Below are 230686 nucleotides of genomic sequence, written 5' to 3' on the forward strand. Positions count from 1 at the left end.
TGTATAAATCATAGCACCCGAAACAGTCATCATCTTTTCAGTTATGCGGGGTCTCTGTCCCAAATACACAAAATATCTTTTGTCATCTGATAATGAAATTTTTGCATCATAATGTCCATCTGAATAAAATATAATCTCTTTAGTAATTGTTAAATTTGACAATTTTTGTGTTAATGTAACTTTTTGAGAGTTATCTTCCACAGAAATCTCTGCTACATTTGCCGAATATGGAACTCTAGTAGCTTCTTCATTTAAATTTGAATCTAAAAATCTGATAAAAAGAGGTTTCGGCCCTGTAGGAGGAATCAATTGTGCATGTTTATCATCTTCGTCATTATATTTATCTTGAAGCAGCTCTTTTGAAGATATGCGTCCTAAAGTGTCTAACTTGAGTGTAAATTTATTACTTTTTACGGTTACAATTGTACTTAAGTCGTTTTGAGCTATTTTTTCATTTGTTGAAATTTCATGGCTTACTACATCTTCTACTTTTGAAATGTTAACTTGACTGGAAGTTTGCCCGTTTTGTGCATTTTTTGTATTTTGAATATTTGCTTGATTAGCATCTGCGCTCTCAAGCTGCTCTGGTGGAAAAATTGCCGTATACGCTACGAAAAACAAAACTGATAACACTACTGCTATCATAAGTCTCTGATTTGGTGTCATTTTTTCTAACACGGTCTGCCTTTAAAAGAAAAATTTTTTATTATAAAAAAGCGGTTTTTTTTAGTTGGAACCAACCAATATTTTATAGAATCAACCCCTAGTTTTGCAGGTTTTAATGAGAGTTTATCAAGTACTGGATACTCTATCCCACCCTCAAACAATTGATTACAACGAAGTATTCTAGTAAAAGTGTGGTAAAAAGCACTTGAAATGGAGTTATTTTCGAAGTTAATTTTTGCATATTCACTGCAAGATGGGTAATATCTGCAGCTGCCATATCCAATGAGTGTAAAAAATTTCTGATAAAACCACAATAATTTTAATAAAAATTTTCTAATCATTTAATTTTTCTCAATAGCATTAGAACGATTTAAAACTTTTTCAAAGTCATTTTTTAGCTCTTGATAAGTTGCTTCGTTGATTGATTGTTTGGCTACAAATACATATGTACCATTTTTTAGTGAATGGGAGAATTCACAAAACAGAGCTCTAAGTCTCCTTTTAGCTCTATTTCTTTTTACAGCGTTACCAATTTTTTTAGTAGCTGTAAATCCCACTTTATGAATCTCATTTGCGGGAAGAAAAAAAAGCACTACACTGCTAGAATGAGCATCTTTTCCTTTTCTATATATATACTGAAACTCTTTGTGGAGTTTTAGCATATAAAAATTTGCTAAACTGACAATTTTTTACGACCTTTTGCACGACGGCGATTAATTACATTACGTCCATTTTTCGTTGCCATTCTTGATCTAAAACCGTGAGTTCTTTTTCTCGGTGTATTATGAGGCTGGTATGTTCTTTTCATGACATATCCTTCTTTAAAATTAAGTTTGAAATGATATAAAAAAGTTACTTAAAGTGCGGTTAAGATTTGTATCTTACCATAACAAACTATCTTTAAGTAACAATTAAATTTATAATATTTATGATACTTGTACTTTTATCTCACCATTTTCAATATCAAACTCTACATGCGAACCTTCAGTAACTTTGCCCTCTAGTATAAGTTCTGCAAGTCTGTCTTCTACTATTTCATAAAGAGCTCTCTTAAGCGGTCTAGCTCCATATACAGGATCAAATCCGGCTTCAGCTATATAATCTTTGGCACTATTACTTAGTGTTAAAGTTATATCTCTTGATGCAACTTTATCAGTAATCTCTTTTAAGAAAATATCTACAATGCTTACTATCTGCTCACGGCCAAGTGCGTTAAAAATAACAATATCATCTAATCGATTTAAGAATTCTGGCTTAAAAGCTTGTTTTAAATCTTCCATAACAAGACTTCTTAACTCCTCACTGTCTGGATTGTTCATAATCTTTTCACTTGCAATATTAGAAGTTAAGATAATTATAGTATTTGTAAAATCAACCGTTACGCCTTTGTTATCTGTTAATCTTCCATCATCCAACACTTGAAGTAAAATATTAAATACATCCGGATGCGCTTTTTCTATCTCATCAAATAAAATAACGCTGTATGGTTTTCTTCTTACTGCTTCAGTAAGCTGTCCTCCCTCTTCATAACCAACATATCCAGGAGCAGCTCCGACTAGACGAGAGACTGAATGTTTTTCCATATATTCACTCATGTCAATTCGTACCATAGCATCAGGAGAATCAAACAAAAATTTTGCCAAAGTTTTAGCCGTCTGTGTTTTTCCAACACCGGTAGGCCCTAGAAAGAGGAAGCTTCCTATTGGAGAATTGGCGCTAGAGAGCCCTGCTTTATTTCTTTTAATTGCACGAGCAACGGCATGTGTAGCTTGATTTTGACCAACAACTTCTTTATTTAACTCATCTTCAACGCTTAATATCTTATCTTTATCAGCTTGAAGCATTTTTTTAACAGGAATGCCTGTCCATCTAGAAATAATAGAAGCTATTGATTCCTCATCAACGCTGTTTTTAAGAAGCGTTCCCTCTTTTTGCATTCTCTCCCACTCTTGGCTTACTTTTTTTTCTTCAGCTTGGAGCTGTGGAATTTGACCATACTCTATCTCTGCGGCTTTGTTGAATTCTGATGCATTTTTAGCAATAGCAGCCTCTCTTCTTTTTGCCTCAATCTCGTTTTTTATACTTGAAATTTTTCCAAAAACTTCTTTTTCATAAGCAAACTGTGCCTCTAAACTTCTCACACTCTCTTCGACATCAGCAAGCTCTTTTTTTATCTCCTCTAAACGCTTTGTATTTGCGGGAGTATCTTCCATTTTAAGAGCTTCTTGCTCAACATGCAGCTCAGAGCTCTTAATCTTTGCATTGCTTAGAGCATGCGGTTCTGATTCTATCTGCATCTTTAGCTCTGCCGCTGCCTCATCTATAAGGTCGATTGCTTTATCAGGAAGAAATCTATCTGCTATATATCTGTCAGAGAGTTTTGCCGCTGCAACTAATGCACTGTCCGTGATAGTTACATTGTGGTGCGTTTCTAGACGCTCTTTGATGCCTCTTAAAATCTGTAAAGATTGATTGACACTGGGCTCATCAAGATTAATTGGCAAGAAGCGTCTTTGCAGTGCCATATCTTTTTCAAAATATTTTCTATACTCTTTTAGCGTAGTCGCTCCTATGGTGTGAAGCTCTCCGCGTGCAAGTGCTGGTTTGAGGATATTTGCCGCATCCATGCTTCCTTCACTTGCTCCCGCTCCTACAATTGTATGAATCTCATCTATGAAAAGTATAATATTACCGCTCTTTTTTACCTCATCAATTACGGCTTTGAGTCTGTCTTCAAACTCACCTCTATATTTTGCACCGGCTATTAATGCGCTCATATCAAGAGCAATGACTCTTTTATTCTGAAGCGATGTCGGAACTTTGCCATCACTAATTCTTTGAGCCAGTCCCTCTACTAAAGCAGTTTTACCAACACCCGGCTCACCAAGTAACATAGGATTATTTTTTGTTTTGCGGATAAGAATTTGCATCATACGAGTAATCTCTTCATCGCGTCCGATTACTGGAGAGAGTTTCCCTTCTTTTGCTTCTGCAGTCAAATCTATTCCATATTTTTTAAGAGACTCCAGTGTCTCGTCTGAGCTTTGCGACTCAATCTTTGCTCCTCCGCGAGAAGCTTCTATATTTTTAGCCAACTCAGATATATCAATATATTTCTTAAGCAAACTCAAAAATGGTTCATTTTTTAGATTTGCCAAAAGATAGGTATCAACTGCTAAAAAAGAGTCTCCATTTTTTGTCATCAATCCTACACCGTTTTCTAATGTTTGTACAAAATTTCTAGAGAGTCTTACGCTCTCTTTTGATACGGTTGAAGACTTAGGAAGTTTTTCACTTAAACTTTTTACATCAAGCTCAATTGCAACCTTGTCAATGTTCATTTTATTAAGCATCTGATTTAGCACAGAATTAGAATTTGTCAGCTGTGCCCATAAAAAGTGTATAGGTTCAACCTCTTGATTTTTATTGTGCAGTGCCAGTGATACGGCTGATTCAATTGACTCTGTCATATTATTTGTTAATTTTTCAAAAATATTATTCATCTATTTTTTTCCTTTTTTTATATAAATTACAACTATTTTACTTTCAAATCGCTACAGTTAAATTATATGAAAGTTAAACTTGTAAAAAGATTATATCAAGTTGAGTGCATTCCTGTCAAGTTGTTTTAGTTAATAATACTTAAGTAACTTTTATATGTTATATATCTAAATATGTAAAAAATATTAAGTGGTATTATTTTAAGGAAATTGCAGTAGATTTCTGGATGTCTTTGATAATTTTATTTCTATAGTATTGTTTTTATATTTGAAGAATTGAGGCTATATCAGAGAGAGCTTTTTTACTCCCTTTGATAATTAAAAAAAGGTAAAAAACTATTTTATTTCAGCTTTTTTTTCTAACTCTTTCATTTTAGCCATAATTGCACTTTTTGCTTTTTCTGTTTTTAATCTTTGTTCGATAAACGGTTTTACCTCAGGAAAACTTTTTGTTGTTTTCGCTTTTTTATCTTCAATATAGATTACATGATATCCAAATTGAGTTTTTACTGGTTCTGTAGTTATCTCTTTTGCCTTCATTGAGAAAGCTTTGTCATTAAACTCCGGAACCATTTGACCTTCAGTAAAATAACCTAAATCACCACCTTGTGGAGCACTTGTACATGTTGATTTTTCTTTTGCAACTTCCATGAATTTGTTTTTAAGCGTTTCGCCTTTTAAAGATTTAAGCTCTGAAATGATTTTTTTTGCATCAGCCTCTTTTTCCACAAGTATATGGCGTGCTCTAACACTTTCATTTTCAGCAAACTCCTCTTTATTTGCATCATAATAATCTTTTTTCTCTTTTTCAGAAATTTTTATTTTATTAAACTCTTGCTCTTGCCAAAGTTGAATAGCTATCTCTTTTTTTATTCTGTTTGTTACCTCTTCATATCTCTTTTTAAAGTCATCTGTATTTAAAAGACCTGCTTTTTTCGCATCATTATAAATCAGCTCTTTAGCAACCAACTGCTCTAATACCTGTTTTCTAAAATCTTCCTGTTTTTCTGCAGGGACTTGATTAAATCTACCTTGTGTTGCCGCCATAAGTTCTTTATCAACATCTTCTTGAGTAATGGCCGTACCATTTACGGTTACCAAAGTTTGTGCCATTGTTATTGTCGATAAAATAGCCAAAGAAGCTACTATTTTTGTTACTGTTCTCATCTGTTTCCTTTAAGAATTACCTTTAACTTATTGGTAATTCTAATAATTTTATACTAATGATTATTAAACAACTTTCATTTTGTATATAATTACATTATGAAAAAAGCCACAAAACAAGAAATTAAAGAAATTCATAAACTTTTTATAGAAAATTACAGCAATGCTGTTACTGAATTAAACTACAAAAATGTATATGAATTAGTTATAGCTGTTGTTCTTTCAGCTCAATGTACGGATAAAAGAGTCAATCTTATTACACCTGCCTTGTTTGAAAAATATCCGAATCCCGAAACTTTGGCCAAAGCAGATATAAATGAAGTAAAATCGCTTATTCAAAGCTGCTCTTTTTTTAATAATAAAGCAAAAAATATAATAGAGATGGCAAAAAAAGTTGTAGAGGTTTACGGCGGAGAGATTCCTCTTCATGAAAAAGAGCTTATTAAACTTCCTGGTGTTGGACAAAAAACTGCAAATGTTGTTATGATTGAGTACACCGGTGCAAATTTAATGGCGGTCGATACACATGTATTTAGGGTAGCACACAGACTTGGTCTCAGCGATGACACAACAGCAGCAAAAACTGAGGCAACGCTTGTTAAGAAATTTAAAACAGATCTCAATGCCCTGCATCAAGGAATGGTTCTCTTTGGCCGCTATATCTGTAAAGCTAAAAATCCAAAGTGTGATGAGTGTTTTTTAACTCAATATTGTAAAACAAAAGAGAGTTTTAAAGTTTAAACATGCTTAAAATAAAGTAATTTTACTTTATAGCTATAAATGTTGCAAAATTTGCCCAGCGAAAAACTACCTCACAGTGTGAGAAACCGCAGTTTTTTGCCATTTTTATATTCTCATCTTCGCTATAAGGCACCAAAACATTCTCCAATGCTTCTCTTTTTTGCATAATCTCATACTCTGAATAACCCTGCTCTTTTTTAAAAGCATAGTAGCACTCAATCAAATCTTTGTTTAGTTTTGAATGATGACTTATAACTTTTTCGCTAAAGATAAATACCCCGCCTTTTTTAAGTGAAGAAGATATTTTTTTCACAAGCTCTTCACGAATCAAAGGACGAATAAACTGTAAAGTATAATTACTTATAAAAAGATCCGCCTCTTTATAATCATACTCTAAAATATCTGCATTTTCAAGCTCTATATCTGCCTTAAACGCTTCGCACTTTTTTCTTGCCTGCTCCAACATCGCCTCGGAGTTGTCAAGCCCTACGAGAGTGGCACCTGTTTTTAATTTTCTGCTTATGTTTATAAGAAGTGTTGCGGTTGAGCATCCCAAATCATATGCAACGCCGCCCTCTTGAAGCTGCTTTAATGCAAAAAACTCCGTAATTTTCTGCGACTCTTTGTAAAAAGGGACGCTTCTTTGCAACATATCATCAAATACAGCGGCAACCTCTTCATCAAATTCGAACTGCTTTTTTATAGGCTTTGCAAATACTTTATCATTCATTATTGTTTAATTAATTTCTGCCTATTGCATTAAGATCTGAAAATGCAAGTTCAACTCTCTTAATAAGCGTTTGCTGCCCTGCTCTTAGCCATTTTCTAGGATCATAGTAGCTTTTATTCGGCTTATCTTCTCCCTCAGGATTTCCAATTTGAGATTGAAGATACTCTCTGTTTTTTTCATAATACTCTTTTACACCTATCCATGTTGCCCACTGCGTATCTGTATCAACATTCATTTTGATTACGCCATAGCTGATAGCTTCACGGATCTCTTCAAGAGTAGAACCTGAACCGCCGTGAAAAACAAAATTAACAGGTTTATCTGCAGTATTGAATTTTTCTTGGATATATTTTTGTGAATTATCTAAAATTTTTGGAGTAAGAACAACATTGCCTGGTTTATAAACACCGTGAACATTACCAAAAGATGCTGCAATAGTAAAATTTGGAGAAACTTCACCTAACTCTTTATATGCATAAGCGACATCTTCTGGCTGTGTATAAAGCAGCGAGTTATCTATATTTGTATTATCAACTCCGTCCTCTTCACCACCTGTAACACCCAGTTCTATCTCTATATTTGTGCCAATTTTGCTCATTCTTTGTAAATATTTTTTACAAGTTGCAACATTCTCCTCGAGTGGTTCCTCAGAGAGATCCAACATATGAGAAGAGTAAAGAGGTCTTCCCTGCGTTTTATAATACTCTTCACCTGCATCAAGAAGAGCATCTATCCATGGAAGAAGTTTTTTTGCTGCATGGTCTGTATGCAGAATAACCGGTACTCCGTAACTCTCAGCCATTAAATGAACATGTATAGCGCCAGAAACTGCACCTATTGTCGCTGCCTTTTCATTTTCATTGCTTAAACCTTTTCCTGCATAATAGGAAGCTCCGCCGTTACTAAATTGGATAATTACAGGAGACTTTACTTTCGCTGCAGCTTCCAATACGCCATTTATAGAGTCAGTACTAACTACATTTATCGCAGGAATAGCAAAGCCACTCTTTTTTGCATACTGATAAACTTTTTGCACATCATCACCAAACAATACACCCGGCTTCACAATATCTAAAATACCCATAATTAAACTCTTTTTGATGAAATTTATTCGTAATTATACCAAATGTATCTGACTAATAACTTTTATAAAAACTTTATTGTGCTAAAATATTCAAAAACAATCGGGAATTCACATGAGGCTAACTGCGAATGAATATTGTAACTATTTCAAGATTTCCAAAGAGGTACTTAACTCTAAAATCAAAGCAAATAAATTAGACTATATTATAGAAGACGACCAAATTTATATTTTAGTTACTAAAAATTCTCTAGACGAAAAAAATGATAATAATTATGAAAAAGAGAAGGTTGTGCTTAAACAAATCAATCAGATTATTAGACCAAAAACAACTGTGGCAACAGTATTGGCCCTCTATCAAAAAGAGAATAATTTCTTAAAAAGCAAAGTAGCGCAGTTAGAAGTCAAAATAGATAAACTTATAGATGATAAAGAGCAGATGCTTCGCGCAGAAAGAGATAAAATAGAACAAATTTACAGTTTAAAAGATGCACAGCTTAAAAATATTTTAGAGCTTGTAGAGAGAAAAATGACACTTGAGAGAGAACAAACAACTATACATGAAATAGAAAGTTTTAATCATCAAGATGAAACAAAATCCTCATTAAATTTAAAAACTGTAGAGTTAAAAGAGTACTTAAAATCATTAAATTTAAAATCCTTTCAAAAAAAAATTATTAAAAAACGCTTTTTAAACGCTTATAACAATGATATAAGAGTAATACACAAAGATGGGAAGCTCTATTTAGATTTTTCCAAATACGACTATAGTGATCTGCTTGCTTATTAGTAAATAAAATTGTTTTTATTCATATAAAAGCAAGTAATACCCTAAGTATAAAAAATAAAATAAACAATGCTTTTTCAAAATATTTTTTGTAAAAAAAGAAGAAAACATTATGTTTTTTACTATTTTTTGGTCAAAAGAAGAAATTTTTAAGCAAATAAACTATAAAGTGTCTGTAGCTGAATTACTTAACTTAAAAATTTTATTTTAGAGTTTTAGTAGTTTCGGAAAATCTTTATAAATTCAAGGGTAGATTTATGAATAAAGCTCAATTCGTTGAACTAGTACAAGCAAGTGGCAATTATAAAACTAAAGTTGAAGCTGAAGCAGCTATTAAAGCTTTTACGGAAGCAGTTACATCAGCTTTAGTAAAAAAAGAGAGTATCTCTTTAGTTGGATTTGGAAGCTTTGAAGCAGCACTTCAAAAAGGTAAAAGTGGTAAAGTTCCTGGTACTGACAAAACTTATACTACTCAAGACAAGATGGTTCCTAAATTTAAAGCTGGCAAAGGTCTTAAAGACCGCGTTGCTGCTGGTAAATAAAACCTTATATTGCCGCAATTTTTTGCGGCAATCCCTTCAATAAAATAAATCTTTCCTCTATAAATTTTTCTTAATCTGTTTTCTTTATTTAAATAAAAAGCCAAAGTATTTTTAAATTTAAACAAAAATTGGTACAATATAATTATTACATATAAAACCAAGAGGAGACAAAATGAAAAAAATTTTACTTACTTTGTTAATAATTTTTTCTATAAATCTTAATGCTCAAAGTGAAGAATCATATGTTGTACTAGAAACAACGCAAGGGGTTATTGAACTTAAACTATTTCCAGAAGTAGCGCCTTTGGCAGTAGAAAATTTTATAACACATGTAAAAAACGGTTATTATGACGAAGTGATTTTTCACCGTATTATAAAAGATTTTATGATTCAAGGCGGAGATCCGACTGGAACAGGAAGAGGAGGTGAAAGCATCTGGAAAAGATCTTTTAAAGATGAGTTCAAAGATAAGCTTTTTTCGCGAGCAGGAGTTCTTGCAATGGCAAATGCGGGACCAAATACAAATGGAAGTCAATTTTTTATAACAACAGCTCCAACACCATGGTTAAATGGAAGACATACTATTTTTGGTCAAGCTACTCCACAATCTATGAGTATAATAAAAAAATTGGAAAATGTTCCTACGCTTGGAAGATCAGGCGCAGACAGACCAATAGAAGAACAAAAGATTATAAAAGCATATATCAAAAAACAGTAGTTATTTTCTAAAATTAAACTTTATAATTATTTTATAATTGATATTACAATATAATTTCGCCAACAATTAAAAAGGCATTTAATGGAATTTCACACCGTAAACAAAATTCAAAAACAGGCACTTAAAAGGAGTGCTTCGGATTTTACAAGATTGGGCTTTGCTCTATTTTTTATGATAGGTGTTTTAACATACAGCTTTTTAAGTAACGGCGGGGTTTCTAATAATCTCTTTCTTGCAGTAGCAGCGCTTATCGGTGCATATATGGCTATGAATATTGGAGCAAACGATGTTGCAAACAATGTTGGTCCGGCAGTCGGCTCCAAAGCACTTACGCTTACAACTGCTATTATTATTGCCGCTACATTCGAAGCCGCCGGTGCTCTTATTGCCGGTGGAGAAGTTGTAAAAACTATAAAAAACGGTATTATTGATATTTCTGCATTTCAAGGTGATACAAACCAGTTTATTTGGGCTATGATGGCTGCTCTTCTTGCCGCTGCATTATGGTTAAATTTTGCAACTATGATGAGAGCTCCTGTATCTACAACCCACTCTATTGTCGGCGCTGTTATGGGAGCAGGAATTGCAGCGGCAGGATTTAATATAGTGGATTGGGGAACAATGGGAAGCATAGCTGCTTCTTGGGTAATTTCACCAGTTTTAGGCGGTATAATTGCTGCTCTTTTTCTTTTTGCAATTAAAAAATCTATTGTATTTAAGGAGGACAAAGTTCAAGCCGCCAAAACCTATGTACCTATCTTTGTTGCAATTATGTCCCTAGCTTTTGTTACATATTTAATTCTAAAAGGTATTAAACGCATTTGGCCAAATATTTTAGAATTTCTTAATACTCTTCCGATGATATCTTTAGAGGTAACTAAAAAACCAACATTTGCAGTTGCATTGACAGCTGGATTTATAGTAGCCATTTTTGTTTACATACTTGTAAAAAAAAGAATAAATTCAAGCACTACCGTTCTTGAAAACACTAAAGATTCCGTAAACACTCTTTTTACAATTCCCCTTATTTTTTCTGCAGCCCTCTTAAGCTTTGCCCATGGCGCAAATGATGTTGCAAATGCTATTGGACCATTGGCTGCAATCAATGATGCCGTTGTAAATGGAGGAGTCACATCAGATGCTTCTATACCGTTATGGGTAATGGGAGTTGGGGCATTAGGAATCTCTCTTGGTCTTGCACTTTACGGCCCTAAACTTATCAAAACAGTCGGCAGCGAAATAACCGATTTGGATCAAATAAGAGCGTTCTCTATAGCAATGGCAGCATCTCTTACTGTTATCCTTGCTTCACAACTTGGTTTACCCGTCAGTTCAACGCATATTGCGATAGGCGGTGTGTTTGGTGTTGGTTTTTTAAGAGAGTGGCTTCACATAAAAGATGAAAAGAATCGAACCATAGAAGAGGATATCCTTACCATAGAAGACGAGCGGTTAAATAAAGATGCGTACGAATATGAGTTAAAAGAGCTACTAGACAAAAGTGAAAAGTTACAAAATGACTATGTTAGAATTGCAGAACTTTACAAACTAATCGAAAATGAAAAAAAGATAATAAAATCAACTAAAAAAAGTATCAAAAAAGCCAAAAAAATTCAATATGTCAGAAGAGATGCAGTAAAGAAAATAGTAGCGGCATGGCTTATAACAGTACCGGCTGCGGCTATACTTGCAGGATTGCTGTTTTTTACAATAAAAGGAATTATGATTTAAACAACAAAGATCAAATATTTGATCTTTGTTGTTGTTTTTAGCGTAGATTTATCTCTCTTGGAAGTAGTTGTACCTGCGCTTTAAAATTTTCATCTTTTTTATACTATCGAAATAGGTTAATATGAAAGATAAAATAGTTAAATATGTAAAAGAGATAATTGTTTTTATTGTTGCTATAGCAATATCTGCAAACATTATCAGTTTTTATAGAAGCAATGATTTAAATAAAGAAGCACTGAGTATATCAACTGTCTCATTACTAAATAATACTCTTTATAAAGTACCGAAAAACAAACCAATCTTAATCCATTTTTGGGCTACATGGTGCCCAACATGTAAAGTTGAAGCTCAAAATATAGAGAGAATTTCAAAGAGTTTTAATGTTTTAACGATTGCTATTAAATCCGGTAGCGATGAAGAGATACGCGAATATCTAAGAAGCCGTGATTTAACCTTTAAAGTTGTAAACGACAGTGACGGACAAATAACTCAAAGATATGGCGTTTCCGTCTTTCCTACTACTATTATTTATGACAAAGAGGGCAGTGAAGTTTTTAGTGAGGTAGGTTATACTACAACTATTGGATTGTGGCTTAGGATGTGGATAGCAGGATTATAAAAGTTTATACTTTTGCTGCAATTTAGAAGCATAAAGCCTCTTAAGAGGCTTTATGGTATTACTTACTTATCTTTACCGCATATGCTTTGTGAGATAGAGGCACCCAAGGACGCTTGATGTGCTCTGGACGGCGAAGTGTAGAATTTTCATCTAAACCACGAGTAAGTTCATCTCTCCATCCTTCATAAACCTTAAAGTTATTGTCATAATTTACATAAATATCACCAATTTTATCACCGGCTTGAGCAGGCTCTAAAATAACTTTTTGGTGCCAGCAGTGCATACCTGAAATCGGGTCTGGATGCGGTGCAGCTACTGCATTTTGCCATGAACCGCTAAGCCCGTCCCACCAGATATTTCCGCTATCTCTGTTATAATCTGCAAATCTCTCTGAAACAAACGGTTTAATACCCTCTACATATTTTAGTTTACCAACTTTACCGTCCATCTGAAGTTCAGCCGTAGGAACACCAAAACTGTTTATTCCGCCATGACCGTTATAATCTTCAATCTTAATCTGTCCGCCCTCTTTACCTGCATTAAGAGGTGAGTGAGCCATAAATTTAGGATCGTTCATATTTCTTGCAACCGGCTGAGAATCAATTTTGCCATCCGTTACACCGTTAGGAATGCTTACAGAGTTTACAAGTTTCCAGCGGCCACCGTGATGTGAACATGCTAGTGTTCCAGGCAAAACTCCCTCTGTAGGAACTGCCATAGCTACAAAGTAGCCAGATTCCAGTCCTGTTAAACTATCTACAATTCTAACACGAATTGCATCTCCACGCTTAAAGCCTTGTCGTTTAGCATCTTTTGTTGAAATCCAAATAGGATCATGATTCTGCGAAATTTCCATCAAGTGCTTAGAGTTTGCAGAACGAGTATGAATATTATACGGCAGTCTAAATACAGTATTTAATGCATATGAGTTCTTCTCACTCATAAAAGAGTGATTTACATGCGATACAATATGAACCATCTCTTTTTTCTCTTTTTCATCTCTTGGATAAAACGGAATAGCGTATTCAGGCCATTTCCAATCATCAGCAAGCCACTCACAAAAGAAGTCAAGTTTCTTATCAAGCGTTGCAAAACCTTCCATCTTTTTACCGTCAATCTCAATACCAATAGATTTTTTCTTACCGTGAGACTCTGCACTCATAACACCAGTTCTTTTGTCTATTGTTACATCTGCTTTATTATATTTATGCCCATGAGAGATATAGTTTTCCCCGTCATCTTTAATCTCACGCTCTTGCGCAGAGTAGATATTGTTCTCTTCCATCCATGCGCCATGATCTCTCATGTACTCATATACAGGATATTCAGAATTTTTATATCTCTTATCTGATGTTGCAGTCACTTTAAGATTTGGCAAATTGTCACCAAATGCCGCATCGTACCATTCAGCGATTGTAACCGGTCTGCCAGGATTCTTTTTTGATTCCCACATTGATTTAATCGTTTTTGTTTTTGCAGCATCCAAGAAAATATCACCTTTTGGGTCTATGTAATTGACACACATATCAAACCAAAATTCATTCTCTTCCCAAACTTCGCCAAGACCCGCTTTTATATGTGCTTCTAATGTTGCACGATTTGGGTTTTTAGGTTTCCATCCAGCTTTTTCAAGCGCAACACGCATAACCGGCTGACGGAAAGATGTCCAGCGAGCAGGCATTGTAGCTTCTGAGTGCTGATCGTGTCTCTCACCCGCTAAACCAACAGGTAAGATATAATCCACATACCAGTTAGTCTCAGACCATACAGGAGAGAGATTAAAGGTAAGCTCCATTTTCGACTCATCTTTTATCGTGTCTATCCATCTAAATCCATCCGGATTAATCCAGACAGGATTATACATACGAGGAATCCAAACTGCTAGCTTTTGAGGAACATTAAGACCTCTGTCTATCCACTTTTTCTGCCATTTTTTATCTGCAAGAAGATGCGGCAATAAATATGATAATTCATATGTTGAAATCGGCCACTCTGGCGGCCATGAAAGCTCATTATAAACATCAATTTTTGGAACATCAGTTCCACGCTTGCCTTGTCCTACAGTTGCACTTCCACCTTTTCCTGCTACAGATATAACATGCCAGTGATGAAAGAATGTACCACCCTCCGGTCCGATAGCTCCACGAAGAGCGAGAGAAAGATAACCTGTACGACCGCTCATCCACCCACCGCGGTTTCCTGCTGCCGCCGCTCTCCAAAAGTATGTAGATATAGATGTACCTGCCCAGATAAACATATCATACAACTGTTCTAATTTGTATGCTGGCACATGTGTCTCTTTTACAGCATAATCTAATGTAAAAGGAGAGTACAACTCTTTTAAAACTTCTAAAAATGTATCAAAATCATCACCTGATGGAACTTTAGCGATATAACCTTTACTCACCATAAATTCTAAATATTTTTTATTATCTAAAAATACTTCCCAGTTTAACCATTTTTTAACAAAATTTTTATCTACTTTGTTCTCACTTAACATTCTTTGTGCTAAGTAAAGATAGATGACAGGCTCCGTGCCGGGCCATGCTGCTATCCAAAGATCTGACATACCTGCAGAGTTAGACAAACGAGGATCCATAACTACTAATTTTGCACCCTTTGCTCTTGCATCAGCTATAAATGAAGCTGATTGCTGAAAGTAGTGACCTGCATCTGCGGCATGCGAAGAGTTAAGAAAAATAAGCTTAGCATTTGCCCAGTCCGGAGATATTCTGTCATCATTTGCCCATTGAATAGTAGGCGTTCTTCCTCCAGATGAACAGATGTTCGTATGCGAATTAAAACAATCCTGCCCTATTGTCTGCCATACCTTGCCTGTAAATCCGTTTTCATTAGGACGACCGACATGAAACATGCATGATTTTTTTGACAATTCATCATCGCCTTTTATTGCATCATGCATTTTATTGCCGATAGTTGTCATCGCCTCATCCCAAGTTGTGCGAATCCACTTACCTTCACCGCGAGCAGAGCCAGGAGCACGCTTTAGGGGGAATGCTATACGATCCGGATCATACATTTGTGACTGAGTAGCATAGCCTTTAGCACAATTTCTACCGCGAGAAGCAGGGTGAAGAGGATTACCCATATATTTTTTTACGGTAAATGTTTTTTTGTCAATCCATGCAGTTAACCCACAAGACGCCTCACAGTTTGAACATGCAGTAGCAACAATAGCATAATCATTAACTTCAATACCATCAGGATTTGACTCACTTCTAACTCCATGACGATCTATACCGCCTCTTTTCCAGTCATCTCCGTCTAACTCTTTAAAATCATTCCATTCGCTCATAGGAGGATAGAACGATAAAGAGTCCGGAGTGTTTGTAAACTTACTCTCACTAACTGAGTCGGCAATAGCATCAGCCGTAAACACACCCTTTGCAATTGAAGCGCCTGCTACTGTAAATGCGGCGCCTTTTAAAAATGTTCTTCTACTTTCTAAATACATTTAAATATCTCCCTAACTCATTGGTAATAATTGTGGAATAATTAACCACACATGTTTTACTATAGCTAAACCAACTAATGCTAAAATAGCTGCAAATTTTAAAATAATTTCACTTTTGCTGGCTCTGCTTAAGAGAATGAAAAGCATCGGTAAAAGATAAGCTATCCATTGACCCAGCCAGAACATAACAGTGTACGGTCCATCATCTTTAATATATTCAACAACAGCTGCTATCTCTTCTGCTTTCATTGGACCGAATATATACTCTGCCATATAGATTATAAACGCCATCAATGCACTAAGTCCAAGAACTACACCTAAAGTGTTTTTCGCTTCTTCATTTAGTTTATTTCCACCCATCAAAATCATAAAGGCTGAACCTGAAAGAAGAGCAGCTAAAATCATTTGAGCTGATTCAGTCGGCATCTGCCATAATTCCCTTGCCGTACACTGAGCCATTAAACCGGCAGTATATAGCGTTACAGGAATAGCTAAAATTGTAGTCCATAACAACACTTTGTCATATGTCGCATAACTTTTGTTGTATGCAAAAAATATAAGAAGTGTTAAAAGACCCAAGAAAACAGTAGCCATCCATGCACCTACTGTAATTGCAGAAGTCCAGTGAGAATAAACAAATATATGCCACATTCTAAGCGGTTGATGTAAGTCAGCTAGTGTGAAAAGCAGAAAAATATTAATAAATACAAAAGCAACAATTGCAGTATGCATTCGAAGTTTTCCCGCTTGTTCAGGATACATTCTTAGAAGCATAAAAAGCATTAGGATAACACCCGTTCCAATACTTTTAGCCCACATATTAACCGTAACCAGCCAAGGCCATACTATCCCCGGTATTGCTACATCTAAAGTAACTACAGCGTTTGTTGCTGCTAAAATTTCATGTGCCATTAGTGTTTCCCCCCTACTGGAAGTGTTGTAATATCATTAAAGAGTGAATGTCCGTCAACTCTGTGTGATGCAAGAGGATTTAGCGTTACATTTCCACCGCCTACATAATAGTGGTGAGGGTTTGTCCCCTTTTCAGGTTTACGAACTTGAACACCGCCTTGATTGACTTGAATATATTTAGAGATATTTGAAGCAGGATCTTCCAAATCTCCAAAAATATTTGCCTGAACAGGACAAGCTACAACACATGCAGGCATCATAGATGAAGCAACACGATGCGCACAGTATGTGCACTTATCTGCAGTTTGTGTTTGAGGATCAATGTAAATTGCTCCGTAAGGACATGCCATAACACAACCGGCACAACCTATACAGCGTTCTTTATCAATATTTACAATCCCATTTTCCAGATAATGAAGCGCACTAACCGGACAAATTCTTTCACATGGAGCATTTTCACAATGATTACACCTCAATGGAGTAAATGTTCTTTTTGTTTCAGGAAATGTTCCAACATCAACATATTTAACACGAAGTCTCCATGTACTTAGCGGAACTTCATTTTCCACCTTACATGCGATCTCACACCCTTTGCACCCCATACACAAATGTAAATCAACCAGGAAGCCTAATTGCATATATTCTCCTTATACTCTTTTAACAGACTAATGTTAAGATTTATTACTATAACTAATCTAATCAAAAAAAAATTCTTATACTAATATATAGGAATTTCTTATTTATTAAATCTTACCTATATAAAGCTTAAAATTTATTATAAAATTATCACATTTTAACAATATTTCCTCTTTTTGGGAATTTTTTTGATAATTTTATGTCATTTGTTACCAAAATCATCTATTTTTAAATATTAAAAACTAAAAAATGAAATATAGTATTAAAAAAAAGAAAGGTGCTAAATAGTTGTATGTAGAGAAAAGTGGTGATTTTAAAAAAAATCTCAACAAAACTATCAACTTTAAATGATAGTTTTGATGAGTGTAAAATATTTTATACTATTTTTTAAGTCTAACTTTAACTGACTCTTCGTGCGCTGTCAAACCTTCTGTGCTTGCTATAAGCGCGCACTCTTTGCCTATCTCATTTATTGCATTAGAACTAAAAGAGATTATAGAAGATTTTTTCATAAAATTTTCTACTCCAAGAGGAGAATAAAATTTTGCTGTTCCTCCTGTTGGAAGTGTATGGTTTGGTCCAGCCATATAGTCACCAACCGCCTCAGGAGTATTGTGCCCTAGAAAAATAGCTCCTGCATGTTTAATATATGAAAGCAGTTCAAAAGGAGAGAGTGTTGCCACCTCTAAATGTTCCGGCGCTATTTGATTCATCAACTCAATGGCTTCTTGCATATCATCTGTTACAATAATTGCTCCGCGCTCTTGAATTGATTTTCTTGCAATCTCATGTCTTGGAAGTTTTTGAAGCCAATTTTCCAACTCTATCTTTACTGCATCAGCTAATTTTTGTGAAGGAGTGATTAAAATAGAACTTGCCATCTCATCATGCTCTGCCTGAGAGAGCATATCAATAGCCATATGTGAAGGGTTTGCACTGTCATCTGCAAGTATTCCTATTTCACTAGGTCCTGCAATCATATCAATATTTACATCTCCAAAAACCATTTTTTTAGCTGTTGCAACAAAAATATTTCCAGGTCCTGTAATTACATCAACTTTTGGTATGGTCTGAGTTCCATATGCCATTGCTGCAATTGCACTTGCTCCTCCCACTTTATAAACTTCACTTACTCCACACAAATGACATGCTGCAAGAAGAAGCTCATTTGGCTCATTTTCTGGTGTTGGCGTACAAACTACTATTTTTTGAACCCCAGCAACCTGTGCCGGAATAACATTCATTAAAAGAGAAGATGGATAAGCTGCCTTTCCACCAGGTATATAAAGCCCTGCACTATCAACCGGAGTTACTTTTTGACCTAAAATAGTTCCGTTTTCTTCTGTATCAAACCAAGATTTAGGTTTTTGTTTTTCATGATAACTCTTAATTCTCTCATAAGACAAATGTAAAGCACTCTTAAGCTTTTTATCAAGATTTGAGTAAGCTGCACTCATTGACTCTGTGGTTATTTTAAGATCTGCATCACTTTGCGGAGTCCATTTGTCAAATTTTGCAATATGACTCTTTAACGCTTCATTTTTATCGCTTTTTATCTCATTTATAATATTTCCGACAATAGCACTTACCTGTGCTATATCCATTTTCCCACGCCCTAGAAGCTCCTCAAACTCTGCTTTAAAACCACTGTTTTTTGAATTTGTAAAAATCATTATTTGCTTTTTTCCTTATTAAACTCTTCTTTAACTATAGAGAGTGCTTTTAAAAAATTTTCTGCATCTATGGCACCCATAAGCGGTTGATACATCGGTTCACCATCAGGCATTAAAAACCATATAGCAGGAGTACCAGGCTGCCACAGCTCTTGAGGCATATAATCATTTTCATCACTATAAGAAATAATGGAAACAAAATTTTTATTTAACTCTTCTGCAACTCTTTTATCTTCAAAAGTAGTCTCATCTAAAATAACACAAAACTTGCACGAGTGTCTTGAAGAAACAAATAGCACAGGTTTTTTACTCTCTTGTGCGATTTTAACACCTTCATGATAATCTTTTGCCCAATTGATCTCTGATCCAAAGATATTTACTACAATACCAAATACCAAAATTATAAAAATATTACGCATGCTCTTCTACCTTTTTTAAAAGTTCTTTAGCGCACTCTAGTGCACTTTTATCTGTTACATCAATAACTATATCTGCTAAAGCCTTATATTCAGGCAATCGCTCCTTATAAAGCTCTTTTGCTTTTTTTAAATCATTTAATAACGGTCTTTTCTTAAGTTTTTTTGCCGCATTGGAATGACTCTTTATCCGCTTGAGTATTTTATCAAATGGAGAGTTTAAAAAGACAACAATCCCAATACTTTTGAGATTTTTCTGTTTATAAAACCCGCCGCCTGTAGATATAAGAGTATTATCTACACAATTTTCTAACCAAAGAGAAACTTTTCTTTCTAAATTTCTAAAGTAAGCTTCACCCTCTTGCTCAAATATTTTCTTAACAGTTCTGTTTTCCATACTCTCTATCAAATCATCGGTATCTACAGACATATAATCAGAAATTTTAATGACTTCACGAGCCACACTTCCCTTTCCCACACCCATAAAACCTATTAAAATAATATTTTTACGATTCAGCATTTAACACTTCCTCTGCACTAAACTTTTAGAAGTACTAACACATGGCACTTTCCACTCTAAGTTCTTGTTATTTTTTACTCTTTTACTATTATTACACATACATACTCATATCAAAATCAGGTTTTGTTTTGATTATTTTCGCATATATCAAAACTGGAACAATAATATTGTACTCTAAAATTATCATGCTAAGAGTAAACAATATTGCAAATATTGGTAAAACAGCCGGAATAAAAAAAGAAATTATAAAACCGATTAAAGATATTATAAAAAGTATAAATTGAATCGCAGAAAGCTTTTTATTTATCATATCATTCATAGTTGGAATACTCATATAACCCTTGGCATTAAGATGAAACCATACCAAAAATGGAACTATCTTATATAGCATTCCCATCATAATAGAAAAAATAAATCCTCCGCCTATCAGCAAAGAGACAACAACTATATACTTTTCATCAAAAAAATCATTAAACGCCCATGAAAATGTACCCAAGGTCATAAAAATAGCCGCACTTCTCCAGTACCAGATAGTTACATCACTTACTTTGCGGCGGCGAGCATTAAGTTTAAGATATACGGTAGTTGAAAATGCCCAAAAAAACATTGCAATCCAAATTTTTGCTACAGCACTATATGAATCTATATAAATATTTAAAACTAACCATAACAAAAGCCCACTGACTATAAACCATACAACTCTTTGTTTGCAAAATCTTTTAAATCTCGGTGCTACATAAAACATCGGCAGTACATGAAAAGCCACACCTATAATTAAAACTCCTGCAAAACCAAAAATAGCCCAGACACTGTGAACATTTGCAAATAGCAAATGAGAATCAGAAAATTTTCCTATACCATATGATGCCAAAAGATGCATACCCATCAATGTTATTAAAAGAGCAAAAACCAAACTGGTAATCATTGCGCGTATGCTTGCCGTTATATTTACAACACTTTTAAACGCAAATAACATTGAAATAATTACAACTAAAAACCCTATTCCAAGAAAAAGAGAAGCAATTAAAATCAATTTTGACAAATCAAACCATAATCCAAAAATCATTGATAAAGTGCCAAGAACCATAAGAGCGTGTGCGCTCTTTGAAACCAATTCAACTTTAAATATTTTCACCCCTGCTAAAACAGGCAGCATTTGAACAAGTGCGCCAAACATTACAAAACTAAAAAATCCGATAGTAATAGCATGTGTAATAACAATTGTCTCAGTTGCATATCTGCTGGATAAAATTCCGGCATCACTAAAAAATATTAAAATTCCTGCTAAAATTGCAAAAAGAGGTGCGGTTACAAAAAATCTAAACGGCGCCGATATGGGTGGCGCTTGATCTACTGACAACCCATCAAAATTCATGTCAAACTCCTGTTTTTATTCAACAATGATTGACTGCATCATTTCTACTATACGATCAGATTCTGCGCTTAAATGTTGCTGCGCCATTGGGTAGAGCATCTGCTCCTCTTTCATATTGTGCTGCTGCATAAGTATCATTAAAGTTTCACTGTTTCCAAAAAACTTATCTTTATCTTTAGCTTCCAGTGCCTTGCCCATCTCTGCTATTAAATTTCTCATTTGAGCATGTTCATGTCTCATAATGGCGGTTGGACCCTGAGTCATTCCAGTTTTTTCTTCAAACTCCAAAAACATTATTCTCTCTTCCATTTGGAAGTGTTTTTCTGCTTCTTTTGCAAACTCTTCATATGCATCTTTTGCACTCTCTATTGATTTAACTACCGCATCTTCCATATTTGCAAACAGCTCATCACAATGACCATGATCTGCTGTTAAATACTCTCTTATTGTACTCATTATTTTTGCCTTACTATTATTGTTATTTTCGTATTATATTAAAAATTATTTAAATATAAATTACCATAAATCAAGAAAATTTCTTTTATCAATTTTTATTTTATTTCAAAGTTGTTATTTAAACAGCTTTTTACTATAATATCTTTTTAAATTACAACAGGGAAAATAATGAAAAACAAAAAATTTATTACTCTTGGTTTTGCATCTATAACAGTTTCGTTGGCACTGCTATTTTCTACAAATTTATTCGCTTATACTGAAGCTGCAAAAGAGGTTAAAGAGAGTTCAAGACTCGAAGCCTTAGCAAAATTTACAAAAGTCATAAGCATTGTTGAACAATATAATGTTGATGACATAACTATTGAAGAGCTAATGGATAAAGCACTCCAAGGAATGATGAGCAACCTTGATGCACACTCAAACTATCTAACACAAAAAGATTATAAAAATTTAAAAGTTCAAACAAATGGTGAATTCGGCGGTTTGGGGATTACAGTCGGATTAAGAGATGGTGCCCTTACTGTTATCGCTCCTATCGAAGGAACTCCGGCAGACAAAGCAGGTATTAAAGCCGGTGATATAATTTTGAAAGTTGACAATCAATCTACTTTAAATATGACTATTGATGAAGCAGTTTCCATTATGAGAGGAAAAGTCGGTTCTCCAATCGAATTGACGATTGTAAGAGAAGAAGAACCAAAACCTCTTAAAATAAATATAGTAAGAGGAATAATAACAATAGATTCAGTCTATACAAAATCTATCGGTAATGATATTCAATATATTCGCGTAACGAACTTTGACAAAAAAGTTATTGACGAAGTTGCAAAAGCTATCAAAAAAAGAAAGGCAACAACAAAAGGGATCGTCCTTGATCTAAGAAACAATCCGGGCGGACTTCTTGATCAAGCAGTAGGCCTTGTTGATATATTTATCGATAATGGTGATATAGTTTCTCAAAAAGGAAAAAATAAAGCTGATGATGAAGTCTTTACTGCAAGTTCACAAAATACTTTAACAAAAGTACCATTGGTTGTACTTATAAACGGTGGAAGTGCGAGTGCGAGTGAAATTGTAAGCGGTTCACTTCAAGATCACAAGAGAGGCATTATAGTAGGGCAAAATACATTTGGAAAAGGAAGCGTTCAAGTGGTACTTCCTATAAATGAAGACGAAGCTATCAAGCTCACAATTGCAAGATATTATCTTCCAAGCGGAAGAACGATTCAAGCTATTGGAGTAAAACCTGATATAGAAGTTTTTCCGGGTGAAGTTACAACAAACAAAAATGATTTCGCAATAAAAGAGGCTGACTTAAAAAAACATTTAGAAGAAGAATTAGAAAAAGTGGATGGGAAAATAGAAGAGGATGAGGCTCAAGAAGACTCAAAATATATCATAACAGATGAAGCAATAAACAAAGACATGCAGCTTAAAGTTGGTGTAGATATTCTAAAAGCATTAATTATTACAAAAGGATTATAAATAAAATGGAAAAAAAAGAACTACTCTATGAGGGAAAAGCAAAAAAGTTATTTTTAACAGATGATGAAAATCTTGTTATTTCAGAATTCAAAGATGATTTAACTGCATTCAATGGCGAAAAAAAATCAAGTGAAGCAGGCAAAGGTGCACTTAATAACAAAATTTCTACTGAGCTTTTTAAACTTTTAGAATCTAAAGGTATACAAACACACTTTGTTAAAATGTTAGATGATAATCATATGTTGCATAAAAAAGCAGATGTTATTCTTATTGAGGTTATTGTCCGCAATATTGCAACAGGAAGCTTAAGCCGTAATCTAGGAATCGAAGAGGGAACAGTTCTTCCATTTACACTAGTTGAATTTGATTACAAAAATGATGCTTTGCGTGATCCTAAACTCAATGATCAGCACGCTCTTATTTTAGGACTTGTAGACTTTCAGGATGAGCTTGACAAACTTCGTCGCATGGCAAGACAGGTAAATGATATTCTTAAGCCGTATTTTGCAGAAAAAGGTCTTAATCTTATTGATTTTAAATTAGAATTTGGAAAAGATAAAAGCGGTAATATTATATTAATAGATGAAATTAGCCCTGATAATTGCCGTTTTTGGGATATAACAAGCGGTGAAAAAATGGATAAAGATAGATTTCGTCAAGGTTTAGGTGATTTAACAATAGCCTATGAACAAGTTTTAAATAGAATTTTAGGGAAATAACAGATGAAAGCAATTGTAAATGTATCTTTAAAAACAGGTGTTTTAGATTCTCAAGGCAAGGCGGTGCATCATGCATTAGAATCTTTGCACTTTAGTAATGTAAATGATGTGCGAATTGGAAAACAGATAGTTTTAAATCTTGATGAAGCTGATGAAACAAAAGCTATGGCAGATGTTACAAAAATGTGTGAAGAGCTTCTTGCTAATACCGTTATTGAAGATTATCAAATTGAGCTGATAAAATGAAAGTAGCAATTTTACAATTTCCGGGTACGAACTGCGAGTATGACACGCAACATGCCTTTGAGTCATTAGGAGCGCAAACAGAGATTTTATGGCATAAATCTGAAACAATTCCTTCTGATACAGATCTTTTAGTAATTGCGGGCGGTTTTAGCTATGGCGACTACTTAAGAAGCGGTGCAATTGCAAAATTTAGTCCTGTTATGAAGGCAGTAACTAAATATGCAGATAATGGCGGAAAAGTATTGGGAATCTGTAATGGATTTCAAGTACTTACAGAAGCGGGTCTTCTTCCTGGTGCACTTAAGAGAAACGAAAACCTGCACTTTATCTCAAAATATCATCATCTAAAAGTGATAAACAATGATAATATATTTTTAAAAAAATTTAATGTTGGTGATATTCTCAATATTCCTATTGCACATCATGATGGTAACTATTACATAGATGAAGCTGGATTAAAAGAGCTCAACGACAATAATCAGATTCTTTTGAAATATTGTGATGAAAATGCAGAAGATAAAAATCCAAATGGAAGTGTAGACTCAATTGCTGGTATTTGCAATAAAGAAAAAAATATTTTTGGATTAATGCCTCACCCTGAAAGAGCAATGGAATCTCTTCTTGGAAGTGATGATGGAGTTAAAATGTTAGAGGGATTTTTAACAGCGTGAGAGGTTTACTATTAGTATCGTTTTTTTTATGCATCTCTATATTTGCAAATACATTTGATGCTCCAAATTCAGACAACTTTACTAATATTGAAAAAAACACTTATCACAACAACTCTTCAAAAGTTATTTACCTAAACTATCAAGAAGTTCCATCAAGAGTTTTAAAAGGAGAGATTTTTAAAGTAACCCTTAAACTTCTCTCTACAGTAAAAGACTTTGTAGACATAACTTACGATCTTTCAAATTCAAAAGGATTGAAGCTTTTAAACGATTTCCCTTTAAGGGAAGAAGATTCCAAATACTATTATGATACTTTTTATTTTTTAGCAACATCAACTACTGTAAGACTTCCGGACTTTAGAGCCATATTATTAAGTAATAATAGCGATGTCCAATACAAAACTACAACTTTATCGGGTCAAAATTTAAATGTTATCTCATTAAATCCTAAAAAAGATTTTTCAAATATTATTGCAGATATATTTGAAATTATTGAATATAAAACTACCAACTACAACGATACACACAACATTGTTGTATTTGTAGCAACTGCAAAAAATTGCGATATCTCTGCTTTAAAACTAAATGATGTGTATAAACAAGGTACAGAATCTATTGTAGAATCTTATTTTGATTCCAAAATTACATACTATGCAATCATAGATAAAAAAATAGAAAATTTATCATTTTCCTATTTTAATCTAAATAAAAATGAATTTGTACCGATCAATATACCAATAGTTTTAATAGATGACAGCGTAACTACACAAAGTGATTTAAAGCCAAAAGATCAATCTCACGAAATGTTAAAAATTGCTTTTGCTGCAGCTATAGCTATTATACTTTTTTTTATCATTTTATTGAAAAAAAAGTATATTTATTTAGTTTTTATTCTCATTCCTCTTGCATATATTGCGTATACCGGTATTCCATCAAAAGAGATATGTATAAAAAAGGATTCAAAAATTTATCTTCTTCCTATAGCAAATGGAACAATATTTGAAACAACCCCAGGTAAATACTATCTGAAAAAAGAGGATGAAGTAAAAGGGTGGGTAAAAGTGCAGTTAAAAAATGAAAAAATAGGTTGGGTAAAAAATGAAGATATTTGCTCACATTAGTTGGTTATTTGCAACCATAATAATAGCAGTATCGCTTACTATTATGATATTAACTTTTCATATTCTTCCTAGACCATATAGCAGAAAATTCTCAGCCTGGCTTATTAGAATCAGTATATTTTTTACAGTTGAAGTAAAAGGCAAAGAAGATCCAAAAGCTCAAATGTTTCTTTTAAATCATCAAAGTGATTTAGATATAGTTGTAATGGAAACAATCACTTCAAGGGATCTTACTTGGGTTGCAAAAAAAGAGCTCTTTGATATGCCTTTTTTTGGTTTAATTCTTAAGATGCCGCAAGATATAGCAGTTGAGAGAGAGAGTAAAACATCTCTTATAAAACTTTTAAAAGATGCAAAGCGCGTCCTTAAAACAAATAGAGTAATAACCATGTTTCCTGAAGGAACACGCTCCACAAAAGACAAAATGCTTCCATTTAAATCAGGAGCAAAAATTGTAGCTGATGCAAACAGACTTCGTGTTCAGCCCGTTGTACTAATACAAACTTCAAAATACTATAATATAAAAAACTTCTACTATAAACCAGGGCGCATAAAAGCGATCTATATGGAATCATTTGTAGCTGATAAAAATGATGAAAACTGGCTAAAAGACTTAAGAGAAAAAATGCAAAAGGTGTATGATAATGAGCTGGCAAACAATCCTAGCCATAGGTAGCGGCGGTTTTATAGGTGCTGTTTTAAGAGCTTACCTTAACGGTTTAATCTCTCATAAATTTCCGCATGATCTTCCATATGGGACTTTGGGAGTAAACTTAATCGGCAGCTTTATAATGGGGTTGCTTATAGCCTATTTTATGTCTACAACACTCTTTTCAGTACATGCAAAATCATTTTTGTCTACTGGGATTTTAGGTGCACTAACTACCTACTCTACTTTTGCCATTGAGAGCTTTTTTTTGTTAAACAGCGGGCATATACTCCTGGCAGCTGCAAATATCTCTCTTAATGCATTTGGAACTATTTTTACGGCTGGAAGTGGTTTTTATTTAATGAAGTATCTTCTTAAATCATAATTATTTCGTCGGCACACCACTTTGCCAAATCCAAATCATGCGTTATAAGCAGCATCCCCATCCTGTCAAGATGCTTTACAAGCATACTCATAACTTCCAACTGAATTACATTATCAAGCGCAGATGTAGGCTCATCTAGCAGAAGCAGATCCGGTTTCATAAGCATTGCACGAAGAATCGAAGCACGCTGAAGCTGCCCTCCGGAGAGTTCATATGGAAGCTTAAGCAAGATTTCATAATCTAACTTTATATTTTCTAAATATTTATCAAGCTCATCAAGTTTTGCTACATCTTTTATCTGATTCAAAAGTTTATAACTTGGATGAAATGAGCTATAAGGGTCTTGAAAAACTTCTGAACAAAAAGAACTTTTAATTGAACCAGATATTGGTTTTAAATTTTTTAGTATCAACTCAAAAAGAGTACTTTTACCAGCTCCACTTGCACCGACAATCGCTTTAATTTCCCCTTTTTTTAATGAAAATGTCAAATTATTAAAAAGCAAGAAATCTTTTTTATATCCAAAAGAAAGATTTTCAACTTCTAATATATTACTCAAATCTCAACTCTTGTTTAAAGCTAAATAGAGTTTTGTAAGTTTTTTATATAACTCATCTGGTTTTATGTCACTATTTTCTTCCAAAATTCTTTTCATTATTACATTATCCTCTTCACCGGCCCAAATTTTTATATAATTTCCCTCTTTATAGCCGTGATCCTGTCTAAACTGATTTAAAATATTTTTTCCTACATAAAGCTTATACAAACTCTCCAAATCAAGACCACTCATTACAACTAAATCAAAAAAGTCTGATATCAATTTTTCAAGATTTAAAGGCTCTTTAGAGAGAGTATCTAGCATAATCGATTCTATCTTTTCTATAATATCATCTTGCTGTGCAAATGTCGTATTTTGAGTATTTATTTTATTAAAACTTTCTAATTCTGAAATATTTATCGCTAAATCTTCAATTTGACCTCTTAGTGTTTGAGAGTAGTTTTCTATAGCCAAACTCATTATAAAATGCCAAACATCAACAACTTCAACTTGTAAATTATCCCAATCTGCCTCTTTATCTATATTTTTCCAGTGCTTCCATGTAAAACTCTCAATCATTTCCGCACACTCCATGTAGATACATCTTTTCCAGTTTATTACTTTAGAGTTTTTTGTTATTCCGCTTGTCCATTTTTCTCCGTTTGTAGCCTCGTTTAAATCCGCTTGAAGCTGCAGCATAAGTAATATTTTATCCATCTGTTTTTCTCTTTAAAATTTAGTTATACCATTGTACCAAATAAGCTAAAACAGCTTACTTAAAACCTTTAATGCTGCATAAAAATCTGCCATGCTCTTTCAAGATTTCTGCCAAATAATTTTTTTACCAAATCCCAAAGTATTATCCGTCATTTTAAAATAGTTTATTTTTATCTGCCAAAGTTTGGGATTCATAGCAAGAGCATAGGGAAACTTTTTAAAATATAATTTTTTTAAAGTCTCATCTTCTAAAAGCAAAAATTCTCCCCTAAATTGAACTCCTTCTATTTTACCTACTATTTTAGTCTCTAAAACAACTGCTCCTGCAACAAAAGGATTTTTCAAAATATTTTGTATATGCGTAGTAGCTTCGCTGCTTGCCACGACAAAAGAGTTCTTTACTTTATCAAAAACATAAAAAAGGCTGCATGCGCTAAGCTCTTTTTCATTTGATGTAGCAAGAGTTAAAACATGATGTTTTGATAAAAACTTATCTATTTTTTCTAAATCACTACTCATTACAACTTCTTTCTATTTATATCAATCAATTTTTTTATACTCTAACAATACTTTTTCTAGTGAACTAACTATTTGAATCATTTTAACAGAGCAAACTGCAAAATTCAATCTCATAAAACAACTTCCCTCCCTGCCAAAACCAAGCCCGGCACTAAGACCTAATTTTGCCTCTTTTACAAAAAAATCTCTCAACTCTTTATCTCGAAGTTTCATCCCTCTGCAATCGAGCCATGCGAGATAGGTTCCTTCTATAGGTGTTACTTTTATAAGATGCGGGAATTTTTCACATACCTTCTGCAACATATTGTAGTTTTTTAAAAGATGCTCTTTTAATGCTTCAAGCCACTCTCTACCATCTTTGTAAGCAGTTTCAAAAGCTACATGCGAAAGAGAGCTTCCATTTGCAAAATGGATACGGTTATAGACTTTTAAAAATTTCTCTCTTAAATCTCTGTTTGGTATTGCCACGCTGCTTATAGCAAATCCCGCCATATTAAATGTTTTTCCAACTCCTATAGCCGTAGCTGCTATATCTCTGGCTTCTTGAGAGAGCGAGACAAAAGGAGTATGTTTGCTTGGAGCATAAACCAAATCACAATGTATCTCATCGCTAAATACGACAATATTGTGTTTAAGACAAACTTTTAAAATCTCTTCCAATTCTTCTCTTTTCCAAACCCTTCCAACCGGATTATGCGGCGAACAAAGAAGCAAAAGCTTTGTCTTTTCATCAATTTTTGATTTTAAATCTTCTATATCAAAAGTGTATTTTCCATCTTTACCAAGCTTTAGAGGATTTTTTAAGATCTCTCTCTCACGCTCCATCACACTGTGAAAAAAAGGTGAATAGACAGGTGTTTGCACTATCACTTTATCACCCTTTTGTGTAAATGCTTCTATCGCAACATTCATGCTTGCAACCACAGAGTGCGAATAGAGCATATCTTCAAGCACAAACTCTACATTATGCTCCCTCTTCATCCACTCTATTTGAGCGTCAAACATACTAGATGGCACCTCTTCATATCCTATAACCGGATGTTCTAATCTCTTTTTTACAGCATTTAACACAAAATCAGGTGTATCAATATCCATATCTGCCACCCACAAAGGCTCCACACCCTTAGTTCCAAATAGCTTCTCTCTTAAAACATACTTCTCCGAATTTGTGTCTTCTCTTGGTACAGAAGTTGAAAAGTCGTATCTCACTTCTTTCTCCAAACACTTACCTCTGCAACACTGTGCTGAAACTTTCTTGCTGTCTCTTTTATAACAAACTCTCTATCCTCTACATGTAAAAGTTCAAAATTTTTGCCAAGTATCGCTTTGAGCGTATCTATGGTTTTAACCTCTTTGCCACTCTCATCTCTATATCCGCCCAGCCAGAACTCTTTTTTGGTTGAACTCTCCTGCCATGTGTATGGTGATGTTAAAATCAATACACCTTCGTTGTTTAGTCTATTATGCACACTCTCTAAAAATAGTTTAGGGTTGTAGAGCCTGTCTATGAGGTTTGTAGCGAGTATTAAGTCATAAGAATTAAAATTTGGTTTTAAGTTGCATGCGTCACCCTGCCAGAATGAGACTTTTTCTTTTACTTTCTCATAACCGAGCTCTTCTATACTTACCCTCTTTTTTTGCACCAAATCGCCCTCAGTTTTTGAAGAAAATGCTATGTATCCCTCATTTTTGAGCTTTACGCCCACGCCTATAAATCTAGCGGAAAAGTCAATCCCTTCAACTTTGTTAAAACTCTTGGCAAGCTCAAATGTTGTTCTTCCCGTTGCACATCCCATATCAAGTGCTTTTGTATAATTTTTTACAAATTTAGAGGCTATTTTTGCGCACTCAATTGCAAAGTTTTTTACGCCTAAGTATGCATCTCCATACTGGAATTCACAATACTGTGACACCAATTCATCGCTCTCGTAAACATCTTGTTCTATCTTTATGTCACTGTTTGATACTACATATCTAAAACCGGCATTTTGAGGGAAGTGTTTGCGAAATGCGTAGCGGGAGTGTTTCATAATTAAATTTCCGCTACTTGCCCACGATGAGCCTAAAATAAGCGCATGTCTATTGTCAAATGTAGGTACAGAAAAATCATCATATGCCGGATGCACTTCAAAACCCTCAAAACCAAATATCGGCGTTCTACTCCACTGCCAGACATTCCCGACAACATCATATATGCCGTTAAAGCCAAACTCATTTACAGGGCATGAACTAAAGTAGTGATAGAAGTTTAGATTTGCTCTGCTCTCATGAAAGTCAGGAATATCACGCAAACCTGCATAATCATATATCAGTCTATACTCCGCCTCACTCGGCAAAGAATAAAATACTCCATCCTTTTTACTTTTGTAACGACAAAACGCCTCTGCTTCAAGTGCGTTAACATCAACCGGCCAGTCAAGCGGCATATCTATGAGCTTGCAAAGCGTTCTGTATCTAAATTTGCCATTTTCAAAAACCCAAAAAGTTGGGTGTTTCGCACCGCTGATTTTTAAAAACTTTCTCCCCTCATCATCCCAAAACTCTTCATTTTCATATCCGCCATCTTTTACAAATTCCATAAACTCGCCATTGCTTACCAAATATTTTGAAGTCTTAAAATCATCCACATATTGCGAATATTTACCATATTCGTTATCCCATCCGTAGAGATTATGTGATTTATCTTTACCTAAAACAACATTGGCACCCTCTATTTTTATCATCTCATTTTTTACAGCCTCCGAACTATGCGGACAGATGTTGAACTCTCTTACCTCTTTAACATTTTTAAGCGGCATCTGACGGTGCAGAACCAAAGAGGTTTCTATATGAATGCGCTCATGCTCTATACCCATTAAAATTATCCACATAGGCGATTCCTGTGTGATTGGCAGAGTTAGAGGAAGTGAACTTATAAGCCCATCAACAAGACTTCTAACCTTTTTGCGGTACTCTCTTACATCCTCCACTTTAGGCCATTTGTAACGGCTGCTCTCTAAGTCATCCCACTCCATCTCATCCACACCCACGGCAAAGATAGACTCAAACTCAGAGTTTATACGCTCTTTAATTATCTTCATATAAACTAGTTTGTTTATAAAAAAAGTTGCCGTATGTCCAAAATAAAATATCATCGGATGACGAGTCGGTTCAGATTTTTGATAAAAAATCTCATCGCTCTTTAGTACTTCAAAAATCTTCTCAAAAATATCGTAAGTATTGTGAAAATATGCTCTTATCTCTTCTCTTTTTGCCTCTATATCTAAACCATCCAAAGTAACCGGATATAAACTAAACTTACTCAAAATATTCCCTTTTGGATATAATTTTTCTATGAAATTTTATTATAGTAAAAAACTAGACTCATTTACAAACCTCTTGCACGCTTTTACAACAAAAGAGTGTGGAAACTTGGCATTTCATGTCGGAGGTAACGAAACAGAGGTGCAGAAAAATCATGAACTCTTAGCAAAAGAGCTAGGGTATGAAAAAAACTCGCTCGTGCACATGAAACAGATTCACTCCGATATCGTATATATGGTAAGAGATGAAGACTTTCAAACTCCGCCAACTTGCGATGCGCTTATAACAAACAGAAAAAACACTCCGCTTATGGTTATGGTAGCTGATTGTTCTCCTTTGCTTTTATACGATGATAAAAAAAAGGTTATCGCTGCTGTTCATGCAGGAAGAGCAGGCGCATTTAAAAATATAGTAAAAAATGTAATTAAGAAGATGCAAACGGAATTTGACTCAGATCCAAAAGACATATATGTAAGCGCTGGTGCGAGCATTGGTGTCTGCTGTTATAAAGTTGGAAGTGAGATTTACGAAGAGGCAAAAGCACTATCTTTAGAGTATGCTGTTCAAAAAAGGAACGAGAACTTCTATCTTGATGTAGCTGCAATTTTAAAAAAACAACTTTTATCTTGCGGCATAAAAAGAGAAAATATTGAGTTTTGCGATGAGTGCACATGCTGCAATACTCATAAATATTTTTCATACAGAGCTAAAGCAAAAACAGGAAGGTTTGCGGGAGTTATTCAACTAACTCCATAATCTTTTTTGCCAGCTGTAAAGGCAAAAGTCCCAAAGACTCCTCCACCTGTTTCGTATTTCCATGAGTAATAAAATTATCTTCATACTCAAAACTCACCACTTCTACATCCAAAATCTTCTCTTTTGACAAAAACTCTAAAATAGCACTGCCGACTCCGCCCATCTTTGCGCTGTCGCTAAATACGAACCACTTTTTATGTTTTGCAGCCATTTCACGAAGCATCTCATTATCAAGAGGCTTTACAAATCGCAAATCTAAAATGCTAACTTCATCATTTAATAACTCAGCTGTCTGATAAGCACGACCGACACCATTTCCATAGCCTATAAACAAAATATCACTGCTATTTGAACGAAGCAGTTGTGATTTTGCCAATTCAAAGGGCTGAGATTCCGGCAGATCAGTCTCTATGAATGAGCCTCGCGGATAACGCAGAGAACATGTGTGCTGATAACTGGCTGCAAAAGCAAGAGCTTGATGAAAAGATTTTTCATCTCTAGGAGCAAAAAGAGTCATATTTGGTATAGCTCTTAAAAAGCTGATATCAAAAACCCCTTGATGAGTTTCGCCATCTTCGCCGACTATTCCGGCACGATCAAGTGCAAAAACAACCGGCAGATCCATTAGGCATGTATCATGTATTATTTGATCATACCCTCGTTGTAAAAATGTAGAGTAGATTGTACAAAATGGCTTAAATCCCTCTTTTGCTAAAGCCGCCATTGAAGTAACAGCATGCTGTTCTGCAATTGCCACATCCCAAAATCTATTTGGATACTTTTGAATTAATTCGCTTAAACCCGTTCCACTAGGCATAGCAGCCGTTGCACCAACAATTTTTTCATTCTCCTCACACAAGTGCAAAAGAGCTTCTGCATATATTTTAGTTGCACTCTTAAGCGTGCTCTTGTTAGATGAATTTCCACTATCTATATCAAAAGGTCCAACTCCATGCCATTTTTCTTCCTGTCCCTCAGCCTTTTCATAACCTTTTCCTTTAATCGTCTGAGCATGAACAATAACAGGTTTTTTAAGCTCTTTAGCTTTTTGAAGTATCTCTATAAGCGAAGGAAGATTATGTCCGTCAATGGGCCCTATATAATCAATTCCCATCTCTTCAAACATAATACCCGGAGTTATAAGCTTTAGAGACTCTTCCATTCTTTTTGCAATATAGTGCGCACTCTCTCCAAAATTATCTACAAAATTTTCAGTATGCTTTTTAAAGTTTTGATAAAATGGTGATGCCATGGCTGAACTAAGCATTCTGCTTAGTGCTCCAATGGGCTTAGATATGCTCATCTCGTTATCATTAAGTATAATAATCATCGGATATTTTCTATCGCCTAGTTCATTAAGAGCTTCATAAACCATCCCTGCAGTCATAGACCCATCGCCAATCATAACTACAGGAACTCTTTCATTTTGCTCACCTTTAAGAGCAATTGCTTTAGCAGCACCAACACCCAAAGATATTGAAGTAGAGCTGTGTCCCGCCACAAAGTAGTCATGTTCACTCTCACTTGGTTTTGTATAGCCAGATAGACCGTTAAACTGCCTTAGTGTATCAAACTCTTTCCATCTTCCTGTTAAAAGTTTATGTGCGTAAGACTGGTGCGATACATCAAAAATAAAAGGATCTTTTTTACTGTCAAATACCTTATGCATAGCTACTATAAGCTCAGTAGCTCCCAAAGTAGAACTTAAATGTCCGCCATTTTTACTGACCACTCTTAAAATTTCTTCTCGTATCTCTTTACAAAGATTTTCTAATTCTTTAATTGTGCTTGTTTTTATATTCATAAATCTATTTTACTCACTTAATATTGCTTTTTTTATATTGTCTAAGAGCTTTTGCTTCACCATCTTTAATGCCTTTGGCATAAGATTTCTCTTTTATTTTTTTAAGCTTTTTTTTATGCTTATGTTTCATTTTCTGCAATTTAATTTGAAGCTTTATAATATCAGATGTTATTATATCAGTTTCTCTCTTTTGTATATGTTTCTGATTTTTAACAATATTTTTTTCTTGATTTGCTAAAGATTCTTTAACCTTTTTTTTGGATTCTAAATTAATATTTAATATCTTAAATTCATACTTATCAATATTGTGTTTTTTAATATTTTCACTGCTTATTATACTTGACAAACTACTTTACCGCCTCTTTTTTTCCTAAATCTAATTGAATTATTTCATCTTCAACAAGGCTTTCAACTCTCTTAATGACTCTTCTTTGCGCATCTTTAATATCTCTCATCTTTACTACACCCAAAAACTGACCCTCTTCTTCAAAAACTTTTTTGCCTTTTTCACTCATAACACTAAAAAAAGCATCTCTAAGCTCTGGAGAGGCACTTTTTAACGCAAGCATTAAATCATGCTTATCTACACTGTTAAGTATCTCTATAATTGCTTTTTTTTCAAGTGTTTTTATATCTTCAAAAGAAAACATCATATCTTTAATAAGAGTTGATATCTCTTTATCCTGCTCACATATTTTAACAAATGTCTCTTTGGAAATTTTTTCATCAAAAGAGTTTAAAATAGCAGCAACTGCACGAAGACCGCCGATTTTAAACTCTTTTGATGAAGAGAGTTCCAGTTTGGATTTAAGAACATCGGAAACTCTTTTTATTACAGATGAGGAGATATCCCCCAGTTTAGCAATTCTTATCAAAACCTCACTTCTTAAATCATCTGAAAAATAGTGCAATGTATCGGCTGCTTCAACTGCATCCATGTGAGCTAAAATAAGCGCTGCTGTTTGAGGATGTTCATCAACAAGAAGCTTTGAGAGCTGCTGAGGCTTGATTTTTGACAAATATGAAAAGTATTGATCCTCTTGTAATGTTTTTGAGAGTTTTTCTAAAATCTTATCTGCATCTTCAACATCAAGTGCTCTGTAAAGAAGCTCTTTGGTATATTTTATACCTCTGCCGATAATAAACTGCTGCGATTGAAAAATTGCATAAAATTCTTTAAGCACAGCTACCGCAACAGCTTTTTCTACACTTTTGTTGCTAGCTATATATTTTGAAACTTCTGTTATTGCATCAACACTCATATTTGAAAATACAGAAGCTGTTGTATCTTCACCCATAAGCATTAATAGAACTGCTATTTTTTCCGCTCTACTCATTTTATCAAATTTTGCTTGCTGTGCGGGATTTAGATTCATCTATCTTCTCCTGTGCATTATAGCTTCTTGAGCATCTTCTGCAATTAAAGCTTGAAAAATATTTGCGGCAGCTTCGGGTGATTTGTCAATCATAATTTTCATTTTATCAAGAGAAATAGTATATTTATCCTCATCTTTATAAAAATTTTTTTCAACATCAGAATCTAAAAATATTTCACTTGATTTCTGCTCTTTTTTAGAAACTTTAAATGCTTTTTTTGCAAATGGAGCAATCAATTTTATATAGACAATAAAAAGAAATATAAATACAAATAAATATTTCAAAAATTCAAAAAACGACACATCTGTTTTATTTTTTAGTGCATTAACCTCAGCTATTTTAAACTGCGCATTTTTAACACTTATCTGGTCACCTCTCTCCTTGTTTATGCCGATTAAACGGCTAACCAATAAAGATATAGTTTTTAAATCATTCTCTGATAGCGGCTCATACTCCAGCTCATTTGTAGGATTGCCATCTGCATCAGATTTATATTTATAATCTCCATCCACAATAACGGTGGCCATAATCTTTTTAATTTGTGCAAACTCGGAATTATATTTATCAGAAGAAGGTTCTTTAACAGAAAAATCAAAGTCGATGTTAACCTGTGCGGCAATTTTTTTATCTTTACCGATATAAGGAGAAATAGCCTCTATAATTTTTCTCTCTTTTTTTTTCTCTTCATTTGCTTTAAAATTTTGCTGCATAATTGAGAGAGTAGTCAACTGCTCCATCTCATCTATATTTCCGATAATTTCTGTATTATTATCTATAAGAACAACATCCGATGGAGAAAGGTTTGGTACCGCTGCTGCAACAAGATTTTTAATCCCTCTTATTTGTTTTAAAGAGAGCTCTCTTCCTTTGGTCAATTGAAGCAGAACCAAAGTTGTTGCATTTTTTTGTAAAGTCAAACGAACACTGACATTTTCAACCACTGAAAGTACATTAATCGTACGGGAGAGTTCATCTTCTAGTGCTTGAAAATATTTTTCATTTTGCTTAAAATCTTCTTCACTTAAACTTACTGAGCCTTTTTTTACAATTCCCAAAGAAGCAATTGCAATGCGCTCTTTATATAAAATATTTCTAGGAATTTTTATAATATTATTATCCAGCAATTCATAAGAGATACTTTTTTTTTCTAACTCTTCGATAACTTTGGCAGCATCTGCTGAAGCCAAAGAGCCAAAAAGCACTTCATATCTACTATTTATATTTTTTTCAGCCGTATAAACACTCAAAAAAATTAAAAATATGATAATAGCCGCAACAGCAGAACCAATAATAAGCTTTTGTTTTTTACTTAGCCTATTTTTTAGAACAAAAAGTTGCGAAAAAAGTACTTTAGAATTCATCAATTTCCTATTTTTAAATTATAAAAATTGTTTTACTAATTCAAAAAAACGACTATTTTGCTCTTCTGTCCCTATTGTAACTCTAATTGCATTCATATTATAACTGCTCAAATCTCTTACTATCATACCTTTTTTCAAAAGAGAATTTGATATCTTTGTAGAATCTTGATTTGAATTTAAACAAAATGTAATAAAATTAGTATAACTATTTATTATATCTATTTTTTGCTCTTTTGCAAATTGTTCGTAGCGTTTCATCTGCTCAAGATTAAGAGTTACACTCTTTTTTACAAACTCTTCATCACTAAGCGCTACACTTGCAGCTTCAAGAGACAAAGTGGTAATATTAAAAGGAGGTCTAAGTTTGTATAGCTCTTTTATTATATTGTGATCAGCCACGCCATATCCGACTCTCATCCCGCCAAGCCCGTAAGCTTTAGAAAATGTACCAAGATAAACAACATTATCAAACTCTTCTATAAGTTTTTTTACAGCTATCTCTTTTGAACTATCTTTAGCAATAGCATACTCCATATAAGCGCCGTCTATAACCACAAGTGTGTCACTGTCTATCTTCTTTAAAAAATCATATATTTTTTGAGCGTCAAGTGCATCTCCTGTTGGATTATTTGGCGTACATATAAATATGATTTCTGGTTTCTCTTCTTTGTAAAGTGCATAAAATTCATCAAGATCATGCTCTTGTGAAGCCGTTTTAATAATATTTGCTCCTACATGTTTAGCATATATTTCATACATCGCAAATGTTATACTGTTCATCAAGATTTTTGAAGATGAAGAGGCTTTTGCATGAATTAAAAACTCTATAACCTGATCACTGCCTGAACCAATAATTATATTTTCATTTTCAACATCAAATCTTTTACTTAATCCATTTTTCAGCTTTATCATAGAATCATCAGGATAAAGAGCCATTTTAGTCACAATCTCACTAACAGCAGCCACAACCTTAGGAGAAGTTCCGTAAGGGTTCTCGTTTGATGCAAGCTTTATAATATCTTTTGGTTCTATGCCAAACTCTCTTACAACCAACTCTATCGGTTTTCCAGTCTCATATGTTTTTATATTTTCTAAATTTTTATTAAACTTCAATCTCTTCACCTTTTACATAACTTCCTAACCAAGTTACTTCCCCTTTATGTTTTTGTAGTACCTTTTGAAACTTTTCATCATCAATATGCCCGTAAAAATCTATAAAAAACCAGTAATCAAATCCGCCCTTGTTTTTTGAAGGTCGTGATTCTATTTTTGAAAGATTTATATTTTGTTCATTAAAATCTTGTAAAAAATGAACAAGCGATCCTGCTTTCACAGAATCTTTGAGTCTCACTAAAATAGAAGTTTTGTCATCTTGACTCTTAGCATTTTTAAAATCACTAAGAATTATAAATCTTGTCAAAGAGCCTATATCATCTTCGATGCGGTCAAACATTGTCGGCACACGATACAATTTTGCTGCAATATGACTACAAAGAGCAGCAGCATTTGGATCTTTTGAAGCCAAAATTGCTGCTTTTGCAGTCGACTCAACCGGAATTTGTTCCACATTAACAAGGTTATACTCCTGAAGAAACTCTTTACACTGCCCAAAACCTTTGTCTTTTGAATAAATCTTAGTTATTTGCGATATTTTCTTTGCTTTTGTAACAAATGACATATGAATAGGCATATATAGTTCTGCCACAATTTTTACAGAACTTTTTGCCAAAAGATCAAGTGTTTCACCTACTACTCCGTCTCTTGAGTTTTCTATCGGAACAATTCCAAATTTAGCTCTTTTTGCTTCAAGTGTTTTAAAAACAGAGTGAATAGAGCTTAAAGAAAGGTAGTCGCTCATCGCCCCAAAACGACTCTCTGCCGCTTGATGAGTAAAACTTCCCTCAGGACCGAGATAAGCTATACGCTCCGGAAGCTCCAAGTTTCTTGAAACTGCAAAAATTTCTAAAAATATAGCTTCGATGGCATTTTTATTTAAAAGTCCCTGCTGATCCATACTATTTTGAGTCAATCTTTGAATAATTGCTTTTTCTCTCTCCGGTCTATATATTGCGCTATCACTATCTTTTTTGATTTCGCCCACCCGCTTAACAATTTCCATTCTTTTATTAAGAAGTTTTAGCACCTCATCATCAATAGCATCAATTGCAACTCTACAATCTTCTAAAGTTTCCATCTATCCTCCAAAATCTCCTGCATATCGGCATAAATAAAATCTGGCTTTAATTCAGGTTTTAAAAAAGGTACTATCTCTTGAGCACTTTTATATTTTCCGCTTGTAACAAAAATCGTTTTCATCCCCATCTCTTTAGCTCCGCCCAAATCACCCTTTACATCATCACTAATAATAGTTATATCACTAAATTTAGCACTTTTTTCTTGTAATTGCAACATCTTTAAAGCCTCATTGTAAAAAGAAACACTTGGTTTTCCAACAACATCATAAGAGGAGGATGTTGCAAATTCAAGCATCTTTAAAATTGCTCCGACACCGGGATACCTTTTGTTGTTTTTTGCATATATTGATGTTTCATGCATACCCACCAAAGATGCGCCATTAAGCAAAAAATCTATCATCTGCGCATACTCCTCGGCAGAAAAATTCTCTTTTATCGCAACTAAAACTGTTTTGGGATTTTTATAATTTAAAATATACCCCATTTTTTTCAAAACACTCAAAAATTCTTCTGCTCCATAGGCCGCAACAGCTTCTTTTTCTAAAGAAGATTCTAAAAGCATAAGCGGATCAAGATATTTTGTAAATTCAAAATGAAAACCTATTGATTGAAGATAACTATAAAAATCTTTTGAAGCTTTTTTAGTATTGTTAGTAATAACCATATATGGAATTTTTTCTTCATTTAATTTTTCGATAAACTCTATGCTTCCACGCAATGGAGATTTATCCGCATCACTAATTAAAGTACCTTGAACATCAATGAAATACAATTAAACACCTCCAAAATATTCTATTTTTTTCAACCTCTCAGCTATACAACAGAAAAAGTTTTATAAGCACTTACTCTAAAAACTCTTTCTCTAGTGCTATTAAATCTTCAAACTCTTCGCGTCTTCGGATAAGTTTTGCCTTTCCGCCTTTTAATGCCACTTCGGCACTTCTGCCTCTTGTGTTGTAGTTGCTTCCCATGCCAAAACCATATGCTCCGGCACTGTGGACTACAAGCAGATCGTTATGCTCCAAAGTCGGCAACATACACTCCTTTGCAAAAAAATCACCGCTTTCACAAACCGGTCCTACTACATCTGCTTGACTTAGTTCGCTTTTACTCTCCGTTATAGGCTCGATTTTATGGTAAGCTTTATAAAGACTCGGACGCAAAAGGTCATTCATAGCACCATCAACTACAACAAATCTTTTTGAACCATTTTGTTTCTCATATAAAACTTTTGTTAAAAAATAACCTGCATTTGCTGTTAAAAATCTTCCCGGTTCACAAATAATTGTTAAATCCAATCCTTTTAAAGTTGAAAATATTGCCTGTGCATAATCATACGGCTTTATAGTTGTTTCATTATTGTATTTAACACCGAGTCCTCCGCCTACATCAAAAAATTTCAACTCTATTTTTATGCCTTGAAGCGAACGCACCATATCTGCTACTATTGCAGCAGACTCATATATGGGTTCTAACTCTGTAAGTTGAGAACCTATATGAAAATGAATGCCTACAGGATCCAGATACTCTGAGTTATTTGCACGGATATACATTCTTTTTGCAGCATCAATTTCCACTCCAAATTTATTATCATGAAGTCCTGTCGAGATATAGGGATGTGTAAGCGGATCAATATTTGGATTTACCCTTATACTGATTCTACATACGCTATTTAACTCTTTTGCTATAAGTTCAACACGGCCGAGTTCGGCTTCACTCTCTACATTAATATATAAAATATCTTTTTGTATTGCTTCGCGTATCTCATCATCACTCTTTCCAACACCTGAAAAAATAATCTTGTAACTTGGAATACCTGCCAAAAAGGCACGACGCACTTCGCCGATGGAGACACAGTCAGCACCGCTTCCCAACTCTGCAAAGTGTTTAATAACACTAAGATTAGAATTGGATTTTATAGCATATGCCATAATTGATTTTCTGCCTTTAAATGCCTCTTTTAACTCTTTATATTGCGCACTCATATAGTCTAAATCATATATGTAAAGCGGGGTTTTGTATGTGGATGCAAGTTCTTTAAAATTAATCATAAAAGTCCCAAATATTTTTTAAACAATTTTATCCAAAAAGTACTTATACTTTAGTTATAAAATTTATACGATTGCAGCACTTCACTATCAAATAAATTGAAAATTCTTAAGTGGCTAATCGATATTTTCTCCACTGCCTAAAAGCAATTAAGAAAAGAATGAAAACAGGAGCTACAATACCAATTTCACTTGGTACAGTCTTATGACTTGAGAGTTCAATAAGTGCAAAAAGAAGTGCCCATATCATAAGAGAGGAAATAATAGCTGCAAAACTAAAGAGTGATACATTTAAAAATCTCACACTTACAGGAACAAAAAAGAAAATAATAACAATCATGCTTGGCACAAAAAAAGGATAAACAAATATCTTATAGAGTGAACTTTTTACAATATCTGTATTGATATTTTGGGCTTTTAACAATGTATATGCATCTATAGCATCTTTTATAGTAAAATTAACTTTGCCCTCATAAACCTGATCTAACATTTTTGGTCTAAAATCTTGAAGAATTTCTAAATTATTTTTCTCATTTACCTTTATGCCAAGCGAATTGAAATTAATTTCATCAGGTTTAGTAATAATATCAGCACTGTCTATATGCCACGCTTCATCTCTATATCTTGCTTTAGAAGCTATTAAAACCTCTTTTAAAGAGTTCTCTTTAAAACTAAACACTCTTATATCTTCAGCACTCTCTTGCAAAGGAAGCATTTTTGAAAAATATACAAATTTATCTTTATATGTAAAAAAAAGATCTCTTGTTGGGCTTAGATATTGGGCATTTTTACGAATATTTTTAGCCATCTCATCTGCTCTTGCAAAATTCGAAATTGAGTGAACTCCGATAAAAGCTATAATAACTACAGTAGAAACAACAACAAAAGGCTTTAAAATATCAACCCTTGAATATCCAAGAGAATAAAAAGAGACCAATGCATTTGAACGAATCAAAAATATTTTTGTACTTATCATTGCAAAAATAAGAGAAAGAGGCAAAAGCATATCTATAGCAAAAAAAGTTTTATAAACTAAATATATTAAAAGCAGATTGGCTGATATATCCAACTTATCAGCACTTCCCATATAATCAAAACCAACTAAAAAAAGAACAAGTGCTGATAAAATAACAATGAAGTATTTAATATAATGAAAAGAGATATATTTAAAAGCCAGCATATATTAAAAATCCAATTAAAAGTTTAGTGCTATTTTAGCTGAAATTTTTTAATTGTATATTTAGAACTAACATCTTCTAAGGAGTTTTCTAACAAAAATTCAACAGCTTCACATGCGTATGATATCCACTCGCTTAGATATTGCTGCTCCTCTTTGTTAAAATCACTTAAAACATAAGAGGCAGTCTCACCTTTATGCTCAGGTTTGCCTATACCCATTCTTACTCTTATATACTCTTTGGAGATATTTTCATCAGTGGATTTAAGTCCGTTATGTCCACCGTGGCCGCCACCTTTTTTAAAACGAAGAGTACCAAAAGGAAGATCCAAATCATCATGTATTACAACAACTTCTTCAATTTTATAAAATTTTTTTACAGCGGCAATAGAAATGCCCGATAGATTCATAAAAGTAAGCGGTTTTAATAAAAAATGACTTGAGAGTTTAAAAAGTTCACCGTTAAAGGATGAAGAAGATAATTTTTGAGCGCTATTTCTTTTGATAAGCTCGTCAATAACCATAAAACCTATGTTATGACGAGTTAACTCATACTTCGGACCAGGATTTCCCAGACCGACTATCAGCATGATTACTTAGCTTTAATTACACTTAGTACAGATACACGATCAGCATCTGTGAATGTAACATTTGGAATTTTTTCAAGATCACGCAACATTTTAGCATCACCTACATCCATTTTTGTTACATCAACATTAATACTGTTTGGAACATTTTCGATTGCAGCTTTTACTCTTAAACGAGGTTTTGAAATATGTACTAAACCTTTGTTTTTTAGTCCAATTGCTTCACCTTGTGCGAAAACAGGAACATGATAGTGAGTAACAACACCAGGTTGTGCCACCATTAAATCTACATGCAAAAGCTTTGCTGTTACAGGATGTGTTTCATAGGATTGAACAACAACATTCATCTCATTTCCGCCAACGCTGATTGGGAACGATAAAGTATCTTTGTTGCGCACAGTACGGATATACTCATTCTCTTTGAATGCAGCATGAATATTTTCAAGCCCTTTTCCGTATATGTTTGCAATTAGATAACCATCACGGCGAAGCGCCTTTGTGCTTCTTTTGCCAATACTCTCTCTAATAATGCCTTCTAACATATTAAATCCTTAATAAAAATGTTCGCAATTATACATCTCTAAGCTTTAAATACAGTTAAAGATTATTTTAAATCAAACACATCCTCATCTACTGCTTCATTTTTACTATTTTTTTCAGATTTATTAATAAGATCAGAAGCTTTGCCGCTGTTAAACCCGCTCATTTTCATCTCTAAATCAGAAGCGCTTGTTGCGTACTCTTTTGCTTTTTCTTTTGTAATAATGCCTTCATTATATATATCAAAAATATGCTGATCAAAACTTTGTGATTTATAATATTCTCGTCCTTTTTCTATGGTATCACGAATCTCATAATCACGATTTTCTAAAATAAGTTTCTCAATAGTAGGAGTTTTTACAAGTATCTCCATTGCCGCTATTCGTTTATTTTCTTTTGTAGGGATCAACCTTTGAGAGATAACTCCTTTTAAAACTCCTGCAAGAGAGAGGCGAACACGATTTTGTTCTTCATAAGGAAACATACCTATAATTCGATTAATTGTCTCCTTCGCATCGAGTGTATGCAATGTTGAAAAAACCAAATGTCCAGTATCTGCAGCATGAAGAGCCAACTCTATAGTTTCACGGTCTCTCATCTCACCTACAAGTATAATATCAGGATCTTCACGAAGAGCAGCTCTTAGAGCTCTATCAAAAGAGAGAGTATCTTGTCCTAACGAGCGTTGATTTATGATACATCCTCTATCTTTATGCACAAATTCAATAGGATCTTCAATGGTTATAATATGTTTTTTATATGTTGTATTTATTTCATTTACCATTGCTGCGAGTGTTGTTGATTTACCACTCCCTGTAGTTCCGGTAACTAGAACCAGTCCGCGCTCTTCTTTTGTAAAATTTTTTATGGCTTCAGGATATTTCATCTGCTCAATTGTCGGTATCTGCATAGGAATAACACGAAATACAAAAGAAGGACCATCCATCTGAAAGAAAATATTTACACGAAAACGGTTAGATTCATCAAACTGATAGACCAAGTCAACTTCTTTATTTTCAATAAGCTCCGCATATCTTCCTCTAAGAATCTCTTTAGAGAGAATCATAGCATCTTCATAAGAAAATTTATTCTCAGAAAATGGAACAATTGTTCCATTAATTCTAGCTCTTATTAAACCATTCGATTTTACATGTAAATCACTGCCGCCGCTTTCAATCAATTTTTTAAGATATTCTCGAATCTTTTTTAATTGATCAAATGTCAACTGACTTATATCTACTTCATTTTTATTACCACTCATAACGACTCCAATATATCTTTAAATGCATCTTTGAAAGATTTTAATCCATCATCTATCTGTTTATCTAGCACGGTATTAAAATCTATGCCTATTTCTTTGATTTTTTCAAAATGTTCCCCTATTATTTGAGGTGAAATTGGTAAAGCGCTCTCCTTATTTCCATTTAAATGCAAAGCTTTTATAGTCTCTACTGGTGCTGTATTTACACTATTGTACGCCAAAAGTTTTTCTATATAGTAGTGAGGCGCCAGGGAATCATCTTTTACTCCGGTACTTGCAAAAAGCACTCTGCACCCGTTCACTCCCATCTTTTCAACTTCTGCATAGATATCCGCACTATTGTATATTCCGCTTAAAGAAGCAGCTACCCCATGCTTAGTTAGTTCTTGATCCAAAGCTCTGTCAATTCTGCTTACAAAAACACTTATAACGGTATCAACCTCTGTTTCGCTTTTTGCCAGACCCTCTCTAAAAGCATTCGCACATGATAGAGCCTGCTCTTTTTTAAATATAAGTGTCGCATTTACAGGAATTCCCTGGCTGCAAAGTTCTCTCATAGCTATATATCCAGCCTCTGTAGCAGGAACTTTTATCATAACATTATTACGATCTATTTGTCTAAAAAGTCGCTCCCCCTCTTTTATTGTAGCATTAGCATCATCACAAAGATACGGATCAACTTCTATGCTAACATATCCGTCATCACCCCTTTCATAAAGCGGTTTTAATATATCTGCCGCTTTTTGTATATCATAAATAGCAACAGCTTCATACTTCTCTTTAGGAGTTAAAGAGGAGAGTCTGGATAACTGATCCTTATATGCATTTGAATTTAGTATTGCATTTTTAAATATTGCAGGATTTGAAGTTGCTCCATTAACAATCCCCTCCTCTACTAACTCCTTAAATTCATTATCTAAATAGTCTCTTTCGATAAAATCTGCCCATAAAGAGAACTTTAAATCCTTTAAATACATATATAAACCTTTTTCATTTTAATAAATTATATCTCAAAAGTTCTCAATTTTTTTTAAACTTTATAGAAAAAAATAATTTTATCACGCTATGTTATATTTTTAGGAATTTTTATAATAAAAACAGATCCTTTTTTAGAAGTTTCAACATCAATTTCACCGCCAAACTGCTTTTGAATAATCATCTGGCTCATATAAAGACCGAGTCCGGTTCCATTTTTATCTTTAGTGCTGAAGTAAGGCTCAAATAGATGTGAAAAATTTTCATCAGTTATCCCGCCTGCATTATCTTCTATAATAACAAAAACTTTCTCTTCTGATGCTTTGGTATGTAAAACAATAAAAGGATTTTGAACTCTAACATCATTATGTGCATCAATTGCATTATTTAAAATATTTAACACCACTTGAACAAGTTCGTTTACATATGTTTTTATATATATATATCAGCCTCTTTATTAATTGTTATTTTTATTTTATTATCACTTAATCTTGATTTGACAAAGTTCAGTGCCTTTTGAAGTAATTCATGAATTTCAATCTCAACTACTTCTCTATTTGGACGAAAATAAGTTTGAAAATCATCAATAGTGTCAGAAAGATAAATAATGGTATCACTGATATTATTTAATGCTCTGTCGATATCTTCACAATCTCTCTCTTTGCCAAGTAACTGCTTAAGCTGTAAATCTGCTATTTGAAGGGTAATAGTAGAGAGCGGCTGTCTCCACTGATGAGCAATCATACTTATCATTTCACCCATTACAGCCTGTTTTGATTGTGCTTGAAGTATTTGATCTTTACTTCTTAACTCTTCAAGTTTTTGCTCAACTTTCAACTCTAAAGATTCATTGAGTTTAATAAGTTCAGTTGTTTTATCTTTTATCTGTTTTTCAAGCTCTTGATTAAAATTTCGCAACATATTTCGCTGTTCTAAAATAATAGTTCTTGCTTCATCTATTTTTCTTTGATAGAAATAGATAATTACACTAATTATAATTAAAACAAAAGATATATATGTCATTTGATACATAGTGTAATTTATCTCTACAAAATTTTGCAAAGGGGCGATTATAAGCATAAAAAAAACAAATGCAAGCCAATATATCGCATGAATAGTCTTTTGAAAATAGAGAAGTATTATGGGATAAGTAAATATCCAAAGATGCTTTAAATCATTTGGTTCACCGTTATAAATAAGAAATAAAAATAAAAAAGTATATTGAAGAGTAATAATTATTGCAAAAATTTCAAAAAATTGACGCGTTTTTCTTAAAGCAAAAAACATTATAAAATTCATAAATAAAAGAGCAGTTTCAATAGGTATAAAACCTTGAATATCTCTTATATAGTTTCCAATTATTCCATAAATCAAACCGCCGGCAGAGAGTAAGATAGCAATATTTACCATCTGATATCTATTTTTCAAATCACACTCTACCTCATTAAATGTCCATCCACTTGTAAAAAAACCATCTAATTTAAACATGTTTGACAACCTTTTTATGGTATATAAACTTTATCTAGAAGTTCATCATATTCACTTTCAACATCACTATCTATGGTTATGCCACCGCCACTTTTATATATAAATCCACTTTCTGTTTTTTCGATAAATCTTATCATAACTGCGCTGTCTAATGTTTTTCCGTTATATATACCAAAAATTCCGCTAAAATATCCGCGCTCATACCCTTCAACTTCATTAATTATATCTAATGTACTCTTTTTTGGTGCACCGCTTATACTTCCTGCGGGTAAAAGTGCTTTTAAAATATCACCTATTTTTTCATGCCAATCATCTCCGATATTTCCGCTTATGTGTGAACTTACATGTAAAAGTTTTTTTTTGCCTGCTTCTATCTCGGTGATATATCTAAACTTTTCAACTTTTACATTTTTTGCAACAATAGAGAGATCATTTCTTAAAAGGTCTACAACCATAACATGCTCGGCCATCTCTTTTTGATTGTTTAAAATAGTCTCTTTTGCATTTGGGATAGACGCATCAATTGTACCCTTCATGGGATATGTAGAGATTTTTGAATCTTGAATTTGAATAAATTTTTCAGGTGAAAAACAGACGAACTTATCCTTGTATCTTAACTTATAGTGTGCATTAGCACACTCAAATATCTCTTTTAATGTAAGTGCTGTTTTGATTGGTGTAGGTTGTGTCAGATTTAAAAGATAGGTTTCTCCAGCTTTTATTTTCTCTAAAACAAAATCAAACTTTTTTTTATATTTACTAAAAGAGAGTGCCTTTTTTTCTAAAGAGTATAGGTGAGATCTAGGTATGTAGTTTTCATCTATGCAAAATTCAATATCATTTGCTTCTAACTCATCCAGAAGAATAACTTTTAAATTTTGGAGTTTAAAATCAGATATAAATAAAAATGGCTCTCTTTTTTTGCCAAAAGAATTTATAGCATCAAATGTCATAAATAAGTTTTTTAAGTACTGCCATTCTAATTATCACACCGTTTGAAACTTGCTCTAAAACTTTGCATCTTTTATCTGCTAAAAGTGCATCGCAGATATCAATATTTCTATGAACAGGCCCGGGGTGAAGCAAAACTATATCTCTGTCACCGATAAGTTCAGTTGTTATGCAAAAATCACTGGCATAGTCTTTAAGTGATGCATAAGTTTGTGATGAGTGCCTCTCTGTCTGTGTTCTAAGACTCATAATAACATCAACTTCATCAATAATCTCATCTAAAAAGTGAGTTGTTCTCAAGTTGGTTTTTGGCAAAAATTGAGGAGGAGCAACTAAAATAATTTCCATCCCGAATCTTCCTAAAAGATCAATATTTGAGTTTGCAACTCTTGAGTTTTTAATATCTCCGACTATAGCTATTTTTTTACCGCTTACATCACCAAAATGTTTTTTTAAAGTAAAAAGGTCTAACAGGGCTTGTGTCGGATGAGCATGTGCTCCATCGCCTGCATTTACAATAGAAGCTTTTGTATAGTTTGAAAGTATTTTAGGAACACCCGAATTTTCATGTCGGACAATAATAGCATGTGGTCCCATAGCATCTAAATTCATGGCAGTATCTACCAATGTTTCACCTTTTTTTGTAGAACTGCGCGCAACATCAAGATGAACAATCTCAGCACCAAGTCTTTTTGCAGCTATTTCAAAAGAGCTTCTTGTTCTTGTTGAGTTTTCAAAAAACAAGGTGACAATTATCTTGTTTTTAAGTATTTTTTCAAATCGGCCATCGCTAAAAACTTCGGCATCTTCCAATATAGCTTCTATCTCTTGGAGCGTTAAATCATTTGTTGCAATTAAGTGCTTCATGCTACTCTTTTAATGTGTATTGATTATTTATAATTATACAGAACATCACAAATAGTGTCAATATTTTCACTTACTTTTAATACTTCAAAATTATTCTTTGTAAAGTACGGCTCTGATACTTGAGAAAAGCTATCGTCTTCTCTCTCTTTGCAGTTAAACACAATTGTATATGGCAACTTTTTATCCTCAAGAGCTTTTTTACTTAAAAGTGTATCATTAATACAGCCAAGAGAGCAGTGAGTAACTAAAAGTGCATAAGCTTTAAAGTATGAAATCAAATCTATCATCATATATTTATCATCGATTGGTACATAGAGTCCACCGGCACCTTCTATAATAAGAATATCACACAACTTTTCTAATTTCTCTAATGCATTATCTATTTTTTTAAAATCTATCTCTTCATTATTAGATGCCACATAAGGTGCAGCCGGAAGCCTGTAGGTAATAGGTGCTATATCTTCAATGTCTATCTCTTTAAACTCATAATTTAACTCTTTTACATATGCAAGTAACTCTAAAGCATCATGTGCAACCTTTTCTACTCCTGTTTCTATCGGTTTAAAAACACCGACTCTAAAACCTCTAGAAGCAAACTCTTTTAATAATAATTTCGTGGTATATGTTTTTCCAATATCAGTATTTGTAGCACTCACAAAAATTCGTTTCGCCATAGTTATCTCAATTTTGTTATAATCTTATAATATTTAAAATCTATTATAGGAAAAATATGGCAACAAATACAGACTTGGAAATTATTAACGAAATATCACTAAAATATCCTAAAAAATATAAGGTACTAATCTTAAATGATGATTATACTTCTATGGAATTTGTTGTAGATGTTTTAATAAATATATTTCATAAAAGTTATGAAGAAGCAGAAAATATAATGCTTGAGGTGCATAAAAAAGACAAAGGTGTATGTGGGGTCTATACTCATGAAATTGCAGAAACTAAAATAATGCAAGTACATAAAAAAGCCAGAGAAAACGGCTTTCCATTAAGAGCTGAGATGGAGGAAGAGTAATGATAAGTTATACTTTAAACGAGGTTTTTCAAAAATCTATAACTTATGCAAAAAAATTCAGACATGAGTATATTACTATTGAACATGTTTTCTATCAGATACTAAACTCTAGCGAGGGTGCTAAAATTATATTTGCATGCGGCGGAGATGTTGAAAAAATGAAAGCGCTTTTAAAAGATTATATAGATTCAAATATAAATGCATTGCCGCAAAATATAGACGAAGAGCCTTTTGAAAGTGTCGCTCTTTCAAGACTAATTGACAGAATGATAAAACATATTCAAGGTTCAGGACAACAAAGCGCTGATATCGGGGATCTACTTGTTGCTATCTATGATGAAGTGAACTCTTTTGCTTATATTTTGTTAAATGAGTATCAAATTTCAAGGCTTGATATCTTAGAGATTATTTCACACACCAATGAAAAAGAGGCTTTAAAAGAGAAAGAGTCTTATTTGAAAAAATACGCTATTAACCTGCTTCAAAAAGCAAAAGAAGGAAAAATCGATCCGGTAATCGGCAGAGATGACGAGATACAAAGAGTCACACAAATTTTATGCCGCAGAAAGAAAAATAACCCTATTTTAGTAGGAGAGGCGGGTGTCGGAAAAACTGCTATCGCGGAAGGCTTAGCACTAAACATAGTCGCCGTCAAAGTTCCTTCCATTATACAAAACACTGAGCTTTATGCTCTTGATCTTGGCGCAATGCTTGCAGGCACAAAATATAGAGGAGATTTTGAAAAGCGCTTAAAAGGCGTTATGGATGAACTTAAATCCATTCCAAATGCCATTCTTTTTATTGATGAGATCCACACTCTTATTGGTGCCGGTGCGACAAGTGGAACAATGGACGCGGCAAATCAGCTAAAACCTGCCCTTGCATCAGGCGAACTAAAATGCATGGGCGCGACTACATTTGCGGAGTACAGAAACGGTTTTGAAAAAGACAAGGCGCTTAGCAGAAGATTCTCTAAAGTAGATATCAACGAGCCGTCTGCTAAAACAACATACAAGATATTAAAAGGCTTAAAGAGCAAATACGAAGAACATCATGGCGTAACATTTACAGATAAAGCTCTAAAAACCGCTATAGACTTGTCAAAAAGATATATTACTGATAAATTTTTACCCGATAAAGCAATAGATCTAATAGACGAAACAGCAGCAGCTTTTCATCTTAAAAATAGAAAAAAAAGAGTAGTAGGCGCAGCAGATATTGAAAATACTATCTCTAAAATAGTAGGCATGTCAAGCTCAAAAGTGACACATGACGAGACACTCTCTCTTGCTAACCTAGAGGAAAATTTACGCAAAAAAGTAATAGGACAGGACAGAGCAGTAGCAGAAGTTGCAAAAGCGATAAAAATATCCAAAGCAGGTCTTACCCCGCAAAACAAGCCTATCGCATCATTTCTATTCTCCGGTCCTACGGGAGTTGGCAAAACGGAACTCGCGCTCTCTCTCAGTCAAACGCTAGGCATAAATTTTGAGAGATTTGATATGAGCGAGTATATGGAAAAACATGCTCTAAGCCGTCTGGTAGGAGCGCCTCCGGGCTATGTAGGATATGAGCAGGGCGGGCTTTTGACAGAAGCTATAAAAAGACACCCATATACTGTTTTACTCCTAGATGAGATCGAAAAAGCACATCCTGATCTTGTAAATATTTTACTTCAGATCATGGATAATGCAACCCTTACCGACAATAACGGATACAAGGCTAATTTTCAAAATGTAATTCTCATTATGACATCAAATATCGGTGCAACTGCCAGAAGCGTAATGGGTTTTAACAAAGACAGTTCTCTATCAAAAAATGAGGAGCTTAAACTCTTTTTTACCCCGGAATTTCGAAACAGACTCGATGCAGTTATAGAATTTTCTCAACTAGAGAGTGAAGTTGTCAAAGGCATTGTAGAGAAATTTATAGAAGAGCTAAACAGTGATCTAAAAAAGAAAAAAATAACCGTAACACTATCCCCAAAAGCCGTAGAGTTTATCGCCCAAAGCGCCTACTCTCCTGAAATGGGTGCAAGACCGATCAAAAGATATATTCATGACAATATAACAAATAAACTCAGTGATGAGATACTCTTTGGTAAACTAAAAAATGGCGGGAGTGTCAATGTCTCTTTTAACAAAAAGCTGATTTTAAAATTTAAAGAGTCTGGCGTTTGAATATACCAAAACTTTCAAAATATGACCTCTCTTTTCCGAATCCAAACAATACAAACGAAAATGGCATAGTCGCATGGGGAGGTGATTTAAACCCGTCTAGACTGATTCGTGCCTATCAAAACGGTATATTCCCTTGGTACGGCAAAGATGACCCCATTATTTGGTGGTCAACCGACCCCAGGCTTATTATGGAATTGGATGATTTTAAACTTAGCCGTTCTCTAAAAAAAAGCATGAAAAAATTTAAGTATAAATTTGATACTAATTTTACAGAAGTTATAAAACAGTGCAGCAGCATAAAAAGAGAAAATCAAAACGGCACTTGGATACAAGATGATATTATAGAAGCTTATAGCGTACTTTATGATATGGGAGTTGCACATAGCGCTGAGAGTTATAAAGATGGGGAACTTGTTGGTGGGCTTTATGGAGTTGTTATAGGAAAAGTTTTTTGCGGAGAGTCCATGTTCTCTCTAATAAGCGATGCATCAAAATCTGCTTATGCAGTTTTGGTAAAACATCTAAAATTTTGGGGATATGATTTTATAGATTGTCAAGTACCGACAGATCATCTAAAAAGTTTAGGTGCAAAAGAGGTAACAAAAGAGTACTTTTTAGATAGATTATATAGAGTAAATATGCACGATATTGAGAATAGATGGGATATTGAAAAGTCATTAATAAAGTGATTAACTTTGTGATTGTATTTTAATAATTTTAATCGATTGTCAATAAAAGAAGAAATGATCAACTAGGCAGCGACCTACATTTCCACACCTGAAAGATGCAGTATTATCAGCGATGAGAGGCTTAGCTTCTGGGTTCGGAATGGGGCCAGGCGTTTCCCTCTCTCTATAGCCACCTAGACAGATCATATATAAAGACACGACAAAGGAAGTAATTCCTTTGTCTACGCTAACGCTAAGTTTGACTAAGCGTCAGGCTCACGCTCAGTAAACCGAGCTTATTGTGTGCCCTCATATATAATCTGTAAAGATTAGAGAAGATTTTCATTGTTAAAGTCAACATTTCAGGGTTTAGGGTTTAGATGTTAGGGGTTAGGTAAAACCGCCGACTAATCACTAATCACTAATCACTAATCACTAATCACTAATCACTAATCACTAATCACTAATCACTAAATAACTACTTCAGACACCTATACACTAAGTAAGGTAGTGAACGATATGTAAAAAAGACAAACGTACTATTAGTACTGGTCAGCTAAACAGATTACTCTGCGTACACATCCAGCCTATCAAGCTTGTAGTCTTCAAGCGTACTTCAGGGAGAGTTCATCTTGGAGTTGGCTTCCCGCTTAGATGCTTTCAGCGGTTATCTCATCCATGCGTAGCTACCCAGCGATGCTCTTGGCAGAACAACTGGTGCACCAGTGGCATGTCCAACCCGGTCCTCTCGTACTAGGGTCAGCTCTCCTCAACTCTCCTACGCCCACGGAAGATAGGGACCGAACTGTCTCACGACGTTCTGAACCCAGCTCGCGTACCGCTTTAAATGGCGAACAGCCATACCCTTGGGACCTGCTCCAGCCCCAGGATGCGATGAGCCGACATCGAGGTGCCAAACCTCCCCGTCGATGTGAGCTCTTGGGGGAGATCAGCCTGTTATCCCCGGCGTACCTTTTATCCTTTGAGCGATGGCCCTTCCACACAGAACCACCGGATCACTATGACCGTCTTTCGACTCTGCTCGAGTTGTCTCTCTCACAGTCAGGCTAGTTTATGCCATTATACTCTACGAAGGATTTCCAACCCTTCTGAACTAACCTTTGTAAGCCTCCGTTACTTTTTAGGAGGCGACCGCCCCAGTCAAACTACCCACCAGACATTGTCCTCGCACGAGATAATCGTACCGAGTTAGCTATCAGAATATTCAAGGGTGGTATCTCAAGGATGCCTCATCTACAACTGGCGTCATAGATTCAACGGCTCCCACCTATCCTGCACATGAATATCCCAATAGCAATGTCAAGCTATAGTAAAGGTGCACGGGGTCTTTCCGTCTTTCCGCGGGTAGGAGGAATTTTCACCTCCACTACAATTTCACTGGATCCCTGGTTGAGACAGCTCCCATCTCGTTACGCCATTCATGCAGGTCGGTATTTAACCGACAAGGAATTTCGCTACCTTAGGACCGTTATAGTTACGGCCGCCGTTTACTTGTGCTTCATTTCAAGCCTTCGCGTGAGCTAAGCAATCCATTTAACATTCAAGCACCGGGCAGGCGTCACACCCTATACATCCTCTTACGAGTTAGCAGAGTGCTGTGTTTTTGGTAAACAGTCGGGAGGGACACTTTGCTGCGACCCGTCAATGCTTCATGGAGCAAGTCCATTTACAAATAGGGCACACCTTATACCGAAGATACGGTGCTAGTTTGCAGAGTTCCTTAACCAGGGTTCATCCACGCGCCTTAGAATACTCATCTCACCCACCTGTGTCGGTTTACGGTACGGGCAACTGCTGTTCTCGTTTAGAGGCTTTTCTCGGCACGACAGTATCATTGATTCAAAGCGCTCTCCGAAGAGATTGCTCTGCCTGTAAGATCTCGGTCTAATGTATCACGGATTTGCCTATGATACAACCTACATCCTTCGACCCACTATTCCATCAGTGAGCTCAATTAACTCTATGCGTCCCCCCATCACTCAAGCGAACAACAGTCGGTATCGGAATATTAACCGATTTGCCATCGTCTACCCCTCTCGGACTCGACTTAGGTCCCGACTAACCCTACGATGACGAGCATCGCGTAGGAAACCTTGGGTTTACGGCGAAGAAGATTCTCACTTCTTTTCTCGCTACTCATGCCTGCATGCTCACTTCCAGCCGCTCCACCACTCCTTGCCGGTATGGCTTCTACGCTGACTGGAACGCTCTCCTACCGCTAAGTTATAATTAAGACGCTATCGGAAGTAATTCCGCTAGCTACGTTAACACTAGGTTTTCCTCGGCGGAAAGCCCATCGCACTAGTGCGATTAAGCGACTAGTCGCGTGAGCCCGCTGCTGAAGCGAACACAGTGTTAACGTAGCTATTGGGACTTTGTTCCAATGGCGTACTAAATAATAATAACTTAACCTAGAGCTTCGGTGCTTGTCTTAGCCCCGTTATATTTTCGGCGCAAAATCGCTAGACCAGTGAGCTGTTACGCTTTCTTTAAAGGGTGGCTGCTTCTAAGCCAACCTCCTGGTTGTCACAGCAACTTCACATCCTTTTCCACTTAGACAAGACTTTGGGACCTTAGCTGCTAGTCTGGGTTGTTCCCCTCTTGACGATGGATTTTATCACCCACCGCCTGACTCCCGAGGTTACACATGAAGTATTCGGAGTTTGATAGGGTTTGGTACCGCGGTAAGCAGCCCTAGCCCTGTCAGTGCTCTACCCCTTCATGCTAATGCTCGAGGCTATACCTAAATATATTTCGGAGAGAACCAGCTATCACTGAGTTTGATTGGCCTTTCACCCCTATCCACAAGTCATCCCAAGACTTTTCAACGCCAGCGGGTTCGGTCCTCCACTGGCTCTTACACCAGCTTCAACCTGCTCATGGATAGATCACTCAGTTTCGGGTCTGCAGCATCTGACTAATTCGCCCTATTAAGACTCGCTTTCGCTACGGCTTCTCGTTCGATTAACCTTGCCAGATACCACAACTCGCAGGCTCATTATGCAAAAGGCAGTCCGTCACACTTATATATAATAGTGCTCCGAATGATTGTAAGCCATAGGTTTCAGGTTCTATTTCACTCTGCTCACCGCAGTCCTTTTCACCTTTCCCTCACGGTACTTGTTCGCTATCGGTCTAGTAGTAGTATTTAGGGTTGGAGGGTGGTCCCCCCATATTCAGTCAAGATAACACGTGTCCCGACCTACTCATTCCTCAGTCTAGTACCATACAAATGTTTTCGCTTACGGGAATATCACCCTCTATGTTCACTCTTTCCAAAGTGTTCAGCTAACAAATATATTATCACTAAGTGCCCTAATCCCTTTTCGCTCGCCGCTACTATGGGAATCTCGTTTGATTTCTTTTCCTTCAGGTACTGAGATGTTTCACTTCCCTGAGTTCGCCCCCCGTAGGGTAACATGACTCGCGCCATGCTGGGTCGCCCCATTCAGAAATCCCCGGATCAAAGCTTCTTGGCAGCTCCCCGAGGCTTTTCGCAGCCTAGTACGTCTTTCATCGCCTCTACTAGCCAAGGCATCCACCTATGGCCCTTAATATCTTTTTTATTCTATGTTGCGTTCACTACCTTACTTAATGTAAGACAGTGCCTGTTTAATTGTAGTTATTTAGTTGATATAATTATTAATTGACTTCTTTATATATAACTTAATATATATCCAGTTATCTTTCTTAACTATATTTTATTGACTTTAACAATGATAATTTAATGAACTTTTGGTATAAAACCAAATATAAATCTTTTCAATTAAAGACTTATATTTGGTTTTTTGAGAAAGTTGTGCTTGATAAGGTTGCGAAGCATACTAAATGTATGTGAGCAAACTTATCAAGTGCAAATTTCCAAAAAATGGTGGAGAATAGCGGGATCGAACCGCTGACCTCCTGCGTGCAAGGCAGGCGCTCTCCCAGCTGAGCTAATTCCCCATAACATTAAATAGTCCGTAAAAGGAACAAGTCCCTTTTCCTTCGCTTTGACCGCTATGGTCACTAAAGCTAGTCTCTTGCGAGACAGAATATTTTCAAAAATTTCAAATGAACACAGATCACTGAAAACTAAGCAAGCAAAAGACTAAAATAACTATTTCTCTTGTGAGATTTTCTTTGACAGAAAAAAATTTAGTTTTTTTCTGCACTGCGTTTTAACGCTAGTATGAGATAAACAAATGAATGTTTTCTCTTTACTCTAGAAAGGAGGTGATCCAACCGCAGGTTCTCCTACGGTTACCTTGTTACGACTTCACCCCAGTCGCTAATTCCACCGTAAGTGGTAGCCCCCCGAAGGTTAGCTTCCCAATTTCGGGTGAAATCAACTCCCATGGTGTGACGGGCGGTGAGTACAAGACCCGGGAACGTATTCACCGTAGCATTGCTGATCTACGATTACTAGTGATTCCAGCTTCATGGAGTCGAGTTGCAGACTCCAATCCGAACTGAGAGACGCTTTAAGTGATTGGCTCCACCTCGCGGTATTGCAACACTCTGTACGCCCCATTGTAGCACGTGTGTAGCCCTGGCCGTAAGGGCCATGATGACTTGACGTCGTCCTCACCTTCCTCCTCCTTGCGAAGGCAGTCTCCTTAGAGTGCCCAGCTTAACCTGCTGGCAACTAAGGACGAGGGTTGCGCTCGTTGCGGGACTTAACCCAACATCTCACGACACGAGCTGACGACAGCCGTGCAGCACCTGTTTTCAAGCTCCCCGAAGGGCACTACCGTATCTCTACAGTATTCTATCAATGTCAAGGCCAGGTAAGGTTCTTCGCGTATCTTCGAATTAAACCACATGCTCCACCACTTGTGCGGGTCCCCGTCTATTCCTTTGAGTTTTAATCTTGCGACCGTACTCCCCAGGCGGAACACTTAATCTGTTAAGTGCATCACCGCAATGACAAGCATCACGACGACTAGTGTTCATCGTTTAGGGCGTGGACTACCAGGGTATCTAATCCTGTTTGCTCCCCACGCTTTCACGCCTTAGCGTCAGTTATGTTCCAGGAGATCGCCTTCGCTTTAGGTATTCCTAGTGATATCTACGGATTTTACCCCTACACCACTAATTCCATCTCCCCCTCCCATACTCTAGGTTACCAGTTTCAAGTGCAGTTCTACAGTTAAGCTGTAGGATTTCACACCTGACTTGATATCCCGCCTACGCGTCCTTTACGCCCAGTGATTCCGAGTAACGCTTGCACCCTCCGTATTACCGCGGCTGCTGGCACGGAGTTAGCCGGTGCTTATTCATATGCTACCGTCATTTTCTTGACATATAAAAGGAGTTTACACACCGAAATGCGTCATCCTCCACGCGGCGTTGCTGCATCAGAGTTTCCTCCATTGTGCAATATTCCTCACTGCTGCCTCCCGTAGGAGTCTGGTCCGTGTCTCAGTACCAGTGTGGCGGATCATCCTCTCAAACCCGCTACCCGTCATAGTCTTGGTGAGCTCTTACCTCACCAACAAACTGATGGGATATAGTCTGATCTTCAAGCGAAAAAACATTTCCCTTCATATCTTATGGTATGAAGGTGTATCCGGTATTAATCATCGTTTCCAATGGCTATCCCGGTCTTGAAGGTACATTAACTATATATTACTCACCCGTGCGCCACTCGTCGCCAAAGTGCAAGCACTTTGCGTTACCGTTCGACTTGCATGTGTTAAGCACGCCGCCAGCGTTCACTCTGAGCCAGGATCAAACTCTCCATAATTGAATTGTTTAATCTTTGCCCAAGATTATTAAATCATTGGCTTTATGTTGCTATCAGTGCGTGAACATCTGATAGACTTTGTATAGTATCTATACTATTGGGTATCTCTAATTTAATAGAGACCAAATAGAATAGACGGTTGTTGTTATTTTAGTTATTTCTAAGTAAACTTATTAATGACCAATCTAACTATCTCTAGTTATTAAAGTCTATTTACTTGCTTAGTTTTCAATGATCTCAAACCTAGATTTTTAATCCTAAACTTTAGGTCTCTCTGTTTGTGGAGGGGAATTATAGAGAAATGATTCTTAATGGCTTCTTAATCTGTGAAAGAGTTTTTGAAGAAATTTTATTTTTCTTATTTTTATACAAAAAAAAGTGTAGTATTAATAGAATTAAGATTAATATGTCAGCAGTTTTAAAAACAAATAACAAAAGAACTATCGACTCATCTTTCAATAATAAGCAGAAAATTAAGACGAAATAAAATCTTTTTTAGTAAAGTGAACAAAATACTACTTAGTTGATTTTATGTAAAATTGTAATTAATGTTAAGATTGGTAGATATTTATTTAAAATTTATTAAAATCGTGAAGTTTTTATGAATAGAAGTTTTTATGATAAAGTTTGGAAATATAATATAGATAACTTAGAAGATTATTTTCTTCTAAGTTCTTTGATACGAGCTTTTTTACCAGCAAGATCACGCAAGTAAAACAGTTTAGCACGACGAACACGACCGCGACGAATAACTGATATTTCATTAATAGAGTCACTGTAGATTGGGAATATTCTCTCAATACCTACACTGTTGGCACCGATTTTACGAACTGTAATAGTTTGACCAGTTCCTTGACCTCTTTTTGCAATACAAACACCCTCGTAATTTTGTACACGAGTTTTGTCACCTTCTTGAATTGTTACTGCTAAACGAACAGTATCACCCGCACGAAAGTCTGGAATATTTTTCTCAGACACTTGTGCTTTTTCAAAGTTTTCTATGTACTTATTTCTCATAAGATTTCCTTGTTCTATGCTTTAAAAGCTGCTCTGGCCTGAAGAATTTAGTCTTACACTCAGATAGAGCTAATTTTAGTGAGCGAATTTTACTGTGATTTCCCTTTAAGTATTCTGATGGAACACAATTGTTTTCATAATTTTTCGGCTTAGAAAAAGATGGCGCTTCTAAAAGCTCATTTTCAAAACTTTCAATACTTAAAGAATCACTATTACCAAGAACACCGCTTACATTCCTAGAAACGGCATCACAAATAACCAAAGAAGCCAATTCTCCACCGGTTAAAATATAATCACCTATGCTAAAAACTTCATCTGCATAATTTTCAATAACTCTCTCATCTATTCCCTCATATCTTCCACTCACAAAAGCTATGTGGCTTTTTTTTGCTAATCTTTTAGCATCATTTTGTCTAAAAGGTTTTGCAACGGGAGTTAAAAAAATAATATGTACATCTTTGTCTTTAGCTTTTAATTCATTTAATACATCATACAAAGGTTGTGGATTCATTACCATTCCAGCTCCACCACCGACTGCAGTATCATCAACTTTATTATGTTTTGAGCTGCTAAAATCTCTTGGATTTATGTACTCTATACATAAAATATTTTTTTGAATTGCTCTTTTCAAAATAGAATCTTCAAAATAACCCTCAACTATATTTTGAAAAAGAGTAACAAAAGTAAATTTCATTATGAAGCTTCTAGAATATCCATGCCGCCACTAACGGTTATTACTTTTTTATCAATATCCGTATGTACTCGAAAGGGTTTATTAAAAGGTATAAGGAAACTCTTTGCAAAGCCCTTATTTACTAATTTTTCATCAGTTTTAACACTTAAGTAATTAGTAATTGAGATCCTATCAATCTCCTCAACAACACCTAAAACTTCTCCATCTTCAACTACCGTACAGCCTTCAATATCGAACCAAAAATACTCGCCATCTTCCAGATGACACTCATCTCTTGTTCTCTCTATTGTAGTATAGAGATGTTTGTTTGTAAGTTTTTTAGCATCTTCAGGCGAAGAGTAGCCAAGAAACCTTACAAGAGCTCTTTCGTGATTTATATCACTTATAGTAAGACTCTCTTTTTCATTTATAAAAAAAGAGGCACCTTTTTTAAACTGCTCTGGAAAATCACTCTTTATATGAAGTTTCATATCACCTTTTAAACCGACAGACTTGCCGATTGTAGCAATATGAAGAAGTTTATTAAATTGCTTCGACATTAATACGATAACTCATACCGTTTTTAGCTTTGCAGCCTGAGATGACAGTTTTTATAGCACCTATCATCTTACCCTCTTTACCGATAAGCTTCCCAATATCGGCTTGATTGGCATATAGTAAAATTTCAGTTGTTTCATCGCTCTCTTTTACTTCAACTCTTATATCATCAGGATATGATGCTATAAGTCTTGCAAATTGTGCGACAAAATCAGCTATCATCTTAACGACCTGTTATCTTTTTAACGCGATCACTCATTTTAGCGCCAACGCTTAACCAGTAATCTAATCTCTCATTATCAACAACTGTTGTTTTCTCTGCTACCATCGGATTGTGATGTCCGATTAACTCTATCCAGCCACCGTCTCTTCTTTTGCGTGAATCTGTTACCGCGATACGGTAAAAAGGTTGTTTTTTTCTTCCCATTCTAGTGAGGCGAATTACTGTTGCCATGTTTTGTCCTTCTCTGCGCAAGTCATATTTCAACTTGCTGTATATGTTAAATTTTGCATTCTGAATGCAAATCTATAAACTTCTAAAAGTCTATAAATTTACCTTCTATATTCACTTTAGCGCCAAGCTATCTTCTAAGAGCTCCTGCGCCGCCCATCTGTCCCATCATAGCTTGCAGATCTTTCATGCCGCCTTTACCTGAGAGCTTTTTAGCCATTTTACCTGCATTTTTGAACTGTTTTATCATGCGGTTAATCTCAACTTGAGTAAGTCCGCAACCCTTAGCAATTCTTAATTTGCGCGAGTTGTTTAAAAGATCTGGGTTCTCTCTCTCTTTCATAGTCATGGAAGAAACCATGGCTTTGATATTTTTAAGCTCACCGGAACTTTCAAGATCGAAATCTTTGAGTGCCTTAGACATATTTCCCATGCCTGGAATCATACCCATTAAAGACTTCATACTTCCCATTTTCTTCATACTTTCCATCTGCTCTAAAAAGTCATTGAAGTTGAACTGCCCTTTTTTAATTTTTGAAGTAAGCTTCTTAGCCTGTTTTTCATCAATAACCGATGAAGTTTTCTCAGCTAAACCCTCAATATCTCCAAAACCCATAAGACGGTTTACGACACGATCTGGCAAGAAAACTTCCAAATCTTCCATCTTTTCGCCACTACCTATAAAGCGCAGAGGTACTTGGACTTGAGATGAGAGTCCCAGAGCCACACCGCCTTTTGAATCACCGTCGTATTTGCTTAAAATGACGCCGTCAATTCCGATTTTCTCTTTAAAAGTAGCAGCCGTCTTAACAGCATCCTGACCCGTCAAAGAGTCTGCAACATAAAAAATCTCGCTTGGATTTGCAGCTTTTTTAACAGCTTCAAGCTCCTTCATAAGCTCATCGTCTATCGCCAAACGACCAGCAGTATCTATAAGAACAACATCATATATGTTGCTATTTGCTTTTTTGAGTGCTGCAGTTACGACTTCAACAGGATTTTTCGTGCTCTCGTCTTCATAAAGTTCAACATCGATTTTTGCTGTAATTTGATGCAGCTGCTCAACTGCCGCTAAACGCTGCAAGTCGGCTGCGACTACAAGAACTTTTTTTTGCTTGTTTTTTAAATAAAGCGCCAATTTCCCAGTTGTAGTAGTTTTTCCAGAACCCTGAAGCCCTGTCATCAGTATAACGGTAGGAGGTTTTGAAGCAAATATAAAGCCTCTGTTTCCGCCAACTTCTAAAAGTTCATAAAGTGTTTCTCTTAGAGCCGCTAAAAATTGATCTTTACCAATCCCATTTTTTTTCGTCTCTATCTGAACTTTAAATATAAGCTCTTTAACAACTTTATGGTTTACATCCGCTTTTAAAAGAGATTTTTTAAGCTCATCGAGAGCCTTTGAGAGAGCCCTTTCGTCATCATGAAAACGAATTTTTTTAATAGCATTTGTAAATGAATCTGTTAATACATCAAACATGGGTCCCTCCTGTTTTTTAAATTATCTTAGAATGTAAAAAGTGGCGAATTTTAGCTGAAAATTACTTTAACTCTGCTTTATATTTTACAATACTTACTCAAAAATTTATGAAGCTGATTTGCAAATTGATGTGCATCTTTTTTATCAAAAGGTTTTGGTCCTTTTGTTATTTCACCACTTTCACGAATTTTTTCCATTAAATTTCTCATAGCCAAGTATTGCTTAATATTGTCAGCAGTATATAACTCACCTCTATGATCAATTGCATGCGCGGCTTTGGTTATTACTCTATCTGCCAACGGGATATCAGCAGTTATAACTAGATCACCCTCTTTTGCAAGTTCTACTATATGATGATCCGCTTCATCTGCACCCTGCTCAACTATAATGTAACTAATCAGTTTTGATTTTCCTATGGTTATTGGTTTGTTAGAGATAACAAAAGTCTCTAATTTCAATCTTTCTATCGAACGAAATAGAATCGGTTTTAAAAGATTTGGAAAAGCATCGCCATCAACAAAGATTCGTATCACTTTATAAGCTCCAATTTTTTTTCTCTTGGTAGTTTTTTTATCTCTAGCTCTCTTATGGTTGCACTGCTTTTATCTTCACAAAACTCAGTGTAAACTAATGCGACAGGTCTTCTTGGACGTGTATATTTAGCACCTTTGAAAGAGCTGTTATGCTCCTCGACTCTTCTAGCTAGATCTGTAGTTATTCCGGTGTAGAGAGTCCCATCGCTGCACCTTAGCATATAGACGCTCCATAAACTCTCACGACTATTCAAAGTGAACAAATGTCTTTGGTTCAGGTGCTGTAAATTCCATATCGAAAAGTCTTACTTTGTAAGCATGCAGCATTACCCGTTTTGCCCGTCTTCCGCCGTACTGTTCATCACCGACTATTGGATGTTCAATATATCTTAAATGAGTTCTTATCTGATGTGTTCTTCCGTTATGAATAATACACTTAACTTTTGTTTTATTGCCGCTAACAATATCAGGGAAAACTTCTGTTCTTGCAGGTTTTCCTTTGCTTGAAACATTTGAAGTTGCACGATTGTTTTTTTTGGTAGTCAAAATTGGTTTATCAATATCAATCGGCTCACTTAAAATCCCCTCTATCCATGCGATATACTCTTTATAAACTCTGTCTTTTTTAAACTCTTGTATCGCTTTTTGTCTAAACTCTTCATTTTTTACAAGCATTAAAACACCGCTTGTCTCACGATCGAGTCTATGCAAAAGCTGTGCAGGCTTAAACTGTCTCTCTATCTCATCTGAATTAATATGTGCAGGTTTATCCACAACAATCAAATCATCATTTTCAAAAATAGGTTTTATCTTCTCAACTTTTTCTACTCTAAATACTGTTTTTGAATCAATATCTCCACGAGCAATCATTACTTTTTTATTGCCTACATAAACCAAACCTCTATCTATCATAGACTTCGCTTGAGAATTTGAAATCCCTTCTTGTGCTGCTAAAAGTTTATACGCTTTTTCTAATGCCATTAAATTATTTCCTTAATTTTATTTCATAAAATGAAGAATAGTCTTCATTTATTTGTACGCCAAAGGAACTCGTCCCTTTGGCTTCACTGACCGCTCGGACACTGAAGCTAACCCATGCGGGATAGATTTAATTTTTTACTATTCTCTCTATTACAGGTTTTAAATCTATTTTCTCTTCAACCATACTTGGCGGCAACTCTTTGCATTTCATCAACGCTTTATAAATTTCATCAGACTCAACATACTGAACATGATGAACATACTTAAAAAGCTCCCTTTGATGAAAAAAGTGTTTTCCAGTAATGATTTTACATCCAAAATAAGCTGGTTCAAGCGGATTATGTCCGCCTACATCATCCCTGAATGCACCGCCTAAAATTGCAATGTCACTGATTGCGTATATATTGTTTAACTCGCCCATCGCATCAACTAGAATCAAATCTGAGTCAAACTCACTATCTTGCGAAAACCGACTTAGGGTCAAAGAGTTTTTGTCAGCATACCTTTTCATAAGCTCATAAACTGCCTCAAATCTCTCAGGATGTCTTGGAACTACGGCGAGTTTTGAATCACTCTGTTTTTTATACTCTACAAATGATTTTAAGATACTCTCTTCTTCGCCCTCATGGGTACTTCCTGCGACTATTAACTCACCCCTGGGTTTTTTATACTCTTTGGTTTTTTTTATCTCAGCTGCTAATTTAATATTTCCGATAATCTCAATATTTTTCGCACCTAAATCTAAAAAACGGTTTTTATCAGCTTCGCTCTGCGCATAAATTATCTCTACATTTGAGAGTAGTTTTTTATAAAACCAAGAAAATCGAAGATATTTTTTAACGCTTTTTTCTGATATACGAGCATTTAAAAGTATAACTCTTGTCCCTTTTGCTCTCATAACACTAAAGAGCATAAACCAAAATTCCGCTTCTAAAACTACAAGTACTCTCTGTTTTTTTGCCCAAAACGGCAAAAACATCTCATAAGGCAGATATCTTACCTCTGCATCATATCTTCTGGCATGTGCTTGTCCCGTATGTGTTATCGTTGTTATCTTTATATCACAATCTTTTAGAAGGTCTAAGATGGGCTTCAGCGCTCTTGCCTCGCCCAAAGAGCATACATGAAACCAAACCCCGTCACTACTTTTAAATCTTGGATTTTTAAAAAGAAAAAAACGAGCCGGAATCGACTCTTTGTATTTATGTTTAAATGAGAGATAAATCAAAAGCGGCAGTGCTACCAAATAGAGCACTACGCTTAAGATAAAGTACAGAAGTGTAAACGGCTTCAAGCCTATTCTTTATCAGTTTCCATATAGAGAATACGGCCACAATGTGGACATGTTGTAATCTCTTCACCTTTAATTACATCTGCATAAATTTTATCATTAATCAACATATGACAACCCATACAAGCTTGATCTACAACAGGAACTACAGTTGTGTTTTTAGCCCATCTGCGAATTTTCTGATAAAACGCAAGACCTTTTTGGTTCATCTCTGAGATTAATTTCTCTTTTTTAATAAAAACTTCTTGACGAGATTGATTGATAACTTCTAGTTTTCCTTCAACTTCAGCTTTTATTGTTGCAAGACTAGATTCTAACTCTTCGAGAGATTTTTTTGCAGCTTCTACCTGCTCAGTTTTTGAAGCAATAACTCTCTCAAGTCTTTCAATCTCTTCGTTTGCAAAAGTTACCTGCTCTTTTGCAATCTCCTCTTCAAGTTGAAGAGATTTCATCTCTCGCTCAGTTTTAACTTCAGCACTTTTTCTAGAGTTGTCTTCTAATTTTTGAGAAAGTTCTTGCAGATGAAGTTCATTTTTTTTCTTTTTAACCTCTTCATCTTTGATCTCTTTTGTTAGGTTTTCAATATCCGAATCTATACTCTGTTTTTTTGCCTGTGCTGCTTCTAGCTTATAATTTGCTTCTTCTATCTGTGGTTCAAAAGCATCTATCTCTTTGTCTACTTGTGATAGGTCAATCAGCTGTTTTAGGTGTAAGTTCATTAATCTCCTTTTGGATTAAATAGTTGTACCGATTTCTTAAATGTAAGTAAAAGGGTTTTTAGATGATGAAATTATAGCTTCTAAACCTAAATTTTTCAAATGTTTAAGCAAAATCTCTGCAAAAAAGTGCTCACTTTCAAAATGTCCTATATCAATAAGCGACAAATTTATACTCTTTGCCTCCATCGCATCATGATATTTTATATCTCCAGTTAAAAAACAATCAGCCTCTATATATTTAATCAAAGAGCATCCCGAACCGGTTGTTAAAGCAACTTTTTTTACCCTCTGAGAACTTTTTACGCATTTTGCATATGGCAATGAAAATGCAGTAGCAATTTTTTGTGCAAAAACATCAAATTCTTCATCTATATCCAAATAAAGAACAAATCCATCTTTTTTTTCTATTTTATATCCTAAAATTTCAGTTGCAACATATTCGTTTAGATGTGTTTGATCAAAATTTGTGTGCATTGAGATATTTGAAATATTTTTTTGTATCATCTTGTGAATCAAATTTGCTGGATATTTATTAAATTCTAATTGTTTAAGCCCGCTAAAAATAAGAGGGTGATGTGTTATCAAAAGAGTATTTTCATCCATTGAATCTATAAGCATTTCATCAATATCTATACTTAATACTATTTTTTGTACATCTTGATTAAAATCCCCTATTATTAACCCTGAGTTATCCCATGATTCTTGAAGCTCAAAAGGTGATAAATTATCCAAAAATTCATATATCTTTGATATTTTCATTTCAACTCCTAACTAAGTTTTTGCAGCTCTTCTCGTGCTTCTTTAAATTCCGGATTTATCTCAAGTGCCTTTTTATACATCTCTTTTGCTTCATCTATATGTTTCATATCAACCAAAAGATTTCCATAATTATAGTATGTTATCGGATTTTTATCGTTGATATCCAAAGATGCACTCAAGTGCATTCTAGCTGATACGAACTCCTCTTTTGATCTATATACGCTTGCTATTGAGTTATGGATATACTCATTGTCTTTATCCATCTCAAGAGCCTCTTTATAGTAATTTAATGCTTCATCTTTTTTATCTAACTGTTGCAAAATATAACCTATTTTAAATAAAATATCGGAGTTTTGCGACTTTTTTGCATTTGCTTCTGTAAATAGCGTCAAAGCTTTTTGCAAATCACCACTTTCAAATGCCTCATCAGCCTTAATGATTAATGATTCTGGATCAAAAGAAGATGGTGGAGTATCTTCTCTTTTTGGTGCAGGATCTTGAAGAGTCTGTATATGTTCATAAACTTTAAATGCGAAAAATGCCGAAGCACCAAGCATAATAATTTGAAACAGTGTCATTTTATAATTCCTTAATTTTTTTGTGTAAATATATTTTTATTTATCAGCTCAATAAACTGAAGTGGATCAACCTGCTGGGAAGCAATCCTGATTCCAAAATGAAGATGCGGACCCGTCACTCTGCCACTGCTTCCGGAGAGACCAATTGTTTCTCCCTTTTTTACTATAGCTCCCTCTTTGACATCAAGTTTGCTCATGTGAAAGTAGCATGAGTATATACCTTGCCCATGGTCTATAACCACTGAACTTCCTGAGTAAAATCTATCTTTTGCTAGAACTACTTTTCCGCTGTTAGTCGCTATAAGAGGTGTGCCTTCACTAGCTCTAAAATCCACTCCTCCGTGATAACTCTTTAATGATCCATTATAAACTCTGGCTTTTCCAAAGTCACTTGTTATTTTACTCTCCATAGGAATAATAAATTCGGATGAGATATAGCTTTGGATAGTTGTTGTTTTATAGATCTGCATTGCTTCGGCATACTCTTTTGAAGCTCTTTTTTGATCCTCTTCGCTTAAAGTTACTTTTGAGCTGTCAACACTAAGCGTCTCCTTTTCATAGTTCGCATTCTCTACTTTAAAAAATAGAGTTTTGCTTCTCTCTTTGCCTTGCTCAACATAAAAAACTTCTATCTTTTTATCCGCGGGCTTTTCATAATAACCAATGGGAAGCAGTACATAAAATTTTTCGTCATCTAGAGGATTTTTAAAAATTTTATAACTCTTCTTATCTGTAACGACTCTTTTATATTCGATATTTTTCTCTTTTTTAAACTCTAAAAGAGCGGTTCTTCCGTTTGTAATCGTCTCGTCTGCCATTTCTATATTTATACCAAAAACAGCAGTTGCAAAAAAAAGATATAAAAAAAACAACCTCATCAATAATCTTTCATAGAGCGCTCAATATCACGCTTCATATCCTTCTCTTTTAGGTCGTTTCTTTTATCATGAAGCTGTTTTCCTTTTGCTATGGCAATTTGAATTTTTATAATATTTCTATCATTAAAATAGAGCTGCAGAGGAACAACCGTATAACCCTCTTTCTCTACCGCTTTTATCATTTTTGCTATCTGTTTTTTATGTAAAAGAAGCTTTCTGCTTCCTCTCTCTTCATGCGAATAGTAGTGATGTGTCGTCTCAAGCCTCCCTATATGAGCATTAAACAAAAATGCCTCACCATTTACAAAACGAATAAAACTGTCTTTTAGATTGACGCGTCCAGCTCGTATCGCTTTTATCTCGCTCCCTTTAAGAACTACACCTGCTTCAAATTTTTCCTCTAAAAAATAATCAAAATAGGCTTTTTTATTTTTTGCTACTGTTTCGCCCATTACTTACTGTTTCCTCTCTTTGACTCTAAAAAAACTGCTTCCGCTTCCACTAAAATAGTACCCATATTTATAATAACTTTTCAACTCTTTGTATTCTTGAAGTGCTGGTTTAAAAAGATCGTTTGCTTCATCTGCACTCATTTTTTTTAGTATATCCAATGATGGGGTTTTTTTCAACTTCTCTACTTCAAATCCATCTATCGGATTGTAAAAATTTTCTCTATAAGCTCTATAGACTCTGGGTGTACTTATCTCTATTTTAGGTGTGAAAATTTCAAAATCTAGCAACTCCTCTTTAAACTCTTCAACAACTTCACCTATCCCGCCAACATTTGCACTATCATACTCGTAAATAAAAAACGGAACATCAGCACCAACTTTTAAGCCTATAAGCGCTAGTTCATTCTGGCTAAGCCCAAGATCTAAAACTTCATTACACATTTTTAAAAAAGTAGCAGCATCACTGCTTCCGCCGCCAAGCCCCGCAAAAGCAGGAATATTTTTTTTCACTTCAACAGCATATTTATCCATTAAGTTTTTTAGTGATTTAGCCGGTGTCTCATCTAAACTATCCAAGAGTGCAATATATGCTTTATAAATAGTGTTTTGTTCTGTCTTACATGAAAACTCGCCTATAATTTTAAAAGCATCATCTCTGTTTTTGCTAACAAAAGAGAGCTCATCATAAAGAGAGCCGACTCTCATAAACCTTGATATGATTTCATGATAATTACTTCTAGCTCCGGTAATTTTTAAAAATATATTTACTTTTGCATAAGCTTTATATAGCTTCATCTATTTATCTCTTATTTTTTAGCAACATTAACATTCAATCCTGCCTAGTTCATAATTTACTTCTGTATCTTTTATATTTATAATCGAAATAAAACTGCCGCTCTCAAGCCAATAATAACCATCTTCTTGTATTTTTAAATCTTTTAATGCAAGGACTCTGCCATACTTTAAATTATCACTCTCTCCAAGATAAAAGTTTTGCTTTATATTTAAAGATTTTTTAATATCCAGAGGTTTTTCATTATTATACCTAAACTGTCCCTCACTTAATCTCTCCAAAGCACTAAGACTGCCAAATTTTACACCGAGTCTATTTGCAATTATCCGACCAAGTGAACGAATATATGTTCCCTCCGAAACAGTTGCTTCAAATGTTATAAATGGATGGCAATAATGCACAAGAACAATCTTGTAAATGGTTGAATGTATTTTATTGAGCGTAAACTCTTTGCCGGCGCGAGCTAAATCATAAGCTCTCTGGCCATCTATTCGTTTTGCACTAAAAATAGGCGGCTCATACTCAAGTTTACCTTCTAAAGATTTTAAAACCTTTAAAACCTCAGATTCATTAAACTTTTTTAATATATCAACCCGCTCTATCATCTCAGTATCTAAACTATCAGATTTTGCACCAAGCCAAAGAGTTGCTCTATATGTTTTTGGGGTTTTGTCTAAAAAACGAAACAGTTTTGTATAGCTTCCCATTCCTATTAAGAGAACTCCTTTTGCAAATGGATCAAGCGTTCCCGAAAAACCAGCTTTCTTTGTTTTATATTTTCTTTTTAATTTTGTTAAAAAAAAATTTGAACTTATGCCTGTAGGTTTGTATGCAACAAAAAGTCTATTCATAGTCTCTCAACAAAGGAGGCTAAGATATCTCTTTTTGTGCCTGCAAAGTTAATGTTTAGTTTAAATTCCCGCCCGGATTTACTTACTCCTATTACTCTTCCTGTCCCAAAGATTTTATGGCGTACCAAATCACCTTTTTTAAAAGCCGTGTTTTTCTCGACTATCAAAGAACCTTCACAAAGTCCCGCTTCATTAAAAAATCTGCTCTTTTGCAAATCGCTTCTTCGCCCCTTGTAAAATCTGCTATCTACATGAGAAAGGGTCAATGTCTCTTTTGCTCTTGTAAAAGAAACATAGCCAAGCCGTCTCTCCTCTTCAAGATCACTTCCATCACCCACAAGAGGCAAAAACCCCTCTTCTAACCCTATAATAAAAATATGGTCAAACTCCAAACCTTTGGAAGCATGAATACTCATCATATAAATACTCTCTCCCTCTACCTGATCCTGCTCACTTTGAAGTGTAAGCTCATTTAAAAACTCATCAAGCGAAGATTCTGGAGAATTTTTTACAAAATCTCTAAAGAGACCATAAAACTCATCCATATTTAAAACTCTTTCTACTTCGTCAGGCATACCTTTATAGATATCTTTAAGATGGAAAGTATCTTCTAAAATATCTATAAAGTTATAAGTAGATTCCGTCGCCTCTTTTGCTACACTTTGAATATCTTTTACAAATTTTTTAAGCGTTTTAGCGTTTTTCTTTTTAACCAAAGACTCTAAATCTGCGAGAGAAACTTTTGTGATATATTCAAATATTGAAATTTCATTCTTATGTGCAGCCAACTCTATTTTATCTACGCTTGCTTTTCCCAAGCCTCTTTTTGGCTTATTTACTATTCGTTTAAATGAAAAGTCATCATGAAAATTTGTAATAACTCTAATATAGCTTATAAGATCTTTTACCTCTGCTCTATCATAAAATCTCAGACCTCCGACAAGCTTATATGCAATACCGGCACGATTTAGCCCTTCCTCAATTGAACGGCTTAAGACATTGACGCGATACAGCACCGCTATATTTTGCGCTTTTACACCTGAATCTAAAAGCTTTGCAATCTTTGAAGCAATTTTTCTTGCCTCTTCATTCTCATCGGCAGAATTTAAAACAGTCACATCTTCACCGCTCCCGCGAGTGGGGATAAGTTTTTTGCCAAGTCTTGATCTATTGTGTTCTATTAGCGAATTTGCAACTTTAAGAATCGGCTCTTTTGAGCGATAATTCTCTTCAAGTTTAAAAATAGCAGTACCTTCAAAATCTTTATCAAACTCTATAATGTTTCTTATATGTGCACCGCGCCAGCCATAAATGCTTTGATCATCATCACCGACTACACATATATTTTTATGCACAGTGCAAAGTTTTTGTAAAAGTTTAAGCTGCAGTTCATTTGTATCTTGATACTCATCTATCATTATATAGCGATATTTTTCAGAAGTAGCTCGGGCAAGCTCCTCATTTTCATCTAAAAGTTTATATGTAAGTGCTATCAAATCATCAAAATCTACCAAATTATTTTCTAACAGATAATTTTCATACTCTTCATAAACTTTTGCTATCTGTTGATAATTAAATATTTCTGCCTGCTTATAAGCGTCATCCGGAGTTAGAAGCGAACTCTTATATCTTGATATTTCACTTGCAATAAGTGATGTTGGAATTTCACTGTTTATTTTTTTAATAATTCGTTTTTTATCATCGGTATCAATAACTACAAAATTATTTTCTCTTTTTAAAAGATGAATATTAAATTTTAAAAAAAGTAATCCAAATTTATGAAAAGTACACAATAGCGGTGGATAAGCTAGATTATCCATCATAGCAGAAGCACGCTCTCTCATCTCTTTGGCAGCTTTATTTGTAAATGTAAGTGTTAAAGTATTTGAAGCAGGAATTCCAATCCCTTTTATAAGATAAGCCAAACGAGAAACGACAGTAGTCGTTTTTCCGCTTCCTGCGCCGGCTAAAATCAACACAGGACCCTCTGTTTGCTTTACAGCACTTGCCTGCGAATCGTTTAATTTTTCAAATATTTTTTTCATACTTATGCCACTATTCATATTGATTTAAATTATTATAGCCAAAAAGAGGTAAATTATTACAAAACTATTGCATTAATTATAATAATGAGTTATAATTTTATCTATTATTTAAACTTATAGGAATTATTATGTTAAAAGATTTTGCAAAACTACAAACTTTTTTGATGGTCATAAAGGAAAAAAGTTTTTCTAAAGCATCGGCAAAACTTGGTATTTCACAACCTGCCGTTACACAGCAGATAAAATTTATAGAAGAGTATCTTGATACTAAAATAGTAGATAGAAAAAAGAATGGTATTTTACTAACAAAAGAGGGTGAAGATCTTTTTAGAATTGCAACTAGACTTGAAAAAACAATAGCAAGCTGTGAAAAAGAGCTTTTAAAAATAATACATAAAGATTTTACTTTTGTTATCGGCTCTTCAAATGCTATTGGAAATTATGTGTTACCAAACTATCTTGCTGAAATAAAAAAGAGAATAAACAACAATGTATATATGAATGTTGCAAAATCTTGCGAAGTTATAGATCAGCTTGAAGATAAAAAAATAGACCTAGCTCTTATTGAATCTCCAGTTTTTAGAAACGATATTATATATAGAGAGTGGGTTTTAGATGAGTTGGTTGTTTTTTCAAATCAACCTTTAAAAAAACACCTGACAGCTGAAGATTTAAATGGATTTGACTGGATATGCAGAGATGAAGCTTCTCATACAAGAAAATTAACAAGCGAAGTTCTTGACGAAATTGGTGTTCAATGCAACAATCTTAATGTACTTGGTGTCTTAGAAAGTCCAACAGCAATAAAAGAGTCTATTTTACATGCAGATCCTCATAGTGAAAGACCTATTGTATCTATTATGTCAAAACATGTTGTAGCTAGTGAAGTAGCTGAAGGCAGACTATTTGAAGCTAGAATTAAAAACTATAAAATGGAAAGAAATTTCTATATAGCATATTCAAAAGATAAGAAGCATGATGCTTTTATTGACAGTGTAGTTAATTATCTGCTCTCTTTAAATAAAGTATAAATTTCAATAAACTTGTAGAACAACTCTACAAGTTGCAACAAAATCTACTTTTTTATAAATTTTGAATTCTCAGGATTTGATAGAAAAGAGGCCATTGAACTTTCAACTCCTCCATTATCTATTTCTTTAACTTCTTTTTTCTCTTTTTTGTAGTTTGCCAAATTTATAAGCAGTGGAGTTTCATCAACAATTATCTGCATTATACTTAAAAGAGGAACACTAACGACACTGCCAAAGTTCTCCGCTCCAAAGCCTGCTTCAAAAACTAAACTGTTTTCAACAATGCTAGCCGTCTCAAATGTATATCCAGCTAAGAAGAAAAGTGTCATTTGTCTAAATTCTGCACTTATATCTTCAGGAAGAGGCGGATCAAAAGATATGCTCTCTATTTTACAAAGAATACCGAAGTTTTGATCTTTCTCAAATAAAAAAAATATTATATTTTCCATATTTTTTTGCATTATTTTTGCAAAATCATTATCATTTATCAAATTATCTAGCACAAAAAATCCTTTGTGTTTTTTGCAATTATATCAAAATTTATCATGGCATTCATAAGAGCTACTCTGCTGAAATTTTTCAAATCTTTTACATGTATCTCTTCTTCAAATATTTTGCTCTCTTTTAAAAGTCTCTCTCTAGTCGTACCCTTTAAGAGCGGTAATGCAGGCGTAATCCATCTTTTTGAATCAAAAAAAGCTATATTTGCTATCGTAGTATCGGTAATAAAAGAATTTTTTACTATCAAAACATCATCACACTCACCTCTTAACTCATACAAAGCATCTAACTCATCTCTGTATACAGATTTCAATGAATACTCAATCTTATCATTATAAACAAGTTTTAATGATTTTGTATCTCTTTTTTTGTATGGATGATATGTTACTTTTATCAAATGAGATGCTTGTGACAAGTCATATGTTAAACGGCATCTGTAAATTCCAATTTTTGGAGGGTTTAGATACTTCTGCAAATTTTGTGCATCTAAAATATCAAATTTTTTTAAAACGCTCTCATATCTCTTTTGATGAAAAGAGAGATTAAAAACTTCTCCATCAACTGCTTTAATTGTTTCTAAAAAAATTTTATTCATCAAAAAGTTCTGTACTTAGATACCTCTCGCCGGTATCGCAAAGAACAGTCAAAAGCGTTTTGCCTTTAAACTCCTCTCTTGAAGCAATCTGCATCGTCGCATATACATTTGCCCCCGCAGATATGCCCACAAGCAAGCCCTCATCTTTTGCAAGCATTTTTGCTGTTTTTATCGCATCTTCGTTACTCACTTTTATCACTTCGCCATAAACAGAAACATCCAGTGTGTCTGGAATAAATCCGGCTCCAATTCCTTGAATGGCATGCACTCCAGCGCACTCTCCAGAGAGAACTGCAGATGCTGCAGGTTCTACTGCAAATATTGCAATATGAGGTATCTCCTTTTTTAAAACCTTTCCGGTTCCACTCAGCGTTCCGCCTGTTCCAACAGCAGCAATAAATGCATCAAGTTTTTTATCTGTATCGCTCAAGATTTCTTTTGCAGTTGTCAACATATGAACTTCAGGGTTTGACGGATTTTTAAACTGCTGTAAAACTATTGAATTTGATATCTCTTTTTGAAGTTCATCTGCTTTAACAATTGCACCGCTCATACCTAAATGCGCAGGCGTTAAAATCAGCTTGGCTCCAAATGCTTTTAGCAGTTTTCTTCTCTCCAGACTCATCGACTCAGGCATAGTTAGAATCAGCTTTAAATTGAGTGCTGCACAGTTTGCCGCAAGCGCTATTCCAGTATTGCCGCTTGTAGGTTCAATTACAGTAGTCCCCTCTGTTATCTCTCCTGCTTCCATCGCTCGCTTTATCATGTTAAAACCTATTCTATCTTTTACCGAGCTTGTTGGATTCATAAATTCACATTTTGCAATTATATTAGCACCTGTAAGTTTAGACGGTTTATTTAATCTAACCAAAGGGGTGTTTCCTACAAGCTCTGTTATATTTTTTGCAATTTTCATAAATAATCTCCATATAAATCAAACACAATTTATGATATACTACCAAAAATATTATTATAGGAGGCTATAATGTACCTACACAAAGAGATCAATTCCATTGAGACGGTGCCTCAAAAAGCGGGAAAAGGTGTATCTATGAAGATGCTTTTATCTCCTGATGAATCGCCAAATTTTGCAATGAGAAACTTCATAATAGAAGCAGGTGGATATATGCCGCTTCACACAAATAGTGTTGAGCATGAACAATATGTGCTTTCAGGTCGTGCTTCTGTTCAGATAGAAGATGAAATTATAGAGGCTAAAGCAGGTGATATTTTGCTGATACCAGCAGGTGTTTCTCACAGTTATAAAACTCTTGGTGAAGAAGCATACAGCTTTTTATGTTTGGTTCCAAATAGTGAAGACTGTATTACTCTTATTAAATAAAACACTTTTTGTTACTTTGCTTTTTATAGCCGGCTCTTCTCTTATTGCTAATGAAATAAACAGCAACAAAGAAACCACGGATAGTGTAACAAGTGAAGATGAAGCAAAAAAACTTTTTCTTTTCCAACATCTTGATATGCCAAAAGATTCAGATGGAAGAGAGGCAATGGTAACAAAAATTTTTAGTAACTTTGGTTTGCTTCCATATGAAAAAAATTTTTTAATTCCTTTTGCATATACAACAAAAAATTATGAACAAAAAGACCCTATCGCCTACCCAGGCTATGAACAATTTGATAAAAATATTGAAGCAGAGTTTCAAATAAGTTTAAAAAAAGATATAAGCTACAATCTATTTGGTCTCAATGAGATAATAAGTTTGGGATACACGCAAGAGGTGTGGTGGCAATTTTATTCAGATTCAGCTCCCTTTCGTGAAACAAACTACAGACCTGAAGTATGGCTTACTTTACCTATTCAAGATAAAAAGTTCTCTGAATTTGGATTTAAAGCTGTTAAAATTGGCTTTTGGCATGAGTCAAATGGAATGGGAGCACCACTCTCTAGAGAGTGGAATCAAATCTATCTAGAGTCTTTTTTTTACAGCAGAAATCTTATGACAAGCCTTAGAGTATGGGTAGCAGATGCAGGAGACGACAATAAGGATATAACCTCTTATCTGGGATATGGACATTTAAAATTAAACTATTTTCTTAAAAAACATCAGTTTGACTTAACATGGCGCAACAATCTTCGTTTCAACGGTGAAAATCGAGGTTCTATTGAAGTAGAGTGGTCATACCCTACAGGAAATTCAAAAAACAACTTCTGGTATCTTAAACTGTTTAACGGATATGGAGCAAGTTTAGTAGATTATAATAATCATCAAAATAGAATTGGATTTGGATTTTTGTTTTCGCGTTGAGAAGTTTTATATTTTTTATGGTGCGATCGGAGAGATTTGAACTCTCACACCCGTAAGGCACTACCCCCTCAAGGTAGCGTGTCTACCGTTCCACCACGATCGCATAAAATAAAGAATATTGCCGGCAAAAGCCGACAAGAGGATACTTTTTGGTTGATTAACCTAAGTAAGGGTTTGCGTAAAGTGCGATTAGAGCAATTACAAGTGCATAGATAACTTGAGCTTCGATCATTGCAAGAGCGATGAACATTGTAGTCATAAGTTTAGCACCTAAACCTGGGTTTCTTGCAGTACCAGCGATTGTAGCAGCAGCAGTATGACCCATACCGATAGCTCCACCAAGAGCAGCAAGACCAAGACCAAGACCTGCAGCGATCATTGAGTACGCTTTAAGAGTTTGGTTAGCAACATCACCATCGGCAGCAAATGCAGCAGTAGCAAGAGCTAACATTAAAAATAGAACTTTTTTCATAGTTTCTCCATTAAAATTATTACAAACTTTTTCGGCTAGCGTAACCATACCCACAAAGATATAGCAACCCAAACATAAATGCAAGGATTTCCCTACTAAAATTTGATTTGCGATTATATAAAATTAGTTCTAAAAAAGAGTTTAAGTTTTATAAATTTTATATATTAAAACTATTACGCACGGCCTAAAGAAATTTTATTGCCTTTAAACTCCAAAATTTCTACATCTATTTCATCACCCTCTTTAAGAACATCACTAACTTTATCTACTCTTTGATCAGATATTTTTGAGATATGGATAAGTCCATCCGTTCCATCTGGAAGTTCTATAAATGCACCAAAATCAACTATTTTTTTAACAATACCTTTATATTTTTCGCCTACTTTATACTCAATTTTTGCAACTTTTGGAGCATTGACAATTCCTTCTATATGCTCTCTTGCAGCTTTTACACCGCTTTTGCTTTTGCCTGTTACTTTAACTTTTCCCACTTTTTTATCTATATCAATGGCAACTTCAAATTTCTCAATAATTTCACGAATTGTTTTCCCGGCTTGACCGATAATATCACCTATAAAACTTGGATGAATATGAAAAAAATCTGTACTTGGCAAAACTCCCTCATTAAACTCTATCTCTTTTTCAGCTTCTTGCATAATATCTATAATATGGCTTCTTCCCTCTTTTGCCTGGTAGAGTGCCTCTTTTAGGATATCTAAGCTTATACCGCCGAGTTTTATATCCATCTGCATAGCAGTTATTCCCTCTTTCGAACCTGTTACCTTAAAATCCATATCCCCGTCATGATCTTCAAGTCCCATAATATCTGATAAAATTGCATATTTATCACCATCGCTTACCATTCCCATTGCGATTCCGGCAATTGTATCACTTGTATCGATATCTGCTGCGCGAAGTGCCATATAGCCCCCGCAAACGGTTGCCATTGAAGAGGAACCATTTGATTCCAAAATCTCAGAAACCAATCTAATTGTCTGGCCATCAAGATCAACTATAGGCTCTAGCGCTCTTTTTGCTAAATTTCCATGTCCAAGCTCTCTTCTTTTTGTTCCCATTATAGGAGAAGCTTCACCTACGCTAAATCCGGGAAAGTTATAGTGAACCATAAAATTTTCATTTTGCGCACTTTCATCAGTCAAGGTTTCAAACATTTGCGCATCTTTTGCTCCTCCAATTGTAAGAACAACAAGCGCTTGAGTTTGTCCACGAGTAAAAAGACATGATGAGTGCGCACGAGGAAGCAGATTTGTACTAATGAATATTGGTCTAATCTCATTTAAAGCTCTGCCATCAGCGCGAACTCTTTCCTCAAGTATCTGAGCTCTTACCTGCTCTCTTTTTACTTTCTCAATCGCATCTTTTAGCTCTACCTCATCCCAATGCTCTTGCGTAATAATAATTTTTTTTCTAAGCGCTCTTAGAGCTGTTGAGCGTTCTGATTTTGCCATCTGATTCATTGCAGATTTTATATCCGAAAAATGATGTTTTCTTACATAATCCACCATCTCTTCATTGATTACATGTGCTTTGTACTCTATCTCCAATGTCTCTTTTTTGAACTCTTGGAATGAATCTTCATACTTAACATTATTTGCAAAAAGCAGCTTCTCTGCCTCTTCTAAAACACTTATTAGCTCATCTTCATTTACTGCATTTGATATATGTGTTGTTATGATAGGAGCGCTCATTGTCGGATCCATTAAAGGGTCTACTGATAAAGTACTATTTACTCTTTCTCCACCGATACTTCTCATCTCAATCATCAAAAGTTCATCTTTTGTTCCAGATAAGTAAAGGTCGAGTGTAGATTCATTAAGTTGAGAAAGCGTTGGATTAAGTATCAACTCTCCATCAATTTTTGCAGCTCTTACAGCAGAAACTGACTTGTTAATATCAATATCACTGACAAACAAAGCAGCCGATGCGGCATTTAACGCTAAAATTTGTAAATCTGCCTCTGCATCTACACTAAAAGTCATAATTGTAATTTGCGTAGGATGTCCAAAACCCTTAGGAAAAAGCGGGCGAAGTGAACGATCCACTATACGGGATGTTAAAGTTTCAAAATCACTTGGTTTTGTCTCACGCTTGAAAAATCCGCCTGGGATTTTACCTGCTGCATATGTTTTTTCAATATATTGAACTGTAAGAGGAAGAAAATCATCTTTTACTATTTCCGTCTCGTCTATTACAACCGTTGCAAGAATAACTGTATTACCGCTTTTTACCCATGCTGAACCATTTGCCTGTCTTGCAACTTCGGTAAAAGAGTACTCTTCACTTCTATTTTCTAAATCTATTTTAACATTATATTTCATTCTTTTCTCCTAGTATTTTTTCTATTCTATCTTCATCTATTTTCTCTAACTCTTCGTAATATAGTGATGTTTCAACATAATCATCTATACTGTAAAGAAAAAATACATCATCCGCAAACGGTTCTAAAGACGCTAAAACATCACTCGGTACAATCGGAACAGCTATATAAACTGCTTTGGGTTTCATCGACAAAATCATTTTAAGAGCAGTTAAAAACTTTAACCCTGTCTCACTTCCTTCATCAACCAACAAAACTATTTGTTTGTGCATTGATGCAAAAGGCCTACCCTTCCTGTATTGATACATATAACTCAATATCTTCTCTTCATGTTTTCTATGCGCCTCGCCGTAAATATAGTCATATTTGATCCCAAAAGCGGAGACAAGATTTTCGTTTATCACTATCTCTTCACTTTCGCAAACTCTGGCTATTTCACATTCACTATTATTTGGAGCCATAACTCCTTCTGAAAAAAGAAAATCAATACTGTTTTTATATTTTCCCCTTAAATAATAGGCAAGATCCAAACCGCCTCTTGAAACTGCAACTATTTTCCAGTTTTCTTCTTTAAGCTTTTGCATAGGTATAACATCATAAAGTCTTTTCGCCGCATCTTCTCTGTTTTTGAATATATTTTTATATCTCTTCATTATTTTAATTTGTCTCCGACTTATCAGGAAGTCTAAACATAAAACCTGATAATCCTCCATCAGGTTTCATGATTGGTTTAAGTCTAATTGTTACATAAATATATCTGTCATATACTGAATCAGACTCTCCATACTGGTTAAGAATCGGTCTGTTATTTTCAAGATATGTTAAACCAAAATCCCAACATCTTTTTTGATATAAAAAACCAACCTCAAAACTCTTTTTCTCACTTCTTTGCAAATCATAATCGAGTTTGAAATTATATGAATAGTGTTTATCGTATTTATACTTTAAACTTGATGTTATATAGCTGATTTCTGATTCTGGATCAGTTATATCAAATGAATTTTTATACATATGCGACAAACCAAGATTAAAACTGCTGTTTACATAAGATATTTTATTAAAATTTTTAGAAAAATCATTCTCATCATAATTATAAAACATATTATTGTAAAAATTTATATTATCGGTTATTTGATAATCTAGCTCATTTTCAAGCTCTTCTGCCCCGCCTTCAACATCCTCATAAGAGATGTTTTGTGAAAGCCTATGGTAAAAAACCTGTTTTCCGGAAATATCATAAAGATAGTGTGAAAAATAGAGTTGAAGATTTTCCTTAACATCTGATATATTGTAAAATTCACATATATCTTCCGTTCTGTTCTCTTTTATAGAACAGTAGTCTTTTTGCTCTTCATAATAGCCATCTTCAAATTCAGAACCCGCCAATTGATACTGTGCTCCAAAATCAATAGTGTGTGTTATCTCATCAAAAGCGCGAGTAAGCTGTGATGATGCTGTTATTAGATGATCATGTCTTGCAAAAAAGCCATTGTTATACTCATCTATTGACAAATCCTTTACATCACCCCTAAAATTTGTATGTTGTGCGTAAATATTTGATCCGTAGGATAGATGCATAAACTCATCAAAAAGAGATGTTTGAAGTGTCAAGGGAATATTTATATCTGTCTGAATAGCACTCTTTCCAACTTCTCTGTAATAATTATTGCTTTTTACATCTAAACTATATAAAAAATGATCTTTTAAAAGTGTATCAATATATCTATGATAATGAAGTGCCGGAAGATTTTGAAGAGTCTCTTCGTTTGTATCTAAATTTAAATCTTTATAGTATTTAAAATATGCTCCTATATAATTATCATTCATATTATAAAAAAGATTTATTTTTGAAAGCAGCTGAGTAGTCGTAGCATTTTCTGTTGTATCATTTGTAGAGAGATTAATATAATCAACATCATTCATATTGACTATATCCATATAAAGAGCTGACTGACCTTTAAAATTTGTACCGAACCACTGATTTATTACATCGCTGTTTTCATATAAAAAATTAAATCCATAATGCTTTTTATTTGCCAACTCATTTTCAAGAAAATACTCTTCCTTTTCTTTAAAATAGCCGGCAGTCAATGAACCTTTTGAAACTCTGCTGTCTACAAATCTAAATGTAGAATATAAGCCTGAACCTCGATTTGTTCTTATTTGAGGTTTTAATTCCAAATCCCACCAATTTTGCTCAGCTATAAAGAGCGCTTGTTCATAGTAGAAACCTTCTTTATCCGAATACCCGACCATAGGAGGCAAAACTCCTGTTCTTCTTGTTGTATCTAAAGAGTATCCAAAGTATGGCGTATAAAAAACGGGAATATCATATATGTAAATTCTGGCATTATATAAGTTTAGCCACATTGTTTCTGTATTGTAATCAGCTGATGAAAATTCCATTTTCCAAAAAGGATTGTTGGGATCACATCCACTTGTTATTCCTGATTTTATATCTACATTTGGCTCTTTTGAATAACTCTTAGCTCCGCTAAGCCAAACATTTGATTTATCTTCAAACATATAAAACGGCATAAATGTGCGCTCTTTGTTAGCTATATTTAATTTGGCATACTCTCCGAGCAGCTTAATATTTTCCCCCTGAGTTGCACGAATATTCTCAAACAGTTCTAGTTCTGAACTATTTCTATCATAAACAGCTCTTTGAGCACTTAAATAATAATCTTTATAGATAACGACAACTTCACCTTCAGCTTTTATAATATTATCTTTTGTATCTATAGTAGTTGCATACACTTCAACTTTATCACTACTTATTGCATATGCGGCAAATAATACTAAATATACAAATAATTTAAACATCTACAACCAAAGTTTTAGCAGTTTTATCATGCCATGTTTGTCTTGCAGGATCCATTGCTGCCCATAAAAATCCAAGGTAAAAAAGCATTTCGCTTAACACACGAACAATTGAACGATTAAGAGCAACTATAACATTTGGTTTTTGCATAGTAGAGATCTCTATCACTCTTATTTTCATAGCAATTTTACCTAAAGTAGCACCATACTGCATAACAAAAAAAGCTTGGTAAATTATTTTCATAGCCATATACTCAAAGACATAAGCATTTGTTATAAGAACCATCTCTTCCATTGTTTGAGCTTCAAAAAAAGAGTCACCCAGTGATATAATAAGTAAAAATGAGAGTAGCATCTCATCTATAAAAAAAGCCACAGCCCTTTTTCTAATATTTGATAAAGTCATTCCTTCACGATGAAGGATATCTTGAATCTCTTCGTTCACTTTGTTTCTTTTTTTACAAAGCTTGATAAGCTATGTCTGTTCGAAGTTTTTTACCTGCAAAATGAACTTGCCCGCATCTCAAGTATGCTCTGTCTCTTGCTTCTTTTATAGTGTCTCCCAAACCAACACAGATTAAAACCCTGCCGCCGTCGGCATAAAGCACGCCATCAACCATGCTTACACCGGCATAAGAGATGTGTGTATATTTTTCTATATCTTCATGATGCACATTGTCCACTATTATCTCTGCAGGTGTAGAGCTTGAGTATGGATAATTTGAACTTGCCATTACCACGCCTACTGCATATTGTTTTGAAAACTCTACTTTTATCTCACCGAGTCTGTTTGTAGCAGCTTTGTAAAACATATCGCTTACACTTGAAACCATAAGCGGCATAAGTATCTCACACTCAGGATCTCCAAAACGGACATTAAACTCCAGCGTAATCGGCTCGCCATTTACAACCATTATGCCGATAAAAAGAACTCCTTCAAAAGGTGCTCCCTCTTTTTTCATGCCATCAAGCGTCGGACGAATAATTCTATCTTTTACTTTTTGATAAAGCTCTTCATTAACAAGAGGAGTCGGAGCGTAAGCACCCATTCCGCCAGTATTTGGTCCCTCGTCATTATCTTTAAGTCTTTTATGATCCTGCGCAGCCGGAAGCAGAATATAATCATCTCCGTCACAAACTGCAAACATAGAGAGTTCATAACCGTCTAAGAACTCCTCAACAATGACTTTTTTTCCTGCATCGCCAAAACTCTTTCCGCTTAACATTTCAGAAATTGCAACTTTAGCCTCATTATGATTTTGCGCGATAATAACGCCTTTTCCTCCACATAGTCCATCTGCTTTGACCACAATAGGAGCACTTAGCGTATCTGCAAATCTAAAAGCATCCTCTATGGATGCCGTCTCAATATAGCGGGCTGTAGGAATGTTATACTTTGCCAAAAAGTTTTTCATATAAACTTTTGAACCCTCAAGCTGAGCAGCTTTTTTACTAGGTCCAAAAATAGTAAGACCATGCTCTTTAAAAATATCGACAACACCATCAACAAGCGGAGCCTCAGGTCCTACAATTGTTAAATCAATTCCATTGTTTTTAGCAAATTTGGCCAACTCATTATAATCTTTAATATCTACATTTGTTCCTAAAGAGTTTGTCGCACCATTTCCAGGCATAAAAAAAAGTTCATGCCCCTCTTTTTCTTTTGAAATTGCACGAGCAATTGAATACTCCCTGCCACCACTGCCTAAAATTAAAATTTTCATCAACACTCCATACATATCTTTACAAACAGTCTAATTAAGCTAATTATAGCACATTGTCTATTAATTGCAATATTTTAAAAAACTCAACTGTGTTTAGATAGATTATTGATAAAGAGAAGGTTTTGATAAAAAGATTTTATACTATCGTAGTAAAAATAGCCCAGATAGCCGTCTCGCATTTGGCTTGGTTCTAAAAGCCGAATTTGGGCGAAGAGAGAATCTCCTATCGGCGGCATTATCTCGACAGAGCTAACATGTCTCAAACGATAACACCGACACACAGAAATTCTACTAGTTCGCTATTTGAAAATGTAGAACCCTCATTAGTGCGATTTATCGAACTACCCAGACTATTAATATAATTATACAAAAAAAAATCTTGATTTTCTTCTTAAATTGTTATTTTATTTGCAGAGCCAGCTCTATACAGCTCTGTATTGATGTATTTTGGCTCATTATATACTCTGTTGCATCCGGTAAAAAATTCGCTGTTGTTGTACCAATTACTATAACTTTATCCTCAGAAGTAATAGAGTTATTTTTCAAAAAACACTCTATTGATGAAGGAGATGTAAAAATCAAAACAGAGGGACTATCAACTCTTACATCCATAATCTCTTGAGAACATTCACTTACATAAAGAATCTTTTCATCTATTTGATACCCTTCTTCTTTACACTTTTTCACAAAATCCGAAGCTATAACTTCTGCCCGCAGATAGAGCCACTTTGTATCTTTTGAAAACTCATTTATATTTTTTATAAGATTGTCGCCGTAGCCATCGCCGACCGCCAACACCTTAGCACCAAATTTTATATAGGCATCTGCTGTTTTTGGGGATACACACAATGCAGGTATATTTATAAAATCTTTTTTATCATACTGATTTAAAGCTTTAATGGTTTGCTTGGATGTAATGATAAGATAATCATATTTGAAAAAATCGATATCAGGCTTCAAATACCTGACATCTAAGGATTTTACATTGATTGCATGCTCACTCTTGGAGGTTGCAAAAAGGTAGATTTTTTTTGGCATATAAAAACTTATTTATTCCCACTCAATTGTTGCCGGCGGCTTTGATGATATATCATAAACTACACGATTAATTCCATCTACTTCATTGATAATTCTTCTGCTTATTCTCTCTAGCAAATCATGAGGAAGATGAGCGAATGTTGCAGTCATACCGTCAACCGCTTCAACAACTCTAACACAAACAGTATTGTCATATGTTCTATTGTCACCCATTACGCCCACAGATTTAACATTAAGTAAAACCGCAAATGCTTGCCATGTTTTATAATAATATCCGCTAGCTTTTAACTCATCAAGCAGTATAACATCCGCTTCTCTAAGCAGAGTCAAATCAGCTTCATTTACATCACCCATAATTCTAATAGCAAGTCCCGGTCCAGGAAAAGGGTGGCGGTTAATCATAGATTCCGGAAGACCAAGTTCCAGACCAATTTTTCTTACCTCGTCTTTAAAGAGCTCACGCAGAGGCTCAATCAGCTCAAAATCCATCCAATCAGGAAGTCCGCCTACATTGTGATGCGATTTTATAACCTCAGATGGACCGTTTACACTTACAGATTCTATAACATCAGGGTAGAGAGTGCCTTGAGCTAAAAATTTGATACCCTTATGCTTTTTAGCCTCTTTTTCAAACTCTTCTATAAATGTATGTCCGATTATTTGACGCTTTTTCTCAGGATCACTCACTCCCGCAAGCTTACCTAAAAAATTCTCTCTTGCATCTACTACAACCAATGGCACTTTTAAATTGATTTTAAAAACCTCCTCAACCTGCTCTCTTTCACCTTTACGCAAAAGACCGTTGTCAACAAAAACAGGAATAAGCTGATCACCAATTGCTTCATAAAGCATAGCAGCTACAACAGAACTGTCAACCCCGCCGCTAAGTCCGCAAAGAACTTTTCCATCTCCCACTTTTTCTCTTATATTTTTAATCTGCTCTTTTAAAAAGTGCTCCATTTTCCATTTTTCACTAATGCCGCAGATAGTTCGTGCAAAATTGCGAAGCATCAAATAGCCCTCTTCCGAATGTTGAACCTCCGGATGAAACTGCATTGCATATACACGCTTTTCTTCATTTGCAATAGCCGCATAAGGAGAATTGGCAGATGTAGCTATAGGCTCAAATCCTTCCGGAAGAACATCAACTCTATCTGTATGGCTCATCCAAACAATTCTCTCATTATCACAATCTTTCAATAATGGCGAACACTCTTCCCCTGCGTTTATTATATTGAGTTCTGCTTTTCCATATTCATGATGGTCAGCTCTGATTACACTTCCACCAAAGTCAACTGCAATTCTTTGCATACCATAACAAATACCAAGAACAGGTATTCCCATTGCATAGATCTCTTTATCTACCGTATATGCATCTTTGCTGTAAACAGACGACGGTCCACCGCTAAGAATAATTCCTCTTGGATTTTTTGCTTTAATATCTTCTATCTTTGTATGATAAGGAAGAATTTCACAATAAACTTTATCTTCACGAAGACGACGAGCAATAAGTTGCGTATACTGAGAACCAAAATCTAAAACGATAATGCTAACATTTGTCATTTAAATGCCTTTAATAAGAGTGTTTTGAAGTACCAAAAATGGTTTTTTTACAGGGAATATACCCTTTTGATAGTAAAAGGATACAATAATTAAGATTAATTTTCGATATAGTTCAAGAGTCGCCAAGAAAAAAAAGAGACTCTGAAGCAAAAGAGCTTATCAGCTCTCTTCTTTTTGTATAAAATGTACCCCGATTGACTCATCTCTGGCTAATGCTGCAATAACAATTTCTCTGGCTGTCAATAAACGAAATTTAAGAAGTCTGCCGATTTTCTCATTTAAAAGAGCATTAATTTGGCTCAATGCACTGTTTAAGCCACTTTTTGTTCTGACTATCGATACATTTTGCCACATAATTTTGCGAAGCAGATTTTTTTTGGCTTTATCCTCTTTAAAGCTCATTACCTCATCAGTAACTTCAAAAACAACCTCTTTTTTAACATGCTCTTTTTTTAAAATATCCTCAACAGCTCTTTTTCCAAAAACAAGCCCTTCTAAAAGAGAATTTGATGCAAGTCTATTTGCACCATGAACTTTTGTAGATGCGACTTCACCTATGGCATAAAGAGATTTGACATTTGGAATTGCACCATTTACATCTGTTTTTATTCCACCTATAGCATAATGAAAAGCGGGTGATATCGGAACTCTCTGCTTTGGTACATCAAAACCTAAAAGTTGAAGATTTTTATATATATTTGGAAATCTTTTTGTAAAATAGACATGATCAAAATTTTTAAATGAGAGATATGTCTGCATGCCTGTTTTTTTATTATAATCATATATTGCCTTGCTTACTATATCTCTTGAAGCAAGTTCACCTCTCTCATCATAATCAAATAAAAATCTTTTTCCTTTTTCATCTTCAATAGTAGCCCCCTCACCTCTTAATGCTTCCGTAAGAAGTAATTTTTGAGCTGCATTATTGCCGACATATACCGTTGGATGAAACTGCATCATCTCCATATCAGCCAACTCTATGCCTTTCATAATACAAAGACCCTGCATATCTGCGCTTATACAAGGCGCATTTGTGTGATACTCATAAAGAGAACCCACTCCGCCGCTGGCAATTATGACATTATCTGCATAAATATTTCTGCACTCTCTATGATCAAGGACAGTCACACCGTAGCATTCTCCATCTTTTATAAGTAGATCCACAACTCTGGCATCTGTTAACATAGGATGAGGATTTTGTTTTAATAAAAAATAGTGCATATATCTGCCGGTTGCGTCTCCGCCGGCATGAAGTATACGCTCTTTGGAATGGGCTGCCTCTTTTGTATAAAGTAATTTTCCCTCTTTATCTCTGTCAAATTCAAATCCACGAGCTATCAAATCATCTATAATAGCTCTTGAACTTTCGCTTAACACTTTTACAGCCTCTTCATCACAAAGACCGGCTCCCGCATCAAGAGTATCTTTTATATGCAAAGGCACATCCTCTTTATCTATCGCCAAAGCTATTCCGCCCTGAGCATAAAAACTGTTACATTTAAAAGTTTCTCTTTTATTTATAATAAGAACTTTTTTATCACGAGGAAGATACATAGCAGCATATAACCCTGCTGCACCGGCACCCACAATTATTACATCATACTTCATCTATTTTCACCGCTGCTTTCATTATTATTACTTTTTTTAATAATAAATTCTATATTTTCATCACTTTGCGGCGCATCTTCTAAATAATATGGATCTGCTTTATAACCACATCCACTTATACTTAATAAAAATATTGCTATAATTATTAAATGAAAAACGCTAGTCAAATTATAAATTCTATTCAAACCAGACCTCAATTCTCTCAGCTATCTTATTATAAATGTATTAAGATAGTACAATCTATGTTTACACCGCCTATACAAAAAATGATCAACTTTACTTACATCAAAAACAAAACTCTGTTTTTTGTATTTAATCACCCCGTTGGGAAACAAGAGTTTGATAATAATATACAAAGCATTAAAAGTGCTTTAAAATATCATATGCCCCAAGAGTGTAAAGAGTGTGATGAAAATTTATTTGATGATATAAAAGCTTTTGTAACACACACTCCAAAAAAAAACAAAGAAGAGATTAAAGAGACAAAACAGGTTTATAAAGAGCGTTCAACCGGAAATTTTGAAATCAATATAGATGATGAAAAACTAAATGCACTTGTTCATGATATTCAAAAAATTATAAAAAAGATGAATAATGAATCTTGAAGAAACTATAAAACAACTGCCCGATTGTGCCGGAATATACCAATATTTTGATGAAGAGGGACATCTTCTTTATGTAGGCAAAGCAAAAAGTTTAGCAAAAAGAGTAAAAAGTTATTTTATTTTCACCCCTTCTCTAAAGCCAAACACAAATCTCTCAAGCAGAATCAAAAAGATGATTTCTCAAGCAGTTTCTATGAACTACATAGTTGTAAATTCAGAGCATGACGCTTTAATTTTAGAAAATTCACTTATCAAACAGCTTAATCCCAAATATAATATTTTACTAAGAGATGACAAAACTTACCCCTATATTTACATAGACAACGCAAAAGAGTATCCAAGATTTGAAATAACAAGAAAAATCATACAATCTTCAGATATTACATATTATGGTCCCTTTTCCGTCGGTGCAAGAGATATCTTAGACTCAATTTATGATATATGCCGTCTTGTACAGAAAAAAGGATCTCTAAAATCAAAAAAACTCTGCCTTTACTATCAAATAGGCAAATGTCTTGGACCATGTGAATTAAATGTTCCATATGAAGAGTATAAAAAAGAGCTTGATTTGGCTACAGAGCTGATAAAAAACAAGAAAACACTTCTGGCAAAACTCGAAGAAAAGATGCACTTTTATGCCCAAAATCTTCGATTTGAAGAGGCAGGTGAAATTAGAGACAGATATCAAAGAATAAGCCGTTCAGAGATAAAGAGTGAAATTGATTTTGCCAGTGATGAAAATTACGATATTTTTGTTCTAAAAAATGCTGAAAACAGAGCAGTAATAGTAAGAATATTTATGAGAGGAGGCAAAATCATCTCATCTTCGCATGATTATATCCAGCTCAATGAAGGATATGATGAAGATGAACTCTACCAAAGAGCTCTAATGGATTTTTACTCAAATGGAAAACCTCCGATTATAGCGCCGATACTGATTGCTACTGAATTTGAAAATAAAAATATCATAGAAGAGTATCTTACTACTCTCTTTGAGAAAAAAGCGCTTATAAAAGTACCTAAAAAGGGGGATAAAAAGAAACTTATTGATTTGGCTTTGATAAATGCGCAGGAACTTTTAAGAAAAGAGGGCAAACAAAACAGCGATGCAATCTTAAGTGAAGTAAAAGAGTTACTTTCTTTAGAAAAAATTCCTAAGCGCGTAGAGATTTTTGACAACTCTCATATGTCAGGAGTTGCAACAGTCGGAGCTATGGCAGTATATGATAAAGGAGGTTTTGATAAAAAAAGTTACAGAACCTATCATCTGCAGGCAAAAGACGAGTACTCTCAAATGAGAGAGACACTTACAAAAAGAGTAGAGAGCTTTTCCAAAAACTCTCCTCCAGATTTATGGATTATTGATGGAGGAGGCACACTCTTAAAACTTGCTTTTGAAATTTTAGAATCAAATGGAGTTTTTTTGGATGTCATCGCAATATCAAAAGAGAAGATAGATGCAAAAGCACATCGAGCAAAAGGAAAAGCAAAGGACATAATTCATACAAAAGAGGATGTTTTTAGGCTTAAAGACAGCGATAAAAGACTTCAATGGATGCAAAAATTAAGAGATGAAGCACATAGAAGCGCAATAAACTTTCATAAAAAAACAAAACTAAAACTTGATAAAGAGAGCAAACTCTTAAGCCTAAAAGGGATATCACAGGCAAAAATAGTTAAACTAATAAACCATTTTGGAACATTTGAAGCGCTTAAGAACCTAAGTGTTGAGGAGATTGGTTCTGTTTTAAACATAAAAGATGCAAATATAATAAAAAGTATTTATAAATAAGTTTTTTTTTAAACTATTTGTGCTACATTTAATACTATTTATATTACATAAAAGGCTCAGATGCTAATCTATAATCACAAAAAAGAGTTTTGGGGAATTGATGAGGATGATTTAAAAGCTCTCGGCCTCTCAAGCATTGAAGAGCTTCAAGATCAAGCAGCAGATTTTGCAGATCTTTTTGTAAAAAAACCCGGCTTTATTCATAATTTTAAACATATGCACTGGATTGATTACATCACATGTAACAATATAGATTCAAAAGTCATTCTTCGTATCAAAGATAAAAATTATATGGCACACATAAAGATAAAAATAATCTATCTTATAGACAACCCATCTAAAAAAGCATATAGTGTCAATCTTCGTAAAATCAAGCTTTTATCAGATGCGCAGGATGAAAAAATCTCTACTCCTATGATGCAAAAACCTGCTAAAAGAGAAAAATTTCAATCTAGTGAAATATATGACAGAGCCATAATACCCAAAGATGCTCCTACTAAAAATGATAAAAACTCCAGTGAAAAAACCATTATGGCAAAACAGGATTTACACAAAGATTCTCCAAACAAAATAAAAGAAGAAGATAGTGAGTCTATACATAAACAACTAGTTAATGTAGAACAAAAAGAGGAGAAGAACTCTTTTGCAGAGTATGTATACAATCCACAAATAGCTTCTGAAGAGCTTGGTTTACCGATTGATCTTATAGAAGAGTTTATTCAAGATTTTATTGCTCAGGCAGAGAGCTTTAAAAATGATCTCTATGAAGCAGCAAACACCCAAGATTTAAATCATCTAAGAGTACTTTCTCATAAACTCAAAGGTGTTGCCGCAAACCTGAGAATAGAAAATGCTTTGAATACTTTAATAACAATCAATACATCAAACGATGACAACGAAATTAAAACCAATCTTGAAAAATTCTATAAAATCATTGATAAGCTCTCCCATAAAGAAGAACCGGCTGAAGAAAAGCCTACTGAGAAAGCTAAACTTGATAACGATGATACAATTATTTTATCATTTAAAGAAGATGTCAAAAACGAAGATCTCTCAAATCTGCAGATAAATGACTCTCAAGTTCCTGATTTTATAGAGATTACCGAACTAGCAGACGATGAATTTTTAAAACCAAAGATTACTATAAATCAAGATAAAATAGCTGATGAAGATTTATCTATTTTTGATAATTATGATTATATATTTCAAGAAAAACTGCCTAAAAAGAGCTCTGATACTGTTTTTAATTATGATAAAAAACAGATAGCAGATGATATCGGTTTGGATATAAAAAGTTTTAATGAACTCTTTAAAGATTATTTAAACGAGATGAAAAAGCTCTCAAATCATATGTTTGAATCAATTCAAAAGAGTGATATAAACGGGTGCAAAAGTGCAGTCCTTAAAATAAAAGGAATGAGCCAAAATATGAGAGTTCCTAATTTTGATCAGGACTTAAATGTGATTATGAACGCCAATGACATAGATACGATTGATAAAGCCGGCAAAAACATTATAGCAACACTCAATAAAATTTTAGACATAGAAAATAGATAATGCAATTTGGATTAAAAAACAGACTAAAACTTATAAGTCTTTTGCCCATTATCATACTTTTTTCAATGACAAGTTACTACTTTTACAACTCTTTTTTTGAATATAAAGCAGCAAAAGAGTTGCAAAACAGGTTAGATCAAAACAAGATTCTCAATGATTTAATCAGAAATCTTGCGCGCGAGCGTGGTATGAGTGCCATGTATCTCGGAAATCAAACTGAGAATATTTTAAAATCTCTTAATGAACAAAGAAAAATCGTTGATGAAAAAATAGCACTATATATTAAACATCTACAGCAAGAAAAAGTATCAAGCGAGATCCCTTTAATGCTATCTAAAATAAAATCTGTAAGAGCTCTTGTAAACAGTAACGAAATTGAATTTTCTGAAATGTTTGTAGATATATACAGCAAAGCACAGGAAAAACTTATCCAACAACTCAATTATATTGCAAACAAAGATATTGACAAAGAGATCAATGAGCTCTACTTTTTGTATACCTCATTGATTTATGCGCGAGAAGCTTCGGGGATTGAGAGGGGATATATATCCCACATTATTTCGCGCTCAAGAATACTTTCGCCTGATGATTTAAATAGATGGATTTCTATTATTAGCAAAGCTGATGCTATTACTTATGAGAAAATACAAAACAAAGAGTTAGTAAAAAAAATTGATGCCATATTTAAAACCAAAGAGAGCAAAGAGTTGTTTGCAGATATCAACAGTGAAAGAACAGCCATTATAACTGCTGCCAAGAGCGGTAAATATGACATTGACTCAGGAATCTGGTTTACTATGTTATCAGAAAAAATCAATCTAATTTCAAAAGCAGAAATTTTATTGTTAAATACTATAGACAATAAAGCACATGAGATACAAAACAGCTCCCTACAAGTACTAATTATAACTTTTACTATATGGGTTATTGCTATTATATTGGCAATTCTCGGCTATCTGCTCGCTAATGAAATAACTAAAAATATCAAAAAACTTGAAAATGTACTAAAAAAAGTTGCGCATGACTATAACACGCAAGATAGAAAAATCAATCTTCACACATCTCAAGGAACAAACTTAGCTTACGGACTTCTTGAGGAGATTATTGAACAGACAAAAAAGGATAAAGTTTCTGCTCAGGAAGCAAATGAAGCAAAATCAATGTTCTTGGCAAATATGTCACATGAGATTCGCACACCGCTTAACGGTATCGTCGGATTTACTGAGCTTTTAAAAGATTCGGGATTAGGGGAAGAGCAAAGAGAGTTTGTTGATATTATTGAAAAAAGTTCTGAAAATCTTCTTGAGATTATCAATAATATTCTTGATTTATCTAAAATAGAGAGCAATAAACTTGAAATTGAAAATATTGCCTTTGATCCAGTAGTAGAGTTTGAAAATGCGGTTGAAGTTTATGCTGTTCGTGCCAGCGAAAAAAATATAGACCTTGGATGCTTTATCGATCCAAGGCTTGAGTCTCCTCTCAAAGGTGATCCTACAAAACTTAAAGAAGTTCTTATCAACCTTCTCTCAAATGCCATAAAATTTACAAACAATAATGGATTTATCAATATTAATATCAGAAAAATCAAATCTGATGAGGCTGATAAAACAAGAGTTAAGTTTGAGATTCAAGATAGCGGTATCGGCATAGCAGATGAACAAAAAAGTAGAATTTTTGAAGCATTTTCCCAAGCAGACACTTCCATTACTCGTAAATATGGCGGAACCGGTCTTGGACTTACAATATCAAGCAGCTTTATAGAACTTATGGGAGGCAAACTTGACCTAGAGAGTAAGCCGGAAGAGGGTACCACTTTCTTTTTTACTCTTGATTTTGAAGAGATTGAAACACTTTCTAAAAGTTTCCAAGATAGATTTAATGACCTAAATGCGATTATCTTAGAGAGTTCACACAAAACTAAAAATCAAGATAACTATCTAAAAGAATATCTTGATTATTTTGGAGTTAAGTATACCGTAGTAAAAGAGATGCATAAAATCAAATCACTTTTAGAAAATAAAAACTATGATCTCTTATTTGTAGATTATGACTATATAGACAAAGAAACGCTTGCAAAAATAGCGACTCTTGCGCCAAAACTTGTTGTTTTAACAAAATCAAATATTATGAAGCAAATAGATACTTTTGGCTTTGATATCTTTAAAATCTTATATGAACCGCTGCACTCTTCAAAAATAAAACAGATATTACTAAACTATATCTCATTAAATAAATCTACACAAGATAGTAAAAAACAATCCGGTAAAAATTTTGCTTTATCTAAACCAAAATTTGCAGCAAATGTTCTTGTCGCCGAAGACAATATAATAAATCAAAAACTTATTAAACGAACACTTGAAGATTTAGGGCTAAATGTTAATGTTGCAAATAACGGACTTGAAGCATTTCAAAAAAGAAAAGATGAAGATTTTGATATAATTTTTATGGATATTCAGATGCCGGTTCTTGACGGCATTGAAGCAACAACAGAAATTTTAAAGTGGGAAGAGGATTATAAACAAGCACATGTGCCTATTGTGGCATTAACAGCAAATGCCCTAAAAGGGGATAGAGAAAAGTTCCTCTCAGCAGGTCTCGATGAGTACACCACAAAACCTCTTATTCGGCTAGAAATAGTATCTATACTAAATAAATTTTTAGCTGATCATATAGTAAGAGATACAAATCTGCCAAATAAATCTGTCAAACTTCATATTAAACCTAAATACAAAGCAGATGTACTAATAGCTAAGAAAAGTGATTTTGAAACAAAACTATACACTAAAATAGTAGAAACAATAGAGGGTATAACATATGAAGTTGCCTCTTCGCCGGTAAATTTTAAAGAATTAATAGAGAACTACTCTTACAAAATAGTGCTTTTTGACAAGGAGTATGACACTTTGGATATAGAAACAATATCTTCAGTCATCAAAAAAAGAAGTGCTTCAAACGGTCTTGATTCTATTATTGTTCTTATCGATGAATCAAACCAAAAAGAGACTCTGACATATAAAAAATATGTAGATGAAGTGATCAAAAATGTTATAAACAGAGATTTATTAAAGTCGCTGTTTATAAAATATATCTAAAGGATAAAGAGATGATTTCAAAAGAATTAATAGTGCTAACAGTAGATGACGATATGATAAACCTTAAACTTCTAAAATCAATGCTTATGAAAAACCCCGATGTAAAAGAAGTTATTGAAGCAAGAAACGGGATTGATGCTATCAATCAGATAAAAGAGAGAGAAGATATTAATCTTATTCTTTTAGATATCATTATGCCTGTGATGGATGGTTTAGAAGTTCTTAAAGTTGTAAATTCTGATGAAAATATTAAGCAGATTCCCATTATCGTACTTACGACTGATGAAACAAAAAAAACAGAAGCCCTTGAACTCGGCGCAAACGGTTTTTTAATGAAACCGATAAGAAACGGTGAATTAACTCAAAAGATAGAGTCAATTACTCTTTAAAGTTTACAAGCAAAGAGGAGGCTTTAAACTAAAACTTGTTTTAAAACCTCTTCAACTTTACTAACCGGAACAATTTCTAACGAATCTTTTACCTCTTGTGGAATATCATCCAGATCTCTCTCATAATTCTTTAGCGGAATAAGTACTTTGCTCATATCAGCTTTATGTGCCGCTATAAGTTTCTCTCTCAGTCCGCCTATCGGCAGTACATCTCCGCTTAGAGAAACTTCACCCGTCATTGCGATTTCTGAGCGAATTTTTCTTGAGCTCAGTATTGAAGATATAACACTTACCATAGCAATACCTGCACTTGGTCCATCTTTTGGAGTTGCACCGTCTGGAACATGTATATGCAGATCGTATCGTTTATAGACTTCGCTTAAATCTACTGCCGTTTTTTCCTCTTTTTCTTTGATTGAAAGAGGAATATTTTGAGGGTCTATTTTCAATTTTTTTGTATCTATAAGTGTTTTTACCACACTGTATGCAATAAGTGCCGACTCTTTCATAATATCGCCTAAACTGCCCGTAAGCTGCATGCTTCCCTTGCCTTTTATGCGGATACTCTCTATTTTTAAAACATCTCCGCCGACCGCTGTCCATGCCAGACCGTTTACAACTCCAACAACAGGAACTTTTGTCGTCTTTTCAATCTCAAATACCGTTTTGTCAAAATAGTCTTTAAGATTTTTCAGAGTCAGTGAAACTCTGCTGATTTCCGGATGTTCAAGTAGTTCACGAGCAACTTTTCTTGACATATTTGCAAGGCGGCGGCGAAGATTGCGCACTCCCGCTTCACGGGTGTAGCTATGGATAAGCTCTTTAAGTGCAGGTTTTGAGATAGCAACTTCTGATTTTCTTAAACCATGTTTTTTAAGCTCTTGCGGAATAAGATATCTAGATGCAATCTCATACTTCTCCTGAGGAGTATAAGAGCTTATGCTGATAAACTCCATTCTGTCACGAAGCGGAGCAGGAATAGTTCCGACATCATTTGCAGTTGCTATAAAGATAACTTTTGAGAGATCAAGATTAAAGTTAAGATAATAATCACGAAACTCTTTGTTCTGCTCCGGGTCCAGTATCTCTAAAAGTGCTGCTGTCGGGTCGCCTCTGCCGGTTTTTGCAACTTTGTCTATCTCATCAAGTACTACTACAGGATTCATTTTTTTAGCATCAATGAGTCCCTGGGTTATACGCCCAGGCATCGCGCCAACATAGGTTCTTCTATGTCCTCTTAACTCATTTACATCTTCTAAACCGCCAAGCGCTATCCTGATTAACGGTCTTTTTAACGCCTCTGCTATAGAGTTTGCCAAAGATGTTTTACCCACGCCCGGAGGTCCTGAAAAACAGATAATTGCTCCAGAATTTCCCTTTACTCCTCTGAGCTCCATCAACTCTTTTACTGCAAAAAACTCAATAATTCTCTCTTTTGGTTTTTCTAAAGAGAAGTGGTCTTTATCCAGTTGATTTTCTACTTCACTGATTTTAAGCTTCTTTTTACTCTCCTCTCCAAAAGGGATCTCTAAAGCCCACTCTAGATAAGTTTGTGTCATAGATGCATCTGAAGAGTCAGGATGCATTCGCGAAAATCTCTCTATCTGCTTATGTATCTCTTTATAAGCCTCTTCGCTCATTTTCTCTTTTTTTGCTTTTAGTTTGTTTCGGTACTCTTCTATCTCTTCATCTCTTGAAGTATCGCTTCCAAGCTCTTTTTGAATCTGCTTTAGCTGCTCTTTTAAGAAATACTCTTTATTGATTTTTTCTATATGTGTATGTACTTTTGAACGAATCTCTTTTTGAAGCTTATTTGCCTCAATCTCATCGATAAGATACTCTATAAGATCCAAAAATCTTTTTTCAGTATCAGTCTCTACAAAAAGATTGTAAGCCTGCTCTTTTTTGAGCTTAACACTGCTGCATATAAGATCGATTATGCGGTTATGGTCATGATTCTCTTCTATAGTTTTTAACAGATCCGGAGGAAAATAGCTGCTCACGGCAGCAAGCGCTCTAACCTTTTCACGAACTATCTCAAGTATGGCATCTATCTTTAAAGAGCTTACATTTGTAGCATTTATGATATCTACATGTGCAATAAGAGGATCGTCTTGAACTTTTTTTATAACTTTAGCCCGTGCTAGACCTTGAAAAAGCACTTTTACTCTTCCGTCGGGAAGTGAGACTTTTCGCATGATAGAACCTACCACACCTGCATTATAAAGTGATTCAAACTCTCTTTCGCCCTCATAAGAAGGCTTTGTGGGACAAACTATTACCAAAGAGCTCTCTTCAATAGCCTTTGTAGCCGCTTTTATGTTTTGCTCATCGCTTAAAAAAAGCGGAGAGATCATAAACGGATATAAAAAGAGTTCATCCTCTGCTATAACGGGTATATCAGCCGGAAATGCTTTATAATCACTTAGTTTCATCGCTCTCTCCTACATCTTCATCTTTTACAGAGCTTCTAGAAACAACACTTTGCGTGTCCGGTATCATAAAATCATACCAGCTTGAAGTACCGTCTCCTTCAAACCATGAACGATACCATGGAGCAACAGCTCTGTTTACCTCTTCTGAGACAATCCAGGGTTGCGGATTTATAGATCTGTAATATAAGGCACTTTTTGGTTTATCTAGCCTGTCATAAAGCCCGGCAATGCTCTCATTGAGCGTAAATTCGGCAAGATAAAGTCTGGTAAGCATCGTGTTTATGATCTCTAGATACATTGAGTTTGGATATATTCTCTTAAACGCTTCGCCCTCTTCTATCGCCTCGGTTATCAACCCCTGATCTCGTCTTGGATTTGGTAGAGCCATATATTTTGCTTTTATTTTTAAAAATTCTGCTTCCTCTTTTTCATTTGGAGTTGCATATCTTTTAATATACTCATTTAAAAAATGCTCGCTTAAAAGATACTCCTCATGGTACATATGCGCAAGTGCGAGTATCATCGTAGCCTCTGGAAGCAGAGGAGAGCCGATGTGCTCACCCTGAAGTGAACTGTAGTAGTTGTCAGCTCTCTCCAGATCCCCGTTAGAAACACTCTGCACTATTTTTGAGTACCAGTATATAGCAGACTTGTTATACTCCTCAACCTCTTTTGAACATCCTGAAAACAAAAGCGAAAAAAGCACCAAAACCGCTAAAAAATAAATCTTTAATTTCATAAAATAAATTCCTAAATTTTAAATAAGATGTTATTTTATCCAAAAGATATATAACACTCATTAAACTATGTATATTTTATGATTAAAGTTATATATATAGTTTAATTCTGTGCAAACGATTACCCTAATTTAATCATTAAGCACTTATTAAGGGCAACTGATAGTATAATATAATGTATTGTAGTTTACGAAGAAGTTAAAATTTTATGCCAATAGAATTAAAAAACACAAAGAACTTTAAAAGTAATTTTAATATAACTGCTTAATCAACTCAGGGGATGTAAGATGAAAAATTTAAACCATTCAGATACAAATAAAAATTCATTTTTAAAATTTTTTTTAAAATTAGTATCACTTTTTGGAGTTATGACAGTGTTGTTTACACCGCTGTATGCTATTACACTCTCAATAGAAGATTTTAACAGCAACAATGAAGGATGGAGCGGAGGAACCCGCTACTACAATCACTATTACATCTTTGGAGATAACACAGGGTCTGAAAATTACAGTTTCAATCAGCATCCACTAAGAAATGTAATTATTACATTTGATGTCAGAGCATATGATGGATGGGAAGCATCAGGATATGGGCAGGATGTACTCAATGTAACGGCAAACGGGGTTACAACTCGCTTTTATCAAGAAGATGGAACTTATACCTACAGCGTAAATGCAGTTTTAGATACTGGTGGTGGTTTGGAACTGCGTATCAATCCTGACACTGCAAGTTTCTGGCCTTTCGATTGGGGTGGAGAAGATATATGGATAGATAATGTTGTAATCAGTTTTATCAGTGCTGATGCGGTTAACGATTCTTACTCTATTGTAAAAAATACAGTTTTATCAGGCAATGTACTCTCTAATGACATCGGTCCTTCTATCTCAGTTATATCCAATACAAATCCTTCGCATGGTGCCGTTACAGTAAATGCAAATGGAACTTTTACTTATACTCCTACATCAAATTATATGGGAGATGACTCATTTACATATACCATAGAAGACAGCAATGGATACAGTGATACAGGAACAGTTTCAATCACAATTACTAATGTTGCAACAAGCGGTTATCGTGATTTTAGTCTCCGACAACAGCTCTATTCCAAAGGTGATATGAAAACAATAGGAAATACTGTTTTAGTACCTCCAACTACACAAAATTCGAATATTTGCAGTACTTATACAAATGGTGACTACATAGAAAACGCCCCTAGTTCTAATGCCGCTTACTATTTGTGCGAATATAATGTTGATACAACTACACCAAGCCTTACAAATTCGACAACATCCGAATTGCGTCTGCCTTCCGGGGCTAGAGTAATATGGGCAGGATTATATTGGCAAGCAATAGTCTCTAACTTCAGTTTTAGCACAGACATGACTATTAAAATACGCCATGATGAAAGTTCAAGCAGCTATACTGATATAACACCGGATCGTTTGGATTACAAATCTGACGCGGGATATAGCGGATATACAAGTTACTCTGCTTTTGCTGATGTAAGCGGATATTTCGGGGATGGGAAATGGAATGATGGAAATTACACGGTGGCTAATATTCCCGTCTATGAAGGAAATATTCCTTCGCTGGGAACATACGGAGCATGGACATTAGCTGTAGTTTATGCAAATCTTGATGATCCAAATGAGAAATTTCGAAGTTTCAGTATTTTTGATGGATGGAAAACCGTGGGAAGTGGAGACCCAAGTGTTAACATCGATGTAACAGGTTTTTATACACCGGACAAAAATAATATCGTCTCAGAAGTATCAGTTTTTGCTGCCGAAGGTGATAGACATATCAGTGGTGACTTGTTAAAAACAATAAACTATAACAACAACACTGCTGTTACACTGGCAACAATTACAAATAACTCTTTTAACTCTTCAATCTCAGGAGGAGATTCTCGAACACCTGATTTGATCAACAACAATGGAATAGATATTCAAACATTTGATATTGGCGATTATATGATTCCAAAACAAACAACTATGAATTTTACATTCACATCCGAGCGACAAGCAAATGGTGATCAGGACCGTTATTGGCCCTCTATGATTGCCTTTGCAACTGAATTATATGTGCCGCTATTTTGTTATGATTACGGGTATGAACAAAATGGTCTTCCTTTTACAGAAGAAAACAACGGTACAGCTATGCCTTATATCAGTGGATTTCTTCCAAATACTACAGATATTGATGTCAGTCTCTATATTCGAAATCAAGAAGCCTCAGATGTAAGCGCAAATAACATTATAATGACGATTAATGATATTAATACATCCCAGGCAATTTATACAAGAGATACGGTTGGTGTAAACTATCCAAACAGCTTTACACCGGTTTATAAAGAAGATTCAGCCTGGCCGTTAAGTGTCAGCAACTCTTATATTCATAATATTCCTATCGGGGATATGGGCGGAGAATTGCATGCATATGTTTACTATACGCTAACTCCGCAACATATAGGAACTATTGATATTCCAATCGATGCAACATTTTCTTATGACCTAGTTATCCCGCTGCCTAATGGCTCCACACTAACATTGCCATACTCCTCTACCGTGGGAGGAGAGAATCTTCCGATGTGTTCTGCAGATAATTTTAGTTATACGCCGGAATGGGGTATCTTTAGCATGGTTGACGCAGGACTTTATGACTCGAATAACGATGATAGATATTATGATTTAACAACACAGGTTGCAAAGCGCCCTGGAAATCTCAGAATTGCTTCTTTTGATCCAGAAGCACTAGACACTCCGCAGCCGGTTACGACCATTGTAGCAGTTGAACTCATTGATGCAAGTGAATTTCATGATGTCGATGCAGCGTGTCGTGAACCATCAAGTGCGATAAGCCCGAGAATATGGATGACTTTTGAAAATAATGTTTCTCAAGTTGATTTTAATGCTCAAACAATTCAAGCAGCAATTAATGAAGATATGGTTTCAGATGTTATTACAGGACAACCATATCAAATTGGCTCGCCGGCTGATTTTTTTCAAACAGCTACGCCTAATGCTGCTTTTAGAGTATCGTTTAACACAATAGCTGATCAAAATGACTCATTGATTCACATTGAAGAGACAAAAAATGGGATTAGAATTGACAACTTCTCGGATATTCATCAAATATATCCGCATTGTCGACAATATGTAAAAAATCCAAATAATGACAATATGACAAATCGAACATCAGTAGCATGTTCAGATAATGGAAACAACAGTACCTATCAAGATGTTGCAATATGTATGGAGTGTTTGTACGGTACTAGAACTAAAGTTCTTTGTTCAAGAGACAACTTTGCCATTCGCCCCGAGAGCTATACGGTGCAGCTAAGAGATCTTAATCAAACCAATCATACCCAGGTACAGTTATTTGCACCCGGCCATACGGGAGTAGTAAGTCCAAATCTAGACAGAGTAGATGTAGCAAGTGGATATGACTACCGGTTTGATGTCAATGCAACCAATCATCTTGACAATCAAGCTACCCCTGGCTACACCCGTTATTTTGCTACCGGTGGAAGTGATTACAATATTACATTGATATGGGAACCAAGCGTTGCTAAAACAGGATGTAATGATACTGAAGATGAGTCGTTGGAAATAAATCTCATCAATGGAACTGTTGCTACAGAAGAAAATCTTTCACAGGTGGGAGAATATCGACTAAATATTATTGATAAAACATGGACAATTGTAGATTGGGATTCATCAAAACAAACACATCAAACCGGTTCTCATTTCCTATCAGGATTTGAGTGTGATCCAAACTCAACTGATGTGCCTCTTGAAAGTTCTGTTACATCATTGAGTGGAAGTACAATCAATAATGTAGCAGGCTGTAATATTAGCAGCACTCACGACAATATTGAAAATGGTCTCAAATATAAAGATTATCTTTTTGAATTTCATCCATATAAATTTGTTTTAAATATAACTCCGTCTGCCGGACTTGACTATAGCCCATCAGCAACGCATCTTTATATGGCAGATATTTCAATGGATGAAAATATGTCGTTTCATCTAAATGGCGACATTAGAGCTTCTGGCTATAATAACTCCTTTTTAAGTAACTTTGTTAATAACTGTTATGCAAAACCGTTAAACTTAACAGTTCACAAATCTGACACTGCTCTTATAAATGTAAACGGTAACAATGTGGCATATAAGGCAAGATTTCACAATTTGGATGTAAACGGTACTGTAATAATTGCAGATGATATAAACTATACTGAAACTAATTCATCTACGCCTGTTTTAATTCAAACAGCACAACACTACTTCACTAAAAATTTAAATGGAACAATTAATACCAGATTGAATTTAAACTATAATAGAGAAGTAAACGCTTCTGCAAACCCTAAATTAATAACATTTGGAAATTACAATGCAGATTGCAATAATAGTGTTGATTGTACTTTTACTGCTGATTTTGAAACAAAAATAACACATGGTTTTCAAAATCTAGATCACAACATAACCCATCTTTACGGTCGTACACATGCTTCAAGACAGAGGTATAGAGTACCAGAAGATCATCCATATCAAGCAAACATCTACTTTGAAGCATACTGTTTTGGAACTGACTGTAACAAAACTCTGCTTCCAAACGGTCTAGCTTCCAAGCAGGTTGATGATATAAGATGGTTTATAAATGCAGATCATAATACAACTAATGACGGAGCAGTTGGTATAGTTTTGGAAAAAATTGGAACTAATGTTGAAGGTGACATTGTAGATGCAACTGACAATCCAACTGGAAATCCATCTGTAACTACACTGAATTATGATGAAAGCAAGGGTTACCCATACAAAACAACGATGCAAAACGAAGCTTCTCGTTGGCTAATCTATAATGAAGATGATCCGACGGCTACAAGAAACGAGTTTCAAGTTGAGTTTGATAAGTTAGGTGACTGGACCGGCGAGCATGAAACAAACACGACAACAAAAAGCACCGGCGGGGTAAAAACAAATAGGAGAATCATGTGGTAAGAAGAGAAACCTCTTTTGGCAGAGCCGCTTTTACAATGATAGAGCTTATATTTGCTATTGTTATTGTATCTATTGCAGTTATATCACTCCCCACAATGATTCAGGTTACATCCAAAGGGATTGAGAGCAATATAGTTCAAGAAGCTATCTTTGCAGCCTCTGCAGAACTTATGGGAGCTACATCGTACTACTGGGATGCAAGATCAATCGAAGACAATGCAACAAGCCACCTATCAAGGGTTATAGATGTAGACGGAGATTGTGAAAATAATGCTTCTAGCCCTAGATACAGACTAAGAGACGGTCATATTGCCCAACCATATCATAGACGCTGTTTAGATAGTACTTCTGACACAGTGTTGAACACTTCAAGCACCGATTTTCCAAATCTAAACAATGCAGTGAATACTACTGTAGACAATTTGTTTGATATCAATGCTACTGCAGAGGCTTCAGGGTATAAAGAGTTATATAAGAGTCAAGTCACTGTCGCACCAGGAACAAATAATAATATAAAAATACTTACTGCTTCAGTATATAAAGATGACGGGGCAACACTATTAACAACCCTAAAAATTTACAGCGCCAACATCGGCGAGATTGACTACTACAAGAGGAGATTTTAATGCGTAGAGGCGCTTTTACTCTTCTAGAACTTATCTTTGTTATAGTAATCATGGGAATTCTTGCAAAATATGGTGTTGAGCTACTCTCTCAGGCTTACAAAAGTTTTATATTTTCAAGTATCAACAACAGACTCCAATCTCAAACTGCAGCTGCAGTTGAGACAATAGGTTCAAGACTTCAATACCGCATAAAAGACTCTGTTATTGCTAGAAAGAGTGCTACTGATTTTGAAGCTTTAGCTTATTCTCCTTATGAAGAAACTGCAACAATACTAGAATGGGTAGGAACAGATATAGAGGGATTTCGCGGAAATACTCCTAATGCTGGCGGAGATTTTCTGCCTCACTGGAGCGGAATAATTGATCTAAAAGATCCAAATACAAATGCTACTAATTTAGTATCTCCTGGGACAGATACTGCAGATTTAAATGCTCTTATAGACACACTCTCTGATGGAGGAAGTGATATCAACGATGCTGCGCTATATTTTGTAGGATCTGATAGTGATATTAAAACCGGGTATGGATGGAATGGAGTCGCCTTAACAGACCATAATACAAGTGTTATGCACCCTATTAAAAGCAACGGTACATCTCAATTTGCTCCAATCAGCGGTCTTGACGGATCAAATAGTACTTTTGCCGGTGCTAATGTATATGAGTACTATCAACTAGCTTGGACTGCTTATGCTGTTGTACATACTCCTGATGATGGAAATTTAACTCTCTATTATGATTATCAACCATGGCAAGGTGAAATGTATACAAGCGGAAAGAGTGCTGTAATCATGGAAAATGTAGATACTTTTAGATTTAAAGCCGTCGGCTCAATTATTAAAATTCAAGTGTGTGTCAATTCTGATTTAGTAAAGGATGAGGAGTATTCGTTATGCAAAGAAAAAACTATTTTTTAAAAACCAATCCTCATAAGAAGCGTTCAGGCTTTGCTATGATAATGGCTATAGCAGTTATAATTATCATAGCGACTATTATGGCGCTCTCTTTGGCACTTACCACAGAAACAAGTAAAAGAACTGTTGATCTTTATCTTTACGAGCAAGCCGCACTTCATGCAAAGAGTGCTACAGAGTTGGCACTTTTGGAAATTGCCAAAAGAGATCCAAATACAAATTGCTTAAACAGCTATAGCACAACTTTTGATGACATCTATGATGTAAATATAACAATGCGATATGTTTTTACAGGAACTGTAGGCACATGTTCAAAATATTTTGATATTGTAACTCCCGAACAAAACGGTTCTGTACTTATGGATACAGCAGTTCGTGTAAATGATCAAAGTATCTCATCTGAACCTATCCGCTACTTTAGAAGAACAATCCAAAAACTCTAAATAATGAATTATTGTAAACGATTTAATGCTATAATAATCGTTATTTAGAAACTAAAGGATTTACCATGAATATATCATTAACCGGAAGACATGTAGAACTTACGGAGCCTATTAAAGCCTATATGAATACTTCTATTAACACTCTTAGCAAATACAATATGGACATTATATCTGTAAATCTTATTGCATCAAGCCAGACAAAAAAGGGCAAACCTCTCTCTGTTGTAGAGTTTGTTATCAACCTGGCACATAAAAACTCTATAGTTATCAAGCAGAGTGACCAAGATCTTTATGCTGCTATCGATTTGGCTGCAGAGAGAGCACAAAAAGCGATGCGCCGTATACATGATAAAGAAAACACACATCATAAAGATGGTATAAATGAAGCAAAAAATGAAGCAAATAAAGCTATAGATTTACATGAAGCAGATGAAGCTATGGAGGATGAAATCATCCCCGTTGAGCTTACTCTTTATAAACCAAGAGAAGTCGAAGATGTTTTAAATGATCTCAAAGATAGCAACAAAATGTTCGAAATCTTTTTGGACAACGAAAATAAAACACGCGTTCTCTACAAAAGAAGCGATGGAAGATTCGGTTTATATTAATAGACTTTTTTCTTCTAGCACGGATTTTTATCCGTGCTGAAAATCCTACAAAGTTATTTAACTTAAAAAACAATCTTTTTTTACGCTTTTTACTATATCTTCATCTTCTGCTAAATCAATCCACTTAAACTGACTTCCGCTTTGATTGTGCCCTTTTAGCAGATCGCCGCTTTTTCTATACTTCAAATCAAGATTTGCGATATCAAATCCGCTTATTGTTTTCGTAAACCTCTCCAATCGTTCAGATTCACTCTTGTTCGTATATAAAAAACAGTAGCCTTTAAGACCCGTACGGCTGACACGACCTCGCAACTGATGCAGCGTGGAGAGTCCCAATCTCTCTGCACCGACAACGACCACTGTGCTGAGTCGCGGCAAAGAGATGCCAACCTCAACCACAGTTGTAGCTATCAAAATATCACCTTTTTTGCTAAATTCTAGCAAAACTTCCTCTTTATCTCTGTCTTTTCCATGGGTAACATAAACATTTTCAAATCTATTTTCCCAGTACCCTCTTGCTTCATCTATGCTTTGATACTCTAAAACCTCACTCTGTTCAACAAGCGGATAGACAAGCAAGATTTGGTTCCCGTAATCTATCTCGCTCTTTATATGTTCTAAAAGCTCTTTAAAATCTTTTTTATGTATAACCTTGCTAGTGATATCTTTTTTAAAAGGTGTGGAAGTTATAAGCGAAACATCTATATGGGCAGTCTCTATCATCGCCTGCGTTCTGGGTATGGGCGTTGCAGAAAACTGCAAAAAATGCGGTTTTTTATCTCCTATATTTACCAATTTTTCCAACATATTTCTCTGAGCCGTTCCAAAGCGATGCTGTTCATCCACCATAACAAGTGAAGCTTGGGGAAGTTCTCTGTAAAGCAGAGCATGCGTACCTATAATAAAATCATACGCATCCAAACTTATTTTTTTACTTTTGTTTGTAACCAAAGCTATTTTTACATCCGGGAGGTATTTAACCGCTTCATTGTAAAGCTGATTTGCCAAAATTGTTGTCGGTGCCATAAGAATAGAGCGCTGTGGAAGCATCATAACACAAGAGGCAAGTATCACCATTGTTTTTCCGCTTCCAACATCTCCTACTATCATTCGTTTTGCAGATATATTGCTTAAGAGATCTTTTTTTATATCCTCTATAGCATTTATCTGCTCATATGTTAGTTTAAACGGCAATCTTTCTGCCCACTTCTTATAATCTTGACATGTAGAGGTTATGGACTTAAAGTATCTTCTTTTGTGAGAGAGCTGTTTCATATAGGTGAAGAGTTCTACATACTTAAGAGCATTAAGTGTTTTAGATTCTAATTTTTTCAGATTTACTGGCTCTTGAGCTGGAAAATGGATCTTTAAGAGCTCTTCAGCCACCTCCTCTTTTAAACCCTCTGAAAGTAAATTTTCTTTTGTTAGAAACATTTGAACAAAACGAAGCATAACATCTGTTCTAAGCTGCGTTTTATATCTTGGTGTTATTTTGCCTACATTTGTAACTTTTTTGGGCATACTCATACTGCAAAAACCGCTTTTGCACTCAATCATTCCATAGTAGTAATCCCTCTCTCCTACATTAAACTGATGAATCATATAGGGTTTTGGACGAAAAAGCACACCTGTTATGGCATGTCCGAAATTATGGGCATAAAATGTAATCTGAAGAGAGTTTGGAGATTTGTAAACAGACTCGACAGTGGCATCGATTAACTGCATAACATGTGTTTGAAGTTTGTTATGAAGCCTCAAGTCCTCATAAGCAGAGGGAACAATAAGAGCAAGCTCAGAGTAGCTGCCGATACCCAATTTTTTAAACTTCTCTTCCTGCTCTTTAGTTATGTCCATTTTAAGTCCTTAGTATTTAATACTATCTGTTTTTATGAACTTTGTGGTGAAATATTGCAAAATGCAATATTTTTTATAAAAATTTCGTTTTTTGAAAAAAACTAGCGCTTTCTAAAGAAGCTAGCGCTTTGTAACGATTGCAAAACTCATATCTAAGATCTCTTTATGAGATTTGATAAACTCATTTAGATCATCTAGTTTTAGTTTTTCGATTTTTTCTAACTCTTTAAGAGAGTTTCCAAGCTCTTGTCCATTGTAAAACTCCATAAATGTTCTATGAAGTCTTTGACTCATTGTCTCCACTCTTAGAGGCTCGCTTCCAAGCAAAAACTTTTTAGTCTGCTCAAGTTCTTCTTCTGTTACACCCTCTTTTACAAAATCTGCAACAATCTTTTTCACTGTTGCTTTGGCATCTTCAAGAGACTCTAACTTTGTTTGAAGATATCCGCTCATATAAGAGCTTGATTTGCTTACCTGAAGCCTTGCATATGCTGAATAGGCAAGCCCTTTTTTCACTCTGATCTCTTCCATAAGTCTTGAGCCAAAACCGCCTGCACCCAGGATAAAAGTAGCAACTCTTGCTTTGTAATAATCCTCGGAATTTACACTTATGTCATATGGTGAACCAAAGTATATATACGCCTGCTGTGTCTCTTTTTTTACAATTTTTTCTTTTACTTCTTTAGAAACTTCATACTTTTTTACACTACTTGCTTCACCTTTTGGCATTGATGCTATGATTTTTGAAATTTTATCTTTTAACTCTTTTATATCTACATCGCCGCCAACAGCAACAATGAGTTTTGAGCGTACCAGGTTTTTATCCAAAAAATCTTGAACATCATTTAAATCGATACTCTTTACACTCTCTACAGTTCCAGATGAAGGATTTGCAAGTACGCTTCCTTCAAAAAGAAGTGCTTTTAACTCATTTGAAGCCACATAGTCAAAATCATTCTCTTTTCTCGCAAGATTGCCAAGAGTAGTTGTTTTTACTTTTTTAACTGCTTCTTGCGTAAGGTTTGGATCTTTTAAAAGCAGTTCAAAATATTTCAAACCCTCATCAAGCTCCTCTTTTAAACATCCAAGTTCTATTACAAATGTCTCTTTTCCTGTTGAAGCCGATATATGAATAGCTCTGCTCTCTAATTTCTCTGCAAACGCACTTGAACCAAGTTCTTTGGTTCCTTCGTTCATGATTTTTGCACTAAATTTAGCCAAACCTGCTTTTGTAGTATCAGCAATACTTCCGCTGTTTTGAAAAATAAACTGCATTGTCACCAGAGGCAATCTTTTGTCCTCTTCAAAAACAATAGGTACATTTATATCTTTTATGTTTAACTCTTCTACTGTCGCTGCCATCATTATATTTCCTAAAATTAATAATAATAAAATTGTTTTTTTTATCATTTTATGCAAATTTCTCTAAAATTTCGTATGCTGTATTTCGCACAGCCGGGATTTCACCTACATCTCTTATAAGATGCACCATCTCTTCTTTCGCCATTTTGTAAGCCGCTCCCGCGCTGCTTACAACATTTTCTTCCATCATGGTAGAACCCAAATCATTTGCTCCGAACATAAGAGCCATCTGACCAATGTATGGTCCCTGCGTCACCCATGAACTTTGAATATTTGGCACATTATCCAAATAGAGTCTTGCCACAGCTAGAAGTCTTAGGTAACGGTTTGATGAAGGCTTTTGCATATCTGGAAAAAGTCTAAGAAGCTCTGTGTTTTCACTTTGAAAACTCCACATAATAAAAGCGCGAAAACCGCCCGTCTCATCCTGAAGCTTTCGTATCATGTCAAAATGTTCCACAATATCTTCATCGCTCTCAATAGTTCCGTACATCATGGTAGCCGTCGACATTATGCCGAGTTTATGCGCTTTTCTGTGGATATCTATCCATACATCAGAGTCGATTTTTTTGGGAGCGATAATATCTCTTACCTTATCAGATAGTATCTCCGCCCCTGCTCCGGGAATAGAAGCCAAACCTTTTGCATGAAGTCTCTCTAACACCTCTTCAACACTAATGCGTGAAACTTTGGCGATATAATCAATCTCGATGGAGCTAAAGCCGTGGATGGTAATTGTGGGATATTTTGTATGGATATGCTCTACCAAATCTTCGTACCACTCGATCTTTAGTTTTGGATGCACGCCGCCTTGAAAAAGTATCTGTGTTCCGCCGATTTCAAGCAGCTCGTCTATCTTCGCATCTATCTCGTCAAAAGTGAGCACATAAGCATCCGCATCTTTTTCATGTCTGTAAAATGCACAAAATTTGCAATCCACCCAGCAGATGTTTGTATAGTTGATATTTCTATCAACCACAAATGTAGTGACATTATCCGGATGCAACTCTTTTTTACGAGCCGTCGCCATCCGTCCAAGCTCTTTTAAATCTGCATTTTTTATAAGGTAAAGCGCTTCTTCTTTTGTTAATCTTTTCATTTTTTATTTATCTTTAGAAATTGCGTCTAACACACCGTTTATAAACTTCGGCGACTGCTCAGTACCAAATGCTTTTGTGATCTCAACCGCTTCGTTTATAACCACGGCGGAATCAAGATCTCCATAAAGTATCTCATAGGTTGCAAGTCTAAGAGTTGCTCTCTCGATAGCTCCAAGTCTCTCAAAATCCCAATCTTTAAGATGTTTGACTATCGCTTCATCAACTGAAGCAATATTGCTCATAACACCTTCATAAAGAGTCAATGCAAAATCTTTTTGTTTATTGCGGATTTTTTTCTCTTCTAAAATCTCATCCGTATGTTCTGCAATATTTCCGTTACCCAAATCAAATGCGTACAACAGGCTTACAACTGCCATTCTGGCTTGATGTCTAGTGGCCATCATTTTTCCTTATTTTATTTCGTAAAAATGAAGGGAGCCCTTCATTTATTTATCACGGTATCGGAAGTAATTCCGCTACCTACGCTAACGCTAAGTTTCCTTCGGCAGGAAGCCCGCGACACCAGTGTCTTTTATAAATTCTCATAAAGATCAATCATTTCAATAACAACTGTCATCGCTTCAAAACCTTTATTGCCGGCTTTTGTGCCTGCTCTCTCTATGGCCTGCTCAATCGTATCGGTTGTTAAAAGTCCAAATGAGACCGGTTTTTTATGTTTTAAACTCACAGTCGCTATCCCTTTTGTAGCCTCAGCTGAGACATAATCAAAGTGAGGAGTTGAACCGCGGATTACTGCACCCAAAGCACATACGGCATCATACTTTCCGCTTGAGAGCAATTGATCAATTACCATTGGAAGCTCAAATGCTCCCGGAGCTAAAACATGCGTAAGGTCGGCATCATCTCCGCCATGTCTTGCAAAAGCATCCTTTGCACCCTCTACAAGTCTATCTACTATAAAGTGATTCCATCTCGTACTTACTATCGCTATTTTTTTGCCGTTGACTACTTTTAATTTGCCTTCGATTAAATTCATCTATTTATTTCCTCTATCTTTTTAATTTTATTTATTAGAGCTTCTAACTCATCTAACTTTATCATATTTGGTCCGTCACTTAGAGCAATTGAGGGGTCAAAGTGTGTCTCAAAAAAGAAACCGTCCACGCCTACTGCTGCAGCCGCACTTGCCAGGTAAGGCACCATCGTTCTGTCCCCACCTGTTTTTCCGCCGAGTGCACCCGGAGCTTGAACAGAGTGCGTAGCGTCAAAAATAGTCGGTGCAAACTCTCTCATAATAACCAATGAGCGCATATCTACAACAATATTTCCATAACCAAAAGATGAACCTCTTTCACAAAGATAAACGCCGTGCTTTTTAGAAGCTTCATAACTCACCTCATCACAACCACGCGTTTTAAGCACTTTGGCAACAGAGTATTTCATGTCCGGCGGATTGATAAACTGCCCCTTTTTGATATTTATCTCTTTGTCCGTTTTTGCGCATGCAACCAAAAGGTCGGTTTGACGGCATAAAAATGCGGGAATCTGAAGCATATCCACAACTTCGGCAGCTGCGGGAACTTGATATGATTCATGAACATCCGTTACGACTTTATATCCAAAATCGTCTTTCACTTTTTGCAAGATTCTAAGCCCCTCTTGCATCCCAAGTCCGCGAAAACTATCAAGTGATGTTCTGTTTGCTTTATCAAAACTGGATTTGAAATAAAAATCAATAGTATTGTCGTTTTGATACACTTCTAAAGCTTTAGCGATTTTAAAAATATTTGCTTCACTCTCTATAACACAAGGTCCGGCGAGTAGTTTCATATATTTACCTTTTGAAAAATAGGTAGTGATTATAGCATAATGCTTTTAAATACGAAGTTAACAAACACACAACAAAAATTTCAGTTACTTTGCCTTAGCGACCATTATACCGGCACTTACAATCAACACTATTCCGCATGTTGTTATAAACCCCGGAAGAGAATCACCGAGCAAAGTACCAACTAAAATAGCAAAAACTATATTTGTGTAACTTACAGCCCCCACAATTCCCGCTTTTGTTTCACCGTAAGCTTTTGTCATATAGTACTGAGAGAGTGTTCCCAAAACACCTATTCCCACCACATAAATCCAGGTAATTTTATCTGGAAAGACAAACTCTCCCATCATAAAATCAAGCTCTGGAAGATAAAAATATTTTGACAGGATAAAAAGGATAATCGGACCAATTGTTCCCACAAAGGTAAAAGAGAGGACTATCGCCCTTGTATCATAGTAGTTTCTAAGTTCTCTTACCGAAGTGTAAGCAAGTGCGGCTCCGACTCCGCTAAAAATTCCAAGCAGATCATATTTTGTAAATGCAATTCCGCTTGGCTGTGTTATAAGCAAAATCCCTCCAAAACCGATAAATACGGCAATCCATGCACTTAAAGAGAGTTTTTCTTTTAAAAAAGCCCATGCAAAAATGGCTGTAAAAATAGGTGCCGTCTTTGAGAATGTAACAGCATCTCCAAGCGGAATATTGGCAATATTGTAAAAATAAGCAAGAAGTGCCAAAAAACCCATCAAACCTCTAAAAAAAAGCAATAAAGGTTTTCCGCCTTTATGTTTCATAGGGGTTTTGTATAAGGTATAGCCTATTAAAACAACACCGAAAATATTTCTAAAAAATACAATCTCCAAAGAGCTTATACTCTCACTTGCAAGTTTTACAAATGCACCCATAATTGCGAATAAAAATGATGCTAAAAGCATATATTTTACACCGCTGTTTAATTCTTTTATCCATTTCATAAACGAAAGTATACACATCTTCTTTTAAATTAAAAGAAGCTATAATCAACAACATAAGCGGAGGGTGTATTATGTCATTTCGTGTTATTACTCTTTTATTTTATCTATTTTGCGCACTAAATGCAGCTGCAGATACTAACACGACTACTCAAACTTTTTCTCAATATATTGATGAAAAACACAAAAATTTTTCAAAATATATTGTTGAATTATTTAAAAGTGTAGATCAGAGTATAAGTGAATGGGTTGATACTCCAGATGTAAACACTACCTCAGAAAATGGAACAAAAGATTCAATTGATAAATTTTTTAAAGATGAAAAATTTATACAAGAGACTGAAGAGAGTTATCTTCTTATTCGTCTAGGTTCTAATTATCAATCAAAAGAGTCAACTGATTTTAAGTACAGGATAAGAGCACAAATACCTCTAAGCAAAAGCAAAAAAAACTTTCAACTTTTTGTTAATGATATTGAAAAAAACTATTTTGATGATACCGCTTATACAAAACAAGAGAGTGAAAAAAACACTTATGTGGGAGTTAATTATTTTGCACCTTTGTATAAAGATATTAAATCAAAATACTCCGTAGGCATTAGAAGTTTATCACTTTATGCAAGAGCTAGATACAGCAAAGACTATACAGCAGGAAAATGGCTGATTCAGCCTTCTCAGGAGTTTAAATATTCAACAAAATATGACTGGAGCGAAGAAACCGAACTCTATATTGACAGAATATTAACAGAAAATTCTCTCTTTAGAACAAGACTGCACCGAAAAACGCAAGCTCATATAGAGGGTTTTGACTATTCAGTTGCATTCTCTTACTATTTAACACTCTCTAAAAGAAAAGGATTTAATTTTACACAGCAGTTTTGGGGCAACTCTAAATATGTTTGCGATGCTGCACCGGAACCATTTAACGGCATAAGCAACTACTCAAGTTTTATATCTTGGCGTCAAAATATTTATCGTAAATGGATCTCTTATGAAATTAGACCGGGTATCAGTTTTCATAGAGAGTATGATTATGAACCAAACTATATATTTAGTCTATATTTTGATTTTTATTTTGGAAATATTTAAAAAAATATAAAAAAAATCGATTTTACTATAATCTCATATTATAATTAAATACAAATTTAGATATAATGTTTATTAAAAAAGAGGTATATATTGAAATATTTTTTAATACTGCTTATATCAATAAGTTCTTTATTTGCACAAAGTCTATCAACTCGTTACGATGTTGATGTAAGTCTCTTTGGCAATGTTGGTTATGCTGATATAACACTTAAAGAAGATGACAAAAACTATGAAATCAAGCTTGTGGCAACTACAGTAGGAGTTGCAGCAACACTTCTGCAAAATAGAGTTGAAACCTTTACAAGCAAAGGAAAAATTATAGGTGGCAGATACATTCCGGATATTTTTATAAAAACAAAAGAGACAATAAAAAAAACAAGAGTTCAAACATACTATTTTGACCATGAAAAAAAAGAGATTAAACTAATAGAAGAGAAAACAAAATTGGTAAACGAAATGAATTTTGACCCTGCAACTTTTAAAGTCACTTCAAAAGAGGTAGAAAAAAAATCAAAAAAAGAGACTACTCTTGATAAATACAAAGAGAATGATGTACTAAGCTCTTATCTAAATACAAAAAACAACTGTAATGCCAAACAAAAAACATATAAACTGTTTGCCGTGGGCGCGCATAACGATAAAAATGATGTTTTAGTATCTTATCTGGAGGATTTAGAAAGAGAGAGTGCAGTAGCAAACTTTTCTGAGGGCATTGCAAATATATACAATTTACATGTAGCTCCGCTAGATAAAGATGAGAGCGTCGTCGATGTTCTTGTTGCATTTGATAATGACGGATTTTTAAAAGAGGCTCTGCTTGGTGAAATATTTTGGGTCGGAAAGATTACGGCAAAAAGAGTTTATCATAAGGTTGCATGCAACTAAGTGTTTCGCTATTAACTACTCTCTTCTATAATTACAAAATTAACAAAGGATATATATGGGAAATTTACTACTTCTTGCCGCTATAGGCGCATTTTTTTACTGGATATTTAAAAGCTACGCAAAATATACAACTTATTCAAAAGAGGCTTTTAAAAATTTTTCAGTGTCCAAAGAGTCTCTTCAAAAAAGTGAGCTCGGTCTTTTTATTGCGCTTGTAGCAAAGGTTGCAAAAGCTGACGGAAGAGTCGATGCTTTAGAAGCAGAGCTCGTAGGAATAATGTTTGATGATATCTCAGCGGTTTTTCCTGAGCCGCACAAAACAAAAGAAATACTAAAAGAGATCTTTAATGAGCATAAAAATAGATCTCACGACTTAAGAGAAATTGCCTTGACATTGGGCAATGCAATAAAAAGAGATAAAAACAAACAGCATCAATTTATGGGCTTTTTAATTCAGCTTGCATTTATTGATGGCGAAGTCAGCAAAAGCGAAGAGGAGGTTTTAGCCTCTATCGCAGAAGCATTGAGATTTGACCCTAACGCTTATCACGCCATATTTGACAAATTTGAAAAAATGGTACACAACATTAAACCAAAAGCAGATATAAATGATGCATATAAAATTCTAGGCGTAAATGAAAACGACGATATGAATACAATCAAAAAAGCGTATAGAAAACTCATTAGAGAGTATCATCCTGATATCATAAAATCTCAAGGAAAAGATGATGCCTACATGCAAGAAGCAACCGCTAAAACGCAGGAGATAAATCAAGCTTACGAGATGATAAAAGCACATAGAAAGTAATGATATGAAGCCGATATTTTTAACGATTATAATATCACTTTTTTCTCTCTCTTACGCGCTCGAGATGGGTTCACTTCTGTTTAACGGAAACTGCATAACCTGCCACCATCCTACAAAAACAATCTCTGCTCCAGCAGTAGTAGAATTTAAAGAGAGATATATGAACGCATTTAGAGACAAAGATGAGTTTGTCTCCTATATGGCGACATGGGTAGAGCATCCAAAAGCAGAAACTTCTCTTATGCATGATGCAATTGAAAAACATGAACTTATGCCTGAACTTGGATTTGACAAAGAGATGTTAAAAATCATTTGCGAATATATATATGAGACTGATTTTACAAAAAAAGATGTTGAATACTGGAGGGATTAAGTTTTTTTTATAAAATCCCTCTCCCAAAAAAAATCAATCCAGTCATCTGCTTCATTGATCCAAAAGTGCGGTTCATATACAGATGTTTTTTTATAAAAAAGAGTTGCTGATTTAAACTCTATACTCTTATGTTTATTTTCCAAATAGTGCATAACAGCCTTAAGTGTATCACCGCTGTCAGATATATCATCTACAACCAAAACCTTTTTTACATCTCTAAATTCACATGTGGCAAAAATATTTAACTGCTCTCTTTTTAAAGTTTTATCATAAAGCTCTGTTCTTATGCTTTGTACATGGCGTATTGCCAAGCCTTCTGAGATGGCATGTGAAAGAGTTAAACCACCTCTTGCGACTGCTACTATGGCTTCAAATTGTAAATCTCTTACTTTTTCTATAAGAGTGAGTGTATCAATTCTAAAATTTTCATAACTATAATATTTCATAGCTTTATTATACAATTTAAAACTTTTTAATTTCTATTAAATTATTTTTTTTCAGTAAATATCATTTAAGATGAAAGTCGCTACAATGATTTTAGAAAAAAAAGGAGATCTGACATGATCAAAACCATTTCATCAGTTATAATGGCAGGAATATTTTTTGTTGCAATTACAGGTTGTAGCAGCAAAAATGCTAAAGTAGAAAAACGCAGTGTGGATTATGCTTGTATACAAGAGAATGTGTCTGCACCTTCATGGACTTGTGTTCCCGAAGCGGATGGTTCATATGCAGGTGTAGGTATAGCTGAAAAAAGTGTTGCGGGAATGGATCATATGAGAAGAGTAGCTCTTGCCAACGGCCGTTCTGATTTAGCACATCAGATAGAGTCTCAAGTTAAAGATAAAATCACTATTTATACCGGGACTACAGGTGCAAACGAAAGCGAAACAGTTGATAAGGCGATAGAAACTATAACCAAACAGGTTGCAAAAGTTAATTTAATAGGTTCTAAAGCTGTTGATATGTGGACTGCTCCATCAGGTGCTATTTATGTTCTAGTAGCCGTTTCACAAAAAGCTGCAAATGAGCAGATTCAAAACAATATAAAAACAAGTTTTAAAAATGATCAGGCTCTTTGGCAGCAGTTTAAAGCTAAAAATGCTTTAGAAGATCTTGAAAAAGAGTTTTTGACTGAATAAAACTTTTTTTTATTTCAACTCTCTCTTTTGAGAGAATTTCTTTAAACAATTTATAATCACCTCTTATTTCGATATAATTCCAAACAAACTACAAATTTTATTTAGGCTACAAATATGAAAAAAATCGCCATTATCGGTCGTCCAAATGTTGGAAAGAGTTCACTCTTTAACAGATTAGTTAAAAAGAGAGATGCTATTACATCTGAGCAGGCAGGGACAACAAGAGATGTAAAAAGACGGCATGTTACTATCATAAACAAACAGGCGCTATTATTAGATACAGGCGGACTTGACAAAGGGTGTGAACTTTTTGACAAGATAAAAGAGAAATCCCTTGAAGCTGCAAAAAAAGCAGATATTATCCTATATATGGTTGATGGAAAAAGCATTCCTGAAGAGGAAGATAAAAAACTTTTTTATGAACTTCAAACATTAGGAAAAGATGTAGCTCTGGTTGTAAATAAAATTGACAATGACAAAATGAAAGAGAATCTTTGGGATTACTATGAATTTGGAACAGATGCTATCTTTGGCATATCTGTGGCACATAACAGAAGTATAGTTGCGCTTCTTGACTGGGTATATGAAAAAATTCCTGATTCTGACACTATAAAAGATGAAGATGATGAAGATGATGTAAATATTATCGAAGAGGATGATGAAGACGAGTTCGATTTTAACGAACAAAACGAAGAAGAAGAGGATGACAATTTCTTTTACACAGATATAAATGAAGAGGAGTTTGAAGATGACTCCATATTTGCTCAAAACGACAAGATAAAAGAGTTTGATGAAAATGATATAAATCATATAAAGATCTCTATTATCGGTCGTACAAATGTTGGAAAAAGCTCACTCCTAAATGCTCTTCTAGGTGAAGAGCGCTCAGTTGTAAGCAGTGTGGCAGGAACTACAATTGATCCTATTGATGAGAGTATTGAGTACAAAGAAAAGCAGCTTACCTTTGTCGATACTGCCGGATTAAGAAGACGCGGTAAAATTCTCGGAATTGAAAAGTTTGCTCTTATGAGAACAAAAGAGATGCTTGAAAACTCAAATATGGCGCTTGTAGTTCTTGATGCAAGTGAACCTTTTTTAGATTTAGATGAAAAAATTGCCGGTCTTGTTGACAGCAACCGCCTTGCCTGCATTATTGTTTTAAACAAATGGGACATTGCTAAAAGAGAAGATTATGACAAAATTATAGAGGAAGTAAGAGACAGATTTAAATTTTTAGCTTATGCGCCTATCATCACCCTCTCTGCAAAATCACATAAAAGAGTTGATAAGCTCTATGATATGATTTTAGAGATCAATGAAAACTACTCTCAGCGTATACCGACATCAAAACTTAACGAAGTTTTGGAAAAAGCCATGAGAAAACACCATCTTCCATCCATGCATGGTCAAATTATTAAAATATACTATGCAACACAATATGAGACGAGACCGCCAAAGATCGCTATCGTTATGAATAAACCAAGAGGTTTGCATTTTACATATAGAAGATATTTGACAAATAAACTAAGAGAAGCTTTCAACTTTACAGGAACACCTGTTCTTTTTAAAGCGAAAAAACGCGGAGAGAAGTAAAAATCAAACGGAATTAACTCCGTTTGACACTCTATAATTAAAACGGTTTAATAATTACCATTGCAACTATCACAAGAAGAAGAAGCGTTGGAACTTCATTGTAAGCCCTAAAAAACTTTCCGCTCTTCTTGCATTCATCATTTAAAAACTTTATTCTAAAATATCCCAAAGAGAAAAAATATGCAATTAAAATAAGAACAAAAAGTATCTTAGCATGCATCCAACCACCTGTTGACATAATATTTACTCCGCCATAATGCGAAGTAGATAAAAATATCATTGCAACACCGCTTATAACAGTTGCCCACATTGCAGGAATACCGATATATTTATATATTTTCATCTCCATAACTTTTACAACTTTTACAAATCCCTCATTCTCAGCATTTTCTGCATGATATACAAAAAGTCGCGGCATATAAAAGAGAACCGCATACCATGAGATAAAAGAGAGGATATGAAACCAAATTATCCAGTTATACATAACTACTCTTCTACTATTTCCATATCTTTTATAGAAGCTGCTTTATGAGAAACAATTTTGTCATGAAGACGACGAAGCGCTTTTGTAGCTCTGTCAATAGCTAAATCTATGGCAGCATCCAAATCATCATCACTCTGGCTTATAACTACAGGTTGTGCATGCGCCACATGAATATCAAATTCAACTGAAACACCTTTTTTTTCCGCTCTAACATAAACATTTACACTTGTAATATCTAATGCATATTTTTTAAAACTATCAATAGCTGCTTCAATATGAGCTCTTCTGCTTTCATGTAATGTTATATCTTTTGCATGAATTTGTACATTCATAATAAATCCTTTTATACCTCTATAATAAGTTAAATCATAGCGAAATAAAGTTAAAGAATGTATAATGTCATAACTAAAATTTAGAAATTTTTGGAGTTATATAAATGAGAGTTTTAACAGGTATTCAGCCATCTGGAGATTTACATATCGGAAACTATTTCGGCTCAATAAAACAGATGGTAGAAGCACAGTCACAAAATCAAACTTTTGCTTTTATTGCAAACTATCATGCCATGACAAGTGTCAATGACGGCAAACGCCTTGGTGAACTTACCATGCAGTGTGCTACAGACTTTTTAGCGCTTGGAATTGATCCTGAGAAATCAGTTTTCTGGGTACAGTCAGATGTAAAAGAGGTTCTTGAACTCTACTGGACTTTATCATCATTTACACCTATGGGACTTTTAGAGCGTGCTCACAGCTACAAAGACAAAACCGCCAAAGGATTTGCAACAAACCACTCTCTTTTTTCATATCCTGTTTTAATGGCGGCTGACATTTTGCTTTTTAACTCCAATGTCGTCCCTGTAGGAAAAGATCAGATTCAACATGTAGAAATTGCAAGAGATATCGCCATCAAATTTAACAACCAATATGGAGATATTTTAACGATTCCTGAATTTAAAGTTCAAGAAGAGGTTGCAACAGTTCCGGGAATAGACGGACAAAAAATGTCTAAGAGTTACGGAAATATCGTCAATATTTTTGGAGATGAGAAGAGTCAGCTAAAGACAATCAAAAAAATTGTAACTGAAAATGTTTCTGTAGAAGAGCCAAAAGAGTACGAAACATGCAATGTTTACAATATGGCAAAACTTTTTTTAGAGGGTGACAATCTAAAAGCACTTCAAGAGAGATATAGAAGAGGCGGTGAGGGACACGGACACTTTAAGATCTATCTTGCGGAAGTTATGTGGGAGTATTTTAGAGAGTATAGAGAGAAAAGAGAGTATTTCGAAAAGCACCAAAATGAGGTAAGAGAAATTTTAAAAAATGGAGCAGACAAAGCAAGAGAGATTGCAATGCCGACCATTGAAAAGATAAGAAGCGTAAGCGGAATCAGCTATTAAAATTTTGTTTCTTTAGCCAGACCATCAGCCCTTTTTGGGCATGAAGTCTGTTTTCTGCCTCACTAAAGATGATATCAGAGTGTTTTTCAAAAAGCTCTTCGCTAACTTCCAAACCTCTATAAGCTGGCAGACAGTGTAAAAATTTCGCATCTTTTTGAGCCAGTGACATCATCTCATCATCAACCATAAAGCCTTTAAAAGTTTTTATACGCTCCTCTTTTTCATCCTCCTGCCCCATAGAAACCCATGTATCAGTTGTTACAACACTAGCGCCTTTTACCGCTTCTTTTGGGTCATTCATAATTTTTATAACTGCTTTGCTCTCTTTTGCAATTTTTTGCGCATCATCAAGTATCTTTGCATCAACTTCATACCCTTTTGGAGTAGCAATACGAAGCTCAAAACCAAGTTTTGCAGCAAGCATCATCCATGAATGCGTCATATTATTGCCATCCCCCACATAAGCTGCAATAATATTTTTATCCATACCATGTTCAACCAAAGTCATATAATCCGCCAAAAGCTGAACCGGATGATATGAATCTGTAAGTCCGTTGATTACCGGAACTCTCGAGTAAGAGGCAAACTCCTCTATCATAGAGTGCTCAAATGTTCGTATCATAACCATATCGCACATACTTGAAATCACGCGGGCAGTATCTTTTACAGGCTCTCCGCGACCCAGATGAATATCACGATTTGAGAGAAAAAGAGCATGTCCTCCAAGTTGAAACATTCCAGTCTCAAAACTAACACGCGTTCTTGTCGAGCTCTTTTCAAATATCATCGCAAGCGTTTGGTTTTTTAACTCTTGATTGTAAATATTTGCTTTTAAATTCTTTTTAATGCTAAGTCCGGTGTCAATAATCTCTAAAATTTCTTCTTTTGTAAAATCTTTCAGTGTTAAAAAGTGTCTCAAAATTTTCCCCAAAAATTCAAATAAGCTCTTAGTTTATACTAAATTTTCTTTTAGATTGCTTCTAAGAGCTTTTATCAGCATCTTAACAAACGCAAAAGATTACTTTTGTAACATTTTTGCAACCTCTTTTGCATGGTAAGAGATAATAATATCCGCACCTGCTCTTTTAAAAGCAATCATTGTCTCCATTACAACTCTATCATAATCGATTAGATTATTCATCCCTGCCATCTTAAGCATTGCATACTCGCCGCTTACATTATATACCGCCATTGGAAGCGAAGTGTTCTCCTTTATCTCTCTGACAATATCAAGATATGCAAGAGCCGGTTTTACCATTAAAATATCAGCACCCTGAAGTTCATCAGAAATGCTCTCAGCAATAGCTTCTCTTCTGTTTGCAGGGTCCATTTGGTATGATGCTCTGTCGCCAAAACTCGGTGTTGACTCTGCCACATCACGAAACGGTCCATAGTATCCTGAAGCAAATTTTGTTGAGTAGCTCATAATAGGAAGATTGACATATCCTGCACCATCAAGCGCATCTCTTAATGTTTCAATTATCCCATCCATCATGCCTGAAGGTGCTATCATATCTGCTCCCGCCTTTGCATGAACTATGGCTTGTTTAGCAGATATTTTAAGTGTGGCGTCATTGTCTACAGTTTGATGCTCTTCATCAATAATTCCACAGTGTCCATGATCAGTATATTCACAAAAACAGAGATCCGTTACTACGAACATATCCGGATGCGCCTCTTTTATAGCACGAATTGCTTTGGCAATTATGCCGTGTTCGCACAAAGAGTCTGAGCCTATAGAGTCTTTTACATCAGGAATTCCAAAAAGTATAATTGCATAAATACCGAGTTTTTTAAGCTCTTCACACTCTTTTATCACCTCATCTATACTCATCTGAAAAACACCCGGCATTGATGCTACTTCTGTTTTAATTCCCTCTCCGGAGCGTACAAAAAGAGGATATATAAAATCTTCTACACCTACTTTTGTCTCACGGACAAGTGAGCGAAGATGGGCATTTAAGCGAGTTCTACGAAATCTTTGAAACATTGTTAAACCTTTTTAGCTATAATTTTAAAAAATATTTTACCTTTTTAAAGTTAAAGTTAGGAAAAATAATTGAACATAGAAATTTCTGAAATAGCAAATTTACCATCAAGATTTGGCGATTTCAAAGTCAAAGCTTTTAAAGAAGGGTGCAAAGAGCATCTGGTCATATTTAAAAAAAATTTAGATGAAACTCCGATAGTCAGAGTCCATTCAGAGTGTCTGACAGGTGATGCAATAGGAAGCTTAAAGTGTGACTGCAGAGATCAGTTAGAGCATGCGTTAAAATTGGCATCTAAAACAAACGGCATGGTTATATACTTAAGGCAAGAGGGCAGAAACATAGGTTTGCTTAACAAGATAAACGCATATGCTCTTCAAGACAAAGGTTTTAACACAGTAGAAGCAAATCACCAGCTTGGATTTGCAGCAGATGAGAGAACATATGAGATTGTGATTTTTATACTTAATCACTTCAATATAAACAAGATAAAACTTCTTACAAACAACCCAAGAAAGATAGAGTCTTTAGAGGGGATTGAAATTGTAGAGCGCATTCCTATTATTATGAAATCAAATCCGCATAATGAAGCTTATTTAAATGTTAAAAAAGATGAGATGGGGCACCTGCTTTAAAAAAGGATATATACTTGAACTTAAAAACTGAGCTTCTTGAAGAGAAGTTAAAGCTGCCTGATGATTTTTTTCATAATATTCAAAAATATAAAGAGCATCTTTTTAAATGGAATAAAATCCACAATTTAACAGGTGCAAAAGATGAAAAAACCGTAGATGAATTTATTTACGATGCTGTTTTCCCTATAAGCTTTCTGCCAAAATGTAAAAATCTTTTAGATATCGGTACAGGTGCAGGATTTCCGGGTCTAATTTTAGCAATGGGGCTTCCTGAGACACAGATAACACTTGTTGAGCCGATTGCAAAAAGGGCAAGCTTTTTACAGTTTATAAAAGCCGACTTGGAACTGGAAAATGTAAAAGTTGTAAAAATGCGTGTTGAAGAGATGCAGAGCGAAATTTTTGAGATTGTTACATCCAGAGCCGTAACTGAAACAGATATGCTTTTAAAATTAAGCGAAAATTTTAGAGACAAGCACTCAAAACTTCTTTTTTATAAAGGAGAGAGAGTTTACGATGAAGTTACACCCGGATTGAAACACAAAGTTATAAAAACTAAAAATAGACACTATTTGCTTATTGGAGAAGATATATGATACTAAAAATTTTATTGGTAGCGGGTGTTATTGCTATTATCTATTTTATGTTTATAAAGAAAAAGCCGGCTGTACAAAACTCCAACAAAGAGAAAAAGAGAGATGAGATTGATAGTAGCGACATGGTAGAGTGCTCTACATGTGGCATCTACTGTGAAATTGATGATGCAATTTTGAGCAATGGAAAGTATTACTGTTCAAAAGAGTGCATAGAGAAAGCAAAATGATATTTTTCGGTCATAGATTTTTAAAAAATGAAAATTTTTATCATGTGTCTGATATTGCCTCCATATCAAACACTCCGCCATCTTCAACCCTCTTTATAGAGTTTAATGAAAAAAATCTAGATATCATAAATCATGCGATTTCAAACTCTGTTAAAGTTGCTTTGTATGTAAAAAACATTACAGAGATTTTATATGCTTCATCTCTGGGCGCATCATATATTATTGTTGATAAAAAGCTTGCCAAGAGTGCGCAAAACTTAGCAGAGAACTATCTTTTTGATGCAAAGATTTTGACTCTTATCGAAGAGGAGAATGAAATAGAAGAGCTCGCGATTCTGGGTATTGACGGCGTTATTTTTTCAGCTGCAGTTGTAAAAATAAGCTCTTAATTTTACAAAAAGCTGCTATAGCACCTCTCTTTTAATAGAGGGTTTTAGAGATGCTAAAAGTTCATAACTTATAGTTTTGGCATACTTTGACGCAACTCTGGCATCGTCAAAAACCAAAATAGTCTTCTCATTGCTTAAAAATGAGCTGTTATCCATAGAGATTCTGCCGAGGAGTTCTATACCCTGTGGAGTTTTATAACCATTTTCTGCACAAACTCTTAAAAATCCGTCACCGTAACCAACATCATAGTTACCAACAACACACTCTTTTACAATCTCTCCGTCACCGCCGTAACCGACTCTATCACCCCTGTTTAACTTTCTTGATGAGATTTTTTTTGCAAAAAGAGACAAAATAGGCTTAAAGCCCTCAACATGAAGAGCTTTTGGAAGTTCCATACATCCATAAGCAGCAATGCCCACTCTTGCCATATCTTCATCAAAATCCGATTCCCTAAAGAGTGCGGCAGAGTTTGATGAGTGAAACCGAAGTGCATCAAAACCAAACTCTTTTGCCAATAAGGCAGCTTTTTGCTTTGCTATTTTAAAATTCTCTTTTTGCCAAAACCATTCGCTTGTAAGCTCATCCGCACTTCTGTGATGTGTAAAGAGAGCCTCCAAAAAAAGTTTTGCCTCTTTGATTTTTAAAAATGCACTCTCTATCTCATCTATAGCTATGCCGTTTCGGTGCATTCCCGAATCAATTTTCAACTCCACTTTCGTACCTTGAGGAAACTTCTCTATGCTGTTTATATCATTGATTGTATATCTTACTTTATCACTTTTAAAAGTTGGTATCTCACCTAAAACCAAGATATAATCAAAAAACCTCTCTACACTTTGTGCCTCTTTGCATGAACAAACAACTGCTTTTTTGATACCATACTCTTGTGCCATGGAAGCTGTCTCCAAAATGCCATGCCCATATGCGTTGTCTTTTAAAACAAGAGCAATTTTATCTACACTTTTGGTACGATTTGCAATAATGTCGAGATTATTAAAAAAATTGTTTTTATTTAAAGTTATGTAAGCCATAAAGGAATTATATCAGATGAGACGACTAATTGCAGAGTTTGAAGAGCAGAGTTTTACACAAATAATATTTCCACATGCAAAGAGTGACTGGGCAGAGTATCTGGAGGAAGCTCAAAATACTTTTATAAATATCATCAATGCAATTATCAAGTATCAAAAATGTCTTGTGGTTTGCGATGATATAGAGAGCATAAAAAAAAGATTTTCTCCCAATGCAAACCTCTACTTTACAGAGTATGAAACAAATGACACATGGGCAAGAGACTGCTCTGCTCTTTGTGTTCAAGACGGCTCAGACATAAAACTTCTTGACTTTACCTTTACGGGATGGGGCGGCAAATTTGAAGCTTCTAAAGACAATACGATGACTCAGAGTTTAAAAGAGTGCTACGATAAAGAGGTCGTAAAGGCAGATCTGATTTTAGAGGGCGGCGGCGTTGAGAGTAACGGAGTTGACACTATCCTTACGACATCTGAGTGCATGTTAAATAAAAACAGAAATGCAGCTCTCTCAAAAGAGCAGATGACGCAAAAACTTCAAAAGCTGTTTGAAATGAGCAAAATTTTATATCTCAACCATGGCTATCTGGCAGGGGATGATACCGATTCACATATCGATACTTTAGCAAGATTTGTAGATGAAAAAACGATTATGTATGTTAAATGTGAAGATAAGAGCGATGAACATTTCAAAGAGTTAAAACTTATGGAGGATGAGCTAAAAGCTTATGCACATGAGTACAATTTTAAACTTATCGCACTTCCAATGAGCGACGCTTGTTATTTTGAGGGGGAGAGACTGCCGGCTACTTATGCAAACTTTTTATTTGTTAACGGTGCAGTTTTGGTTCCGATTTACGGAGTGAAGCAGGATGCAGAAGCGCTAGATATTTTTAAAAAAACATTTCCGACAAAAGAGATAGTCGGAGTTGACTGCTTCACTCTTATAAAACAGCACGGTTCACTTCACTGTGTTACTATGAACTTCGCTAGCGGAGTTACTCTGGCTTGCTGACGAACTCTCTTGATTTAAAATAGCAAAGCCGCTATACATTAAATAAGCCGAAAGGCTTAAACCTAAAATTATTAAAATAACTCTTTTTATCTTTTCTATTTTACTCATAATGCAATTTTATCATATTATTTTCTCTTTGACTTAACACTATTTTAACATTTTAATTATACAATGGAGTAATTTAGAAAATAAAGGTAGGTTATAACATGTATAAAAAAATAATTCCATTATCATTAACTGTTGTTGCTGTTTTAAATGCAAGTGAGATACAACTCCCTAAAATCAGTATAGAATCAACAACAATAACAGAGGTTAGCCAGGAAGCTCAACTATCTGCTGATTTAGCACAAGCGCTGAGTTCAAGTGTACCAAGCATTGATATGAACCGTCGTAGCGGAATCGCGAACGATATATACATCCGCGGTCAAAAAAGAGACAATATCTCTGTTGATGTTGATGGCACAAAGATTTTTGGTGCATGTCCAAACAGAATGGATCCGCCGACATCTCATATCGTAACAAGTCAGATTGAAGATATTGAGGTTATTGAAGGGCCTTATGATGTTGAAAACTTTGGAACACTTAGCGGGGGGCTTAAGATAACAACAAAAGAACCTACAAAAGATTTAAACGGTGAGGTTACATTTGGTGTTGGAAGCTGGAACTACAGAAAAGTAGGCGCTACTGTTAGCGGCGGAAATGACTTTATCAGAGTTTTAATAAGCGGATCAAGCGAATCAAGCGATCAATATGAAGACGGTGACGGAAATACTTTGGCAGAACAAACAAACTTAAAAGCTACTACGCCTTTTAAGTACCAAAGTCAATATGAAGATATGGAAGCGTATAAGAAAAAATCTCTTATGGCAAAAGCATATATAACTGTTACTGATGATCAGGAACTCCGTTTAAGCATGACAAACAATAGAAGTGATGATGTACTCTATCCAAACTCTAAAATGGATGCTGCATATGACTACTCAAATATCTACAGTATAGCTTACGATGTACAAAACATCAGCGATATTTACAAAAATCTCAATCTAAAATACTACTACTCAGATGTTGACCATCCTATGGATACAAGATACAGAAATACAGCTGCTACTAATGGCTGGTACAGAACAAACCACTTAAAAACAACTATGCAGGGGCTAAAACTAAAAAACAGCTTCGATGTATATGGATACAATCTTCTATTTGGACTTGATGGAAGCAGAAGAACATGGGAAGGGAAGTATTACAATACTACTGTGGCAACTGGAGCTGTTATTCCAGCATCAATTTCAACTAGTTTAACACATACTGAAACTGAAAACATGGCTGCTTTTGCAAAAGTTGAAAAAACATTCGGTGATTTTGATATTGAAGCCGGTGCAAGACTTGATGATACGGAGATTACACCTGATGATGTGTCAAAAAGAAAAAGAGACTATGATGCAATTAGTGCAAATCTACTCACTACTTATAACCTTAATGAAACAAATAAAATCTTCTTAGGTGTTGGTCAGGCAAGTCGTGTTCCGGATCCAAGAGAGCTTTATCTTGTAAGTCCTTCAGGAAATGAAGACTTAGAGCAAACAACAAACACAGAAGTAGATTTAGGATATGAGCTAAATAACAATATGATGAACTTTAAAGTCAAAGCATTCTACTCTATGTTGGAAGACTATATCTATTTTAATAAAACTGCAAACACTTTCAATAATATCGATGCAACTGTATATGGAGCAGAGTTAAGCACATCCATCTATGCTACAGATGCACTTACTGTTGATATGAAAGCATCATATAAAGTCGGTGAAAAAGATGATGTGGCACCTGGTGCAGATGAGGACTTGGCAGATATCGCACCTCTAAGAGGAGATATTGCTCTAAACTATGAGTATATGACAAACTCTGTAGCTACGCTTGAAGTACAAGCTTCTGACAAATGGGATGATTTTGATGCAGACAGCGGCGAGCAAGAGCTTGATTCATGGGCAATTGTAAACCTAAAGGTAAAACATGCAGTAAACAAAAACTTTGATTTTACACTAGGCGTAAACAATCTTTTTGATGAAACATATGCTCTCTCAAACACATATGCAGATTTAATTCTTCTTACTACTGGCTCAACAGATACAATGCTTCTTAACGAACCTGGAAGATATATCTACACAAACCTCACTTTTAAATTTTAACCCTTTCTTATTTTCACATGTAACTTACATGTGAAAATAAAGCACCTTTTTAGTCCAAACAAGATAAAATCTCCTTTATGATAAAAAGATATCCAACCAAAAAAATATATGTCGGCAGTGTAGCAGTAGGCGGTGATGCACCTATCTCTGTGCAGTCAATGACATTTTCAAAAACTTCTGATGTTACATCTACGGTTGAGCAGATAAAACGCCTGCATTTTGCAGGATGTGATATCGTTCGTGTGGCAGTTCCGCAAATGGAAGATGCTCTTGCACTTAAATCCATCAAGGAGCAGATTTCGCTTCCGCTTGTAGCGGATATTCACTTTAACCATCGTCTTGCCCTTGTAGCAGCGGAAGTTGTAGAGTGTATCCGTATAAATCCTGGCAATATCGGCTCCAAAGAGCGTGTAAAAGAGGTGGTAAAAGCGTGTCAGGCGCGCAATATTCCTATCCGCATAGGCGTAAATTCGGGAAGTTTGGAAAAAGAGTTTTTAAACAGATACGGACAGACTGCAGAGGCAATGGTGGCTTCAGCTGAGTACAACATAAAATATCTTGAAGATTTAGGATTTAATGACATCAAAATCTCTCTTAAAGCAAGCGATGTTGAGAGAACGGTTGATGCATACAGAATGCTCCGCCCAAAAAACAACTACCCGTTTCATCTTGGAGTCACAGAAGCCGGAACGCTTTTTCATGCAACCGTTAAAAGTGCTATCGGACTTGGTTCACTTCTGCTTGATGGCATCGGCGATACCATGAGAGTAAGTATCACCGGAGAGCTTGAAGAGGAGATCAAAGTTGCGCGTGCCATTTTAAAAGACAGCGGAGCAGCAAAAGATGGCTTAAATATCATCTCATGCCCGACATGCGGACGCATAGAAGCGGATCTGGTAAGTGCCGTCGGTGAGATAGAAGAGAGAACTGCACACATCAAAGCGCCTTTAAATGTTTCTGTAATGGGATGTGTGGTAAATGCTATAGGCGAGGCTGCGCATGCCGATGTAGCTATTGCTTACGGCAAAGGCAAAGGGCTTATTATGGTAAAAGGCGAAGTGGTTGCCAACCTTGATGAGAGCGAACTTGTGGACAGATTTGTAGCCGAAGTAGAAAAAATGGCAAGTGAATTTCAGTAATGCAGGAAAATTTATATAATTTAGCTTTTGAGCGAAGCATCTTAAGTTCAATAGTTTTTGAACCAAGCCAGTTTGATGAGCTTAGCGTCGTGTTAAAAAAGGATGATTTTTATCTTCCCGCACACCAAGATATATTTGGCGTTATGCTGCTTCTTTTACAAAAAGATCAACCAATAGATGAAGAGTTTATAAAAAAAGAGCTTATCAGAATAAAAAAATTTGACGAAAGCGTTATGCTTGAGATTCTCTCAGCTAACCCCATCTCAAACACAAAAGCCTATGTGGATGAGATAAAAGACAAATCGCTAAAACGCCATCTTTTAACGCTTACAACAGAAATCAAAAGAGTCACAGTAGAAGAGGAACTCCCAAGTGCCGAAGTTATAGACATAGTAGAGAAGAAGCTATATGAAATAACACGCGACAATCAAACAAACGACTTCAAAGACTCTCCAAAAATAACCTTTGACACTATGGAGTATATAAAAGAGATGAAAGCTCGCGGCAACAATGTCTTAGTCGGCGTTGATACCGGATTTCATGAACTTAACAAAATGACAACAGGCTTTGGAAAAGGGGACTTGGTTATCGTGGCAGCTAGACCAGCGATGGGAAAAACTTCTTTTATACTAAACACTGTAAACAGCCTTATTACAAAGGGAAAAGGTGTCGCGTTTTTTTCACTTGAGATGCCTGCAGAACAGCTTATGCTGCGTCTTTTATCCATTCAAACATCCATTCCTCTTCAAAAGCTTCGTGTAGGAGATATGAGTGATGATCAGTGGAGTTCGCTCAACGGTGCCATAGACAAAATGAACAATGCAAAACTTTTTGTAGATGATCAAGGAAGCATAAACATAAACCAGCTCCGCTCAAAACTGCGAAAACTCAAAAATCAGCATCCCGAGATAGAGATAGCGGTCATCGACTACCTCCAGATTATGCAGGGTATTGGAAATCAGGATAGACACCTTCAAGTCTCAGATATCTCCCGCGGACTCAAAATGCTCGCCAGAGAGTTAAATATGCCGATTGTTGCGCTCTCTCAGCTAAACCGCGGACTTGAATCCAGAAACGATAAAAGACCGATGCTTAGCGACATCCGTGAATCTGGCTCGATTGAACAAGATGCCGATATTATCCTCTTTGTATACCGCGACGATGTCTATCTTTACAAAGAAGAAAAAGAGCGAGAAAAAGCTGCTAAAGCCGAAGGAAAAGAGTTTACTCCAACTTATATTGAAAAAGAGGAAGAGGACGCTGAAATCATTATTGGCAAGCAGAGAAATGGTCCGACTGGACATGTAAAACTGGTTTTTCAGAAAAAACTCACCCGTTTTGTTGATTCTCCGGGTTATGCAAAAGCTATAGAAACCGTTTATGAAAATGTAGATACCCGCTCTGCAAATATTGATGTCGGAAACGATACTATTTCAATGCCGCCGCTTTAAAGTGTTCTAAATGATAGAAAGAGTCTCGCTTTTTAACAAGAAAAGAGACTTTTTCATCTTCTTCCTAATCTCTTTTGCCATTTTTCTTTTTTCACTTCTGCTAGAATATAAAAACTATAAAGAGTTTACTATATTTGACTCAGCGCTTGTAAAAGCGACTGTTTTAAAACAATACCTCAAAGCAAAAAACGGCAGAACCTATCAAGTGTTAAAACTTAAAAACGAAGATGGTCTTACTTTTTATACAACTGCCAAAAAATCGCTTCATAATATAAAAAACAACGAAATAGAGCTTGAAATATGGCCAAAAGATTTAAATTTCTACAAATACCTTACGACATTTTACGCTCCTAGTAAAATTATAAAGATAGAAAATGAAAATAGTATAAAACAGAAGCTAAACGCACACATCTCCTCTTCACATAAAGATGCAAATATTGCAAATATCTATCATGCTCTCTATACTGCAACCCCTTTGGAGTGGGAGCTGCAAAAAACATTCTCTTATCTTGGTGTTTCGCATCTGCTGGCTATCAGCGGTTTTCATCTTGGGGTATTGAGCGCTCTGCTCTTTTTTTTCATCCGTCCTGTTTATGCTTTTGCTCAAGATAGATTTTTTCCATATACAAATGCAAAACGAGATATCTTTTTTATTACAGCCATACTGCTTTTTGCATATATGCTCTTTTTAGATTCGCCGCCCTCGCTTATCCGTGCTTTTGGGATGCTTTTGGCAGGGTTTATTCTTTATGACAGAGGGATTAAAATAGTTTCGATGCAGACGCTGTTTTTAACACTTTTACTACTTTTGGCTTTTTTCCCGCGTCTCTGTTTTTCTCTTGGTTTTTGGCTCTCAGCAAGCGGAGTTTTTTATATATTTCTCTTTTTAATTCACTTTAAAAATTTAAACAAAATATGGCAATTTATACTTCTGCCCCTCTGGGTCTATCTATTAATGCTGCCTTTTTCACTAGCCATCTTTGGAAACTTCAGTCTCTATCATCCGCTCTCAATCCTCTGGACAATACTTTTTACGCTCTTTTATCCGCTGAGTATCCTGCTTCATATAGTTGGTTTTGGAGATTTTTTTGACCCTGCGCTTATTTGGCTTTTAAAACTAAACAAAGAGGGTATTTTAATAAAACTGGATCTATTTTTGTTTTTATCTTATCTTGCTATCTCAGTTGGAGCTATATTCTACAGAATTCTCATCTGGTTTTTGCTGCTGTTTTGCTGCACTCTTTTCATATACTCTATGTATCATGTAGCATAGTTTCAAACCGTAAACAAACACTATCCACGAAACATAAATCCACAAAAACAGAAACATAACAATAGAAAACGAGCCATATATTGTTGCATATGATTTGTTATAAAAAACATAATAGATAAAACTGTTTTTTGCAATACTAAAAACAGCAGAGGTGATAAATGAGCTGATAAGAGCAGCTTTTACATTCACTTTTGTATTTGCAACAATTTGAAATATTAGAAAAAATAGCGCCCAAATAATAACATAAGGAACATAAGGAAGAATATTTATATCAGATATATACTCCGTGCTTGCCATCAAAGAGGCGACATAGCCGGTTATATAAAATGAAGCTCCAAGTCCGATAGGAGTCAGCGTCAAAAGCGTCCAAAATGTTGTAACGCTATCCCAAAAACCTCTTTTTTTTGCATGAAAAATCTTATTTGCAATATACTCAAAATTTTGAAAAAAGAGAAGCGATGAGATGATAACTATAACAAAACTTATCATACTCATCTCAACAGAATTTTCTAAAAAAGAGTTGATATGGCTCATCAGAGTTTCAGAATTTACAGGCATCAGATTTGAAAATATAAACTCCTCAATCTTTTCATAATGCTCCGAAAAACTTGGCAATGAAGTAAATAGAGTAAGAACTATCAAAAGAAGAGGAATAAGTGTAAAAATAGTGTAAAAACTAAGACTTGCCGCATAAAAAGTAAGATCTTTATCTACAAAAATTGTTGCAAAAAACTTTATATGTCGGTAAAGTCTGCTTATCTTACTTTTTATAGTTGGCATTTTATTTTATTTCAACCCCATTTTAAAAGGATTTAAAATATTATTTGGATCAAACGCCATCTTAATTGATTTAAAAAGAGCCATCTCTTCAGGAGTAAAGGCCATTTTCATATAAGGCGCTTTTGCAAGACCTATGCCATGTTCACCGCTGAGCGTTCCTCCCAAGTCTATTGTTGCTTGAAAAACCTCTTCTATGGCTTTGTATGCAATCTCAACCTGTTTAGGATCACTTCCATCAACCATAACATTAGTATGTACATTTCCATCTCCCGTATGTCCAAAACATGGAATTTTAACATCATATTTATCTGCTATTGCATAAAATTTCTCTAACAGTTCAGGCAATGCAGAGCGGGGAACTGTTACATCCTCATTTAATTTTTTGCTTCCATAAACACTAAGCGCAGGCGAAGCGTTGCGTCTTGCAAACCAAATATCTGAAGCCTCTTTTTTATCCTGTGCTATCTTAAACTTATAACAACCGTTGGCTTTAAATACCTTCTCGATTTGAGAGAGTTGAAAATCAAGATCTTCTTCTAAGTTTCCATCTACATCCGTTATAAGAAGTGCGCCTGCATCAACAGGAAGACCTTTGCTAAAAGTGCGCTCAACCGCACAGATAGTCAAGTTGTCTAAAAACTCCATTGCAACCGGAGTAATCCCGCTTGCCATAGTTTTATATACCGCATTCATGGCATCATGAACACTCTCAAAGACACCCATAGCAGTTTTTGTAAGTTTTGGTTTTGGGATAAGTCTTAGAGTGATCTCTGTTAAAACTGCCAGTGTTCCCTCGCTGGCTATTAAAATACCGCTGATATTATATCCGGCAACATCTTTAATAGTTCTCTTTCCGGCTTTGATAATATCGCCGTTTGGCAAAACAGCACGCGTCGCCATTACATAATCTTTTGTGATTCCATACTTTGCAGCACGCATTCCGCCCGCATTTTCGCTTACATTTCCGCCGATGCTTGAGTAATCTTGACTTGCAGGATCAGGCGGATAAAAAAGACCCACCTCTTCAACTGCGCGCTGAAGATCCATATTGATAACACCTGGCTGTACCACCGCTACCATGTTTTTCATATCAATCTCTAAGATTTTATTCATATGTTTTTCCATAGCCAGCACAATTCCGCCGCTGCTTGGAAGTGCCCCGCCGGTAAATCCGCTTCCGGCACCACGGGGAACTATAACGATTTTATGCTCATTGCAGTACTTTAAAATCTTGCTTATATCCTCTTCATCTCTTGGAAAAACTACCGCGTCTGGCTCAAAATGCTCTCTTGTTGCATCATATGAATAAGCTATTAGATGCGCTTTATCGCTGTATATATTTTCAGAACCGACTATATCGGTAAAATAGTTTAAGTGTCTGCTCTCTATCATGCTCTACCCTTTTATATCAAATTCTTCAAGTAAATCCTGCAGTTTTTTATCACCGTTTTTAATGATATCATAAAGTTCTCTACTATCTGGATTTGCTTCTATTATAAGTTTATAGTAATGCGGCTCATATGCATCAAGCTCTTCGCTTCCCTCTCCCCACCATGCAGCATCTATCTCCGGCACTCTTGTGTAAAAAGGCAGATTTACTTCACTATCTTCCAACTCGGCATCTGTAATAGCTAGGATTTTAAAACTTTTTGCATCTAGCGTATAGACTTTTTTATCAAGATATATAAAAACCAAACCCACAGAAGTGCTGGAGCTCATCTCGCTAAAATCGCTTCTAAGAGGCGTTGGATGCCCGTTAAAAGATAAAATCGTAGCAAAAATATCAGGATGCACCCACTGCAATTTTGAATTTTTTGTCACTCTGTAGTATATCTCTTCATTTGGAGCTATCAAAAGGCCTCTTGTATATCCAAAAGCCAAAATAACACTGTCTCCGACCTTAACGCTCCATTTGCCATCAGGCAGAGCGCTGTTGCTAAATCCGTTAAATTCGCTTATGGTTACTTTTGCAATTTTGCTCTTCTCATCAAAACTGCTCACCGTCGCATTTTTTAAAATGGCTGTATGCCCTTTGTCTATTTCATGAACCACAAAACCGCTCACTCCGACATCAATACTTTCAATATTTATCGAAACTTCAGTTTCATCTTCATTTACAGCTACAATTGGAGATTTTAAAACAACTCCAAAAAGCTCCAAGGTTATAATAATAAGGAGAAAAATATACTTCATTTCATTCACTTTATAAAAAATATAGTGCGATTATAGCAAACAAATCTCATACTAAGGCAAATTTTGTTAGAGTTTTAAGATTATTTTGAAAATTTTATGTTTACGGTTAATTATAATGATACGATTCTTACTGCTTTTTTTATTTACTACATATCTGTTTGCGTCCCAAGTTGAAAGCTTTCGCTGGAGTGAAGGCAAAACATATTTAATGTTTTTAGAAGAAAAAAATCTTCCTTTAAAACCTCTCTACTACAACCTCGACAAAGATGAGCAGCAGCTTACGGAAGAGATTATATCCGGCGTTACTTATGAAATGTCAAAAGATAAAAATGGGGAAATTTCGCAGATTTTCATACCCCTAAATGATGAACTGCAGATTCACATATATAAACGCAATCAAGAGTACTTTTTCGAAACCATTCCTATTATAAGCGATACAAGAACAGAAGCTTTTACTCTTAAAATAGAGCACTCGCCATACTTGGATATTGTTAAAGAGACAGGTTCGGCAAAACTTGCCCAAATTTTTGTCACAAGCTTTAAACACTCGCTCAACTTTAAAAGAGATCTTAGAAAGGGCGATACGCTCGCTATGATATATGAGCAGAAATATCGCCTTGGCAAGCCATTTTCTATGCCGTCACTCAAAGCGGCTATGATAGAGATGAGAGGTAAAAAGCACTATATCTATCTAAATGAAGATGGCAGATACTACAACGAGGACGCAAAAGAGATAGAGGGATTTTTACTTGCAAATCCGGTAAGAGGAGCCAGAATATCATCAAGATTTACAAAAAGAAGATTTCACCCTATCTTAAAAAAATATCGTGCGCATTTGGGTGTTGACTATGCAGCTTCACGCGGTACGCCTATCGCAGCAGCGGGAGACGGCAGAGTTGTTTTTATGGGAACCACCAGAGGTTACGGCAAAATGATAAAGATACGACATAGCGATGGTTATCTCACTCTTTACGCGCATCAAAAATCTTTTAGAAAAGGCATAAGAAACGGCTCTTTCGTTAAAAAAGGACAAATTATAGGGTATGTAGGAAGTACAGGTCTCTCAACCGGCCCCCATCTACACTTCGGACTCTACAAAAACGGTCAGGCTGTTGATCCTCTCAAAGTTGTGCAGGTAGCTACAAAAAAGCTAGAAGGTGCACAAAAATCTGCATTTTTAAAACTAAAATCGGAGTATGACGCAAGCATAAATATGCATATAGCAAATGAGACAAGATATGCAAGAGCTTCGACAACCGATACGGTTTGCTACTTCTACAGCGGAGAAAGTTGTGTACAAGATAAACTCAATCCAGCCTCTTAATGAGTCAAACTTTATAAAACCCATACTTATCAACTATACATATAAGTCCATTCAGAGAAAATGGGAAGCCGTTACAACGCACGACAGCGTTGCCGTGCTTCTTTGGCACAGAGACAAAAATGCTTTTGTTCTTGTAAAACAGCTTCGTGCAACGGTGCTTAACAAAAACCCAGATAACGGAATGATGTATGAACTTTGTGCGGGAATTATAGACAAAGACAAAGAGAATGCACAAATAGCCAAAGAGGAGGTTTTAGAAGAGTGCGGATATGACATCCCTGTGCAAAATCTGCAAAAAATCAGCTCTTTTTACACAAGCGTAGGAATATCCGGAACACATCAAACCATCTACTACGCCGAGTGCGATGACTCTATGAAGATAAATGACGGGGGAGGCTTGGATGATGAAGACATAGAAGTTGTCTATATTCCTCTTCAAAAAGCAAAAGAGTTTATGTTTGATGAGAGCTGTCAAAAAACAACCGGTGTTTTAATGTCATTTTACTGGTTTTTTGACAATCAACACTCTCTTTAAAAAAAATAAAAAGATTTGTGTAAATTCTAGGCGCAAACAAGGAAGCATACTTTAAAAAAACTTTTATTTTTTAGCCAAACTCAATGGGGTCCATATCTACCTCAGCCAAATCAACTCTGCATATAGAGACCGCTTTTATGATATCGGTGCTTTTGTCTGCTCGCAGCAGTATCTCAAACCTATACTTATCAGCCACTCTCTCAATGGCGCATTTTCCAAATCCAACCACCTCTACAGATGATTGTTTTTGCAGACATAAGAGCATCTGATTCATAGAGTCTGCCGCTTTAATACCATTTTTATGCGAAAATAAAATACGGCAAAGTTTTTTATAAGGAGGATAGAGCTCTTTACGGTACTCCTTTTCATCCTCTAAAAATTCATCATATCTATCTATGTATGCTTTAAAGAATTCTTCATTAAAGGTTTGAACCAAAACTTTGGCACTCTCTTTTCTGCCGCTTCTTCCTGCTACCTGTATAAGGGAGGAGAGGGCCTTTTCTCTGGCTCTGTAGTCACTCATACCCAGCATATTGTCAAGCCCCAAAACCACCGCCAAAGTAACTCCATGATAATCATGTCCTTTGCTTATCATCTGCGTTCCGACAAGTATATCTATCTCTTTGTCGTTAAATCTTTTAAGCGCCGATTTTAATTTTTTTGCAGTTGTTATCGCATCTCTGTCAAACTGTTCAACGACTGAGTGCTCAAACTCATTTTGCAGCTCTTTTGCAGCTTCGGCGGTTCCAAGTCTTGAACTGACAAGATTTGGACTTCCGCACTCTGAGCAGCTCTGTGGAATCGCCTGAGTAAAGTTGCAGTAGTGGCACTTAAGCGCTCTTGTTTTTTGATGCACACTCATGCCAACACTGCAAAAAACACACTTATGGATGTGCCCGCAGTCCGCACAGATAAGATACTTAAAATTTGCGCGTGTAGGAAGAAACAGGATGCTCTGCTCTTTTTTTTCTAAACTCTCTTTTAGACTATTTAAAATCAAAGGAGATAGAGTCTCGACGCTTTTCTCATAAACAAACTCTTTTTTAGAGCTGAAGTATCCGCCTCTAAGCCTAATATAGGGAAATTTTACATAGGTTGTAAGGCTTGGTGTGGCACTTCCCAAAACAACATTTATGCCGTAGAGTTTTCCCATATATATAGCTATATCTCTTGCATTGTAGCGCGGCCGGGATGATGATTTATAGCTCTCATCATGCTCTTCATCTACCACGATAAGCCCGATATCTTTTGTGGGCAAAAAGAGAGCCGAACGCGGACCTGCCACTATCTTTGCACTTCCGTCATAAATCTTCGCAAGTGCTTTTTTCTTTTGCAAAGGGGTCAGCTTTGAGTGCCACATAACAACCGCATCTCCAAAATGCTTATGGAGTCTCTGGCTCATTTGAGGAGTAAGAGAGATCTCCGGCATAAGAAATATGGAGCACTTCTTATGCTCAATAATCTCTTCAAAGTATTTCATATATATCTCTGTTTTTCCGCTGCCTGTATCGCCAAAGAGGAGTGCCGTTTTATGCTTTTTTAAAAACTCCAGCGCTTCGTTTTGCTTGGTTGAGAGAGTTATTTGAGGCAACAGAGTGCTTTCACCCATCTCGTTGCCATTTTCCGCTGGGTAATGCATACCAGACTCATAGGGCAGCATAACTCCAAGCGCTTCGCCAAGTGAGCAAAAATAGTAAGTGGAGATAAACCGGGCAAGTTCTAGCTGTTTTGATGTATAGATGGAGCCGCAAATCTCTAAGATTTCGCTTGTTTTAAATGAGGGCTCATCAGAAGTCGAAACCGCCACCCCGAAAACCTCTCTGTTTCTCATCTTCACTTTTACTTTTGTGCCGATATCTATTGATTTTGGGCTCTGGTATGTAAATGGCTCTAGGGGAGAGTTTAAAAGTGCTATATTGTAGTAGTTCAAATTTAAATTTTATATACTTTCTCTATATCTTCTTGTTCATCGATACTGTAAACTATAACATAACCTTTAAACACCAAGTCTCTTATGCTGTCGTTATTAAAATAGATAGATTTTCTAAATTTATAAGGCATAAACTCTAAATCATTTACTTTTTTAATTAACTCATTTTTGAATTTTTTAGCATTTGCTTTACTATCTTGTGCTATAAAATAAAGTATTTCCTTAAATTCTCTGTTGAACTCTTCTCTTTTTAAAATCTTCATTTTATAGAATCTATATAGTCGTCAAGCCCACCTAGTCCATCATTAAACGGCACAAGCTTGGCTTTGCCCTCTTTTATTTCATTATAAGCATTTTGAAAGTAGGCTTTAGTCTCACAAAAACTGCCATCTTCTTTTATTTCATACTTTTTTATCATTCCTTTTTTCAAGCTGTGAATAAGAGTTAGAACCGCATCCAATGATTTATCTTCAATCTCTAGCTGGATTGTTTTCATAACAAAATCCTTTTAAAACATATATCAAATTATAACTAAAATCTCTTAATCAACTAACTCGTCGCAATACTCATCATCAGTGTCACATGTAAATTTTCCGGTGTCTTTATCATATGTAAAAGGAACAGAAGTTTCTCCGATTTTGTATGTATAGTTTGGATCTGTTCCGCTCCAGTGCCCGGATCCGCTTCCTGCTTTTATGCCGTACATAAGAAGAGTTCTGTTGCTGTCTGTATCGCCTGTAAAAAGAGTGGTGGTGTCTGAGCTTAGTTTTGGTATGTAACTGTTTTCGCCTTTGATAAGCTGTGTCTGTCTCTCACTTACTATGGCGGAACGGATGGTAGCTACATCAGCGCGCCCTTTTGTTATCTCTGCATCTGTCCTTGTAGCCGCGAGCCTTGGAAAAGCCACGGCAGCCAAAATGCCCAGAACAACGATAACAAAAATAAGCTCTATCATAGTAAAAGCGCGAGAAAATTTCATAAAAAACCCTCAGTATTAATTTTAAAATTATTTAAAAATAACTTGAAAATTATTACTCTATATATGTGTTCCCAAGCAAAAGCTTGGAAACAAAAAACTAGTATTTAACTCTAGATCCACCAAATTGATGTGTTTTTGCTAAATGATCAATTCCATTAGCAACTGCGTCACAAACTGTATCACCTTCTCCATCTTCAATAGCAGCAACTACTAATTGACTATAATCACTCGAATTAGGAGTAAAAGATACACAGTCATTACCTCTACCATCAGTTAAATATACGGGTGTACTAATAGCAGTAGTCTTACCCTCTAATACAGTACCTGTACTATTTTCTATAATAACATTTGTAATATCACCCCACATTGTAGAAGCATTGAAATCACCTTGTGCTGTCCAATTTGCCCCATAATCACTAACCAAAGTAGCAGTATTTGCAACTATCTTTGAAATTACAGCATCATCTCTTGTTGCAGCAAGTTTTGGAATAGCAACAGCCGCTAAAATACCTAATATAACGATAACAAAGATCAATTCGATCATAGTAAAACCAGCTCTTTTCATAAGAACTCCTTTTTGTTGTATAAATTGGGTTACACCAATAACCTTGCTGTGATTATGAAGCACTTATGATTAATCTCTGCTTAATATCATCAAAAAGAGGCAATATCTTTTAAGTTGCTGTTGCGTTAGCTCTTCTTGTGCAAATTTCTCTTTTTTGCAAGAAGTTTAATGTTATAATCTTTTTAAAAATCAAGATATATAACATAATGAACAATCAAAACAAAAGCAAAAAAATATTTATTCTCTACTCTCTGATTGTGGTTGGTTTTATCATATTTTTAAGCGTGATGCTTCTTACAACCCTAAAATCCCGCGACCTGCCCTCTCTCTATACAAAAGAGAGTTCAAAAGCCATAAGAGGCTCTATCATCAGTGCCGATGATTTTCATATAGCGACCACGATAAAACTCTACAAAGCCGTTGTAAACACACACTATATCGACCCAAAAAAAAAGGAGCTTTTTGTTGAGCTCTTTAGCATCTACTCGGGCATTGATACAAAAGAGATTAAAAAAAGGCTTGCCAAAAGAGATGGTGTGGTAGTGCTAAGCTACAACATCCCTCAAAAACAGGCGCAGTATCTTAAACAGCTCTCATATGAGCTTTTAAGACTAAATGTTTTTATAGAGAGAAAAAATCCTCTTACAGGCAAAACAACGCTTCACGGTCTAAGCGTCGTTGAGAGCGGAGAGAGCAGAGAGTACCCTTACGATAAGCTTCTAACGCCCATCATCGGCTATCCGCACAAATATGAAGATGAGGGGTATACCTATGTAAAAGGGGTAAAAGGGCTGGAAAAAAAGTTTGAAAACGAACTTCAAGCAAAACAGGATGAGCTAAGCCAGGGTCCAAGGGATGTAAACGGTTATATTATATTAAACGGGGAGAGTTTTACAAAACCGGAGATCAACGGTCTGGATATAAAGCTCTTTATTCCGGTGGCTCTGCAAATACGAATTGAGAGAATGCTCGAAGAGATGAGAGAAGAGCTAAGAGCTCAGCATATTATAGCTGCCGTTATGGACTCAAAAAGCGGCGATGTTCTTACTATGGCAAGCTCCAACAGATATCTGCCAAAGTCGATAAAAAGAAGCGACTATCCATCTCTTAACAGTGCAATGATAGAATACAGTTTTGAGCCGGGAAGCGTTATCAAACCCATCACATTTTCTCTTCTTTTGGATAAAGGGCTTGTAAATCCATATGATTTGGTAAACGGCCACAACGGACGCTACAAAATCGGTAGAAAGATTATAACTGATGAGCATAAATTTGACTGGCTCAGTGCTGAAAATGTTATAGTGCACTCATCAAACATAGGTATAGCACAGCTTGCTCAAAAACTCTCAGGAGCAGAGTTTTATCAGGGGCTTATAGATTTTGGTTTTGCATCAAAATCCACGCCGGATCTTGTTTATGAAAAAGTCGGCTCTGTTCCGCATATTTTGCAGCTAGAAAATGAGATCTATAAAGCAACATGTTCTTACGGTTATGGTATGCACGCAAATCTGATGCAGCTTATACGCGCCTATAGCGCTTTTAACAACAACGGAAGAATTATTACGCCAAAAATAGTAAAATGTTTTATAGACAAGGGCAAAAAAGAGATTCCAATTCCCTATGCAGAGCAGATTCAGGTTATAAAAAGCACAACCGCGCAAAGAATGAAAAAAATATTGATAAAAACAGTAAACGAGGGAACCGGTACAAAAACAAAAACAGATGGTTTGGAGATTGGCGGCAAAACGGGAACGGCGCATATCGTCGAGGGCAAAAAGTATGTAAACGAGTACAACACTGCTTTTGTAGGCTTTGCAAACGACAAAAAGAGCAAATATATTATAGGCGTTATTGTTATAAAACCTAAAAAGAGCCAGTTTGCATCCCAAACAGCCGTACCCGTTTTTAAAAAGACGGTTGATATTTTAGTCGAAGAGGACTATTTAAAGCCAGATATTGTCGAGTAGTCTCGTCGTTCCTACTTTTACCTCAACCAAAATCACCGTATTTCCTATCTCTACATGTGAAATTTGGTTAAATTCACGGTCCAGTATCTCCACATAAAAAATCTCCAGAGGAGCCAACACCTCTCTCATTTTTGATGTTATCTCTTTTGAGTCAAGCACTCCTTTAGAGACCATTGCACTTGCAGTACGAAGAGAAGATGGTATCTTAAGCGCTTCTTCTCTGTGCGACGGAGTCAAATAGGCATTTCTGCTGCTCAGTGCCAGCCCATCTTTTTCACGAACTGTATCAACGGGAACTATCTCTACATCCATAAAGAGCTGTTTTACCATCAGCGATATAAGATTTAACTGCTGCGCATCCTTTTTGCCAAAGTATGCTCTTGTCGGATTTACTATGTTTAACAACTTCATTACAACAGTTAAAACACCGTTAAAATGAGACGGCCGGCTAAAACCTTCCAAAACATAGCCTCTGACTTTTGGCGCAAGAAGAGCTACCTCATCTTCGCCATACATAACATCGGCACTTGGCAGAAAAAGAATATCGACACCGCTTAGCTCGCATATCTTTTTATCAGCTTCATCCTTTTTTGGATATTTATCCAAATCTTCATCTTTTAAAAACTGTGTAGGATTTAAAAACACCGAGACGACAACAAACTCATTTTGCTCTTTTGCCTTTTTTATAAGAGAGATGTGTCCCTCATGCAAAGCACCCATTGTAGGAATAAAACCTACTGTTTTATGCACCTCTTTTAGCTGCTCTTTTAACTCTAAGGGACTAGAAATAATCTTCATTTTAAGCCTCAATTTAATATAATCGCAATTATACACTATTGGATCGGTTTTATGGATAATTATGAATATACAGAACTTTTAAAAAATCTTTCAAAAAAGATGAATAACATTAGCGGTGTCGTTGAGCCGGACAAACTCCAAGCGCGTTTAGATGAAATAGCGGAGTTGGAAAATTCGCAGGATTTTTGGAATGATGCTGCATATGCGGCAAAGATTCAAAAAGAGAAAACACAGTGCGAAAGAAAACTTCAAAAGCATGCTGTTGCAAAAGATGCTCTCGAAGATGCCAAAGAACTATACGACATGGCTAAAGATGAAAACGACGAAGATGCCATTGCCGAGTGTTTTGAGGGAGCCCAAAAGCTTGAAAAGCTTATACGAGCCATGGAGATTGAGGTTCTTTTAAGCGAAGAGATGGACGCCAACAATGCCATTCTTTCCATTCATCCAGGTGCAGGCGGTACAGAGTCACAGGACTGGGCTTCAATGCTTCTTCGCATGTATAAAAGATTTGCTGAGAGACGGGGATGGAGTATTGAGGTACTCGATTATCAGGCGGGCGATGAAGCGGGCATAAAAGATGTCTCACTGCTTATAAAGGGTGAAAATGCCTATGGATATCTAAAAGTTGAAAACGGCATCCACCGGCTTGTTCGCATCTCGCCTTTTGACTCCAACGCTAAAAGACATACATCATTCAGCTCTGTAATGGTTTCCCCGGAAGTAGATGAGAATATCAATATAGAGATAGAAGACAAAGATATCCGCGTTGATACATACCGCTCAAGCGGCGCCGGCGGACAGCATGTAAATAAGACGGAGTCAGCCATCAGAATCACCCATATAGCAACAGGTGTGGTTGTTCAGTGCCAAAACGACAGAAGCCAGCATAAAAACAGAGCGACTGCCATGAAAATGCTTAAATCAAGACTCTATGAGCTGGAGCTCGAAGCGCAAAAAGCACAAAGTGATGGTATTGCAAAAAGTGAAATAGGCTGGGGACATCAAATCCGCTCTTATGTTATGCAGCCCTATCAGCAGGTGAAAGACACAAGAAGCAATCAAGCATACTCAAATGTAAGTGCAATACTTGACGGTGATATTGATAAAATGATTGAAGATGTGCTTATTTCTCAAAACAAAATTTCTTAATAAAAAAGCATGGATATACTAAAAGAGTTTAGAGCAAGTGACAAATGCTCTTATCTGCCGGGTAAAAATCAGACAACGCACTATAAAATAATCAGTGAGTGCTCTGCTGCTGACTGCCAGGAGCTTATAGAGCGCGGTTACAGAAGATTTGGCAAAATGTATTTTAGACCCATCTGCCCCGCATGCGATGAGTGCAAAAGCATAAAAATAGATGTAGATAATTTTGAATTTTCAGCATCGCAAAGAAGAGTTTTAAAAAAAGCCTCAAATATCAAAAGCTATATTCAAAGACCCTCCATCAGCAAAAAGCATCTGGAACTTTTTGAAAAGTATCATCTTTTTATGAAAGAGAAAAAGGGATGGGACTATACTCCTGTAAGCGCACAAAACTACTACAGCTCTTTTGTGGATGGGCATAATAGTTTTGGATATGAGGTTTTGTACTACTTAGATGATACGCTTATCGGAGTAGATTTAATTGATATTTTAGATGAGGGCGTATCTTCCATATACTTTTACTACGACCCCGACTATATGAACTACTCACTCGGCAAACTCTCTTTATACAATCAGATAATTTTTGCAAAAAGAAGCAAAAAAAAGTGGATCTATCTGGGCTACTATGTCAAAGAGTGCCCCTCTCTCTCCTATAAATCTCACTATAAGCCATACCTGACACTTGATGGAAGGCCTGCTATATATGAGCAGCCTTTATGGTTTTAGTGATTTATCAACTCTTTTTTCTGATATTCACGAATCTCTCTCTTTTTTTGGAGGAGCTCTTCTTCAAGCATCTCTTCCCTCTCCTGCTCTTTTTCTTTATCTCTTTTTTTAATATGTTCTATTCTTTGTGAGGCTTTATCCTGTTTTTTAACAGATTTTTTCAAATCTGCCTTACTCTTTTGCTTTGAGCGCTCACTCTCTACAAGCATCTTTAATTCACCGGATAAAACTATCTCATCTTTGTTTAAATCATAATAGTCTAAAATCTTTTTTTTATACTTTTTTGTATCAATCATGCCGGAGTTGACTAACTCTGTAAAGAGTTCATGATTGTTTTGCTTCATAGACTCTTTAAACTTTTTTTGAGAAATTCTGGCAAAATAGCTGTCCTGCTTAGACAACTCTCTTAATTTCCTTAGATATTCGCGTTTATCTACACCGCTGTCTCCGGACTCGATAGCAAAACCATCTTTTTTTGTTTTTTCAACCTCTTTTATATGCGTAGCTATCTTATCTTCAAACTCCGAAAACTCTTTTATCTCTTTTAATTTTTCTATTGAGGGCGCATTATCATAGATGCCGTCTCCCAAAGAGGAGTATACACGAGGATTTTGAGCAAGCAAAAGTGTTGCAAAAAGAGATATAATTATCATTTTTTTCATAATTTCACCTTTATTGTTTTTATTTTTTTAATTATACTAGATATAATTGTAAAATGATTAAAAAAATAAAAATTGAACTAATTTACTTTACAGTGATACTTTTGGTTTTAGCTGTTTTGCAGCATTCGGATTTGTTGCACTCCCCTGTTGAGAGAGTTGATGCGATGGTAGAGCAGGGAAATTATCTTCATCCTTTGCTTTGGGCATTTGCAGTTTATGCAGTCGTAGGTCTTATAAGATTGATAGTAAAATATGTGCTTTATCTTAAAAATAAAGCAAAATAGCAACTCTAGCATGCTTAGCGCACGCTAGAATTTATATTTGGCACCTATATAATAGTTTGATTTTTGTATATACCCTAGCTGTTCGGGTATTTTTTTATCAAACACATTATCGATGCCGGCAAAGAGGTCTATGTTTTTAAAACTATCTTTTTGCATTACCTTTATATTTGTTATGCTGTAACCTCCGACTTCTCCGTCTATATCTATCTGTTCTCCTGTATATTTTGTAACACTTCTTAATTCAAGTTTTGGCATAGGAAAGTAACTGATTGTCATGCTTGCAAGCTCCTCAGGAATCCCAATCAAGGCAGTATCGTCTGTTTTGTTTTTTGCATCTATATAGCTGTAATAAAATTTTACAATCAGTTCATCTACCGGATAAAATGCAATATTAGTCTCAACCCCTTTTATCTCGCTCTCACTTATATTTTTATAACTCGTTGTAGTAGCATCTAGTATAACCTTGCTTATTCTATTATCTATTTTAGTATCAAAAACAGAGACTTCAAAATCATATACATCTCCTTTATTGCTTATCCCAATCTCTATAGTTTCACTTGTTTCCGGTGTCAAATCCCAACTCTGTGTTTTTGATCCTTCTATAATCATAGAACCTAAAAGATTTTTTCCTGCAGCTGTTGTAGTGTTTGTATACAGCTCTTCATCAGTGGCACTTTTAAAGCCTTCAGAATAGTTTGCTTTAACTTTTGTGTTTTCATATATATCATAAACAGCGCCAAAACTAAGAGAAGTTTCGCTTTTTGCTTCAGAGTCTTTATCATATCTGGCACCATATACAAGATTTAATCTCTTAATCGGTCTATACTCGTGTTGCAAAAAAATTCCTGAATATGTTCTGTCATCTATGCTATATCCGGTTGCATCTCTATTTACAACTCTATACTCTCCTCCGATTAATACTCTATTATCCTTTGAAAATTCATATGTGCTTAAGAAATCATGATTAACATATCTTGTGGTAGAATCATCTATACCAGATACTGAATCCTCTTTTGAATCATACCCCAGCTCTTCCCAAAAATTTGTGTATATTTTTTTGTCTTTTTCATATTTTGAATATGAAAGACTATACATAAACTCTAAAGCATCCGAAGGAGTATATGTAAATCCTGAGCTTGCAGTAACTCTTCTATTTTCATCATACTGCTCTGCAGAGAGGTTGTTTACTACGATTTTATCATAGTTTGTTGTATATAGTGCACTTATAAAATTGCCCTCTATATTCTCTTTGAGATAACTCATATCTATATCTATCTTAAAATGATCACTAAATCTATGTGTCATCCCTCCGCTTATACTTTTAGTCTCCATCTCATCTTCATAATCCTCTTGAAAATCATATGTATCATTTAAGTTATCTAAATTTGTTGAAGTTTTTAGTGAAGCCGGGAGAGTAGACGGCGAGTATGAATTACTTCCCTGTTTAATAATTACATCTGTTGTTTTGTCTTTTGAATAGGTGTCTCTTTTTATATAGCTTGAAAAGAGTCTAAATGAGGTATTTTCTTTTTTGCCAAATATATTTATATCTGCACTATTTTTGTTTTTTGCATGTGTAACCTGTATATCTCCGGCAAAATCATCATCACTTTTTTTAGTAATGATATTTATGATTCCCCCCATAGAATCACTTCCGTAAAGCAAACCGGAGCTCCCCTTGACTATCTCTATTCTCTCTACCATGCTAGCGGGAATTCTTCCTGCATCTGTAAAAGTCCCGTTTATTCTTTTTCCATCTATCAGATAAAGTGTATCATCTGGATTCATCCCTCGTATACTAACCTGCTGCTCATTTGCACCAGATGCTTTTGTAGCAACTTCTCCACTGCCTGTTAATATATCGGAGATATTTGTTGCCCCGCTGTTTTCAATTTCATCTTGCGTAATTACCGTTACCTGCATCGGCAAATCAGCTAATGTACTTTTTGTTTTAGTACTAGAAACAACAATTTCATTTAAATCATATGCTTCATTTGCATATAGCATAGAAGACAAAAATAAAATAAATATAAATTTTATTTTAATATTCAATTTAACCCCTTTTTATAATAAAAATTTAATTATTATTGCAAAGAAGTATTAATTTAGTGTGGAATTGATAAAATAAATTGTTTATTGTGAAAATATTTTGTATAAAGATGACATTCTGCTGCAATACCATCTATATGTAACTATTTTACAATGATTTTATTTATTTACTTATCACTTAAATGAATCATCTCTTCTGCACTCATTGCAGACAACTCTTCTGTTGACATTGCAAACAATTTTGTTTTAAATGCAAATTTTTCTTCCATACTCAAAGAATCCATTTTTGACATTAATGCATCTTTCTTCTCTGGAGCAAGAGACTTCATTTTCATTTCAAATTCTTCAATCTTTTTCGGTGTGGTAGAGAATACAGACGCTTTAAATGCCAACATCTCTGCTTTTTCTTTTTCTCTTTGCTCAGGTGATAATGATTGCATTTTAGCTTTTATTGCTGCTTTAAATGCTTCTTTATCTTCAGGTGCGATACCCCCTCTTTGGTTTTTCAACTCTTGCAACGACATACTAGAGTAATCAACTGCGAATAGATTCGCTATTAACAAAACGCTTATAATAATATTTCTCATAGGAGACTCCTTTTTTTATTATTATAAACACTCAATGTGAATTATTTGTGAATTTTATATTTTGATAAATTTTATTTGAAGTTTTATTTTGAAATGATAGGGAGGATAAAATATCTCCCAAAAGGGAGCTATTTTGAGATTGGCTTAGCCGTTTCTCTTTTTAATGATCTCTTCAGATACATTTTTTGGAACTTCTTCATAGTGATCAAATTCCATAGCATATGTTGCTCTACCTTGAGTAGCAGAACGAAGATCTGTTGAGTAACCAAACATCTCAGCTAGAGGAACGAAAGCATCAACAATTTTGTTTCCTGCTCTGTCACCCATTGCATTGATTTGTCCGCGACGACGGTTAAGGTCACCGATAACATCACCCATATAATCTTCTGGAACTTCAACTTCAACTTTCATAATCGGCTCTAGTATCGCAGGATTTGCTTTTCTACAACCCTCTTTAAAGCCCATTGATGCAGCAAGTTTAAATGCCATCTCATTTGAGTCGACTTCGTGGTATGAACCATCATAAAGTGTTACTTCAATGTCTTCTACAGGATAACCTGCAAGAACACCGTTAGCCATAGTTTCAGCACAACCTTTTTCAACTGCAGGAATATACTCTTTTGGAATTACCCCACCCTTGATTTCGTTATGGAAAATAAAGCCTGTACCAGCTTCACCCGGCTTAATTTTAAGGAATACATGTCCAAATTGTCCACGCCCACCTGATTGTTTCGCATATTTGTACTCTTGAGAAACTTCTTTTCTAATTGTTTCACGGTATGAAACTTGAGGAGCACCAACTTCAGCTTCTACTTTGAACTCTCTTTTCATTCTATCTACAAGAATTTCAAGGTGTAACTCACCCATTCCTGAAATAATAGTCTGACCAGTCTCTTCATCTGTATGAACTCTAAAAGATGGATCTTCAGCAGCAAGTTTAGCAAGTGCTAGTCCCATCTTCTCTTGATCTGCTTTTGTTTTTGGTTCAACCGCAACAGAGATAACCGGCTCAGGGAAATCCATACGCTCTAATACAACAGGATCTGAAGCATCACAAAGAGTATCACCGGTTGTAGTAAATTTAAGTCCTACAACAGCCCCGATTTCTCCAGCATAGATCTCTTTTACTTCTTCACGCTTAACCGCGTGCATCTTCATAATACGACCTATTCTCTCTTTTTTATCTTTTGTAGAGTTGTGCACATATGAACCTGACTCTAATGAACCGCGATAAACACGAATAAAAGTTAACTGTCCAACAAAAGGGTCAGTCATAATTTTAAATGCTAAAGATGCAAATGCACCATTGTCAGTTGATGGAACAACAACTTCTTTTGTCTCATCATCCATCATAGTACCCTTAATAGGAGCACACTCTGTTGGAGATGGAAGATATGCAACAACAGCATCAAGAAGTGTTTGAACACCTTTGTTTTTAAATGCAGTTCCTGCAGTCATTGGAACAATGTGCATTCCGATTGTTGCAGCTTTAATACCTGCAATAATCTCTTCTTGAGTAAGCTCTTCGCCCTCTAGGTATTTCTCAGCAAGTTCTTCATTTCCATCTGCTTCAGAAATAGATTCAATAAGCTTTTCACGATACTCATTTGCTTTATCAATCATATCAGCAGGAATCTCTTCTACATGATAGTTTGAACCCATTGCAGCATCTATATCCCAAAGAACAGCATTCATTGTTACTAAATCAACTACACCGCGGAAGTTATCTTCTTGACCGATTGGAAGCTGAATTGGAACCGGATTACCTTTAAGACGCTCGCGTATTTGAGTTTCTACTTGGTAAAAATCTGCACCCGTTCTATCCATTTTATTAACAAATACAATCGATGGCACGCCATAACGGTTTCTTTGTCTCCAAACAGTTTCAGATTGAGGCTGAACACCGCCAACTGCACAAAAAACTGACACAGCACCGTCAAGTACACGCATAGAACGCTCAACTTCGATTGTAAAGTCAACGTGGCCCGGAGTGTCTATGATGTTAATCTGTTTTCCTGCCCATTCACAAGTTGTTGCAGCAGAAGTAATTGTAATACCTCTCTCTTGCTCTTGCTCCATCCAGTCCATTGTTGCAGCGCCGTCATGAACCTCACCGATTTTATGCTCACGACCTGTATAGAATAAAATTCTTTCAGTCGTAGTAGTTTTACCCGCATCAATGTGAGCAGCAATACCGATATTTCTTACATCTTCTAATTTATGTGATCTTGGCATAATTTATCCTATTACCAACGATAGTGAGCAAATGCTTTATTTGCTTCAGCCATACGATAAGTATCTTCTTTTTTCTTAAATGCGCTACCTTTGTCAGATGCTGCATCCATAAGTTCATTTGCCAATCTCTCAGCCATAGTTCTCTCATTTCTTTTTCTAGAAGCATCAACTAACCATCTAATAGCTAGTGACAATTGACGCACCGGACGCACTTCTACTGGAACTTGATAAGTAGCACCACCAACACGACGACTTTTAACTTCAATAATCGGCTTAATATTTTCAATAGCATCATTAAATGTATCGATACCTGTTTTCTCACCGCGAGAACTTACGATATCCAAAGCGCTGTAAATAATCTTCTCAGCTGTACTTTTTTTACCGTCTAACATAATTTTATTTATAAACTTCGTTAAAACTTTGCTTCCATAAACTGGATCGGGCATAATTTCACGAACGGGAGCTTTTCTTCTTCTCATTTGTAATTTTCCTTATCTTCAATTTTTTCAAATTTACTCAAAACACTTAAAATGTCCTGTAGCTAGCTTGAATATTTTTCAGCTTTTCACTAAAACACAATTTCAAATGAAACTAGTTTCATGAGCCCACAGCTGAAGTGAACTTAGCGTTAGCATAGTCAAATGGACTTTTGCTAAAAAAATAATTTTTGATTATTTTTTCGGTCTTTTTGTTCCATATTTAGAACGAGCAACAGTACGGTTAGCAACACCTGCAGTATCTAGCGCACCACGAACGATATGGTACTTAACACCCGGTAAATCTTTGATACGACCACCACGAACTAGTACGATTGAGTGCTCTTGAAGGTTGTGACCCTCACCACCGATATATGAGATAACTTCAAAACCTGAAGTTAAACGAACCTTTGCAACTTTTCTTAAAGCTGAGTTAGGTTTTTTAGGTGTTGTCGTGTAAACACGAGTACAAACACCGCGACGCTGTGGACATGATACAAGAGCAGGTGATTTTGATTTTTTAATCACTCTTTTACGCTCATTGCGAATCAATTGATTGATTGTAGGCATACAATTCCTTTACTTAATTTTTCCAGTAGAATTTAACTCACTGTTTTTTAGAGAGTTATAGACGCGTAATGTTATATAAAAAGTGATTAAAGTTAGCTTATTTTAAGTATTAATTAATGTATAGAATTTTATGTGAGAAATAATAGAGTTGATACTAAGCGAGAGAGCACTTCTAAAAGAAGTGCTCTCCATTTTTTAGTTAAAAAGAAAAAATACTATTTTTCTTCATCGCTGTTAAAAACTACCTCTTGATCTTTATAAATACCTGTTCCTACAGGAATAGTACGACCAATAATAACATTTTCTTTAAGATCATTTAGATCATCTATTTTTGCGCTTACCGCAGCTTCGGTTAATACTTTAGTAGTATCTTGGAATGATGCAGCAGAGATAATACTGTCAGCTGAAACTGAAGCTCTTGTAATACCTACAAGGAATGGCTCAGCGATTGCAGGACGACCGCCAAGTTTGATAATTTTTTCATTCTCTTGTGCAAATTTTGCTTTAGAGATCAGATCTCCTTCAATAAATTTCGTATCACCAGATTTTACAATTTTGATCTGTCTTAACATCTGAGTAAAAATTACTTCAATATGTTTATCAGCAATATTAACCCCTTGTGAACGATAAACCTGCTGTACTTCACTTACAAGATAGTTGTAAAGTGCTTTTACGCCCATAATGCGCAATAATTCATGCGAAGAGATTATTCCCGATGTCAATCTTTCACCGGCATGCACAAAATCTCCTGCATTTACAACGGCTGAGTGAGATTTATCTACAAAATACTCTTTTATTATGCCGCTCTCAGACGCAACAATAATTCTAATTTTACCGCGAAGAGGTTTACCAAAACTTACAATACCGTCTATTTCAGAGATAAGTGCTGTTGCTTTTGGACGACGACCTTCAAAAAGTTCACTTACACGAGGAAGACCTCCTGTAATATCGCTTGATTTTTGAAGCGCTTTTGGAGTTTTAGCAATAATATCCGCTACTTTAACCGTTGCACCGTTTTTAACATAAATAGATGTTTTTATTTGAAGCTGATATCTTAAAAGTTCACCATCTTCACTAGCAAGCACAATTGTAGGCTTATATTCAGCAGGAATATGATCGTTAATCATTAAACGAGTTTTCCCAGTCAGCTCATCATACTGTTCAGTCGCAGTAGTTCCAATAATAATATCTTCAAAATGGACTACACCGTTTGTTTCAGATATTATCGGATTAGAGTATGGATCCCACTCTGCAATTACAGTTGATTCATCAGTTTTTGGTTTTGCTATAACAGATTTAGCATCTACTACAGCATCATCATCCGCAACAATTACCGAACCGCGAGCAATATAGTGTCTTACAGCTTCACGGTTATTTGAATCTACGACAGTAGCAAAAAGACCTTTCTCTACTACTTCATAACCAGGTTTAAGACCTTCAAATCTCTCCAGATAGTCGCCTCTTAACAAGAAGTATTTAACTACTCCTTCTTCTTTTGCGAAAATCTTTTGCGTTACCGGAGCACCGTTTGGAACTAAAACTTCAGACGCATACGGTATACGGCTTGGTACATTCCAGCCATCTTTAATAGTTTCAACGATAGACTCTAACTCTTTAACTTCTGAACCATCTTCATAAGGGAAGTAATATTTACCCTCGATATGTCCACCGATTCCCGCTAATTCATTTGGTTTGGCAATTTCATTTTTACGAATAGAGTAACGAACTGTTTCTGTTTTTGAAGTAACACTAATTATTACTTCATCATGAATTGTTTGAATCTCAATTTTACCTGCAAATGGCGCTTTAATTTTAGGTTCAACTAAAAGTACGGCAGCATTTCTACGGTTTGCAACTATATTTTTACCCTCTTTAGAAGCATATGTTTTCAAATTATAGTAACGGATAAAACCTTCTTTTTCTGCTATAACTTGTCTCTCTTGAGCAGTTGAACTCGCTGTACCACCCACATGGAATGTTCTAAGAGTAAGCTGAGTACCAGGCTCACCGATTGACTGAGCGGCAATAATACCAACAGCTTCACCTTTACGAACTATCTTGCCAGTAGCCAAGTTTACCCCATAACATAGAGCACAAATTCCATTTTCACTTTTACATGTAGTAGGTGTTCTTATATATGCTGTTTTAATGCCGGCTTCTGCTATAACTTTTGCACTTACTTCATCAATCAAAGTTCCCTCAGCATAAAGAATCTCATTACTGATAGGATCAATGATATCATCAGCTAAAACTCTACCGTTTAGTCTGTCTTCAAGAGATTCAATCAATGTATTTTGATCACTGATATCAGAGATCTCAATACCCTCATGTGTATGACAGTCATGCTCTACAATTTTTACATTTTGTGCAACATCTACAAGCTTACGAGTCAAATATCCCGCATTTGCTGTTTTAAGAGCAGTATCGGCAAGACCTTTTCTAGCACCGTGCGTAGAGATAAAGTACTCGATTACATTAAGACCCTCTTTAAAGTTAGAGATAATCGGGGTTTCGATGATTTCACCGCTTGGCTTAGCCATAAGACCACGCATACCGGCAAGCTGACGAATTTGAGCAGCCGAACCACGAGCACCGGAATCTGCCATCATATAGATAGAGTTAAAACCTTTTTTATCAGTTTGAACAAGCTCCATCATCTGAGTTGCCAAAGTATTGTTTGTATCTGTCCAAACATCGATGATTTTATTGTATCTCTCTTGCTCAGTTAAAAGACCAGCTTCATACTGTTTTTGAATCTCAAATACTCTATTTTTTGAATCAGCAATTTTAGCTGCTTTTGTTTCTGGAATTTTAATATCATCAATAGAGATAGATACTCCAGACTCAGTTGCATGTTTAAAACCTAAATCTTTAAGTCTATCCAAGAAACCTGCCGTTACTCCAATACCACCATGTTTTTGAACATAATCTACAAGTTCGTTGATAGCTTTTTTCTTCATAACTCTGTTCCAAAGTTCTGATGGAACAAAATCAGGTAAAATAGCTTTTAGAAGCATACGCCCTGCAGTTGTATGAATAATTCTTCCGTTGTCTCTTGTTCTTACTTTTGCATGGATATCAAGAGCATCATGTTCAATAGCGATTCTTACTTCATCAACATTTGCAAAAAGTTTATTTGACCCTTTTACTCCATTTTTTTCCAAAGTAATATAGTAAATACCAAGAACCATATCCTGTGACGGAGTAGCTATCGCCTTACCTGATGCTGGCAGAAGAATATTCATAGATGCCATCATAAGAACTTTTGCTTCTGCAATAGCAGCTGAACTTAAAGGAATATGCACAGCCATCTGGTCACCGTCAAAGTCGGCATTAAATGCAGCACAAACCAACGGATGAAGCTGAATAGCTTTACCATCAATCAATTTAGGATGGAACGCTTGAATTGAGAGCTTATGAAGTGTCGGTGCACGGTTAAGCATAATAGGATAACCATCAACGATTTCAGCAAGACACTCCCAAACTTCGTTTGTTTTGTCCTCAATCATTTTCTTAGCAGCTTTAACAGTAGTCGCATACCCTTTATCTTCTAGCTTTGCAATCAAATGTGGTTTAAAGAGCTCTAGTGCCATCTTCTTAGGCAATCCGCATTGATCCATTGATAAAGATGGACCAACAACAATTACAGAACGGCCAGAAAAGTCAACACGCTTACCAAGCAAATTTTGTCTAAAACGACCCTGCTTACCTTTAATAATTTCACTTAAAGATTTAAGTGGACGCTTGTTAGCACCCTTTACAGCATTTGCACGACGACCATTATCAAAAAGTGCATCAACAGACTCTTGAAGCATTCTTTTTTCATTTCTTACGATGATTTCAGGTGCTTCAAGCTCTACAAGACGCTTAAGTCTTTGATTACGGTTAATTACACGACGATAAAGGTCATTAACATCAGAAACTGCAAATTTTCCGCCATCTAATGCAACCAAAGGTCTTAGATCAGGTGGAAGAACAGGCAGTACTGTCAACATCATCCATGCAGGGTTATTTCCAGAGTTTAAGAAAGATTCTATTACCTTAAGTCTTTTTGCAATAGTTTTTCTTTTAGCTTCACTTTTTGTAAGCTCAATCTCTTCTTTAAGCTGCGTAAATGCATCAACTAAATCGATTGAATCTAACAAATCACGAACAACTTCGCCACCCATACGAGCTTTAAAACCTAGTTCACCAAATCTAGACACTAAAGTACGGTACTGCTCTTCATTTAAAACATCATATTTTAAAACAGGAGTTTTTGCTTCAGCATCATAATATGCTTCGCCACCCTCTTCTACAATATATGCCTCATAGTATAGTACACGCTCTAAATCTTTCATCTTGATACCTAAAAGAGTACCAATACGAGAAGGTAGTGAACTAACATACCAGATGTGCGCAACCGGAGTTACAAGATCAATATGACCCATACGAACACGGCGGACTTTACTGCTTGTTACTTCAACACCACACTTCTCACAAACAACACCTTTATAGCGCATTTTTTTGTATTTACCGCAAAGACACTCATAATCCCTTACAGGACCAAAAATCTTAGCACAAAATAGACCGTCGCGTTCAGGTTTAAGTGTACGGTAGTTGATAGTTTCAGGTTTTTTTACTTCACCATGACTCCAAGATAACACCTTTTCAGGAGAAGCTAAACGAAACTGTATCTGTTTTATATCAGTCGGTCTTTTCTCTTCAGTCACTTCAATAGCTACTAATTTACTCATCGTCTTCTACCTCGTCAAATATTTCTACATCAAGAGCTAATGATTGCAGCTCTTTAGTTAATACAAAGAGTGTCTCTGGAATACCGGATTCTGGCACCAATTCACCTTTTGTAATTGCTTTATACGCACGAACTCTTCCATCAACATCATCAGATTTGATAGTTAACATCTCTTTAAGAACAGCACTTGCACCATACGCTTCAAGTGCCCAAACTTCCATCTCACCAAATCTCTGCCCTCCAAATAGCGCTTTACCGCCGACTGGCTGTTGTGTTACAAGTGAGTATGGTCCAGTTGAACGAGCATGAATCTTCTCATCAACAAGGTGATGAAGTTTAAGCATATACATATAACCCACATTTACACGCTCTTTAATCTTCTCGCCTGTCTTGCCGTTATAAAGAACAGTTTTACCATCTGTATCCATCTTTGCAAGAGCAAACAACTTTTCAAACTCTTCAGAATTTACACCTTCAAATATAGGAGATGCAAATTTAACACCTTTTGACCAGTCACGAGCATAGTGAAGAAGTTCATCGTCACTCATTTTTGCAACAACTTCTTTTGCATTCATCATACCTGCAACATCTGATATCTCAATCATTTTTGCGCGAATATTTTGAATAAAATCTTTTTGTTTAGAGTTAAACTCTTCTAAGATTTGATTTCCAAGTTCACGACCTGCCATACCTAAGTGCATCTCTAATATCTGACCGATATTCATACGAGAAGGAACACCAAGCGGATTAAGACAAACATCAACGCTTCTTCCATCTTCCATGTACGGCATATCAACTTCAGGAACTATAGTAGAAACAATACCCTTGTTTCCGTGGCGTCCCGCCATTTTATCACCGACTTTCAGCTGGCGTTTTGTAGCGATGTATACTTTTACATACTTCACTACACCGTTTGGCAGAATATCATCTTTTTCTAAGATATTTAATTTCTCTTCATGCTCATCGCGGAAGAGTCTCTTCTCTTTTTGGAAATAGTTTTTCGTTTTATTGTATTCTGCTTGAATCTCTTCACTAAATGATTTTACAATCGCATTCATAGCAAAACGGTTTACTTCAACCAAGTCTTTACCATCGATTATATCTCCGGCTTTATACTCTGTATCACCGATTTTAATATCAGCTATAAGAGGCTCTTTTGTAAGAAGTTTTGTAACTCTCAACATCTCCTCTTTATCTATCATAAGAAGTCTATCGTAGTGTTCACGCTCCAAATAATCACGCTCCTCTTTTTCAAGTTCGAGTGCACGCGCATCTTTGTCATAACCTTTTTTTGTAAAAATCTTTACATCAACAACAACACCTTCCATACTTGGAGGACAATAAAGAGATTTATTTGTTACATGTCCAGCTTTTTCACCAAAAATAGCACGAAGAAGTCTCTCTTCAGGAGTCGGTTTAACTTCACCTTTTGGAGACACTTTACCAACAAGAATCATTCCGCCTCTGACAGTTGTACCTATTTTTACAATACCGCTCTCATCTAAATGAGCAAGCTCATCATCTCTTACATTTGGAATATCACGAGTAATCTCTTCAACGCCATGCTTTAACTCTCTTGCTTCAGCCTCTTTTTCATAAATATGAACAGATGTAAATGCATCTTTACGGATTAATCTCTCTGATATTACAATAGCATCCTCAAAGTTATAGCCATTCCAAGGCATAAAAGCAACCATTGCATTAATACCTAGTGCCAATTCACCCTGATCCATATTTGGACCGTCGGCAATTATCTGACCCTTTTCTACTCTTTGACCCAGTTTTACAATTGGCTTTTGAGCAAATGAAGTGTTTTGGTTTGTACGAAGATTTTTTTGTAAAGGATAATAATCTATATATATCTCCCCATCATCTTCTCCCATAACATAGATATGTTTACCATCAACTTTCTCTACAACACCTGAGCGTTTTGCTTTTACACACTCCCAAGAGTCACGAGCAACAAGCTTTTCAACACCAGTTCCCACCATAGGAGCGTCAGGTTTTAAAAGAGGTACTGCTTGTCGTTGCATGTTTGAACCCATAAGCGCACGGTTTGCATCGTCATGTTCCAAGAAAGGAATCAGGGAAGCTGCAACACCAACAACCATATGAGATGATAAGTCGGCATATTCACACTCGGATACAGGGCGGTGAAGAATCTCTCCATCCATTCTTGTAACAACCAATTTATCTATAAATTGACCGTTTTCGTCCAGTTTGTTAGATGCAGCCGCTATTCTTTTGCCCTCTTCCTGTGTTGCGGTAAGATAAACAACCTCATTAAGAATTTTCCCATCTTTCATTACTTTATACGGAGCTTCAATAAATCCATGCTCATTTACTTTAGCATATGTTGCAAGAGTATTGATAAGACCAATATTTTGTCCCTCCGGTGTCTCAATAGGACAGATTCTTCCATAGTGAGTCGGGTGAACATCACGCACCTCAAAGCCAGCACGCTCTTTTACTAAACCGCCCTCACCAAGAGCAGATAGACGACGCTTATGCGTTACTTCTGAAAGTGGATTTGTTTGATCCATAAATTGAGACAATTGACCGCCCGAGAAGAACTCCATAATAGTTGAAGTAATCATCTTTGAGTTTATTAAATCGTGAGGCATAAGCTCATTCATCGGTCCACTCATAGTTGAGAGTTTGTCACGAATCGCTTTTTGCATCTTGATAAGACCGTTATGTAACTCATTTCCTAAAAGCTCACCGATAGAACGGATACGACGATTACCTAAGTGATCTCTATCATCAATATGACCTTGACCATTTTTAACTTTAATAACATATTTTACAGATTCGATAATATCTTCATGCGTTAAAACAGTTATATATTCAGGTATATTAAGACTTAATTTATGATTCATCTTCATACGACCGACTTTTGTCAAATCATATCTTTCAGGATCAAAAAAGAGTTGATTTACAAATACTTTTGCAGCATCTTTTGTTACAGGCTCACCCGGTCTCATAACTTTATAAATACGAATTGCCGCCAAATCATTTTCATCTTCGATATCTTCTGTCTGCTTTAATAATTTTAGTGAGTCTGAATCAGCATTAAATGCATTGATAATCGAGCTATCCACACCCTCAGCCAAATCATTTGCGATACTAAAGTTTGTTACACCGACTTCAACCATTTTTTTAAGTTTTACTTCATCAATATGAGTCATAGTGTCAAAAAGAATTTCACCCGTTTCAGGATCAATAATAGGCTTTGCCAAATAGCGGTCTAACAACACTTCAAGAGGATATTCAACTTCTTTAATACCATCTTCAAGAAATTTTTGTGCTTTTTTGCTGGAGAGTCTTTTTCCAGACGCTAAAATAACATTTCCCTCTTTATCAATCAAATCATATGTCAGTCTTGATGAGTAATCGTTTGGATTAAATTTCATTAAATATTTATTGTCAACTATATTGATTTGCTGAATAGGATAAAATAGTTTTAAAATATCTTGTTTAGAATAACCAAGTGCTCTAAACATAATAGTTACAGGAACTTTACGGCGCTTATTAATTCTCATATAAAGAATATCTTTAGGGTCATACTCAAAATATAACCATGAACCGCGATCAGGTATAATCTGACCTGTATAGATAAGCTTATTGCCAGAAGTTGTTGACTCCTCTTCTTTAAAGATTACACCCGGTGAGCGGTGAAGCTGATTAACAACAACTCTCTCAACACCATTGATAATAAAAGAAGTTCTCTCAGTCATAAGCGGGATATCACGAACAAATATACTCTGCTCTTTAATATCTTTAACTCCTAACTTCTCTTTAGTATTTTCATCTCTGTCCCAAAGAACAAGACGAGTTTTCATTCTTAGGCTAACTGCATAAGTAAGACCACGCTCCATACACTCTCTAACTGTGTATTTAGGCTTGCCTACTTCACTGCCGATATACTCAACTGTAAGTCTGTTTTGAGCGTCATGAATAGGAAAAACTGATTGGAATACTGTTTCAACACCGCTTTGCGCTCTATCTTTTTCATCAAGCATCAAAAATTTATTGTATGAGCTTTGTTGCAGTTGCAGTAAGTTTGGTACTTCTATCTGTTGAGGAGTTTTAGAGAAGTCTACACGAAGACGGTTTCCGGAATATAAAGTGTTTAACATTGGCTACCTCGATGAGTTGTTTTTAAGACTTAATCTTTAGGATTAAGAGTATCGGATCTAGGCGTCCCTAGATGATTTTTAGCTCAAAAAATAAGAGCTTTTTTAAATAGTGCTTATAAACGACATAAGGGCACTTTTACGAAGAGATAAAAATCCATTCGTAAAAGCGCCCAATAATGCGTGAATACACAGAAAAAAATATTTTTCTGTGTCACGAGCAGATAAAAGAAATTATTTAATTTCTACTACTGCACCTGCTTCTTCAAGTTGCTTTTTAGCATCTTCAGCAGTCTCTTTATCAACACCTTCTTTGATTGTTGATGGCAAGTTTTCAGTTGCATCTTTAGCCTCTTTTAGTCCTAGACCTGTAAGAGCACGAACAACTTTAATTACACCGATTTTTTTAGCACCAGCATCAGTAATAATTACATTAAATTCAGTTTGCTCTTCAGCAGCAGCACCGCCAGCTACAGCACCACCAGCTACAGCAACAGGCTGAGCAGATACACCAAATTTTTCTTCAAATTCTTTTACCAATTCAGCAAGTTCTAATACAGAAAGTCCTGAAATAAACTCTAATACATCTTCTTTAGTTATAGCCATAATATAGCTCCTTAATTTTTTATTTTATAAAAATGAAGAATTACCTTCATCTATTTTTAACGATATCAGAAATAGTTCTGCTATCTACGCCTCTTCTTTTTGTTGTCTTAACGCATCAAGTCCGATTGTGAAACATGTAATTGGTGCCATCCAAGTAGCAGCAAGCATAGCAAGAAGCTCTTCACGACCAGGAAGTTTAGCAAACGCTTCAACTTTAGCAGCATCAGCAGGTTCACGATCAACATAAGCAGACTTAATTACAAATTTTTCATTATCTTTAGCAAAATCAGCAGCTATTTTAGAAGTAGCAACCGAGTCAGAACCCCATACTAAAATGTTAGTATCTTTTAATTCAACACCTGTTAGTTCAGCATTGCTTAGTGCAATTGTTGCTAAAGTATTTTTAACAACTTGAACTTTTGCGTCTTTTGCACGAGCAGCTTTTCTTAAACTCTCAAGATTTGAAACACTCAATCCTTTGTAATCACAGAAGATCACACTTTGAGCATCTTTGAATTCATTTGAAAGTACTTCAATAATTTCAGCTTTTTGTGTTTTTGTCATAGAATATCTCCTTTCCAGACAATACTTCAAATAGGCAATTAAGCTTTCGCACCTATTATCTTCAGTCCATAAAATGCAGTTACCAAAGTAGTAACTTAGTAGTGCTTTACGAATAAAGCACTTAAAATCACTCTTTTATTTAATATCAGCTAGTTGCATAATATCAAGTTTAATTGCAGGACTCATAGTTAAACTAAGTGCACCGTTCTTAATATAGCGACCTTTAGCTGAAGCAGGCTTGTGCTTATTGATAGCTTTAATCAAAGATGTTAAATTTTCAGCTATTTTATCTGCATCAAAACTTGCTTTACCGATACCAGCATGTATATTTCCTTTTTTATCAACACGGAAATTTACCTGACCGCCCTTAACATTTTTAACAGCAGTCGCAACATCTGGAGTTACAGTACCTGTTTTAGGGTTAGGCATCATACCTTTTGGCCCTAGAATACGACCAATTTGACCAACAAGACCCATACAGTCAGGCGCAGCAACAACGATGTCAAAGTTAAAGATACCATCTTTAATTTGTTGTACTAAATCATCAGTACCTACAATATCAGCACCAGCTGCTTTTGCTTCATCAGCTTTAACACCTTTAGCAAAAACTGCAACACGAACAGTTTTACCTGTACCATGTGGAAGAACAATTGCACCACGAATCATCTGATCCGCGTGTCTTGGGTCTACATTCAGATTTAGTGCTACTTCAACAGTCTCATCAAATTTTGCACTTACTAAGTTTTTTACAACTGATGAAGCTTCTTCTACGCTATATATTTTTGTAGTATCAACTTTTTCTATTAATTGTTTATATCTTTTACTCATTCTCAAATTCTCCTATGAAATTCTGCCACAAAATTTTATATCATTGTGGTCGATGATATTTGTTTCTAGTCTATTACTTCTATACCGATTGAACGAGCAGAACCGGCAATAATATTAGCTGCCATATCTTTATCATCAGTATTTAAATCTTCGATTTTTCTATCTACTACTTCCATCAGCTGCGCACGAGTAATCTTTGCAACTTTGTTTTTAAGTGCATTGTCAGAACCTTTTTTAAGTCCTGCAGCATTCATTAAAAGAGCAGATGCCGGTGGTTGTTTTGTAATAAAAGTAAAGCTTTTATCTGTATAAACAGTAATAATAACAGGAACTTTAAATCCCATTTTATCTTTTGTTTTTTCATTAAATGCTTTAGTAAATTCCATGATATTAACACCACGCTGTCCTAAAGCAGGTCCAACTGGGGGTGCAGGTGTTGCTTTGCCCGCTTCAATTTGCAGCTTGATGTAGCCTAATATTTTCTTTGCCATCTTTTTTCCTTTTTAAAATTTAAATTATCTTTTCAACTTGCGTGTAAGAGATATCAACCGGAGTTGCTCTACCGAAAATTGAAACATTAAGTTTTAGAGTTCCATGCTCTAAATCATACTCATCCACAGTCGCCGTAAAGTTTGCAAACGGACCTTCAATAATACGAACAGTTTCACCTCTGTCAAAAAATACTTTTGGTTTTGGTGCCGCGCGATTTTGAACACGATCAAGAATTACATTGATGTCATGCTCGCTTAGTGGCGTAGGCGTATTTGCTTCGCCAATAAATCCAGACACTTTTGGAATGGTCTGGATAAGATGTTGTATCTCTGTGTTGAGATCTATTCTTGCAAAAACATATCCTGAATAGAGTGATCTTTCAGATATCTTTTTCTTACCCTCTTTTACCTCAATAACATCTTCTGTTGGAACTACAACATCTGTTATAGCATCTTGCAATCCCATCTCTTCTATCATATTTAGAATTGCTTGACGAACTGTTCTCTCATTTCCATATGTCTGTATAGAGTACCACTGATGATTACTTTTTTTTTCCTCCACTGCTACTCCTTATCCTAAGATTACTGACATAATTGATGACATTGCCAAGTCAACTAAAGCCAAAAAAGCAGTTATAACAGCAACAACAATTAGAACTGATATATAAGCTTGTTTTACCTGACCTTTTGTAGGAAAAATAACTTTACTTAACTCTAGCTTTGCATTTTTAATATGTGTACCTAAATTCATTCAAACTTTCCTAGTAGTCATTAATTATCGATAAAGCTCTAAAGCTTTACAAATAATTAATGTGGCAGGCGTAGAGAGACTCGAACTCCCAACACCCGGATTTGGAATCCGGTGCTCTACCATTGGAGCTATACGCCTAAATAGACAATAAAGCTAAGTCAAAAGACTATAGCTTAAATTGCAACTATAGTTTCATCTCTTTATGAACAGTGTGCTCACGACAAAACTTACAATATTTTTTTACCGAAAATTTTTCAGTATGTGTTTTTTTATTTTTAGTAGTGTGATAGTTACGACGAGTACACTTCTCACAACCTAAATGTATTGCTTCTCTCATGTTATTAACCTTTTAAAGGATTTTGCATATCCGCACAAGGCGAATTATGCAAGAATCTCAGCTACAACACCGGCACCAACAGTTCTTCCACCCTCACGGATAGCGAACTTAGTACCTTTTTCCATAGCAATTGGGTGAATTAATTCAACAGTAATACTTACATTGTCACCAGGCATAACCATTTCAGTACCTTCTGGTAGTGTAATTGCACCTGTAACATCCGTAGTACGAACATAGAACTGTGGACGGTAGTTAGTAAAGAATGGAGTATGACGACCACCCTCTTCTTTGCTTAGTACATAGATCTCAGCTGTAAATTTTGTATGCGGAGTGATTGAACCCGGCTTACAAAGAACTTGACCACGCTCAACATCATCTTTACCGATACCACGAACAAGAATACCACAGTTATCGCCTGCTTCACCTTGATCCATCTCTTTACGGAACATTTCGATACCTGTAACAGTTGTTTTTTGAGTATCACGGATACCAACGATTTCGATTGTATCACCGATTTTTACAAGACCACGCTCAATACGACCTGTTACAACAGTACCACGACCAGAAATTGAGAAAACATCTTCAACTGGCATTAAGAAATCTTTGTCAGTTTCACGAGTAGGCTCTGGGATATATGCATCAACCTCAGCCATTAGTTTTTGAATTTTTTCTGACCATGGTCCAAGAGTACCAGTTTTTGCCTCTTCTAAAGCTTTTAGTGCTGAACCAGCTACGATTGGAGTGTCGTCACCTGGGAAATCATAAGTGTCAAGAAGTTCACGAATCTCCATCTCAACTAGCTCTAATAACTCTTCATCATCAACCATATCTTCTTTGTTCATAAAAACAACGATATAAGGAACACCAACTTGCTTAGAAAGAAGAATGTGCTCACGAGTTTGCGGCATCGGACCATCAGCTGCTGAAACAACTAATATAGCGCCGTCCATTTGTGCAGCACCTGTAATCATGTTTTTAACATAGTCCGCGTGACCCGGGCAGTCAACATGCGCATAGTGACGATTATTTGTTTCATACTCTACATGTGAAGTTGCGATTGTGATACCACGCTCACGCTCTTCAGGAGCATTGTCGATTGCATCATAATCCATCATTTTTGCACCGTTTGTTACTGCTAAAACTGCAGTAATAGCTGCTGTCAGTGTTGTTTTACCGTGATCTACGTGACCAATAGTACCAATGTTTACATGCGGTTTATTACGCTCAAACTTTTCTTTTGCCATAGTGTCCTCCGACTTAATTTGTGAATAGAAATGGAATTATACCCAAAAATTATTCAATTATTGCTTAAATTTTATCTATACTTTATCTTATGGAGCTCACGAGCGGATTTGAACCGCCGACCTCTTCCTTACCAAGGAAGTGCTCTACCCCTGAGCCACGAGAGCATAGTAAAAATAAATAATCAGCAATAAAAAAAGCAATAATTGCATAATTTTTTAAAATATCTTAAATATTAGTAAATTTTTGTGTAGACAGCTATGAAGATATTTATATATTAATATAAATCATAAACATATTAAGAAGTAGGTTGAATTTGTACTTCAGCTTCCAGAATGTTCAATGGAGCGGGTGAAGGGACTCGAACCCTCGACCCTCAGCTTGGAAGGCTGACGCTCTAGCCAACTGAGCTACGCCCGCATGTGCCATTGAAATGGTGGTGAGAAGAGGAGTCGAACCTCTGAACCCGTAGGGAGCGGATTTACAGTCCGCCGTCGTTGGCCACTTGACTATCTCACCAGATTTATCCGGTCTAACACTGTTTCTAATATTCTCGAATTCAATGGTGCCGACACGAGGATTTGAACCCCGGGCCTGCTGATTACAAATCAGCTGCTCTAGCCAACTGAGCTATGTCGGCATCGAATTTGAGCCAGAATTATAGTGCAATATATTTTCAATGTCAAGAGTTTTTAGCTAAAATTTTATAAATTTTAAATTTTAGGTAAAAGTAGCTATTATTTGCCTATATTTTACTACTTTTTTACATTCACAAAGGTTTTATTTAAATGCTAAAGATACTTTTTTCACCTGCTGAGAGCAAAAAAATAGGAGGCGAAGAGTCAAAAAAAGAGCTTTTTGGCTCCAGTGGCGCAAGAGAAGGCATACTCAACGAATATGTCAATATTGTCAATAGCGGCAATGAAGATACTATAAAAGAGCTCTTTGGGTTTAAAAAATTCAACGACTGCAAACCATACATAAATAATATTTTTGATGTGCCTCTTATGCATGCCATTGAGAGATACAGCGGTGTTGCTTATGAGTATCTGGATTTTGATTCACTTGAGCCAGAAGCAAAAGAGTATCTCAAATTAAACACTATTATCTTCTCAAATCTTTACGGGCCGCTGCTTGGAGGAGACGCAATAGCAAACTACAAAGTAAAACAGGGAAACAATATAGGCAGTTTTATACCGGATAAATTTTACAAGGATAGATTCTCGTATCAGCTCGACCTCTATCTTGCAAACTGTGAGATACTGGATCTGCGCGCAGGGCACTACGATAAGTTCTATGAGATCAAAAAGCCATACACTACTCTAAAATTTTTAAAAGGCGGCAAGAGTGTAAGTCACTGGGCAAAAGCATATAGAGGTTTAGTTTTAAGAGCAGTTGCACAAAACAATATAAACTCTATAAAAGAGTTTATGGCTCTTGAGATAGAAGGTTTAAGTATTGCAGAGATTAGAGTTATAAAAGCCAAAACAGAAATTATCTACAATATTATGGAATAAAATTATAATTTTATTCCTTTAAGTCTAAGTGAGTTTGTAATTACAGAAACTGAGCTAAAACTCATTGCTGCCGCCGCTATCATCGGTGAGAGCAGTATCCCAAAGAATGGGTAAAGCACTCCCGCAGCAATTGGAATTCCTACAGAGTTGTAAAAGAAGGCAAAAAATAGATTTTGTCTGATATTTCGCATTGTTGCTCTGCTTAGAACTCTTGCTCTGACTATGCCTCTTAAATCACCCTTTACCAAGGTAATACCGGCACTCTCCATGGCAATATCAGCTCCCGTTCCCATGGCAATGCCTACATGTGCAAGAGCAAGTGCCGGTGCATCGTTTATGCCATCACCTGCCATTGCAACGATGTGCCCTTTTGCCTGAAGCTTTTTAATAATCTCTGCTTTTTGCTCAGGCAGCACCTCAGCGTGTACTTCATCTATGCCAAGTTTTTTCGCGACAATTTCTGCTGTGGTTCGGCTATCTCCTGTCAGTATTACTACTTTTATGCCTTGCGCATGCAAATTATGAATAGCTTCTTTTGTGTTCTCTTTGATAGGGTCGGTAATGGCTATAAAACCGGCTGCCGTTGAGTCAACGGCAACCAACATAACAATTTTGCCCTCAAAGCGTTCTATATCTGCTTTTTTTGATAGTTCAAGGGCATTAATATTTAAACTCTCAAACAGCTTTAGATTACCCACGGCAACTCTCTGTCCGTCAACTTCGCCTGTAATTCCCATACCGCTTAAAGAGTTAAAGCTCTCAGCTTTAACCAACTCTACATCTCTCTCTTTAGCGCCATTTACAATAGCTTCTGAGAGCGGATGCTCACTCGCTCTCTCCAAACTAGCGACCAAACGCAAAAGTTCCTCTTCACTAAATCCATCTTCTGCATGTAAATTTACCAATTTAGGTTTTCCCTCCGTTAGCGTTCCTGTTTTATCAACTACCAGAGTATCAACCTTTTGCATTATTTCCAAAGCTTCGGCATTTTTAATTAATACCCCGCTTGTGGCACCGCGTCCCGTTGCTACCATTATAGAGATAGGCGTAGCAAGACCGAGTGCGCATGGACATGCAATAATAAGCACTGAAACAGCGCTAACGATGGCATAAGCCAAACGAGGTTCACTTCCCCATATCCACCAAATAAAAAAGGTTATCAGGCTTATGCCAATAACGGCAGGAACAAAATAAGAGGATACGACATCGGCCAATTTTTGTATAGGAGCGCGAGAACGCTGTGCGCGTGAGACCATCTCTATAATTTGTGAAAGCAGAGTATCTGCGCCGATCTTTTGGGTTCTCATAAGAAGAGTGCCGCTTGAGTTAATTGTAGCGCCTATGAGTTTCTCGCCTGCAAACTTTTTAACGGCAACCGGCTCACCGGTAACCATTGATTCATCTACACTGCTTTGACCATCTATAACCACTCCGTCTACCGGAACTTTCTCTCCCGGACGGACACGCAAAATATCTCCGACTTGAACCATCTCCAGTGCTATATCTTCTTCATTGCCGTCATCTCTAACTATCCGTGCACTGTTTGGAGCAAGCTCTAACAAAAGTCTGATTGCTGCGTTTGTTTGTGAACGGGCGCGAAGTTCAAGAACCTGCCCCAAAAGAACAAGCGTTGTGATTACCGCTGCCGCTTCAAAATATAGATGTACCAGACCATCGTTCATCTGCATCATAGGCGGAAAAATATGCGCCATTATCAGAGCAACAACACTGTAAGCCCATGCAACAAAGATACCAATTGCAATAAGCGTAAACATGTTTAAATTCATAGTTTGCAAAGATTTGTAACCTCGTACAAAAAATGGCCAACCTCCCCAAACAACAACAGGAGTAGCAAGCAAAAATTCTATCCATTGAACCATCTTCATACTCATTCCATCAGGCAACAGTGATGGCATCATATCTACACTCATAGCTAAGATAAACACGGGAACAGAGAGAACGGCACTAACCCAAAAACGACGGCTCATATCTATAAGTTCTTCATTTTTTTCTTCTACTGCTTTTGCGACAACCGGTTCAAGTGCCATACCGCATTTTGGACAGCTTCCGGGATAATCTTGAACTATTTCTGGATGCATGGGGCATGTATACTGAGTGGCTTGAGAATCTTTTTTATGAGTTATTTGAGTACCTATAGAGCAGGATTGCTTATCATTACAGATAGACTCACTCTCTTTTAAATAGTTTTGCGGATTTTGTTTAAACTTCAAAAGACACTGCTCACTGCAAAAATAGTAATCTTTCCCCGAGTAATTATAATAGTATTTGGAATCACGAGACACATCCATGCCACAAACAGGGTCTTTTAACTGACTGGATTCTCTATTAAAACTAATCTTCATATCACCGCCATCCTTATTTAATTAAGATTGAGTCACCTCTGTCTCTTCTTCTAAATCTTTAAAATCAGATCTTCTCTTATTTAACTCTTTTCTGTATGTATCAAAATCTCCAAAATCAAAAAATTTCTCATATCTGGAGTGCATATCTATTTGCGGTTTTGAGTGTTTTATGGGACACCAAAACTGCTCAGTTCTGGCTGCTATCTCTCTTGTGTAGCCTATTACACCGTTAAAGTATTCACAATACAAACAATTTATCTTCTCAACCCTGTCTAAGTAAAAAAGATTGTATCTGTCTATAACAACATAATCGCTTCTTTTAACTTTAGGTATTTTGTATATAGGAAAACAGACTATTTGAAAGATGCTAACAAACACATCGACAAGAAGTGCCGGTATCATCATAGACCAGATAAAGGGGATGGTAAAAATTGCCAAAACAGGAAAAGAGGAGAGGTATTTTATGGAACTTATAATTTTTGATCTTCCCTCTTTTATAACACTCTCTTGAAATTTTACCTTCTTATCTTCAAGCGTATAAAAAAACTCATCTTGTTTTTTTCTAAGCTCCTCCATAAGCTCATCTTCAAGGCTTTTTATCTGTGCTGCGATCTCTTCAATCCTGTTATCCATCAAATGCTCCAGTTTTCTTTTTTAGAGTATAGCAGTATTCTTTTATCAATTTAGTTAATATACTCTAGTTTAACCATGAAATAAGCTTGTTTAATTTAACATTGATTCTTTTTAAAAGAATTTTATTTACCAAACTTATTTAAAGGCAATTATTATGACACCTATTTTAGCTGTTTCACAGCTATATCACAAATGTGATTTTTCACTCTTTTCATTCACTACTACAGAAGAACTTGAACCATTAGAAGATCCCATTGGACAAAAGAATGCTTTAGAGGCAATCGATTTTGCTGCCAATATTAAACAAGACGGATACAACCTGTTTGCAATGGGAGCCTCAGGAAGCGGCAAACACTCAACAGTTATGAGTTTTTTACAAAAAAAAGCGATAAAAGAAAAAGCTCCCAGCGATTGGTGCTATGTCAATAATTTCAAAGATCCGAGAAAACCAATCGCTATAGAATTTCCATGTGGTCAGGCAATAAAATTTAAAGATGATATGTATGAACTCATTGAACTTCTAAAAGAGATACTTCCTGCCGCTTTTGAAGGAAATGCCTATCGTAATGAATTTGAAATTATTAATCAAAAGTATATTGATGCAGAGTCTGAAATATTTAAAAATCTTCAGGATGAAGCAAAAAAACATGATATTTCAATGAACGCTTCTTCTAGAAACAGAGTCACTTTTGCGCCTGTTGTAGATGGAAAGGTTATTACTGCAGCAGAATATAACGCTATAGAGGGAGAAGAAAAAGAGAAGATTGATCAAAAAGTCAATGAATTTGAAAAAATTGTAAAAGAGGGATTGAATAAAGTCAATGAGCTTAACAAAGCCCAAAGAAAAGAGCTTAAATCTCTTGAGAAAAAAATAACGCAAGAGTCCGTAGAATCTCTTATTGATGAAATGCGTTCTAAATACAGTTACTCTAAAAAAATCATTGAGTATCTTGATGCTTTACAAAATGATGTTATTCGACATGTACAAGATTTTCTCGTAAAACCTGATGAGATGCCGGTTATGCCTTTTATGAAAGATTTATACACTCCATCTTTTTCTCGTTATAGAGTAAATCTTTTTATTACCCATGAAGAAAACGCTACATCTGCAGTCGTTTATGAAGACAATCCTATTCATCAAAATCTTATAGGAAAGATTGAACATTTATCTCAGGTCGGTACATTGGTAACCGATTTTAGCATGATTAAACCGGGAGCTCTTCATAGAGCAAATGGCGGTTATCTTGTTCTTGATGCAAGAAACCTTTTAATGCAGCCTTTTGCATATGAGGAGCTTAAGCGCGCTCTTCGTTCAAAAGAGATACGCATTGAATCATTGGCGCAACAGTACTCCTTTATAAGCACTACCTCATTAGAGCCTGAGCCTATTCCTATTGATGTTAAAGTAGTACTTATCGGCGAGAGAATTTTATACTATCTTTTACATCATTATGACCCGGATTTTCAAGAACTTTTTAAAGTAACAGCAGATTTTGAAGATGATATTGTACGAAACGATGATAATATTTATCTCTACGCTCGGATGATTGGAACTATTGCAAAAAAGCATAATCTGCTTCCACTTACTTCTAAGGCTGTTGCAAGAATTATAGAACAGAGTTCCAAAGAGGTTTCGCACTCTGCAAAATTTTCTACACATCTAAGAACTCTCTCGGATCTGTTAAAAGAGGCTGATTATTGGGCGAAAAAAGAGAATCGCTCTGTAGTAGATATAGATGATATTAATAAAGTGCTTCAAACTCGCATTGAACGGCTTAATCGTATTCAAAGAAAACTGTATGAGCAGATCGATGAAGGCACCATAATGATTAGTGTAACCGGCAGCGCAGTCGGCAAGATTAATGCATTAAGTTTTATATCAATGGGTGGATACGATTTTGGTATAGCATCTCGCATTACCGCGAGAACGCGCATCGGCAAAGGAGAGATTATAGATATTGAGCGAGAGGTTGAACTGGGCGGACCTCTTCACTCAAAAGGAGTTATGATTCTTAGTTCGTATCTTGGCTCAACATACGCTAAAAATATACCCTTAAGCCTATCTGCTTCACTTGTATTTGAGCAATCCTACGGCAGAGTTGATGGAGACAGCGCATCTTCAACAGAGCTCTACGCTATTCTTTCATCACTTTCAAACCTGCCTATAAAACAAAACATCGCAGTTACGGGTTCTGTTAATCAATTTGGCGAAATCCAGCCCATAGGCGGTGTAAACGAGAAGATAGAAGGCTTTTTTGACATCTGTATGCGCAGAGACAAAAATGGATTTTACGGTGTTATTATTCCTGAAGCAAACATCAAACATCTAATGCTTAAAACTGAAGTTCTTGAAGCGGTAGAAAAAGAAAACTTTGCGATCTACGCAGTAAAAACTATCAATGAGGGAATAGAGATTTTAACCGGCGTAGAAGCAGGAGAAGCCGATGAAAACGGCATCTATCCGTCATCCAGCGTAAACGGTATGGTAATGGCTCGTCTTGAGGAGTTCTCAAAAAACGCAAAAGATTTTTATCACAAGAAGAGTGACAATTCTGATGAAGAGAATAAAACAGATAAATAGTGTAAAATTGCATCAATATAAACAAAAGGCAAATTTTGGAAGATTCACAAGAGTACAAAAACAAAAAAGCATATTTTGAGAAGATAATCACGCTTTATGGCAGAAATGTCGTCATAGAGATTCTTCAAGATGAAACTATCACTATTCACAAACTTCACATGTCAAATTCCAATAAACCAGACGGCGCAGTAGAAACCATCCTAAAACTTGCAAAAAAAAGAGGCATTGAGGTAGCTTATCACGATAAAAATGCTCTCAGCAGAATCAGCAAAAATGCAAAACAGGACCAAGGTGTGGCGATTGACATTATCGCTTCCTCCTACCAAAGTGCAAATGAGATAAAAAATTTAAAAAGTTTCAAACTCTTAGCACTTGACGGCATCCAAAATCCTCAAAATCTTGGGATGATTATCCGCTCATGCGCTGCCGGATATGTTGATGGGATAATACTTCCTAAAAAAAGCAGTGCAAAAATCTCTCCGCTTGTTATAAAAGCGAGTGCGGGAACACTTTTTAAACTTCCAATCTACTACTGCAACACGCTTGATGAAATTTTAAAAGAGTTGCATGATGCAAAAATCTACCTGCTCTCTTCACATGCCAAAAACAGTATCTATGATTTGAAAAAAAATGAGAAATCCATATTTGTTTTAGGAAACGAGAGCGAAGGCGTCTCAAAAGAGATTGAAAAATTCTGTAATGACTCTATCAGCATCCCAATGAATAGAGGCGTAGAATCTTTAAATGTCGCAGTTACCGCTTCGCTTATCGCTTTTATGCGCTAGCCTCTTTTGTCTTTTCATCTCTAAAGAAATTTAATAAAAACACCATAAATATGGATAAAACCAAACCAGTTACAAATGCAACAATTATTATGAGTTTTTTCTTTGGTTTTATTGGATAATCTTTAATGATAAAACCACCGACAACTTCGTTATTTCTAATATTTTGTTCTGTAATATTATAATTTAATTTGTCGATTTGCTCGTTTAGTTTAATCTTTTTGGACAGAAGCTCTACATCTATTTGATGTTGCAATTTTCTTATCCTCTCATTTGAGATATTCTCTTTTTCTCTTTGAAGCTCTGCAATTTTAATATTTTTAATATTTTCTATTTGCAACTCCAAATCTCTTGTTGATACATCATTAATATTCTTTTTTTCTGTTTCAAGATTTGGTATTGTTTGTGTTAGAATAACCTCTTTCTCAACTTTTAAATCCTCTATCTTATTTTGGGAGTTTAGTATAAGGTTTTGATAGTTTACCATTTGGACAGAAGCTATAGTCGATGCAGCAGCATCATCGGCATTTTTTGTATCTCTGTAAAGGCTATCTACCGATTGAGTGTATTCATCCAATTTCTTAGTATGAAAATCTATTTTCGATTCGATTGTTTTCAATTTAAAATCTTTTAAAAATCTAATCTCCTCATCTATTTTTGGAATCTTTTGTGATTTTAAAAGATGAATCTGCTGTTGCAGTTTTTTAATATCCTGCTCTTTGAGTCTTTTTATCTCTTCATCTATTTTAACAATAACCTGCTCTTTCAGCAGTTTTATTTGTTGTTGAATATTTTTTATCTCAAAATCATCTATATTTTTGATGGCTCTTTTTGCATTTTCTATGCTGTTTTTTGTTTCTGTTATATAGTGCTCTATCTTTGGCTGATATGCATTTTCAATAAAGTCAACAACCTCCTTGTTCTTTTTTTGTGCCTCTTCATTTGAGACGGCCTCAGTTTTTATCTCTATAAAATTTTTTAAATTTTTGTTTGTAGAAATGCTTGTAACTTCGGAAACAAACTCATCTTCTGAGGAAATTTTATCTTCAACATTAAAAACAATATTGAGTGTTTTTACCAATGTATCCGGCTCTACTATTAGATTTTCACCTATGTATCCCACCTGCACATTAGACTTTACTTCATAAATTGGGGTTTTTAACAAAATATAAACTATCGCTCCAAAAGTTACAACAAGAGTAAAAATAAGTATAAAGTACTTATAGCAAATCAAAATCTTAAGCAACTCTCTTAAATCTATCTCATCTTCTTTATAGCTACCGTTTTGAAATTCAATTTTATTCATAAGCTTAATACATATTCAGCGTAGAAGCAAAATAAATCCACGCACCAAGAATAAAGAGTGTTACAACAGAACTTTTTAAATATATATTCATTTATTGTCCTAAATTTTACTATTAGTAAAACTTTACACAAATAGTCCTTTGCATTATCTTACGATATGACAAATTTTTACTAATAGTAAACAAAGGCATCTGTTTTGGAAGTATTTGAGAAAATCAATTATCTGATAAATGAAAAAAATATGACCAAGAAAGAGTTTGCAGATAAATTTTTATCTTTAAATCCAAAACTGAGAACAACGGGAGAAGCGCCAAGTTACTCAAGTATATATGGCTATTTGAGCGGTAGACGAGAGATAAAGATTGAGCTAATTCCTTACATTGCCGAAGCGTTAAATGTCAAAGAGCAGGAGTTATTTAACTTTGACTTAGAGTACTCGACTGAATTCAACATAAGATACTCAAAAGATGTAAGAGAGATCATAAATCTTCTTCAATATGCTCCAAAAAATATGATAGAGCATATTAAACTGACATTGCAAAAATTTAAAAAAAGCTATGAAGATGGAGTAAAAGAGCCTAGCTCATCATAATCTCATATGGGCGTTTTATCTCCCGAACAACCTCATCGACACTCATATGGCGTGATTTTCTTAAAAACTCTCTGCCCTCTAGAAAAACCAAAACGGTAGGGATGGCAAAAACGCTAAAATAAGCAGCGGCTTCCTGATCCAGTGAAGTATCTATACTTATAATTTTGAAGTCACCGAAATTACTTTGGATTGCATCTAAAAGTTTTGGTTTTAGTGCGTGGCAAACATTGCATGTCGGGGCTGAAAAATAGAGCATAACGGCTGGACTCTCTTTTAGAGTTTTTTGTATATCTTCTATTGTCTGCATATATTAGTGCCTTTTTTTGTGGGAAATTATACACTATTTGCTATAATCGCTCCATGAGTTCAATACTATTTTCAATTTTAGCTATTTATATCTTTATTGTTATCGGCTTTGTCGCAAAGATGAGCTTTAAGGAGAGAATTGACGACAAAACGGTAACACTGATAAATGTATATTTTTTACAAATCTTTTTAACATTTTGGGGGCTTCTTATCCGCCCTGTGGATACAAACCTGTTTTTTGCACCCTCTATCTATCTTTTTATAGTTATTTTAGTTCTAATTATTTCAGCTTTTGTTGCAAAAAAAATTTTTGAAGAGAAAAAAGAGTACTCCATAGCAACTGTTGCAGCGATAGTCGGAAATACCGGAAATCTAGGCATACCTCTCAATATAGCTATATTTGGCGAAGAGTCCATTCCATACACAACCGTTATAAACCTTATGAATGTTTTTGTAGTCTATACTATTGGAGTTTATTACTACTCAAGAGGGAGTTTTGATGTTAAAACTTCACTGAAAAACATAGCAAAACTTCCTATTCTCTGGGCTGCTGCTGCGGCTATTATACTTAGCGTTAACGATTACAAACCAAAAGAAGAGATTATGGAAGTGCTTATGATGGGGGCTTACGCTTCTATCGTTATGCAGCTTTTTTTATTTGGTATCTATCTTTATGGCACAAAGATAACACAGATAAGCAAAAGATTGACACTATGGGTTATAAGCCTAAAATTTATCTTTTTGCCAGCCGCTGCATTTTTAATTCTCTCTTTTATTGAACTAGACTCTATGATAAAAGGGATTATTTTTATAGAACTTATGGTGCCTCTTGCCATTGCAAATGTAAACTTTGCTTCACTCTATGACTGCAAGCCAAAAGTTGTTACCGCTCTTGTTTTTATCTCCTCAATACTTTTTCTTGGTGCTATTTTTGCGGGTGTAAAGGTTTTAACATATTTATGAATAAAATATATGACATCTACAAACTGCTCTATAATACTTACGGCCCGCAAGGGTGGTGGCCGATTACGGGATATGGGTATCATAAAAAAGATTATAGTTTTCCAAGAAACAGCGATGAGATATTTGAGGTGTGTTTAGGCTCCATCCTAACCCAAAACACGACATTTACATCAGTAGTAAGATCACTAGAAAATCTGCATCTAAAAAATGCTCTAAATATTGACGCTATAGAGTCTATGGATATTAATGAGCTAAAAGAAGACATAAAACCCTCTGGCTATTTCAACCAAAAAGCGAGATATATTTTGGAATTTAGCAAATTTTATAAAAGTTTAAATGGAGCAGTTCCAACAAGAGAAGCTCTTTTAAATGTCGTAGGTATCGGTGAAGAGACGGCTGATTCAATGCTTCTATATGGCTACAACCAACTAGAATTTAAAGTGGATGCTTATACAAAAAGAATCCTTCTTGAACTCGGTCTGATTGATGAAAAAACAAAATACAGCGAGATAAAAACTATGATGCAAAACTCACTAAAAGAGAGTGTAAAAGATAAAAAAGAGCTGATTATAATATATCAGGAGTTTCATGCGCTTATTGTAGAACACGGTAAAAAATTTTATTCAAAAAAACCGTATGGAGAAGAATGTTTCTTAAAAAAGAAATTTTTATAAAACTGCACCAAAAAATGCATGCAGCTTTAAAAATTACTATTTTTTACACTTGCTTGCAGTGATATTGTTTCTGTTTTTCTCTAACATTTTATCGCCAAAGCCTTTGACCTCTTTTAGCTCTTCAATACTGCTAAAACAGTTATGCTTTTTTCTGTACTCTATAATAGCGCTTGCTTTTGCTTCACCGACACCGTTTATGTTCATCAGCTCATCTTTATCTGCTTTGTTAATATCTACCGCTCCAAAACATAGAGCAGCTCCAATAATCAGTAGTGACAATAACTTCATTTCTAACTCCTTTTAACGAAAACTGTTAAATTTTACTTGTTTAAATATAAAGAAAACATTAATTTTAACAAAATATAACAAAATATTTTATATTTATTATTTTTTTACAACATAATGAATTAATTTATAAAAGATTTTAGAGATAAAAAAGGGAAAGTTTTTATTTTTGCAGGCTCTTTTTATAGCCTGCAAGAAGATTATTGGATTTTTGAGATAATACTCTCTACTGAAAACCCAAATTTTTCAAAAAGTTTATCAGCAGGAGCAGAGGCACCGAATCTATCCATTCCTATCACCTCATCGGCAAGTCTGTACCACTCTAACCCGCGAGCAGCTTCGATTGCTATTTTTTTAGTATTGGGATTGATGATTGAATCGATATACTCTTTATCCTGCTCAATAAAGAGATCATAACATGGAACAGAAACTACATCTGCTTTTACACCATTTGCATTAAGCGCCTCTTTTACCTTAAGAGCAAGTTCTACCTCTGAACCAGAAGCCATTAATGTCAAAGTTGCATCTGCATCACTTGCTAGCAGATAACCGCCTTTTGAAGCACTCCCTTTTACAGCTGCAGGAAGAACAGATAGATTTTGACGGGAGCAGACAAAAGCAGACGGAGATTTTTTCATCTCTAATGCTACTTTCCAAGCTTCAACATTCTCAGCGCCGTCTGCAGGTCTCCAAACATAGAAGTTTGGCAGTGCACGAAACTGGCTTAAGTGCTCAATCGGCTGATGTGTCGGTCCATCTTCACCAACACCGATACTGTCATGCGTCCAGATAAAGAAGTGCTGTATTCCAGTAAGAGCTGCGATACGAGCTGCAGGTTTTAGATAATCAGAAAAGACGAAAAATGTAGCTGAAAACGGCATTAGCGGTCCGTAAAGCGCCATTGCATTTACGATAGAAGCCATTGCATGTTCACGAATACCAAAATAGATATTTCTTCCCTTTGGATAAGCACCCATATCGACAAGCTCTGTTTTGTTTGACGGACTAAGATCCGCACTTCCGCCTAAAAAGTTTGGAAGTGCCTTTGCAATAGCGTTTAATATTTTTCCGTTCGTGTTTCTTGTTGCATCCGCCTTTTCAAAAGTCGGCCACTGGATTCTTGAAAAATCCGGATTTTGAAGAGCTTCTAAAGTCTCATTTTGCTCCATTAAAGGAAGCGTCTTAAGAGAGTGAATCCACTCTCTTTCTGCCAAATCGCCCTTTTCAATCGCGCATCTAAAACGAGCCATTACATCTTCATCTACATGAAAACTTTTTTGTGCATCAAATCCTGCTGCTTTTTTTGCTTCAGCTATTACATCAACGCCAAGAGGAGCGCCGTGAGAGTGGTGAGAACCTTCGAGTTTTCCACCCCCTTTTGCAATAGTTGTATTTGCAATGATAATTGTCGGTTTTTTATTGCCTTTTGCAGCTGTTATTGCACTCTCTATCTCACCATAATTATGACCGTCACACTCTAAAACATCCCAGCCTTGCGATTCAAAACGAAGACGAATATTTTCACTTATACTTAAATCAGTTGAACCCTCAATTGTAATGCGATTAGAGTCATAGATAAGAATCAGGTTATCAAGCTTGTTGTGTCCAGCGATCGAGCACGCCTCATAACTCACACCCTCTTCCAAATCTCCGTCACCGCATAAACAGTAAACATTATGATCAATAACTTTTGCAGTATCAGAGTTTACCTGCGCACCCATAAACTTTGAAGCCATAGCAAAACCAACGGCATTTGCAACTCCCTGCCCTAAAGGACCCGTAGTAATTTCAATACCTTCTGTATGGCCAAATTCCGGATGTCCTGGAGTTTTTGAGTCCAGCTGACGAAAATTTTTCAAGTCTTCAATCGTTAATCCATACCCCCAAAGATAATAGAGTGAATAAATAAGTCCTGTCGCATGACCGCCTGAAAACACCAATCTGTCGCGATTTAGCCATGATGGATTTTTAGGATTGTGATTTAAATGCTCACTCAAAACAACTGCAATATCTGCAAGACCCATTGGTGCGCCCGGATGACCTGAATTGGCTGCTTGAACCATATCTGCTGCTAAAAATCTAATAGTGTTTGCCATTTTCTGACGCATTTGATCACTCATATTAATTCCTTGTTTTTATTTTATGCCTTCAAGAGGATCTTTACAAACTTGATTTTTATATCAAATTTAACTTTTATGCCTATTTATATACTCTATTAAAAGTGATGAAAGCTTATTTTTTAAACTCTCATCAAAACTCTTCAACTCTAAAATCAACTCATCTGCCAATGTATCAGCTTCTTTTAGCGCTTCTTCAAGCCCAAGCAGTGTTACAAAACTGTTTTTTGCTTCATCATTGTTTGTAAGTTTTCCTGCCTCATCTGAGCTTTGTGTAACATCTAAAATATCATCTTGAATCTGAAACAAAAGTCCAAGTTTTATGCCGAAATCATATATTTTATCGCCCACCTCTTCGCGGTCAACAATAAGTGCACCCATTTTAAGCGACGCTGCAATCAATTTTGCTGTTTTGTTTATATGCAGCATTTTTACATCATCTAAACCAAGTGGTCTATTTTCAAAATAGCAGTCAATCGCTTGACCCAAAACCATACCATTAAGACCGCCGTTATTCGCCAGCTCTCTAATTAAACCGACTCTTGTATAATCCGAAAATGGGGCATTGCTTAAAACTTCAAAGGAGTATGTATTTAGCGCATCCCCAACGAGAATTGCAGTTGCTTCATCAAATGTTATATGCAGAGTCGGCTCTCCTCTGCGAAGAGGTGAATTGTCCATTGCAGGAAGATCATCATGAATCAATGAGTATGTATGCAATAGTTCAATGGCATATGCGGCATGATACGCTCCCTCAATCAAAAGAGGATTGTATGCATTTACAACACCAAGCAGCAGTGCGGGACGAAATCTTTTCCCCCCGGCAAGAAGCATCTTTTGTAATGCTTTTTCATAGGTAGGGTGAATACTTTTTGATGTTGGCAGATGATTTAATAAAAAATTTTCAAAGTTTTGCATGCGAAATTTTATCTAATTTACTTTCACAAAAAACTGAAATTCTTCTTTTTTATAAAGAAGATTCAGTGCTTTTTTATTGCGATAAAAAGGTAGTATTTTAAGTGTTTGGTTTAAAAAAGAGAAGTTATGCAGCAAAGATAAAATAAACACCTATTTGCTCTCGAACGGATTCATACCGCCAAACATACCTAAAGCGCTTTTTTGTCTGTTTTGCTCAACCATTTTATAAGCATCATTGATAGCACCGATAAGCAAAATCTGTAGTGAATCTTTATCTTCTAAAAGTGAATTATCAATATTAATATCAGTTACTTCACCCTTGCCATTAATAGCAAGCTCAACCATGCCGCCGCCGCTTTTTACTTTAAAGGTTTTAGACTCAAGTTCAGCTTGAAGTTTTTTAGCGTTCTCCTGCATCCCTTCAAGCATCTTGCCCATATCGCCCATATTTTCAAACATTTAAATCTCTTCCAAAATTTCTTCAATATCGTTGTTTTCATCAACTAAAACAACTCTTGGCTTATATGTTTCTAGCTCTTTTTCATCATATGTAGCATAAGCAACTATGATTACTTTATCGCCCTTGTGAACTTTTCTAGCAGCTGCACCGTTTAGACAAATATCTCTTTTGCCTCGTTCACCTAAAATAATATATGTTGAAAATCTCTCACCATTGTTAATATTGAGTATTTCAACTTTTTGTCCGACTCTCATCTTTGAAGCTTCTAAAAGCTCCTCATCTATAGTAATAGAACCTACATAATTTAAGTTGGCATCTGTTACCGTAGCGCGATGAATTTTGCTATATAACATCTCTATTGTCATTTTACATTCCCATCTGTTTTTTCATCTCACATGGAGAAATAGGTGCATCCCACATATCAGAGCTTATAAGAAATTCTTCAACAACTTTCCCGCCGATAATATGCTCTTCTACAATTCTGTCAATCTTCTCTTTTGTAAGAGCTGCATACATAAAATGCCCAGGCTCCACCAACATTACAGGACCTGCTAGACAGCGATTTAAACATGAAGTACGAATTGGCTGCACCGTACCCATAATGCCCTCTTTCATCAATTTTTGAGCTAAATGCTGAAAAAGATCCTGAGTTTCTGGCGTTACACATGAAGGTTTCGGCATACCAGGAGGAGCTGATTGTTCGCACTTAAATATATAAAATGCCGGTTGAGGAATACCCATAACTATTATCCTTAATATTTTTCGAAATTATAGCAAAAATAAACATAGAATTCATTATACGCATAATTAATCTCTATATTTAAGTATTAAATTACCTTGGAAGTATCTTTTTGTTTCAGCAGTTCCCTGACCACTTCTCTGTCATCAAAGGGAAATTGCTTATCATATATAATCTGATATGTTTCATCACCTTTTCCAAGTATAACAACTACTTCATCATCTTTTTGTTCATTAAGCGCCATCTCAATAGCCTTTTTTCTGTTGAGTTCAACACTTACGATACTTCTATCTTCTATGCCCTCTAAAATATCATCTACTATATTTTGAGGATCTTCATTTCTTGGGTTATCGCTTGTAATATAGAGTTTTTTTGCCAAACTTGCAGCAACTTTTCCCATTATAGGGCGTTTTGTTCTGTCCCTATCCCCGCCTGCTCCAAAAACCACTAAAAGCTCTTTCTCTTTAAGCGCATTAAGCACCTGTTGTATTCCGTCAGGCGTATGTGCAAAATCAACTATAACATTTGGTTCTTCACTTACCTGCTCCATTCGACCGCTTACTCCGGCAAAATTATCAACAACCTCAGCGATCTCTTCAAGTTTTTTTCCAGTTAAGATATGTGTTGCCGCAATAGCTGCCATAAGATTGTAAAGATTGAAAAATCCGTGCAGAGATGCCGTAAAAGGAACAATCTCTTGAAAATGTTGTATTATCCCGCTTGTCGCATTATTAAGAGAGTATGCCATAAGTCTGTATGTCGAAGGATTTTCTATACCGTAAGTAAAGGCGTTTTTAAAATTAAATGCTGCTTTTTTTTCATCTTTATTTATAAGCTTTTTTCCTTCATCTTCAAAAAAACTGTTTTTTACAGCTATATATTCACCTATTGTTTTATGATAGTCTAAATGGTCTTGCGTAATATTTGTTAAAATTTTCAACTCAAAATTAAGACCTTCTATCCTTTTTTGAGCAATAGCATGTGAGCTTACTTCCATTATAAAAAATTCACACCCTGCCGCAACAGCCTGATAAATATGTTTGTAGGTATTGAGCACTGATGGCGTTGTAAGACTCTTACCTTCTACTATTTTGTCATTCATAAAAAAGCCGCGAGTTCCCTGCATGGCTGTTTTATAACCTAAATCAAGCAAAAATGAGTAAATCGCGCTCGCCGTTGTCGTTTTACCGTTTGTTCCGGTTATTCCGACGATTTTTATCTTATCGATTCCAAATAAGTTTGCAACATCTTTTATACTTATAATCGAATGTGCTCCATTATCTTTTACATCTTGGAGATATTTTTCGTTTTGGGCACTCAGCACAAAAGCTGTCTCTTTATCACACTCTTTTGAATTTTCTGTTATATATCTAAACGCTTCATCGCTAAGCTCAATTTTCAATTGTTTTTTCCTCTGCTAGTTTTTTAAGCAGTTTTCTAAGAAGTGTGTCACTCGGATAAACACTTAAAGCATTTTCAAGATATGAGAGTGCCATTTCAGCAAAACCGTGCTCTATAAGATTTTCCAAAAAATCAATAAAATCCTCTTTTTCCGTAATAATCACTTTTGTTGAGAACATAATATTTTCAAAAGTCTCTTTAAAACTCTCATTGCTATCAATTAAAGCTTTAAAATCTTTATAAAGAATTCCATCTTCAAGTTCTATTTTATCACGGATAGGCTCTGCAAAAACTTCTCTTAACTTTTCCATTGAGCCGTCCATGTTTTGCAAAATATCACTCATTATAGTGTCCGCCTGCTCTTTGTCTTCCTCTTTTAAAATCTCATAATAGTCAAAAAGAGCTTCTGCTCCACCTTCTCCGCTTAACGCCATCTCTGCCAGTATAACACCGTTGTAAGCCTCTTTTGAGTTAGGAAAGTTTTGCAAAACCGCGGCAAACTTCTCTAATGCATTTTTATAATCTGATTTAGAGAAACTTTCTTTAGCCTGTGATAATGTTTTATATTTACTTATTCCCATTTTATACTTCTTTATAATTTATCTATCTCGTTTTCCATACCAATTGGTACATTTATAACTGTTATTTCCGGATGAATTTCAATCTTGAGTTGTCTCTCCACACCGTATTTTAGAGTTGTTCCGCTACTGGCACATCCTACACATGCCCCTCTAAGCTGTACATATACTTTTGAATTTCTAACAGTTAAAAATTTTATATCTCCGCCATCCAAAGCAAGGGAGGGACGAATTTTTTCTATTGCATTTTTCACTGGAGCCATTAGCTCTTCATCTGTAAATGGAATCATATCCATCCTTTAAAGTTATATTTATATTATTGTATTCATAAGATATGCAAATATTGCTTAACAAGTAATAAAAAAGATTATTTATTTTTTTAACGAAAGAATTTCGTGGATATATGTAGGTTTTCTCATTCCCACCAATATATAATCAATACTTTCCTGTTGCATTAAAAACCTAATTACACACTCTTGCATTGTACTGTTACACTCTTTAAAAAACTCTTTTAACTGCTCTCTTGTCTTTTTTGAGCACTCAAATGCAACCATTTTTCTGTATTCTGTAAGAAACAGATCAATAAAAATAAGCATTGTCTCGCTATTTTCTTCATCAACCTTTTCTAAAGTTTTTTTCAAATGAGGTATTATCTGAGTAAATAAAAAAACATCATAATCTCCAATCCATCCATACTTGTGTTTAGTAGCATCAAGTTGTTCTAAAAGATTATACAAAGGTCTTAATTTTTCATTATCGCAGACTTCCATTAACTCATTAAGATGATGATAATAGTCCCTGCTCTCATCATAATCGGCTAAACGAAACATCATATTGTTATACTTTGCATTAAGAGGTCTGTTTGCCAAAACCCTTAATCCACTCTTTTTCGCCCAAGATGCGCATTTAAGCCCTTCTCTTTCTAAAATATTGATAGGAAGTTCTATGGTTGTAAAGCTGTGTGTTTTATTTCCGGCTATCTCTGCTGCATTCTCTGCCAATGTAATAAGATCTTCATACGGCAAAAATTCATCATCTGATTGTTCAAGTGAAAAACTGTTAGAGCTTATCCCGTAAGAGCCGATTGTTCCGCTTTTAACCTCTTCTTCAAGCCCTACAAAAGCATTCTGAACTCTTCTATACATCTCATCGAGTCTTTCATCTTTGCTAATGCCTCTGTTGATTGCATCAAAAATATAGTACTCCGGATTGTGAATCAAATAGCAATCAATCTTCTGCATCTCTAAACGCTCTAGAGAAGCTTTTAACTCATCACGCATAAAAGATTTTGATATAGAGTGATAACACTCCTCACTATACTTTACAATTTCATCACTATTTCTAATTCTTAAAGGATTCTCTTTATAGGCTTTAAGATTTGCTCCTTGTATATAGCCGAATTTGCTAATAATCTCTATCTCATCTCTTTTATCTTCATCTAACTCTCTAAAAGCGGTTGCAATTGCGCGTTCTGCTCCGCCATCCATATAGTTTGAAGATGTGTCTATCATTGTTATACCGGATTCTATAGCCTCTTTTAGGGCTTGAATATGTTGCGGATTTATATCACTTATTCTATAAGTTCCAAATGCGAAATTACTCATAATGTCTCACTTTTATAATTTAAGTAGTTTAGGATGTGGAAATATTGAGGAGCAGCGACAAGACCGAGAGGTCTTGAACACTTGTTTTGTATAAATTATACTAATTCAATAAATGCCATAGTCGTAGCGTCACCACGGCGAATACGAGTTCTAGTAATTCTTGTATAACCACCTGCACGATCAACATACTTAGGAGCTATCTCATTTACTAGAGTTTTTGTTGCTTCTTTACTTTGAAGCGCCGCAAATACTGCTTTGTGAGCATTAGAATCACCCTTACCAGCAATAGTGATAAGTTTTTCAACATAAGAACGAAGTTCTTTTGCTTTCATAACAGTAGTTTCAATTTTACCATGTTCAATTAACGAAATACTTAGGTTTTTAAGTAAAGCTGCACGGTGTGAGCTTGTACGACCTAGTTTACGGTATCCATGACGATGTCTCATCTATAATTCCTCTTTTAACAGCTTATAAAGCTTCTATTTTCTTTTTTAATCCACTAATAACTTCATCTGAAAGATCGCCACCAACTTCATAGCCGAATTCTTGAAGTTTTTCAACAATCTCATCATATGACTTTTTACCTAGGTTTTTAACATTTTTAAGATCATTTGTGCTCATCAATGCTATCTCACCTATTAGTTTAATGTTTGAACGATCCAGACAGTTAAAACTTCTCGCACTTAAACCTAAGTTATCGATATGCATAGTTAGTTTTTTAAGATCAGGACTCTCTTCAGCTCTTTCTATTGTAGCTGGAGATTTAACACTTATTTCACTGTTAAATACTGCTAATTGTGCGTACATAACTTCAAGTGAATTTCTAAACGCGTCAAGTGGAGTGATTTGCCCATCTGTTCTTATGTTTAAAATCACTCTCTCAAAGTTAGGATTATCTTCTACAAGCACATTCTCAATCTTATAAGTCGCACTGCGAACAGGAGTAAAATAAGCATCAAGTGCAATATAACCCTCTTCAAGTACATCATAAGTGTCTTCACTAGCTACATAACCAATTCCCTTCGCCATTCTAATACTAAAATTAAGTGAAGAGTCTTCGTTTAAAGTAGCAAGGTGAGCCTCTGGCGTTACTACTTCAACTTCGTTATTTGTAAGGTCACTTCCTTTAATAGTACAAGGACCAGCAAAACTGTAGCTAATTTCTGCTTCTGTAACATCATTAAGCAGCTTAAAGCGAATCTCTTTAAGATTTAAAATAAAATCTGAAATATCTTCAAGCATACCGCGTACTGAATCAAACTCGTGTTTAGCACCTTCAATCTTAATAGCTATTGGAGCATAACCAACTGAGCTACTTAACAAAAAACGGCGAAGTGGATGAGCCAAAGAGATAGCATACCCAGTCTCAAACGGATACGCCATTATATTGGCTTCATTCTCACTAATCTGCTCTACCTCAAACTCTTGAGGAGCAAGTGGAGTAGTTTTAATCTTTTTCATGTCTCTTACGCCTTTTATATTTTTAACTATTATTTCGAGTAAAGCTCGACGATTAAACGCTCTTCTACAGGTATAACAACTTCTTCACGCTCAGGTAAACGAGTAAAAATACCGAATTTTTTATCAGCATCGATATCAACCCATGGAGCCAAGCCAGTTTGATTTGTAAGCTCTAGGGCACGAACAATTTGAGAGTTGTTTTTGCTGCTCTGGCGAACTTCAACTTTTTGTCCCGGTTTTACACGGTATGAAGGAATATCAAGTTTCTTTCCATCTACCAAAATGTGACCGTGTGTTACAAGCTGGCGTGCAAAACGACGAGTTGTTGCAAATCCCATTCTGTAAACAACATTGTCTAGTCTCTGCTCGATCAAAGTAACAAGGTTTGTACCTGTATTGCCTTCTCTTCTTTTAGCTTCAACGAATAGTGCGCGGAACTGCTTCTCAGAAACACCGTACATGAATTTTGCTTTTTGCTTTTCATTTAACTGTAAACCGTACTCAGATACTTTTTTACGACGCTGACCATGTTGACCTGGAGCATATGGGCGTTTTTCTAATGCAGACTTACCTGCTAAACGACGCTCCCCTTTTAGGTTAAGGCTAACTCCAAATCTTCTTTCGATTTTTTCTACTGGACCTCTATATCTTGCCATCAGTAATCTCCTTAAACTCTACGGCGCTTAGGTGCGCGACAACCATTGTGTGGTAGTGGTGTAACATCTTTCATAAATGTAACACGAATTCCTTCGATAGAACCAACTGCTTTTGTTGCAGTTTCACGACCTGAACCTGGACCTTGAACTTTAATACCAAGTTCTTTAATTCCATGCACTTGTGCTTTTTCTACTGCTGCTTCAACAGCTGCTTGTGCTGCAAACGGAGTAGATTTTTTGCTACCTTTAAAACCAAGACTACCAGCTGAACTCCATGCGATCATATTTCCCATTTCATCTGTGATAGTTACAAGAGTATTGTTAAATGATGCAGAGATATGACATATACCGCGTGCAATATTTTTCTTTACTACTTTTTTTCTAACAGCTTTTCTTTTTGCCATCTGTATAATCCTTACGCTGCGCCGACAGTTTTACGCTTGCCCTTACGAGTACGCGCATTTGTCTTAGTTTTTTGACCACGACATGGAAGACCACGGCGGTGACGAAGACCTCTGTATGAACCTAAATCCATAAGTGCTTTAATGTCCATTGCTACTTGCTTACGAAGATCACCTTCTACGATATGATTTGCACGAATCTCTTTTGTGATCGCTGCAACATCATCTTCGCTCAGTTCGTAAACTCTTTTGTTATAGTCTATACCACTCGCATCTAAAATCTTGCGAGAAGCATGTAAACCAATTCCATAGATATATGTTAATCCATATTCTACTCTTTTCTTTTTAGGTAAATCAACACCAGAAATACGAGCCATGATTATCCTTGTCTCTGTTTATGTTTTTTAACTTTGCAGATTACTCTTACAATGCCTTTTCTTTTGATAACTTTACAATCATCACACATCTTCTTAACTGAAGCTCTTACTTTCATTGAAAGTCCTTATACTATTTTATCTCACAAAAAAACTAAGATAACTCTCAGCCTTTTGTATTAGTCACTAAAGCCACACCTAAAGGTGAGAGGGACAAGCCTCTTATAAGCTTCACTATTTGTCTTTGGTATCCAATCTTTGCTGCATTTAGGCAAGCATCTCTGTTTGCATGCCAATACTTTTATCTATACATCACTATATAGGTAAAAATACTCTAGCTTAATGTCAAAACAGCAAAGCGGATGTGGATTATACACAAATAAATGTAAAAGATTTATTAAAGTATTATGTTTTATATAAGATTATCTACTTTTACTCTTTTTTACTACAGCCTAGTCCCATAAAATACTCACTCCGTACTCTTGATTTAAAACTATCTGCTTGCTATAGTAGATTTTTTTACCGTACTTTTTGCTTAATAACTCCACTTCAAGAGTCTCGTTCTCTAAAAGAGAGCGCACTTCTTTATATGTAAGCCACTTTCCATATTTAGCAAGACTATTCTGCCAAATCCTAAACTCACATGAGGCATCCTCTCTTAATTCGAACATCTCCCCGTCTTCCGTTTTCCAATGTGCATTTGTACATGCATAGAGCTTGACCTTTTTTCCGCGGATCTCTTTATCTCTTACCTCGATATTACCGCTATTGCAGTATGGACATCTACCCAATATCATCTGTTTTCCTGTATATTTGAAAAGCCTATGCTTTTCTTTTTTAACAATCTTAACTTTTTTTATAAAGCAAAGTTAGATAATATGACATATTGCAATAAAATTTCTATTTTTTCTCCTGATTCAAATAATTTGGAAACTCTTTTAACATAATAGCCACTACCTTATTTATATACTCAATGCGCTCTTGGGGTGTTTTAGATTCAAGTGAGTCAACAACCAAAGAAGAGCTCCAAAATACTTTTTGCGTCTTTGAATCTACGCTGTTGATAAATAGAGTAGTCTCATCATAAATCAAATCAGGCTCCGTTCCCAAAGCTATGAAGTTTCTTCTTGAAAAAGTACCTACACCGAAACCAAAACTTATATCAGGTTGAACTTTTTCTTTTGTCTGCACTAAAAAAGTCATATAAAAATCCGCTTCTTCTTTTGATGCTTTTTGATACCCTTTTGACTCTATATCATGTATAAGCGCATCATGTATTCGTCTCTCATTCAAACCGTAATAACCCTCTTTGTTTTTATACAGTATGCTAAACATCTTCAACTGCTGGGTTTTAAAGTTCGGGTCAAAATCTACGTCTGCTTTTTTTAAAGAACATCCGCTTAATAGAAAAAACAGTAAAAAGGGGAATATGTATCGAATCATTTTTAACTCCTTTTATCACGCAAATATTATGATTATACTAAAGTATTATTAATTAGTAAAAAAGTGTCTCTGCATTGTTTTTCGTATAATCAATATAGACACCCATGAAAGCATCATTGTTATTACGGTATGGCTCATATAGTGATCTCCTATTAACATTTTGTATACCCCCATACTCCAGCCGATTGCCACTGCTATACCTAAGGCAATGAACCTGTTTTTTTGCTCCTTAAAGAGAAAAAACAGCGACATAAGAGCAAAACCGCCGCTTGCATGACCTGCAGGATAACATTTGAATTTTTTTACAATCTCTTGCGGCATAACATCGAGGACTTTTATATATGGGTACTCTCCCCCAAAATGTTCAAAGTCACACGGACAAGGCACATTTGAAACTGATTTTAAACCACCTATAATAAGAGGAATCATAACCATGCTTAACCAAACTATCAACAATCCTCTTCTATACTCTTTTAAAGCCTGTACGGAATCTTTAAAGGAGTACAAATACAAAAATAGAATAAAAACTCCAAAAACTATAATTACTTTTTTAATGCCCGTATAAAAAAGCGTATCTAACAAACTTCCTTTTTGATGCGACAAAAGCCACTTTTGTGTAACCTCATCATAAAAAAACTCTTGCACAAATATATCTATATTTGTAAACTCAAAAAGAAAAAACAGAACAAAAAGGCAAAAAATTGTAACTATAATTTGCCTATTGACACTCATATCTATCTAGCCTTTTTTTATGAAGAGTGCTTGCCCCTTGGTAATAACTCACTATCTCTGCTTCTAGACTTCTATCTATTTGAATCTCTTTATATTTTGTGTCGTAAAGATCTTGTTCAACTACCTCATAACTTTTAATCTTTTTTGTAGGAGACAAGACAAGCAACTTATTCTCTTTATACAACCCAAGCTTTTGGTAGGTACCGATTAACGCTCGTTCTTTAAATGATGAGTCTAAAATATCACTACCGTAAAACTTGCTTTTATATGACCAGTTTAGCACACTAAAGAGAGTCGGCATAATATCAATTTGGCTAGAAACTTTATCGACAACTTGAGGTTTTAATATCTCAGGCGCATAAATGATTAGCGGAATATGATATTTGTCAAGAGGGATTTCTGTTTTTCCTGCACTCGTAGAGCAGTGGTCTGCAACAATTACAAAAACGGTATTTTTAAACCATGGCTTATCTTTGGCTTTTTTTATAAAATCCCCGATAGCATAATCGGTATATTTAACAGCTCCGTCTCTTCCCGTATGAGAAGGTATATCTATACGCCCCTCGGGATAATCATAAGGTCTGTGGTTTGACGTAGTCATGACAAAGCTCATAAAAGGCTTGTGGGCTTTGTATGAGGAGTCAGCCTCTTTTAAAGTCTTGTTTAACAAATCCTCATCGCAAACTCCCCAGACGGTATGATATGTATCTTCTTCATCACTGAAATCTGCTCTATCTACAATATCAAATCCATTATTTGAAAAAAACTCGTTCATATTGTCAAAATAGCCGTGTCCGCCGTATATAAATTTTGTCTCGTATCCTTTGTTTCGAAATATAAAACCGCTTGAGTACATGTTGTGATTATCCGGCCGTTTGACGATTGAGCGTCCGGGTGTAGGCGGCACCGATAGAGTGATGGCTTCCATTCCTCTGACCGTTCGTGTACCGGTTGAATAAAAATTGGTAAAAGAGAGACTTTCGTTTGCCAAAGAATCCAAGTTTGGAGTAAGCTCTTTTTCTGCACCGAGAGTTTTGAGAAATTTACCGCTCAGACTCTCGACGACTATCATCATCACATTATAATCCTTCTCTTCGCCCGACTTGATTATCTCTCTTGTTATATCGTTTGAATTTAAAAATGTAGAGCCGTCCTCACCAACACTCTTTTTTAGATTTGAAAGAACACTCTCCTGCTTATCCGTTATATAAAAAGTATCATAATCAAGAGTGTTATTTCTAAATGCCGCAAAAAGAGAGTATAGACCGGATTTGGCAAGTTCGTTGCTGTATTGGTTTTTGGAGATTTTTGAAAAATCATCGGTAACGGAAGCAAAAGAGACAATTGGAACTAAAAGGTAGATAAATGCAGGTTTTATGCGCTGCTTGATACTGCTTTTGCTATTTAAAATATCTTCAATATAACCAAGTTTGTAAAGAACATAAAAAATCGCTCCAGAGATAGCAGTTATAACACTGAGCAATATACCCATTGGGTAAGATTCGCATATATTTCCTATAACCTCTTTTGTATAAACCAGATAATCAACTGCAATAAAATTAAATCTAACACTAAATTCATCCCAAAAAAACCATTCGCTAAATGCCAAAAAAACGGCTCCAAAAAGCAATATATATGTAAACATGTAGGTTATGTAACGATGAGCACTATGATTAAAAAACTTCTGCGGCATAAAAAAGAGATAAAGCACAAAAGGGATAACCAGATAGCCGGCACTTACAAAATCATAAAACGCCCCGATCAGATATATTTTTGCTATCTCCGTAAAAGAGAGTTCTATTATATCAATAGACTTAACTAAAAGCACCGTTCTAGTAATTGCAGAAATAATTAAAAAAAGCCAAAAAACCAAATTTATAAAACTATACCTGTTTGTTATATTTTTTTTCATAAGTGATGTCCTTTAAAAAATTACGAGATATTAAAAAAAAGAGATGAAACAGGAATGAAATCAAGATGAAGTTTTTTTTAATCTTAAATATGAACAAAAATTCATTTTAAGTTCATATTAATGTAATGAAAAAACTATATTTTTTTACTCTAAAAACAGACAAAGGCAAAATATACATGTTAAAAAAACTATTTAAGTACTACTTACTTTTGATAACCATATTTTTTATAGGCAGGTTATCTTTATTTATCCTATATTTCGACAATTTTAAAAACAGCGATGTAGCTTATTGGCTCACATTTATATACGGTTTGAGAATGGATACGATTACAGCTTCCATCCTTTTAGTTATCCCTCTTCTTCTTCTATCTTTTACTCCTGCAAAATTCAAAAATATAGCAAGTACTTTTTTAAGATACTACTTTTTAGTAGTTTTCTCACTTGCACTATATATAGAAAACGCAACTTTTCCTTTTATAGCACAGTACGATGTAAGACCGAATTATCTCTTTGTTGAGTATCTGATATATCCAAAAGAGGTTTTTGCCATGATATTTGCAGAGTATAAACTAGAACTCTTTATGGCATTAATCATGATTATAACAGCTATATATCTCTACCTAAAAAGTGCAAAAGATGATTTTTTAAATATTTTTGAGATTTCATATATAAAAAGAGTTGCTATGTTTTTACCTATCTTACTACTGCTCTTTATAGGTGTTCGCTCATCATTCGGACATAGGCCTGCAAATATATCCGATGCCATGTACACAACAAACAGAATGGTAAATGAGATAACAAAAAACTCTCTTCACAGTATAGGCTATGCCATCTACAGCAATGCGGTTCATGAAGGCGGTGAAGTAAAACAGTATGGAAAAATGGATACGAAAGAGGCACTTAAGAGAGTTAAAAAAAGGTTGAACATAAAAGCTGATGATGACACCGCTCCACTCTCTAGAGTTCAAAAAAGCCATTTTAAAACCGACAAACCGAAAAATCTCGTAATATTTGTTCAAGAGAGTATGGGGTATCAGTTTGTAAATGCAGTAGGCGGTGAAGATGGTATAACGCCAAACTTTAACACTCTTAGCCAAGAGGCTATTTTATTTAAAGATTTATACTCAAACGGAACAAGAAGTGTAAGAGGACTTGCAGCAGTTAGTGCAGGAAATTTGGCAGTTCCGGGTGTAGGAGTACTTAAGCGAAACAGATCCCAAAAAGATTTTTTCACAATAGCCTCGGCTCTTAAACCTTTTGGTTACCATACATCCTTTATATATGGCGGAGAGAGCAGATTTGACAATATGAGAGGTTGGTACTCAGGAAACGGATTTGATGAGATTATAGATCAGAGCAAATTTGAGAACCCTACATTTGTAGCTCCATGGGGAGTCTGTGATGAGGACTTGGTAGTTAAAGCAAACAAGGAGTTTAAGAAGCTACATGTAAAAGGGCAGAAGTTTGCAACTGTTATGTTCTCACAATCAAATCACTCCCCCTTTGAATTTCCGTGTGAAAAGATTGAACTGATAAAAGATGTCCCTGCAAACAGTGTTAAAAATGCTATAAAATATGCAGACCATGCGATAGGTCGCTTTTTTGAGCTTGCCAAAAAAGAGGAGTATTACAAAGATACAATTTTTGTTGTTATTGCCGATCACAATGTAAGAGTTTACGGGGAGGATATGGTGCCTGTTGATATGTTTCATATACCGGCAATTATTTTAGGCAGTGGCATAAAACCTATGATTTATGATAAAATTGCTTCTCAGCCCGATGTTCTGGCAACAGCACTCGATTTAATAGGTTTGGATTTAAAATATCCGATTATGGGGCACTCTATCTTTAGCGATGAAAAACAGAACATCTCTTTGATGCAGTTTCATACATCTTATGCCCTGAGAGCAAATGATAGAGTAGCAATTGTAAGACCGGGGCAAGAGGCACTTACATTTTTATATAAAAATCCAAAAACATATCTGGATAAAAGTCCTCATTTAACACCTATTGAACATGATAAAGAGCTAGAGGATGATGCTCTTGCTTTTGTTGTGGCACTAGATTATCTTTACAATAAAAAACTATACAGATAGAGGAAAATCTTTGAGAAATCAACCAAAATATAATTTTTTTAAAAACACAAGTTATGCATTAAATGGATTAAAAGATTTACTTAAAACAGAAACTTCTTTTAAGATTGAGCTTGTTGTAACTGCTCTTTTGCTACCTGTAATAGTTCTAATAGATGCTATTTTAGTTTATAAAATTTTGATGTTTATAACTCTTATGGGAATGCTTATAGCAGAGAGTATAAACAGTGCTATTGAGAGAGTTGTTGACTTGGTAACACTAGAGCATAATGAGATGGCAGGCAGAGCAAAAGATATAGGAAGCAGTATCGTTTTTCTAAGTATTGCCCTATTTGTAGTGACATGGCTTACGATTTTAGCCGAATTAGTCTAGGAAATCACATGCGTATTTTGGTTGTTGAAGATGATGAAAAAATAGCCTCCTTTATAAAAAAGGGGCTTCAAGAGGAGTCTTACAGCGTTGATGTTACAGATAACGGTTATGAAGCCATATATCTTATAGAGACAAACTCTTATAATGTTGTTTTACTTGACTTGATGATTCACGGTCTAAGCGGAATAGATGTTTGTAAAAATATAAGAAGCAAAAATATAGCTACTCCGATTATCATGCTAACTGCCAGAGACAGAGTAAAGGACAAGATAGACGGTCTTGACAGCGGTGCAGACGACTACTTAACTAAGCCGTTTTCTTTTGAAGAGCTGCTAGCTCGTATACGAGCTAAACTAAGAAGCCCGTCAAATATCTCAAGTGCTATAACTATTGCCGATTTAACCATAGATACAACCCGGCATGAAGTTATTCGCGATAACAAAAAAATAAAACTAACAGCAAAAGAGTATGCACTTCTTGAGTTTTTAGCAAGAAACAGCAAAAAACTACTTAGCGAAACAATTATAAAAGAGAATATTAGCGATATGGCACAAGAGAGCATGAGCAACATAATAAATGTTTACATCTATAGACTGCGAAACAAGATAGATAAAGATTTCGACTTAAAACTTATCCATACAATTCGCGGTTTGGGTTACATGTTAAGTGATGAAGATGTTTAAAAGCTTAAGACTAAAACTACTCTTTTATTTTTTTATCATAAATATAATAGTTCTTTTTGTCTACGGTGCTTTTATATACAACACGGCAAAAAAAGGTGTTTTAAACACAACGGACACACAGCTCAAAATGGTCTCCATTGATGTTATACCAGATTTTAAAAAAGATGGTTATGAAAATGCGTCTAGCATTGCCAAAGAGCTTATAGAGGAGTTCTCCATAGAACCTCTTTTTGTTAAAATCATCTACTATGATAAAAAAAATAAAAAAATAGAGCATCAAACTCTCTCGTCTAAAATTCACGGCTGGTTATTTGATATACCTTTAAATGAAATTGGACATCTAGGCAGTATATACTATTTTGACAAAGGTGCCTATCGAACAAGCTCTATGTTGATATTTGAAAAAGATGACACTAAGGTTTTTATACAGCTCTCAATGCAAAAAGATATAGACTCTCCATATCTTAAACAGCTATTTTTTGGGTTGATAATAGCAACACCTATTCTTTTGATTATATTTTTAATAATTGCAAATTTACTTATAAATAGAACTCTATCCCCCGTAAAAGATGTTATAAAGTCTGTAAAATCAATCTCTGCAAACAACCTATCAAGCAGAGTAAATACAGATAATATTCCAAGTGAGATAGAGGAGCTTGTTGCAACTTTTAATAAACTTTTACATAATCTTGAGGACTCATTTAATAAAATTACAGATTTTAGCAACAATGCCTCGCATGAGCTTAAAACCCCTCTAACGGTTATTAGAGGTGAGATTGAAGTAGCACTCAAACAAGATAGAGAGCCAAATGAGTATAAAGAGGTTTTAAAAGATATCCTTCAAGAGAGTATCAGTATCCAAAAGATGATAGAACAGCTCTTTTTTCTTGCTAAAAAAGATAGTACTGAAATCAATAGCAATTTTAGTGAACTATATCTGGATGAAGTTGTGACTGATAGCGTTATGCAGATAAAAAAATTTGCTTTAACAAAAAATATAGATGTAGAGATAAAAAAAATCATTCCCTCAACAATATATGCCAATGAAACACTTCTAAAGATTGCAATAAACAATCTTCTTAGAAATGCCGTTATATACTCCCCAAGAGATTCACATGTATATATCTCATTAAGTGAAGATGATAAAGAGTATCTTCTTACAATAGAAGATAATGGATATGGCATACAAGAGGAGGATTTACCATTTATATTTGAGAGATTTTATAGAGCAGATAAGGTTCGTTCACGCAAAGACGGCGGAACAGGTTTGGGTCTTGCTATCGTAAAAATGATTTTAGATATCCATAATTATACTATCCAAATAAGAAGTGATAAAAATAGAGGAACGATTGTAAACATAAAAATTGCAAAAAATTAGATAAAATTCCACTATGAATTTACAACTTGACAAATTTAATGACTCTATAAAGGGTACAATTTTTTATAAACTTCCCATAAATGAGCAAGAGTTTATAAAAGAGAAGTCTATAGAATTTAAGTTTTCATTTTCACAAATAAAGCAGATAATAGATATAGCAAGAGATTTAGAGATGTGGAATGAAAAAAGCATCATAGAGATTTTTCCGCAGCATACTCAGAAAAAGGTTGTTTTTTCAAGACTTATAAAAGAGTATGAACAGATAAAAAAGAGTCCAAACTCATATAAAAATTTTGAACTTAAAAATATCCCCAAAGAACAAAAATTCAACTTTAAAACCGAATCCAAAGAGGGTTTCGGACTTGGACTATGTCCCGTTGCCAGCGAAAAGACAAGGTGCTGTAATCTTCTCACTCTCGATGCAGTAGAGAGCTGTGGTTTTGACTGCTCATACTGCTCTATCCAATCTTTTTACAATCAAAACACCATAACATTTGATAGCTCTTTTGCGACAAAACTAAAGAACCTCAATCTTGAGAAAAACAGAACTTACCATATCGGAACGGGACAATCTTCAGATTCTCTTTTATGGGGGAACAGAGAAGGTATCTTAGATGCACTCTTTGATTTTGCGAGGCAAAACCCAAATGTCATTTTAGAGTTTAAAACTAAATCCGATAATATTAAATATTTTTTACAAAACAACATACCTAAAAATATCATTTGTACATGGTCGCTCAACACGCCTACTATTATACAAAACGAGGAGCATTTGACGGCTTCGCTTGATAAACGCATCAATGCTGCCAGAAAAGTAGCAGACAAAGGGGTGAAAGTAGGTTTTCATTTTCATCCGATTGTTGAATATGAGAACTATTTAAGTGAATACGAAGAGATCTATAAACGATTACTCAAAGAGTTTCAGGCTTATGAAGTCGCACTTGTTAGTTTTGGTACGCTGACATTTATAAAACCTGTGATTAAGCAGCTAAGAAACAGAGAGTTTAGAAGCAAAATCACACAAATGCCTTTTGAGGATGCAAGTGGCAAAAGCTCCTACCCGTATGACATAAAAGTAGAGATGTTTAAACATGCTTATAACAGTTTTGCGCCATGGCATAAAGAGGTATTTTTCTATCTCTGCATGGAAGAGCATGAAATGTGGAAGGAAACATTTGGTTACCAATATGCAACCAACAATGATTTTGAAAGAGCCATGCTGGGAGCCTATGCTAAAAAATTAAATATGGAGTTTTTAATTTGAAATTTTTATATGAAAACACACTTTTAATTTTTTTAGTAATACTGCTTCTTTTCTTTTTAAGCACTTTTTTTTCACAATCTAAAATTGAAGAAGTTGAAAAAATAGAACAAATTGAAAAAATAAAACAAATTGAAAAAGCTGAAAAAATCAAGAAAGAGAAGAAAAAATCCGCAAACAAAGCAGCAAGCGTAGAACAGAAAAAGAAGCAATTTAACACCTTGATAATACCTGCAATAAATTCGGTACATAATGAACTTCAAACGCAATATGAAGAGATTGCTCAAAATTTAGAAAATGATGAATACAAAGAAAAAATTTCAGAGCTAAAAGAGTATTATGGAGTAGAGAGTGATGAAGAGCTGCTTATGGCACTTAAACCCCATCCTGTAAGCATTTCTATCGCTCAAGCTGCCATGGAGAGCGCCTGGGCAAAATCAAGATTTTTTGTAGAAGCAAATAATCTGTACGGCATCTGGTCTTTTAACAAAAACGAGCCAAGAATTGCAGCAGTACAGCAAAGAGGCAGCAGAACAATTTGGCTTAAAAAATATTCCGATATTAAAGATTCGATAAGAGATTACTACAAAACACTTGCCCGCTCTTACGCATATAAAGATTTTAGAGAGCTAAAGATGCAGACTGATGATCCATATATATTAATAGAAAAATTGGACAACTACTCTGAAATAGGCGAAAAATATGCAGAAAACTTAAGCGAAATCATCAGATACAATAAATTTTATCTCTACGACAGATAAGAAGCATTTTAAAATTTTTAAAATGTTTTTAATTAATATATCAACATATCTTGATATATTAATTATTTTTAGCTATAATTTTCTCGCTAAAAAAGGAGGCTCTTTTTATGGATATTTTTTTAAATACGATAGGTGCCGTAAACGACAAAACAAGAGTTGAAATTTTGCACTTTATAGATAAATACAAAGAAGTTTGTGTCTGCGATATAGAAAACTCTTTTGATATGATCCAGTCGCGTATATCAAGGCATCTAAAAATCTTAAAAGACGCAGGTTTTTTAAAAGTAGAGAGACGCGGCAGATGGGCCCACTACAGCATTAGAACACCATTAGATGAGTTTAGACAATCAATTTTAAAAGAGATAAACTCTTTAGGAATTGTATTGCCGATTTTAAAAAAAGGATGTAAAAGTGAGTAAAAAAGTTTTGGTATTATGTACAGGAAACAGCTGCCGCTCAATAATTGCAGAAGCATTGATAAATCAAAATATCGAAAATGTAGAGGCATATAGCGCCGGTGTTAAGGCAACCAACAAAGTAAATCCTAATGCAAAAAGAGTCTTAGAAGAAAACGGTGCATGGAGAGAGAGCTATCACTCAAAAACTCTTGATGAAGTTTTAGATATAGAGTTTGACCTCGTCGTTACGGTCTGTGACAATGCCAAAGAGAGCTGTCCTCTTTTTCCAAATAAAGCAAAAGTGGTACATGTGGGCTTTGCTGATCCTGATGGAAAAGAGTACGAAGAGTTTGTTAAAACTTTTGACGCTATTAAAACTGCTCTGCTTCCAGTAGTAAAAACCGAGCTGTTTTAATATGTTGCTCTCTTTTAGCATTTTTCTTATAACTCTTATCTTTGTTATCTGGCAGCCGCGTGGACTCCAAATTGGCACCACTGCCGTTATCGGAGCCGTTGTTGCCCTTATTGCGGGTGTTGTTAATTTCAATGATGTCGTAGCAGTTTTTGATATTATATGGGATGCGACACTGGCATTTATAGGGATTATTATCCTCTCAATGGTCCTGGATGAGATAGGTTTTTTTGAGTGGGCGGCACTTAAGATGGCAAAGCTCTCAAAAGGGAGCGGCAAGAGAATGTTTTTTTACTCTATCCTTCTTGGCGCAGTAGTTTCGGCGGTTTTTGCAAATGACGGAGCAGCGCTAATTTTAACTCCAATTTTACTTGCTAAAATGCATATTTTGCGACTCAATGCAAAAACAATTCTTGCATTTTTACTCGCAGGAGGATTTATCAGCGACAGTGCCTCTTTGCCTTTTGTATTTTCAAATCTTACAAATATCGTAACAGCAAACTACTTCGACATCGGTTTTGGCGCATTTTTTTCAAATATGATTATGCCCTATTTTGTAAGTACCGCAATAAGCATGCTTGTTCTTTGGCTGCTTTTAAGAAAAGATATTCCTGAGCATGTTGATATAAATCTACTTAAAAAACCCGAAGAAGTTATAAAAAACAGAGCACTATTTAACTTTAGCTGGCTCTTTTTAGCTCTTTTATTAAGCGGCTATTTTATTGGCGATGCATACGGCATCCCTGTTTCGGTATTTGCTCTTGGCGGCGGCATCATCTTTTTGGCAATTGCCGGCTTTACAAAAACAGTTGAGCCCAAACATATTATTAAAAATGCACCATGGCAGGTTGTATGGTTCTCGCTTGGGTTGTATGTTGTTGTTTATGGTCTTAAAAATGAAGGGCTGACTGACTACTTAACAGAGATACTGCTGCACCTCAATGCGCAAAATGAGGTTGTAGCCATTGTCGGAACAGGATTTTTAGCTGCAGCTCTCTCTGCGCTTATGAACAATATGCCGACTATTATGATTATGGATATAGCGCTTAAGGATATCGCTAATGAAGCGATGATTTATGCAAATATTATCGGTTGTAACCTTGGACCAAAAATGACTCCTTTTGGCTCACTTGCAACTCTTCTGTGGCTTCATACGCTCAATAAAAAAGGTGTAAAAATAGATTTTTTATCATACACAAAATTTGGACTTATCGTTACACCGCCGGTTCTTTTAGCAGTTCTGCTCTCTTTAATGTAAAAAGAGAGCAAATTTCTCTTTACCTTCTTCTCTTTAAAAGAGGTATAATGTCGAATTATATTCTCAAAAATTGAGATAGACGGAATTACAAGGAAATATTTTGCAACAAAACCAACATTTAGAACTCGGGCGCATAAACTGCCTGCTAGTTGACAGACACACACCTCACGGTATATTTTTAAAAGCAGTTGATGAAAAAGATGTGCTTTTGCCTCAAGCATATGTAACTGATGCAATGCAAGAAGATACTCTTTTGGAGGTATTTTTATATACCGACTCAGAGGACAGACTTATTGCCACTACTCTTAAGCCAAAAGCTATGCTTGATGAATATGCTCTTTTTGAAGTCGTTGATGTAGCACCTTTTGGGGCATTTGTAAACTGGGGGCTTGCCAAAGATCTATTCGTCCCAAATATGTTTCAAAAAGAGAAATTTAAGATAGGTGACAAAAGATTTTTAAAAGTCGTTTATGATGAAAAGACTCATCGTCTTGTAGGCACCGAGAAGCTAGGTAACTTTTTTGATAAAAGACCGAAAGGACTCGCTCCAAACAAAGAGGTTAAGATACTTATTATTGCAAAAACACCTCTTGGATTTAAATGTATTGTGGAAGATAAATATGAGGGTTTGATTTATCACAATGAGATCTTTGAAAAGATAGAGATTGGAAGCGAAAGAAAAGCATTTGTAAAAAATGTTAGAAAAGATGGCTGCATCGACTTAAGCCTTCAAGCCGGCGGGGCAAAACAAAAAGATGCCTCAAACGAAAAAATCCTCTCTCTTTTAAAACAAAACGGCGGAATTATGCCTTATAACTATAAAAGCGATCCGGAGTTGATTAAAAATGTATTTGGATTAAGCAAAAAAGCTTATAAAAGATCGCTTACAGCTTTGCAAGAGAGCGGAGCTATTGAGATTAAAGAGAGCGGGATATACCTAAAGAGCTAATATAGCAATATAGAGATATATTTTAAAGCTCAATTATTATCTCTTTTAGGATAATATTTCTTATACCAAATGGAGAAATTATATGTCGAGTGTAAAAAAATGTAATTCATTAGAAGAGGTCAGAGAAGAAATTGACAAGATAGATGAGTTAATTGTTAAACTTATATCTCAAAGAAGTCATCTTGTGCGTCAAGCTGTATTGTTTAAAAACAGTATTGAAGAGGTTAAGGCTGATGATAGAATAGATTTTATTCTGCAAAGAGTTCGTAATTTAGCAATTCAAGAAAATGTATCTCCAAATATGATTTCTGATCTTTTTAAAATCATGATCAACGAGATGGTTGAAACTGAGATATCAGAATTTAGAAATACACAAATATTTTAATATAAAAAGAGGATTTAAAACCTCTTTTTATTTGTATCTGTAAGTGATACGACCTTTATCAAGTGAGTATGGAGTTAATTCAAGTTTTACTTTGTCACCCGGAAGTATTTTAATATAGTGCATACGCATTTTACCTGCAATATGACATAAAATAATATGTCCGTTTTCTAACTCAACACGAAATGTTGCATTTGGCAAAGCCTCTATAATCTTGCCATCAACTTCGATAACATCTGATTTAGCCATTTTAATCCTTTTTTTCTCAAGCCAGAGATAAAATTTCAGCTTTACCATTGATAACTGCAACAGTATGCTCATAGTGTGAACCGTTTAAACCATCGGCACTAACAACATCCCACTTATTTTCTAAAATAAGCGGTTTTGAATCCTTTTGACAAATCATCGGTTCCAAACAAAAAACCATTCCATTTTTAATCTTAGGTCCCGCTTTTGCGTTTTTCCCTTCAAGATAGTTTGGTATTTCAGGCTCTTCATGAGGTTTTCTACCGATACCGTGTCCACAAAAACTGTGAAGCGGGATAAAGCCTCTTGATCGGATAGCATTTTCTAAAACAGCTGAGAGTTCTTTAAATCTCATACCCTCTTTTATAGATTCTATCGCTTCATAAAGAGAATCTTTAGCACATGCAATAAGCGCTTCATCTTTTGCGCTTATTTTACCTACCGGCGCAGTTATTGCTGCATCTCCGTACCATCCCTCAAGTTCTGTTCCAATATCATAACCGATAATATCACCCTCTTGAAGTTTGTAATCAGTAGGAATACCGTGAATAATAACTTGATTAAGTGAAGTACAAACTGCATTTGGGAAGCCGTAAAGCCCTTTAAAAGAGGGTCTTGCGCCGTGAGAGCGGATAAAATCCTCTGCCATTGCATCAAGCTCTTTTAAAGAGATTCCAGGTTTTGTATTTTGTCTTAACAACTCTAAAGCACCGCCAACAATTTTATTGGCAGCTCTTAATTTCTCAATTTCTGCAGGTTTTCTAAGCGCAATTGACATTATTTATAGACCAACTGCACTTAGTGTCTCATATTTACTCATGTAAACCTGAGCCTCGATTTTTCTCATTGTATCAAGCGCGACTTGAACAACAATCAACACCGCAGTACCGCCAAAGAAAAATGGAACACCCATCCCTTTTATAATCATAAACGGCAGCGTTGCAACTAAACCAAGATAGAGTGCACCTGTAAAAGTAAGATTACTTGCTGTTGTATTTAAAAATTCACTAGTTGCATTACCGGTACGAATACCAGGAATAAATCCACCCTGTTTTTTCAGATTTTCTGCAATATCTTTTGAGTTAAAAGTAATCGATGCATAGAAAAATGCAAAGAAAACAACAAAAACAAATGTCAAAAAGTTAAAGAAATAACTATTCGGGTTTAGATGATCTGCAATTGCCATAACAGTAGGGTTTGTACTGCTTGATAAAACAGTCATAGGAAACATAAGTATCGCACTCGCAAAGATAACCGGAATAACGCCCGATAAATTTACTTTGATAGGGATATAGTTCATAACTCTTTTGTTTTGGTTTTGCATTATAACTTTTTTAGCGTATGTAACAGGTACACGGCGCTCGCCAAGTTCAACATAAATAATTACACCGACAGTTCCAAGTATCAAAGCAAGAATTGCAAGTACAGTTAAAAAGCTCATTGCACCTGTATTTACCATTGTAATCGTTTGACCGATTGCACTTGGGATAGCTGATACGATTCCCGCAAAGATAATCAAAGAGATACCATTGCCGATACCGTTTTGTGTGATCTGCTCACCTATCCACATAAGAAGCATGGTACCTGCTACCATAGAAACAGCAGAAAGCATTATAAATGTGTTATGATCAACCAATATTGCACTGTTACCATTTGGTCCTGTAAGACTCTGAAGTCCGACACTGATACCTATTGCTTGAATGATTGTAATTACAATTGTCGCATAGCGGATAATTTGCATATACTTAACCATTCCGTCACGCTCTTTTTTCATCTGTCCAAGAGGGGCAAATGTAGCTGCTAAAAGCTCCATAATAATAGAAGCAGTAATATAAGGCATAATTCCAAGAGCTATGATTGACATTCTCTCAACAGCATTACCGCTAAACATATTAAAAAGTCCAAGGGCATCTGATTGATGTGAGTCGAAGAATGAAGCGATAACAGAAGCATCTACGCCTGGAACTGGCACATATGCCAGTAGGCGATAAATAAATAAAAACCCGATAGTAATAAGTATCTTATTTACTAGATTTTTATTCACGACTATTTACCTGTAGTAGTAACGCTGTCGTCTTTAATTTTTGATGCTAAATCTTTTGCAGATGCACCAACCAACTTAACTTTAGTAACACAAGCAGCTATTTTATGAACACTACGGATACTCTCCATAGTAATTTCAGAAAGTTCAGCAACTGCTTTTATTTTCTCTACATTGATTACATACGGCTTGATTACACGAGAAGTAAATCCGATTTTTGGAAGTCTTCTTGCAAGTGGCTGCTGTCCACCCTCAAAGTTTCTTTTTCTCTTGTAACCAGTACGAGCTTTTTGACCTTTAGATCCGCGAGCAGCAGTTTTACCTGTTCCCGAACCTTGTCCGCGACCGACTCTTTTACGATTCTTTACAGAACCCTCTGCCGGCGTTAAATTTTCAATACCCATCATCTATCCTTTTAAACGACCTAGTGCTTCAACTGTTGCGCGCACTAGTGTATTTGGATTGTTTGAACCTATTGACTTTGTAAGTATGTCTTGAATACCTGCAAGCTCAAGAACAGGACGAGTAGCACCACCCGCGATTACCCCTGTACCTTCTGATGCCGGCTTTAAAAGAACACGACTTGCATTGTACTTATGTTCAATGTCATGTGCAATTGTAGTACCTTTGATACTTACTTTACTTAGGTTTTTAAACGCATTATCTACAGCTTTTTTGATAGCATCTGGAACTTCTTTCGCTTTTCCAGCACCAAAACCGATAGTACCTTTTTTATCACCAACAACTACAAGTGCTGTAAAACGAAAACGACGCCCACCTTTTACAACTTTTGTAACACGACCTATATTTACAATTGATTCTTCAAAATCTTCTCTATTGATTTCCATTTTAACCCCTAGAACTTAATTTCGTTTGCACGAAGTGCGTCACCAAATGCAGCTATAACACCGTGGTATTGGTAACCATTACGATCAAATACAATCGAAGTGATGTTAGCTGTTTTTAGCGTAGCAGCAAATGCCGCACCAAGTGCAGCTGCACCATCTTTGTTTGCTTTTTGACCTATTGCTTTTGAGTTAAGAGCAGCCAATGTTGTTGCTGTTGCATCATCAATAGCTTGAACACTCAAATAACGATTTGAACGAAACACAGAAACACGAGGAAGTGAAGCACAACCAGATATTTTTGCACGAATACGACGCTTTCTTTTTAAGCGATTAGCAATTTTGCTTTTTAGTACTTTTGCTTTCATCTATACTCCTCCCTTATTTCTTAGAAGTTTTACCGGCTTTACGCACGATATGCTCTTCAACATATTTAACACCTTTGCCTTTATACGGCTCTGGTGGACGGAATCCTCTTACTTCTGCAGCAACTTGACCAAGCGCTTGCTTGTCATGGCTCTTTAAAGTAATAACATTCTTTTCAACGCTTGCTTCGATACTATCTGGCAACTCATAGTTGATATCGTGAGAAAATCCAAGTTGTAGGTTAAGCACTCTGCCGTTTACTGCAGCACGGTAACCAACACCATTGATCTCTAACTGTTTTGTATAGCCAGTTGTTAAACCAGTAACGATGTTTTGAGCCAATGCACGATATGTTCCCCAGAAAGCTCTATGCTCACGAGAATCTGAAAGAGTAGCAAAAGTCAATACATTGCCGTCGATATTGAAAGCAACATTTCCTTTTGTATCTAAATCAACACTATTTTTGCCTTTAGCAAAAGTTATAACATTTCCATTTGCATTTACAGTAATATCTGATGCAAATTCTACAGGTAATTTACCAATTCTTGACATGCTATCTCCCTACCAAACCGTACACATTACTTCACCGCCGATACCAAGCTCGTAAGCTTTATCGTTTGGTAAAACGCCGTGTGATGTACTAACAATAATAGTTCCGTAACCATTTTTGAATCGTTTAATATCTTCTTTGCCTTTGTATACACGACGGCCAGGTTTAGATACTCTTTTCATTTCATTGATAACAGTTTTACCATTTTCATCATACTTTAGTACAACATTAATAGTTTTTTTAACGCCGTCTTCAACAACATTACAACTCTCAATATAACCTTTTTCAACTAAAATGTTTGCTAACGCTTCAACACTCTTAGAGTGAACAAGCGTAGTAACATCCAATCTTCTCATACCAGCATTACGAATACGAGTTAACGCATCCGATACTAAATCATTTATCATTTATTTTCCTTTGCTAATCATTAGAAGTTTCAAAGATAAGCTTTTGCTTACCAGCTTGACTTTCTAACGCCTGGGATTAATCCCTCATTTGCCATTTTTCTAAAACATACACGACAGATACCGAAGTCACGAAGTACAGAGTGTGGACGACCACAAATCTGACATCTTGTATAACCACGAACTTTAAACTTTGGCTCTCTTGCTGCTTTAGCAATCATCGATTTCTTAGCCATTAGTTGCTCCCTTTAGTAAAAGGCATACCCAATTTCTCTAAAAGAGCAAATCCTGCCTTGTCTGATTCAGCTGTTGTAACAACTGTGATGTTCATACCATGGATTTGCATAATAGAATCATAACTAATTTCCGGGAAAATCAATTGTTCTTGCAAACCAAAGTTGTAATTACCACGACCATCAAAACCGTTTCTTGGAACTCCACGGAAGTCTTTTACACGCGGAAGAGCTATAGAAACAAGACGATCAAGAAATCCATACATTTTTTCACCGCGAAGTGTTACACGAACACCTACAGGCATACCTTCACGAACTTTAAATCCGGCAACAGATTTCTTAGCTATTACAGTACTTGCTTTTTGCCCTGCAATTGCAGTAATAGTATCTTCAATGTTTTGAATAAGTTTATTATCTTTCATTGCAAAACCTGCACCTACAGAGATAACGATTTTCTCTAATGCAGGAGTCTGCATTGGATTTTTTATCCCAAGGTCAGCTTGAAGTTCAGATTTTAAACCTAAATATTTTTCTTTCATACGAGTCATTTACTTATGCCTCCACTTTACGAACATTTGAAACATCTATCGGCATTTCTTTATTGATATGTCCGCCTTTAGTGTTCTCTTCTGTTGGTTTGACAGCTTTTTTAGCAACTTTACAACCCTCAACTATTACCTTGTTTTTCTTTGGTAATACTTCAAGTACAGTAGCTTTAGTTCCGCGGTCATCACCGGCGATAATCTCTACAGTATCGCCTTTTTTGAATTTAAACTTTGCCATTAAACAACCTCCGGTGCAAGAGATACGATCTTCATAAAGCCGCCATAACGAACTTCACGAGCAATCGGTCCGAAAATACGAGTACCGATTGGTTCTCTCTTGTCATCAAGTATAACAGCTGCATTATCATCAAAACGGATTAAAGAGCCGTTTTCACGGTGAATCTCTTTAGCAGTTCTAACAACAACAGCTTTTACAACTTTACCTTTTTTAACTTTAGCAGTAGGAGTCGCTTTTTTTACAGAAGCAATGATAACATCGCCTACTTTTGCATAACGACGCTTGGAACCGCCAAGTACCTTAATACACATAACCTCTTTTGCACCTGTATTATCAGCTACATTTAGACGAGTAAAAGCTTGAATCATTACTCTGCTCCTGATACTACTGTTTTAAGTCTAAAAGATTTAGTCTTAGAAAGCGGGCGACACTCGATTGCAACAATCTCATCACCAACTTTTAACTCATTGCGCTCATCATGTACCAAGTACTTTTTGAAACGCTTCACAACTTTGTGGTAACGAGGGTGCATTACACGGCGCTCAACAACGATTGTCGCTGTTTTGTCACCTGCAATTTTAACTACATTACCTTGAATTTCACGCTTATGTGTCATTGCCGGCCCCTATTTCGCTGCACTAAGTGCAGTGTTGATTCTAGCAACATCTTTTTTAGCGATACGAAGTTCGCTAGTGTTTTGTAGTTGCATCATCTGTTTTTTTATTTTTAAAGTAAAAAGCTCAGTTTTTTTCTCTTTAAGCATTGCTTGAAGTTCTGCTGTGCTTTTATCTGCTAAATCAGAATATTTCATTGCTCATCTCCGCAGTAATTATTTTTGTTTTGAAAGGCAATTTATGCATAGCAAGAGTTAATGCTTCACGAGCAAGCTCTTCTGGAACACCAGCCATTTCAAAAATGATACGACCCGGCTTAATATTCATAACCCATTGATCAACTGAACCTTTACCTTTACCCATACGAGTTTCAAGAGGCTTAGCAGTCAGTGGCTTAGCAGGGAATACACGAATCCAGATCTTACCATTTCTTTTAATATGACGAGTAGCTGAAATACGAGCTGACTCAATTTGACGAGAGTTAATACGACCTGCTTCTACAGCTTTTATAGCTATATCGCCAAATGCCAATGTATAACCCGAACGAGCGTAACCACGGTTACGGCCCTTCATTACTTTACGATATTTAGTTCTCTTAGGCATCAACATGATTATTCCGCCTTTCCGCTATTTTCGCGTTTTGGAGCACGCTTACGAGCACGCTCTTGTTTCTCTTCTTTTACTTCAGCCGGGATACCTTTAGTAAGTACTTCACCTTTGAATATCCATACTTTAACACCGATACAACCGTATGTAGTATGTGCTTCAGCAAAACCGTAGTCTATCTTTGCACGAAGTGTATGAAGTGGAACGCGTCCCTCTAAATACCACTCTGTACGAGCCATTTCAGCTCCGCCAAGACGACCGCTTACAGATATCTTAATACCTTTAGCTCCGCCTCTTTGTGCATTTTGCATAACTTTTTTCATAGCTCTTCTAAATGCAACACGGCGCTCTAGTTGAGTAGCTACATTTTCAGCAACTAACTGAGCAGAAATTTGAGCTTTCTTCTCTTCTTTGATGTTAACCGAAATAGGTTTACCAACAAGATCTTGAAGAGTTGTTTTTAACTTCTCAATATCTGCACCCTTTTTCCCGATAATAATACCAGGACGAGCAGCAACGATAGTTACACGAAGTCTCTTAACAGTTCTCTCTATGATAATGTTAGAAACACCAGCATAGTAAAGCTCTTTTTTCAAATATGTACGAATTTTGTGATCTTCACCTAAAGCTGCTGGTGCAGTTTTAAAGTTAGGAAACCAACGGCTCTCCCAGTTACGGTTGATACCAAGACGTAAACCAATAGGATTAACTTTTTGACCCATATTATTTACCCTCTACTTCTACTAATATATGCGCTGTCGGTTTTCTGATGCCTGATGCCATACCACGAGTTCTCGGACGAAATCTCTTTAGTACCGGACCATTATCAACACGACATGATGTTACTGTACAATCACTAGCTTCATTACCACTGTTTGCAACTGCTGACGCAAGTACTTTGTAGATAATTTTTGCTGCTTTGTTTGGTGTAAACTCTAAAGCTGCCAATGCTTCTTCAGCGTTCATACCTTGAATCTCTCTTGCAATAAGACGAGATTTAATCGGTGAAACACGGATAAATTTTAATAATGCTCTAGCCATGATTAACCTTTCTTCTGTACAGAGCCCTTATGGCCCTTGAATGTACGAGTTGGTGCGAATTCACCTAGTTTATAACCAATATGGTTTTCTGTTACAAATACCGGAACAAATTGACGCCCATTATGAACATTAAGAGTTAAGCCAACCATATCAGGCAGAACCATACTTCTGCGAGACCATGTTTTGATAGGTTTTTTATTTCCTTCAGATTTGGCTGCAGCCACTTTTTTCATTAAATGATCATCAACAAATGGACCTTTTTTTACACTTCTTGCCATTTAACTACCTCTTCGGATTAGATTTACGGCGAGTAATAATAAGTTTATCACTTGCTTTTTTACGACGAGTTTTTGAACCCTTCGTTGGTTTACCCCATGGAGTAACTGGATGACGACCTGAATTCGTTTTACCTTCACCACCACCATGCGGGTGATCGATTGGGTTCATAGCAGAACCACGAGTTTGAGGACGAATACCCATATGGCGAGAACGACCTGCTTTTGCTATTACAATGTTGATATACTCTTCATTTCCAACAGTTCCCACAGTAGCCATACACTCACCAAGCACTAAACGCATCTCAGAAGAAGGCATACGAAGTGAAACATACTTGCCGTCACGACCCATAATTTGAGCTGAAGTTCCAGCAGAACGAACCATCTGTCCACCCTTACCTACTTTTAGCTCAATATTATGAACTACCGTACCGACAGGTATATTCATAAGTTTCATTGCATTACCAGGTTTTACATCCAGTCCAGACTCTGCAGACATTACATTATCGCCTACATTTAAACCTTTTGGTAAAAGGATATATCTTTTATCACCATCTGCATAAGTAACAAGCGCAATACGACAGTTACGGTATGGATCATACTCAACTGTAGTTACTGTACCAGGAATACCGAATTTATTTCTTTTAAAATCGATGATACGGTAAAGTTTTTTTGCACCAGCTTCTTTATGGCGAGATGTAATGCGTCCGTTGTTGTTACGACCAGCATGAGCAGGAAGTTTTACAAGCAATGAACGAACACTAGCCTTAGCAGTGATATCACTATTTTCAACATTCGTATAAAAACGACGAGACGGAGTTATCGGTCTATAAGTTTTAATTGCCATGTTAAACCGCCAAACTTTCTATTTGTGCACCCTCAGGTAACTTCACATAAAACTTTTTAAAGTCGTTTTGTTTACCTTGTACACCACGGAATCTTTTTGTTTTTCCGCTTTGATTAAGTGAGTTGACTCTTGAAGGAATTACTCCAAAGTACTCACGAAAAACCTCTTTAAGACCTGTCTTAGTCATACGAGGAGAAGTTTGAACAACAACTATCCCCTCTTCTTGCATGCCAAGAGTCTTCTCTGTATATAGTATAGATTTAATATCTGTAATATCTGCCATTATTTAGCCTCACCTACAAGATTTTCCCATACCGCTTTCTCGATCACTACTGAACGATAATTTGCAGCTAAATAAGCATTTAATTCATTCTCTTCAATCACATATGTGCTTGAGATATTTTCAAATGCCAAATAAGTTTTTTCATCTAAAATCGTTTTTACAAAAAGAGTATCTCTTTGGTTTAACGCTTTAAACATTGCTGCAGCATCTTTTGTTTTACCAGATGCTATCTCAATGCTGTCTACGATGAATAGACTACCATTTTGTGCGTGTTCTGCTAAAGCGAAGTTAAGAGCAAGTTTTTTCTGCTTTTTATTCACTTTAAGGTCATAGTTACGGTTGTTGCTAGGACCAAATGCTTTACCACCGCCAACAAATACAGGTGAACGACGAGAGCCGGCACGAGCACGACCGCCGCCTTTTTGAGCCCATGGCTTCTTACCACCGCCTCTAACTTGTGCACGAGTAAGCGCTGTTGCACTGTTAGCTCTTTGAGCTGCCTGTGCAGACTTTACATACAGGTATAAGTTATGAGGATTAATCCCGGAAAAACTCTCCGGTAAAGCTAACTCAGAAGCTTTTTCCATTTTTTCATTTAGAACTATTGCGCTCATTATTTAGCTACCTTTACACGACCTAAAGAACCGTTAGCTCCAGAAACTGAACCTAAAACCGCAATGATTTTGTTTTCAGCATCATAAGAAACTATCTCATTCTTAACACTATTTTGTGTATTTCCGTATTGTCCAGGCATTTTACGCCCTTTCATTACACGACCTGGCCACTCTGCATTACCGATAGAACCTGTTCTACGACCAAATCTATGACCGTGAGATGCAGGACCACCAGAAAAGTTCCAACGCTTCATCGCACCAGAAAAACCGCGACCTTTAGTAGTAAAAGAAGATTTTAAAACTTTAGCTTCTGCCAAAGGAGTTAAATCTAAATCACCAGCTTCAGTATTTGCTACCTCTAAAGTAACAAAACGGTTAAACTCAGATGAAAGGCTGTATTTTTTTTGCTGACCTTCAATTGACTTATTCATTTTTTTACCGCTATTGTAAGCTACAATTGCGCCATTTTCATTAACTTCACATACTTTAGCATCCAACACTCTTAAAAGAGTAACAGGCTTACTAGGTACTGTGATAGTACGGCTCATACCGATTTTCTCAACAATATATTCCATCATGACCTCCTAGTTATCCATAGAGCGAACTTCAACGTCCACTTCAGGTGCAAGATCTAGTTTCATTAATGAATCTACAGTTTCCGGCGTTGCAGAAACAATATCTATTACTCTAGCGTGTGTACGAATTTCGAACTGTTCACGAGAGCTTTTATTGATATGCGGAGATTTCAATACAGTGTATTTACGAATCTTTGTTGGTAAAGGTATCGGACCACGAATAGCAGCTCCTGTACGCTTAACAGCCTCTACGATTGATGCTACAGATCTATCAAGTACACGATGATCATAAGCTTTCAATTTTAAACGAATTTTTTCCATGTTTTTCCTTCTAAAGAACTCGTCAGGTCTTGCCTAACTATTTAAGGGAGCGGAATTGTACCTAAACTGCTTCAAATATTCAAGAAATTATGGGCTAAAAGTTGGAATTTACATAAATTTATTTCCTTTTAATAAGGAAACAGTAAAATTACAATATGGAAATATTACTAGAAGAGCTATATAAAACCGACATAATTGTTGATAAATTTCACTTTAGAAAACTGTTTTTGGAAAATATAAGCTATCAGATAAACGGCATAACGCAAAGCGGAAAAACAAAACTGGTAAAAAACTACCTCTTAGGGCTTAAAAAAAGCAGCTATCTTTATGTGGATTGCAATGATTTGCGCATAGAAGCAGATCTCTTTAACGCGCTGATGCCGAAATTTTGCAGCGACAATAAGATTGAAACAGTTGTTTTTGACAACTATATACCTGCTTTGCACTTTGTAAATGTAAAGCAGTTGATTATTTGCAGCGAAGTACATTATGAAATAAACTCTTTAAAAACTCTGCGGCTCTATCCGCTTGACTATGAAGAGTTTTTGGCTTACGAACATAAGTACGACTCAACCGCGCTCAACCATTTTTTTCAGCTTGGCGGTTTTCCTTTTATGCATAAAATAAACAGTGATGAAAAAATTATCTATCTGCAAAAAGTACTAAAAAGCGCATTAAGCGAAACAGAGCTTGATATTTTAGTTTTTTGCACAAAAACAATGACACAAAAAATTTCTCCCTACTCTATATATGAAAGACTAAAACAGACACGGAAAATTTCCAAAGACAAACTCTACAGCTCTTTTGATATGCTCTGTAAAAAAGGGTATCTGCATCAGCTTCAAAAAACAAACCATCCAAAAGCCATAGCAAAAATTTATCTCTGCGACATATCACTCAAATCTGCCCTTACAATTGACAAACATTTTGGCAGAATCTTTGAAAATATGATATATTTAGAGATTTTAAAATCAAACAGAGAATCCTTTTATGACGACGGCATTGATTTTTACCTTCCGCAAAACAGCGAGGTAATTTTAGCAACGCCTTTTGCAGATGAGAGAGCACTTTTTAAAAAGATAGAAGCCATAGAAGCATTTATCATTAGATACCAAGTTAAAAAGATAACCGCTGTCACTATGAGCAAAGAAGGGAGTGTAAACCATCCGTTTTCACGCATTGAGATGGTTCCCTTTGATATTTGGGCGTTAGGAGATTAAGATTATAAATAAAATAAAGGATTGTTATATGTTATGCGGCATAGATGAAGCGGGCCGTGGACCGATTGCGGGTGATTTGGTGATAGCAGGATGTATTTTGCACTCTCCGATTGAGGAGTTGTGTGATTCAAAAAAACTGAATGAGAAAAAAAGAGAAATTCTGTATGAGACGATAATCAAAAACTCTGCATACCATATAGTGCAGTTTTCTTCCAAAGAGATTGATGATCACGGCATCTCATCCTGCATGAAAAAAGCTCTTTTGGAGATTATAAATACTCTAAAATGCAGCGAGTACCTTTTTGACGGAAACTCCACTTTTGGAGTAAACGGGCTTCAAACCATGGTAAAAGCGGATGGAAAAGTGCCGGAGGTGAGTGCGGCTTCGATTTTGGCAAAAGTGACGCATGACAGAAATATCATAAAAGATGCAAAAAGATACCCGCTTTATGAGTTTGAAAAACATAAAGGGTATGGAACTGCCAGACATATAGAGCTAATCAAAAAACATGGCTACTGCGATATCCACAGAAGAAGCTACAAGCTAAAAGCGCTTATGCCTACACTATTTTAATCACTATATAAGCAAAAGCCCATATAGTTTTCGCTGGCCGCTATGGCGCAAAACGAAGTTTCTTTAGAAAAGCTTGCCATAAATGTAGCAGATTATTTATTGTTTTAAAAGTTTTCCAGCAAAATCACATTAACGCGCGTCTCTTTTAGAAGGTTGCCATCTTCTTCGCCTGTAATCATCAGTGCGCTTGAATCTAGCATATTTGTAAGTATTGCCGAGCTTCCAACTTTTTTATCTTTAAAATTTACAAAGTATCTGCCCTTTACTATCTCAACATTGCAGGCAGTAAACTCAGTAAAAGAGCTTCTTTTTTTAAAATCTTCGCTCAGCTCCGCTTCAACAATATTGTATGCTCTCTCTCTGCCAAGCATCTTTGCAATAAGTGGCAGGGCATATAAAATCCCCGTTACGGTTGATGAGTAAGCAAATCCGGGGAGCCCCAAAACAAACTTCTGCTCTTTTTTTGCCACTAAAACATGTCTGCCCGGCTTAATTGCCACACCTTTAAAGACAACCTCGGCTCCAAGACCCGGAATAACATCTTTTACAAAGTCATAATCCCCCACGCTTACACCGCCGGTGCTCACTACTATATCGGCACAACTGAGTGCATTTTGAAATATATGCATGATAGAGTCTCTATCGTCGCCTACTGTTCCAAGCTGTATAACTTCTGCGCCTGATTGCTCAAAAAGAGCCGCCAAAGTGTAGTTGTTTGAGCTTCTGATTTGTGCGGGATTGCTGCTGTTTGCACCAAGATCAAGTATCTCGCTTCCTGTAGATATAACTGCGACACGAGGTTTAAGCGCGACTTTTACCATTACATGATTAAGCGCTGCCATAACACCTATCTGCGCAAAACCTATCTTTGTGCCTTTTTTTATAAGCACATCTCCGGCTCTATATCCCTCTCCTATCGGACGAACGGATGAACCTTTGGGAACACTCTCATTTATGATAATCTTCCCATCTTCCACCGTAACATTTTCTATCTGGATAAGCGTATCGGCACCTCCGGGCATTTTAGAACCCGTAAAGGTTTTGATGCACTCTCCGCTGTTGATGGTACGCTGTTCATAGCTGCCGGCAGGATTGTCTCCAAGTATGGTTATGCTTCTGCCGTCCAAATCACTATGCATTACGGCATATCCATCCATAGAAGCAGTCGGAAACTGCGGGTCACTGTGCTCTGCTACGATATCTTCCGCCAAAACTCTTCCCAAAGAGCAGCTAAGCGGCACATTTTCGTTTCTTGATGCATTTACATGCAGCATATCAAGCATTTTTTGACTTATTTCATAAGGCAACAGACTCATTTTAAAAATCCTTAATTTTATTAGTTCAGTTTAGGGCTTTGTTCCTAAAAGTTTTTATTCTAAGATAATAACCCGCTACCCTTTATGGCTGTTGAGCGGTCAAGCGCATAAACTCTGTCACCGCCTCTTAAATCATACTTCCAGATAGGAGCAGATGCTTTAAAATCCTCTACAAACTCATCTATAAGATCCAAAGCGACACGGCGTTTTGGAGAAAAGACAGCAGATATATAGGAGGATTCATGAAGCATAACATCGCCGCGCGCATGCGCCATTTTGATAATGGCACCTCTCTCTTTGGCTTTTGCCTGCCATGCTTCAAACCAGCTTTGAAGAATCGGCTCATAGATATCAAAGCTCAAGCCGTCGATACTGTTTTCACTTCTGACGGTTCCGACAAAAGAGATATATGCGCCATAGTTGCTTTTTGCTTCCTGCTCATACCACTCTTTTAAGATTTCAGCAACATTCAAAGGGCCGTTATAGAGGGACAACACTTCTCACCCCCCGCAGACCGGCGGCAGAAGCACAACTCTGTCACCATCTTTTAGCTCTATGTCTCTGCTGCTTACAAGCGTGTCATTTACAGCGACGGCAGAATTCTGTAGCCACTCCTGCATCTGTGCATCATTTTGCAGTATTTTTGCCAGCTCATTGAGATTTGTTATCTCCAAATCCAAAGGCTCTTTTTGTATCGGTCCTAAAAATTCTACTCTTACCAAAAGATTGCTCCATAAACTTTTTTTACTGCTGAGATTATAGCAAACTCATCTTTTTTATAAGTTAAGAGATGTATAATTTGATTTATAACAGAGTGGAGGAATAAATGATTTTTGGAAAAATCGAGTATCTAAATCTTTTGCCATTTCATGTTTTTATGAAACGATTTACCAAAAGCTCTCAGCAGAGTATGAGCATGAACTACTACAAAGGCGTTCCGGCAAAAACAAACAAAAAATTTATCTCTAGAAAAGTGGACGCCGCTTTTATCTCAAGCATTAGAGCAAAAAACCAAAAATATGTAAATCTGGGAATTATCGCAAGAAAAGAGGTTTTGAGTGTTTTGGTTGCTCCGGGAAGTGACAACATAAGCGATGTGGAGTCGGAGACTTCAAACATGCTTGCAAAGATACTAAAAGTGCAAGGCGAAGTACTTATAGGGGATAAAGCGCTAAAGTACTATCTGCAAAACAAGCCTCATACCGATCTGGCAAAGATGTGGCATAATAAGCACAATCTCCCTTTTGTATTTGCGCTGCTGTGCTACCACAAAGATAAAAAACTTTACAAAAAGATCGAACAGCACTTTCTTAAACGAAGAGTAAAGATTCCACGCTACATCCTTCAAGAGGCTGCTGAGAGAACGGGAATCGGTGAAAAAGAGATACTAAGCTATCTTAACTATATCTCATACAGACTCGATACAAAAGCGAAAAAGGGTCTCGCCAAATTTTACAAAGAGATTCCAAAAGTTTCAACTACTCGTTGATTCTACTTTTAAGCTCCTCTCTATAGGCCTGCATATTAAAATTTTTCATCATTGACGACCCGCTCTCTATCGCCGCTTGAGCTACCGCGCTTGAGACCTCAACTATAAGTCTTTTGTCAAAAGGTTTTGGGATGATGTACTCCCTGCCAAATTTTAACTTTGTATCGTAAAGCTCATTTAAATAGTCTGGAATTTTCTGCTTGGCAAGCTCTGCCAAAGCCTTTGCAGCTGCTACTTTCATCTCGATATTTATCTTTTTTGCCCTTACATCTAAAGCTCCGCGGAAGATAAAAGGAAAGCCTAAAACATTATTTACCTGGTTTGCAAAATCGCTTCTGCCTGTAGCCACTATGGCATCGGGACGCGCTTTTTTGATATCCTTTGGAAATATCTCGGGCGTTGGGTTTGCAAGAGCAAAGATAATCGGGTCGTTATCCATGCGCATAATATCCTCTATGGTAAAGCTCCCGGGCTTGGAGAGCCCTACCACCACATCCGCATACTCAAAAGCCTGAGAGTGTGTAAGATACTCGGATGAAGCAAACTCTCTTTTGTACTCATTGAGATCGCTACGCCCATTATGCACCACACCGCGGGAATCAAGCATAATAATTTTCTCCGCCCCCATGTGACGGTATAACCGTGCGCATGAGATAGCCGCAGCTCCTGCCCCAACTACAACAATTTTAAGATTTTGCAGCTTTTTGTGAGTAAGCTCGCATGCATTTAATATAGCGGCGGCGGAGATAACCGCTGTACCGTGCTGATCATCATGCATTACTGGAATATCAAGCTCTTCTGTCAGGCGTCTCTCTATCTCAAAACACTCGGGAGCTTTTATATCTTCGAGATTGATTCCTCCAAAAGTAGGTGCAATTGCACTCACAACAGAGCAGAATCTATCGATACTCTGCGTATCTATCTCTATGTCATAGCAGTCAATGCCGGAGAATTTTTTAAACAAAACGCCCTTTCCCTCCATAACAGGCTTAGAAGCAAGAGCGCCTATGTTGCCAAGCCCTAAAACCGCCGTACCGTTGGAGATAACAGCAACAAGGTTGCTCTTGGCAGTGTAGAGATACGCATCCTGCGGATTTTTTTCTATCGCCAGACACGGCACTGCCACTCCGGGCGTATATGCCATGCTCAAATCTTTCAATGTATCGACTGGTTTTGTGGTCTCTACTGAGATCTTCCCCGGACGAGGATACTGATGGTAAGAGAGCGCCTCTTCATCTGTAATTTTGATTATGGACATTTTTGACACTCCTGTTTTTTGTTTTTTGTATTATTGTATCAAAATGTTGTCTACTTTATAGAGGAGATTCCAACCTTCGAACTAGATTCTTCACTTTGTTCAGAATCACGAACCCTCCCGTCACCCTGAGCGAAGCGAAGGGTCTCTGTGTTTTGAACTAGATTCTTCACTTTGTTCAGAATGACGGACTTGCATGTCAGAATGACGGACTTTGTTCAGAATGAGGGACGGGGGAGATTCTTCAACGCTTATTATAGTTTGGAGCATTTAAAGTACATACAAAAACTTTGATGAAATTTTTCAAAACTCTTTTTACTAAGGACTCCATATTTTTTTAACACCACACTTTTTGACACCACAAAAGTCTTGCGAATCATCACTTTTGATTTTTTAGGTATATTGCCATTTTCAAAATCAAAATCATCTATGATAACCTCATCATCGTGTAGTTTTTCGACTTTACTGCTTATTGGAATAGCCACAAAGTCATTAAAAGGAAGATTATCTTTTAAAATGAGCACGGGTCTCTTTTTTGATGCTTGCAAGTCACTAAAATAAAACTCACATAAGACTATATCCCCTTGAGCTATTTCCATATCTCATCCTCTGTAGAATCCTTCCAGTCCTCTATCGTATTTACTGTATGATTAGAAAACATTTTCGTCTCTAGCTCATCAGCAGAAACTGATTTTTTGGATTTGACTTCAGGCTCTTCTATAATTTTCAACTCTTTTGAGTTAAGGTTTTTCAATAAAAACATAATATGAGAATAAACTGTATCACCCATTTCTAATTTTATCGTATGCATCTCAAACTCCTTTGGCTTGAATTTTCTCTATTTTATCGTAAATTTGTTTACATTATTTAACATCAACCTAATCCCCTCCCGTCACCCTGAGCCTCCCCTTCCCGTCACCCTGAGTGAAGCGAAGGGTCTCTAAAAAGTAAAGCCTTACATCCCTTTTTTTCCCAAAACCACTAAAATTGTTTTGTAGATGATTTTAAGCTCAAGCAAAAGATTCCAGTTTTTGATGTAGTAGAGGTCATACATCAGCTTCTGTCTTGTATCTTCGAGGTTGGCGCCGTATGGGTACATCACTTGTGCCCATCCTGTGATGCCTGGCTTTACAAGGTGTCTCTCATGATAATAGGGAAGCTTCTTTTCATACTCTTCTACCAGGATATTCCACTCGGCTCTTGGTCCTATGATGTGCATCTCACCTCTGAGAACATTGAGCATCTGCGGAAGTTCGTCTATCCTTGTTTTTCTCATAAACTCCCCAAAAGGGTAGATACGATTATCATTTTCTCTTGTATATGGATCGTGATAGGAGTTTTCATGCATGGTGCGAAACTTTCTGCACTGAAATATTTTTTTCAGCTCTCCGACACGCTCCTGTTTAAAGTAAAGTTTTCCCGGAGACTCTTTGGATATTTTGTACTTTACTATGTAGATCAAAGGCCATGCAGTCATAAAAAATGTCAATGCGATAAAGTAGTCAAGCGCTCTTTTTTGAAAATACTCAAACTTAGAGTAAGGCTGTATCTCTTCTAAAAAATCTAGGTCCGAATTGTCTTCAGGGATGTAGCATTTATGAAGATACTTCTCCATAAAGTGTTCTATGCTCATCACCTTGAGAGGTTTTTTTCTTTTTACAAACTGCAAGCTTGTCAAGTACTTGATGATCTCATCGCCTACACTCAACTTGGTATTTAAAACCAAGAGATCGTACGCACTCGACTTTAGCGACTTTTCGAGCTCCCAAAGCACCTCATTTTGATCTCGATCAGTATAGCGAGTAATCTTGATATTTTTAAACTTCTTTTGAAGTCTTTTAAGTTCAAGCTCTGTAAATTTGTATTTTCTACCCAGCACAAGCATAGAATCGTCTCTTTTCATTTTAAATAAAACATTGTATATAAAAGAGAATTAAATTATCTATAAACAAAAGGATATCGAGTATTTTTCATCTTTTAAAAGCTCCAACATTCTAAGTACTTCCCATTGGGGCTTTCGAACTAGATTCTTCACTTTGTTCAGAATGACGAAGGAGAGATTCTTCACTTTGTTCAGAATGACGAAGGAGAGATTCTTCACTTCGTTCAGAATGACGGGCTTTGTTCAGAATGACGGGCTTGAAAAAGTAAACCTCTGACCCTGCTACTCTTTAAATTTTATCATGGTAGCAATAGACCTAAAAAAATCTTTGCTCCAAAGATCAAGCTCTCTTTGGTCATATATAAATCTACTCACATCTTCTTTTGCCATCAAAATATCTAAATCATCAATTCTCTGATTCAATAACTCCAATATAGAATCTTTTGAAATATCGCCTACATTATCATCAAATGCTTTACAACTCTGTTTCAACCTTGTAGAAAGATGCAATATATCTAACTCGTACCCATTTTTTGCATACCAAACCAAATCATACCAATCTCGTCCCTTTGGTCTATTTTGCCAACCTCTACACAAAACAGCATGCATCTTTCCAGCAAAAAGTGAAGATATACTCATAGTTCTTATTTGAAATGGTATTGGTGTCAAATGCAATCTCTCTTCTTCTTTAAAATTTAAAGGAGGTTTTGTATCGACTTCAAATTTTATTTTTAACTTTTTAGTAGATGGATATTTTGCCACGATATCTTCTGGGGCATTTATCGCTATGAGATGCTTCACTGTATTGCCTTTGACAAAAGCAGATTGCACAGCACTATTGTCTTTGATTTTTGTTTCTACAACACCTTCAAATCCATAGTTTTTTAGATGTACTAAGATATTTTTTTCGTATTTTGATAAATCAAATGAATCATCAGGCTCAATCAGAGAAAAATCCAAATCCTCAGAATATCTTGGCAACTTATGAAGTATCCGAAGTGCCGTGCCTCCATAAAAAACTGCATATTTAAAAAAGCCTGCATCATATAAAGCATACAAAACTATCTCTTGCAAAATCTCCCTTAAAACCTCAAAAGGGTTATCTTTATTTAAATCATGTTGATTTAACATCGCTTCTATATGTGGGTGGATTTTAGCCATTTTGAATCCTTTTTAATCTATTTGCAACAAGCAATAAAACTTTTGAACTATATGCCATAGCGATATACCAAAAAAGTTTGCTATCAAGTTTCAAAAGCTCCTCATAATCTATCCGTAAATCCTCTTCCAAATAGTCCAATATTTCATCATCTTTGAGATTTTTTGCTCTTTTGTCGAAATAGATTTTATCACAAAGTGCTTTTTCAGGTGTGGCTATAAAGTATCCTCCATCTAGATCATTATATTTCCAGTCTATGCCCAAAGAGTAAGCTTTTGTTGGAATTTTTTGATAACTAAAGTTTCCTAGCTGTGTTGCATACTCTACTGATTTTGATAGCGTCGCTGAAGTGATTGTATATACTCGCTCTGGAATCAGTCCATGATATGACAAAGCATACTCAAAAGAGACATATGAGGGCTGATGAATCATATTGGCAGTCGCTATATAATTGAGCTTCGATACTCTATACTTGTCACTAAAAGCATATATACCTCTTTTAAGACTAATCAAATCACCATTTTTTACCATATAGTTTATCTTTTGAATCGGCTGGGAATATTCTTTTTTGAGTACACTTTTGAGCATATCAACAGTGAAGACATTTAACTTAATCGTATTTCTTATATCTAATGTATCCATAAGCAAATTATATTAAGATTAATATATATTTAATCTTAATGCTGATAGAAAATCTGTTAAATTCATATTTTATGTGTATTTTAAATTAAATATAGTTTAAATCATATACATATCCACTTCACCATTTAACATTAACCCTGTACTCCTCCCGTCACCCTGAGCTTCTCCTCCCGTCACCCTGAGTGAAGCGAAGGGTCTATTTGGGACTTTTGAACTAGATTCTTCACTCTGTTCAGAATGACGGGCTCTGATTCTGCTATTTAATACAAAAACCCAAAAAGCCAAAGTGGGATTTTATTGCCGCTGCCTGTCTTTATGTCATCCGCAGCTACAAAACTATTTGGCATATCTTTAATCTGCTCAAAGTTTTTATTTTTGCCACCTACTTCTAGGGTATATTTTTTATCTATAAGAAAATCACCTTGTTTGGAAATATTGAGTTTATAAACATGGCTTACTTGATTTGCAAAAAAAGTTTCTCTTACAGTTCCTGTATCGCAACTTCCACAGTATGCAAACAAAAGATTTGTATTGTTTAGGTATATTTTGGCAGCTTTTTGTACTTTTTTAAGTCCATCAACATTTTCATCAACCATAAGCAGCATTTGCCCATCATGCAAATAGGAGAGATAATCATAGAGTTTAACCCTGCTTATCTCGGCTAATGCGGCTATTTTTGTATAGTTTACTTCAAATGGCTTACTTTCACATATCACTTCAAGAAGCTTTTTGAGTTTATAGGTGTATTTTTGCTCAATGAGACCCAAAGATGTCAAATCCAAATCAATAGTGAGGTTTATAGTGTTAAGCAGGTTTTGATAATACGATGTTTGCTTATCAAAATAAAATGGATAATATCCCACCTCAATGTACTCTTTGAACTCTTTTAAAATATCGATATTGCCTATTGCTAAATCTTTTACAATCTTATTATGGTTTTGAAAAATATCTTCTATATCGCATACATTTAATGCTATTTTGTGCCTAAACTCCAAATACTCCCTAAAAGAAAAGCCATTAAGATTGTAAAGAGTAACTCTCCTACTCAAGTCACTTTTTGCATTTAAAATAGAAGTGGCACTACTGCTTGTAAAGATGACTTTTATGTCAAACAGATCATAAATAGTCTTGAGGTAGGAGCTAAAATCTTCATAGCGATGCACTTCATCCAAAAGTAGATATTCCCCGCCCTCGCTTGCATACTCTTCGACCAAATCAATCAAATCAACGCCACTCAAAAAAGGATAATCAAGTGAAACATAAAGTGCTTTTTTGTTTTGAAGTTCTAGCTCTTTGAGGTATTGGAAAAGTATGGTTGTTTTTCCTACACCTCTTGCACCGAATAGTCCTACCATCTTGTCATTGAAATCTATAGTGTTATAAATATACCTTTTATACTCTATTTTAAAAGATTTTTTGAGTCTATCTTGGTATTTTTTGATATTTGCTAGCATTTTAAAGCCTCTTTCAAACAATATGTAAATGTTTATAGTCGTTTACAATATTAACTGGTTTTAACTTTGTAAACGCTTATGTACATTTATATTATTTGGGACTTTCAAACTAGATTCTTCACTTTGTTCAGAATGACGGACTTTCCCGTCACCCTGAGTGAAGCGAAGGGTCTCTTTGGATTGAACTAGATTCTTCACTTCGTTCAGAATGACGAACTTTGTTCAGAATGACGGACTCTAAAAAGTAAAACTCTGACCCTGCTTTTTAATCCTTGCCTGGAATTAAATTTGGCATTAAATATGAAACAAATGTTGTGTTAAATCTGATTCTTTTTGAGTATTTATATAGGCTATTAATAAAAATTGCGGATTATTTTGCGGATATATATGATACCACTAAAATATAAATGAGAATTATATTATTACATATCCTCTATACTATAGCCAGTATACTCTAGATTATAGTTTTGATATTTTTCTACTATCTTTTTTGCTTTTTCTTTTAAAACTTTTATATCTATTTTTTTTGGATTCATTTTTACTTCACATAAAAGCATCTTCTTTTTATCGTCATTTATTGCGATAATATCTATTTCATTAAGATTGCCTTTTTCCCAGTAGCTCCCTATATTTGAAAATTCATTTGACAAAATTAATTTTTCTTTGAAATATTTTTCTAAAAATCTTCCGCTATACACTGAAAAATCTCTTTTTACTATCTCTTTTACATACTCGTAGTTTTCTATTTCAATAGCGCTTTTATATTTGTAAATAAATCTAAACCAAAAATTAAAAAAGTTATCTATGATCTCATATTTGACGGTTCTGCTGCCCTCTTTAGCAAATATCGGTTTTATTTTTTTGATAATGGTATATTCGTTTTCAAGTCTATCAAGATAACCGCCTATATTTTTCCCCAGCACACTCTCTATCTCACTCCTAGAAGTTTTTGAGCTGGATATAAGTGAAAGGATTGAAAAATAAGTAGTATACTCTTTTCCAAACTCCTCTATAAGTAGATTTTTTCCCTCTTCTAAAAACAGAGAATACTCATCAAATATCAGATCAAGCTGAGTATCAAGAGTAAATGCGCCGCGATCTACGAAAATCTCAACATACTTAGCAACTCCACCGGTCAATATATAAAAAGACAACAGATCAGCGTTTGTAAAATTTGAGTTATTTTGGCTTAGTATTTCTTTCAATGTAATTACGCTAAATGGTTTTAAATTTATCTTATTGTTAGCTCTTCCAAAAAGCGGTTCTTTTTTATCTTCAAAGATTCTCTTCATCAAGCTATAAATCGAACCGCTTAAAACCAAGTTCATCTTTGTCTTATCTTTGTATTGGTCCCAGATATTTTGCATATCACTGTAGAGAGTACTGTTTATAAACAAAAATTCTTGAAACTCATCAATTATAAGGGTAAAAGATCGCATTTGAGCCAACTGCATGATATATTCAAACAAGATGCTGAATTTTTTAAATTCACCCAATATTTTGATATCTAAAGATGACTGTATGATACCTACAAACTCTTCACAAAGAAGTGCCTCATCTTTTTTGGATACAAAAAGATATACATGATTTGGATATGCTTCTTTGACAAGCTTTGTTTTACCTATCCTTCTTCTACCCACTATCACCGTCATATTTGAAGATTGATTTGACAATTTTTCTATGTTTTTTAAATTTGCAAGTTCTTTTTCTCTATTGTAAAACTTCATATTTTATCTTTTGATTTTATTAAGTAACATACATTACTGTAACATATATTACTATAAAATAGATTAAAATTCATTAGTAAATTTTTGCTTTGTTCATGCTTATGTACATTTACATTATTTGGGACTTTCGAACTAGATTCTTCACTTTGTTCAGAATGACAAATTTTGTTCAGAATGACATACTCTCCCGTCACCCTGAGCGAAGCGAAGGGTCTCTTTGGGACTTTTGAACTAGATTCTTCACTTTGTTCAGAATGACGAACGGAGGAGATTCTTCACTTCGTTCAGAATGACGGAGTTTCTCGTCACCCTGAGCGGAGCGAAGGGTCTCATTGGTTTGAACTAGATTCTTCACTTCGTTCAGAATGACGGGTTTTGTTCAGAATGACGGGATCGCATGTCACACAGCAAACCAAAAAACTAAACCTCTGACCCGCTACTGCGCTATCTCATCAAAAAGTTCTTTGACTTTTTTCATCTCATCTGTTTTTAAAGATGCTAGTTTTTCCACAAATCTATTATTATCAATAGAACGAATTTGTGTAATTACCAAATCAGAATCTTGTAGTAACTTTTCTCTTTTTTTAACTCTCATGCGGATAGGTTCTGCATCATCTATTAGTGAAGTAGTAAGTGGGATTACTATGGTTGTCGGGTACTCGCTATGATTTAATTCATCATTTTGAAAAATAAGTACAGGGCGAATCTTGCCCATTTCATTGTTCTTTTTGACGGGATTAAGATTGGCAAGCCAAATTTCTCCTCTACAAACCATCGTTTAAAGTTCCTTCAAAGTTTTTATACTCATCTTTATCTGCATTTTTTGTTTTTTCTACAGCTTTGAGTATTCTGCTTTTTTTACTTTTTTCAACATTTTTGGCATAGTACTCTATCGCCTCGCGTATTACATCGCTTTTTTTCTTGTGCAATGTATTTGCCAGAGTATTGAGTTTATTTTCCAAAACATCATCAAGACGAACAGTTGCTACCATAATTTATCCTTTTGTATTTTGTAATACAGTATTATATCATACATTTGTCAAACTAGATTCTTCACTCTGTTCAGAATGACGAAGGAGAGAGATTCTTCACTTTGTTCAGAATGACGGAGTTTTGCTCTGCTATTCTTTAAGTTCGTAGTAAACACCCCGACCTTTTCCAAAACTCTCAAAGATTCCTTTTTGAACTAAGTCTGATATATCACGACTGGCTGTGAGTCTTTGAGATTTGGTTAAGCTCATGTATTTATTTACTCTCATACCACCTTCAAATTTTCCTGGGAGATATGAGAGCATTTTTAGTATCACTTTTTTTTGTCTATCATTGAGTTGTGTATCTCTATGTTTATCCCAAAATTTTGCTTTTGTTTGTACTGCTTCAACTTTTTGAAGTGTTTCATCGATAGAGATTTCAAGCAGTTTTACAAACCATTCTACCCATAGTGTAATATCTTGATTAGTTTGTTTGCAAACACAATCGAGTAAATCATAGTACTCTTTTCTATTTTTATAGATAATGGTAGAGATAGAGTAGAATTTTGCATTTGCTAGATTTGTCTGAGCCAGTACATAGTCTGTGATAGCTCTAGCAATCCTTCCGTTTCCATCGTCAAATGGGTGTATGAGCACAAAATAAAGATGAGCTACTATAGCTTTATAGATACTGTTTTGTTCATCTTTTTTGTTTAACCATCTTAAAAAATCATCCATTAATTTTTCCACTATTTTTGACGGTGGTGCTACGAAATGGATTTTTTCTTTTTCCCATGGACCTGAAACGATTTGCATATCTTCACTATTTGTTCTGTATGTTCCCACTTTGATATCTCTAAGACCTGAGCTTCCGGTTGGGAAAAGTGCTTTATGCCATGCAGATAATCTTTTTTTTGTTAACGGCTCTTTATTTGTTTTTGTATCTATGAGTATCTCTATAAGATTGTCAGACTGAGCGGTGTAGCTATAGTCATCCTCAAGACCTAGTTTCAAAAGTTTGTTTATAGATGAGCGAACAGAAGATCTTTGAAGTATCTCTCCTTCAATTGCTGAAGTGGCTATTGCTTCATCAAGAAGCACTTCAAGTTGCAATTCATTTGAATCACTCTGATTCATAAAATTTTCTACCATCTTAAGCTGACCAAACTTATAAGTCAGACTTTCAAGATTGACATTATCATAAGTAAAATTTGGAAAATTACTACTCTCCCATATCCATTTTAATTCATTTTCTAAAGAAGCTGCGCTTTGATCTGTTTTCATAGATTTATTGTATCATTTTTTGATATGTTTATAGCTTTAAATTGTATCATTTTTCATTTAAAATGACGAGATTCTTCACTTTGTTTAGAATGACAGATTCTCCGTCACCCTGAGTGAAGCGAAGGGTCTCTGTGTCTTAAGCTTATTAGATCACTTTTTCAACAACTCCATAACTTTTCTAGGATACTTTGATAATATTTTAAGTATATTGGTATCTATACCATTGTCTCTACACACTTGAAGCTGTTCTTTTGCTATAAGCCAAGTGGCTTTTAGTCCGCCCGTACTAACTCCTCCTGTTCGCATCTTCACAAGCACCTCTTTCATATAGCTATAGCTGATTTTATGTGTATATAAAAATCGTGCCAATATATCAAAATCAGCACCTATTTTTAAATCTGTTCTAAATACACCATACTTCTCATATACCCATCGTTTCACAAAAAAAGTAGGATGAGCAGGCATCCAACCATACGCAAACTTTTCAGGACTAAAATGACTACTGTCATAATACCTCACCACTTTTTCTATATTTTCCGGCTTTACATAAACCAAGTCAGCATAAACACTCTCTACTTGTTTCTCTTCAAACTCTCTGACAACTTTTTCTATCACATACTCATCTATATAAAAATCATCACTATTGAGTATCCCCACAATATCCCCAGTTGCTAGTGCGATCCCTTTGTTCATAGCATCATAAAGCCCTTTATCCGG

244 protein-coding genes, 7 tRNA genes and 3 rRNA genes (2 of these 254 cut by a window edge) are annotated in these 230686 nt (G+C 35.5%); 72 read left to right on the forward strand and 182 right to left on the reverse strand.

Going from position 1 to position 230686, the window contains the following annotated elements; translation table 11 throughout:
* The 6 genes from yidC to CVO_RS07240 form a co-directional block, all read right to left on the reverse strand.
* On the reverse strand, positions 1-678 hold the beginning of the coding sequence (yidC, locus tag CVO_RS07215; RefSeq protein WP_188093934.1) for a membrane protein insertase YidC. The gene continues 951 nt to the left of window position 1, outside the view; 678 of the gene's 1629 nt are visible here — the first part of the coding sequence; its start codon is at positions 676-678; its stop codon lies off the left edge, out of view.
* Positions 672-1007, reverse strand: coding sequence for a membrane protein insertion efficiency factor YidD (gene yidD, locus CVO_RS07220; protein ID WP_152298846.1), 336 nt, complete (start codon positions 1005-1007; stop codon positions 672-674). Before yidD ends, yidC begins: the two co-directional genes overlap by 7 nt.
* Positions 1008-1328 (reverse strand): ribonuclease P protein component, encoded by a 321-nt coding sequence (rnpA, locus tag CVO_RS07225; protein ID WP_152298845.1) that lies wholly within the window; start codon positions 1326-1328, stop codon positions 1008-1010.
* An 11-nt stretch (positions 1329-1339) separates the two neighbouring features.
* On the reverse strand, positions 1340-1474 hold the full coding sequence (gene rpmH, locus CVO_RS07230; RefSeq protein ID WP_137015337.1) for a 50S ribosomal protein L34: 135 nt from the start codon (positions 1472-1474) through the stop codon (positions 1340-1342).
* Positions 1475-1592: 118 nt separating this feature from the next.
* Positions 1593-4169, reverse strand: coding sequence for an ATP-dependent Clp protease ATP-binding subunit (locus CVO_RS07235; protein ID WP_152298844.1), 2577 nt, complete (start codon positions 4167-4169; stop codon positions 1593-1595).
* A 333-nt stretch (positions 4170-4502) separates the two neighbouring features.
* The gene (locus CVO_RS07240; protein WP_152298843.1) at positions 4503-5333 is read right to left on the reverse strand and encodes a peptidylprolyl isomerase; all 831 of its coding nucleotides are present in this window, start codon (positions 5331-5333) and stop codon (positions 4503-4505) included.
* 96 nt (positions 5334-5429) lie between these two features.
* On the opposite strand from CVO_RS07240, the gene nth reads away from it, so the two are divergent.
* Entirely contained in the window at positions 5430-6071 is a 642-nt protein-coding gene (gene nth / locus CVO_RS07245) for an endonuclease III (protein ID WP_152298842.1), read from the forward strand.
* A gap of 22 nt (positions 6072-6093) precedes the next feature.
* On the opposite strand, the gene cmoA is transcribed toward nth, so the two are convergent.
* Together cmoA and fbaA are read right to left on the reverse strand one after the other, a co-directional pair.
* Positions 6094-6801: a carboxy-S-adenosyl-L-methionine synthase CmoA gene (gene cmoA, locus CVO_RS07250; protein WP_152298841.1), complete on the reverse strand. Its 708-nt coding sequence runs from the start codon at positions 6799-6801 to the stop codon at positions 6094-6096.
* Between the two features lie 10 nt (positions 6802-6811).
* Positions 6812-7885, reverse strand: a complete 1074-nt coding sequence (fbaA, locus tag CVO_RS07255) for a class II fructose-bisphosphate aldolase (RefSeq protein WP_152298840.1) — start codon at positions 7883-7885, stop codon at positions 6812-6814.
* A 112-nt stretch (positions 7886-7997) separates the two neighbouring features.
* Between fbaA and CVO_RS07260 the strand changes: the two genes are divergently transcribed.
* The 5 genes from CVO_RS07260 (at position 7998) to CVO_RS07280 (ending at position 12279) form a co-directional block, all read left to right on the forward strand.
* On the forward strand, positions 7998-8672 hold the full coding sequence (locus tag CVO_RS07260; RefSeq protein WP_159571215.1) for a hypothetical protein: 675 nt from the start codon (positions 7998-8000) through the stop codon (positions 8670-8672).
* A 254-nt stretch (positions 8673-8926) separates the two neighbouring features.
* On the forward strand, positions 8927-9211 hold the full coding sequence (locus CVO_RS07265; protein ID WP_159571218.1) for an HU family DNA-binding protein: 285 nt from the start codon (positions 8927-8929) through the stop codon (positions 9209-9211).
* Between the two features lie 172 nt (positions 9212-9383).
* Complete coding sequence (locus tag CVO_RS07270; RefSeq protein WP_159571221.1) at positions 9384-9929, forward strand: peptidylprolyl isomerase; 546 nt, start codon at positions 9384-9386, stop codon at positions 9927-9929.
* 81 nt (positions 9930-10010) lie between these two features.
* Positions 10011-11660 (forward strand): inorganic phosphate transporter, encoded by a 1650-nt coding sequence (locus CVO_RS07275; RefSeq protein ID WP_152298836.1) that lies wholly within the window; start codon positions 10011-10013, stop codon positions 11658-11660.
* 121 nt (positions 11661-11781) lie between these two features.
* Positions 11782-12279: a protein disulfide oxidoreductase gene (locus tag CVO_RS07280; protein ID WP_152298835.1), complete on the forward strand. Its 498-nt coding sequence runs from the start codon at positions 11782-11784 to the stop codon at positions 12277-12279.
* Positions 12280-12337: 58 nt separating this feature from the next.
* Here the strand turns inward: CVO_RS07280 and CVO_RS07285 are convergent, their stop codons facing one another.
* From CVO_RS07285 to CVO_RS07320, 8 genes are all read right to left on the reverse strand, one after another.
* Positions 12338-15754, reverse strand: coding sequence for a molybdopterin-dependent oxidoreductase (locus tag CVO_RS07285; protein WP_159571224.1), 3417 nt, complete (start codon positions 15752-15754; stop codon positions 12338-12340).
* Positions 15755-15766: 12 nt separating this feature from the next.
* On the reverse strand, positions 15767-16666 hold the full coding sequence (nrfD, locus tag CVO_RS07290; RefSeq protein ID WP_159571227.1) for an NrfD/PsrC family molybdoenzyme membrane anchor subunit: 900 nt from the start codon (positions 16664-16666) through the stop codon (positions 15767-15769).
* A complete protein-coding gene (locus tag CVO_RS07295; protein WP_152298832.1) occupies positions 16666-17304 on the reverse strand; it encodes a 4Fe-4S dicluster domain-containing protein in 639 nt (212 codons plus the stop codon). The genes nrfD and CVO_RS07295 overlap by 1 nt, the downstream gene beginning before the upstream one ends.
* 378 nt (positions 17305-17682) lie before the next feature.
* Entirely contained in the window at positions 17683-18975 is a 1293-nt protein-coding gene (gene hisD / locus CVO_RS07300) for a histidinol dehydrogenase (RefSeq protein WP_152298831.1), read from the reverse strand.
* A complete protein-coding gene (locus CVO_RS07305) occupies positions 18975-19394 on the reverse strand; it encodes a thioredoxin family protein (RefSeq protein ID WP_152298830.1) in 420 nt (139 codons plus the stop codon). The genes hisD and CVO_RS07305 overlap by 1 nt, the downstream gene beginning before the upstream one ends.
* On the reverse strand, positions 19387-19911 hold the full coding sequence (locus tag CVO_RS07310; protein WP_241690951.1) for a shikimate kinase: 525 nt from the start codon (positions 19909-19911) through the stop codon (positions 19387-19389). The genes CVO_RS07305 and CVO_RS07310 overlap by 8 nt, the downstream gene beginning before the upstream one ends.
* Positions 19912-20002: 91 nt before the next feature.
* On the reverse strand, positions 20003-21286 hold the full coding sequence (locus CVO_RS07315; protein WP_159571230.1) for a hypothetical protein: 1284 nt from the start codon (positions 21284-21286) through the stop codon (positions 20003-20005).
* 15 nt (positions 21287-21301) lie between these two features.
* A complete protein-coding gene (locus CVO_RS07320; RefSeq protein WP_152298828.1) occupies positions 21302-21742 on the reverse strand; it encodes a hemerythrin domain-containing protein in 441 nt (146 codons plus the stop codon).
* A gap of 168 nt (positions 21743-21910) precedes the next feature.
* Between CVO_RS07320 and CVO_RS07325 the strand changes: the two genes are divergently transcribed.
* From CVO_RS07325 to crcB, 7 genes are read left to right on the forward strand one after another with little or no spacing between them, the layout of a single operon-like run.
* Complete coding sequence (locus tag CVO_RS07325; RefSeq protein ID WP_159571233.1) at positions 21911-23227, forward strand: S41 family peptidase; 1317 nt, start codon at positions 21911-21913, stop codon at positions 23225-23227.
* A gap of 5 nt (positions 23228-23232) precedes the next feature.
* On the forward strand, positions 23233-23946 hold the full coding sequence (gene purC, locus CVO_RS07330; protein ID WP_159571236.1) for a phosphoribosylaminoimidazolesuccinocarboxamide synthase: 714 nt from the start codon (positions 23233-23235) through the stop codon (positions 23944-23946).
* Between the two features lie 3 nt (positions 23947-23949).
* Positions 23950-24192, forward strand: coding sequence for a phosphoribosylformylglycinamidine synthase subunit PurS (gene purS / locus CVO_RS07335; protein ID WP_152298825.1), 243 nt, complete (start codon positions 23950-23952; stop codon positions 24190-24192).
* Positions 24189-24863, forward strand: a complete 675-nt coding sequence (gene purQ, locus CVO_RS07340) for a phosphoribosylformylglycinamidine synthase subunit PurQ (protein ID WP_159571239.1) — start codon at positions 24189-24191, stop codon at positions 24861-24863. Before purS ends, purQ begins: the two co-directional genes overlap by 4 nt.
* Positions 24860-25984, forward strand: a complete 1125-nt coding sequence (locus CVO_RS07345; RefSeq protein WP_159571242.1) for a hypothetical protein — start codon at positions 24860-24862, stop codon at positions 25982-25984. Before purQ ends, CVO_RS07345 begins: the two co-directional genes overlap by 4 nt.
* Positions 25962-26660, forward strand: coding sequence for a lysophospholipid acyltransferase family protein (locus CVO_RS07350; RefSeq protein WP_159571246.1), 699 nt, complete (start codon positions 25962-25964; stop codon positions 26658-26660). The genes CVO_RS07345 and CVO_RS07350 overlap by 23 nt, the downstream gene beginning before the upstream one ends.
* Positions 26629-27018, forward strand: coding sequence for a fluoride efflux transporter CrcB (crcB, locus tag CVO_RS07355; RefSeq protein WP_159571249.1), 390 nt, complete (start codon positions 26629-26631; stop codon positions 27016-27018). Before CVO_RS07350 ends, crcB begins: the two co-directional genes overlap by 32 nt.
* Here crcB and CVO_RS07360 read toward each other — a convergent pair.
* The 5 genes from CVO_RS07360 to ovoA form a co-directional block, all read right to left on the reverse strand.
* Entirely contained in the window at positions 27008-27577 is a 570-nt protein-coding gene (locus CVO_RS07360; RefSeq protein ID WP_152298820.1) for an ATP-binding cassette domain-containing protein, read from the reverse strand. The two genes, crcB and CVO_RS07360, sit on opposite strands and share 11 nt — an antisense overlap.
* A gap of 3 nt (positions 27578-27580) precedes the next feature.
* Positions 27581-28273, reverse strand: a complete 693-nt coding sequence (locus CVO_RS07365) for a dUTP diphosphatase (RefSeq protein WP_152298819.1) — start codon at positions 28271-28273, stop codon at positions 27581-27583.
* Positions 28274-28372: 99 nt separating this feature from the next.
* Complete coding sequence (locus tag CVO_RS07370; RefSeq protein WP_152298818.1) at positions 28373-28792, reverse strand: pyridoxamine 5'-phosphate oxidase family protein; 420 nt, start codon at positions 28790-28792, stop codon at positions 28373-28375.
* Between the two features lie 21 nt (positions 28793-28813).
* Entirely contained in the window at positions 28814-30013 is a 1200-nt protein-coding gene (locus CVO_RS07375) for a PatB family C-S lyase (RefSeq protein WP_241690952.1), read from the reverse strand.
* The gene (ovoA, locus tag CVO_RS07380) at positions 29998-32097 is read right to left on the reverse strand and encodes a 5-histidylcysteine sulfoxide synthase (protein WP_159571252.1); all 2100 of its coding nucleotides are present in this window, start codon (positions 32095-32097) and stop codon (positions 29998-30000) included. The genes CVO_RS07375 and ovoA overlap by 16 nt, the downstream gene beginning before the upstream one ends.
* Positions 32098-32125: 28 nt before the next feature.
* On the opposite strand from ovoA, the gene pgeF reads away from it, so the two are divergent.
* Positions 32126-32851 carry a peptidoglycan editing factor PgeF gene (gene pgeF, locus CVO_RS07385; protein WP_159571255.1) on the forward strand — a complete coding sequence of 242 codons (726 nt, stop codon included), beginning with the start codon at positions 32126-32128 and terminating at the stop codon, positions 32849-32851.
* Here the strand turns inward: pgeF and dxs are convergent.
* The 18 genes from dxs to bioD form a co-directional block, all read right to left on the reverse strand.
* Complete coding sequence (dxs, locus tag CVO_RS07390) at positions 32832-34655, reverse strand: 1-deoxy-D-xylulose-5-phosphate synthase (RefSeq protein ID WP_159571258.1); 1824 nt, start codon at positions 34653-34655, stop codon at positions 32832-32834. The genes pgeF and dxs overlap by 20 nt on opposite strands.
* A gap of 13 nt (positions 34656-34668) precedes the next feature.
* Positions 34669-35001 carry a hypothetical protein gene (locus CVO_RS07395; RefSeq protein WP_152298814.1) on the reverse strand — a complete coding sequence of 111 codons (333 nt, stop codon included), beginning with the start codon at positions 34999-35001 and terminating at the stop codon, positions 34669-34671.
* 1 nt (position 35002) lies between these two features.
* Positions 35003-36031 (reverse strand): flagellar motor switch protein FliG, encoded by a 1029-nt coding sequence (gene fliG / locus CVO_RS07400; protein WP_152298813.1) that lies wholly within the window; start codon positions 36029-36031, stop codon positions 35003-35005.
* Positions 36032-37393 carry a flagellar basal-body MS-ring/collar protein FliF gene (gene fliF, locus CVO_RS07405; protein ID WP_159571261.1) on the reverse strand — a complete coding sequence of 454 codons (1362 nt, stop codon included), beginning with the start codon at positions 37391-37393 and terminating at the stop codon, positions 36032-36034.
* An 18-nt stretch (positions 37394-37411) separates the two neighbouring features.
* Positions 37412-38506 (reverse strand): histidinol-phosphate transaminase, encoded by a 1095-nt coding sequence (gene hisC / locus CVO_RS07410; RefSeq protein ID WP_159571264.1) that lies wholly within the window; start codon positions 38504-38506, stop codon positions 37412-37414.
* Complete coding sequence (gene pheA / locus CVO_RS07415; protein ID WP_152298810.1) at positions 38496-39587, reverse strand: prephenate dehydratase; 1092 nt, start codon at positions 39585-39587, stop codon at positions 38496-38498. Before pheA ends, hisC begins: the two co-directional genes overlap by 11 nt.
* Complete coding sequence (locus CVO_RS07420) at positions 39575-40360, reverse strand: HAD-IIA family hydrolase (protein ID WP_152298809.1); 786 nt, start codon at positions 40358-40360, stop codon at positions 39575-39577. Before CVO_RS07420 ends, pheA begins: the two co-directional genes overlap by 13 nt.
* Positions 40361-40430: 70 nt before the next feature.
* Positions 40431-41639, reverse strand: a complete 1209-nt coding sequence (lysA, locus tag CVO_RS07425; protein WP_188093935.1) for a diaminopimelate decarboxylase — start codon at positions 41637-41639, stop codon at positions 40431-40433.
* 106 nt (positions 41640-41745) lie between these two features.
* On the reverse strand, positions 41746-42816 hold the full coding sequence (locus CVO_RS07430; protein WP_152298808.1) for an LptF/LptG family permease: 1071 nt from the start codon (positions 42814-42816) through the stop codon (positions 41746-41748).
* Between the two features lie 29 nt (positions 42817-42845).
* Positions 42846-43406, reverse strand: a complete 561-nt coding sequence (pth, locus tag CVO_RS07435) for an aminoacyl-tRNA hydrolase (RefSeq protein WP_206672420.1) — start codon at positions 43404-43406, stop codon at positions 42846-42848.
* A complete protein-coding gene (locus tag CVO_RS07440) occupies positions 43406-43942 on the reverse strand; it encodes a 50S ribosomal protein L25/general stress protein Ctc (RefSeq protein WP_152298806.1) in 537 nt (178 codons plus the stop codon). Before CVO_RS07440 ends, pth begins: the two co-directional genes overlap by 1 nt.
* 62 nt (positions 43943-44004) lie before the next feature.
* A complete protein-coding gene (locus tag CVO_RS07445) occupies positions 44005-45201 on the reverse strand; it encodes a type IV pilus twitching motility protein PilT (protein ID WP_152298805.1) in 1197 nt (398 codons plus the stop codon).
* Positions 45198-46178, reverse strand: coding sequence for a transaldolase (locus tag CVO_RS07450; protein ID WP_159571270.1), 981 nt, complete (start codon positions 46176-46178; stop codon positions 45198-45200). Before CVO_RS07450 ends, CVO_RS07445 begins: the two co-directional genes overlap by 4 nt.
* Positions 46179-46264: 86 nt before the next feature.
* A complete protein-coding gene (locus CVO_RS09860; RefSeq protein ID WP_241690953.1) occupies positions 46265-46579 on the reverse strand; it encodes a sensor histidine kinase in 315 nt (104 codons plus the stop codon).
* A 29-nt stretch (positions 46580-46608) separates the two neighbouring features.
* Positions 46609-47664: a sensor histidine kinase gene (locus CVO_RS07455; protein WP_241690954.1), complete on the reverse strand. Its 1056-nt coding sequence runs from the start codon at positions 47662-47664 to the stop codon at positions 46609-46611.
* 14 nt (positions 47665-47678) lie between these two features.
* Positions 47679-48617: an aminodeoxychorismate synthase component I gene (locus tag CVO_RS07460; protein ID WP_159571273.1), complete on the reverse strand. Its 939-nt coding sequence runs from the start codon at positions 48615-48617 to the stop codon at positions 47679-47681.
* Positions 48607-49482 carry an aspartate carbamoyltransferase catalytic subunit gene (locus CVO_RS07465; RefSeq protein ID WP_152298801.1) on the reverse strand — a complete coding sequence of 292 codons (876 nt, stop codon included), beginning with the start codon at positions 49480-49482 and terminating at the stop codon, positions 48607-48609. The genes CVO_RS07460 and CVO_RS07465 overlap by 11 nt, the downstream gene beginning before the upstream one ends.
* 23 nt (positions 49483-49505) lie before the next feature.
* Positions 49506-50156 carry a dethiobiotin synthase gene (bioD, locus tag CVO_RS07470; protein ID WP_159571276.1) on the reverse strand — a complete coding sequence of 217 codons (651 nt, stop codon included), beginning with the start codon at positions 50154-50156 and terminating at the stop codon, positions 49506-49508.
* Positions 50157-50212: 56 nt separating this feature from the next.
* On the opposite strand from bioD, the gene clpS reads away from it, so the two are divergent.
* The 3 genes from clpS to aat are packed head-to-tail and all read left to right on the forward strand — an operon-like array spanning position 50213 to position 53381.
* Positions 50213-50512 carry an ATP-dependent Clp protease adapter ClpS gene (gene clpS, locus CVO_RS07475; RefSeq protein WP_152298799.1) on the forward strand — a complete coding sequence of 100 codons (300 nt, stop codon included), beginning with the start codon at positions 50213-50215 and terminating at the stop codon, positions 50510-50512.
* Entirely contained in the window at positions 50512-52692 is a 2181-nt protein-coding gene (gene clpA, locus CVO_RS07480; protein ID WP_159571279.1) for an ATP-dependent Clp protease ATP-binding subunit ClpA, read from the forward strand. The genes clpS and clpA overlap by 1 nt, the downstream gene beginning before the upstream one ends.
* Positions 52689-53381: a leucyl/phenylalanyl-tRNA--protein transferase gene (gene aat, locus CVO_RS07485; RefSeq protein WP_159571282.1), complete on the forward strand. Its 693-nt coding sequence runs from the start codon at positions 52689-52691 to the stop codon at positions 53379-53381. The genes clpA and aat overlap by 4 nt, the downstream gene beginning before the upstream one ends.
* A gap of 61 nt (positions 53382-53442) precedes the next feature.
* Here the strand turns inward: aat and rrf are convergent.
* The 22 genes from rrf to CVO_RS07595 form a co-directional block, all read right to left on the reverse strand.
* Positions 53443-53558, reverse strand: a 5S ribosomal RNA gene (gene rrf, locus CVO_RS07490).
* Between the two features lie 323 nt (positions 53559-53881).
* A 23S ribosomal RNA gene (locus CVO_RS07495) occupies positions 53882-56946 on the reverse strand.
* A 304-nt stretch (positions 56947-57250) separates the two neighbouring features.
* Positions 57251-57326: transfer RNA gene (locus CVO_RS07500), tRNA-Ala, on the reverse strand.
* Between the two features lie 263 nt (positions 57327-57589).
* A 16S ribosomal RNA gene (locus CVO_RS07505) occupies positions 57590-59109 on the reverse strand.
* Together the 16S, 23S and 5S rRNA genes with 1 tRNA gene alongside form the textbook arrangement of a ribosomal RNA operon.
* Positions 59110-59766: 657 nt before the next feature.
* On the reverse strand, positions 59767-60126 hold the full coding sequence (gene rplS / locus CVO_RS07510) for a 50S ribosomal protein L19 (RefSeq protein WP_152298796.1): 360 nt from the start codon (positions 60124-60126) through the stop codon (positions 59767-59769).
* The gene (gene trmD, locus CVO_RS07515) at positions 60116-60820 is read right to left on the reverse strand and encodes a tRNA (guanosine(37)-N1)-methyltransferase TrmD (protein WP_159571285.1); all 705 of its coding nucleotides are present in this window, start codon (positions 60818-60820) and stop codon (positions 60116-60118) included. Before trmD ends, rplS begins: the two co-directional genes overlap by 11 nt.
* Entirely contained in the window at positions 60820-61359 is a 540-nt protein-coding gene (gene rimM / locus CVO_RS07520; RefSeq protein WP_159571288.1) for a ribosome maturation factor RimM, read from the reverse strand. The genes trmD and rimM overlap by 1 nt, the downstream gene beginning before the upstream one ends.
* Positions 61343-61579: a KH domain-containing protein gene (locus tag CVO_RS07525; RefSeq protein ID WP_152298793.1), complete on the reverse strand. Its 237-nt coding sequence runs from the start codon at positions 61577-61579 to the stop codon at positions 61343-61345. Before CVO_RS07525 ends, rimM begins: the two co-directional genes overlap by 17 nt.
* A gap of 1 nt (position 61580) precedes the next feature.
* Positions 61581-61811 (reverse strand): 30S ribosomal protein S16, encoded by a 231-nt coding sequence (gene rpsP / locus CVO_RS07530; RefSeq protein WP_011372086.1) that lies wholly within the window; start codon positions 61809-61811, stop codon positions 61581-61583.
* A gap of 127 nt (positions 61812-61938) precedes the next feature.
* Positions 61939-63285 (reverse strand): signal recognition particle protein, encoded by a 1347-nt coding sequence (gene ffh / locus CVO_RS07535; protein ID WP_159571290.1) that lies wholly within the window; start codon positions 63283-63285, stop codon positions 61939-61941.
* Between the two features lie 77 nt (positions 63286-63362).
* Positions 63363-63815, reverse strand: coding sequence for a YaiI/YqxD family protein (locus CVO_RS07540; protein ID WP_188093955.1), 453 nt, complete (start codon positions 63813-63815; stop codon positions 63363-63365).
* On the reverse strand, positions 63815-64072 hold the full coding sequence (locus tag CVO_RS07545) for a GIY-YIG nuclease family protein (protein ID WP_502707855.1): 258 nt from the start codon (positions 64070-64072) through the stop codon (positions 63815-63817). The genes CVO_RS07540 and CVO_RS07545 overlap by 1 nt, the downstream gene beginning before the upstream one ends.
* Positions 64065-64799, reverse strand: coding sequence for a pseudouridine synthase family protein (locus tag CVO_RS07550; protein WP_152298790.1), 735 nt, complete (start codon positions 64797-64799; stop codon positions 64065-64067). The genes CVO_RS07545 and CVO_RS07550 overlap by 8 nt, the downstream gene beginning before the upstream one ends.
* Before the next feature lie 127 nt (positions 64800-64926).
* Positions 64927-66093: a lipid IV(A) 3-deoxy-D-manno-octulosonic acid transferase gene (gene waaA / locus CVO_RS07555; RefSeq protein WP_152298789.1), complete on the reverse strand. Its 1167-nt coding sequence runs from the start codon at positions 66091-66093 to the stop codon at positions 64927-64929.
* A gap of 2 nt (positions 66094-66095) precedes the next feature.
* Entirely contained in the window at positions 66096-66809 is a 714-nt protein-coding gene (locus tag CVO_RS07560) for a zinc ribbon domain-containing protein (RefSeq protein ID WP_152298788.1), read from the reverse strand.
* A 36-nt stretch (positions 66810-66845) separates the two neighbouring features.
* Positions 66846-67568, reverse strand: a complete 723-nt coding sequence (locus CVO_RS07565) for a Nif3-like dinuclear metal center hexameric protein (RefSeq protein ID WP_159571296.1) — start codon at positions 67566-67568, stop codon at positions 66846-66848.
* Positions 67569-67576: 8 nt separating this feature from the next.
* Positions 67577-68146 carry a tetratricopeptide repeat protein gene (locus tag CVO_RS07570; protein ID WP_159571299.1) on the reverse strand — a complete coding sequence of 190 codons (570 nt, stop codon included), beginning with the start codon at positions 68144-68146 and terminating at the stop codon, positions 67577-67579.
* 11 nt (positions 68147-68157) lie between these two features.
* Positions 68158-69024 carry a peptidoglycan metallopeptidase Pgp3 gene (gene pgp3 / locus CVO_RS07575; protein ID WP_159571302.1) on the reverse strand — a complete coding sequence of 289 codons (867 nt, stop codon included), beginning with the start codon at positions 69022-69024 and terminating at the stop codon, positions 68158-68160.
* Positions 69024-69476: an SsrA-binding protein SmpB gene (gene smpB, locus CVO_RS07580; RefSeq protein WP_159571304.1), complete on the reverse strand. Its 453-nt coding sequence runs from the start codon at positions 69474-69476 to the stop codon at positions 69024-69026. The genes pgp3 and smpB overlap by 1 nt, the downstream gene beginning before the upstream one ends.
* 3 nt (positions 69477-69479) lie before the next feature.
* Positions 69480-70271: a 4-(cytidine 5'-diphospho)-2-C-methyl-D-erythritol kinase gene (locus CVO_RS07585; RefSeq protein WP_159571307.1), complete on the reverse strand. Its 792-nt coding sequence runs from the start codon at positions 70269-70271 to the stop codon at positions 69480-69482.
* Positions 70272-70298: 27 nt separating this feature from the next.
* A complete protein-coding gene (gene truB, locus CVO_RS07590) occupies positions 70299-71120 on the reverse strand; it encodes a tRNA pseudouridine(55) synthase TruB (protein WP_159571310.1) in 822 nt (273 codons plus the stop codon).
* Positions 71117-73165, reverse strand: coding sequence for an ATP-dependent helicase (locus tag CVO_RS07595; protein ID WP_152298781.1), 2049 nt, complete (start codon positions 73163-73165; stop codon positions 71117-71119). Before CVO_RS07595 ends, truB begins: the two co-directional genes overlap by 4 nt.
* 128 nt (positions 73166-73293) lie before the next feature.
* Here CVO_RS07595 and CVO_RS07600 point away from each other — a divergent pair, with 128 nt between their 5' ends.
* The gene (locus CVO_RS07600; protein WP_159571313.1) at positions 73294-74196 is read left to right on the forward strand and encodes a LysR family transcriptional regulator; all 903 of its coding nucleotides are present in this window, start codon (positions 73294-73296) and stop codon (positions 74194-74196) included.
* Positions 74197-74240: 44 nt separating this feature from the next.
* On the opposite strand, the gene CVO_RS07605 is transcribed toward CVO_RS07600, so the two are convergent.
* From CVO_RS07605 to cysK, 3 genes are read right to left on the reverse strand one after another with little or no spacing between them, the layout of a single operon-like run.
* Positions 74241-74699, reverse strand: coding sequence for a hypothetical protein (locus CVO_RS07605; RefSeq protein WP_152298779.1), 459 nt, complete (start codon positions 74697-74699; stop codon positions 74241-74243).
* Positions 74693-75292 carry an aminotransferase class IV family protein gene (locus CVO_RS07610; RefSeq protein WP_152298778.1) on the reverse strand — a complete coding sequence of 200 codons (600 nt, stop codon included), beginning with the start codon at positions 75290-75292 and terminating at the stop codon, positions 74693-74695. The genes CVO_RS07605 and CVO_RS07610 overlap by 7 nt, the downstream gene beginning before the upstream one ends.
* Positions 75285-76208 (reverse strand): cysteine synthase A, encoded by a 924-nt coding sequence (cysK, locus tag CVO_RS07615; protein ID WP_159571316.1) that lies wholly within the window; start codon positions 76206-76208, stop codon positions 75285-75287. Before cysK ends, CVO_RS07610 begins: the two co-directional genes overlap by 8 nt.
* Positions 76209-76277: 69 nt before the next feature.
* Here cysK and CVO_RS07620 point away from each other — a divergent pair, with 69 nt between their 5' ends.
* Together CVO_RS07620 and CVO_RS07625 are read left to right on the forward strand one after the other, a co-directional pair.
* Complete coding sequence (locus tag CVO_RS07620) at positions 76278-76634, forward strand: cupin domain-containing protein (protein ID WP_159571319.1); 357 nt, start codon at positions 76278-76280, stop codon at positions 76632-76634.
* Positions 76606-77559: a phospholipase A gene (locus tag CVO_RS07625; RefSeq protein WP_241690955.1), complete on the forward strand. Its 954-nt coding sequence runs from the start codon at positions 76606-76608 to the stop codon at positions 77557-77559. The genes CVO_RS07620 and CVO_RS07625 overlap by 29 nt, the downstream gene beginning before the upstream one ends.
* Positions 77560-77577: 18 nt before the next feature.
* Here the strand turns inward: CVO_RS07625 and CVO_RS07630 are convergent.
* The 11 genes from CVO_RS07630 to CVO_RS07680 form a co-directional block, all read right to left on the reverse strand.
* Positions 77578-77662, reverse strand: a tRNA-Leu gene (locus CVO_RS07630).
* A 54-nt stretch (positions 77663-77716) separates the two neighbouring features.
* Positions 77717-78031 carry a F0F1 ATP synthase subunit C gene (locus CVO_RS07635; protein ID WP_137011867.1) on the reverse strand — a complete coding sequence of 105 codons (315 nt, stop codon included), beginning with the start codon at positions 78029-78031 and terminating at the stop codon, positions 77717-77719.
* Positions 78032-78204: 173 nt separating this feature from the next.
* A complete protein-coding gene (locus CVO_RS07640; RefSeq protein WP_159571322.1) occupies positions 78205-80370 on the reverse strand; it encodes a polyribonucleotide nucleotidyltransferase in 2166 nt (721 codons plus the stop codon).
* Entirely contained in the window at positions 80360-81022 is a 663-nt protein-coding gene (locus CVO_RS07645; protein ID WP_188093936.1) for a phosphoribosyltransferase, read from the reverse strand. Before CVO_RS07645 ends, CVO_RS07640 begins: the two co-directional genes overlap by 11 nt.
* A gap of 4 nt (positions 81023-81026) precedes the next feature.
* Positions 81027-83195 carry an LPS-assembly protein LptD gene (locus tag CVO_RS07650; RefSeq protein ID WP_152298774.1) on the reverse strand — a complete coding sequence of 723 codons (2169 nt, stop codon included), beginning with the start codon at positions 83193-83195 and terminating at the stop codon, positions 81027-81029.
* On the reverse strand, positions 83188-83637 hold the full coding sequence (locus tag CVO_RS07655; protein WP_152298773.1) for an RDD family protein: 450 nt from the start codon (positions 83635-83637) through the stop codon (positions 83188-83190). Before CVO_RS07655 ends, CVO_RS07650 begins: the two co-directional genes overlap by 8 nt.
* A gap of 13 nt (positions 83638-83650) precedes the next feature.
* Positions 83651-84916, reverse strand: coding sequence for a phosphoribosylamine--glycine ligase (purD, locus tag CVO_RS07660; RefSeq protein ID WP_159571325.1), 1266 nt, complete (start codon positions 84914-84916; stop codon positions 83651-83653).
* Between the two features lie 399 nt (positions 84917-85315).
* Positions 85316-85954, reverse strand: a complete 639-nt coding sequence (locus CVO_RS07665) for a uroporphyrinogen-III synthase (protein WP_159571329.1) — start codon at positions 85952-85954, stop codon at positions 85316-85318.
* Positions 85955-85966: 12 nt separating this feature from the next.
* Entirely contained in the window at positions 85967-87517 is a 1551-nt protein-coding gene (guaA, locus tag CVO_RS07670; protein ID WP_159571332.1) for a glutamine-hydrolyzing GMP synthase, read from the reverse strand.
* Positions 87518-87676: 159 nt separating this feature from the next.
* Entirely contained in the window at positions 87677-89125 is a 1449-nt protein-coding gene (gene nadB, locus CVO_RS07675) for an L-aspartate oxidase (RefSeq protein ID WP_159571335.1), read from the reverse strand.
* Positions 89122-89310: a hypothetical protein gene (locus CVO_RS07680; protein WP_188093771.1), complete on the reverse strand. Its 189-nt coding sequence runs from the start codon at positions 89308-89310 to the stop codon at positions 89122-89124. Before CVO_RS07680 ends, nadB begins: the two co-directional genes overlap by 4 nt.
* Positions 89311-89367: 57 nt before the next feature.
* On the opposite strand from CVO_RS07680, the gene CVO_RS07685 reads away from it, so the two are divergent.
* Genes CVO_RS07685 through CVO_RS07705 form a run of 5 tightly spaced genes read left to right on the forward strand, consistent with a single transcriptional unit; the run spans position 89368 to position 96563 of the window.
* Positions 89368-89730, forward strand: a complete 363-nt coding sequence (locus CVO_RS07685) for a hypothetical protein (RefSeq protein WP_241690956.1) — start codon at positions 89368-89370, stop codon at positions 89728-89730.
* A complete protein-coding gene (gene uvrC / locus CVO_RS07690; RefSeq protein WP_159571338.1) occupies positions 89720-91522 on the forward strand; it encodes an excinuclease ABC subunit UvrC in 1803 nt (600 codons plus the stop codon). Before CVO_RS07685 ends, uvrC begins: the two co-directional genes overlap by 11 nt.
* 60 nt (positions 91523-91582) lie before the next feature.
* Complete coding sequence (locus tag CVO_RS07695; RefSeq protein WP_159571341.1) at positions 91583-93079, forward strand: Hpt domain-containing protein; 1497 nt, start codon at positions 91583-91585, stop codon at positions 93077-93079.
* Complete coding sequence (locus tag CVO_RS07700; RefSeq protein ID WP_159571344.1) at positions 93079-96174, forward strand: ATP-binding protein; 3096 nt, start codon at positions 93079-93081, stop codon at positions 96172-96174. Before CVO_RS07695 ends, CVO_RS07700 begins: the two co-directional genes overlap by 1 nt.
* A gap of 11 nt (positions 96175-96185) precedes the next feature.
* Entirely contained in the window at positions 96186-96563 is a 378-nt protein-coding gene (locus CVO_RS07705; RefSeq protein WP_152298764.1) for a response regulator, read from the forward strand.
* A gap of 23 nt (positions 96564-96586) precedes the next feature.
* Here the strand turns inward: CVO_RS07705 and lon are convergent, their stop codons facing one another.
* Positions 96587-98998: an endopeptidase La gene (gene lon / locus CVO_RS07710; protein ID WP_159571347.1), complete on the reverse strand. Its 2412-nt coding sequence runs from the start codon at positions 98996-98998 to the stop codon at positions 96587-96589.
* The gene (locus tag CVO_RS07715; protein ID WP_159571350.1) at positions 98985-99737 is read right to left on the reverse strand and encodes an outer membrane protein assembly factor BamD; all 753 of its coding nucleotides are present in this window, start codon (positions 99735-99737) and stop codon (positions 98985-98987) included. Before CVO_RS07715 ends, lon begins: the two co-directional genes overlap by 14 nt.
* Positions 99738-100022: 285 nt before the next feature.
* Between CVO_RS07715 and CVO_RS07720 the strand changes: the two genes are divergently transcribed.
* From CVO_RS07720 to hpf (CVO_RS07740), 5 genes are all read left to right on the forward strand, one after another.
* Positions 100023-104738 carry a cadherin-like domain-containing protein gene (locus CVO_RS07720; protein ID WP_159571352.1) on the forward strand — a complete coding sequence of 1572 codons (4716 nt, stop codon included), beginning with the start codon at positions 100023-100025 and terminating at the stop codon, positions 104736-104738.
* A complete protein-coding gene (locus CVO_RS07725; RefSeq protein ID WP_159571354.1) occupies positions 104732-105364 on the forward strand; it encodes a type II secretion system protein in 633 nt (210 codons plus the stop codon). The genes CVO_RS07720 and CVO_RS07725 overlap by 7 nt, the downstream gene beginning before the upstream one ends.
* Positions 105364-106278, forward strand: a complete 915-nt coding sequence (locus CVO_RS07730) for a type II secretion system protein (protein WP_159571356.1) — start codon at positions 105364-105366, stop codon at positions 106276-106278. The genes CVO_RS07725 and CVO_RS07730 overlap by 1 nt, the downstream gene beginning before the upstream one ends.
* On the forward strand, positions 106254-106718 hold the full coding sequence (locus tag CVO_RS07735) for a hypothetical protein (protein WP_159571358.1): 465 nt from the start codon (positions 106254-106256) through the stop codon (positions 106716-106718). Before CVO_RS07730 ends, CVO_RS07735 begins: the two co-directional genes overlap by 25 nt.
* A gap of 65 nt (positions 106719-106783) precedes the next feature.
* Positions 106784-107326, forward strand: coding sequence for a ribosome hibernation-promoting factor, HPF/YfiA family (gene hpf / locus CVO_RS07740; protein WP_159571361.1), 543 nt, complete (start codon positions 106784-106786; stop codon positions 107324-107326).
* 57 nt (positions 107327-107383) lie between these two features.
* Here the strand turns inward: hpf (CVO_RS07740) and recG are convergent, their stop codons facing one another.
* From recG to CVO_RS07775, 7 genes are all read right to left on the reverse strand, one after another.
* Entirely contained in the window at positions 107384-109180 is a 1797-nt protein-coding gene (gene recG / locus CVO_RS07745; RefSeq protein WP_159571364.1) for an ATP-dependent DNA helicase RecG, read from the reverse strand.
* A 120-nt stretch (positions 109181-109300) separates the two neighbouring features.
* The gene (locus CVO_RS07750) at positions 109301-110542 is read right to left on the reverse strand and encodes a M16 family metallopeptidase (RefSeq protein WP_159572218.1); all 1242 of its coding nucleotides are present in this window, start codon (positions 110540-110542) and stop codon (positions 109301-109303) included.
* A gap of 49 nt (positions 110543-110591) precedes the next feature.
* A complete protein-coding gene (locus CVO_RS07755) occupies positions 110592-111641 on the reverse strand; it encodes a dehypoxanthine futalosine cyclase (RefSeq protein WP_152298755.1) in 1050 nt (349 codons plus the stop codon).
* Positions 111642-111644: 3 nt separating this feature from the next.
* Positions 111645-112043: a transcription antitermination factor NusB gene (gene nusB / locus CVO_RS07760; protein WP_152298754.1), complete on the reverse strand. Its 399-nt coding sequence runs from the start codon at positions 112041-112043 to the stop codon at positions 111645-111647.
* 131 nt (positions 112044-112174) lie between these two features.
* Positions 112175-112639, reverse strand: coding sequence for a 6,7-dimethyl-8-ribityllumazine synthase (gene ribH / locus CVO_RS07765; protein WP_152298753.1), 465 nt, complete (start codon positions 112637-112639; stop codon positions 112175-112177).
* On the reverse strand, positions 112636-113463 hold the full coding sequence (gene kdsA / locus CVO_RS07770; RefSeq protein ID WP_256365638.1) for a 3-deoxy-8-phosphooctulonate synthase: 828 nt from the start codon (positions 113461-113463) through the stop codon (positions 112636-112638). The genes ribH and kdsA overlap by 4 nt, the downstream gene beginning before the upstream one ends.
* Positions 113464-113517: 54 nt before the next feature.
* A complete protein-coding gene (locus CVO_RS07775; RefSeq protein WP_241690957.1) occupies positions 113518-114405 on the reverse strand; it encodes a DMT family transporter in 888 nt (295 codons plus the stop codon).
* A 71-nt stretch (positions 114406-114476) separates the two neighbouring features.
* Between CVO_RS07775 and CVO_RS07780 the strand changes: the two genes are divergently transcribed.
* The 4 genes from CVO_RS07780 to CVO_RS07795 all read left to right on the forward strand — a co-directional run bounded on the left by CVO_RS07780 (position 114477) and on the right by CVO_RS07795 (position 117556).
* Positions 114477-115490: a hypothetical protein gene (locus tag CVO_RS07780; RefSeq protein ID WP_159571374.1), complete on the forward strand. Its 1014-nt coding sequence runs from the start codon at positions 114477-114479 to the stop codon at positions 115488-115490.
* 90 nt (positions 115491-115580) lie between these two features.
* Positions 115581-116375 (forward strand): DUF3108 domain-containing protein, encoded by a 795-nt coding sequence (locus CVO_RS07785; protein WP_159571377.1) that lies wholly within the window; start codon positions 115581-115583, stop codon positions 116373-116375.
* 55 nt (positions 116376-116430) lie between these two features.
* Entirely contained in the window at positions 116431-117183 is a 753-nt protein-coding gene (locus CVO_RS07790; RefSeq protein WP_159571380.1) for a DnaJ domain-containing protein, read from the forward strand.
* Positions 117184-117187: 4 nt separating this feature from the next.
* The gene (locus tag CVO_RS07795; protein WP_241690958.1) at positions 117188-117556 is read left to right on the forward strand and encodes a cytochrome C; all 369 of its coding nucleotides are present in this window, start codon (positions 117188-117190) and stop codon (positions 117554-117556) included.
* Here CVO_RS07795 and CVO_RS07800 read toward each other — a convergent pair.
* Positions 117553-118002, reverse strand: coding sequence for a phosphoribosyltransferase (locus tag CVO_RS07800; RefSeq protein WP_159571383.1), 450 nt, complete (start codon positions 118000-118002; stop codon positions 117553-117555). The two genes, CVO_RS07795 and CVO_RS07800, sit on opposite strands and share 4 nt — an antisense overlap.
* A 114-nt stretch (positions 118003-118116) precedes the next feature.
* On the opposite strand from CVO_RS07800, the gene CVO_RS07805 reads away from it, so the two are divergent.
* Positions 118117-118698, forward strand: coding sequence for an LPP20 family lipoprotein (locus CVO_RS07805; RefSeq protein ID WP_159571386.1), 582 nt, complete (start codon positions 118117-118119; stop codon positions 118696-118698).
* A 114-nt stretch (positions 118699-118812) separates the two neighbouring features.
* On the forward strand, positions 118813-120291 hold the full coding sequence (der, locus tag CVO_RS07810) for a ribosome biogenesis GTPase Der (RefSeq protein ID WP_159571389.1): 1479 nt from the start codon (positions 118813-118815) through the stop codon (positions 120289-120291).
* A 37-nt stretch (positions 120292-120328) separates the two neighbouring features.
* Here der and hemJ read toward each other — a convergent pair whose 3' ends face one another.
* Together hemJ and hpf (CVO_RS07820) are read right to left on the reverse strand one after the other, a co-directional pair.
* Entirely contained in the window at positions 120329-120775 is a 447-nt protein-coding gene (gene hemJ, locus CVO_RS07815) for a protoporphyrinogen oxidase HemJ (protein WP_152298744.1), read from the reverse strand.
* 2 nt (positions 120776-120777) lie between these two features.
* Complete coding sequence (gene hpf, locus CVO_RS07820) at positions 120778-121107, reverse strand: ribosome hibernation-promoting factor, HPF/YfiA family (protein WP_152298743.1); 330 nt, start codon at positions 121105-121107, stop codon at positions 120778-120780.
* Positions 121108-121211: 104 nt separating this feature from the next.
* Between hpf (CVO_RS07820) and trpS the strand changes: the two genes are divergently transcribed.
* Positions 121212-122177 (forward strand): tryptophan--tRNA ligase, encoded by a 966-nt coding sequence (gene trpS, locus CVO_RS07825; RefSeq protein ID WP_152298742.1) that lies wholly within the window; start codon positions 121212-121214, stop codon positions 122175-122177.
* Here trpS and argF read toward each other — a convergent pair.
* A complete protein-coding gene (argF, locus tag CVO_RS07830) occupies positions 122167-123096 on the reverse strand; it encodes an ornithine carbamoyltransferase (RefSeq protein ID WP_152298741.1) in 930 nt (309 codons plus the stop codon). The two genes, trpS and argF, sit on opposite strands and share 11 nt — an antisense overlap.
* Positions 123097-123195: 99 nt before the next feature.
* Entirely contained in the window at positions 123196-124167 is a 972-nt protein-coding gene (gene hemB / locus CVO_RS07835; RefSeq protein ID WP_152298740.1) for a porphobilinogen synthase, read from the reverse strand.
* Positions 124168-124236: 69 nt separating this feature from the next.
* On the opposite strand from hemB, the gene ribA reads away from it, so the two are divergent.
* From ribA to CVO_RS07855, 4 genes are read left to right on the forward strand one after another with little or no spacing between them, the layout of a single operon-like run.
* Positions 124237-124800 carry a GTP cyclohydrolase II gene (gene ribA / locus CVO_RS07840; protein WP_152298739.1) on the forward strand — a complete coding sequence of 188 codons (564 nt, stop codon included), beginning with the start codon at positions 124237-124239 and terminating at the stop codon, positions 124798-124800.
* Positions 124801-124814: 14 nt separating this feature from the next.
* Positions 124815-125396, forward strand: a complete 582-nt coding sequence (gene rsmG, locus CVO_RS07845; RefSeq protein ID WP_159571392.1) for a 16S rRNA (guanine(527)-N(7))-methyltransferase RsmG — start codon at positions 124815-124817, stop codon at positions 125394-125396.
* On the forward strand, positions 125393-125623 hold the full coding sequence (locus tag CVO_RS07850) for a PP0621 family protein (RefSeq protein ID WP_152298737.1): 231 nt from the start codon (positions 125393-125395) through the stop codon (positions 125621-125623). The genes rsmG and CVO_RS07850 overlap by 4 nt, the downstream gene beginning before the upstream one ends.
* On the forward strand, positions 125620-126012 hold the full coding sequence (locus CVO_RS07855) for a hypothetical protein (RefSeq protein WP_152298736.1): 393 nt from the start codon (positions 125620-125622) through the stop codon (positions 126010-126012). Before CVO_RS07850 ends, CVO_RS07855 begins: the two co-directional genes overlap by 4 nt.
* Positions 126013-126027: 15 nt before the next feature.
* Here the strand turns inward: CVO_RS07855 and CVO_RS07860 are convergent, their stop codons facing one another.
* A complete protein-coding gene (locus CVO_RS07860) occupies positions 126028-127047 on the reverse strand; it encodes an alanine racemase (RefSeq protein ID WP_152298735.1) in 1020 nt (339 codons plus the stop codon).
* A gap of 16 nt (positions 127048-127063) precedes the next feature.
* Here CVO_RS07860 and CVO_RS07865 point away from each other — a divergent pair, with 16 nt between their 5' ends.
* From CVO_RS07865 to CVO_RS07885, 5 genes are all read left to right on the forward strand, one after another.
* Positions 127064-128062 (forward strand): agmatine deiminase family protein, encoded by a 999-nt coding sequence (locus CVO_RS07865; RefSeq protein ID WP_159571395.1) that lies wholly within the window; start codon positions 127064-127066, stop codon positions 128060-128062.
* Positions 128063-128268: 206 nt separating this feature from the next.
* Positions 128269-130245, forward strand: coding sequence for a TonB-dependent receptor (locus CVO_RS07870; RefSeq protein ID WP_159571398.1), 1977 nt, complete (start codon positions 128269-128271; stop codon positions 130243-130245).
* Between the two features lie 77 nt (positions 130246-130322).
* On the forward strand, positions 130323-131384 hold the full coding sequence (gene ispG / locus CVO_RS07875) for a flavodoxin-dependent (E)-4-hydroxy-3-methylbut-2-enyl-diphosphate synthase (protein ID WP_159571401.1): 1062 nt from the start codon (positions 130323-130325) through the stop codon (positions 131382-131384).
* On the forward strand, positions 131384-132835 hold the full coding sequence (locus CVO_RS07880) for a replicative DNA helicase (RefSeq protein WP_152298731.1): 1452 nt from the start codon (positions 131384-131386) through the stop codon (positions 132833-132835). The genes ispG and CVO_RS07880 overlap by 1 nt, the downstream gene beginning before the upstream one ends.
* A gap of 10 nt (positions 132836-132845) precedes the next feature.
* Entirely contained in the window at positions 132846-134108 is a 1263-nt protein-coding gene (locus CVO_RS07885; RefSeq protein ID WP_159571404.1) for a ComEC/Rec2 family competence protein, read from the forward strand.
* Here the strand turns inward: CVO_RS07885 and CVO_RS07890 are convergent.
* Genes CVO_RS07890 through CVO_RS07900 form a run of 3 tightly spaced genes read right to left on the reverse strand, consistent with a single transcriptional unit; the run spans position 134016 to position 137081 of the window.
* Positions 134016-134888, reverse strand: a complete 873-nt coding sequence (locus tag CVO_RS07890; protein WP_152298729.1) for a YihY/virulence factor BrkB family protein — start codon at positions 134886-134888, stop codon at positions 134016-134018. The two genes, CVO_RS07885 and CVO_RS07890, sit on opposite strands and share 93 nt — an antisense overlap.
* Before the next feature lie 6 nt (positions 134889-134894).
* Positions 134895-136280 (reverse strand): FAD-linked oxidase C-terminal domain-containing protein, encoded by a 1386-nt coding sequence (locus tag CVO_RS07895; protein ID WP_159571407.1) that lies wholly within the window; start codon positions 136278-136280, stop codon positions 134895-134897.
* A 3-nt stretch (positions 136281-136283) separates the two neighbouring features.
* On the reverse strand, positions 136284-137081 hold the full coding sequence (locus tag CVO_RS07900; protein ID WP_159571410.1) for a plasminogen-binding N-terminal domain-containing protein: 798 nt from the start codon (positions 137079-137081) through the stop codon (positions 136284-136286).
* Between the two features lie 115 nt (positions 137082-137196).
* Between CVO_RS07900 and CVO_RS07905 the strand changes: the two genes are divergently transcribed.
* Both CVO_RS07905 and CVO_RS07910 read left to right on the forward strand, forming a co-directional pair.
* Positions 137197-138405: a peptidoglycan DD-metalloendopeptidase family protein gene (locus CVO_RS07905; protein WP_159571413.1), complete on the forward strand. Its 1209-nt coding sequence runs from the start codon at positions 137197-137199 to the stop codon at positions 138403-138405.
* Positions 138374-138940, forward strand: a complete 567-nt coding sequence (locus CVO_RS07910; RefSeq protein WP_159571416.1) for an NUDIX domain-containing protein — start codon at positions 138374-138376, stop codon at positions 138938-138940. The genes CVO_RS07905 and CVO_RS07910 overlap by 32 nt, the downstream gene beginning before the upstream one ends.
* Before the next feature lie 70 nt (positions 138941-139010).
* Here CVO_RS07910 and CVO_RS07915 read toward each other — a convergent pair whose 3' ends face one another.
* The 5 genes from CVO_RS07915 to CVO_RS09865 form a co-directional block, all read right to left on the reverse strand.
* Positions 139011-140870, reverse strand: coding sequence for a primosomal protein N' (locus CVO_RS07915; RefSeq protein ID WP_159571419.1), 1860 nt, complete (start codon positions 140868-140870; stop codon positions 139011-139013).
* Positions 140871-140872: 2 nt separating this feature from the next.
* Complete coding sequence (locus CVO_RS07920) at positions 140873-141133, reverse strand: type II toxin-antitoxin system RelE/ParE family toxin (RefSeq protein ID WP_159571422.1); 261 nt, start codon at positions 141131-141133, stop codon at positions 140873-140875.
* Positions 141130-141366 (reverse strand): hypothetical protein, encoded by a 237-nt coding sequence (locus CVO_RS07925; RefSeq protein ID WP_159571425.1) that lies wholly within the window; start codon positions 141364-141366, stop codon positions 141130-141132. Before CVO_RS07925 ends, CVO_RS07920 begins: the two co-directional genes overlap by 4 nt.
* 45 nt (positions 141367-141411) lie before the next feature.
* Entirely contained in the window at positions 141412-141849 is a 438-nt protein-coding gene (locus CVO_RS07930) for a type II secretion system protein (RefSeq protein ID WP_159571428.1), read from the reverse strand.
* Between the two features lie 97 nt (positions 141850-141946).
* Positions 141947-142414: a type II secretion system protein gene (locus CVO_RS09865; RefSeq protein ID WP_241690959.1), complete on the reverse strand. Its 468-nt coding sequence runs from the start codon at positions 142412-142414 to the stop codon at positions 141947-141949.
* A 206-nt stretch (positions 142415-142620) separates the two neighbouring features.
* Between CVO_RS09865 and CVO_RS07940 the strand changes: the two genes are divergently transcribed.
* Positions 142621-144381, forward strand: a complete 1761-nt coding sequence (locus CVO_RS07940; RefSeq protein WP_159571431.1) for a peptidoglycan D,D-transpeptidase FtsI family protein — start codon at positions 142621-142623, stop codon at positions 144379-144381.
* Here the strand turns inward: CVO_RS07940 and panC are convergent.
* A complete protein-coding gene (gene panC / locus CVO_RS07945) occupies positions 144358-145179 on the reverse strand; it encodes a pantoate--beta-alanine ligase (protein ID WP_152298721.1) in 822 nt (273 codons plus the stop codon). The two genes, CVO_RS07940 and panC, sit on opposite strands and share 24 nt — an antisense overlap.
* Before the next feature lie 51 nt (positions 145180-145230).
* Between panC and prfB the strand changes: the two genes are divergently transcribed.
* Both prfB and CVO_RS07955 read left to right on the forward strand, forming a co-directional pair.
* On the forward strand, positions 145231-146331 hold the full coding sequence (gene prfB, locus CVO_RS07950; protein ID WP_152298720.1) for a peptide chain release factor 2: 1101 nt from the start codon (positions 145231-145233) through the stop codon (positions 146329-146331).
* A 9-nt stretch (positions 146332-146340) separates the two neighbouring features.
* Positions 146341-147054: an arginyltransferase gene (locus CVO_RS07955; RefSeq protein ID WP_159571434.1), complete on the forward strand. Its 714-nt coding sequence runs from the start codon at positions 146341-146343 to the stop codon at positions 147052-147054.
* Here CVO_RS07955 and CVO_RS07960 read toward each other — a convergent pair.
* Positions 147051-147716, reverse strand: a complete 666-nt coding sequence (locus tag CVO_RS07960; RefSeq protein ID WP_159571437.1) for a hypothetical protein — start codon at positions 147714-147716, stop codon at positions 147051-147053. The genes CVO_RS07955 and CVO_RS07960 overlap by 4 nt on opposite strands.
* A gap of 53 nt (positions 147717-147769) precedes the next feature.
* Between CVO_RS07960 and CVO_RS07965 the strand changes: the two genes are divergently transcribed.
* A complete protein-coding gene (locus CVO_RS07965) occupies positions 147770-148000 on the forward strand; it encodes a hypothetical protein (RefSeq protein ID WP_159571440.1) in 231 nt (76 codons plus the stop codon).
* Positions 148001-148024: 24 nt separating this feature from the next.
* On the opposite strand, the gene CVO_RS07970 is transcribed toward CVO_RS07965, so the two are convergent.
* The 20 genes from CVO_RS07970 to CVO_RS08065 all read right to left on the reverse strand — a co-directional run bounded on the left by CVO_RS07970 (position 148025) and on the right by CVO_RS08065 (position 168247).
* Positions 148025-150052: a TonB-dependent receptor plug domain-containing protein gene (locus tag CVO_RS07970; protein ID WP_159571443.1), complete on the reverse strand. Its 2028-nt coding sequence runs from the start codon at positions 150050-150052 to the stop codon at positions 148025-148027.
* Between the two features lie 164 nt (positions 150053-150216).
* Positions 150217-150636, reverse strand: a complete 420-nt coding sequence (locus tag CVO_RS07975) for a DUF1104 domain-containing protein (RefSeq protein WP_159571446.1) — start codon at positions 150634-150636, stop codon at positions 150217-150219.
* Positions 150637-150780: 144 nt separating this feature from the next.
* Positions 150781-152871 carry an elongation factor G gene (gene fusA, locus CVO_RS07980; RefSeq protein WP_159571449.1) on the reverse strand — a complete coding sequence of 697 codons (2091 nt, stop codon included), beginning with the start codon at positions 152869-152871 and terminating at the stop codon, positions 150781-150783.
* 11 nt (positions 152872-152882) lie between these two features.
* Positions 152883-153350, reverse strand: a complete 468-nt coding sequence (gene rpsG, locus CVO_RS07985; protein WP_152298713.1) for a 30S ribosomal protein S7 — start codon at positions 153348-153350, stop codon at positions 152883-152885.
* Positions 153351-153542: 192 nt separating this feature from the next.
* Positions 153543-153917 carry a 30S ribosomal protein S12 gene (gene rpsL / locus CVO_RS07990; protein ID WP_137011707.1) on the reverse strand — a complete coding sequence of 125 codons (375 nt, stop codon included), beginning with the start codon at positions 153915-153917 and terminating at the stop codon, positions 153543-153545.
* Positions 153918-154132: 215 nt separating this feature from the next.
* Complete coding sequence (gene rpoC, locus CVO_RS07995; protein ID WP_159571452.1) at positions 154133-158653, reverse strand: DNA-directed RNA polymerase subunit beta'; 4521 nt, start codon at positions 158651-158653, stop codon at positions 154133-154135.
* The gene (gene rpoB, locus CVO_RS08000; RefSeq protein ID WP_152298711.1) at positions 158646-162791 is read right to left on the reverse strand and encodes a DNA-directed RNA polymerase subunit beta; all 4146 of its coding nucleotides are present in this window, start codon (positions 162789-162791) and stop codon (positions 158646-158648) included. Before rpoB ends, rpoC begins: the two co-directional genes overlap by 8 nt.
* Positions 162792-163022: 231 nt before the next feature.
* Complete coding sequence (rplL, locus tag CVO_RS08005) at positions 163023-163394, reverse strand: 50S ribosomal protein L7/L12 (protein ID WP_152298710.1); 372 nt, start codon at positions 163392-163394, stop codon at positions 163023-163025.
* Between the two features lie 84 nt (positions 163395-163478).
* The gene (gene rplJ / locus CVO_RS08010; RefSeq protein WP_152298709.1) at positions 163479-163958 is read right to left on the reverse strand and encodes a 50S ribosomal protein L10; all 480 of its coding nucleotides are present in this window, start codon (positions 163956-163958) and stop codon (positions 163479-163481) included.
* A gap of 135 nt (positions 163959-164093) precedes the next feature.
* Positions 164094-164786 (reverse strand): 50S ribosomal protein L1, encoded by a 693-nt coding sequence (gene rplA, locus CVO_RS08015; RefSeq protein ID WP_152298708.1) that lies wholly within the window; start codon positions 164784-164786, stop codon positions 164094-164096.
* Between the two features lie 65 nt (positions 164787-164851).
* Complete coding sequence (gene rplK, locus CVO_RS08020; protein ID WP_159571455.1) at positions 164852-165277, reverse strand: 50S ribosomal protein L11; 426 nt, start codon at positions 165275-165277, stop codon at positions 164852-164854.
* 19 nt (positions 165278-165296) lie between these two features.
* Positions 165297-165839 (reverse strand): transcription termination/antitermination protein NusG, encoded by a 543-nt coding sequence (nusG, locus tag CVO_RS08025; protein ID WP_159571458.1) that lies wholly within the window; start codon positions 165837-165839, stop codon positions 165297-165299.
* 9 nt (positions 165840-165848) lie between these two features.
* Positions 165849-166028: a preprotein translocase subunit SecE gene (gene secE, locus CVO_RS08030; RefSeq protein WP_152298705.1), complete on the reverse strand. Its 180-nt coding sequence runs from the start codon at positions 166026-166028 to the stop codon at positions 165849-165851.
* A gap of 62 nt (positions 166029-166090) precedes the next feature.
* Positions 166091-166166, reverse strand: a tRNA-Trp gene (locus tag CVO_RS08035).
* A 46-nt stretch (positions 166167-166212) separates the two neighbouring features.
* Positions 166213-166365 carry a 50S ribosomal protein L33 gene (rpmG, locus tag CVO_RS08040; RefSeq protein WP_137011688.1) on the reverse strand — a complete coding sequence of 51 codons (153 nt, stop codon included), beginning with the start codon at positions 166363-166365 and terminating at the stop codon, positions 166213-166215.
* 44 nt (positions 166366-166409) lie between these two features.
* A complete protein-coding gene (tuf, locus tag CVO_RS08045; RefSeq protein WP_159571461.1) occupies positions 166410-167609 on the reverse strand; it encodes an elongation factor Tu in 1200 nt (399 codons plus the stop codon).
* 90 nt (positions 167610-167699) lie between these two features.
* Positions 167700-167774, reverse strand: a tRNA-Thr gene (locus tag CVO_RS08050).
* Between the two features lie 176 nt (positions 167775-167950).
* Positions 167951-168027 (reverse strand) — tRNA-Gly (locus tag CVO_RS08055).
* Between the two features lie 14 nt (positions 168028-168041).
* Positions 168042-168126, reverse strand: a tRNA-Tyr gene (locus CVO_RS08060).
* Positions 168127-168170: 44 nt separating this feature from the next.
* Positions 168171-168247 (reverse strand) — tRNA-Thr (locus CVO_RS08065).
* A 148-nt stretch (positions 168248-168395) separates the two neighbouring features.
* On the opposite strand from CVO_RS08065, the gene CVO_RS08070 reads away from it, so the two are divergent.
* The gene (locus CVO_RS08070; RefSeq protein WP_159571464.1) at positions 168396-169124 is read left to right on the forward strand and encodes a YaaA family protein; all 729 of its coding nucleotides are present in this window, start codon (positions 168396-168398) and stop codon (positions 169122-169124) included.
* 2 nt (positions 169125-169126) lie between these two features.
* Here CVO_RS08070 and CVO_RS08075 read toward each other — a convergent pair whose 3' ends face one another.
* On the reverse strand, positions 169127-171487 hold the full coding sequence (locus tag CVO_RS08075; protein WP_159571467.1) for a heavy metal translocating P-type ATPase: 2361 nt from the start codon (positions 171485-171487) through the stop codon (positions 169127-169129).
* A gap of 21 nt (positions 171488-171508) precedes the next feature.
* Positions 171509-172120 (reverse strand): hypothetical protein, encoded by a 612-nt coding sequence (locus CVO_RS08080; protein WP_152298701.1) that lies wholly within the window; start codon positions 172118-172120, stop codon positions 171509-171511.
* A gap of 154 nt (positions 172121-172274) precedes the next feature.
* Between CVO_RS08080 and CVO_RS08085 the strand changes: the two genes are divergently transcribed.
* Together CVO_RS08085 and rlmB are read left to right on the forward strand one after the other, a co-directional pair.
* Positions 172275-174701: a Lon protease family protein gene (locus tag CVO_RS08085; protein ID WP_159571470.1), complete on the forward strand. Its 2427-nt coding sequence runs from the start codon at positions 172275-172277 to the stop codon at positions 174699-174701.
* Between the two features lie 35 nt (positions 174702-174736).
* Positions 174737-175486, forward strand: a complete 750-nt coding sequence (gene rlmB / locus CVO_RS08090) for a 23S rRNA (guanosine(2251)-2'-O)-methyltransferase RlmB (protein WP_159571473.1) — start codon at positions 174737-174739, stop codon at positions 175484-175486.
* On the opposite strand, the gene CVO_RS08095 is transcribed toward rlmB, so the two are convergent.
* Positions 175476-176789: a Wzz/FepE/Etk N-terminal domain-containing protein gene (locus CVO_RS08095; protein WP_159571476.1), complete on the reverse strand. Its 1314-nt coding sequence runs from the start codon at positions 176787-176789 to the stop codon at positions 175476-175478. The genes rlmB and CVO_RS08095 overlap by 11 nt on opposite strands.
* A 195-nt stretch (positions 176790-176984) precedes the next feature.
* Between CVO_RS08095 and CVO_RS08100 the strand changes: the two genes are divergently transcribed.
* Positions 176985-177380 (forward strand): helix-turn-helix domain-containing protein, encoded by a 396-nt coding sequence (locus tag CVO_RS08100; RefSeq protein ID WP_159571479.1) that lies wholly within the window; start codon positions 176985-176987, stop codon positions 177378-177380.
* Here the strand turns inward: CVO_RS08100 and CVO_RS08105 are convergent.
* Complete coding sequence (locus tag CVO_RS08105) at positions 177367-177687, reverse strand: thioredoxin family protein (protein WP_159571482.1); 321 nt, start codon at positions 177685-177687, stop codon at positions 177367-177369. The two genes, CVO_RS08100 and CVO_RS08105, sit on opposite strands and share 14 nt — an antisense overlap.
* A 53-nt stretch (positions 177688-177740) precedes the next feature.
* Here CVO_RS08105 and CVO_RS08110 point away from each other — a divergent pair, with 53 nt between their 5' ends.
* Together CVO_RS08110 and CVO_RS08115 are read left to right on the forward strand one after the other, a co-directional pair.
* On the forward strand, positions 177741-178649 hold the full coding sequence (locus CVO_RS08110) for an AEC family transporter (RefSeq protein ID WP_159571485.1): 909 nt from the start codon (positions 177741-177743) through the stop codon (positions 178647-178649).
* Entirely contained in the window at positions 178646-179323 is a 678-nt protein-coding gene (locus CVO_RS08115) for an endonuclease III domain-containing protein (RefSeq protein ID WP_159571488.1), read from the forward strand. The genes CVO_RS08110 and CVO_RS08115 overlap by 4 nt, the downstream gene beginning before the upstream one ends.
* A 36-nt stretch (positions 179324-179359) precedes the next feature.
* Here CVO_RS08115 and CVO_RS08120 read toward each other — a convergent pair whose 3' ends face one another.
* The 20 genes from CVO_RS08120 to CVO_RS08215 form a co-directional block, all read right to left on the reverse strand.
* Positions 179360-179611 carry a ComEA family DNA-binding protein gene (locus tag CVO_RS08120; protein WP_152298695.1) on the reverse strand — a complete coding sequence of 84 codons (252 nt, stop codon included), beginning with the start codon at positions 179609-179611 and terminating at the stop codon, positions 179360-179362.
* A 197-nt stretch (positions 179612-179808) separates the two neighbouring features.
* Positions 179809-181728: a transketolase gene (gene tkt, locus CVO_RS08125; RefSeq protein WP_159571491.1), complete on the reverse strand. Its 1920-nt coding sequence runs from the start codon at positions 181726-181728 to the stop codon at positions 179809-179811.
* A gap of 66 nt (positions 181729-181794) precedes the next feature.
* Positions 181795-182643 carry a polyprenyl synthetase family protein gene (locus tag CVO_RS08130; RefSeq protein WP_159571494.1) on the reverse strand — a complete coding sequence of 283 codons (849 nt, stop codon included), beginning with the start codon at positions 182641-182643 and terminating at the stop codon, positions 181795-181797.
* A 150-nt stretch (positions 182644-182793) separates the two neighbouring features.
* On the reverse strand, positions 182794-183102 hold the full coding sequence (locus CVO_RS08135) for a YbaB/EbfC family nucleoid-associated protein (protein WP_159571496.1): 309 nt from the start codon (positions 183100-183102) through the stop codon (positions 182794-182796).
* A complete protein-coding gene (gene panD / locus CVO_RS08140; RefSeq protein ID WP_159571499.1) occupies positions 183103-183468 on the reverse strand; it encodes an aspartate 1-decarboxylase in 366 nt (121 codons plus the stop codon).
* Between the two features lies 1 nt (position 183469).
* Positions 183470-183844, reverse strand: coding sequence for a (2Fe-2S) ferredoxin domain-containing protein (locus CVO_RS08145; protein WP_159571502.1), 375 nt, complete (start codon positions 183842-183844; stop codon positions 183470-183472).
* Positions 183845-183930: 86 nt separating this feature from the next.
* Complete coding sequence (locus CVO_RS08150) at positions 183931-185244, reverse strand: UDP-N-acetylmuramoyl-L-alanyl-D-glutamate--2,6-diaminopimelate ligase (protein ID WP_159571505.1); 1314 nt, start codon at positions 185242-185244, stop codon at positions 183931-183933.
* Positions 185234-185824, reverse strand: a complete 591-nt coding sequence (locus CVO_RS08155; RefSeq protein ID WP_152298688.1) for a hypothetical protein — start codon at positions 185822-185824, stop codon at positions 185234-185236. Before CVO_RS08155 ends, CVO_RS08150 begins: the two co-directional genes overlap by 11 nt.
* Before the next feature lie 11 nt (positions 185825-185835).
* Positions 185836-186111 (reverse strand): NifU family protein, encoded by a 276-nt coding sequence (locus tag CVO_RS08160; protein ID WP_152298687.1) that lies wholly within the window; start codon positions 186109-186111, stop codon positions 185836-185838.
* Between the two features lie 81 nt (positions 186112-186192).
* A complete protein-coding gene (locus CVO_RS08165) occupies positions 186193-187425 on the reverse strand; it encodes an aldo/keto reductase (protein ID WP_159571508.1) in 1233 nt (410 codons plus the stop codon).
* Positions 187426-187520: 95 nt separating this feature from the next.
* Complete coding sequence (gene rplQ / locus CVO_RS08170; protein ID WP_159571511.1) at positions 187521-187871, reverse strand: 50S ribosomal protein L17; 351 nt, start codon at positions 187869-187871, stop codon at positions 187521-187523.
* A gap of 22 nt (positions 187872-187893) precedes the next feature.
* Positions 187894-188886, reverse strand: a complete 993-nt coding sequence (locus CVO_RS08175) for a DNA-directed RNA polymerase subunit alpha (RefSeq protein ID WP_159571514.1) — start codon at positions 188884-188886, stop codon at positions 187894-187896.
* Positions 188887-188915: 29 nt separating this feature from the next.
* Positions 188916-189542, reverse strand: a complete 627-nt coding sequence (rpsD, locus tag CVO_RS08180; RefSeq protein ID WP_152298683.1) for a 30S ribosomal protein S4 — start codon at positions 189540-189542, stop codon at positions 188916-188918.
* An 11-nt stretch (positions 189543-189553) separates the two neighbouring features.
* On the reverse strand, positions 189554-189946 hold the full coding sequence (rpsK, locus tag CVO_RS08185) for a 30S ribosomal protein S11 (protein ID WP_137011643.1): 393 nt from the start codon (positions 189944-189946) through the stop codon (positions 189554-189556).
* Positions 189947-189957: 11 nt separating this feature from the next.
* Positions 189958-190320 (reverse strand): 30S ribosomal protein S13, encoded by a 363-nt coding sequence (rpsM, locus tag CVO_RS08190; RefSeq protein ID WP_152298682.1) that lies wholly within the window; start codon positions 190318-190320, stop codon positions 189958-189960.
* 2 nt (positions 190321-190322) lie between these two features.
* Positions 190323-190436: a 50S ribosomal protein L36 gene (gene rpmJ, locus CVO_RS08195; RefSeq protein ID WP_008338806.1), complete on the reverse strand. Its 114-nt coding sequence runs from the start codon at positions 190434-190436 to the stop codon at positions 190323-190325.
* Between the two features lie 333 nt (positions 190437-190769).
* Entirely contained in the window at positions 190770-191114 is a 345-nt protein-coding gene (locus CVO_RS08200; protein ID WP_159571517.1) for a hypothetical protein, read from the reverse strand.
* A gap of 103 nt (positions 191115-191217) precedes the next feature.
* A complete protein-coding gene (locus CVO_RS08205; protein WP_159571520.1) occupies positions 191218-191760 on the reverse strand; it encodes a DUF4136 domain-containing protein in 543 nt (180 codons plus the stop codon).
* 48 nt (positions 191761-191808) lie between these two features.
* The gene (locus CVO_RS08210; protein WP_241690960.1) at positions 191809-192405 is read right to left on the reverse strand and encodes a phosphatase PAP2 family protein; all 597 of its coding nucleotides are present in this window, start codon (positions 192403-192405) and stop codon (positions 191809-191811) included.
* A 73-nt stretch (positions 192406-192478) separates the two neighbouring features.
* A complete protein-coding gene (locus tag CVO_RS08215; protein ID WP_159571526.1) occupies positions 192479-194404 on the reverse strand; it encodes an LTA synthase family protein in 1926 nt (641 codons plus the stop codon).
* 125 nt (positions 194405-194529) lie between these two features.
* Here CVO_RS08215 and CVO_RS08220 point away from each other — a divergent pair, with 125 nt between their 5' ends.
* From CVO_RS08220 to CVO_RS08270, 11 genes are all read left to right on the forward strand, one after another.
* Positions 194530-196500, forward strand: coding sequence for an LTA synthase family protein (locus CVO_RS08220; protein WP_241690961.1), 1971 nt, complete (start codon positions 194530-194532; stop codon positions 196498-196500).
* A 10-nt stretch (positions 196501-196510) separates the two neighbouring features.
* The gene (locus CVO_RS08225) at positions 196511-196870 is read left to right on the forward strand and encodes a diacylglycerol kinase (RefSeq protein WP_159571529.1); all 360 of its coding nucleotides are present in this window, start codon (positions 196511-196513) and stop codon (positions 196868-196870) included.
* Between the two features lie 8 nt (positions 196871-196878).
* On the forward strand, positions 196879-197553 hold the full coding sequence (locus CVO_RS08230; protein WP_159571532.1) for a response regulator: 675 nt from the start codon (positions 196879-196881) through the stop codon (positions 197551-197553).
* Positions 197546-198931 (forward strand): HAMP domain-containing sensor histidine kinase, encoded by a 1386-nt coding sequence (locus CVO_RS08235; protein ID WP_159571535.1) that lies wholly within the window; start codon positions 197546-197548, stop codon positions 198929-198931. The genes CVO_RS08230 and CVO_RS08235 overlap by 8 nt, the downstream gene beginning before the upstream one ends.
* A 13-nt stretch (positions 198932-198944) precedes the next feature.
* Positions 198945-200195, forward strand: coding sequence for an SPL family radical SAM protein (locus CVO_RS08240; RefSeq protein ID WP_159571538.1), 1251 nt, complete (start codon positions 198945-198947; stop codon positions 200193-200195).
* Positions 200192-200953, forward strand: coding sequence for a glucosaminidase domain-containing protein (locus CVO_RS08245; protein WP_159571541.1), 762 nt, complete (start codon positions 200192-200194; stop codon positions 200951-200953). Before CVO_RS08240 ends, CVO_RS08245 begins: the two co-directional genes overlap by 4 nt.
* Before the next feature lie 107 nt (positions 200954-201060).
* Positions 201061-201372: an ArsR/SmtB family transcription factor gene (locus CVO_RS08250; protein ID WP_159571544.1), complete on the forward strand. Its 312-nt coding sequence runs from the start codon at positions 201061-201063 to the stop codon at positions 201370-201372.
* Positions 201365-201766, forward strand: a complete 402-nt coding sequence (locus tag CVO_RS08255) for an arsenate reductase ArsC (protein ID WP_159571547.1) — start codon at positions 201365-201367, stop codon at positions 201764-201766. Before CVO_RS08250 ends, CVO_RS08255 begins: the two co-directional genes overlap by 8 nt.
* Before the next feature lies 1 nt (position 201767).
* Positions 201768-203021, forward strand: coding sequence for an arsenic transporter (locus CVO_RS08260; RefSeq protein WP_159571550.1), 1254 nt, complete (start codon positions 201768-201770; stop codon positions 203019-203021).
* Between the two features lie 100 nt (positions 203022-203121).
* On the forward strand, positions 203122-203970 hold the full coding sequence (locus CVO_RS08265) for a CvfB family protein (protein ID WP_152298669.1): 849 nt from the start codon (positions 203122-203124) through the stop codon (positions 203968-203970).
* 82 nt (positions 203971-204052) lie between these two features.
* Positions 204053-204355, forward strand: a complete 303-nt coding sequence (locus CVO_RS08270) for a chorismate mutase (RefSeq protein ID WP_152298668.1) — start codon at positions 204053-204055, stop codon at positions 204353-204355.
* A 27-nt stretch (positions 204356-204382) separates the two neighbouring features.
* Here CVO_RS08270 and infA read toward each other — a convergent pair whose 3' ends face one another.
* From infA to rpsJ, 23 genes are read right to left on the reverse strand one after another with little or no spacing between them, the layout of a single operon-like run.
* Positions 204383-204601 carry a translation initiation factor IF-1 gene (gene infA / locus CVO_RS08275; protein WP_008338996.1) on the reverse strand — a complete coding sequence of 73 codons (219 nt, stop codon included), beginning with the start codon at positions 204599-204601 and terminating at the stop codon, positions 204383-204385.
* Positions 204602-204617: 16 nt separating this feature from the next.
* The gene (gene map, locus CVO_RS08280; protein WP_152298667.1) at positions 204618-205376 is read right to left on the reverse strand and encodes a type I methionyl aminopeptidase; all 759 of its coding nucleotides are present in this window, start codon (positions 205374-205376) and stop codon (positions 204618-204620) included.
* A 3-nt stretch (positions 205377-205379) separates the two neighbouring features.
* Positions 205380-206642 (reverse strand): preprotein translocase subunit SecY, encoded by a 1263-nt coding sequence (gene secY / locus CVO_RS08285; RefSeq protein WP_152298666.1) that lies wholly within the window; start codon positions 206640-206642, stop codon positions 205380-205382.
* Positions 206643-206644: 2 nt separating this feature from the next.
* Positions 206645-207043: a 50S ribosomal protein L15 gene (gene rplO, locus CVO_RS08290; protein ID WP_152298665.1), complete on the reverse strand. Its 399-nt coding sequence runs from the start codon at positions 207041-207043 to the stop codon at positions 206645-206647.
* Positions 207044-207046: 3 nt separating this feature from the next.
* Positions 207047-207487 carry a 30S ribosomal protein S5 gene (gene rpsE, locus CVO_RS08295; protein ID WP_152298664.1) on the reverse strand — a complete coding sequence of 147 codons (441 nt, stop codon included), beginning with the start codon at positions 207485-207487 and terminating at the stop codon, positions 207047-207049.
* A gap of 8 nt (positions 207488-207495) precedes the next feature.
* On the reverse strand, positions 207496-207852 hold the full coding sequence (gene rplR / locus CVO_RS08300; protein ID WP_152298663.1) for a 50S ribosomal protein L18: 357 nt from the start codon (positions 207850-207852) through the stop codon (positions 207496-207498).
* A 13-nt stretch (positions 207853-207865) separates the two neighbouring features.
* Positions 207866-208402 carry a 50S ribosomal protein L6 gene (gene rplF, locus CVO_RS08305; protein ID WP_152298662.1) on the reverse strand — a complete coding sequence of 179 codons (537 nt, stop codon included), beginning with the start codon at positions 208400-208402 and terminating at the stop codon, positions 207866-207868.
* Positions 208403-208411: 9 nt separating this feature from the next.
* Positions 208412-208807: a 30S ribosomal protein S8 gene (gene rpsH, locus CVO_RS08310; RefSeq protein WP_152298661.1), complete on the reverse strand. Its 396-nt coding sequence runs from the start codon at positions 208805-208807 to the stop codon at positions 208412-208414.
* A 47-nt stretch (positions 208808-208854) separates the two neighbouring features.
* Positions 208855-209040, reverse strand: coding sequence for a type Z 30S ribosomal protein S14 (locus CVO_RS08315; protein WP_152298660.1), 186 nt, complete (start codon positions 209038-209040; stop codon positions 208855-208857).
* Positions 209040-209585: a 50S ribosomal protein L5 gene (gene rplE, locus CVO_RS08320; protein WP_152298659.1), complete on the reverse strand. Its 546-nt coding sequence runs from the start codon at positions 209583-209585 to the stop codon at positions 209040-209042. Before rplE ends, CVO_RS08315 begins: the two co-directional genes overlap by 1 nt.
* A gap of 4 nt (positions 209586-209589) precedes the next feature.
* Complete coding sequence (gene rplX, locus CVO_RS08325; RefSeq protein ID WP_159571553.1) at positions 209590-209820, reverse strand: 50S ribosomal protein L24; 231 nt, start codon at positions 209818-209820, stop codon at positions 209590-209592.
* On the reverse strand, positions 209820-210188 hold the full coding sequence (gene rplN, locus CVO_RS08330) for a 50S ribosomal protein L14 (protein WP_152298657.1): 369 nt from the start codon (positions 210186-210188) through the stop codon (positions 209820-209822). The genes rplX and rplN overlap by 1 nt, the downstream gene beginning before the upstream one ends.
* Positions 210188-210436: a 30S ribosomal protein S17 gene (rpsQ, locus tag CVO_RS08335; protein WP_152298656.1), complete on the reverse strand. Its 249-nt coding sequence runs from the start codon at positions 210434-210436 to the stop codon at positions 210188-210190. The genes rplN and rpsQ overlap by 1 nt, the downstream gene beginning before the upstream one ends.
* A gap of 9 nt (positions 210437-210445) precedes the next feature.
* The gene (gene rpmC / locus CVO_RS08340) at positions 210446-210631 is read right to left on the reverse strand and encodes a 50S ribosomal protein L29 (RefSeq protein ID WP_152298655.1); all 186 of its coding nucleotides are present in this window, start codon (positions 210629-210631) and stop codon (positions 210446-210448) included.
* A complete protein-coding gene (rplP, locus tag CVO_RS08345; RefSeq protein WP_152298654.1) occupies positions 210618-211043 on the reverse strand; it encodes a 50S ribosomal protein L16 in 426 nt (141 codons plus the stop codon). The genes rpmC and rplP overlap by 14 nt, the downstream gene beginning before the upstream one ends.
* 2 nt (positions 211044-211045) lie before the next feature.
* Positions 211046-211762 (reverse strand): 30S ribosomal protein S3, encoded by a 717-nt coding sequence (gene rpsC / locus CVO_RS08350; RefSeq protein ID WP_152298653.1) that lies wholly within the window; start codon positions 211760-211762, stop codon positions 211046-211048.
* Position 211763: 1 nt separating this feature from the next.
* Complete coding sequence (gene rplV, locus CVO_RS08355; protein WP_159571556.1) at positions 211764-212081, reverse strand: 50S ribosomal protein L22; 318 nt, start codon at positions 212079-212081, stop codon at positions 211764-211766.
* A 2-nt stretch (positions 212082-212083) separates the two neighbouring features.
* The gene (rpsS, locus tag CVO_RS08360; RefSeq protein WP_152298651.1) at positions 212084-212359 is read right to left on the reverse strand and encodes a 30S ribosomal protein S19; all 276 of its coding nucleotides are present in this window, start codon (positions 212357-212359) and stop codon (positions 212084-212086) included.
* A 4-nt stretch (positions 212360-212363) separates the two neighbouring features.
* Positions 212364-213203, reverse strand: a complete 840-nt coding sequence (gene rplB, locus CVO_RS08365) for a 50S ribosomal protein L2 (RefSeq protein WP_152298650.1) — start codon at positions 213201-213203, stop codon at positions 212364-212366.
* Position 213204: 1 nt separating this feature from the next.
* Positions 213205-213486 carry a 50S ribosomal protein L23 gene (locus CVO_RS08370; protein WP_152298649.1) on the reverse strand — a complete coding sequence of 94 codons (282 nt, stop codon included), beginning with the start codon at positions 213484-213486 and terminating at the stop codon, positions 213205-213207.
* Positions 213486-214100 carry a 50S ribosomal protein L4 gene (gene rplD, locus CVO_RS08375; protein ID WP_188093733.1) on the reverse strand — a complete coding sequence of 205 codons (615 nt, stop codon included), beginning with the start codon at positions 214098-214100 and terminating at the stop codon, positions 213486-213488. The genes CVO_RS08370 and rplD overlap by 1 nt, the downstream gene beginning before the upstream one ends.
* Positions 214100-214675 (reverse strand): 50S ribosomal protein L3, encoded by a 576-nt coding sequence (gene rplC / locus CVO_RS08380; RefSeq protein WP_152298647.1) that lies wholly within the window; start codon positions 214673-214675, stop codon positions 214100-214102. The genes rplD and rplC overlap by 1 nt, the downstream gene beginning before the upstream one ends.
* Before the next feature lie 9 nt (positions 214676-214684).
* Positions 214685-214996, reverse strand: coding sequence for a 30S ribosomal protein S10 (gene rpsJ / locus CVO_RS08385; RefSeq protein WP_152298646.1), 312 nt, complete (start codon positions 214994-214996; stop codon positions 214685-214687).
* Positions 214997-215151: 155 nt separating this feature from the next.
* Here rpsJ and CVO_RS08390 point away from each other — a divergent pair, with 155 nt between their 5' ends.
* Together CVO_RS08390 and rnhB are read left to right on the forward strand one after the other, a co-directional pair.
* Complete coding sequence (locus tag CVO_RS08390; RefSeq protein ID WP_152298645.1) at positions 215152-216216, forward strand: ATP-binding protein; 1065 nt, start codon at positions 215152-215154, stop codon at positions 216214-216216.
* A 28-nt stretch (positions 216217-216244) separates the two neighbouring features.
* On the forward strand, positions 216245-216790 hold the full coding sequence (gene rnhB / locus CVO_RS08395) for a ribonuclease HII (protein ID WP_152298644.1): 546 nt from the start codon (positions 216245-216247) through the stop codon (positions 216788-216790).
* Between the two features lie 104 nt (positions 216791-216894).
* Here rnhB and CVO_RS08400 read toward each other — a convergent pair whose 3' ends face one another.
* The 3 genes from CVO_RS08400 to CVO_RS08410 are packed head-to-tail and all read right to left on the reverse strand — an operon-like array spanning position 216895 to position 218828.
* Complete coding sequence (locus tag CVO_RS08400) at positions 216895-218106, reverse strand: molybdopterin molybdotransferase MoeA (protein ID WP_152298643.1); 1212 nt, start codon at positions 218104-218106, stop codon at positions 216895-216897.
* Between the two features lie 59 nt (positions 218107-218165).
* Complete coding sequence (locus CVO_RS08405) at positions 218166-218603, reverse strand: molybdopterin synthase catalytic subunit (protein WP_159571559.1); 438 nt, start codon at positions 218601-218603, stop codon at positions 218166-218168.
* A 3-nt stretch (positions 218604-218606) separates the two neighbouring features.
* A complete protein-coding gene (locus CVO_RS08410; protein ID WP_152298641.1) occupies positions 218607-218828 on the reverse strand; it encodes a MoaD/ThiS family protein in 222 nt (73 codons plus the stop codon).
* Between the two features lie 104 nt (positions 218829-218932).
* On the opposite strand from CVO_RS08410, the gene CVO_RS08415 reads away from it, so the two are divergent.
* The gene (locus tag CVO_RS08415) at positions 218933-219595 is read left to right on the forward strand and encodes an MqnA/MqnD/SBP family protein (RefSeq protein ID WP_159571562.1); all 663 of its coding nucleotides are present in this window, start codon (positions 218933-218935) and stop codon (positions 219593-219595) included.
* On the opposite strand, the gene CVO_RS08420 is transcribed toward CVO_RS08415, so the two are convergent.
* From CVO_RS08420 to CVO_RS08475, 12 genes are all read right to left on the reverse strand, one after another.
* The gene (locus tag CVO_RS08420; protein WP_188093937.1) at positions 219585-220853 is read right to left on the reverse strand and encodes a malic enzyme-like NAD(P)-binding protein; all 1269 of its coding nucleotides are present in this window, start codon (positions 220851-220853) and stop codon (positions 219585-219587) included. The two genes, CVO_RS08415 and CVO_RS08420, sit on opposite strands and share 11 nt — an antisense overlap.
* Before the next feature lie 251 nt (positions 220854-221104).
* Entirely contained in the window at positions 221105-221449 is a 345-nt protein-coding gene (locus CVO_RS08425) for a type II toxin-antitoxin system PemK/MazF family toxin (protein ID WP_152298638.1), read from the reverse strand.
* Positions 221440-221661: a hypothetical protein gene (locus CVO_RS08430; RefSeq protein WP_152298637.1), complete on the reverse strand. Its 222-nt coding sequence runs from the start codon at positions 221659-221661 to the stop codon at positions 221440-221442. Before CVO_RS08430 ends, CVO_RS08425 begins: the two co-directional genes overlap by 10 nt.
* Before the next feature lie 144 nt (positions 221662-221805).
* Positions 221806-222753, reverse strand: a complete 948-nt coding sequence (locus CVO_RS08435; protein ID WP_241690962.1) for a sugar transferase — start codon at positions 222751-222753, stop codon at positions 221806-221808.
* Positions 222754-223014: 261 nt separating this feature from the next.
* Complete coding sequence (locus tag CVO_RS08440; protein WP_206672414.1) at positions 223015-223893, reverse strand: nucleotidyl transferase AbiEii/AbiGii toxin family protein; 879 nt, start codon at positions 223891-223893, stop codon at positions 223015-223017.
* Positions 223886-224533 carry a type IV toxin-antitoxin system AbiEi family antitoxin domain-containing protein gene (locus CVO_RS08445; RefSeq protein WP_159571566.1) on the reverse strand — a complete coding sequence of 216 codons (648 nt, stop codon included), beginning with the start codon at positions 224531-224533 and terminating at the stop codon, positions 223886-223888. The genes CVO_RS08440 and CVO_RS08445 overlap by 8 nt, the downstream gene beginning before the upstream one ends.
* 260 nt (positions 224534-224793) lie before the next feature.
* On the reverse strand, positions 224794-225987 hold the full coding sequence (locus CVO_RS08450) for an ATP-binding protein (protein ID WP_159571569.1): 1194 nt from the start codon (positions 225985-225987) through the stop codon (positions 224794-224796).
* Positions 225988-226409: 422 nt separating this feature from the next.
* Positions 226410-227714: an ATP-binding protein gene (locus tag CVO_RS08455; RefSeq protein WP_159571572.1), complete on the reverse strand. Its 1305-nt coding sequence runs from the start codon at positions 227712-227714 to the stop codon at positions 226410-226412.
* A gap of 436 nt (positions 227715-228150) precedes the next feature.
* On the reverse strand, positions 228151-228489 hold the full coding sequence (locus CVO_RS08460; protein WP_152298634.1) for a type II toxin-antitoxin system PemK/MazF family toxin: 339 nt from the start codon (positions 228487-228489) through the stop codon (positions 228151-228153).
* Complete coding sequence (locus tag CVO_RS08465; protein ID WP_152298633.1) at positions 228479-228706, reverse strand: CopG family ribbon-helix-helix protein; 228 nt, start codon at positions 228704-228706, stop codon at positions 228479-228481. The genes CVO_RS08460 and CVO_RS08465 overlap by 11 nt, the downstream gene beginning before the upstream one ends.
* A 129-nt stretch (positions 228707-228835) precedes the next feature.
* Positions 228836-229969 (reverse strand): Fic family protein, encoded by a 1134-nt coding sequence (locus CVO_RS08470; RefSeq protein WP_159571575.1) that lies wholly within the window; start codon positions 229967-229969, stop codon positions 228836-228838.
* Between the two features lie 150 nt (positions 229970-230119).
* Positions 230120-230686, reverse strand: the 3' portion of a protein-coding gene (locus tag CVO_RS08475; protein WP_159571578.1) for a glycosyltransferase family 2 protein. 183 nt of this gene lie beyond the right edge of the window; 567 of the gene's 750 nt are visible here — the last part of the coding sequence; its start codon lies beyond the right edge, outside the window; the stop codon is at positions 230120-230122.

Origin of the sequence: Sulfurimonas sp. CVO, assembly GCF_009883775.1 — a bacterium.
Lineage (GTDB): Bacteria > Campylobacterota > Campylobacteria > Campylobacterales > Sulfurimonadaceae > Sulfurimonas > Sulfurimonas xiamenensis.

Excerpts from the sequence above, each read along its gene's own strand:
- yidD (WP_152298846.1), bottom strand. The coding sequence starts at position 1,007 with ATGATTAGAAAATTTTTATTAAAATTATTGTGGTTTTATCAGAAATTT.
- rnpA (WP_152298845.1), bottom strand. The coding sequence starts at position 1,328 with ATGCTAAAACTCCACAAAGAGTTTCAGTATATATATAGAAAAGGAAAA.
- rpmH (WP_137015337.1), bottom strand. The coding sequence starts at position 1,474 with ATGAAAAGAACATACCAGCCTCATAATACACCGAGAAAAAGAACTCAC.
- CVO_RS07235 (WP_152298844.1), bottom strand. The coding sequence starts at position 4,169 with ATGAATAATATTTTTGAAAAATTAACAAATAATATGACAGAGTCAATT.
- CVO_RS07240 (WP_152298843.1), bottom strand. The coding sequence starts at position 5,333 with ATGAGAACAGTAACAAAAATAGTAGCTTCTTTGGCTATTTTATCGACA.
- nth (WP_152298842.1), top strand. The coding sequence starts at position 5,430 with ATGAAAAAAGCCACAAAACAAGAAATTAAAGAAATTCATAAACTTTTT.
- cmoA (WP_152298841.1), bottom strand. The coding sequence starts at position 6,801 with ATGAATGATAAAGTATTTGCAAAGCCTATAAAAAAGCAGTTCGAATTT.
- fbaA (WP_152298840.1), bottom strand. The coding sequence starts at position 7,885 with ATGGGTATTTTAGATATTGTGAAGCCGGGTGTATTGTTTGGTGATGAT.
- CVO_RS07260 (WP_159571215.1), top strand. The coding sequence starts at position 7,998 with ATGAGGCTAACTGCGAATGAATATTGTAACTATTTCAAGATTTCCAAA.
- CVO_RS07265 (WP_159571218.1), top strand. The coding sequence starts at position 8,927 with ATGAATAAAGCTCAATTCGTTGAACTAGTACAAGCAAGTGGCAATTAT.
- CVO_RS07270 (WP_159571221.1), top strand. The coding sequence starts at position 9,384 with ATGAAAAAAATTTTACTTACTTTGTTAATAATTTTTTCTATAAATCTT.
- CVO_RS07275 (WP_152298836.1), top strand. The coding sequence starts at position 10,011 with ATGGAATTTCACACCGTAAACAAAATTCAAAAACAGGCACTTAAAAGG.
- CVO_RS07280 (WP_152298835.1), top strand. The coding sequence starts at position 11,782 with ATGAAAGATAAAATAGTTAAATATGTAAAAGAGATAATTGTTTTTATT.
- CVO_RS07285 (WP_159571224.1), bottom strand. The coding sequence starts at position 15,754 with ATGTATTTAGAAAGTAGAAGAACATTTTTAAAAGGCGCCGCATTTACA.
- nrfD (WP_159571227.1), bottom strand. The coding sequence starts at position 16,666 with ATGGCACATGAAATTTTAGCAGCAACAAACGCTGTAGTTACTTTAGAT.
- CVO_RS07295 (WP_152298832.1), bottom strand. The coding sequence starts at position 17,304 with ATGCAATTAGGCTTCCTGGTTGATTTACATTTGTGTATGGGGTGCAAA.
- hisD (WP_152298831.1), bottom strand. The coding sequence starts at position 18,975 with ATGATTTTTACAAATTCAAAAAACAGTGGTTTTAAAGCAGAGTTTGAG.
- CVO_RS07305 (WP_152298830.1), bottom strand. The coding sequence starts at position 19,394 with ATGCGTAATATTTTTATAATTTTGGTATTTGGTATTGTAGTAAATATC.
- CVO_RS07310 (WP_241690951.1), bottom strand. The coding sequence starts at position 19,911 with ATGCTGAATCGTAAAAATATTATTTTAATAGGTTTTATGGGTGTGGGA.
- CVO_RS07315 (WP_159571230.1), bottom strand. The coding sequence starts at position 21,286 with ATGAATTTTGATGGGTTGTCAGTAGATCAAGCGCCACCCATATCGGCG.
- CVO_RS07320 (WP_152298828.1), bottom strand. The coding sequence starts at position 21,742 with ATGAGTACAATAAGAGAGTATTTAACAGCAGATCATGGTCATTGTGAT.
- CVO_RS07325 (WP_159571233.1), top strand. The coding sequence starts at position 21,911 with ATGAAAAACAAAAAATTTATTACTCTTGGTTTTGCATCTATAACAGTT.
- purC (WP_159571236.1), top strand. The coding sequence starts at position 23,233 with ATGGAAAAAAAAGAACTACTCTATGAGGGAAAAGCAAAAAAGTTATTT.
- purS (WP_152298825.1), top strand. The coding sequence starts at position 23,950 with ATGAAAGCAATTGTAAATGTATCTTTAAAAACAGGTGTTTTAGATTCT.
- purQ (WP_159571239.1), top strand. The coding sequence starts at position 24,189 with ATGAAAGTAGCAATTTTACAATTTCCGGGTACGAACTGCGAGTATGAC.
- CVO_RS07350 (WP_159571246.1), top strand. The coding sequence starts at position 25,962 with ATGAAGATATTTGCTCACATTAGTTGGTTATTTGCAACCATAATAATA.
- crcB (WP_159571249.1), top strand. The coding sequence starts at position 26,629 with ATGAGCTGGCAAACAATCCTAGCCATAGGTAGCGGCGGTTTTATAGGT.
- CVO_RS07365 (WP_152298819.1), bottom strand. The coding sequence starts at position 28,273 with ATGGATAAAATATTACTTATGCTGCAGCTTCAAGCGGATTTAAACGAG.
- CVO_RS07370 (WP_152298818.1), bottom strand. The coding sequence starts at position 28,792 with ATGAGTAGTGATTTAGAAAAAATAGATAAGTTTTTATCAAAACATCAT.
- pgeF (WP_159571255.1), top strand. The coding sequence starts at position 32,126 with ATGAAATTTTATTATAGTAAAAAACTAGACTCATTTACAAACCTCTTG.
- dxs (WP_159571258.1), bottom strand. The coding sequence starts at position 34,655 with ATGAATATAAAAACAAGCACAATTAAAGAATTAGAAAATCTTTGTAAA.
- fliG (WP_152298813.1), bottom strand. The coding sequence starts at position 36,031 with ATGAATCTAAATCCCGCACAGCAAGCAAAATTTGATAAAATGAGTAGA.
- fliF (WP_159571261.1), bottom strand. The coding sequence starts at position 37,393 with ATGAATTCTAAAGTACTTTTTTCGCAACTTTTTGTTCTAAAAAATAGG.
- pheA (WP_152298810.1), bottom strand. The coding sequence starts at position 39,587 with ATGGAAACTTTAGAAGATTGTAGAGTTGCAATTGATGCTATTGATGAT.
- lysA (WP_188093935.1), bottom strand. The coding sequence starts at position 41,639 with ATGATTAATTTTAAAGAACTTGCATCCACATACAAAACCCCGCTTTAC.
- CVO_RS07430 (WP_152298808.1), bottom strand. The coding sequence starts at position 42,816 with ATGCTGGCTTTTAAATATATCTCTTTTCATTATATTAAATACTTCATT.
- CVO_RS07440 (WP_152298806.1), bottom strand. The coding sequence starts at position 43,942 with ATGTTAGAAGGCATTATTAGAGAGAGTATTGGCAAAAGAAGCACAAAG.
- CVO_RS07445 (WP_152298805.1), bottom strand. The coding sequence starts at position 45,201 with ATGAGTGGTAATAAAAATGAAGTAGATATAAGTCAGTTGACATTTGAT.
- CVO_RS07450 (WP_159571270.1), bottom strand. The coding sequence starts at position 46,178 with ATGTATTTAAAGGATTTAAAGTTCTCTTTATGGGCAGATTTTATCGAA.
- CVO_RS07455 (WP_241690954.1), bottom strand. The coding sequence starts at position 47,664 with ATGTTTAAATTAGATGGTTTTTTTACAAGTGGATGGACATTTAATGAG.
- CVO_RS07460 (WP_159571273.1), bottom strand. The coding sequence starts at position 48,617 with ATGACATTTGATGCTATAAATTCTTTTGGCAAAAAAAGAGAGCCATTT.
- CVO_RS07465 (WP_152298801.1), bottom strand. The coding sequence starts at position 49,482 with ATGAAGCACTTAATTGCAACAAATGATTTAACGCTCCAAGAGATAGAA.
- bioD (WP_159571276.1), bottom strand. The coding sequence starts at position 50,156 with ATGGCGAAACGAATTTTTGTGAGTGCTACAAATACTGATATTGGAAAA.
- clpS (WP_152298799.1), top strand. The coding sequence starts at position 50,213 with ATGGCAACAAATACAGACTTGGAAATTATTAACGAAATATCACTAAAA.
- clpA (WP_159571279.1), top strand. The coding sequence starts at position 50,512 with ATGATAAGTTATACTTTAAACGAGGTTTTTCAAAAATCTATAACTTAT.
- rplS (WP_152298796.1), bottom strand. The coding sequence starts at position 60,126 with ATGAGAAATAAGTACATAGAAAACTTTGAAAAAGCACAAGTGTCTGAG.
- trmD (WP_159571285.1), bottom strand. The coding sequence starts at position 60,820 with ATGAAATTTACTTTTGTTACTCTTTTTCAAAATATAGTTGAGGGTTAT.
- rimM (WP_159571288.1), bottom strand. The coding sequence starts at position 61,359 with ATGTCGAAGCAATTTAATAAACTTCTTCATATTGCTACAATCGGCAAG.
- CVO_RS07525 (WP_152298793.1), bottom strand. The coding sequence starts at position 61,579 with ATGATAGCTGATTTTGTCGCACAATTTGCAAGACTTATAGCATCATAT.
- rpsP (WP_011372086.1), bottom strand. The coding sequence starts at position 61,811 with ATGGCAACAGTAATTCGCCTCACTAGAATGGGAAGAAAAAAACAACCT.
- ffh (WP_159571290.1), bottom strand. The coding sequence starts at position 63,285 with ATGTTTGATGTATTAACAGATTCATTTACAAATGCTATTAAAAAAATT.
- CVO_RS07550 (WP_152298790.1), bottom strand. The coding sequence starts at position 64,799 with ATGGCATTAGAAAAAGCGTATAAACTTTTAGCAGCACAAGAAGGGATT.
- CVO_RS07560 (WP_152298788.1), bottom strand. The coding sequence starts at position 66,809 with ATGAACTTACACCTAAAACAGCTGATTGACCTATCACAAGTAGACAAA.
- CVO_RS07565 (WP_159571296.1), bottom strand. The coding sequence starts at position 67,568 with ATGAAAATATCAAAGATATATGAATTTTTGGATAATTTATCACCTTTT.
- CVO_RS07570 (WP_159571299.1), bottom strand. The coding sequence starts at position 68,146 with ATGACACTGTTTCAAATTATTATGCTTGGTGCTTCGGCATTTTTCGCA.
- pgp3 (WP_159571302.1), bottom strand. The coding sequence starts at position 69,024 with ATGAGGTTGTTTTTTTTATATCTTTTTTTTGCAACTGCTGTTTTTGGT.
- smpB (WP_159571304.1), bottom strand. The coding sequence starts at position 69,476 with ATGGGCGAAACAGTAGCAAAAAATAAAAAAGCCTATTTTGATTATTTT.
- CVO_RS07585 (WP_159571307.1), bottom strand. The coding sequence starts at position 70,271 with ATGAAGCTATATAAAGCTTATGCAAAAGTAAATATATTTTTAAAAATT.
- truB (WP_159571310.1), bottom strand. The coding sequence starts at position 71,120 with ATGAATAGACTTTTTGTTGCATACAAACCTACAGGCATAAGTTCAAAT.
- CVO_RS07595 (WP_152298781.1), bottom strand. The coding sequence starts at position 73,165 with ATGAAAAAAATATTTGAAAAATTAAACGATTCGCAGGCAAGTGCTGTA.
- CVO_RS07600 (WP_159571313.1), top strand. The coding sequence starts at position 73,294 with ATGTTAAAAGATTTTGCAAAACTACAAACTTTTTTGATGGTCATAAAG.
- CVO_RS07610 (WP_152298778.1), bottom strand. The coding sequence starts at position 75,292 with ATGAATAAAATTTTTTTAGAAACAATTAAAGCAGTTGATGGAGAAGTT.
- cysK (WP_159571316.1), bottom strand. The coding sequence starts at position 76,208 with ATGAAAATTGCAAAAAATATAACAGAGCTTGTAGGAAACACCCCTTTG.
- CVO_RS07620 (WP_159571319.1), top strand. The coding sequence starts at position 76,278 with ATGTACCTACACAAAGAGATCAATTCCATTGAGACGGTGCCTCAAAAA.
- CVO_RS07635 (WP_137011867.1), bottom strand. The coding sequence starts at position 78,031 with ATGAAAAAAGTTCTATTTTTAATGTTAGCTCTTGCTACTGCTGCATTT.
- CVO_RS07640 (WP_159571322.1), bottom strand. The coding sequence starts at position 80,370 with ATGAAATATAATGTTAAAATAGATTTAGAAAATAGAAGTGAAGAGTAC.
- CVO_RS07645 (WP_188093936.1), bottom strand. The coding sequence starts at position 81,022 with ATGAAGAGATATAAAAATATATTCAAAAACAGAGAAGATGCGGCGAAA.
- CVO_RS07650 (WP_152298774.1), bottom strand. The coding sequence starts at position 83,195 with ATGTTTAAATTATTTGTATATTTAGTATTATTTGCCGCATATGCAATA.
- purD (WP_159571325.1), bottom strand. The coding sequence starts at position 84,916 with ATGAAAATTTTAATTTTAGGCAGTGGTGGCAGGGAGTATTCAATTGCT.
- CVO_RS07665 (WP_159571329.1), bottom strand. The coding sequence starts at position 85,954 with ATGCCAAAAAAAATCTACCTTTTTGCAACCTCCAAGAGTGAGCATGCA.
- guaA (WP_159571332.1), bottom strand. The coding sequence starts at position 87,517 with ATGACAAATGTTAGCATTATCGTTTTAGATTTTGGTTCTCAGTATACG.
- nadB (WP_159571335.1), bottom strand. The coding sequence starts at position 89,125 with ATGAAGTATGATGTAATAATTGTGGGTGCCGGTGCAGCAGGGTTATAT.
- CVO_RS07685 (WP_241690956.1), top strand. The coding sequence starts at position 89,368 with ATGTTTACACCGCCTATACAAAAAATGATCAACTTTACTTACATCAAA.
- uvrC (WP_159571338.1), top strand. The coding sequence starts at position 89,720 with ATGAATCTTGAAGAAACTATAAAACAACTGCCCGATTGTGCCGGAATA.
- CVO_RS07695 (WP_159571341.1), top strand. The coding sequence starts at position 91,583 with ATGCTAATCTATAATCACAAAAAAGAGTTTTGGGGAATTGATGAGGAT.
- CVO_RS07700 (WP_159571344.1), top strand. The coding sequence starts at position 93,079 with ATGCAATTTGGATTAAAAAACAGACTAAAACTTATAAGTCTTTTGCCC.
- CVO_RS07705 (WP_152298764.1), top strand. The coding sequence starts at position 96,186 with ATGATTTCAAAAGAATTAATAGTGCTAACAGTAGATGACGATATGATA.
- lon (WP_159571347.1), bottom strand. The coding sequence starts at position 98,998 with ATGAAACTAAGTGATTATAAAGCATTTCCGGCTGATATACCCGTTATA.
- CVO_RS07715 (WP_159571350.1), bottom strand. The coding sequence starts at position 99,737 with ATGAAATTAAAGATTTATTTTTTAGCGGTTTTGGTGCTTTTTTCGCTT.
- CVO_RS07720 (WP_159571352.1), top strand. The coding sequence starts at position 100,023 with ATGAAAAATTTAAACCATTCAGATACAAATAAAAATTCATTTTTAAAA.
- CVO_RS07730 (WP_159571356.1), top strand. The coding sequence starts at position 105,364 with ATGCGTAGAGGCGCTTTTACTCTTCTAGAACTTATCTTTGTTATAGTA.
- CVO_RS07735 (WP_159571358.1), top strand. The coding sequence starts at position 106,254 with ATGCAAAGAAAAAACTATTTTTTAAAAACCAATCCTCATAAGAAGCGT.
- hpf (WP_159571361.1), top strand. The coding sequence starts at position 106,784 with ATGAATATATCATTAACCGGAAGACATGTAGAACTTACGGAGCCTATT.
- recG (WP_159571364.1), bottom strand. The coding sequence starts at position 109,180 with ATGGACATAACTAAAGAGCAGGAAGAGAAGTTTAAAAAATTGGGTATC.
- CVO_RS07750 (WP_159572218.1), bottom strand. The coding sequence starts at position 110,542 with ATGGCAGCGACAGTAGAAGAGTTAAACATAAAAGATATAAATGTACCT.
- CVO_RS07755 (WP_152298755.1), bottom strand. The coding sequence starts at position 111,641 with ATGAAAAGATTAACAAAAGAAGAAGCGCTTTACCTTATAAAAAATGCA.
- nusB (WP_152298754.1), bottom strand. The coding sequence starts at position 112,043 with ATGGCCACTAGACATCAAGCCAGAATGGCAGTTGTAAGCCTGTTGTAC.
- ribH (WP_152298753.1), bottom strand. The coding sequence starts at position 112,639 with ATGAATTTAATCGAAGGCAAATTAAAAGTAGTCAACGGCAAAAAAATA.
- CVO_RS07775 (WP_241690957.1), bottom strand. The coding sequence starts at position 114,405 with ATGAAATGGATAAAAGAATTAAACAGCGGTGTAAAATATATGCTTTTA.
- CVO_RS07780 (WP_159571374.1), top strand. The coding sequence starts at position 114,477 with ATGTCATTTCGTGTTATTACTCTTTTATTTTATCTATTTTGCGCACTA.
- CVO_RS07790 (WP_159571380.1), top strand. The coding sequence starts at position 116,431 with ATGGGAAATTTACTACTTCTTGCCGCTATAGGCGCATTTTTTTACTGG.
- CVO_RS07795 (WP_241690958.1), top strand. The coding sequence starts at position 117,188 with ATGAAGCCGATATTTTTAACGATTATAATATCACTTTTTTCTCTCTCT.
- CVO_RS07800 (WP_159571383.1), bottom strand. The coding sequence starts at position 118,002 with ATGAAATATTATAGTTATGAAAATTTTAGAATTGATACACTCACTCTT.
- CVO_RS07805 (WP_159571386.1), top strand. The coding sequence starts at position 118,117 with ATGATCAAAACCATTTCATCAGTTATAATGGCAGGAATATTTTTTGTT.
- der (WP_159571389.1), top strand. The coding sequence starts at position 118,813 with ATGAAAAAAATCGCCATTATCGGTCGTCCAAATGTTGGAAAGAGTTCA.
- hemJ (WP_152298744.1), bottom strand. The coding sequence starts at position 120,775 with ATGTATAACTGGATAATTTGGTTTCATATCCTCTCTTTTATCTCATGG.
- hpf (WP_152298743.1), bottom strand. The coding sequence starts at position 121,107 with ATGAATGTACAAATTCATGCAAAAGATATAACATTACATGAAAGCAGA.
- trpS (WP_152298742.1), top strand. The coding sequence starts at position 121,212 with ATGAGAGTTTTAACAGGTATTCAGCCATCTGGAGATTTACATATCGGA.
- hemB (WP_152298740.1), bottom strand. The coding sequence starts at position 124,167 with ATGTTTCAAAGATTTCGTAGAACTCGCTTAAATGCCCATCTTCGCTCA.
- CVO_RS07850 (WP_152298737.1), top strand. The coding sequence starts at position 125,393 with ATGATACTAAAAATTTTATTGGTAGCGGGTGTTATTGCTATTATCTAT.
- CVO_RS07855 (WP_152298736.1), top strand. The coding sequence starts at position 125,620 with ATGATATTTTTCGGTCATAGATTTTTAAAAAATGAAAATTTTTATCAT.
- CVO_RS07860 (WP_152298735.1), bottom strand. The coding sequence starts at position 127,047 with ATGGCTTACATAACTTTAAATAAAAACAATTTTTTTAATAATCTCGAC.
- CVO_RS07865 (WP_159571395.1), top strand. The coding sequence starts at position 127,064 with ATGAGACGACTAATTGCAGAGTTTGAAGAGCAGAGTTTTACACAAATA.
- CVO_RS07870 (WP_159571398.1), top strand. The coding sequence starts at position 128,269 with ATGTATAAAAAAATAATTCCATTATCATTAACTGTTGTTGCTGTTTTA.
- ispG (WP_159571401.1), top strand. The coding sequence starts at position 130,323 with ATGATAAAAAGATATCCAACCAAAAAAATATATGTCGGCAGTGTAGCA.
- CVO_RS07880 (WP_152298731.1), top strand. The coding sequence starts at position 131,384 with ATGCAGGAAAATTTATATAATTTAGCTTTTGAGCGAAGCATCTTAAGT.
- CVO_RS07885 (WP_159571404.1), top strand. The coding sequence starts at position 132,846 with ATGATAGAAAGAGTCTCGCTTTTTAACAAGAAAAGAGACTTTTTCATC.
- CVO_RS07890 (WP_152298729.1), bottom strand. The coding sequence starts at position 134,888 with ATGCCAACTATAAAAAGTAAGATAAGCAGACTTTACCGACATATAAAG.
- CVO_RS07895 (WP_159571407.1), bottom strand. The coding sequence starts at position 136,280 with ATGATAGAGAGCAGACACTTAAACTATTTTACCGATATAGTCGGTTCT.
- CVO_RS07900 (WP_159571410.1), bottom strand. The coding sequence starts at position 137,081 with ATGAAGTATATTTTTCTCCTTATTATTATAACCTTGGAGCTTTTTGGA.
- CVO_RS07905 (WP_159571413.1), top strand. The coding sequence starts at position 137,197 with ATGATACGATTCTTACTGCTTTTTTTATTTACTACATATCTGTTTGCG.
- CVO_RS07920 (WP_159571422.1), bottom strand. The coding sequence starts at position 141,133 with ATGAAGATTTTAAAAAGAGAAGAGTTCAACAGAGAATTTAAGGAAATA.
- CVO_RS07925 (WP_159571425.1), bottom strand. The coding sequence starts at position 141,366 with ATGAAAACAATCCAGCTAGAGATTGAAGATAAATCATTGGATGCGGTT.
- CVO_RS07930 (WP_159571428.1), bottom strand. The coding sequence starts at position 141,849 with ATGAAATTTTCTCGCGCTTTTACTATGATAGAGCTTATTTTTGTTATC.
- CVO_RS09865 (WP_241690959.1), bottom strand. The coding sequence starts at position 142,414 with ATGAAAAGAGCTGGTTTTACTATGATCGAATTGATCTTTGTTATCGTT.
- CVO_RS07940 (WP_159571431.1), top strand. The coding sequence starts at position 142,621 with ATGAACAATCAAAACAAAAGCAAAAAAATATTTATTCTCTACTCTCTG.
- panC (WP_152298721.1), bottom strand. The coding sequence starts at position 145,179 with ATGAAGATTATTTCTAGTCCCTTAGAGTTAAAAGAGCAGCTAAAAGAG.
- prfB (WP_152298720.1), top strand. The coding sequence starts at position 145,231 with ATGGATAATTATGAATATACAGAACTTTTAAAAAATCTTTCAAAAAAG.
- CVO_RS07955 (WP_159571434.1), top strand. The coding sequence starts at position 146,341 with ATGGATATACTAAAAGAGTTTAGAGCAAGTGACAAATGCTCTTATCTG.
- CVO_RS07960 (WP_159571437.1), bottom strand. The coding sequence starts at position 147,716 with ATGAAAAAAATGATAATTATATCTCTTTTTGCAACACTTTTGCTTGCT.
- CVO_RS07965 (WP_159571440.1), top strand. The coding sequence starts at position 147,770 with ATGATTAAAAAAATAAAAATTGAACTAATTTACTTTACAGTGATACTT.
- CVO_RS07975 (WP_159571446.1), bottom strand. The coding sequence starts at position 150,636 with ATGAGAAATATTATTATAAGCGTTTTGTTAATAGCGAATCTATTCGCA.
- fusA (WP_159571449.1), bottom strand. The coding sequence starts at position 152,871 with ATGCCAAGATCACATAAATTAGAAGATGTAAGAAATATCGGTATTGCT.
- rpsG (WP_152298713.1), bottom strand. The coding sequence starts at position 153,350 with ATGAGAAGAAGAAAAGCTCCCGTTCGTGAAATTATGCCCGATCCAGTT.
- rpsL (WP_137011707.1), bottom strand. The coding sequence starts at position 153,917 with ATGCCTACAATCAATCAATTGATTCGCAATGAGCGTAAAAGAGTGATT.
- rpoC (WP_159571452.1), bottom strand. The coding sequence starts at position 158,653 with ATGAGTAAATTAGTAGCTATTGAAGTGACTGAAGAGAAAAGACCGACT.
- rpoB (WP_152298711.1), bottom strand. The coding sequence starts at position 162,791 with ATGTTAAACACTTTATATTCCGGAAACCGTCTTCGTGTAGACTTCTCT.
- rplL (WP_152298710.1), bottom strand. The coding sequence starts at position 163,394 with ATGGCTATAACTAAAGAAGATGTATTAGAGTTTATTTCAGGACTTTCT.
- rplJ (WP_152298709.1), bottom strand. The coding sequence starts at position 163,958 with ATGACAAAAACACAAAAAGCTGAAATTATTGAAGTACTTTCAAATGAA.
- rplA (WP_152298708.1), bottom strand. The coding sequence starts at position 164,786 with ATGAGTAAAAGATATAAACAATTAATAGAAAAAGTTGATACTACAAAA.
- rplK (WP_159571455.1), bottom strand. The coding sequence starts at position 165,277 with ATGGCAAAGAAAATATTAGGCTACATCAAGCTGCAAATTGAAGCGGGC.
- secE (WP_152298705.1), bottom strand. The coding sequence starts at position 166,028 with ATGAATTTAGGTACACATATTAAAAATGCAAAGCTAGAGTTAAGTAAA.
- rpmG (WP_137011688.1), bottom strand. The coding sequence starts at position 166,365 with ATGAGAGAAGCAATACATTTAGGTTGTGAGAAGTGTACTCGTCGTAAC.
- tuf (WP_159571461.1), bottom strand. The coding sequence starts at position 167,609 with ATGGCAAAAGAAAAGTTTGAGCGTAATAAACCGCATGTAAACATTGGT.
- CVO_RS08070 (WP_159571464.1), top strand. The coding sequence starts at position 168,396 with ATGCTAAAGATACTTTTTTCACCTGCTGAGAGCAAAAAAATAGGAGGC.
- CVO_RS08075 (WP_159571467.1), bottom strand. The coding sequence starts at position 171,487 with ATGAAGATTAGTTTTAATAGAGAATCCAGTCAGTTAAAAGACCCTGTT.
- CVO_RS08080 (WP_152298701.1), bottom strand. The coding sequence starts at position 172,120 with ATGGATAACAGGATTGAAGAGATCGCAGCACAGATAAAAAGCCTTGAA.
- CVO_RS08085 (WP_159571470.1), top strand. The coding sequence starts at position 172,275 with ATGACACCTATTTTAGCTGTTTCACAGCTATATCACAAATGTGATTTT.
- CVO_RS08095 (WP_159571476.1), bottom strand. The coding sequence starts at position 176,789 with ATGAATAAAATTGAATTTCAAAACGGTAGCTATAAAGAAGATGAGATA.
- CVO_RS08105 (WP_159571482.1), bottom strand. The coding sequence starts at position 177,687 with ATGCAGACAATAGAAGATATACAAAAAACTCTAAAAGAGAGTCCAGCC.
- CVO_RS08110 (WP_159571485.1), top strand. The coding sequence starts at position 177,741 with ATGAGTTCAATACTATTTTCAATTTTAGCTATTTATATCTTTATTGTT.
- CVO_RS08115 (WP_159571488.1), top strand. The coding sequence starts at position 178,646 with ATGAATAAAATATATGACATCTACAAACTGCTCTATAATACTTACGGC.
- CVO_RS08120 (WP_152298695.1), bottom strand. The coding sequence starts at position 179,611 with ATGAAGTTATTGTCACTACTGATTATTGGAGCTGCTCTATGTTTTGGA.
- tkt (WP_159571491.1), bottom strand. The coding sequence starts at position 181,728 with ATGAGTGATCAAATGCGTCAGAAAATGGCAAACACTATTAGATTTTTA.
- CVO_RS08130 (WP_159571494.1), bottom strand. The coding sequence starts at position 182,643 with ATGCAAAACTTTGAAAATTTTTTATTAAATCATCTGCCAACATCAAAA.
- CVO_RS08135 (WP_159571496.1), bottom strand. The coding sequence starts at position 183,102 with ATGTTTGAAAATATGGGCGATATGGGCAAGATGCTTGAAGGGATGCAG.
- panD (WP_159571499.1), bottom strand. The coding sequence starts at position 183,468 with ATGACAATAGAGATGTTATATAGCAAAATTCATCGCGCTACGGTAACA.
- CVO_RS08145 (WP_159571502.1), bottom strand. The coding sequence starts at position 183,844 with ATGGGTATTCCTCAACCGGCATTTTATATATTTAAGTGCGAACAATCA.
- CVO_RS08155 (WP_152298688.1), bottom strand. The coding sequence starts at position 185,824 with ATGGGAATAAGTAAATATAAAACATTATCACAGGCTAAAGAAAGTTTC.
- CVO_RS08160 (WP_152298687.1), bottom strand. The coding sequence starts at position 186,111 with ATGATTCCATTTACAGATGAAGAGCTAATGGCTCCAGTGAAAAATGCA.
- CVO_RS08165 (WP_159571508.1), bottom strand. The coding sequence starts at position 187,425 with ATGAGTAATTTCGCATTTGGAACTTATAGAATAAGTGATATAAATCCG.
- rplQ (WP_159571511.1), bottom strand. The coding sequence starts at position 187,871 with ATGAGACATCGTCATGGATACCGTAAACTAGGTCGTACAAGCTCACAC.
- CVO_RS08175 (WP_159571514.1), bottom strand. The coding sequence starts at position 188,886 with ATGAAAAAGATTAAAACTACTCCACTTGCTCCTCAAGAGTTTGAGGTA.
- rpsD (WP_152298683.1), bottom strand. The coding sequence starts at position 189,542 with ATGGCAAGATATAGAGGTCCAGTAGAAAAAATCGAAAGAAGATTTGGA.
- rpsK (WP_137011643.1), bottom strand. The coding sequence starts at position 189,946 with ATGGCAAAAAGAAAAGCTGTTAGAAAAAAAGTAGTAAAGAAAAATATT.
- rpsM (WP_152298682.1), bottom strand. The coding sequence starts at position 190,320 with ATGGCTCGTATTTCTGGTGTTGATTTACCTAAAAAGAAAAGAGTAGAA.
- rpmJ (WP_008338806.1), bottom strand. The coding sequence starts at position 190,436 with ATGAAAGTAAGAGCTTCAGTTAAGAAGATGTGTGATGATTGTAAAGTT.
- CVO_RS08200 (WP_159571517.1), bottom strand. The coding sequence starts at position 191,114 with ATGATATTGGGTAGATGTCCATACTGCAATAGCGGTAATATCGAGGTA.
- CVO_RS08205 (WP_159571520.1), bottom strand. The coding sequence starts at position 191,760 with ATGATTCGATACATATTCCCCTTTTTACTGTTTTTTCTATTAAGCGGA.
- CVO_RS08215 (WP_159571526.1), bottom strand. The coding sequence starts at position 194,404 with ATGAAAAAAAATATAACAAACAGGTATAGTTTTATAAATTTGGTTTTT.
- CVO_RS08220 (WP_241690961.1), top strand. The coding sequence starts at position 194,530 with ATGAAAAAACTATATTTTTTTACTCTAAAAACAGACAAAGGCAAAATA.
- CVO_RS08230 (WP_159571532.1), top strand. The coding sequence starts at position 196,879 with ATGCGTATTTTGGTTGTTGAAGATGATGAAAAAATAGCCTCCTTTATA.
- CVO_RS08235 (WP_159571535.1), top strand. The coding sequence starts at position 197,546 with ATGTTTAAAAGCTTAAGACTAAAACTACTCTTTTATTTTTTTATCATA.
- CVO_RS08240 (WP_159571538.1), top strand. The coding sequence starts at position 198,945 with ATGAATTTACAACTTGACAAATTTAATGACTCTATAAAGGGTACAATT.
- CVO_RS08250 (WP_159571544.1), top strand. The coding sequence starts at position 201,061 with ATGGATATTTTTTTAAATACGATAGGTGCCGTAAACGACAAAACAAGA.
- CVO_RS08260 (WP_159571550.1), top strand. The coding sequence starts at position 201,768 with ATGTTGCTCTCTTTTAGCATTTTTCTTATAACTCTTATCTTTGTTATC.
- CVO_RS08270 (WP_152298668.1), top strand. The coding sequence starts at position 204,053 with ATGTCGAGTGTAAAAAAATGTAATTCATTAGAAGAGGTCAGAGAAGAA.
- infA (WP_008338996.1), bottom strand. The coding sequence starts at position 204,601 with ATGGCTAAATCAGATGTTATCGAAGTTGATGGCAAGATTATAGAGGCT.
- map (WP_152298667.1), bottom strand. The coding sequence starts at position 205,376 with ATGTCAATTGCGCTTAGAAAACCTGCAGAAATTGAGAAATTAAGAGCT.
- rplO (WP_152298665.1), bottom strand. The coding sequence starts at position 207,043 with ATGGGTATTGAAAATTTAACGCCGGCAGAGGGTTCTGTAAAGAATCGT.
- rpsE (WP_152298664.1), bottom strand. The coding sequence starts at position 207,487 with ATGGAAATCAATAGAGAAGATTTTGAAGAATCAATTGTAAATATAGGT.
- rplR (WP_152298663.1), bottom strand. The coding sequence starts at position 207,852 with ATGAAAGCAAAAGTACTAAAAAGCAAAATTGCTAATCGCTTAAAAAGA.
- rplF (WP_152298662.1), bottom strand. The coding sequence starts at position 208,402 with ATGTCAAGAATTGGTAAATTACCTGTAGAATTTGCATCAGATATTACT.
- rpsH (WP_152298661.1), bottom strand. The coding sequence starts at position 208,807 with ATGATAAATGATTTAGTATCGGATGCGTTAACTCGTATTCGTAATGCT.
- CVO_RS08315 (WP_152298660.1), bottom strand. The coding sequence starts at position 209,040 with ATGGCTAAGAAATCGATGATTGCTAAAGCAGCAAGAGAGCCAAAGTTT.
- rplE (WP_152298659.1), bottom strand. The coding sequence starts at position 209,585 with ATGACTCGTATGAAAGAAAAATATTTAGGTTTAAAATCTGAACTTCAA.
- rplX (WP_159571553.1), bottom strand. The coding sequence starts at position 209,820 with ATGGCAAAGTTTAAATTCAAAAAAGGCGATACTGTAGAGATTATCGCC.
- rplN (WP_152298657.1), bottom strand. The coding sequence starts at position 210,188 with ATGATTCAAGCTTTTACTCGTCTAAATGTAGCTGATAATACAGGTGCA.
- rpsQ (WP_152298656.1), bottom strand. The coding sequence starts at position 210,436 with ATGACACATAAGCGTGAAATTCAAGGTAATGTAGTTAAAATTGCAGGT.
- rpmC (WP_152298655.1), bottom strand. The coding sequence starts at position 210,631 with ATGAAATATTCTGATTTAGCAGATAAAAGCACAGCAGAACTTCAAGCA.
- rplP (WP_152298654.1), bottom strand. The coding sequence starts at position 211,043 with ATGTTGATGCCTAAGAGAACTAAATATCGTAAAGTAATGAAGGGCCGT.
- rpsC (WP_152298653.1), bottom strand. The coding sequence starts at position 211,762 with ATGGGTCAAAAAGTTAATCCTATTGGTTTACGTCTTGGTATCAACCGT.
- rplV (WP_159571556.1), bottom strand. The coding sequence starts at position 212,081 with ATGGCTAGAGCATTATTAAAATTTATCCGTGTTTCACCGATTAAATCT.
- rpsS (WP_152298651.1), bottom strand. The coding sequence starts at position 212,359 with ATGGCAAGAAGTGTAAAAAAAGGTCCATTTGTTGATGATCATTTAATG.
- rplB (WP_152298650.1), bottom strand. The coding sequence starts at position 213,203 with ATGGCAATTAAAACTTATAGACCGATAACTCCGTCTCGTCGTTTTTAT.
- CVO_RS08370 (WP_152298649.1), bottom strand. The coding sequence starts at position 213,486 with ATGGCAGATATTACAGATATTAAATCTATACTATATACAGAGAAGACT.
- rplD (WP_188093733.1), bottom strand. The coding sequence starts at position 214,100 with ATGAGCGCAATAGTTCTAAATGAAAAAATGGAAAAAGCTTCTGAGTTA.
- rplC (WP_152298647.1), bottom strand. The coding sequence starts at position 214,675 with ATGGAATATATTGTTGAGAAAATCGGTATGAGCCGTACTATCACAGTA.
- rpsJ (WP_152298646.1), bottom strand. The coding sequence starts at position 214,996 with ATGGAAAAAATTCGTTTAAAATTGAAAGCTTATGATCATCGTGTACTT.
- CVO_RS08390 (WP_152298645.1), top strand. The coding sequence starts at position 215,152 with ATGGAAATATTACTAGAAGAGCTATATAAAACCGACATAATTGTTGAT.
- rnhB (WP_152298644.1), top strand. The coding sequence starts at position 216,245 with ATGTTATGCGGCATAGATGAAGCGGGCCGTGGACCGATTGCGGGTGAT.
- CVO_RS08400 (WP_152298643.1), bottom strand. The coding sequence starts at position 218,106 with ATGAGTCTGTTGCCTTATGAAATAAGTCAAAAAATGCTTGATATGCTG.
- CVO_RS08415 (WP_159571562.1), top strand. The coding sequence starts at position 218,933 with ATGATTTTTGGAAAAATCGAGTATCTAAATCTTTTGCCATTTCATGTT.
- CVO_RS08420 (WP_188093937.1), bottom strand. The coding sequence starts at position 220,853 with ATGTCCATAATCAAAATTACAGATGAAGAGGCGCTCTCTTACCATCAG.
- CVO_RS08425 (WP_152298638.1), bottom strand. The coding sequence starts at position 221,449 with ATGGAAATAGCTCAAGGGGATATAGTCTTATGTGAGTTTTATTTTAGT.
- CVO_RS08430 (WP_152298637.1), bottom strand. The coding sequence starts at position 221,661 with ATGCATACGATAAAATTAGAAATGGGTGATACAGTTTATTCTCATATT.
- CVO_RS08435 (WP_241690962.1), bottom strand. The coding sequence starts at position 222,753 with ATGAAAAGAGACGATTCTATGCTTGTGCTGGGTAGAAAATACAAATTT.
- CVO_RS08440 (WP_206672414.1), bottom strand. The coding sequence starts at position 223,893 with ATGGCTAAAATCCACCCACATATAGAAGCGATGTTAAATCAACATGAT.
- CVO_RS08445 (WP_159571566.1), bottom strand. The coding sequence starts at position 224,533 with ATGGATACATTAGATATAAGAAATACGATTAAGTTAAATGTCTTCACT.
- CVO_RS08450 (WP_159571569.1), bottom strand. The coding sequence starts at position 225,987 with ATGCTAGCAAATATCAAAAAATACCAAGATAGACTCAAAAAATCTTTT.
- CVO_RS08455 (WP_159571572.1), bottom strand. The coding sequence starts at position 227,714 with ATGAAGTTTTACAATAGAGAAAAAGAACTTGCAAATTTAAAAAACATA.
- CVO_RS08460 (WP_152298634.1), bottom strand. The coding sequence starts at position 228,489 with ATGGTTTGTAGAGGAGAAATTTGGCTTGCCAATCTTAATCCCGTCAAA.
- CVO_RS08465 (WP_152298633.1), bottom strand. The coding sequence starts at position 228,706 with ATGGTAGCAACTGTTCGTCTTGATGATGTTTTGGAAAATAAACTCAAT.
- CVO_RS08470 (WP_159571575.1), bottom strand. The coding sequence starts at position 229,969 with ATGAAAACAGATCAAAGCGCAGCTTCTTTAGAAAATGAATTAAAATGG.